Consider the following 229377-nt stretch of genomic DNA (forward strand, 5'->3'; position numbering starts at 1 on the left):
TGCTGGTGGCGTGGGAAGTCGGTGCGCGCACCGGCTGGCTGTCGACCCGCGTGCTGCCCGAGCCGGTGGCGGTCGTGCGCGCGGCATGGTCGCTCGTGACGTCGGGCGAAATGTGGGCGAACGTGAAAGTGAGCACGTGGCGTGCGCTGTTCGGCTTCGCGATCGGCGGCGGCGTCGGCCTCGCGCTGGGGCTGGCGACCGGGCTGTCGAAAGCCGCCGAGGTCGCGCTCGACTCGACGATCCAGATGATCCGCAACATCCCGGCGCTCGCGATGATCCCGCTCGTGATCCTGTGGTTCGGCATCGACGAGAAGGCGAAGCTGTTTCTCGTCGCGCTCGGCGTGTTCTTCCCCGTCTACATCAATACCTATCACGGGATCCGCTCGGTCGACGCGAACCTGATCGAGATGGCGAAGAGCTACGGCGTGCGCGGTTTCGCGCTGTACCGCGACGTGATCCTGCCCGGCGCGTTGCCGTCGATCCTCGTCGGCGTGCGTTTCGCGCTCGGGCTGATGTGGGTGATGCTGATCGTCGCGGAGACGATCTCCGCGCAGTCGGGCATCGGCTACATGACGATGAACGCACGCGAATTCCTGCAAACCGACGTGGTGGTGGTCGGCATCCTGCTGTACGCGGTGCTCGGCAAGCTGGCCGACGTGCTGGCGAAATGGCTCGAACGCGTGACGCTGCGCTGGCACCCCGCTTATCAATCAGGAGCAAAGGCATGAATGCGACGACTTCGGCGGCCGCCTACGGCCCGCTCGCCGGCGCAGACCTCGAGGCCGAGCTGGCGCAGGCCCGCATCGCGGACGGCGATGCACGCGATGCGGCGATCCTCGAACGCGACGGCGGCGCGTCGGTCGTGCCGCTCGCGCGGCGGCGCGCGGGCGCCCCGGCTTCCGACGATGCGGTCACGCTATCGGGCGTCAGCAAGCGCTTCGGCACCCGCACGGTGCTCGACAACGTCGAGCTCGGCATCGCGCGCGGCAGCTTCGTCGCGATCGTCGGCCGCAGCGGCTGCGGGAAATCGACGCTGCTGCGTCTCGTCGCCGGGCTCGAGCAGCCGAGCAGCGGCGCGCTCGTGACGCGCGGCGAGGGCGGCGGCGTGCTCGATACGCGGATCATGTATCAGGATGCGCGCCTGCTGCCGTGGAAGACCGTGCTGCAGAACGTGATGCTGGGCCTCGGCCGCGGCGCGCGCGACCAGGCCCGCGCGGTGCTCGACGAAGTCGGGCTGCTGGAACGCGCGAACGACTGGCCCGCGCAATTGTCGGGCGGGCAGCGGCAGCGCGTCGCACTGGCCCGCGCGCTCGTGCACCGGCCGCAACTGCTGCTGCTCGACGAGCCGCTCGGCGCACTCGATGCGCTTACCCGCATCGAAATGCATGCGCTGATCGAGCGCCTGTGGCGCGAGCATCGGTTCACCGCGCTGCTCGTCACCCACGACGTGCAGGAGGCCGTTGCGCTCGGCGACCGCATCCTGCTGATCGAGCAGGGGCGCGTGGCGCTCGACCAGTCGGTGCCGCTCGAGCGGCCGCGTGCCCGTGCGTCGGCCGCATTCGCGGTGCTGGAGGATCGCGTGCTGAAACGCGTGCTCGCCGGCGGCCCCGGCACGGCCGATCAACACGCGGAACAAGCAGCAGACGAGGTTCGACCGGTCGGGCAGATCCGCTGGGCCGTTTAATTCCGGGCGGCTCCGGCCGCCCGTTCTGAGACTTTTTTCTTCGGAGCGATCATCCCGATGAGCATCACTGCAATCAACGTACGGAACCAGTTCAAGGGCAAGGTCAAGGAGATCATCCGCGGGTCGGTGGTTTCCGAAGTCGACGTCGAGACGCCGTTCGGCATCGTCACGTCGGTGATCACCACCCGTTCGGTGGACGAACTCGAACTGAAGGTCGGCGCCGAAGTCGTCGCGCTCGTGAAGTCGACGGAAGTATCGATTGCGCGCCTCTGAGCACGTGTGTCGCGCATCGGTGCGGCGCCGCCGGGCTGGCGACGTGCCTGGTGGCGCCGCATGTGCATCCGCGCAGCGCGTTTGCCTCGGTATTCGACTCCCGGACGAAGTGCTAGGATGGAACGACACCGATGCCGGAGGCGAACGTATGACCCCCATCCTTTCCCCCGAAGCCATCGAGGCGCTGAAATGGATCGACCAGTTCGGCGACAGCCGGCCGGTTCCCCCCGTGTTCGACGATGTCGTCCATGCGTTGCTGAATGACGGGCTGATCTATCTGGCGGCGGCCGACCGGGTCGATCTGACGGCCGATGGCCGGTCTTTCTTGTCCGACGAATACGATTGAGCGCGCGGCGCCGGCCGCTCGGGCGGTCTGGCGCGGCGTCGTCACGGAGCGTGCGATGGAACCGAGAGGCAGCGACCTCGGCGATTTCAGCGAGCCGTACCGCGGTTTCGAGATCGAGGTGAAGACCGAGCAGGTCTGGGACGGCGAGCATGCGCACTATCGCGTGCTGCAGGGCGAGGCCGTGCGGATCGACTGGCGGCCGATCAAGGTCGACGGGATGCTGCTGACCGAGCGGCGCGTGATCGAGCGCGTGCTCGACGAGGCACGCCGGGCGGTCGATGCGGAGCTGGGCGACGGCTAGCGCACGCGTCGGGCGGGGGCGGCCAGGATTGCGGTAAAATATCCGGTTGTTTCCGCGCCGTCTGGCCTGTACCCGATTCCATGTCCGTTCCGTCCTCGCTTCCTCCCCGCCGTGTATCCGTCGCGCCGATGCTCGACTGGACCGACCGTCATTGCCGGTCGTTTCACCGCACGCTGACGCGCAACACGTGGCTGTATACGGAGATGATCACGACGGGCGCGCTGTTGTTCGGCGACGCCCAGCGGCATCTTGCGTTCACGCCGAGCGAATCGCCGATCGCGCTGCAACTGGGCGGCAGCGAGCGGGACGATCTCGCGCGTGCGGCGAAGCTCGGCGAGCAATGGGGCTACGACGAAATCAACCTGAATTGCGGGTGTCCGTCCGAGCGCGTGCAGCGCGGCGCGTTCGGCGCATGCCTGATGAACGAGCCGCAACTCGTTGCCGACTGCGTGAAGGCGATGTGCGATGCGGTGTCGGTGCCGGTGACGGTCAAGCACCGGATCGGTGTCGATGCGGTCGAGGACTACGCGTTCGTGCGCGACTTCGTCGGCACGGTGGCCGAGGCCGGTTGCGAGACGTTCGTCGTGCATGCCCGCAACGCGATCCTGAAGGGGTTGTCGCCGAAGGAGAATCGCGAGATCCCGCCGCTCAAGTACGACTATGCGTATCGGTTGAAGCGCGATTTTCCGTCGCTGGAGATCGTGATCAACGGCGGCATCACGACGCTCGATGAAGTCGAGCAGCATCTCGAGCACGTCGATGGCGTGATGCTCGGCCGCGAGGCCTATCACAACCCGTACGTGCTGGCGGAGGTCGATGCGCGCTTTTACGGATCGAGCGCAGCGGTGCCGACGCGCGAAGAGGCCGAGGCGCAACTGATCGCGTATTGCGCGGCCGAGCTGAAGCGCGGCACCTACCTCGGCGCGATCGTGCGGCACGCACTCGGACTGTATCGTGGCATGCCGGGCGCGCGTGGCTGGCGTCGTGTGCTGTCGGACAACAAGAAGCTCGCGCGCGGCGATCTGGCCGTGTTCGACGAGGCACGTGCGCATCTGAACGAAGCCGAAGAAATTTTTGAAAAAAAGGCTTTGCAAGATTCAAAAGTGTTCGTATAATCTTGTTCTTCGCTGCTGAAACAAAACAGCGAAACGAAGCAAGCAGTATCAGTGGTGGCTGTAGCTCAGTTGGTAGAGTCCAGGATTGTGATTCCTGTCGTCGTGGGTTCGAGTCCCATCAGCCACCCCAACGAATTCAAGCAAAAAGCCCGGTTCATTGAACCGGGCTTTTTGCTTTCTGGCGTTCGGATACAGCCACGGTGTGTTTTGGTCACGGCGTCTTTAACGAAGTGGCGCACCGTATTCAATGAATCAACCGCGATACCATCTCGGCCTCGCGCTTCAAAAGACCGATAGCGCTAAAACGCACTGCGCGACAGCAGCATCAAGCGCATGAAAGCGGACACCCTATACGCAAGACAATCGAACGCCGTAGCGATGAATTCGACGGTTGCGAAATCATCGTCGCGTTCGTACAGCCGTCCGGCAGCACTTGGATGGCGAGCGTGCGGGTTCGCAAAGATGGAATCGAGCCGCCACGCGATATGACTTCGATGCCGAATATCAGACCGTCGGGCGAAGCGAGGCGGGCAGGAATCGAAATCGGGCGTGCAATCGTGCGTGGTATCGACCGATCGCACCGCTTGTCCGGCATCTCCGATGTGGAGACGGACATGGCGACGAGACCGCGAACGTACTTCATATCGCGTTTCCGTGTCGTTGCGACGACAACGTTCGTATCAGTTTGCCCGCGACGCTTCCTTTCCGCCTAAGGTTCCCGCGCGCCGTGCCGTTATCTTGCCTGGACAGCCCTCGTGCCTCGAATGCTGATCCGTTTTCTTGCCTGCTCGCGCAAAACGCGAGCAGGCTTTTTTCGTTTACGGCGTTCGTAACCCGCCGATTGGCGGAATCGAACAGGGGCTTGGCGCAAACCGACAAAGCGCAACAGTCTTACACGCGTGTAATGTATGACCTTCCTCGTGCCCTCATGCTTTGCAGGGCCGTTCGATCCCGACGACCGGAGAAGGCGTCGGGATTTTTTTTGCCGCGTGCCGACCTTCCGACGACGAGCCCCTGCGAAATGCCTCCCGCAAAGCACGGTATATTTTGCGACGACACATGCCGATCGAGAGAACGAGCACGAGGAGTTGCTACCGATGCCGGACACCCGGACCACACTGCGCGCCGCGACGGCGCACGACGCGAACCACATTGCTCGCCTGCACACGCTGAGCTGGCAAACCGCTTATAGCCACATCCTTCCGGCCACCTATCTGTCCGACGAGGCGCCGACCGAGCATGCGATTCGTTGGCGCAAGTATTTCGATCGCAACGCGCGCGACTGGGGCTTCGTGCTGATCGCCGAATCGAATGGCGAGCCGGTCGGCTTCGTCAGTGCCGAGCGCCCCGTCGATCCGGCGCTGGGTGTGTTGCTTGACTGCCTGCACGTTCATCCGTCGCATCATGGCGGCGGCACGGGCAAGCGCATGATCGAAGCGGTTCGCGCATGGGCGCGGTCGATCGGCGTGGACAAGGTCCATCTGCAGGTGCTGGAGGGCAACGTGCGTGCGATCGGGTTCTACGAACACAACGGCTGGCAATTGGCCGGTGTCGAAACGAGCCGCATCGGCCGGACGGAAGTCGTCGACCGGATTTACGCGATCCAGGCTTGAACGCATTGCCGGCGTCGGCGTGCCGCGCACGCAGCCGCGGCCGGTCCGCTACGGCATCGCGGCCGGTGAAATCCGGACGGACTTCGCCATCATTCGCCGCAATACCGGACCAGCAAATCGGCTTCGGTCTCGTGGATTTCGACAGGCAAGATCGTCGCGCCGGCATAGGCGAGATAGCGCGCGCGATGCTGGCCGTTACGGAACGACGCGACGCCGATTTTCGACAGGCCGGGAATGCCGAGCAGCGTTCGCGTTCTCATCTCGCGAAACGTGATGAACGGCATGTCCGGAATCCGGTCCCGGTCCGGATCGAGGAATTCGCGAATGCCCGCGGCCTTGCCGGGTGCCCAATACTGAACCGACGGCAGCACATAGTCGGTGGTGTCGCGGTCGGCGCAGGTCAGCAGTTTCTTCAAGTCGACCGTCACGACCCGATGTCGAGAGTCGTCGGACGAAAATACCCGCTTGAGGTGCGTGTAGGCATAGGGCGCGTGCCCGGGAAGCTGGACGATCCAGACATCTACGTCGCCTCGTCGCGCGTGAGCGAGCGTCATTGATTTCCTCTGGTGGCGCAAGCGGCCCTCGTGACTCGAGTTTAGCAGCGCGGACGGCTGTACAGCAGTTCGATACCAAAAATAGGAAAATGGAGCGACTTACGGCTCAATCGACAAAAAGAATGGGAACGATCATGGGTTGACGGTCCATATCGACAGGTTGCGAGAATATCGCGATACTGCCAGCGAGAATGAAACCCTGCGCGAAATTCACGCAAGATTCACACGGTGTCGCGAAGCACGCCGGGCATCATGAAAAATGAGAGAGCGCATTGAGCGGAGAAGCCATGTCGTCGAAACTCGAGATCGAATATCTGGATTACTGTTTCACGGCGACGCTCGAAATCGCCGAGTCCGGCCGTACCGTCGTCGTCGACAGGCAACTTGAATCCGAGGTGCGAAGCAGACACTCGCGTGGATCGTATTCGATCGTTTTCTCGAGCGAAACGATTTCGCCGACGAGGCGGACGCGCGCGCCAATATCGTTGACTGGCTGGAGCGGCTTGCCGAATCGAGGCCCGTCGCATCGACCGAGATTGCGAAGATGAGCGCGGTGGCAACCGGCGCGGTGGCGGCAGATTCGTCGACAGCCGACATCGTCGGCGGCGCTGCTATTGAAATCGTCAGCAATCTCGACTGGATCGATCTGGTTGCCGACTGGTTTTCCAACGGCTCGTTGTAGCGACGAACTCGTATTTTCATGACGCAGATCATTGCGCACAAGAAATTCCGCACGAAAAAACGAGGCGGAAATCGCATCGTGCGAAAAAATAGAATAATCCTGCTTTGACAATACTTGCGATTTACTGGAAGCTGCGCCTTTGGGCCTGAAAAAGCGACTTGATTAAAAAATAAAACGCCGAGATGAAAAGGCAAACGTTGTCTCCCGGCTTTTCGTTGACGAGGGCGGCAAGCAGTGCGTCGCGCTTGAATCATGACGGTATTCGCCGGCACGCGAGCATGCCGGTTGTCGTCGCGTTGTCACTAAAGGGTGAGTTGCCGCACAGACCGCCGCGCGACCCGAGATCACAATTTGACCGGTTGACCGTTCTTCCCCGGCCCGGTCAACCATTTCCCCGCTCGCTCGCGCAGGAGCGGGGGCTTTTTGCCCCCCGACGCCGGAAAGTTGCGTCGGCGGAACCGGACAGGCGTTCGGCGGACTGCGCGACGGCACGCGTTCGCACGCCGACATCCGTTCGCCCGATCCGTACGAATTGCTTTCCTCGTGCCTGAGCGAACCCTCAGGCCCATCGCCGGTCTTTGCCGGCGATGCCTTGATCCCGGCAGCGCGCAACAACGCTGCCGGGATGTTTTTTGTCGCATGCGTGACGTCGCATCGCGCGCCGCTCAGCCCGCCTGTTCGACGCTGGTTTCCCATCCATCGTAATTGCCGCCGAGTGCGCGCACCTCGCGATTGAGCGCGATCGTATGGCGCGTGATATCGGCGAGGGCCATCGTCCCTTCGTGCGAAAACCGTACCGCCGACTTGCCGTCTTCGGTCGGCGCGACCGATTCGACCGGATAGCCTTTCGCTTCGGCCCAGTCCGCGAACTGGTGTGCGTCGCTCGGGTCGGGGAAGTACGCCCAGTGCATCACGCGCCGGCTCACGTCGGGGACGTCGCCTTGCTGCCGCAGCGCCTCCAGCGTGCGCATGTCGCGCATGATCTGCCAGTCGTCGTCGGTCGGGTAGAGCGTCTGCCAGTACGTCGTCTTGTCCGGGTCGTCCTGATGGGCGTACTGAAGCGCATAGGTCGTCTGGTCGGCCAGCGAGTCGACGATCTCCGCGGCCGCCGCTTCGTCGAACGGCACGTAGAAAAGAAAATCGCGGTTGCCGTCGACGGTGATTCGGCCGACTTGCACGCCGTCCTTCGCGGCGATCGCGGCGTCGAGCAGGTCCTCGATCTTTGCGAGATCGGCGAATTCGTCGCCGGTCGGCAGACCGTCGGGCGACGGATGCGCGAAGGGAACGCGCACGCTGAGCAGCGACGTGCGCGGATCGCCATCCGCGATTTCCGCAAAGTCGTGGTTGAAGCTGATGAAAGCCTGATGGTCGCCCATTCTGGCAGGGAAGGTTCCCCAGGCGTCGCTCATGTGTTTCTCCCGTACACGATTGTCTGTTGACGGATGCAAAGCGTCCCAATGTATCATCGAAAATCGCGTTGGCCGGAGCCGCGCAGATGATCGCGGGCCGTGCACGCCGCGCAGGCGAGGTCCGGGCCGTTCGCAGCCCTTCGCATGCATGCGGGGCCACAAAAACTCAAAGGAGATGCCGATGTCGACGTTCGCGGTGAATGGTGTCCGAATCGATCCGCGCAGCGCGCGCGTGACGCACGTGCGCTGGGCGGCCGTGAACCCGGTCGATCGCTCGTGGGCGGCGGCGCCCAGCGAGGCCCCGGTGGCGGACGTGGCGCGCGCACTCGCGTCCGGCAGCGATGTCCGCGCGATCTTCTCGGCATCGGACACCACTGCAATCGGGCCCAGGCTGAAGCGCGTGCTGTATCGCGACGCGTCCGAAGGCATCGAGCTCGACATCGATGCAACCAGCGAGTCGCGCACGTTGCGCGATCTGCCGCAAATCTGACTGCGAGCCGGTCCCCGAAACGAATCGCGCGAACGCGCCCATGACCATGCCCAGATCCGCCATCGCCTCGCTGGCATTCGCGCTTTGTTCGGCGCTTGCCGCCTGTCAGACCGCGTCCGGGCCGTCGCCCGTGCACCCGTCGCCCGAGACTGCGTCGGCGACCGTCCCCGCGTCTTCGCCGCCGGCCGCGCCGATCCGCGGCATGGGCCTCGCGCCTCATCTGGCGGGGCAGAGCCACTGGGCCGTCGGTCAATGCACGACCAACGGCACGGTCAAGGTATGCAATTGACCGACGTCGGCGCAATCGCGCGTGATTCGCGCAAACGTGACCGGAATCCCGGCATGTCGCCCGCGTCGCTGGCGCGGCGGCCGTCGACACGGGCCAGCGTGCAATGAACATACGCGAAACGACGGATTCCGGCTGGCACGTCGATCCCGTCGCGGGAACGGTCACCGGCTCGTTGCCGATCACGCTGGCAGTCGACGGCCGAAGCCTGAAAAGCAGGGCGATCGCGTGCGCGGGGCTGGCTGCGGCGAGCCTGTGCGGTTATGTGGCCGCCCCGACGCTCTGGCCGGTGGGGGCGCTGGCCGCGCTGCTGGGGCTGTCCAGCGCCGCGTTGTTCGTCTCGTCGCGGCGCAAGATGGCGTTGCAGATCGACGAGACGGGCTTCCGGCTGATCGGTTCCGCCCGAGAAAAGCCTGTCACGCGGTGGCGTGACGTCACGGAATTCCGGATCGTCCGCGTCGCCGGTCATCATTACATCGGCTATCAGTTCTCCGTTCATTCGTCGCGCACGAAGGTGCCGGGTGGCGTGATGCTGCCGATCGCCCGGTTCGTCGATCTTCCGCTCGACGCGGTGGCCGAGTTGCTGGAGGCCTGCCGCCGCCGGTTCGGCGAGCCGGACGAGCAGGCTGCGCGAACCGGCTGACGAGGCCCGGGGGGCGCCCGGTGCGCCGGTGGCTCGGCCAAACAAAAAAATCCCGTATGCCGTGTCGATTTCCGTGGGAGTCGTCCGTCGTAGCATCGGAGGCGTGCGCATCGCGCGTCCGTCCCGATTTTCGATACGACAACCGACTGAAGGAGCGACACCATGTCCACGTCCGTCAAGCCGATCCCGGAAGGGATGCGCACGCTGACCCCGCATCTGATCTGTGCAGGCGCGGCCGCAGCCATCGACTTCTACACGCGTGCATTCGGCGCGACCGAACAGTTTCGCCTCGCGATGCCCGACGGCCGGCTCGCGCATGCGTGCCTTGCGATCGGCGATTCGACGCTGATGCTGGTGGATGAAATGCCCGAGCACGGTGCACTGGGCCCGAAGGCGCTGAAAGGCACGCCCGTCTGTCTGCATCTGTACGTGCTGGACACCGATGCAGCGATCGCGAAGGCGGTCGAGGCCGGTGCGACGATCACGATTCCCGCCGCCGACATGTTCTGGGGCGATCGTTACGGGCAGGTCGAGGATCCGTTCGGGCATCGCTGGTCGCTGGCGACGCGTCAGCGCGACCTGACGCCCGAGCAGATCGCGGACGCAATGGCTAGTGCGCCGCCGTGCGGAAGCTGAACCGACGTCCCGGCACGACCGCGGCCGAGCGACGGCGCGGCAGCCGGATTGCGCCGCGCCGGCCCGGCTCGTTCGCGGTCATGCGCCGGCCGTCTTGCCGCGCTGCTTGTGTTCGTACATCCGGCGATCGGCCGATGCGAGCAGGTCGGCGACGGTGCGATGGCGTGCGGGATCGTAGGCAACGTGTCCGACGCTGAAACGGATCGCGTAGCCGCGAGCATCGGCGGCATTGCGCTGCGCGAGCGCCTGCGTCACGCGTTCGACGGGCTCGGCGACGTCGGCCGGATCGGTGGCGCTCAACAGCGCGACGAACTCGTCGCCGCCGAGTCGCGCGATGACGTCGCTGTCGCGCAGCGCGTCCGTCAACGTTTCGGCGAACGCCTTCAGCGCGCGATCGCCTTCGGCATGGCCGAAGCGATCGTTGATCGCCTTGAAATCGTTCAGGTCGAAGAACAGCAGCACGGCGTGACGGCCGACGCGATCGCACAGGCTCAGCACATGGCGGGCGAGAATCTCGAAGCCGCGCCGGTTCGTCAACTGGGTGAGCTCGTCGGTGGTCGCGAAATGCAGTGCGGCGATCTCGCGCTCGGTCATGTGGGCGAGGTCGCCGAGGAGTGCGAGTTCGTCGGGTTCGAGCGAGCGGGGCCGCGTGTCGATCAGGCATAGCGTGCCGATGGGGGCGCCGTTCGGTGCGGCGAGCGGCCGGCCCGCGTAGAAGCGGATGCCGGGCATGCCGGTGACGAGGGGGTTGTCGTGGAAGCGATCGTCGTTCAGTGCATCCTGGATCACCATCGTATCGCCCGCGAGCAGCGCATGCGCGCAGAACGACACGTCGCGCGGCGTCTGCGTGGCGTCGAGTCCCGCATGACTCTTGAACCACTGGCGATTCTCGTCGACGAGGCTGACGAGGGCGATCGGTACGTCGAACAGCCGTCGCGCGAGACGCGTCAGGCGGTCGAAGCGTTCTTCGGGCGGTGTATCGAGGATCGAGAGCGAACGAAGCGTATCGAGCCGGGCCGCCTCGTCGGTCGGTTTCGGTGCGATTTGCATGGGCCTTGTCTCTTGTCCCGGCCGTCGGGCCGGTCATGGGTCGTACGTCGAGCAAGTATCGCGCATTCCTCGATGCATCGCCACGCTGCCCGTCTTGCGGCTGCGGCGGCCGGCCGCGTGAGTGCCGGCGAAGATGCCGTGAGAAGCGGGTGTCATCGGCCCGTGTTTCGTTCCGACACGGAGTCCCACAAGCGATACCTCAAGGTGCGCGTCGCGATGCCGTAAACAGGACGAGTCCAATCGTTCATCGCATCCCATCGCACCATGGTTCGAATTCTGTACGCGGGCTATCTCGCGTTTGCGCTGTATCTCCTTTACCCACTGGTTCAGAACACGCTGATGTTCAGCACCGATTGCGTGCGCAGCGTGCTGCCGATGGACGAGCACGGCTTGCCGGCGAATTCGGCGAGCGATGCGGACGAGCACGCGCACCGCTGCGTGTCGGGCGCGCATGCCGGCGCAGCGACCGGGCGGTTGCCCGAAATCCATTGAACGTGGCGGCGTCGTGCGCGATGGGCGCTTCGTGAGCCGGCATGCTGGCCATCTGGCCGAAGTGAACATCGCGCGATGCTCGCCGATCATCTGTCACGCGGCGGCAAAAATGCGAACGGTCGAGCGCCGGGCGAACGCGCGTGTCGCGCGTCAGTAGCTGGAGCGGTACGGCGTGCCCTGGTCGAAGCGGCTTTGCCAGTGCGTGAGGTAGCGCGACGCGAGTTGCGGATTGTTCCAGACCACGACGACGTTCTCGGAATTGCGGCTGGCCGCCGACGCGCTGTAGTTGAACGAACCCGTTTCGACGTGCTCGGCGTCGATCACGAGGTACTTGTCGTGATGGATCGCATAGGCGTCGATCGTGCGCGTCGGGATGCCCGCGTTGACGAGCAGGTTCAGCGCCTGCTTGCTGCTCTTCGCGCGGTTGCCCTTGTCGTCGACGACCACCGCGACATTGACGCCGCGGCGCTTGGCGGCAAGCAGTGCGCGCGCGACGGGCGGCGACGTGAACGAGTAGGCGGCGACCCGGATCGAGCTGCGCGCCGCCCCGATCGCTTTCAGCACGAGCGCTTCGGCGCCGCCGTCGGGCGAGAACGCCGATTCGACGACCTGCGTCGCGGGTGCTTCGTGAGTGGGGGCCGGCAACCATCGCGACACGAGATCGATCGCTTGCTGGAGCAGCGATTCGCTTTGCGTCTTGCCGAAGGCGGCGAAGGGTGTGGCGAGCAGGGAAGCGGCGAGACAGGCGGCAGCGAGGCGATTGCGCGACAACATCTTGGACAGCGAATAATTTCGAGACAGCGGGCCGTGAGTGTAACGCACGCGTGGCAGCCCGGTCACGTGCGGATGCGAAGCGAGGGGCCGCGCGGTGATCGGCTGGGGCGGTGAGGGTGACGCGAAGTTGCGTTGTGCAACTCGTGTATGCGAGCGGGGCGGTCAACGGACAGTGGTCAACGGACAGCGGACAGCGCCGGCGATGGCATGCGATTGCATTCGCCGTTGCAGGATACGCGTGTGCGAACAATGCGTGCCCTCGGTCGGGCGGGCTCGGCCCCCACGCGGCCTGTCGCCGAAGCGTGCGTGCAATGGGCGCGTCTGACGGACATCCGCGCGCAATGCATCGTCAATCCGTGGCGGCAGACGCGTCGGCCTCGTCGGGCGCGACCCATCCTGGTCCAGGCTCGGGCTGCACGTCGTGCGCGTCGAGCGGCTCGCCACAGGCCGAGCACACGGTCACCGCGTGCATCAGCTGGCCGCAGGTCCGGTGTCGCAATTGCACCGGCGGCCCCTGGCCGTCGTCCTTCCAGCGATCGCCCCACGCCATCAGCGCGAGCAGCGCCGGGTAGAGGTCGCGGCCTTTTTCCGTCAACCGGTATTCGAAGCGCGGCGGGCGTTCCTGATACGCGCGCTTGACGAGCACGCCTTCGTCGACGAGCCGCGCCAGCCGTTCGGCCAGCACGTGGCGCGTCAGGCCGAGCTGGGCCTGGAATGCATCGAAGCGGCGGCAGCCGAGGAAGGCGTTGCGCAGGATCAGCATGGTCCAGCGGTCGCCGAGCACGGCGAGCGTGCGCGCGACCGAACAGTTCAGCGTGCCGATGTCATCCCATTTCATCGTCGAGTCTCTTGCCTCTTGCGGCGGTCTTGCGGCGGTTCAGCGACATAGCGGGGTCGATTATAGAACCGAACACCGTCGCAGCGTAGAGTTCGCCTATGCGTCGCGTTGCTGCGATTTACCCAGAAAACACCTTGTAAATCAACGACATATGTTCGCTATGACGTATGCCGTTGCTGCTAGTCGACCGCCGTTGTAGCGGGTCCAGTCGCGGGGATTTACGGGGAAATTTACGGGGAAATCGCGGGTCGGGGACAGTCGATAACGCAACCTAACCATCATCAAGGGAACTGCTATGCGCGCTGTTAATTATGCACTTACTGCAATCAAGCTCAACGCCGCGAAGGGCGGCGAGAAGACCTACAAGCTGACGGACGGAGGCGGCTTGTTTGTCCGGGTATCGGCGGCTGGAACGAAGACTTGGTGCTACGGCTACACCTTCGCCGATAAGCGGCGGGAGGTCACGTTCGGACAATACCCCGAAGTTTCCATCAAGGAGGCCCGCGACCGGCACTTTGCCGCGCGCCAACAGATCGCGCAGGGCGTCGACCCGATGACCTCGAAGCGCGAAGAAAAGGAGGCCGTCCGGCTGGCGGCGGAAGCGGACCAACATGTGTTCAAGGTCTTCGCCGAGCGTTGGATCGACGAGATGCTGGGCGACGCCAGCGCGGACTACCGGAAGAAGGTCGGACAGCGCCTCGCGAATCACGCCTATCCGCACATCGGCAAAAAGCATCTCGAAGCGATTAAGCCGCGCGACATTCTGGCGATTGTCGAAGGACTGCGGCACGCGCCGGCCACGTCCGAAAAGGTTCGCGGCCTCATCAAGGCGATTTTCGATCACGCGATCCGGAAGCTGATCGTGGAGAGCAACCCGGCCGAGGCGATGAAGGGCGTTGTAAAGCTCCCGGCCCCTACGCATCACGCGCACCTGGACGAGGCGGGCTTGGGTGAATTTTGGCGTGCGCTGGCGAAGGATAACGTTGCTGGTGTCGACCCGTCGACGATCGCTTGCACGCGGTTTATTGCCCTGACGCTCTGCCGCAAGAGCGAGGCGCTGGCCGCGCGCTGGTCGGAGATTGATATGGACGAGGGCACGTGGACTATCTCGGCGAGCCGCATGAAGATGCGCCGCGAGCATCGCGTCTACCTGCCGCGCCAAGCGATGGCGATACTGAAGGCGCAACACGAACTGACGGGCGGCAAAGAGTTCGTGTTCGGTGCGATCGGCCGAACCATCGATGCGCCTCTGACCTCTACGCCGGTGATTAACCTGTTCAAGCGCCTCGAAGGCGTGCCGAAGAACTTCACTCCGCACGGCCTCCGTGCGACCGGCGCGACGATCCTGCGTGAGCACGGTTTCCGCCGCGATGTGGTGGAGCTTCTTCTGGCGCACGTCGAGACGGGCGTTGCCGCGATCTACCACCGCCACGAACTGGCAGACGAGCGGCGCGAGGCGTTGCAGCACTATGCCGACACGATCGAGTCGCTGGCGGCTGGCGGGAAGGTCGTCGGGCTGCGGTCGAAGCGGCGCGCGGCTTAATAGCCCGAAGTCATATAAGGCGAGTCGCTTATTTCGAATGCGTATTATGGGACTTCATTACCCGTCGCGAGAATAGCGACGCTGCGACGCGAAGTAACGCGACGCAACCCTTTACGAGGCAGCTAAACGCGCTCGGTTTTGTCGGCTATTTGCCGCGCACGACCGGGCGCGTTTTCTTTTTGCGCTCGGTTCGAATCTACACGACGGAGAAACAAATGATTGAATCGAGTAGCACTACTAATGATGGCATGCCGTCTGCTGGGCTTGTTCGTCGCGCTCAGTTCCGCGAGCTGATCACGCTGGCCGATACGACGATCTACCGGATGATCGAGGAAGGGCGGTTTCCCGACCCGCTGCGCGTGTCGACGCGCTTGCGCTTGTGGCGCGTGGAGGACATCCGCGAATGGCTGCGGGTGGGGCCGGTCGAGTGGAAGAGGCTGCACCCGGTCGCGGCGAGTGACGCGGCGTAGTGGTGGAACACGTGGACACACAATAAAGGGCGAAACTTAGCCCGTACAGAAACACGGGAGGTTCACGTGAAGAGCAACACCAGAATTCATTGCGCAGTTACACCGGAGTTCTACGCCGAGGTCGTCGCGGCCGCGATCGATCTGCGCATGTCGCCGAGCGAGTTTATGCGCCTGTCGATGATCCATGCGCTGAAGGAGCGACCTGTCGCAGCGTTTGCGCAATCGAGCGGGGTTCGCAAGGGTCGTCCGCCGCGCCGAGGCGCGAGCGCGTAAAAGAAAAAGCCGCTGTCGGCGAACCGGAGCGGCTTTCAAATGGACTATCAACCGGACGGGTTACCAGCCCGCCCAACCACATAAGAGGCTTAGTTGTTATGGTACCGCCCGTCAGTGATCGCGAAAACAAGAACTCGTTCGACTTCAACACGTTAACACTCGCGCAGCAGCGCGCCTGCGTCGAAGAGTTCCGGGACGCATTTAACGTTGGTGTCCCCGATCACATGCGCATGGTTCACGCTCAATCGCCGGAAGCGTTTGGACCGGGTGCGAAATATCGTGTCTACCCTCTGAATGATACGGCGCTTGCGAAGCTCCGCGAAGACGAGAATCTGTACTACTGCGTCGGTGCGGTGACTCCGTACGAGTATGAAGACACCGGCAATAAGGATTGGAGACGGCGCGTGGAGGACATCGGAGCGGGCGTCGTCGTTGGCTTTGATGACATCGGCACGAAGACGATGAAGAAGTGCGGCAAGGGCTTGGACTTCTTCGAACAGACTCTGCCGCCCACTGCGGTGATCGAAACTTCGCCCGGCAACTTCCAGTTGCTTTACTTCCTCGCTGCGCCGATTCTCGACTCGCACGATTACGGCGATGTGCTGCGTTCGATCATTAAGCCGCTGTCCGAGCGTTACGGTATCGATAAGTTGGCCGACGTCAACCGCGTACTGCGCCTCCCGTTCGGCATCAACAACAAGACGCTTGAAGATGGCTCCCTCAAATATCCGGACAAGGACGGCAACCCGTGGCGCGTGCGCCTCGTCTATGCCGATTACGATGTGCGCTACAGCCCCGAAGAGATTGCGGCAGCCTACGGCCTCACCATCGAGCGTACGCCGCGCAAATCCGAGGTCGTGCGGCGCGTCGCCGGCCGCGAAGAAGACCCATACAAGGCGGCTGGGTTCGACCTGATCGCCGATGCCTATACGAAAGCCGATCGGGCGTGGCCGACTCGTACTGAAGCAGGACGCAAATACCGTATCTGTTGCCCGTTCGAGGGAGAGCACGCGAGCGGCGGCATGAACGATGACGCATTTATCGCAGACCCCGCCGCGAGCAAGAATGGCTATTTCACCTTCGGCTGTTCGCACGGTTCTTGCAACGGGGATAGTGAAGCGTACGCTGCCGGTCGTCGCACGTTTGCTGCTGCAATGGAGGCTGCAGGCGTCTCGCAAGCGGCCCACAAAGCCGCAATGATGGTCGACCGCGCTGCTTCGAACGAGCTCGTGCGTGAATTGAATGAGGCGGCTTTGTGGGCGGACGGCATGACGGTAAACGAGTGGATCGAGATATTGAAGGCGAACGCGGAGATCGAATCGGGCGGCGACTTGAATATGTCGGACGGCGACGCTGCGCGTGAATCGGCGCAGTCGAAGCTCGGTGCTCAGGACGACGCGACGCCAACCGGGAACAGCATATTTCCGACGGCCGACGAACGCCCGTGTTGCCGGGTATACGAAAAGCCGTTCGAAATCAAAAAGCGCAAATACCCCGCTGGGCTTTACCTCCACGGCGTCAAGTACGACAAGGATAACAACGCCACAAACTTCAACATCTATCTGTGCTCGCCGCTGCGGATTTTGGCGGAAACGCGAAACCGCAATGATGCTGAATACGGCATTCTGATCGAGTTCAAGACGGAGAAGGGATGGAAGAAATGGTGCGTCCCTGCTGCGATGCTGGTCGGGGATGCGACAGACGCGAAACGCGAGTTGGCACGTCATGGGTTAAAGATTAACCCGGACGCAGAGAAGGAACTGGTGAAGTATTTTCGGCTTTTCTCGTCGACGCAAAAACTGTTCAGCGCGTCCACGACGGGCTGGGACGGCTCCGCATCTTTCGTGCTGCCCGAGCGCGTTATCGGCGGTACGGACATTTACTTTCAGTCGCGCTCCGTCGTCGCTCCCTACGGCTCTGGAGGTTCGCTCGAAGGCTGGCGGGGCATGGCCGCGCTTGCGCGTGGCAATCCGCTCCTGATGCTCGGCATTAGTGCGTCGTTCGCTGGTCCGCTATTGAAGCACCTTCACGTGTCGGGTGCAGGCCTCCACTTCTTCGGTGATAGCTCGACGGGCAAGTCCACTATTGCGCGCGCGGCGGTCGCAACTTGGGGCAGTGCGAATTTCATGCGAACTTGGAACGCGACGGCGAACGGGCTGGAAGGCGCGGCGGTCACACATACCGACACGCTGCTAGCGCTGGACGAGATGGGGCAGGCCCGCGATATGCGCGACGTGTACGAAGCCGCCTACGCGCTCATTAACGGTTCTGGCCGAAGCCGCGCGCAACAGAACGGCGACGTGCGCGAGTCGAAAAGCTGGCGCGTGTTCCTGATGTCCAACGGCGAAGGCACGATGAGCGCGTTGCTTGATGAAGGGGACCTGCGCGCGAAGGCCGGTCAACAGGTACGCTTGCTCGACATTCCGGCGTCGCGGAAGTATGGTGCATTTGACGATTTGCACGGGCGGTCGTCGGGCGCGGCCTTCTCGGATGAGGTGTCGCGACTTGCTGCTGAAAATTTCGGCTGGGCTGGCGTCGCGTTCGTGGAGCGGTTGATCGCCGACCTTGCCACCGGGGTGAAGTTGGGCGAACGGCTCGACGCTATGGTTGATAAGTTCGGTGCGCAAGACGGCCAAGAGCGGCGCGTGGCGCGGGCGTTCGCTATGTGCGCGATGGCGGGCGAGATGGCGACGGGGTACGGCATTTTGCCTTGGACCGATGGTGATGCGCTCGCCGCAGCGCTCGCGTCGTTCAAAGCGTGGAAAAGCTATCGCCCGTCGTCGAAGCTGTCTAACTCCGAAGACGCGCAGATTCTTCAATCGGTGCTCGACGGTATCGAACGATTCGAAGACACCAAGTTCTCAGATATCCGTTATGGCGAACTGCGAGAGCTTGAGGTCATGGAAGGTGATCAAAAAGTTATCAAGTCGGTTGCGCATCGTGTGAGCGGTGACCGATACGGCTATTGGGAGGCTATCAAGGACGAGATGCCCGTGGATGAGACGGACACCGCCGAAGGTCTGGAAATGTTTGACGAGGGCAATGTGCGGCGTCGATACTTCTTGACTGCGTCCGGACTCGGCGCGTTGACGAAGGGGTTCGACAATCGGCGCGTCATCAAGGCGCTGGATGCAGCCGGAGCGCTGTTCGATCGTGAAAAGTCGAAGGCAGCGAAGGTGAAGAAGGTTCCGGGAAAAGGCGGGGTGCGCATGTACTTCATTGACCTTGAAAAGGTGCGTGAAGCGTTGAGCGAGTGAGCTTGATCGTTCATTCGGTGAACTTCTGATCTTGAGGCGTCCTTTGTGGCGCCTTTTTCTTTGTAGGTCGGACGGTGGAGGCTGTGCCGGTAACCCCGGTAACCCCAGGTCGTTTTTCGGTAACCCCGGTAAGCCGTTGAAAAATAACGAAGTAACCCGAGTTACCCCGGTAACCCCGTTTTTCGAAGAGATAGAGGGAGAAGCGTAAAAGGAGGCTGTTTGTATCAGAAAAATCCAGAGGGGGGGAGCCGCGCGCGCGAATGCAAACAAAGTGACGTACGCTAGTCGCTTCTTGAGTAACCTCTTATATATTTCTAGGGTTACTAGGGTTACCGGGGTTACCGTCAAGCGGGGCGCGGCTTTGCACGGTAACCCGTTCTCTTCTCTAGAGGTTACCGGGGTTACCAGCAGGCGCGGCAACGCTACGTCACACCAAGTGCGCGGATCGATATCAATCGTTGCGCGCGGCGACCACCCTTGACGCACGAACACCGGTCGAATCTGCGAGCGGGTTCTACGGTAGAACCTCGCTCGACTTGGCAAAACCTATACAGGGCTTGGATCGGACAAGGATCGAGGTCTGCGTGGCACAGCGTTCCCCTCCTAAATCCCCGTAATCGGGCTGCTTGCCTCGACTGGACACGCAATGACGGGTACATTCGCCAGTAAGTTTGTACAGGATACCTAACATGAGCAATCGTTACAGCGATGGTGTCGAAGAACTCCCGCGTCACGATCCGCGTAAGTTTGCCGACGACGACTGGCTTTTTCCGGAATTGACTTCGAACGTCGATGCGTTCGTCGATATGTACGTTAAGGGCATCCCGCGTGATGTAGCCGTTATTCGCGCGTTCGAGATGATCAAACACGGGCGGCACCTTGGTAACGCGGATGCTTTGGCGGCAGCGCTTCTATCCGTCCCATCGGTCGCCGCAAAGATCGCAGCACGCATCAGGGAGTCGAAGCCCGATGAACTATGGCACGCGCGCCTATCCGCGCACAAGCTTCTCCAGATCGTGATGGACGACCGCCACAGAGAGTCGTCGCGGCTCAACGCGATCGCACAGTTGAACATCTTACTCGGCATCACTGAGATCGCGGATACCGGTCAACAGAAGCTCGTCGACCGTAGTCTCGCGGATTTCTATGCCCGCCGCATCGAACGTCAGTTTGGCACGGAGACTCGACACTAAGGTCGATACGCGCGGCGCTAGGCCGTCCGCTGCGCGCGACCCACACCGACCTACAGACCAATGCCCGCCGACCAGATAGAACACGAATACGATAGCATCGCGGCCGAGTTCGGCCCGAGAGTCGCTAACCGCTGGCTCTACGCGACGATGTACAAGGCCGGTAAGCGCAATTTCGAGCTAGGCGACTTCTATCAAATGTATGGGGGCGACCGCGCCGAGCATCGAGATTTGCTTGATGTGTGCGGATTCAACCAGCTTTACGACAACCATCCGTGCGACGAGCGCAGCCCGATCTATCACCTGACGGACGGTCTGAGCGCGCAATGGTTCGAATGGCTCAAGTCGGTCAGAAGCGTGTGGGGCAAGTGGCTCATCGGTTTCATCCATATTAGCTTGCGGCTGGCCGATCGCGACGAGTCCATCGAAGCTCTCGACAGCATCGCGCGTGACGAGGGCGAAGGGCAGATGGATGGCGGCGCGCGATTCTGCTTTTGGTACCCCGGTTGGCGCGGCTGGGTCGCGTTCTCTGACAAACTCACGGACGACGAGACGACTGCGCTGCGACTTACCGTCGAGTGGTTGTCAGGCGCGCCTCCCAAGTTTCCACGTCACCCCGAACCCGGCTCACCGGAAGCAGAAATGAAGTATCCATCGAAACGTCCGGAAACGGACCAGGAGGAAGCGTAATGGGGCTGTTCACCAAGGGCGCAAAGCCGAGCGCAACCGAACCGTCGACCGACGCGAAGAAGCCCGCAGGGACATTCTTCGACAGCGGTGCGGCCGACGATAAGCCCGGAGCGTGGAGGGCTGAGCAAGCACCCGGCATTGGCGCGGCGATCGACCCCACGATCAACGTCGACGAATCGCTCACCCTCCAAACTGAGATCACGGAGACGAGCCGCGACTACCTCGCAAAGAGCGTGCGAGCTACGGCCGAAGCGCGCGAACGGCCATCCTTCAGCCAGTGCCTCGAACGTGTCATGCGCCCTCGACAGACGCAGCGAGATACGGACGGCCTTCACGTCTTGTCGACGCATCGCGCCATGCGCGGCGAACTCGTTGTGTCCGAAAGCGAACGGGCCGAACTCCGAGAAGCGCAGAACGAACGCGCACGACGTGGCCTCATGCACCTTCGAGACTTACTTTCCCGATAACCGATCACCACGCCAAAAGGAGCAGACATGATCACCATCGACCATCCCACCGTCAGCCGCGTAGGCCATATCAACAAGGTTCTGGCGCACCCGTACACGCGCCCGATCCTGCTCGCGTCGCTCGACCTCGCACCGTCGGTCCGTGCACAGCGCGCGGCTGACCTCGAACGCGTCGCGATCCACGGCAGCACGGGCGATGATCCGGAAGCTGCGGAACGTTCCGAAACGCTGCTCAAGCTGTCGGGCGTGCTGCGTCTGCTGTCCGCTCAGGACATCATCGCGATCCGCGCACAGGTGGTTCAGGAGGAAGCGAAGGAGGGCGGCGACTCGACCGAATCGCGGTGAGGAAGGAGGGGATTTTCGGGCAGATCGCCGCAACGCCAATCGCCGCAAGGGTGGGGAGGTTCTAGCTAAGAACCTCTCGCATTTTCAGTCGATCGACACCAGCTCGAACGCGTACGCTTTACCGTTGTGATCGAACGTTGCGACGCGATTCTGCTTGAGTTTTTGGCGGAACCGGATGTGACCGCGCAGCGGCAGCAGCAACTGCTTGAACGCGACGGCGACCGATTTGAACCGCTCCACGTTGCCGTTTGGCAGCGTCACGCTAACTCCCTCACGCTTCAGCCGCGCTTCTCGGACCGTTTCGTCGTACCACGATTCGCCGACTCCGACTGCGTTAGATGCCAAGGTTGCATCGCCCAGTGGTGACCTAATGCCGAGCGTGCCGCTATAGAACGACACCGGCAGGTCTTCGAGCAGACGTGACAAGTAAGCAAATGCGCCAGCAGCGGCACGCTCACGCGCGGCTTCGGCCTCCGGATCGACCAGTTCTTCAGCTTCGTCGATCACCACAACATCATTCATCGCCTTCGCCCTCCACGTCGCTCGCGGCAGGCCCCTGTTCGGCATCCGCTGTGCTGTAGACGAACCGCCCCCACTGTTTTTGCGCCGCCCGTTGCGCTTCGTTTATCGCACCCTTCCTCTTCGACGCGCGAACAACGCCATCGTGCTCGCTCGCACCATAGAACGCTCGATCGAACTTGTCCCCGGCGAACCGTGATTCTGCGATCGTGGGGAAATAGACAGACGACATACCGGGCTCCCGATGTAGGTTTAATGGACGGAAGGTTAGTTGTCCCACGTATGTTCGCGCTATATAAGAGGAACAGGTGTTCTTAGTTTCGCGAACACATCGCGGCAAGGGAGAATTCGAACAGTGGCGGCGAACTGTTCGCCACTCGACAATTAATCAGGATCACATACCATCATGAGAAAAGCCAAGAACCCCCTCCACGCAATCCGCATTCGTTACACCGAATACGCACCCCTTCAGCCCGAAGACTTCGGCAATCGCCAAGTCGTTCGCGCTCTGCTCGATCCGGTCGACCGTCGCAAGCACGCGATGCTGCGCGCGGCCGGGTACAGCGCGGCGGAATCGTTCATGGCCGTGTTCGGACACCTCTTCGTTGCGACGCCCGAAGCCCTCGTGCTGGCGGCGGACGCGTACGAAACCACGAACGCCTACCAATACGAAGTCGATCAGGCGCTCGCAACGGTCGATCCGGCGCTGCGTGACGTGCTGCTGACCCAGAACGTCGAACAGTTCGCCGCGCTCGCCAAGGCTGCTGCGGCAGATGTCGAACCGCTGTTGAAGGACTACCGCCCGCTGTCGACCTCGCACCCGCGCGAATCCGACTTCAAGGCGCTCAACGAGGTAATCGCTGAGCGGCAGGCTGAGATCGACGCGTCGGAGCGCAAAGAAAAGCGCGCTGCGGCCGCATTCCGGGCCGATCTGGAAGAAGGGCACGTCGCGTAAGCGTGGGAGCGAAGATTCATGAGTGACGATATCGATCGCTTTGTCCTCAGTTACAAAGTGGAGGTGCACGACGGCCTCTCGCGGCTCGAACAGCTGAAGAAGAAAATGGACGGCGTGGAGAAAGGGGCAAAGGACAGCTCCGGCGCGTTAAAAACCTTCGCTTCAGGCGCAGCGTCCGAGGTCGGCAAGCTAGTGCCGGGGCTTAACGGCGTGTCCGCCGCCGTCCGGGCGATGGGCGCGGAGTTCGGCGTTGCGGCCGTAGCGGTCGGGGCGCTCGCAGTCGGCGTCAAGTCCGTCATGGATCTTCGCGAGCAGTACAACAAGCAGCGCAGTGCAGGGATGCAGTTGGGCGTGTCCGGTACGCGCGTAGAAAACTGGCAACGTCAGTTCAATCGCGCCAGCGGCGGTTACGTTGGTCGCGATGCCGCGCTGGACGGGATCAAGCAGTTCGCCGAGTTGACGAACTCCGCTTATCAAGACCCGACACGCGTCGGCTCGGAGGCGCGTATTGCCCGGATGCTCGGCGTCAATGTCGGCGAGCGCGGCGCGAACCCTACCGGCCTTACGGAGCGGCTCACGCAACTTTCAGCGGGCCTGCGCGGCAAATCGGCAGCAGATGTCCAGGGCATCGCGAAGGCTACCGGCATGTCGCAGGATTGGCTCCTGACGGTGCAAAAGCTTGGTCCGTCGATCGGCAAGATCACCGACCTGACCGGCGACGAAGTCAGCGCGCGGCAGAAGGCCGAGGAATCGCTGACGAAGTACAACGACTCCGTATCCACGCTCACTGCGGAATATCAGCGCGCCGAGACGGTGCTCGCGCAGCAACTTCTTCCGTCCTTCTCGCGGTTCGTCGACTTTCTCACGCAGATTGCCGCGCTCGTTCCGAAGGCCGTCAAAGACCTCGACGGAAAGCCCCTGCTCGGCAGCATCGAACATAAGCCGGTTACGCCGAGCAAGGCTCCGGGCCTCATCGGGTGGGCGCGGAGGATGCTCGGTATCGGCGATCCGGTGTCCGACGAGTCGAAGAAGGGCGATGCGGACGCTCAGAAGGCAAAGCAGGCGGAGCAAAAGGCAGCAGACAAGCGCGACGAAGCGGTCGACAAGATGGACGACGCGAACAAGCAAGGCGTTCAAACCGCCAACAAGATGGCCCTGGCCATCAACATGTTCCAAGGCGCGGTTCATGCGTTCACGGCCGCGATCGACGATCAGCAGGCATGGGCGGCATGGGCCGGTGAGATCGGTAAGGCGAACAATCTGCCGGGGGCGAACGCAGCAGCACTCGCGGGCGGCGGAAACGGTAGCTGGAAGTCGAACCAGTACGCAGACATGATCGCGGCAAGCGCGAAGAAGTACGGCATGGACCCGCAAATGATCGCAGCCATCATGCACGTCGAGTCGGGTGGCAGGAACGGGCAATACAGTAGCACGGGCGCGGGCGGTCTGATGCAGATTACGCGCGGCAATTGGAAGGCGTACGGTAACGGGCGCGATGTGATGGACCCGGCCGCGAATATTGACGTTGGCACGCGCATCTATGCTGAGAACTATCGTAAGTTCAACGGCGACAAGATCGCGGCTCTGACCGCCTATAACGGCAACTCCGATCCGAACTACATCGCGAAGATCAACAAAGCGTACGGCGCAAGCGGCGGCATCAACGGTATCGCCGCGAACAGCCGCGCGGGTATGAACGTAGTCAGCGTCCAGAAGGCCGTCGCAAGCTGGCTCGGCGTTCCGGTCGAACAAGTCCAGCAGGGCGGCGTGTCGCGCAGTGATGCAGCATGGGCGGCGCAGCAGATGAAGGCCGGTATTCAGAACAATATCGTCGGCTTGCAGCGTCAGTTGTCTGTCGCCGGACTTCCTGCGATGACGTACGCGAAGCTGCAAACGGAGTTGCGTGATCAGTCGCGCGGCCTCGACCTGATGCGGCAGTACTCGCAGGGCGTTGTCGATAAGCAGAAGGTGGACAGCGGGCGCGTCCGTACACGCGGCGAGCTGCCGATCACCATTAACGCACCGATCACGATCAACGGTGCGGCCGACCCTCACGCAGTCGGACAGGCGGTGAACGATCATCTGCGCGACGCGATGAACGAGCTAGTCGTCCACTATGCCGACGGCCTGAAGGGCTGACCGACTCACGCCGCGCCCATCCCGCGCGGCGTTCTTCATTTAAGAGCAAACAATCAGGATTACAAAATGGCACTCGGAAGCCGCATCCTCAAAGTTACTTTCAGCCTCCAGAACGGCGACGTAGTTCTGGACGAGACGATCGAAATGCGCGTGCGCATTCGAAAGCTCGCTCTGGCGATCCAGAGCAAGTGCTCGATCGACGTGATGAACTTGTCCGGCACGCTGCGCGAGACGCTTCTTTCGCAGTTTACGCAGTGGCGCTATCGGAACGTTGTGGCGGGCCTCGCCGATCCGAACTACGTGAACGTGAAGGTCGAAGCGGGCTACCGCTCCGTCGACAGGGATTTGGCCACGACGATCTTCGAGGGCCAAGTGGTCACCGCCACCCCTATCTCCGGGCCGCCCACAATCGGCATTCGGCTGGACTGTTTCTCGCGGCAGATCGACAAGACCGCATTCGTGACGGAACCCGCCCCGGCCAGTGGCACGTTCAAGTCCTATGTCGAATGGGCCGGAAGGCAGATGGGCGTGGAGCAAACAATCTGTGATACGTCCTACAACAATAAGGTACTCAATAATCAATTTGCCACGGCGAATACTGTGTCAAGTCTGATCATCCAAATTCAGGACGCGTTCAAGCCCGCCGTCGTAGCGTTCGTCGATAACAACAAGCTGATCGTGCGCGACTTGAATAAGGCAATCAACTTGTCCAAAATCGCCAACGTCACCGAGTTCATCGGCACGCCGATGTGGAACGATTGGGGCGTGGAGTTTAACTGCCTAATGAACACCGAAATCTCGCTTGTCAACGCCGCATCGATCACGTCGAAGCTGAACCCCAGCCTTCGCGGCACGTATGTCGTTTCGGGCATCGAATACGACCTGACCAGCCGCGACACGCCGTTCTACATGAAGGTCAGCGGCCTGCCGCCCGCGTAACCCGTCCCGCTCCTTTCCGTACACTCTATACGCCGCCTAGACCGAAGGGGAAGGGCGGCGTATCGCTTCGTCGGTGTTCGCTACAGCCGCGACCGTGCCGGTCATCGCGGCTAAGTTGCGGAATTACCTCAATTTGCGCAGCCGCCTATTCCTTCTACCCTGTATACCTATCCTCACCTACCTTATATTGAGAATAAATGCTCAACTACCCACTCTCGCTTATCCGGCGCGGGTTTGCGCAGTTGGCGCGGCTGTACGCGAAGGGCAATTCCGCAACTTCGGATGAAAGAATCGTCGGCGGATGAAGAAACGGCCGCAGGAGCGGCCGGGAGGGTAGAGGTAGGCGGAAGGTATAGCGCGCGGCGTTCGGGCCGTGCTCCGGGCGATCCTACACGGCGGGCGCACATTTCCGGACGCGCTCAAGCTCCCTACGGGCCTCAGCGCGCGTGAACTTGTTCCCGCTACCGAACTTCGCCATCTTCTCCAGCGCGGCGATCGCCTTGTCGCGGCTCCAGATTTTGTTGTGCTGGCCGCTGTCCCACAGACGGTCGAATTCTTCGCGGCTCAGGGTTTGATTTTCGTTGCACATCTGTCTTTCCACCATTGGTAAACAAGCTCGATGCCGAGCAGCACTTTGAGGATCGCCCATAGGACGATCAGCGGCCATACCAGCTTCCTCATGCCGCCGCAGCGATCATGTCGTCATACGGCACGTCGCGCAGCGCACGTTCGCAAAATTCCTCGTATCCGTCGACAGTCGCCGCGCGCTCCGGACGCTGCCCGCTTTTTGTGAGGCGCACCTTGTGTTTTTGCAGCGACCCGGCCGGCAGATCGCCCGATCGCTCCAGATAGTCGATCACAGACAGAAACGCGAGGGTGCGCTCGTTCGCGGCTAGGCGGCATCCGATGGCAAACTGACCGATCGCAGCGCGCGGCTCGCCCGCCCGATAGCTGAACGAAACGATAAACGGCAGGGTCGTGAAGTCCATGCCCTTTATGAACGCGCCGGAGAACATGGTGATCTTGCTGTAGGTCCGTGTATCGCTCGGGTCTTCCGACTTGAACGAGGTGAGATTGACCTTAGGGATCAGTTGGAAGTCCACGAGGTTTGACGCCTCGAAGCCATCGTTGCTAACCGACGCGAGGCGGAACAACTTCGCTTGAAGATGCGCTCGAAGAAAGCGACGGTTCGGGCCTACCTTTTGCGGATTTGGGGATTCCGTGCTCATTTTTTGAACTTTTGAAAGATGGGGTACTTGGTGGATCGCCGCGCCCGTCGATTTGATCGGGGGGGCGCGGCCAACGCTCTAGACGGGCTTAAACGTCGCTGCGCTTACCCTTGTGACCGAACATTGCGTACAGCGTGTCTGCGTCGACCGGCACGGGGTCGAGGCCGAACTGAGCGCGCACCTTGTTCTGCGCCGTATCGAGCGTCATCGTGGAGCGCAATTCGGCAGCCTTCTTGGCGGCTTGCTCCATCTGAAGGCGCGTGTGATGGTCCATCGCGTGCCATTGCACGCGCGAGTCGCCGATCAGGCCTGCTGTGACGTTCGGATCGCCTTCGGTGGGGCGATTCGTGAAGAGGTCTACATCGCGGCCGAGACGCTTGATCGCGCGGTCGACGGCTTTCATGAGCTTCGGGCTATTGACGAGCGCCGCGAGTTCCGCATCGCCAGTTTCGGCCGCGAGCTTTTGCGCCGTCACGAGCGCGTCCAGCCCAACAGCGATCTTCGTTGCCTTCCGCAGCGCGTCCGCTACCGGGCCGCTGCCGGCGATCTTGCGGAGGGCGATGCCGCGAACGGACGGCGCAACAGCGTCTCGTGCGGCTTTGCTTTTGTTGGTCTTGCGGGGAACGCGGAGGTTGTGCGGGATTTTCGAGTGGAGGATACGGGTGGTCATAATATGAAGTCCTAAATGAATGAGGGATAGAGGATCGAACAGTTCCGGCCTCTGTCCGAATTCTCCTGTCGCCCCTCGTGTCCGCGCTACACCGACCGCTCCCGCCCAGACGCGGCGCGGCTATCGGGTCCGTTCTGCCACGCAATCCAGCCGCCAATTATCGCGATGATTGGCAACAGCGCGGCTGCGCTCGCCTGTATCACAGGTAGCTCATTCGGACTGGAGGCCGCACGACATCGCAGCCCCGCTTCTGGTATTTTCGTGCGATTATTTTGTCACCAGAAAAGCGAGGCTATGTGTTGAGCTTGCCGAAGCTTAGCTTTTGTAGTGAACTTCGAGCACGCCATCACGTTTGGACAGCTATGACCGTCAAAGTACTTAGCCGCGAGCAGATGCGGCGCGGAATTGAGAAACTGAAGAGACGTATTCTCGAACTCGATGCAATTGATCCAAGTTTAATCACGGAAGGCGATGATCCGTCGATCATGGCGCTTGAGGGAAAGATGCAGCAGACGTTGGGCGAACTACTAACGTCGAGCGAGTGGCAACTCTTTCGACCGTTTTCGTTGATTGATGTCGAGTTCCGCATGAAGTTTGACTACGACCAGTGTGATCTTACGCATAATTTGGCTAAGAACATTTATCGGGCGCGCACGAACCTCAACACGATCATCGACTTGTTTGAAGAGCGATTGCAGGATGGAGATGACTCACCAGATGAACGGGCGCAACGCGTCTTTGGCGCAGTCAACTGGCACTCGCAGATTGCGCTGCATTGCGCAAAACTGTTCGAGGATGGCCACTACGCAGAGGCAGTCGAAGCCGCGTGCAAGGTGCTTGAGCTTTTGGTCAAGATGCGCGCTCTAAAGGACGACGGTAGCGGTACTGGTTTGATGCAGGCAATCTTCAACGCCAATAAACCGATACTGAAATTCAACGATCAACAAAACGAGAGCGAGCGCAGCGAGCAGACGGGAATGATGTACCTGTATGCGGGGGCGATGGCAGCGATCCGTAACCCGCGTGCTCACGGGTTGATGAAGGATCACCCCGAGCAGGCGCTGGAGTACTTGCTGTTCATCAATATGCTGGCGAAAGCGCTCGAACGGACGTCTGTGGTTTGACCGTGACTTTGTTCGAGCGCGGCGAGGGTAGGTTTGTCAGCCGCGAGCCTCACGGCCGGGTTCGTCTTCTTTGACGCGCCAGCGCCAGTAGCGATCCGGCTTCACCCAGACGACCGTTGTTTCAGTAATGGATTTGAAGGCGTTTAGCACGGCTGTGCCGACCACCAAGTTTCCATCGGCGTTCTCGCGCAGAAGGTCGTCGGCCTTTGCCTTCACCAAGTGGTCAACTACGTCATCTTGGTAGATGCAGCCGTCTCGCTCAAGCTGCGCGAGCATCCATTTTGCTGCTGCGGCCGCGTCCATCACTCAGCTTTCGGCTTAGGGGGCATGAGCGATTCCTCGGGAAAAGGACCGGACTCAAGTTTCCTCCCGGCAAACCATTGGCAGCGATATGTCGATGTGGTTGAGCTCGGCACCGACTGAACGGTCATTTCCGGGCCGCCAGATTTCAGTTGAACGATGTCGCCAATTTTGAATTTAAGAGCCATTGTTGTTCCCCGATTTGGTCTGCCACTTTTATACACCATTGGCGCGTGGTAAGTCGAGTATGTGCCTCGCGGCGGTAAGTCACTGTTGAACCTTCTCAGGTTGAATCGCGAGCGGTGGGCTGCGCTTCCCTTCGAGCCATTCAATAAGGAGCGTTTGCACTTCCGCTGTGCGCTTCATCATTTCCGGGTCGGTCGGAAATTTGTCGATGCTCATTGGTAATGTCGCCTCGCCCTTTATCAGATCGACTATTCCTTTGCGCAGCAACTCTTGATCGTTCATCAACGAAACTTGCCAATTCGGGACGTAAGCATGCGCTTGCAACTCGGCATCTCGGAACCCGTAGTGCAAACTCTTTCCCATCGCCTTCAGCAGTTCCATGAGAAGGGAGATTCGGCGCTGCCCCCAAACGTCCGGTTGCACCTGAGGGTCGGTGTTCAGGTGCATGAGCAAGTCGCGCCAGGAATTCATGACAGTCTCGTTGTCATGGAACTCTAGAGGGACGGCATTCAGGGCGTTGACGAATGGAGGGGAGTTTGAGGTGATCCGATTCATCATCAACGTTCGATAGACCTCCACCTGCCGCCGGTTTCGCTCGCCTCTTTTATCGAGGTATTTCTGTATCTGAATGCCCAGAACCGGTCCGAGCAGCGTAGCGCAAGCTATCACCCAGTCAGCCGCGTGCATGATTATCCCCGTTTATTCGCTCCGCACGATCATAGCGGCAAGCCACGCTCAAAAGTAGCTCGGCATCCGATTGGCGAGGGCGGAACTTTCCCTAGGTAAGTCGGCGAGACTGCCGCGCGGCGTCCTCCTTCCCGTACACATATAGAAGACGTCCGGATCGGTCGAGCCGCGACCGGTCGATCGGTCGCAGGGTGTCCGGGGCAGGCCGCGAGAAAGGAGGGGAAGCGTACGGGGATTCGGAGGGGCGAAAACGTCGGAGCCAAGCTGGGCGGGGCTCTCCGGGTATACTACGGGTTCGATTATAGAACCCGCCTTCGGTCGCAATGGGCGCAGCCGCGTTGACAACGACCGGTGTCGCTGTCAATAATGAGTTCCAATTTAGAACTTACTCGCGCGGCGACGCGCTTTCAACCCGGAGACAACCCGATGAATCCGCTTTCCCTGTCTGGCCTCGATCTGCTGCGTGCCGCCGTGTCGGGCGACGCGCCTCTTGCGTCGATTTCGGAGACGATCCCGATGCGTCCGCTCGACGTCGAGCTCGGCTACGTGAAGTTTTCGGCGCGGGCGGATGGCCGCCACCTGAATCCACTGGGCGGCGTGCACGGCGGGTTCGCCGCGACGGTGCTCGATTCCGTCACCGGGTGCGCGGTGCATTCGATGCTCGACGCGGGCGTCGGTTACGGTACCGTCGATCTGCACGTGAAGATGCTGCGGCCCGTGCCGCGCGACGTCGACCTGATCGCGGAAGGGCGTGTGATTCACCTGTCGCGTTCGCTGGGCGTCGCGGAGGGCACGCTGAAGACGCCGGACGACAAGATCGTCGCGCATGCGTCGGCGACCTGCTTCATCCAGCGGCCGCAGTGACGGCGGGCAGCAGGCGCGTGAGCGCGCCGGGCCGCCCAAAAGCCGCTTGTAAGCGTGCGCGGCGCCCGCCTGAAGCAAGCGCTTCGATGTGATAGCGTTCCTGCTTTCCACCGACGCGACAGGAACAGCATGGAATACCGCACACTCGGCGATTCGGGCATCGAGGTCAGCCTGATCGGTCTCGGTACGATGACGTGGGGCGAGCAGAATTCGGAGCGCGACGCGCACGAGCAGATCGACTATGCGCTCGGGCAGGGCGTGACGCTGATCGACGCCGCGGAGATGTATCCGGTGCCGCCGAAGCCCGACACGCAGGGCCGCACCGAGCAATACATCGGCACCTGGATCGCGCAGCATCGCGCGCAGCGCGATCGCATCGTGCTCGCGACGAAGATCGCGGGGCCGGCGCGGCAGCCGCACAATCCGCGCCACATTCGCGGCGAGGGCAACCAGTTCGACCGCAAGAACCTGACCGAAGCGCTCGACGGCAGCCTCAAGCGCCTGCAGACCGACTACGTCGATCTCTACCAACTGCACTGGCCCGATCGCAGCACGACCACGTTCGGCCGTCCCGCGTATCCGTGGATCGACGACGCGTACACGGTGCCGATCGAGGAAACGCTCGGCGTGCTCGCGGAATTCGTGAAGGCCGGCAAGGTGCGCGCGATCGGCGTGTCGAACGAAACGCCGTGGGGTGTCGCGCAGTTCCTGCGCGCGGCCGAGCGGCTCGGGTTGCCGCGCATCGCGAGCATCCAGAATCCGTACAGCCTGCTGAACCGCACGTTCGAAAACGGGCTGTCGGAATTCACGCATCGCGACGGCGTCGGCCTGCTCGCGTATTCGCCGCTCGCGTTCGGCTGGCTGTCCGGCAAGTACGAGAACGGCGCGCGTCCGGCCGGCGCGCGCATCACGCTGTTCGAACGCTTCCAGCGCTACAGCAAGCCGCAGGCCGTCGAGGCGACGTCGCGTTACGTCGCGCTCGCGCGGCGTCACGGGCTGTCGCCCGCGCAACTGGCGCTCGCGTTCGTCAACAGCCGCCCGTTCGTGCGCAGCAATCTGGTCGGCGCGACGTCGCTCGAACAGTTGAAGGAGAACATCGGCAGCATCGACGTGACGCTGTCCGACGAGATCCTCGCCGAGATCGACGCATTGCACGAACGGCAGCCGAATCCGGCGCCGTAAACGGCGCGCGTCCCGCGCGGCAGCGATGCCGCGACGGGCCGTGTCGGCGGCGCATGGCTGCGCCGCCGTTTCTCGCGTCAGCGCATCTTCAGCCGCGTGCGCGCGACGAACAGCGCGGCGAGGCTCAGTAGCGCGCACCCGATCAGATAGAGCGCCGGCGACAGCCGGTTGCCGGTCGCGTCGATCAGCCAGGTGATGACGAACGGCGCGAAGCCGCCGAACAGCGTGACGCCGGTGTTGTAGCTGACCGCGAGCCCGGTGGCGCGGGTTTGCGACGGGAACAGTTCGGCCATCAGCGCCGGCAGCGCGCCGCAATACATCGCCTTCAGCGCGCCGATCCACACCAGTGCGGCGAGCATCGTCGCGAACGACGCGTGGCGCGTGAGCCATGCGAACGTCGGCCACACGGTCACGAGCATCAGCACGGCGGCGACCGCCATCATGCGAATCCGCCCGGTGCGGTCGGACAGATGGCCGACGACCGGCGTGACGAGCGTCAGCACGAAGCCGGTCGCGAGCGTCGCCGCGAATCCCGTCGAAGCCGGCAGCCCGAGCTGCTTGATCGCGTAGGTCGGCATGTACAGGATCATGTAGTTGATCGCGGTCGAGATCACGAGCGCGCCGATCGACAACAGCAGCCGCACCTTCTGGTGCGCGAACAGCTCGCGCACCGGCGCGTCGGAGCGCGCCTGCGTCTTGAACTCGACGCCTTCGTCGACGTAGCGGCGGATGTACAGCCCGACCGGGCCGATCGCGAGGCCGAACAGGAACGGCACGCGCCAGCCCCAGCTTTCGAGTTGCGCGGAACTCAGCGTGGCCGTCAGCAGCGCGCCGAAGCCCGACGCGAGCAACGTCGCGAGGCCCTGGCTCGCGAACTGCCAGCTCGACATGAAGCCGCGCCGCTGCGGCGCATGCTCGACGAGAAACGCGGTCGAACTCGCGAATTCCCCGCCCGCGGAAAAGCCCTGCATCAGCCGCGACAGCATGATCCCGAGCGGCGCGAGAATGCCGATCGATGCGTAGGTCGGCATCAGCGCGATCAGCAGCGTGCCGGCCATCATCATCGCGATCGACAGCAGCAGCGACGCCTTGCGGCCCGCGCGGTCCGCGTACGCGCCGAGCACGAAGCCGCCGATCGGCCGGATCAGGTAGGACAGCCCGAACGTGCCGAGCGTCAGCATCAGCGACGTCGCTTCGCTCGTGGCGGGGAAGAACAGCTTGGCGATCGTGACCGCGAAGAAGCCGTAGACGATCAGGTCGAACCATTCGAGCGCGTTGCCGATCGACGCCGCGAAGATGATGCGGCGGATCTTCGCGGCGCAGGGGCGCGCGGCGTCCTGCGAGGTCAGGGTGGTCGTATTCATCGTGTGCAGTCCCGTGAAAGGGGCGAAGCGCGTTACAGGGCGGCGCCGGCCGCGGCGGCTGCCGCGCGGCGAACGGGCGGCGCGTCGTCGCCGAGATCCCAGAAGAGGCCGGCCATCATCTGCAGCCCCTCGCTGACGACGCTCGCGAGCAGATGCTCGTCGGGCGCGTGCTGCGAGCACGCCGGGTACGAGTGCGGCACCCACAGCGTCGGCAGCCCGAGCGTGTGGGCAAACACCTCGTTCGGCAGCGTGCCGCCGAGATTCGGCAGGATCGCGGGCTTCTTGCCGGTGGTGCGCGCGAGCGACGCGACGGCCCAGCGGACCCACGGATCGTCCGGCGGCACGCGCGTCGCCGGTGCGCCGCGTTCGACGTCGATCTCGATGTCGGCGAAGCCGTGCGCATCGAGATGCGCGCGCAGATGCGCATGCAGCGCTTCCCAGTCGGTGCCGACGACGAAGCGCAACTGGCAGTGCGCATACGCGGCGGGCGGGATCGCGTTGACGGGATGCTCCGGGTTGCCGGCCTTGAACGCGAGAATCTCGAACGTGTTCCAGCCGAATACGCGCTCGGCGGCGGACAGGCCGGGCTCGCCCCAGTCGGCGTCGAGCGTCGGATCGCCGGGGCCGCCGCCGACGGTGAGATCGGCGAGCGCGTTGCGCACGGCAGCCGGGATCGGCGGCGGGCGCAGCCCCGCGACGCGAATCGCGCCGCGCGCGTCGACGAGGCTCGCGAGCGCATGCGCGAGCACGATCGCCGGATTGCGCAGCAGTCCGCCCCAGTTGCCGGAGTGATGTGCGCCGTCGCGGGCGCGCAGGCTCAGCTTGAAGTTGACCGCGCCGCGCGAGCCGAGGAATACCGTCGGGCGCGCGGCGGCGATGCGCGGGCCGTCGGACGCGATCAGCACGTCGGCCGCGAGCGCGTCGCGCTCCCGGCGGCACAGCGCGTCGAGGCCCGGCGACCCGGTTTCCTCGCCCATCTCGATCAGCAGCTTCGCGTTGAAGCCGAGCCGGCCGCCGCGCGCATCGAGCACGCTCGCCAGCGCGGCCAGGTTGATCGAGTGCTGCCCCTTGTTGTCGGCGCTGCCGCGGCCGTACCAGCGGTCGCCGTCGGCCGTCAGCGTCCACGGCGACAGCGGCGCGCGCCACTGCGCGTCGTAGCCGCGCACGACGTCGCCGTGGCCGTAGATCAGCACGGTCGGCAGCGCGTCGTCTTCGTGGCGCGAGGCGAGCAGGAACGGGCCGCCGCCGTCGACCGGGTTGTCGACGATTCGCGACGTGAAACCGAGGCGGGCGGCCTCGGGCGCGATCTCGTCGGTCAGGTAGGCGCGCAGCGCGGCGCCGCTGCCGCTTTCCTGGCTTTCGGTGCGCAGGCCGACGCGGCGGCTCAGGGTCGTGAAGAATGCACCGGATTCGAACTGGTTCAGTGCGTGCTGGATGGCGGCGGTACGGCTCAAATCGTGTCTCCTCCGAGGGTTCGCTGCGCGCGGGCCGTGCTCGCAACGTGAAGTGCGATCGATTCTAGAAAGCCGGTTTTTTTGTCACAATGATCGAATTTCGAACCTTTCTTTGCCGAAAAGGCAAAGCAGCGCGACCGAATGCGGCGCGGAGACAGAACGATGGCGGCTTTCCTGCATGGTCTGGCGTTGCGATATTTCGTCGAGGTGGCGCGTACCGGCTCGATCAGCGACGCGTCCGCGCGGCTGCACGTGGCCGTGTCGGCGATCAGCCGTCAGATCGCGAAGCTGGAGAGCGAGCTCGGCGCGCCGCTGTTCGAGCGGCGACCGCGCGGGATGGCGCTGTCGGAGGCCGGCGAGCGGCTGCTGGCGTTCGCGCAGCGCAGCCTGCTGGAGGCCGAGCACGTGATGAAGGACATCGGCGGGCTCGACGCGCTGCACGGCAGCCTGCTGAAGATCGCGTGCTCGGAGGGGTTCGCGATCGATTTCCTGCCCGGCGTGCTCGCGAGCTTCAAGGCGCGCCACCCGGGCGTCGATTTCATCGTGTGGGTCGTGTCGCCGGCGGACGCGACCCGGCGCGTGCGCGACGGCGATGCGGACATCGCATTGACCTTCAGCCTCGCGCCGGAGAAGGGCGTGCGCGTCGACCACACTGAGCGCGCGCCGGTCTTTGCGCTGGTCCGGCACGATCATCCGCTCGCGGCGCGCGAGGCGGTGTCGCTCGCCGACGTCGCGCGGCACGCGCACGTGCTGCCCGAGGCCGGCACGACGGTGCGCCAGTTGATCGACATCGCGTGCGCGCTCGACGGGTTGCTGCTCGAGCCCGAACTGACGAGCAACAACACCGCGGCGATGTACGGCTACGCGCGGCGCACGGGCGCGGTGATGTTCACCGGGCTGTTGTCGGTGCGCGATCGCTCCGAGGCGGACGGCTTCGTCGTCGTGCCCGTGACGAACCCGCAATTGCGCGAACGCAGCATCCAGGTGCAGACGATGGCGGGGCGCGATCTGCCCGCATCGGTGCGCGCGTTCCGCGACCATCTGATCGACGCGATGCAGGCCGCCTCGCCGCCGCCGACTGCCGCGCGAGGCTCGGGACGCCGGCCCGTGAGATAATCGTCAATCCGCCTTCCGCGCCCGTGCGGCTCCCCGAGCCGCATCGCCCCTGTTCGACGCCAAATTGAAGAATCTGATTGTCACCCTCGATCGCGCCGGCGAGTTCGACGAGATCATCGACGTGCGCACGCCGCTCGAGTTCGCCGAGGACCATATTCCCGGCGCGCTGAACGCGCCCGTGCTCAGCAACGAAGAGCGCGTGCTCGTCGGCACGATGTACCGCCAGGTATCGCCGTACGAGGCGACGCGCGTGGGCGCGGCGATCGTCGCGCGCAACATCGCGCGCCATCTCGATACGACGTTCGCCGACCGGCCGCGCAACTGGCGGCCGCTGATCTATTGCTGGCGCGGCGGCAAGCGCTCGGGCTCGATGACGACCTGGTTCAACCTGATCGGCTGGAAGGCGCGCCAGCTCGACGGCGGCTACAAGGCGTACCGCCAGTCGGTGTGCGCGACGCTCGATTCGCTGCCGACGCGCTTTCGCTACATCGCGCTCGTCGGCCATACCGGCTGCGGCAAGACCCGCCTGCTGAACGCGCTGCACGACGTGGGCGCGCAGACGCTCGATCTCGAAGCGCTCGCATGCCATCGCGGCTCGCTGCTCGGCGCGCTGCCTGGCAAGCCGCAGCCGGCGCAAAAGGGGTTCGATTCGGGGCTCGTCGAGACGCTCGGACGTTTCGACCCCGAATGGCCGGTGTTCGTCGAGTCGGAAAGCCGCCGGATCGGCCTCGTGCAGTTGCCGATCGCGCTGGTCGATGCATTTCACGCGGGGCCGTGGGTGCAGGTCGAGGCGGCCCACGACGAGCGGATCGCGTTTCTGCTCGACGATTACGCGCATCTGTTCGACGAACCCGATGCGTTCAAGGCGCAGCTACATCGGCTGATCGGCCTGCACAGCCGCGAAGAGGTGACGCGCTGGAAGGGGCTGATCGATGCCGGCGCGCGGGCCGATTTGTTCACCGAATTGATCGACAAGCATTACGATCCCGCCTATGCGCGCACTTACCGCGCGACGTACAACAAGCCGAACCGGGCGCTGACGTTCACGTTCCGGCCCAACGCAGCCGACGTGCGCGATCAGGCGCGCAGGCTGCTGGTCGAACTCGCGCGAGCCGGATTGCCCGCATCGGCCGCGCTTGCTGCCGGCGCGACATCCGAAACCGACAAAGACCAATCGACGACCACCGCACGATGACGACCACACGCACCCAACCCACTCCGGCGCTCGGCTGGATGACCTTCCTGCTGATCGCGGTCGCAGGCCTGTTCTATGTGAAATGGTTCCCGTACTACAACAAGGCGTTCGTTGCCGCCGAGCACCATTCGATCGGGCAGTCGATCCTGATGGGCACGTCCGCGGCCGCGCCCGAACCGTCGCTGAAGGCGGCGCTCGACTATGCGTGGGCGTACGGCAAGGCGATCTGGCAGGCGATGGTGCTCGGCCTGCTGCTCGGCTCGGCCGTGCAGGCGCTGCTGCCTGCGCACTGGGTGGCGCGCGTGCTCGGCCGCACGGGATTCGGCAGCGTCGCCGCGGGCGGGCTGCTGTCGCTGCCCGGGATGATGTGCACGTGCTGCGCGGCGCCGGTCGTGGCGGGCCTGCGTGCGCGCCATGCGTCGCCGGGCGGCGCGGTCGCGTTCTGGCTCGGCAATACGGTGCTGAACCCGGCGGCGCTGGTGTTCATGGGCTTCGTGCTCGGCTGGCACTGGAGCGCGCTGCGCATCGTGCTCGGCATCGCGATGGTGTTCGGGATCGGCTATCTGCTGAACCGCATCGCGCGTCCCGAAGACCACGGCATCGACGATGCGCAGCTCGCCGCGCTGGCGGCCGAGCAAGCCGCGGCCGGCAATCCGTTCGTCCGCTGGATGAAACTGCTCGCGCGTATGGCCGTGCGGCTCGTGCCCGAATACATCGTGCTCGTGCTGCTGCTCGGCGCCGCGCGCGCATGGCTGTTCCCGCATATCGGCCCGGACATCGGCAATCATCTCGGCTGGATCGTCGCGTTCGCGGTCGCGGGCATGCTGTTCGTGATCCCGACGGCCGGCGAGGTGCCGATCATCCAGGCGATGCTGTCGCTCGGCATGGGTGTCGGCCCGGCCGCCGCGCTGCTGATGACGCTGCCGCCGATCAGCGTGCCGTCGCTCGCGATGCTCGCGCGGTCGTTCAAGCCCTACATGCTGGCGATCGTCGCGGCGCTCGTCGTCGTGTTCGGGATCGCGAGCGGCTTGCTCGCGATCGCGTTCGGGTTCTGACGCACGCAAACGGCGCGCCCGTCGCGCGCCATCGCCGTATTCGTCCGGCGCCGCCGCTTCACGTGTGCGGCGCCTTTTACAAGAAGCAAACAGGAAAACGCATGACCCAACCGAAGATCCATCCTCGACTCGAAAAGGCGCTGACGCGCGGCGATCTCGCGATCCGCCAGGCCAATTCCGCGCGGGCGACTGCCGTGCTGCAGGCACTCGGCACGATGATCATCGAGGCCTCCGCAACGATCGGTGTCGAGGCCAGCATCGACATTCCGCAAGGCGATCGGATTTACGATCCCGTCAACGGCCTCTGGCCGCAGAAGATGCTGGTGTCGTTCGACGGCCCGGTGGACGAAGCCGACAAGGAAGAGCTGCGCACGGTCTATCTGCTGGCCGACGATCCCGGCACGCAGTTCCGCGTCGAATGGCATCGCGCGGACGGCAAGCTCGGTCGCCAGGAAGGCGGACCGCTCGCGACCGTCGCGTTCCTGACCGACGTCGAGATTCCGTGGAGCGACGACGACGAGTAACGTCGTCGCATGAAGCCGGCGGCCGGTGCGCCGGCCGTCAGCGCATCATCCGCCGCCGGAACAGCCACGCGGACAGCAGGAACCCGCCGACCGCATAGCCGGCGAGCACCGCGACGTGCAACGCGATGTCGGTCGCCGGCCGGCCGAGCATCGCAGGGCGGATCAGCTCGACCGCGTTCGCGAGCGGCAGCGCCTGGGCCGCGTGCTGCGCGAGCGGCGGCAACTGCGCGATCGGGAAGAACACGCCCGAGAGCAGCAGCATCGGCGTCAGCACGAGCGTCTGATAGAACATGAAGAAATCGTACGACGGTGCGAGCGCCGTGACGATCATCGCGAGGCTCGCGAACGCAAGGCCGGCCAGCGCGATCACGGGCAGCACCGCGAGCATCGACGGAAACTGCGCGTAGCCGAGCCCGCCCGCGACGAGCATGATCGCGCCGCCCGACAACATCGCCTTGCTGGCCGCCCAGACGATCTCGCCGAGCACGATGTCGCCGAGTGCGAGCGGCGTATGCATGATCGCTTCCCACGTGCGCTGCACGTGCATCCGCGAGAAACCCGAATACATCGATTCGAAGCTCGCGGACATCATCACGCTCGAGCCGACCGTGCCGGCCGCGAGGAACGCGATGTACGACACGCCGTCGACGTGGCCGAGCATCAGGCCGAGCCCGAAACCCAGCCCGAACAGATAGATCATCGGATCGGCGAGATTGCCGAACATCGATGCGAGCGCGAGCTTGCGCCACACGAGATAGTTGCGCCGCCACACGGCGATCCAGTTGCTGGCGTTCGCCGGCATCGCTATCGCGAGGCGCGATTCGCGCGGCGGGGCCGATGGCGTGGTGGCGGAATAGTGACGGACGTCCATGGTCGATCAATCCTGCATCTCGCGGCCCGTGAGCCGCAGGAACACATCCTCCAGATTGGCCGGGCGATGCAGATAGCGCAGCCCCGGACGGCCCTTGAGTCGTGCGCTGACCGGTTCGGGGTCGGTCACATAGCAGAATAGCGTCTCGCCGCTGATCTCGGTGTGCTTCGCGAGTGCGGACAACTCGTCGCGCAGCGCGGCCGGATCGGACCCGTAGATCTCGATCACGTCGCAACCGATTTCCGATTCGATCAGCGCGTGCGGCGCACCTTCGGCGATCTTGCGGCCTTCCTCGATCACGCACAGCCGATCGCACAGGCGCTCGGCTTCCTCCATGAAATGCGTGGTGATCAGGATCGTCTTGCCGCGCGCGAGCAGCGAGCGCAGCCGCTCCCACATCAGGTGCCGCGCCTGAGGGTCGAGGCCCGTCGTCGGTTCGTCGAGCACCAGCACATCGGGATCGTTGACGAGCGCGCGGGCGAGCGTGAGGCGGCGCTTCATGCCGCCCGACAGCTCGCCGACTTTCGCATCGGCCTTGTTCTTGAGCTTCGCGAATTCGAGCAGCGGCGGCACGAGTGCGCGCGCGGCCTGCGCCGACATCCCGAAATAGCGGCTGAACACGAGCAGGTTTTCCCGGACCGTGAAGTCGGGGTCGAGGTTGTCGAACTGCGGGACGACGCCGACCCGCCGGCGCGCATGTCGCGCACGCGATGGAACCGGTTCGCCGCACAGCGAAATGGTGCCTGCATCGGGATGCGCGAGGCCGAGCAGCATCTTCAGCGTCGTGGTCTTGCCGGCGCCATTCGGCCCGAGCAGGCCGTAGCATTCGCCGGCCTTCACGTTGAAGGACAGACCGTCGACGACGAGCTTGTCGCCATAGTGCTTTTCGACGTTGCGGAAATCGATCGGTGCGACGGACATGGGCGGGTTGTCGTTGTATGCGGGCGCGTTCCGCTGCCGGTGCGCGGCGGGTGGGCGAACGGATCGCGCGAATGCGTGTCACACGGGCATGGCCGAAGCATACGACGCCGGTGCGACGCGATCCGCTCGAGATGGAACGGGCCATTCTAGTGCATCGGCTGCATCGCTTCAGCGCATGCCTGCACGGTGCGATGCAGGGGCGCACCGATCGTGCACCGCATCATCGCGCACGCGCCGCGCGGGGCGAATCAGCGTTTTCCATCCCTTGCGTCCTGAATTGCGGCGCACCATGATGAATGCGTAGGCTCGTTGTCGCGATAGGGAGGCTCCATGGCTAGCTACAACAAGATTTTGCTGTGTTACGACGGCACGCTCGAAGGGCGCAAGGCGCTGCGTTGCGGCGCCAATCTCGCAATGGACCTGAAGGCCGAAACGCATTTGCTGTCGGTCGTCGACATGCGTTCGAGTATTGCGCAAAGCGCAGGCTTGCTGACCGATGTCGCATGCGGGCGCTTCGAGGAAACCGCGCGCGAAATCCTGCAGGAAGGCGTGAACTGGCTGCGCGAGCGCGGCGTCCAGGCCGAAGGCCATTTCGCGTTCGGTTATCCGATCGACGAAATCGCGAATCTCGCGTCGGAGCTGAAGGTCGATCTCGTCGTCGTCGGCCACCGGTGCCGCAGCGGATTGTCGAGATGGTGGATGGGGTCTGGCAACACGCAACTGCTCGATCGCGTGAACTGCAGCATTCTGGTAGCGTGTTCGTCGGCGGAAGAGCAGAAGGCCGAAATCGCGCGCGAGCGTGAAGCGACCCTCGCGAGCGGCAAATGATCTAACGGCTGGATGGCCGCCTGACCGGCGATGCATGCCGGCCAGGCGTCGCACGGCATCGGGAGTGTGCGCGTCGAGCGCGGCCTGCTACGCATGCAGGTCGATGCCGGACAATTTCCACGAGAACAGCCCGAAGCGGTGGAAGATCGCCGCATAACGCGTGCCGTCGGCGCTGCGCTGATACGTCACGACGAATTCATCGATATTTCGGTAGCCCGCGCTGGTTTGCTGCTGGGGCGGCGCTGGCGTCGCTTCGCTCGGGCTGGCCGGTGCGGCGGGCGCGGGTGCCGATGCCGATGCCGCCGAAGCGGCCGTGTTGCCGCCCGGTGCGCCGGCACTTGCCGGCGCAGGATGGGCAGGCGGTGCGGCAGGCGTGTTGCCGGGTGCATTGCCTGCTGGCGGCGGGTTTGACCACTCGGGCGGACGCTCGCCCGGATTGCCGCGCGGCGGCAATCCGCTCATCAGTGCGGCGACACCCTCCGGGGTCGCGTACGCATCCACCAGCGGGCCGATCAGCGCAGACCCGATCAGCGCGCCGATCACCGCGAACGGATTGTTTTTCTTCACGGCGTCGATCCGCCGCATCAATTCTTCCGTGACTTGCTGCTTCAGGCTGATGCGCAGCGACGGAAAGTCGACATATTCGCTGATCGCCTGCGCATCACGCGCATCGATCGCCGATTTCAGGCGACCGAGCGCGACATACGGCGACGCGTACGCATAGCCGAGCGTCGCAATGGCGGCGACGATCAGCACGACGATCAGCAGGGGCTTGAGGCGCCGTGCGCGGCGCGACGATCCAGTCACGTTGCCTCCGGTGCGGGAACGTTCCGAAATCAGAGACCGCCCGGCGTGGCCGATCGTTCCTCCGCAATGCAGCGATCGATCATTCGGCACACGGCATCGATCGTACCCACCATGATCAGGCGCGAGCGGCCGTGATAGACGCGCACCGGCGCGCGGCGTGCGGGTTCCGCGTGATTCAGACCGGCATTCAGCGATACCCGCGCGAATGCGGGAAGCGCTGACGGCAGCAGGGACGCCTGCCGTTCGACTGCGACTTCTTGTTGCACTGGCGCCGCCGCGGACAGCGGTGCGCAGGGCGTGCGGCCGCGCAGATGACGCAGGCGACCGAATTGACGGAAAGGCAGCAGGCGGGCAAGGCGTTCCATGATGTTCTCCTGGAGAGACGGAATGTCAGAGTTCGCCCGAGCGGATCAGCCCGACGGCGATGCCTTCCAGCGCGAAATCCGCGCTGCCGGCCTTGACGAAGATGTTTTCGTAATCCGGGTTCTCCGCGATCAACTCGAGGCCGCCGGGCCGGCGCATCAGGCGCTTGACCGTGACGTCGTCGCCGAGACGCGCGACGATGATCTGGCCGTCCTTCGCTTCCGTGCGCTTCTGCACGGCGAGGAGATCGCCGTCGAGAATGCCGGCGTCGCGCATCGACAGGCCGCGCACCTTCAGCAGGTAGTCGGGCTTGCTGGTGAACAGCGCGGGATCGCACGCGTAATGCTGCGAAATGTGCTCCTGCGCGAGGATCGGGCTACCGGCCGCGACGCGGCCGACGAGCGGCAGCGACAGTTGCATCAGGCCGGCGTGCGGCAGCGTGAATTGGTGCGGGGCATCGTCGATGCCGAGCAGCCGGATGCCGCGCGATGCGCCGGCGGCCAGCTCGATCACGCCCTTGCGCGCCAGCGCGCGCAGATGCTCCTCGGCCGCATTCGGCGAGCTGAAGCCCAGTTCGGCCGCGATCTCGGCGCGGGTGGGCGGGAATCCGGAGCGCTCGATCGCGCGACGGATCAAGTCGAACACTTGCTGCTGACGGGCGGTGAGTTTGGTCATGGCTCAACTGTATGGATAGACAGTGAGCTGTATTTTTATACAGTACTTGGTGAATTTCAAGTGTTACTTGAGGTTCGACGCGATCGCGCCGATTCCGGCGCGATTTCGCGACGCCCGGACGCCGGTTTGTCCGCCGCAACCGTCCGCCCCGCATGCGTTAGCACTTTTGAGTATTAAAAAATGAGGAACGATTATTTTTAATCATGTAACCCGTTCGCTAGACTGGCCCGACATCGCAATACCGACAACACTGGAGAACCAAGGATGGCGAAGCGCAATACGGGGCTGGTGGGCGGCGTGGGCCGCCTGATCGCGACACTCGCGCTGGGCGCGGCGGCGGCGCTGGGCGTCGCGGCGCATGCGCAGGCCGATACGACTTTCCTGAACGTGTCGTACGACCCGACGCGCGAGCTGTATCAGGATTTCAACCAGGCGTTCGGCAAGGAGTGGAAGGCGAAGACGGGCGAAACCGTCAACTTCAAGCAGTCGCACGGCGGCTCGGGCGCGCAGGCGCGCTCGGTGCTCGACGGCCTGCAGGCCGACGTCGTCACGCTGGCGCTGGCGTACGACATCGACGCGCTCGCGAACAAGGGGCTGGTGAGCAAGGATTGGCAGAAGCGCCTGCCCGACAACGCGTCGCCGTACACGTCGACGATCGTGTTCCTCGTGCGCAAGGGCAATCCGAAGGGGATCAAGGACTGGGACGACCTGACCAAGCCGGGCATCTCGATCGTCACGCCGAATCCGAAGACCTCGGGCGGCGCGCGCTGGAACTACCTGGCCGCATGGGCATACGCGCTGCACAAGCCGGGCGGCAACGAGCAGACGGCGAAGGAATTCGTCACGAAGCTCTACAAGAACGCCGGCGTGCTCGATTCGGGCGCGCGGGGCGCGACGACGAGCTTCGTGCAGCGCGGGATCGGCGACGTGCTGATCGCGTGGGAAAACGAGGCGTTCCTGTCGGTCAAGGAATTCGGTACCGACAAATTCGAGATCGTCGTGCCGTCGGTGAGCATCCTGGCCGAGCCGCCCGTCGCGGTGGTCGACAAGGTGGTCGACAAGAAGGGCACGCGCAAGCTGGCCGAGGCCTACCTGAACTTCCTGTACGGCCCGCAGGGCCAGGAAATCGCGGCGCGCAACTATTACCGGCCGCGTTCGAAGAACGTGCCGGCGGAGCTGACCAAGCAGTTCCCGAAGCTGAAGCTGTACACGGTCGACGACACGTTCGGCGGCTGGACGAATGCGCAGAAGACGCATTTCGCGGACGGCGGCGTGTTCGATTCGATCTACAAGCCGCAGTAACGCCATAACGACAAGCGGCGCGCCACGACAGCGCGCCGCATCCCCGACGGCCCGCCCGCGCGATTCGTTGCGCCGGCGTTTGCGTCGGGCCCATGAGCAGCATCGACCCAGCAAGAGCATCCGATGACGACGTACACCTTTCGCAAGCCGAGCGCGCTGCCCGGTTTCGGCGTGACACTCGGCATCACGGTGGCCTATTTGAGCCTCGTGGTGCTGATTCCGCTCGCCGCCACGTTCCTGAAGACCGCGACGCTGTCGTGGAGCCAGTTCGTCACCGCCGTCACGTCGCCGCGCGTGCTCGCGTCGTACCGGCTGACGTTCTCGGCCGCGTTCGGCGGCGCGCTGATCAATGCCGTGTTCGGTTTCCTCGTCGCGTGGGTGCTGGTGCGCTACACGTTCCCGTTCAAGCGCCTCGTCGATGCGATCGTCGATCTGCCGTTCGCGCTGCCGACGTCGGTGGCCGGCATCTCGCTCGCGGCCGTGTACGCGACCAACGGCTGGGTCGGCCAGTATCTGGCGCCGCTCGGCATCAAGATCGCGTTCACGCCGGCCGGCGTGCTGGTCGCGCTGACCTTCATCGGGCTGCCGTTCGTCGTGCGCACCGTGCAGCCGGTGCTCGAGGATTTCGAGCGCGAGCAGGAAGAAGCCGCCGCGTGCCTCGGCGCGTCGCGTTGGCTGACGTTCCGGCGCGTCGTGCTGCCGGCCGTGCTGCCGGCGCTGCTCACCGGTTTCGCGCTGGCGTTCGCGCGCGCGCTCGGCGAATACGGATCGGTGATCTTCATCGCCGGCAACGTGCCGATGAAATCCGAGATCACGTCGCTGCTGATCATCACGAAGCTCGAGCAGTACGACTACGCGGGCGCGACCGCGCTGGCAGTCGTGATGCTGGTCGTGTCGTTCCTGATGCTGCTGCTGATCAACACGCTGCAATGGTATCTGCAGCGCAGGACGAGCAAGGGCGCGAGCGGTCCGGCGCCCGTCGCCGTGAGCGCCGTCGCAGCAGGAGGCCAGCAATGAGCCAGGAGGCCACCGTCGTGCTGAAAACCCCGTCGCCGGCCGCGCGCGCCGCGAAGCGGCTCGACCCCGTCAGCGAGTCGCGCGTCGTGCGCTGGCTGCTCACGGGCATCGCGCTGGCGTTCCTCGCGTTCTTCCTCGTCGTACCGCTCGCCGCGGTGTTCGTCGAGGCGCTGCGCAAGGGCGTCGGCTTCTATCTCGAATCGCTGGCCGATCCCGACGCGTGGTCGGCGATCAAGCTGACGCTGACCGTCGCCGCGATCGCGGTGCCGCTGAACCTCGTGTTCGGCGTGTGCGCATCGTGGGCGATCGCGAAGTTCGAATTCCGCGGCAAGGCGCTGCTGACGACGCTGATCGACCTGCCGTTCTCGGTGTCGCCGGTGATCTCGGGCCTCGTGTACGTGCTGCTGTTCGGCGCGCAGGGCTGGCTCGGGCCGTGGCTGCAGGATCACGACGTCCAGATCATCTTCGCGGTGCCGGGCATCGTGCTCGCGACGATCTTCGTCACGTTCCCGTTCGTCGCGCGCGAGCTGATTCCGCTGATGCAGGCGCAAGGCACCGACGAGGAAGAAGCCGCGCGCGTGCTCGGCGCGTCGGGCTGGCAGATCTTCCGCCGCGTGACGCTGCCGAACGTGAGGTGGGGGCTGCTGTACGGCGTGATCCTGTGCAATGCGCGCGCGATGGGCGAGTTCGGCGCGGTGTCGGTCGTGTCCGGCCACATCCGCGGCGTGACCGACACGATGCCGCTGCACGTGGAGATCCTGTACAACGAATACAACTTCGCGGCGGCGTTCGCGGTAGCGTCGGTGCTGGCGCTGCTCGCGCTCGTCACGCTCGCGCTCAAGCTGATCGCCGAGCGTCATCTCGCGGCCGAACTGGCCGACGCGCACGACGCCGGTCCCGCACATGCCGGCCCTGTCGGCGCCGTTTCGTCGAAATCGTAAAGAGGCAACCAGAATGGGTATCACCGTCCGTAATCTTCAGAAGCGCTTCGGCGATTTCACGGCGCTCGACGACGTGTCGCTCGACTTTCCGCCCGGCGAACTGGTCGCGCTGCTCGGGCCGTCCGGCTGCGGCAAGACCACGCTGCTGCGCGTGATCGCGGGCCTCGAGCACGCGGACGCCGGCCAGGTCGTGCTGCAGGGGCTCGACGTGGCGTCGGTCGGCGCGCGCGACCGCCAGGTCGGCTTCGTGTTTCAGCACTACGCGCTGTTCCGCCACATGACGGTGTTCGAGAACGTCGCGTTCGGGCTGCGCGTGAAGCCGCGCCGCGAGCGGCCGTCGGAAGCCGCGATTCGCGACAAGGTGCACGAGCTGCTCAAGCTCGTGCAGCTCGACTGGCTCGCGCAGCGGTACCCGTCCGAGTTGTCGGGCGGCCAGCGCCAGCGCATCGCGCTGGCCCGCGCGCTCGCGGTCGAGCCGAAGGTGCTGCTGCTCGACGAGCCGTTCGGCGCGCTCGACGCGAAGGTCCGCAAGGAACTGCGCGGCTGGCTGCGTCGGCTGCACGACGACCTGCACATCTCGACGATCTTCGTCACGCACGACCAGGAAGAGGCGCTCGAAGTGGCCGATCGCATCGTCGTGCTGAACCGCGGCCACGTCGAGCAGGTCGGCAGCCCGCAGGACGTCTACGATCATCCGCAAAGCGCGTTCGTGTACGAGTTCCTCGGCGCGGCGAACCGGCTGCCGGGCACGGTCGCCGGGCGTGGCTTCGTCGCCGAGGGCGCGGCTGCGCCGATCGAGGTCGACGCCGATTTCGCGGGCCCCGCGAACGCTTACGTGCGGCCGCACGATCTGCAGCTGTGGCCGGCGGGCGACGGGCACCGCGACGGCATCGCGGTGGACGTGCGGCGCGTGATTCCACTCGGCGGTTCGGTGCGCGTGGAGCTCGAGGCGCGCGCGGGCGGCGCGCTCGAGGCGGAACTCGACCGCGACGCATGGCGGGCGCTTTCGCTGCAGGTCGGCGACGGCGCGACGGCCGTGCCGCGCGCCGTGCGGGTGTTTCCCGCCCGTTGACGGGACAATGCAGGGCAGGGGGCGGGATTCGCTCCGATTCGACAATCAAACAACGACAGCCTAAGAGGCATACCCATGAATTTTCAGCAATTGCGGTTCGTGCGCGAAGCGGTGCGCCAGAACATGAACCTGACGGAAGTCGCGAACGTGCTGTACACGTCGCAGTCGGGCGTGTCGAAACAGATCAAGGATCTGGAGGATGAGCTCGGCGTCGACATCTTCATTCGGCGCGGCAAGCGGCTGACGGGGCTCACGGAGCCGGGCAAGGCGGTGCACCAGCTGATCGAGCGGATGCTGCTGGACGCCGAGAACCTGCGCCGCGTCGCGCGCCAGTTCGCCGATCAGGACAGCGGCCACCTCGTCGTCGCGACCACGCACACGCAGGCGCGCTACGCGCTGCCGAAGGTGATCCGGCAGTTCACCGACGTGTTTCCGAAGGTGCATCTCGCGCTGCGCCAGGGCAGCCCGCAGCAGATCGCGCAGATGATCCTGAACGGCGAGGCCGATCTCGGCATCTCGACCGAAGCGCTCGACCGCTATCCGGACATCGTCACCTTCCCGTGCTATTCGTGGCACCACACGGTCGTCGTGCCGAAGGGCCACCCGCTCGTCGGCCGCGAGAACCTGACGCTCGAGGAGATTGCCGAGTACCCGATCATCACGTACGACCAGGACTTCACGGGCCGCTCGCACATCGACCAGGCGTTCGCGCAGGCGGGCGCCGTGCCGGACGTCGTGCTGACCGCGATCGACGCGGACGTGATCAAGACCTACGTCGAGCTCGGAATGGGGATCGGCGTCGTCGCGGCGATGGCCTACGATCCGCAGCGCGACACGGGGCTCGTCGCGCTCGACACGCAACACCTGTTCGAGGCGAGCACGACGCGGGTCGGCCTGCGCAAGGGCGCGTTCCTGCGTGCGTATGCGTACCGGCTGATCGAAATGTTCGCGCCGCATCTGAACGAAGCGGAAATCGCGGGGCTGTTGCGCGAAGCCGTTTGATCGGCGCATGTCGCCTGCCGTCCGGGCAGATGCCGCGGACGGTGCGCGACGTGCGCCGCGCATAGCCTGCCGCACACCGCACGGGGCAGCGGAGGGGATTGCCGCCGGCGCGTCCGAATCATCAGCCGAGGCATCCGATCAAGTGCGTCGCGTCAGGGCGATCGGCGCGCGTTTCCGTGCCAACAGAAAAACAAGAACGGTCTGCAACGCCGAATCTCGGTGCGGAACGCAAGATCGGCAGCCATCCTGGTTCACGAGGCAGCGCGATACGAATCGCCGGTTCCGTTACAGTCGGCCGCATATCGGGTCGGTGGATGCCGGTGATCCGCGTGCCGATCGTGTCGTTCGCGCCGAGCCGCTTCATCGTCGGCCCGCCGCCTGCGACGCGCATCGGCGAGCCGCCGTCGGCATCGAGACTGTCGCATTTGCGCGTCGCGGAGCGCACTCGCGCGCTCCGAATAAACCCTTAAATATTGATCAGACAGGTTGCGCGCCGAAGCGAATCGGTACAGCATAGCCTTCACTCCGCCGGCGTCCCGCCGGCGGTGGCGCGTCGACGACAGCACGCGCCAGGCAGTCGGCCGTCTGCCTTGCTTCCATTCCGTGGTACCGACAGCAGCATCGATGGCCATTGCCCGGGTAGTGTGGCGCAAACGTTTGCTCACATTAAAACAACAACCAGATAACAATCCGGCCCTTCGGGCCAGTCGCCAGGAGATGTGTATGAATGTCCGCTTTCGCCGTCGCTTCCTGACCGCCGCGCTCGCCGCCGTCGCGGTGGTCGCCGCACCGGCTGTCCACGCGCAATCCGCAGCCAAGCCGAAGGTCGCGCTCGTGATGAAGTCGCTCGCCAACGAGTTCTTCCTGACCATGGAAACGGGCGCGAAGGAATACCAGAAACACAACGCGAACCAGTTCGACCTGGTCACCAACGGCATCAAGGACGAGACCGACACCGCGAACCAGATTCGCATCGTCGAGCAGATGATCGTCTCGAAGGTCGATGCGATCGTGCTCGCGCCGGCCGATTCGAAGGCGCTCGTACCGGTCGTGAAGAAGGCCGTCGACGCCGGCATCGTCGTCGTCAACATCGACAACCGGCTCGATCCCGACGTGCTGAAGTCGAAGAACCTGAACGTGCCGTTCGTCGGCCCGGACAACCGCAAGGGCGCGCGCAAGGTCGGCGATTACCTCGCGAAGCGGCTGAAGGCGGGCGACCAGGTCGGCATCATCGAAGGCGTGTCGACGACCACCAACGCCCAGCAGCGCACGGCCGGCTTCCAGGATGCGATGAAGGCGGGCGGGATGACGGTCGTGTCGGTGCAGTCGGGCGAATGGGAGATCGACAAGGGCAATGCGGTGGCGGCCGCGATGCTCAACGAATACCCGAACCTGAAGGCGCTGCTGTGCGGCAACGACAACATGGCGATCGGCGCCGTGTCGGCCGTGCGCGCGGCCGGCAAGCAGGGCAAGGTGCTCGTGGTCGGCTACGACAACATCAACGCGATCAAGCCGATGCTGAAGGACGGCCGCGTGCTCGCGACCGCCGACCAGTACGCGGCGAAGCAGGCCGTGTTCGGCATCGACACGGCGCTCAAGGCGATCGCCGAGCATCGCAAGCAGGCCGACATGTCCGGCGTGGTCGAGACGCCGGTGGATCTCGTGACGAAGTAACGCCGCACCGGTCCGGCCGCCGCCCTCAAGAATCCGGCGCGGCGGCCGTTATCCGGTGTGAGCGCGATCACGGCCACTGCATGCACATGCACTTGTGAGCGTCATATCCGCGCGCCCCGGGCGCGCGGCCGCAACCAGGATCGCGATGGAACCGACCTTCCAACCCTCCCGTTCAGCCCACCCCGTGCTGGCCGTATCCGGCATCGGCAAGACCTATGCCGAACCCGTGCTCGCCGACGTCACGCTGACGCTCGACGCGGGCCAGGCGCTCGCGCTGACGGGCGAGAACGGCGCCGGCAAGAGCACGCTGTCGAAGATCATCGGCGGGCTCGTCGACCCGACCGCCGGCACGATGCAGCTCGGCGGCCAGGCCTATGCGCCGGCGAGCCGCACGCAGGCCGAGGCGCTCGGCGTGCGCATGGTGATGCAGGAACTGAACCTGCTGCCGACGCTGAGCGTCGCCGAAAACCTGTTCCTGAACCGCCTGCCGCGGCGCTTCGGGATCATCGATCGCGTGCGGCTGCGCGACGACGCGCGCGCGGCGATGGCGCAGGTCGGGCTCGACGCGGTCGATCCGGATACGCCGGTCGGCGCGCTCGGCATCGGCCACCAGCAGATGGTCGAGATCGCGCGCAACCTGATCGGCGACTGCCGCGTGCTGATTCTCGACGAGCCGACCGCGATGCTGACCGCGCGCGAAGTCGAGCTGCTGTTCGAGCAGATCGACCGGCTGAAGGCGCGCGGCGTCGCGATCGTCTACATCTCGCACCGGCTCGAAGAGTTCGCGCGCGTCGCCGAGCGCGTCGCGGTGCTGCGCGACGGCCGGCTCGTGCATGTGGGCGACATGGCGGCGACGACGTCCGACGGGCTCGTTACGCTGATGGTCGGGCGCGAGATCGGCGAACACATCGATCTCGGCGAACGGCGTTTCGGCGCGCCGCGGCTCGCGGTGTCGGGTCTCACGCGCGGCACGGCCGTGCGCGACGTGTCGCTCGAGGTACGCGCGGGCGAGATCGTCGGCATCTCGGGGTTAATCGGCGCGGGCCGCACCGAGCTGCTGCGGCTGATCTACGGCGCCGACACGCCGGATGCGGGGACGATCGCGGTGGGCCAGCCGCTGAAGCCGGCGCGGATCGCGTCGCCGGTCGACGCGGTGCGGCAGGGCATCGCGCTGATCACCGAGGATCGCAAGGGCGAAGGGCTGCTGCTGTCGCAGTCGATCACCGCGAACGTGTCGCTCGGCCAGCTCGACCGGCTCGCGCGCGGCGGCATCGTCGATGCGGCGCGCGAGACCGCGCTCGCCGAGCAGCAGATCGACGCGCTGCGCATCCGCACGCACGGGGCGACGCAGCCGGTCGGCGAGCTGTCGGGCGGCAACCAGCAGAAGGTCGTGATCGGCCGCTGGCTCGCGCGCGACATGGGCGTGCTGCTGTTCGACGAGCCGACGCGCGGGATCGACGTCGGCGCCAAATTCGAGATCTACACTTTGATGGGCGCGCTCGCGCGCGAAGGCCGCGCGCTCGTGGTCGTATCGAGCGACCTGCGCGAGCTGATGCTGATCTGCGACCGGATCGGCGTGATGTCGGCCGGCCGCATGACGGCCGTGTTCGAGCGCGGCAACTGGACCCAGGATGCGCTGCTGGCCGCGGCGTTCGCCGGCTTCGGCCGCGAGACGCCGGCGGCCGCCATGCAGCATCCGGATGCGGGGCAGGCGCGCGGCGCCGCTCCGGGCACTTCGACGACAGGACCACAGCAATGACCCAGCCTCCCGTATCCCCGACCGACGCAGGCGCGCAGCAGGACGTGACGGGGCGCCGCGCGCGCACGCTGTCCGGCACGCGGCTCGGCCTGTCGAACTATCTCGGGCTCGCCGGCGCGCTGGCCGCGATGATCGCGCTGTTTTCGGCGCTGAGCGCGCATTTCCTGACCTACGACACGTTCAGCACGATCGCGAACCAGATTCCCGATCTCGTCGTGATGTCGGTCGGGATGACCTTCGTGCTGATCATCGCCGGGATCGACCTGTCGGTCGGCTCGGTGCTCGCGCTGGCCGCGTCGATGGTCAGCGTCGCCGCGCTGAAATGGCAGTGGGGGCCGCTGCCGGCCGCGCTGATCGGAATCGCGGTCGCGACCGCGACGGGCGCGCTGACCGGCGCCGTCACGGTCGGCTGGCGGATTCCGTCGTTCATCGTGTCGCTCGGCGTGCTGGAGGCCGCTCGCGGCCTCGCGTACCAGCTGACGAATTCGCGCACCGCGTATATCGGCGACGCGTTCGATTTCCTGTCGAACCCGATCGCGCTGGGCATCTCGCCGGCGTTCCTGATCGCGGTCGCGGTGATGATCGCGGCCCAGTTCGTGCTCACGCGCACGGTGTTCGGGCGCTATCTGATCGGGATCGGCACGAACGAGGAAGCGGTGCGACTTGCAGGGGTTAACCCGCGGCCGTATAAAATTCTCGTATTCGCACTGATGGGCGCGCTCGCGGGGCTCGCGTCGCTGTTCCAGATTTCGCGGCTCGAGGCGGCCGATCCGAACGCGGGCGCGGGCCTCGAACTGCAGGTCATCGCCGCCGTCGTGATCGGCGGCACGAGCCTGATGGGCGGGCGCGGCTCGGTGATCAGCACGTTCTTCGGCGTGTTGATCATCTCCGTGCTGGCCGCGGGGCTGGCGCAGATCGGTGCGAACGAGCCGACGAAACGGATCATCACGGGTGCGGTCATCGTGGTGGCGGTCGTGCTCGATACGTATCGCAGCCGGCGTACGCGCGTGCGGTAAAAAGACACACAGAACAGACCAGAGAGAAACGGGAAATGGCGACGATCAAGGATGTGGCGGCCATGGCGGGCGTGTCGTTTACGACCGTCTCGCACGTGGTGAACAATTCGCGGCCGGTGTCCGCGGATGTGCGTGCGAAGGTCGAGGGCGCGATCCGCGAGCTGAATTACGTGCCGTCGGCCGTGGCGCGCTCGCTGAAGGCGCGGGCGACGGCGACCATCGGCCTCGTCGTGCCGAACAGCACGAATCCGTACTTCGCGGAGCTTGCGCGCGGCATCGAGGATCAGTGCGCGGCCAACGGCTATTGCGTGTTCTTCTGCAATTCGGACGACGATCCCGTGAAGCAGCGCAATTACCTGCGCGTGTTGCAGGAAAAGCGCATCGACGGTCTGATCGTCGCGTCGGCGGGCGAGGACGCGGTGCTCGCGCAGACGCTCGCCGATATCCACGCGCCGCTCGTCGTCGTCGATCGCAACATCGAGGGGCTCGCAGCCGATCTCGTCCAGATCGACCACGAGCGCGGCGCGTACCTGGCCACGCGCCATCTGCTCGAACTCGGGCACGCGAAGATCGGCTGCATCACCGGGCCGACCGACACCGCCGTCAGCGCGATGCGCGTGCACGGCTTCATCCGTGCGATGGCCGAGCGCGGGGTCGACATCGTGCCGGGCGCGATCGCCGAAAGCGATTTCTCGTGCCTGGGCGGCTATCACGCGGCGTCGCGGCTGTTCGAATCGGTGCGGCCGAGCGCGATCTTCGCGGGCAACGACCTGATGGGGGTCGGCGCGCTGCGCGCGGCGGCCGAGCGCGGGATGCGCGTGCCCGACGACTGCTCGATCATCGGGTTCGACGACATCGAATTTTCCCGCTACACGTATCCGGCGCTGTCGACGGTCGGCCAGTCGGTGCGCGCGCTCGGCGAAATGGCCGCGCAGACGCTGATCGAACGGATCGGCGGCGGTTCGAGCGCCGTGCCGAGCCGCCGCCGCGTCGTGTCGCCGCGCCTCGTGCTGCGCGAATCGACGGCGGTCTACCGCGAGCCGGCCGCGCCGGGCGCCCGCGCATGACGGCGAGCGCAATCGGCACCGGCCGCGTGACGGTGGTCGGCAGCCTCAACATGGATCTCGTCGTGCGGGCGCCGCGCTTGCCGCTGCCGGGCGAAACGCTGGCCGGGCACGCGTTCGCGCAGGCAGCGGGCGGCAAGGGCGGCAATCAGGCCGTCGCCGCCGCCCGGCTCGGCGCGCAGGTCGCGATGATCGGCTGCGTCGGCGCGGATGCGCACGGCGCGGCACTGCGCGCGGGCCTCGAGGTCGAGGGAATCGACTGCACGGGGCTCGCGACGAGCGCGTCGGCGTCGACCGGCGTCGCGCTGATCGTCGTCGACGATGCGAGCCAGAACGCGATCGTGATCGTCGCAGGCGGCAACGGCGAGGTCACGACCGACACGATCGCCCGGCACGAGGCCGCGCTCGCCGCGGCCGACGTGCTGATCTGCCAGCTCGAGACGCCGCCGGACGCGGTGTTCGCGGCCTTGTCGGCCGGGCGCCGGCTCGGCCGCACGGTGGTGCTCAATCCGGCCCCGGCCGTCGCGCCGCTGCCGGACGGCTGGCTGCCGCTCGTCGATTACCTGATCCCGAACGAGGTCGAGGCGGCCGCGCTCACCGGGCTGCCGGTGCGCGACCCGACGGAGGCCGAGGCCGCTGCACGAGCGCTCCAGGCCGGCGGTGCGCGCAACGTGCTGGTCACGCTCGGTGCGCGCGGCGTGCTCGCGTTGACGGCCGACGGCGCCGCGCGACACTATCCGGCGCCGGTCGTGCAGGCCGTCGACACGACGGCGGCCGGCGACACCTTCATCGGCGGCTTTTCCGCACGGCTCGCGGCCGGCGCGGACGTCGACACGGCCATCCGCTTCGCGCAACGCGCGGCGGCGCTGTCGGTCACGCGCGCGGGCGCACAACCGTCGATTCCGAGCCGCATCGAACTGGCCGACTAGGGCCGGATCACCGTTTTCCAGTTCCGCTACGCGGCCCGCCCGTCGCACGAGACGGCCGGCCGCGTACCGGCGCGCCTTTCTCCTGTTCGCCATCCCGCCCCGAATTGCGTCAATAATTCAGCTATTTGTAATAAACAGACGAATAATTCGAAATAATGACGCCAAAACCATCAAGTTATGCGCCACACGGTCGTAATTGCACCGAGTGAAGCAATGCTTCGAGCCAACGGGCCGAGCCCGTTCATGACGACGCAATACAGGATGGATGATGGTGTTCAGGAACCTGACGATTCGTGCGCGCATCGGTTTGACGATGGCGTTTCTGGCGGTACTGCTGGGTGTCACCGGCGTACTCGGTCTGTACGGCATGACGCGTTCGAACGATTCGACGCGCGAGATTTTCACGAACCAGATGCCGAGCGCGGTCGACGTGTCGGTCGCGGAAATGTTCGCCGCGCGCGAGCGCCTCGCACTCGACCGGGCGGCACTGCTGGCCGGCACGCCCGATTCCGTGGCGGCCGTCGAGCGCAGCCGCGCGATGCGCACGCAATCCGACGCATGGTGGCAGAAGTACCTCGCGCTGCCGCGCGGCGCCGAGGAGGATCGCCTCGCCCAGGACGTCGCCGCCCGGCGCAAGGTGCTGCAGGATGCCTGCGACGCGTTCGCGAGCGCGATCGGCACGGGCGATCACGACCGGATCGGCGACGGCGCGAAGCAGCTTCAGGCGCGCTATAACGAACTGGCCGTGGCCGGCGAAGCGCTGCGCAACTTTCAGTTCACCGATGCGCAGGCGCGCTTCGATCAGGCGGAATCGGTGTTCGAGACGATGCGCGTGCTGTCGATCGTCGTGCTGCTGGCCGGCATCGGGGCCGCGGTGCTGTCGTGGCTGACGCTGAGCCGCGCGATCGGCCGCCCGATCGCCGATGCGCTGTCGCATTTCGACGCGATCGCCGCGGGCGACCTGCGCCGGCCGATCGTCGTCGACCGGCGCGACGAGATGGGGCAACTGCTGGAAGGCCTCGCGCGGATGCAGCGCGGGCTCGTCGACACGGTGCGCACCGTGCGCGGCGGCAGCGAGTCGATCGCGACCGCGGCTCGCCAGATCGCGGCCGGTAACATCGACCTGTCGTCGCGTACCGAGGAACAGGCCGCTGCGCTGCAGGAAACCGCGTCGAGCATGGAGCAACTGACCGGCACCGTGAAGCAGAATGCGGACAATGCGCGCCAGGCAAGCTCGCTGGCCGCGAATGCGTCCGACATTGCAAACAAGGGTAATACGGTGGTGGGCCAGGTGGTCGGCACGATGGGCGAAATCAACGACAGCTCGGCGAAAATCGCGGACATCATCACGATCATCGAGGGAATCGCGTTCCAGACCAACATACTTGCGCTGAATGCGGCCGTCGAAGCCGCGCGGGCGGGCGAGGAAGGCCGCGGCTTCGCGGTCGTCGCCGGCGAAGTGCGCAGCCTCGCGCAGCGTTCGTCGAGCGCGGCGAAGGAGATCAAGGCGCTGATCGACGCGTCGGTGGAGCGTATCCGGACCGGCTCGACGCTGGTCGACGAAGCCGGGCGCACGATGAACGAGGTGATCGGCGCGGTCCAGCGCGTGACGGACATCATGGGCGAGATCGCGGCGGCGTCCGAGGAGCAGAGCGGCGGGATCGACCAGGTGGCACGCGCGGTCGCGCAGATGGACGAAGTCACGCAGCAGAATGCGGCGCTCGTCGAGGAAGCCGCCGCCGCCGCGCAGTCGCTCGACGAACAGGCGACGCGCCTGCGCGAAACGGCGGCGGTATTCCAGCTCGACGACGAAGCGGCGCGTGCGGACACCGTCGTTGCGGCGGCGCGGCACGCACCACGCACGCCGTCCGCGCCGGCGGCGGCGCCGGTACAGGCTGCCGCGCGCATCGAACGCGATGCCGCGCCGAAGCGCGCGGCCGCCGCAATGCCGGCGCGCAAGCCTGCCGCCGTATCGGCTGCGCCGGCGCCCGCGCCGGCCGTCGCGAGCGCCGGCGGCGACGACTGGGAGACGTTCTGATCCGAGTGCGCCGCGTATCTATCCCCATTTGGTGACGAACGACGCCCGCGCTCCGCGGGCGTCGTCGTTTCTGCGACAGGCCGAATGTGACAACGCGGACGATCGATCGGGCACAGGCACGTGCATCGCGCATCGTGCGTGACGCACCGACGGGTTCGCGCGGATGCGCTGCGTGCACGTCATGTTCCCGCGTTCACCGTACGGGTATGTCCGTAAGGGACTGCAAAAAAAGTTGTAACGGTGCGGGCGGCGTGTCATCGCACGCGGCCGCTCGAACGTATAGGGATGAAGGGGAGAAGTGGCGACGTCGGCGGCGTCCAACGCACGAGCCGTTTCGATGTTCGACGAGACGCGGCGGATGCAGTTTCTGCGGCTCGGGAAGTCGATTGTAAAACGACGAAATGCGTTGTCCAAGCGGTGTTGTCGAGAATGACGAACTTCATACGAAGAGTTCGTGAAAAAAAATAAGAAAGGGTTTAGGATGAATTCGAACGCGCTTGCTTCTGCGCAGTCATACGAAGGCAGGCACGTCTTCAGACTCAGGCGAGGGAGGTAGCATGGATATTTACAGCAGCTTCGCGAACCGCTTCGAAAAAACGCGAGAGGAAGAGCTCTCGCTGGAGGAGTATCTCGCGCTCTGCAAGAACGATCCATCCGCGTATGCGACGGCGGGTGAACGCATGCTGGAAGCAATCGGGGAACCTGAACAGATCGATACCCGCAACGACCCGCGCCTGTCGCGGATCTTCGCGAACAAGGTCATCAAGGTGTATCCGGCATTCCGTGAGTTCTACGGAATGGAGGAGGTGATCGAGCAGGTGGTCGCGTATTTCCGCCACGCTGCGCAAGGTCTCGAAGAGAAGAAGCAGATCCTCTACCTGCTGGGCCCGGTGGGCGGCGGCAAGTCGTCGATCGCCGAGCGTCTGAAGCAACTGATGGAGCGCGTGCCGTTCTATGCGCTGAAGGGCTCGCCCGTCAACGAATCGCCGCTCGGGCTGTTCGACTACGACGAGGATGGTCCGATCCTCGAGGAACAGTACGGCATTCCGCGCCGCTACCTGAAAAGCATCCTGAGTCCGTGGGCCGTCAAGCGCCTGCACGAATACAACGGCGACATCCGCCAGTTCCGCGTGGTGCGACGCTATCCGTCGATCCTGCGGCAGGTCGGCATCGCGAAGACGGAGCCGGGCGACGAGAACAATCAGGACATCTCGTCGCTGGTCGGCAAGGTCGATATCCGCAAGCTCGAACAGTACGCGCAGGACGATGCCGACGCATACAGCTACTCGGGCGGCCTGTGCCTCGCGAACCAGGGCCTGCTCGAATTCGTCGAAATGTTCAAGGCGCCGATCAAGGTGCTGCACCCGCTGCTGACCGCCACGCAGGAAGGCAACTTCAAGGGCACCGAAGGCTTCGGCGCGATTCCGTTCGACGGCGTGATTCTTGCGCACTCGAACGAATCGGAGTGGAAGGCCTTCCGCAACAACCGCAACAACGAGGCGCTGCTGGACCGGATCTTCGTCGTGAAGGTGCCGTACTGCCTGCGCGTGTCGGAAGAAATCAAGATCTACGAGAAGCTGATTCGCAATTCGTCGCTGGCCGAGGCCGTATGCGCGCCGGGCACGCTGAAGATGATGTCGCAGTTCTCGGTGCTGTCGCGGCTGCACGAGCCTGAGAATTCGAGCCTGTTCTCGAAGATGCAGGTGTACGACGGCGAGAATCTGAAGGACACCGATCCGAAGGCGAAGTCGTACCAGGAGTATCGCGACTACGCAGGCGTCGACGAAGGGATGACCGGCGTATCGACGCGCTTCGCGTTCAAGATCCTGTCGCGCGTGTTCAACTTCGATACGAGCGAGGTCGCGGCCAACCCGGTGCACCTGATGTACGTGCTCGAACAGCAGATCGAACGCGAGCAGTTCCCGCCGGAAACCGAGCAGAAGTACCTGTCGTTCGTGAAGGACGTGCTCGCGTCGCGCTACGCGGAATTCATCGGCAAGGAGATCCAGACGGCGTATCTCGAATCGTATTCGGAATACGGGCAGAACATCTTCGACCGCTACGTCACGTATGCGGATTTCTGGATTCAGGATCAGGAATTCCGCGACCACGACACGGGCGAGAGCTTCGACCGCGCCGCGCTGAACGCGGAGCTGGAGAAGATCGAGAAGCCGGCCGGGATCAGCAATCCGAAGGATTTCCGTAACGAGATCGTGAATTTCGTGCTGCGCGCACGGGCGGCGAACGCCGGCAAGAACCCCGTGTGGACGAGCTACGAGAAGTTGCGCGTCGTGATCGAGAAGAAGATGTTCTCGAACACCGAGGAGCTGTTGCCGGTGATTTCGTTCAACGCCAAGGGTTCGGCGGAGGAGCAGCGCAAGCATGAGGACTTTGTGAACCGGATGGTCGCGAAGGGCTATACGCCGAAGCAGGTGAGGCTGCTTTGCGACTGGTACCTGCGCGTGCGCAAGTCGTCATGACACGCGCGGTATCGTGCCCGGACGGCGAGTCCGCCCGGGCGCTTTCAGAGGCGCCGCCCGCATGACGGCAGACGGCATGCGCGGCGAGTGCCCCGGCAGATCGACTTTCGAGCGGGAGACCGGGAGTGCTTCATCAAATCATCGACCGCAGGCTGGCCGGCAAGAACAAGAGCATCGCCAATCGCGAACGCTTTCTGCGTCGCGTCAAGAACTACATTCGTCGTGCCGTGTCCGACGCGGTGCGCGACCGTAGCATCAAGGATATCCAGAGCACGCAGAGCATCACGATCCCGCGCAAGGACATCGCGGAGCCGAATTTCCGGCACGCGCCGGGCGGGCGTCGCGAATACGTGCACCCCGGCAACGAGGACTACGTGCGCGGCGACAAGATTCCGCGTCCGCAGGGCGGCTCGGGCGGCGGCGGCAGTCAGGCGAGCAACGAGGGCGAAGGGCAGGACGACTTCGTGTTCGAGCTGTCGCGCGACGAGTTCATGCAGTACTTCTTCGACGATCTCGAACTGCCGCGCCTCGTGAAGACGCACCTGCTGACGGTGCCGAGCTGGAAGAACGTGCGCGCGGGCTGGTCGGCGGAGGGCACGCCGAACAACATCGACGTCGTGCGCTCGCTGCGCAGCGCGCTCGGCCGGCGCATCGCGCTCGGCTCGCCGCTCGTCAACGAGCTGCGCGAGCTGGAGGCGCGGCTCGAAGCGTTGAAGAACGACACCGAAGACCGCCGCGCGGAAATCGCGACGCTCGAAGCCGAGATCCATCACCTGAAAGGGCGCATCTGGCGGATTCCGTTCATCGATCCGTTCGACCTGCGCTACATCAACCGCGTGAAGCAGCCGCAACCGTCGAGCCAGGCCGTGATGTTCTGCCTGATGGACGTGTCGGGCTCGATGGACGAGCAGCGCAAGGATCTCGCGAAGCGCTTCTTCATCCTGCTTTACCTGTTCCTCAAGCGCAACTACGAGCGCATCGAAGTGGTGTTCATTCGTCACCATACGCGCGCCGAGGAAGTCGACGAAGATACCTTCTTCCATTCGACCGAAAGCGGCGGCACGGTGGTGTCGAGCGCGCTCGAACTGATGCGCAAGGTGATGAACGAGCGCTACTCGCCGACCGAGTGGAACATCTACGGCGCGCAAGCGTCCGACGGCGACAACTGGACTGACGATTCGCCGAAGTGTCGCAAAATCCTGGAAGAGGATATTCTCACCAAGACGCGTTACTTCGCGTATATCCAGGTCGCGCCGGAAGAGCAGAATCTGTGGCTGGAATACGCGCAACTGGCCCTGTCGCAACCGCATCTCGCGATGAAAAAAGTGGAATCGGCTGCGGACATTTACCCGGTGTTTCGCGAATTGTTCGAAAAGCAGGTGGAAATGTCATGACGACCCGCCATCTGCACAACGAGTCGCGCGGCTACGAGCCGCGCTCTTCCGGCGACGACACGGCCGGCCCTGCCGCACCGCAGCAACGCGTGCAGGCCGAACCGCCGCCGCCGGCCGCCGACTTGCCCGGTTCCGGGCAAAAGGAAGCGCGTATGAACGTTGCCGAACGCAAGCCACTGCCGTGCCCGTCCGACTGGACGTTCGAATTGCTCGAGGAATACGACACGCACATCTCGCAGGTCGCCGAACAATACGAGCTCGACATCTACCCGATCCAGCTCGAGCTGATCAGCGCCGAGCAGATGATGGATGCGTACGCGTCGGTCGGGATGCCCGTCAACTACCGCCACTGGTCGTTCGGCAAGCACTTCCTCGCGACCGAAAAAAGCTACCGCCGCGGCCAGATGGGCCTGGCCTACGAAATCGTCATCAATTCGAACCCGTGCATCGCGTATCTGATGGAAGAGAACACGATGACGATGCAGGCGCTCGTCATCGCGCACGCGGCGTACGGGCACAACTCGTTCTTCAAGGGCAACTACCTGTTCCGGCTGTGGACCGACGCGCACGCGATCATCGACTATCTCGTGTACGCGAAGAACTACGTCGCGGAATGCGAGGAGCGCTACGGCCTCGATCGCGTCGAGGAACTGCTCGACTCGTGCCATGCGCTGATGAACTACGGCGTCGACCGTTACAAGCGGCCGCAGAAACCGTCGCTGTCGAAGGAAGCGGCCCTGCGGCGCGAGCGCGAGGCGTACCTGCAGTCGCAGGTCAACGAACTGTGGCGCACGCTGCCGGGCAAGAAGCCCGAACTGACGGAGGAGCAGGAAGACCGCTATCCGCCCGAGCCGCAGGAGAACCTGCTGTATTTCGCGGAGAAGAACGCGCCGCTGCTCGAACCGTGGGAGCGGGAAGTAATCCGCATCGTGCGCAAGATCGGCCAGTATTTCTATCCGCAGCGGCAGACGCAGGTGATGAACGAAGGCTGGGCGACGTTCTGGCACTACACGCTGCTCAATACGCTGTACAACCAGGGGAAGCTGGAAGACGGCTTCATGATGGAGTTCCTGCATTCGCACAGCAACGTGGTCTACCAGCCGCCCGTCACGAAGCCGTACTACAGCGGGATCAACCCGTATGCGCTCGGTTTCTCGATGATGAGCGACATCCGAAGGATCTGCGAAGCCCCGACGGAAGAGGACTACAAGTGGTTTCCCGAGATCGCGGGCACGCCGTGGCTGCCGGCGATGCACTATGCGATGCGCAACTTCAAGGACGAGAGCTTCATCGCGCAGTATCTGTCGCCGAACCTGATTCGCGAGATGCGGCTCTTCTCGGTGCTCGACGACGACATGCGCGATTCGCTCGAGGTATCGGCGATCCACGACGATTCCGGCTATCAGTCCGTGCGGCAGGCGTTGTCGCGGCAGTACGACATCCATCATCGCGAGCCGAACATCCAGGTATGGGCCGTCAACACGCGCGGCGACCGTAGCCTCACGCTGCGTCACTTCATGACCGACAACCGTCACCTGTCGAACGACAGCGAGGAGGTGCTCAAGCATATGGCGCGGCTCTGGCAGTTCGACGTGTATCTGGAAAGCGTCGACGAGGCCGGCACCGTGCGCAAGCGCTACGAATGCCGCTACGTGCCGCCGGAAGTGCGCGTGTGATCGTCGCCAAGCGAAAATGTTTGCATCGGACGCCAGCCTGAGGGCTGGCGTTTTCATATGACGAACGCGCGGCCGGAGAAAAATTTTCTACATCCGGACGAACCCGGAGCGCTTGTTACTTTACATTTCGCTAAAATCCCGTAGCGCCGTGCGCCGGAACCGGTGCCACGTGCGACCGCACGCGGCGGCCCAGCCGTCTCGCCCAGAAAGCACTAAAAGGAACAGACCAACCCATGGACGTCCAGACCGACCAAGCTGCGCTGTCCGCGCATGACACCCGGCGGCGCGTGTTCGCCATCGTCGGCGCCTCGTCGGGCAACCTCGTCGAGTGGTTCGACTTCTATATCTACTCGTTCTGCGCGCTGTACTTCGCACCGGCATTCTTCCCGAGCGGCAACACGACGACCCAGCTGCTGAACACGGCGGGCGTGTTCGCGGCCGGCTTCCTGATGCGTCCGATCGGCGGTTGGCTGTTCGGCCGCATCGCCGACCGTCACGGCCGTCGCACGGCGATGATGATCTCGGTGCTGATGATGTGCGGCGGCTCGCTCGTGATCGCGGTGCTGCCGACCTATGCGCAGATCGGTGCGCTCGCGCCGGCGCTGCTGCTGGTCGCGCGCCTGTTCCAGGGGCTCTCCGTCGGCGGCGAATACGGCACCAGCGCGACTTACATGAGTGAAGTCGCGCTGAAGGGGCGGCGCGGCTTCTTCGCGTCGTTCCAGTACGTGACGCTGATCGGCGGCCAGCTGTGCGCGCTGCTGGTGCTCGTGATCCTGCAGCAGACGCTGTCGGCCGGCGAGCTGAAAGCGTGGGGCTGGCGCATTCCGTTCGTGGTCGGCGCGGCGGCCGCGCTGATCTCGCTGTACCTGCGCAAGTCGCTCGACGAGACGTCGACGAGCGCATCGCGCGACAAGAAGGACGCCGGCACGATCCGCGGCGTGTGGCAGCACAAGGGGGCGTTCTTCACGGTGGTCGGCTTCACGGCCGGCGGCTCGCTGATCTTCTACACGTTCACGACGTACATGCAGAAGTACCTGGTCAACACCGCCGGCATGCACGCGAAGACGGCCAGCAACGTGATGACCGTCGCGCTGCTCGTCTACATGCTGATGCAGCCGGTGTTCGGCGCGCTGTCGGACAAGATCGGCCGCCGCACGTCGATGATCCTGTTCGGTGCGTTCGCGGTGATCGGCACGGTGCCGCTGATGCATGCGCTGAAGGACGTGACGAGCCCCGTGGCTGCGTTCGTGCTGATCACGGTCGCGCTGGCGATCGTCAGCTTCTACACGTCGATCAGCGGCCTCATCAAGGCCGAGATGTTCCCGCCGGAAGTGCGCGCGATGGGGGTGGGCCTGTCGTATGCGGTCGCGAACGCGATCTTCGGCGGCTCGGCCGAGTACGTCGCGCTGTGGTTCAAGTCGATCGGCAGCGAGGAAACCTTCTACTGGTACGTGACCGTGCTGTGCGCGATCTCGCTGATCGTGTCGTGGCGCATGCGCGATCCGAGCAAGGAAGGGTATCTGCGCCACGAGCCGTGATCGGATGCGCGTCGCGCGTACTTGCACGATGACGAACGTCCGGTCGGTTGGCGGTTTTTTTGCGGCGTGTGATGACACGTGCGGCGAAATCCGCTGTTCGACCCGGCACGTGCCGGCACGAGCGTGCCGCGTCATATCGATATGGAAATCGATTCGTTGTCCACGGCGCGCGATTTCCTTAATCTGACTGCGTAGTTCGTGTGACACCTCCTTGACTGGGATTCGCGCCCGCTGCTTGCAGCGGGCGTTTTTTTATGCGGCAGCGCGTGCCTGCAGCCCGCGCGCCTCATCACGAAACCCGCAGAGCAAAGCACCATTTGTTGGTTCGAATTCGCCGCGCGCGCTGATACGTTAGCGGCTTCGCGACGACACACTTCGTCGCGATGTTCTTCGAACCGTGCCGCCGCGCGATCCGCGGCGGCCTCCATAACAAATCAGGTCGTGCTCATGAAAATCAACACGCTCGCTACGTGGCTCATCGGGGTCGCGCTCGTTACCGCAGGCACCGTCGCGCATGCGGACCGTCTCGACGACATCAGGAAGGCCGGCGTGCTGCGCGTCGCGACGTTCGACAGCAATCCGCCGTTCGGCTATGTCGACGCGAAAAGCAACCGCATCGTCGGTCTCGACGTCGATTACGCGAAGGCGTTGGCCGACAAGCTCGGCGTGACGCTGCAACTGCAACCGACCAACCCCGCGAACCGCATCCCGTTCCTGACGTCCGGCAAGGTCGATCTCGTGCTCGCGAATTTCACGATCACCGACGAGCGCGCGAAGCAGGTCGACTTCAGCATTCCGTATTTCTCGTCGGGCCAGCAGTTTCTCGCGAAGAAGGGCGTGCTGAAATCGGCCGACCAGTTGAACGGCCTGCGCGTCGGCGCGGACAAGGGCACGACCAACGAGATCACGCTGCGCGAGAAATTCCCGAAGGCGACGATCGTCGCGTACGACGACACGCCGTTCGCGTTCGCCGCGCTGCGCGCCGGCAACGTGCAGGCCATCACGCAGGACGGCCCGAAACTGATCGGCCTGCTCGCGAACGTGCCCGACAAGCAGAACTACGAGATCCCGGCGTTCACGATCTCGAACGACTACATGGGCGTCGGCGTGCCGAAAGGCGAGACGCGCCTGCTCGGCTTCGTCAACGACACGCTGAAGGGGCTCGAGGCGAGCGGTCGCGCCACGCAGATCTACGACGCATGGTTCGGGCCGACCACGAAAACGCCGCTCACGCGCATTTTCCGTATCGGCGACAAGACCTGAGCGGTATCGCACGTGCGCCGCGACCGGCCTGAACATCGGCCGTGCGGCGCTTTTTGTTTTCATCCGAACGTGCGCTTCGTGCGCGCGCCACAGCATGCTCGGGTTGGCTCCCAAATATCTGTTCTGGCTCGGGCAGGGCTTCCTGCTGACACTCGGCCTCGCGGTCGCGTCGGCGATCGCCGCGACCGTCGGCGGGCTACTGCTCGCCGTGATGCGGCATGCGCGCGGCAGGGCGCCGCGCGCGGTCGCCGCCGCCTACGTCGTCGCGTTCCGCAACACGCCGCTGCTCGTGCAGTTGCTGTTCTGGTATTTCGGCGTCGCGTCGTTGCTGCCCGATACGTGGATCGCGTGGCTCAACGCGCGCCATGCGGCGAGCGTGGGCCCGTTCACGCTCGCGTGGCCGTCGTTCGAATTCGTCGCGGGCTGGGTCGGCTTGAGCGCCTATACCGCGGCATTCGTCGCCGAGGAATGCGAGGCCGGCCTGCGCGGCGTGCGACGTGCGCAACACGATGCGGCGGCCGCGCTCGGCCTCACGCCGATGCAGTCGCTGCGCTACGTGGTGCTGCCGCAGGCCGTGCGCATCGCGCTGCCGCCGCTGTTCGGCCAATACATGAATCTCGTGAAGAACTCGTCGCTCGCGATGGCGATCGGCGTCGCCGAGCTGTCGTATGCGTCGCGCCAGGTCGAGACCGAAACGTTCAAGACGTTCGCCGCGTTCGGCGTCGCGACGTTGCTGTACGTCGCGGCGGTGGCCGCGATCGAGGCCGGTGCGTATGCGGCCACGCAATGGCGCGACCGGCTCGGAGCGGGGCGCTGACGATGGATCTTTCGCTGCTCGTCTCCAATTTGCCGTACCTGCTCGTCGGCGCGTTCCCGGACGGTCCGCTCGGCGGCGCCGCGCTGTCGCTCGTGCTGGCGCTCGCGTCCGCGATCGCGTCGGCCGGGCTCGGCGTGGCGCTTGGCGTCGCGATGGCGCTCGCACGCGGTCCGGCGCGCGTGCTGCTGCTCGCATTCATCGGCTTCTTTCGCGCGATTCCGGTGCTGATGCTGATCTTCTGGACGTATTTCCTGATGCCCGTGCTGCTGCACATGGACGTGCCGGGGCTCGCGACGGTCGTGTGCGCGCTGGCGCTGGTCGGCGGCGCGTATCTCGCGCATGCGGTGCATGCGGGGATCGTCGCGGCGGGCGACGGGCAATGGCAGGCCGGGCTGTCGCTCGGCCTCACGCGTTGGCAGACGGTGCGCTACGTGCTGCTGCCGCAGGCGATCCGGATCATGACGCCTTCGTTCGTCAACCAGTGGGTCGCGCTCGTGAAGGACACGTCGCTCGCGTATATCGTCGGCGTGCCGGAACTGTCGTTCGTCGCGACTCAGGTGAACAACCGGCTGATGGTGTATCCGGCGCCGATCTTCCTGTTCGTCGCGGCGATCTATCTGGTGCTGTGCACGTCGCTCGACGGTGCGGCGCGTTGGTTGCTGTCGCGCCGTCCGAGGGCGCAGCGCATTGCGCAGGCGGCGGAGCGCACCGAACCCGCGCGGTGACGGCATGCCGCCCGATGCAGGCGGCGGATTTCCGGTGATGAAGATAGGTGGCCGCGTCGCCGCTGGTCGAGCGGCGACGGGCGTGAGCATGCTGCTGTGGTCGCGGTGCGCTTCTTGGCGTGCGTGCCGGCGTTCGCGCGTCAGGACGCGCTGTAATGCGTATCGAACACCGCGCGCAGCGTCGACGAACCGATCGCGAAATCGCCCCACAGCGGCCCGTCGTTCTGCGCGAACGCGAACGGCGTCGTACTGATCGACGCGAGGCGCAAGCGCCATTGCGCGGCTTCCTGGCGGAACGCGGTGAGCTGCATGTCGGACAGCGCCGTCTGCGCGCTGGCCAGCGTGACGAGCGGATCGACCGGCTCGTTCGCGACTCGCACCTCGAAATGCAGGTGCGGGCCCGTTGCGGCGCCGGTCATCCCGACCGAGCCGATGCGCTGGCCTTGCTTCACGGTTTCGCCGACCTTCAGCCCGCGCGCGAACGCGGACAGGTGCGCGTAGTAGGTCGAATAGCCGTCCGCATGATCGACGATCACATAGCGGCCGTAGCCGCCCGGATCGGTGCCGACGAACGACACGACGCCGTCGGCGGCCGCATCGACCGGCGTGCCGCTGGGCGCGGCGAGGTCCACGCCCGTATGGAACGCCATCGCCTGCGACAGCGGATGGATGCGCTCGCCGAAGAACGAGCTGATGCGCGTCCACTTGACCGGCATCGTGAACGCGGCAGCTTCGAGCGGCGAACCGTCGAGCGTGTAGTACGCCCCGTGCTCGGCGCCCGGCGCGCGAAACCAGATCGCGCCGAACGTGCGGCCGGCGACGCGCAGCTCGAGCGCGGTGAGGCGCGGCGTGCCGTCGTTCGTGTCGAACGCGATGCGGTAATAGTCGCCGCGCTGCGCACTCGCGCGCATCGCGACCTTGCCGGTGACGAGATCGCCGAGCTGGATGCGCACTTCGGGCGGCACGTCGAGACGGTTCAGCGTATCGGACAGCGTGAGCTCGATGTCGCCCGCGCGCATCCCGTGCTGGGGATCGGGCGACGCGAACTGGAACAGGCTCGCGTAGCCGAGCATGTCGTTGCGATGTGCGCTGAGCGGCGCGAACAGGCCCGGCTGCAAGCTGCGATCGGGGCGATCGACGTGTTCGTTGCGCTCGCCGATCGTGCGGGCGAGCTCGCTCGTCACGAAATGCTGCGCGGTGGGAAACGGCGTATCGGACAGCACGCGCTGCGGCAGCGCGGCCGTGCCCGAGTCGACGGCGCCCGGCAGTTGCGACACGGCCGGCAGGGCGGCGGCGAGGCCGAATGCGGCGAGCGCACCGAGCACGGCGGCCGGCACGAGCGCGCGCACGGCGCGCTGCGCACGACCGGGCGCGGCGGCATCAGGGGTTGCGACGGACTTGACCAAGGTGTCCACATCCAGGAAAGCGGTTCAAAGGGGTGTGGGCGAGGGCCGCCGGCGGCACATCGTCGAACTGCGACGGGGCGGGCGGCGGGCGTGCAACAAAACAGGCCCCGCCAGGGGCCTGTGTCGTTTCCGTTCGACCCAACGCGCGGGGCGGGCCCGCTTCGAACGGCGGCGTGCATACCGGGTCGAACCCGGTTATCACGCAGACGCTAAAGAAAGATGACAGCGTCAGTCTACCGATGTTCCGCGAAACGTTAAAAATTTTAAAGGGGGTCGGTTCGTTCGTTTCGTACTGCGGTAAATCGGGTTAAATCAGCATTTGTTACGATGATTTTGGTCGGTCAGGCAATTTTTGCGTGCGGCGGCGCAGGGCGGCGGAGGTGCGGACGGCGTCGAAGCCGGCATCGAGCATCGCCTCGGCGTCGTTCCACAGGTTGCCGCGCAGCCGGTTGGTCCAGATCATCGATGCGAACACGCCTTCGAGCAGCGACACGAGATAGACGGCGGCCAGATGCACGTCGAGATCGGCGGCCACTTCGCCGGCCGCGATCGCGCGACGCAGCAGCGCCTTGGTGATGCGCAGCATCTGCAATTCGAGCAGCATGCGGCGCCGCTGCAGCGCACCGTTTTCCTCGCTCTGCTCGCACTTCGTATAGAGAATCACCAGCACGCGCTGCATCGGGCCCGGCTCGCCGCATTCCTGCAGGTAGTGCGACGCGGCGCGCCGCAGCGTCGCGAACGGCGGCAGGCCGTCGCCCGCGTCGAAGCCTTCGGAGGTGCGTGCGAACGCGCGGTCGCACATCGCCAGACACACTTCCATCTTGTTGCGGTAGTGGCCGTAGACGGCGCCCCGCGACATCCCGGCGGCCTCGGCGAGGTCCGCCATCGCGGTTTGCGCGACGCCGCGCTCGAGCAGCACGAGCTCGGCGGCGTCGAGGATCCGGTGCTTGATGGCGAGCGATTCTTCCCGGGTCTTGCGGGCCATGTCGTGAAATTCCTTACAGTTCGCTGTCGTTTTATTGAGACAGTATGTGAGCCGGATTGAAGTCGCCTGTATTTAATCAGTCGTGACTGATTATAATCGGCCACCCTGAGCCGCCGCATTGTATCGGCGGCGAGTGATCCGAGGTCAGAACATGAATAACAAACGCACCCTGTGGCGCCGCCTGCGGCTGGCGCCGTTCGCGCTCGCGGCCCTGCTGGCCGTGGCCGGATGCGGAAAGGGCGGCAAGAACGCCGCGCCGGAGACCGCGAAGCAGGCCACCGTCGTGACGGTACGCCCGACGGCCGTGCCGATGACCGTCGAGCTGCCGGGCCGGCTCGACGCGTACCGGCAGGCGGAGGTGCGCGCGCGGGTCGCGGGCATCGTCACCGCCCGTACCTACGAGGAAGGCCAGGAAGTGAAGCAGGGCGCGGTGCTGTTCCGCATCGATCCCGCGCCGCTGAAGGCCGCCCGCGACGCCGCGCAGGGCGCGCTCGCGAAGGCGCAGGCCGCCGCGCTCGCGGCGACCGACAAGCGCCGCCGTTACGACGACCTCGTGCGCGATCGCGCGGTGAGCGAGCGCGACCACACCGAGGCCGTCGCGGCCGACACGCAGGCGAAGGCCGAGGTCGCATCCGCGAAGGCCGAACTCGCGCGGGCCCAACTGCAGCTCGACTACGCGACCGTCACCGCGCCGATCGCGGGCCGCGCACGGCGCGCGCTCGTGACCGAGGGCGCGCTCGTCGGCCAGGACCAGGCGACGCCGCTCACGACCGTCGAGCAGCTCGATCCGATCTACGTGAACTTCTCGCAGCCGGCCGCCGACGTCGACGCATTGCGTCGCGCGGTGAAGAGCGGGCGCGCGACGGGCATCGCGCAGCACGACGTCGCGGTGACGCTGCTGCGCGCCGACGGCACCGCGTATCCACTGAAGGGCAAGTTGCTGTTCAGCGATCTCGCGGTCGATCCGACCACCGACACCGTCGCGATGCGCGCGCTGTTCCCGAATCCGGAGCGCGAGCTGCTGCCCGGAGCGTATGTGCGGATCGCGCTCGACACGGCGGTCGACCGGCGGGCGATCCTCGTGCCGCGCGACGCGCTGCTGCGCACGGCCGACCGGACGTCGGTGCGCGTGGTCGGTGCGAACGGCAAGGTCAAGGACGTCGAAGTCACGGCCGACCAGATGAGCGGCCACGACTGGCGCGTCACGCGCGGCCTCGCGGGCGGCGAGCGCGTGATCGTCGACGACGCCGCGCAGTTCGCGCCCGATACGGTCGTCAAGCCCGTCGAGAAGGCGCCGCCGTCGAAGGCGGCGCCGGCAGCGGCCGCTTCGCAGGCGGCCGCCCGTCAAACCTGACCGGTTCGAACCAACATGGCACGTTTCTTCATCGATCGCCCCGTCTTCGCGTGGGTGATCGCCATCTTCATCATGCTGGGCGGCCTGTTCGCGATCCGCGCGCTGCCCGTCGCGCAGTATCCGGACATCGCGCCGCCCGTCGTCAGCATCTATGCGACGTACCCGGGCGCGTCCGCGCAGGTCGTCGAGGAATCGGTGACCGCGCTGATCGAGCGCGAGATGAACGGGGCGCCGGGGTTGCTGTATACGTCCGCGACGAGCAGCGCCGGGGCGGCGTCGCTGTACCTGACGTTCAAGCAGGGCGTGAACGCCGATCTCGCGGCCGTCGAAGTGCAGAACCGGCTGAAGACGGTCGATGCGCGCCTGCCCGAGCCCGTGCGCCGCGACGGCATCCAGGTCGAGAAGGCCGCCGACAACATCCAGCTCGTCGTGTCGCTGACGTCCGACGACGGCCGGATGACCGACGTGCAGCTCGGCGAATACGCGTCGGCGAACGTCGTGCAGGCGCTGCGTCGTGTCGAGGGCGTCGGCAAGGTGCAGTTCTGGGGCGCCGAATATGCGATGCGGATCTGGCCCGACCCGGTGAAGCTGGCCGGGCACGGCCTCACCGCGTCGGACATCGCGTCGGCCGTGCGAGCGCACAACGCGCGCGTGACGATCGGCGACATCGGCCGCAGCGCAGTGCCGGACAGCGCGCCGATCGCGGCGACCGTGTTCGCGGACGCGCCGCTGAAGACGCCGGCCGAGTTCGGTGCGATCGCGTTGCGCGCGCGGGCCGACGGCTCCGCGCTGTTCCTGCGCGACGTCGCACGCATCGAATTCGGCGGCAACGACTACAACTATCCGTCGTACGTGAACGGCAAGGTCGCGACCGGGATGGGCATCAAGCTCGCGCCGGGCTCGAACGCGGTAGCCACCGAGAAGCGCGTGCGCGCGACGATGGACGAGCTGTCCGCGTACTTCCCGCCGGGCGTGAAATACCAGATTCCGTACGAGACGTCTTCGTTCGTGCGCGTGTCGATGAACAAGGTCGTCACGACGCTGATCGAGGCCGGCGTGCTGGTGTTCCTCGTGATGTTCCTGTTCATGCAGAACCTGCGCGCGACGCTGATTCCGACGCTCGTCGTGCCGGTCGCGCTCGCGGGCACGTTCGGCGTGATGTACGGGGCCGGCTTCTCGATCAACGTGCTGACGATGTTCGGGATGGTGCTCGCGATCGGCATCCTCGTCGACGACGCGATCGTCGTCGTCGAGAACGTCGAGCGGCTGATGGTCGAGGAGGGGCTCGGGCCGTACGACGCGACCGTCAAGGCAATGCGGCAGATCAGCGGCGCGATCGTCGGGATCACCGTGGTGCTGACGTCGGTGTTCGTGCCGATGGCGTTCTTCGGCGGCGCGGTGGGCAACATCTACCGGCAGTTCGCGCTGTCGCTCGCGGTATCGATCGGCTTCTCGGCCTTTCTCGCGTTGTCGCTGACGCCCGCGCTGTGCGCGACGCTGCTCAAGCCGGTGTCCGGCGACCACCACGAGAAGCGCGGCTTCTTCGGCTGGTTCAACCGCTTCGTCGCGCGCGCGACGCAGCGCTACGCGACGCGGGTCGGCACGATGCTGAAGAAGCCGCTGCGCTGGCTCGTCGTGTACGGCGCGCTGACCGCGGCGGCCGCGCTGATGCTCACGCAGTTGCCGAGCGCGTTCCTGCCGGACGAGGACCAGGGCAACTTCATGGTGATGGTGATTCGCCCGCAAGGCACGCCGCTCGCGGAAACGATGCAGAGCGTGCGCGAGGTCGAGTCGAGCATCCGCCGTGACGAGCCGACCGCCTATACGTATGCGCTCGGCGGCTTCAACCTGTACGGCGAAGGGCCGAACGGCGGGATGATCTTCGTCACGCTGAAGAACTGGAAGGAGCGCAAGGCCGCACACGATCACGTGCAGTCGATCGTCGCGCGCGTCAACGAGCGCTTCGCGGGCACGCCGAACACGACGGTGTTCGCGATGAACTCGCCGGCGCTGCCCGATCTCGGTTCGTCGAGCGGCTTCGACTTCCGGCTGCAGAATCGCGGCGGGCTCGACTACGCGGCGTTCAGCGCCGCGCGCGAGCAACTGCTCGCGGCGGGGCACAAGGATCCGGCGCTCACCGACCTGATGTTCGCGGGCACGCAGGACGCGCCGCAACTGAAGCTCGACATCGATCGCGCGAAGGCGTCCGCGCTCGGCGTGTCGATGGACGAGATCAACACGACGCTCGCGGTGATGTTCGGCTCCGACTATATCGGCGACTTCATGCACGGCACGCAGGTGCGGCGCGTGATGGTGCAGGCCGACGGGCTGCACCGGCTCGATCCGGACGACGTGCGGAAGCTGCGCGTGCGTAACGCGCGCGGCGAGATGGTGCCGCTCGCGGCGTTCGCGACGCTGCACTGGACGCTCGGGCCGCCGCAGCTCACGCGCTACAACGGCTATCCGTCGTTCACGATCAACGGCTCGGCCGCGGCAGGCCACAGCAGCGGCGAGGCGATGAGCGCGATCGAGCGGATCGCCGCGACGCTGCCGGCCGGCATCGGCCATGCGTGGTCGGGGCAATCGTTCGAGGAGCGGCTGTCGGGCGCGCAGGCGCCGATGCTGTTCGCGCTGTCGGTGCTCGTCGTGTTCCTCGCGCTCGCGGCGCTCTACGAGAGCTGGTCGATTCCGTTCGCGGTGATGCTGGTCGTCCCGCTCGGCGTGATCGGCGCGGTGCTCGGCGTGACGCTGCGGGCGATGCCGAACGACATCTATTTCAAGGTGGGGCTGATCGCGACGATCGGGCTGTCCGCGAAGAACGCGATCCTGATCGTCGAAGTCGCGAAGGATCTCGTGGCGCAGCGCATGCCGCTCGTCGACGCGGCGCTCGAAGCCGCGCGCCTGCGGCTGCGGCCGATCGTGATGACCTCGCTCGCGTTCGGTGTCGGCGTGCTGCCGCTCGCGTTCGCATCGGGCGCCGCGTCCGGCGCGCAGAGGGCGATCGGCACGGGCGTGCTCGGCGGCGTGATCACGGCGACCGTGCTCGCGGTGTTTCTCGTCCCGCTGTTTTTCGTGATCGTCGGCCGCCTGTTCGACGTCGGCCCGCGCCGGCGCGGCGGGTCGCGGCCGGCGACGATGGAGGGTTCGCAACCATGATGTTTGCGCTGAACGTATGCGCCGCGCGGCGGGCTCCGGTCGCGCTGGCCGCTGCACTCGCGCTCGCCGGCTGCTCGCTCGCGCCGCGTTACGAGCGTCCGGCGGCGCCGGTGCCGGCAAGCTATGCGCCGCTCGACGGCAGTAACGCGCCGGCGGCCGAACCGGCCACGGCGCAGGATGCCGCGTTGCTCGACGACTGGCATGCGTATTTCACCGATCCGGCGCTGCAGGCGTGGATCGATGCGGCGCTCGCGAACAACCGCGACCTGCGGATCGCGGCCGGCCGGCTCGAGGAAGCGCGCGCGTTGTACGGCGTGCAGCGCGCGGACCTGATGCCGTCGGTCGATGCGCAGCTCGGCTATGAGCGCGCGCGCCAGTACGATCCGGTCGTGCGCGAAAGCGCGATCAGCGGACTGTATCGCGCGGGCGGCGGCGTCAGCGCGTACGAGCTCGACCTGTTCGGCCGCGTGCGCAACCTGTCCGATGCGGCGCTCGCCGAATACTTCGCGACGGCCGACGCGCAGCGCACGGTGCGCATCGGCGTGATCGCCGAAGTGGCCGGCGCGTACGTGTCGGAGCGGGCGCTGCACGAGCAGCGGGCGCTCGCGCAGCGCACGCTCGACGCGCGCGAGCGGATCGCCGAGCTCACGCAACGCCGCTATGCCGCCGGCACGAGCGACGCGATCGAGCTGCGCTCGGCCGAGATGCTGGTCGCGTCCGCGCGCGCGTCGCAGGCCGCGCTGCAGCGCGAGCATGCGCAGGCCGTGCGGGCGCTGCAACTGCTGGCGGGCGATTTCGCGCGCAACGTGCCCGCTGACGCGACCGCGCTCGACACGCTGTCGATCGCGCCCGTGGCACCGGGCGCGCCGAGCGAATTGCTCGAACGGCGGCCGGACATCCGCCAGGCCGAGGCACGGCTGAAAGCCGCGAACGCGAACATCGGCGCGGCGCGCGCGGCGTTCTTCCCGCGCATCGCGCTGACGACCGACTACGGCTCCGTGAGCGACGCGTTCTCGAACCTGTTCGCGGCCGGCACGAGCGTGTGGACCTTCGCGCCGCGCATCACGCTGCCGATCTTCGCGGGCGGACGCAATCGCGCAAACCTCGACGTCGCGAACGCGCGCAAGGACATTGCGGTCGCCGAATACGAGAAAGCCGTGCAGACCGCGTTTCGCGAAGTGGCCGATGCGTTCGCCGCGCGCGACTGGATCGACCGGCAGCTTGCCGCGCAGCAGGACGTGTATGCGGCAGACGGCGCGCGGCTGAAGCTCGCGGAGCGTCGTTATGCGGGTGGCGTCGCGACCTATCTCGAACTGCTCGACGCACAGCGCAGCACGTACGAGTCGGGGCAGGAGCTGATCCGGCTCCGGCAGCTCAGGCTCGCGAACGCGATCGCGCTGTATCGCGCGCTCGGCGGCGGCTGGGCGCCGGCATCGGCGGAGGCCGCGGCTTCCGCGTGAGATGGGCGATGTGTTGCCTGGCGCCGCAGCGTGCCGGGCAACACGACGGCGGCTGCACGATTCGATGTGCGGTCGTCACTTCGACGGGGCGTGCCGCCCACCGTACCGCCTTGCGCCATCGGCGCTTCTTTTGCCGGCCCGCGCATCGTTCTCATCTCCCGGCCGCGCGCAGCGGCGGCTTCTGCTGCCGCCCGCATCCATAGACCCATCGTGTCGTCCGCCTGCGCAAGCACGTGCCGCGTCTCTTCGTTTCCCATTTCATCGAATCCGGCATGCCATGCGTGTTCCGGCGACTGCGCATGCTGCCGATTCCCGATCGGTAATTGACGATCGAATTAATCAATGTATTGGAATCAATGGCGGCGGCAAAGTGTCGCAGTAAAACGTTTGTATGCTTTTCGCAATCGTTTGCGCGATAAATCCATATTGATAAGATTCCACCGTTAATTTCCTGTCAGTTGAAAATGATTCGATATTCGTGTTGCGATCGGACAACGATGGCGGCACTGGACAATGTTTTGTCCTTTGATAGGAGGCCGCGCGCAAGCCGGTGCCGACGAGGAGGGATATGACAGAGACGATTATCGGCAAAAAATTCCCTTAATCTTCAAGCGCTTCCGGAAAATCAAAAAGGAGTGCGGATAAAGGATCCGGAATTGAAAGTCAAAAGGAATGAATGAGCTCCTAGAGGAGTGAATCGAACATTGTCAGATGCATTTGACAATGATTTACAGAAATCTTTCGTTGTTATCTCGATAATGCCGCCTCGTGTCGGACGGGAGCCACCACACGCTACCGTTTGTGTCCGCCACGTCGTCCATTCCATTTGCACTCCTTACGGGAAACGTCATGAAAAAATCTCTCCTGACCGCCGTCGCACTCGCGGCCCTGTCCACCTCGGCCTTCGCGGCGGGCACCGGCACGATCAACTTCACGGGCGAGATCGTCGCGGGCGCATGCGGCATCGATGCGAACTCGGTCAACCAGACCGTGCAGCTCGGCAAGGTGCCGACCAACAAGTTCAAGCAAGCCGGCGACAAGTCGGACCCGGTGTCGTTCGACATCAAGCTGACCGACTGCGACACCAGCATCGCGCAGAACGCGTACTTCACGTTCACGGGCACGTCGAGCGCCGGCCAGCCGAAGCTGCTCGCCACGATCGGTTCGGCAACCAACGTCGGCATCCGCCTGCAGTCCGCGTCGGGCGAATACCTCGACAACGGCGCCGAGCAGAAGGCGCCGACGCTGCTGCAGAACGGCACGAACACCGCGCGCTTCGCGGCGATGTACGAAGCGACGGCAGCCGGCGTGACGCCGGGTACCGCCGACGGCGTCGCGAACTTCACGGTCCGCTACCAGTAAGCGTCCGTACCGGAGGAGGGAGGCGTGCGTCCCTTCCTCCTTCGTCTTTCCTCCCGTTTTCCTTCTCCCTGGACTCCCGGTAGCGCCGCGTGCGAATCAGACATTCCTTCCTTTGCGTCTCCGTGCTGGTCGTCGGCAGCCAGAGCCATGCGACGGAATTCAATTCGTCGTTCCTCGACATCGACGGAACGAGCAACGTCGACCTGTCGCAGTTCTCGCAGCCGGACTTCACGTTGCCCGGCGAGTACATGCTCGACGTGCAGGTCAACGACCTGTACCTCGGACTGCAGCCGATCGAATTCGTGACCGTCGATGCGACGGGCGCGGGCAAGCCGTGCCTGCGACCGGAGCTCGTCGCGCGGTTCGGCCTGAAGCCGTCGCTGGTCAAGGATCTGCCGCGTTTCCGGGGCGGTTGCGTCGACCTGGCTGCGATCGAAGGGGCGACCGTGCGTTACCTGAAAAGCGACGGGCGGCTCAAGATCACGATTCCGCAGGCCGCGCTCGAATTCACCGATTCGACTTACCTGCCGCCGGACCACTGGTCCGAAGGGATTCCCGGCGCGATGCTCGACTATCGCGTGATCGCGAACACGAACCGCAACTTCGGTGCGGCCGGCGGGCAGACGAACGCGATCCAGGCCTACGGGACGGTCGGCGCGAACTGGGAGGCGTGGCGCTTGCGCGGCGACTACCAGGCGCAATCGAACGTGGGTAACACGGCGTACGCGGATCGCACGTTCCGCTTCAGCCGGCTTTACGCATTTCGCGCGCTGCCGTCGATCCAGTCGACGGTGACGTTCGGCGACGACTACCTGAGCTCGGACATTTTCGACACGTTCGCGCTGACGGGCGCGTCGATCCGCAGCGACGACCGCATGCTGCCGCCGTCGCTGCGCGGCTATGCGCCGCTGATCTCGGGCGTGGCGCGCACCAACGCGACCGTGACCGTGTCGCAGGCCGGCCGCGTGCTGTACGTGACGCGCGTGTCGCCGGGCGCGTTCGCGCTGCAGAACATCAACACGAGCGTGCAGGGCACGCTCGACGTCGCGGTCGAGGAAGAGGACGGCAGCGTGCAGCGCTTCCAGGTGACGACCGCCGCCGTGCCGTTCCTCGCGCGCACCGGACAGTTGCGCTACAAGGCCGCGGTCGGCAAGCCACGCCTGTTCGGCGGCGCCGGCATCACGCCGTTCTTCGGTTTCGGCGAAATCGCGTACGGCCTGCCGTTCGACATCACCGCGTATGGCGGCTTCATCGCGGCGTCGGGCTACACGTCGGTCGCACTCGGCGTCGGCCGCGATTTCGGCGCCTTCGGCGCGGTGTCGGCCGACGTCACGCACGCGCGGGCGCGCCTGTGGTGGAGCGGCGCGACACGCAACGGCAACTCGTATCGCATCAACTATTCGAAGCACTTCGACGGGCTCGATGCCGACGTGCGCTTCTTCGGCTACCGCTTCTCCGAGCGCGAGTACACCAACTTCGCGCAATTCTCCGGCGATCCGACGTCGTACGGCCTCGCCAACAGCAAGCAGCGCTATTCGGCGACGATGTCGAAGCGCTTCGGCAATACGTCGACCTATTTCTCGTACGACCAGACGACCTACTGGGCGCGTGCGTCCGAGCAGCGGGTCGGCCTGACGCTCACGCGTGCGTTCTCGATCGGCACGCTGCGCAACCTGAACGTCAGCGTGTCGGCATTCCGCACGCAGAGCGCGGGCGCGAGCGGCAACCAGTTCTCGGTCACCGCGACGCTGCCGATCGGCGGCAACCACACCGTCACGTCGAACCTGACGACGGGCAGCGGCAGCACCAGCGTGAACGCCGGCTACATCTACGACGACCCGGCCGGCCGCACGTACCAGGTCAATGCGGGCGCGACCGACGGCCGCGCGTCGGCGAACGCGAGCTTCCGCCAGCGCACGTCGGCGTACCAGCTCACCGCGCAGGCGTCGACGCTCGCCAACGCGTATGCGGCCGCGTCGCTCGAAGTCGACGGCTCGTTCGTCGCGACGCAGTACGGCGTGTCCGCGCACGCGAACGGCAATGCGGGCGATACGCGGCTGCTGGTGTCGACCGACGGCGTGCCCGACGTGCCGCTGTCCGGCACGCTCACGCATACCGACTCGCGCGGCTACGCGGTGCTCGACGGCATCTCGCCGTACAACGTGTACGACGCGACCGTCAACGTCGAGAAGCTGCCGCTCGAAGTGCAGGTCACGAACCCGATCCAGCGCATGGTGCTGACCGACGGCGCGATCGGCTTCGTGAAATTTTCCGCGGCGCGCGGCAGCAACCTGTACCTGACGCTGACCGACGCGGCCGGCAAGCCGCTGCCGTTCGGTGCGTCGGTGCAGGACGCGGCGAACGGCAAGGAACTCGGCATCGTGGGCGAAGGCGGCGCGGCGTTCCTGACCCAGGTTCAGCCGAAATCCACGCTGGCGGTGCGGGCGGCCGAACGGACGCTCTGCACGATCGACGCACTGCCGAATTCACTCCAACTCGAAGGCACGCCGATTCCGCTGACGTGCCGGACACCCGGCGAGCCGCATGCGGCGGCCGCACGGGGCGAACGATGATTTCCATGGATCCAGCGATGAAGAACGTTTTCTCCCTTGCTTTCCCGCGGCGCGCGCTGTGCGCGTTCGCGGCCGTCGGTGCGGTGCTGGCAGGCGCCGCGCATGCGGCGATCGTGCCCGACCGCACGCGCGTGATCTTCAACGAAGGCGAGCAGGCCGCGATCGTGACGATCGCCAACAAGAGCACGACGTATCCGTATCTCGTGCAGTCGTGGCTCGAGGATGCGAAGGGCAACAAGATCACGTCGCCGCTGATGGTCGTGCCGCCGCTGCAGCGGGTGGAGGCGAACGAGCGCAACGTGCTGCGGATCGCGAAGCTGCCCGGCGCGCAGTTGCCCGCCGATCGCGAAACGGTGTTCTACCTGAACATCCGCGAAGTGCCGCCGAAGACCGACACGCCGAACACGCTGCAGATCGCGCTGCATACGCAGATGAAGCTGTTCTATCGGCCGAAGGCCGTGCAGCCCGCGCGCGACGAGGACTGGACGCTGCCGATGACGCTGCGGGTGGATGCGGCCGCGCACAAGCTGGTGTTCGACAACCCGACGCCGTACCACGTGACGGTGGTCGACGTGAGCGCGGGCGCGCAAAAAACGCCGGTACCAATCGAGCCGACGATGGTGAGCCCGATGAGCACGGCCGACGTGCCGTTCAAGGCGGCGACGCCGTCGACGCTGTTCGTCACGCATGTCGACGATTACGGCGGCCAGGTGGCGGTCGAGTATGCGTGCGAGGCCGGTGTGTGCAAGAGCGTGAAGAAATGAGCGGGGGCGCTCGAAGCGGGGCGGCGACGCGAACGCCCGGGTGGCTCCGGTGGTGGGTGCTCGCGCTGTTCGTCGCGTTTGCGCAGCCGGCGTGGGCGTTGAAATGCGTCGCGAACGGCAGCGGCATGTCGCTGACCGAATCGATCGGCAACGTCGCGTCGTATCCGACCGACGCGCCGGACGGCTACGTGATCTGGGTTTCTCCGCCGCGCACGACGACCGGCTATTGCTACAAGGATATTCCCAGGCTGCAGAACTTCCCCGAGCAGGTTTACTTCTACGCGAATCCGGCGATGCAGAATCCGGCTGCATGGGGGCTCGAAGTCGGCATTCGCTACGGTGGCGAAGACCATTACGGGCGCGGCAACCTGCAGGGCGATCGCATCGATACGGGCAGCTCCGTCGGTGTGTGCCATTTGAGCGATTGGGAGGTCGGGCAAGGGCGGTGCCCCAAGGTGCCGATCAGCATCACGTATCAGATCGTCGTGCGCAAGCGCGGAACGTGGGTGACGCCGCCGTCGGACGTCTACGCGGTGTTCCAGTTCGACGGCGAGCGCGGGCTGAACAGCAACGGGAGCTTCCGTTACTACCTGAGCGGATTGCAAAAGCTCAAGCCGACGCCATGCACGGTCGACGTGCTGGTGACGCCCGAGCCGGGCATCGTCAATTTCGGGCAGGTGCAGACGTCCGGCAACGGCTTCCTGCCGGCCGTGCCGCGCCGGCGGTTTTCGCTGTCGCTGACGAAGAAATGCAGCATCCCGGTGCGCGTCGACGGTTACTTCGAAGCGACGAAAGGCATTGTGCAGAACGGCTTGCTGGTGCCTGACAGCAAGAGCAACTTCGGCATCGGCCTCGAGGACAGCCAGGGCAAGGCGATCGAGTTCAACAAGCAGTTCACGCTCACGCAGTTTCCGGCCAACGTCACGAATCAGAGCGTGTTGCTCGATGCGGTGCTCAAGTCGTTCGGACCACCGAAGATCGGGCCGTTCGATGCGGCCGCAACGATCCGGATTTTCCTGTATTGAGCGTTGTGCGGCATGACCGGCGTGCGCCGCGGCAACGTGCCGCCTGCGCGGGATTTTCATCAATGTACTGACGGAGGAGAAGGAGATGCATCCGAGACGGAGTGTCGTCGCGGCCGTGCTGGCCGTGTCGGCAATGAGCGCGGCTCACGCGCAGACGGTATCGGCCGGCGGTTATTCGCTGACGGTGATCGGCGACCTGGGTGGGCCGCGCGACGTGCGGTACAACGGCTATGCCGTCAGCGCGGACGGCAAGACGATCGTCGGTTCCTACTGGAGCGACGCGCAGCCCGGCAATGCGATGGCCTTCTCGTGGTCGGCCGCGACGGGCTGGCAGCGGCTCGCCGCGCCGGCGAACGCCTATGACGCGCTGGCACGGACGGTGTCGGCCGATGGGCGGGTGATCGGCGGCTCGATCAGCGCGCGCCAGGCGGAAAGCAGCAACCTCGATCGCTGGGCGGTGCGATGGCCCGGCGACGGTCGCACGCAGAAACTCGTTCCGGATACGGCGGGCCGGGACGCATCGGTCGAAGTCGCGAACCTCGGCGGCACGAGGATGAGCGGCAGCTTCACGACGACAGGCGGCCGGAATGCACGGTTCATGTGGGACCAGCCGAGGGGGTTCCGCGCGTTGCCGTCAGGCGGCGACTATATCGTGCAGCTCCTGTCGATGACTTCGTCCGGGAATGCGGCAGTCGGGTTCGCCGGCAATGTCGACGGCGTGTATGGCTCGCGTGCGCTCCTCTGGACGGAACGAATCGGCGAACGACTGTTGCCGACGATCAACGCAGGCGCGGCCAGAATGGATCTGGCCCATGGCGTGACCGAAGACGAACGGACGATCGCCGGCTCGCTTGGCACCCTGGTGGTCTCGCCGGATGGACAACGGGTCGACTCGGAGGCCGTGCTGTGGACGAACGGTGGCGACAGCATCCGGCGGCTCGGTTTTCTCGACGGCGACGACAGCAGCTACGCGTTGTCGATCAGTACGGACGGACAGGTCGTCGTCGGTAGCTCGAGCAACGGCCAGACCGGTGTCGAGCGCGTCTTCGTGTGGACGCCGCAAAGCGGCATGCGCAGCCTCGTTGCGTTGCTCGAAGCGGCCGGCCTGTCGGTCGGCACGCTGAGCCTGACCAACGTGATCGGCGTGAGCCCCGACGGGCAGACCATCACGGGGCAGGGCTATCGCGAAGACGATCCCGACGGGCGGCCGCAGTTCTGGCAAGTGCACATCGATGCGGCAACACTGCGCGCGTTGCGGCCGGCGAGCCCGGGCGCCGACGCATTGCGGGTGCGGACGATGCAGCCGAAGGCGAAGGCGGCGTCGCACACGCTGGCGGTGCGGCCGAACGCAGCGATGCAGCAAAGCGTCTGCCGTCTGCCCGTCATCCCCGCGCGGCTCGCGCCGTGCCGGCTGCGGTCGTCGGCCGCACGCTAGCGAGCATGGTCACATGCCGGCGAAGCGATGAAACATGGCGCCGGTTTGCGGCGCCTTGTTGCGTCTACCGCACCCAGCGGCACATCTGGCGATGAGGATGCTCGAAGTGACGCACCCGGTGCGGATGGATTTCGGCGAGGACCCGCGGGAGCACGGCAGCCACCATGACGACGGTTGCTGTTCAGCGATACCGCTGTCGGTCCATTGACCGGGATCGGCGCGACCCGAGCGAACGCGCGCGGCCCGTCGCCGGGGCAACGCCCGGCAGCACGAACAGCCGGGCTGTGTCTCGGCCCTACGAAGCCGTTGCTCGAGCAACCTCATCCAGCGACGGCTTCGCACCGACCCGGTGCCGGCCGACCACCTCACCCAGCCGTTCGAACCGATACACGAAGGCCGGCGGAAAATTCATCCACGCGACCCCGACCCGCACCGCGCGAACGCGCATGGCTTCCAGATAGTGCGCGGGAATCGGGCAGCGCGGCACATAGGTGAACTGATGGAACGCGCCACCGGCAGCCAGATGGCGCGCAAATGCGCACTGCACGATCGCGACGGCTTGTTCGACCGGCATCGCGACGAGCGGCAACCCGCTCACGATCGCGTGCGCGCGCTGCCCGCCGAAGAAGTCGCCGGTCGTCCCGAGCTCGGCCGCATCCATCTGCATCACCCGCAACGCCGGAAATTGACGCCGCAGCGCGTTCGCGAACGCGGGATCGGCTTCCACCAACACCAGCCGCTCGCTCGCGACGCCGCGTGCGAGCAGCGCGCGCGTGAACACGCCGGTGCCGGCGCCGAGTTCGATCACGGACGCGCCGTCGCACGGCACCTGTGCGGTGATCAACGCGGCGAGCGCCGGACCGGACGGCGCGAGTGCGCCGACCCGGCGCGGATTGCGCCACCAGCTACGCAGAAACAGCATCCATTCGGGGATTCGCATCGACAGGCTCCTGGAGGGTCGATCGGTCAATGACAGGCGCGGCTAGGCGACCGCTTGCGCGGCGAGATAGCCGGCCGTGATGAACAGCGTGTTCCATAGCGCAATGCCGGCCGCGGCGCCGGACGCGAAACGCGTGAAGCTCGTTTCCAGCAATCCGGCGAGCGCCGGCGCGACGAGCCGGACGAACGGCACCAGTTGCGACCACAGGGCGAGCCGCGTGGGCCGCGCGCGGATGTTTTCGATCAGTGCGTCGATTCTGGCGGGCTGCAGCCGGCCCAGCGGCGCGAGGCGGCGCAGCAGGGTCAGCACGCTGTCTTCCGGCCACAGATTGCCGAGCGCGTAATGAAAGAGGCAGCCGGCGAAACTGCCGAGCACCGTGACGACGATCGCTTCCGGCAAGGTCCACGCGCCTTGCGCACCGGCGATGCCGATCATCGCGAGCAGCACGTGCGACGGCAGCACGGGAATCAGTCGTTCGATCAGCGACAGCCCGGCGAGGCAGACGATGCTGTTGGTGCTGACAAGGCTCAGCGCGAGGCCGAACGGGACGAGCGTGGCGAACTGGTTCATCGCGCGGCTCCCGTGCGACCCGTGCACGACGAGCACGACGAACACAACGGACACAACGGACACAACGGACACGACGCGTGCGGCCTTCCATGCCAGAATGGCGCGCACCGGCCCGGCGCGAAGGTGGCGCGCCGCGCCGTCTTGCATCGCAGCAACGAAATCGAAGAACGGAACACGGTCATGGCGGGCCTCTCTGGAAAGCGCCGGATGCATTGCGCCGGCAATGCGGCGATCGATGCGCATCGTGGCCCCTCGGCTTTAAGAAGTTTTTAATCGCGGTCCGTCAGGCTGACGACCTCGCCAATCGAGGAGCGATATCGATGCATATCCTGCTAGTGGAAGACGATGTGATGCTGGCCGACGCCGTGCGGGCCGGCCTCGCGCAGAACGGCTGGCGCGCGGACTGGTCGGCCGACGTGCCGGCGGCGCGGCTCGCGCTCGTCGGGCACGACTACGACGCGGTGCTGCTCGACCTGCAACTGCCGGGCGCGTCCGGTTTCACGCTGCTGGCCGCGATGCGTGCGAACTACGATGCGACGCCGGTGCTGATCGTGACCGCGCGCGATCAGTTGAGCGACCGTATTCGCGGCCTCGACGCCGGCGCCGACGACTATCTCGTGAAGCCGTTCCAGCTGGACGAGCTGTATGCGCGGCTTCGGGCGCTGACGCGCCGCAGCCAGGGGCGCGTGTCGGAGCGGCTGGTCTGCCGCGATGTCCATGTCGATCCGGCGCGCCGGGAAGTCACGCGCGCCGGCGAACCGGTCGCGTTGAGCATCCACGAATACCGGACGCTGCTCGCGCTGATGGAGCGGCAAGGGCGAGTCGTCACGCGGGCGCAGCTCGAGGAGCGCGTGTACGGCAACGACGGCGCAATCGAAAGCAACACGATCGCGGTGTACATCCATCAATTGCGGCGCAAGCTCGGCGACGAGCTGATCGTGACGGTGCACGGCTTCGGCTATCGCGTCGGGGAGGGCACGGCATGAGGTCGCTGCGCGTACGCCTGCTCGCGACCGTGATGGCGACGGTCGTCGTGTTCTGGGCCGGCTGGGGCGCGTTTCTCGGCATCGGCCTGTGGCGCGAACAGCGCGGCTGGCGCGACGGCTTGCTCGAGGGCGCCGCGCAACTGCTGCTGTTGTCGTTGCCCGATACGATCGATCGCCTGCCCGAAGTGCGCACGCAGGCGGTGTTGCCGAAAACGGCGTACGGCAAATACGACGTCGCGTTCCAGATCTGGGTCGACGGCCGCAATGTCATGCACAGCGCGGATGCGCCGGGACCGGCGCTCAAGCCGGACATGCGCAATGGCTACGGCGTGAGCGCCGGGCGCGGTATCGCACGCGACGAGACCTGGCGGGTCTATTCGCTGTCGGATCCGGCCGGCCGGATTCACGTGCAGACCGGCGGGCCGGCCACGACCTGGCAGGAGAAGGCCAGCAATGCGGTGCAGCTCGGCCTGTTCAATACGGCGGTGATGCTCGCGATGCTGGGCGTGGCGATCTGGTGGGGGATCCGCTGGTCGTTCGGGCCGGTGCGCGAGGTTCAGCGGGCGATCCAGCACAAGGCCGCGTTCGATTTTTCGCCGTTGCCGTTGACGATGCTGCCGCGCGAACTCCGGCCGCTCGTCGAATCGTTCAATCGGCTGCTCGCGCGGCTGAGCCAGGCCGTCGATACCGAGCGCCGTTTCATCGGCGATGCGGCGCACGAATTGCGCATTCCGCTGGCAGCGTTGTCGGCGCAGGCGGAAGTGGCATTGCGGGCGGATGATCCGACGGACAAGGACGCCGCGCTGCGCCGGCTGGCAACGGGCGTCGAGCGCAGCGCGCGGCTGTCGGCGCAATTGCTCGAGCTGGCGCGGCTGGATGCCGGCTCGCGTGCGGAGCAGCATGGGCCGGTCGACCTGGCACGGCTCGTTGCGCTGATCGCGAGCGACTTCGATGCGGCCGCGCATGCGCGCGGGCAGACGGTGCGAATGGCGGTCGAGCCGGTATGCGTGTGGGGCGACCTGAACGAAATCGCGATCGCGGTGCGCAACCTGATCGACAACGCGCTGCGTTACGGCCGTGAAGGCGGACGGGTCGAGATCGCATGCGATGGCGTTACGGATGCAGGGCGGGTCGGATTGCGGATCGCGGACGACGGGCCGGGCGTGCCGATCGATCAACGCGGGCGAATCTTCGAACGCTTCTACCGGGTGCCGGGCACCGCGCAGCCGGGAAGCGGCATCGGCCTGTCGCTGGTCGCGCGCATCGCCGAGTCTCACGGCGGAGCGGTCGACGTGACGTCCGGTATCGACGGGCGCGGGCTCGCGGTGATCCTGTCGTTTCCGATCTGGCTCGCGCCGGAGCGGTGGCAGCGCTAGCGTGGGCGCCGCGTCGCGTCGACCACGAAAAAAGCGCCGGCAAGCGGCGCTTTCTCGCATCGGCTACGCGACGCTCAACGCACCCAGCGGCACACCTTGTGATGGTGATGCTCGAAGTGACACACGCGGTGCGGATGCGCTTCGGCGATGGCCGGCACGAGCACGGCGGCGGCCACGGCGGCGGCGGTGAGGGTTTTCAGTAGCGTCTTCATGTCGAGGTCCTGTCGTTGAATGAATCAAGAGTGCGCAGCGGCATCACCACTGCGGCCGCTGATCGTCGCGACGGTCGTCACGGCGGTCATCCCGGCGATCGCGGTCGTCGCGCGGGCCGGGATGCCGGGCTTCCCAGTCGCGGCGCTCCCAGTAGCGATTTCCGTCCCAGTAACGATCGCCATGCCAGCCGATCGTGACTTCGGCAGGGCCAGGGTAGGCGACGCACCCGGCGAGCATCACGCTCGAGAGCGTGCCCACCATGACTGCGGATAACACGATGGATTTCATGTCGTTCTCCCTTGGTAACGGCAAGTGGATCGTACGAGCCCCCAAAATTTCACGTGGTAAGAAGTTGCTACCGCCGATGACACGTGCAGGCGTTTCGTCAGGAACGTGAAAGCATGCGTGCGCGGCGTGCGGGCCGTCCGCGCAGCGCGGATGCGCACCCGTGCGCGCCGACGACGATTCCACCCATTGTTCAGACAAATCCTGATGGTCCAAAGGGTCATCACGTAATCGGATTGAGAATGATTTGCGTTTACGTTAAATTTCCTTATCTCGGAATTTGACGGAGCAGATCGATGGCCATGGCGGAAGTACTCGACCGACCGGCGGCGACCGCGGCAAACCCGTTCCTCGGCAGTTGTCCGGACTTGCCGCCGCGCGCCGCGCCGCGTGCGCGCCGGGCGTCCGAGCCCCGTGCGCAGGGCGCGTTGCTCGACGTGCTGATCGCCCATCGCGCGATGCTCGTCAACGTCGCGCGCGGCTTCGTCGGCTGCGCGAGCCGCGCGGAAGACGTCGTGCACGACGTGTTCGTGAAGCTCGTCGAATTTCCGAACCAGGACGCGGTGCGCCAGCCGGTCGCGTACGTGACGCGGATGGTGCGCAATGCGTCGATCGACGCATGCCGCCGGCAGAGCCTGGAAAACGTCTATCACACGGAAGAGGACGACGGCTTCGACGTGCCGTCGCCCGAGCCGACGCCGGAAGCCGCGCTGATGACGCGCGATACGCTGCGGCGCGTGTGGGCCGCGCTCGACGACCTGCCGGCGCGCAGCCGTGCGGCCTTCGAGATGGTGCGGCTGCGCGAGGAGACGCTGCAGACCGCGGCGCGCGCGCTGAACGTGTCGCAGACGCTCGTGCATTTCATGGTGCGCGACGCGGAGCGCCATTGCGCGGAATGCCTCGACGCATGCCATCGCGGCGTCGCGTGCCCGGTGTTCCTCGGCGGCCGCGCGCGGCGGCGGTAAAAATACGCGCCGGTCAACCGTCTATCAGACAGGAGCGGCCGAATCCGCCGCTTCGCCTCCTTCAACCGCCCAGCGATTTCCGATCATGACGCAAGCCCCGACGCCTTCCGCCGACACCGACGATCTCGTCTATACGGTCGTCATCAACGACGAAGAACAGTATTCGATCTGGCCGACGTTCCGGCCCGTGCCCGCCGGCTGGCGCGAAGTGGGCGTGAGCGGCCCGAAGGCCGATTGTCTCGCGCACATCGAGACCGTCTGGACCGACATGCGCCCGGCGAGCCTGCGCCGCGCGATGGACGGCGAGCGCGCGACGCGCGCGTCGTGACCTGCTGCGCCGCGGGTGCGGCGCCTCACCTGAAGAGGACGTTTGCATGACCCTGCTTTCGTTGCCGACGCTCGACGACCTGCGTATCGAGCCGGGGCTGCCCACCGTCGTGTCGCCGCGCGGCAACGACGGGATGTCGATCGACGACGTCGCGCCGCTGGCGCGCGAGATCGCGGCCGACACGCTCGAACGGGCGGGCGGCGTGCTGTTCACGGGCTTTCGCGTGCCGTCGATCGACGCGTTCCAGCAATTCGCGGCGTCGTTCGGCGATCCGCTGATCGGCTATGAATACGCGTCGACGCCGCGTAGCCAGGTCGAAGGCGCGGTCTACACGTCGACCGAATACCCGCCGCACCGCGCGATTCCGCTGCACAACGAACAGTCGTACACGCGCGAATGGCCGCTGCGCATCTGGTTCCACTGCGCGCTCGCCGCGCCGAAGGGCGGGGCGACGCCGATCGCGGACAGCCGCGCCGTGTACCGTGCGCTCGATCCGGCGCTCGTCGCGCGCTTCGAGAAACGCGAGCTGCTGTACGTGCGCAATTTCGGGCAAGGGCTCGACTTGCCGTGGCAGCAGTCGTTCGGCACCGACGAGCCGGCCGAGGTCGAGCGGATGTGCGCGGCGCGCGGCATCGAGTGCGCGTGGCGTACCGACGACGACGGCGAACTGCTGCTGCGCACGCGCGAACGCTGCCAGGCCATCGCGCGCCATCCACGCACGGGCGAGCGCGTCTGGTTCAACCAGGCGAACCTGTTTCACCTGTCGGCGCTCGACGAAGACATGCAGGAAGCGCTCGTCGATGCGGTCGGGCTCGAGAACGTGCCGCGCAACGTGTACTACGGCGACGGCGAACCGCTCGAGGCCGACGCGCTCGCGCAGATCCGCGGGGTGCTCGACCAGCAGCGCATCGTGTTCCCGTGGCGCACCGGCGACGTGCTGATGCTCGACAACATGCTGAGCGCGCATGCACGCGACCCGTTCGAGGGGCCGCGCAAGGTCGTCGTCGCGATGGCGCAGAGTTACACGGTCCCGCGCGACCGAACGGAGGATCGATGACGCGTAGTACCGCCGCGCTTGCCGCGCGCGGGCTGTCGGTGGGATATCGCGACCATGTCGTGATCGACGGGCTCGACCTGTCGATCGCGGCCGGCCGCGTCACCGCGCTGTGCGGGCCGAACGGCTGCGGCAAGAGCACGCTGCTGCGCACGCTGGCGGGCCTGCAGCCCGCGCGTGCCGGCCATGTCGAAGTGAACGGCAAGCCCCTTGCATCGTTTCGCCGTCGCGCGCTCGCGCGCGAGCTGACGATGCTCGCGCAGTTCAACCAGATTCCGTCTGGCCTCACGGTGCGCGAGCTCGTCGCGTACGGGCGCTATGCGTACGGCGGCTTCCTGCGCGGCCTGTCGCGGATCGATCATGCGGCAATCGACGAGGCGCTCGAGACGAGCGGCCTCGCCGACGATGCGCAGCGCGACGTCGGCGCGCTGTCGGGCGGCGAGCGCCAGCGCGCGTGGATCGCGATGGCGCTCGCGCAGCAGGCGCCGATCGTGCTGCTCGACGAACCGACGACCTATCTCGACATTCATCACCAGCTCGACATCCTCGATGCGCTGCGTGCGCTGAACCGCGCGCGCGGGCTGACGATCGTGTGGGTGCTGCACGACCTGAACCAGGCGGCCGCGTACAGCGACGAGATCGTGCTGATGCGCGCGGGCCGCCTCGTCGCGCAGGGCACGCCCGACGCGATGCTCGACCCGGCGCGGCTGCGCGCGGCGTTCGGCGTCGAGATGCTGAAGCTCGCGCATCCGCGCACGGGCGCACCGATGTGCGTGCCGGCCTACGGGCCGTCGACCGACGGCGCGGCGCAGGCGGCCGGCGTCTTCGACCGGGATCTCGCCGTATGACGACGTTCGCGATGCGCAAGCGCCTCGCGGCGACGGGCCACGGAGCGACGACGGGGCGGGCCGGCGCGATCGCGTTCTGCCTCGTCGCGCTGATCGCGCTGCTCGCGGCGCTGCGGATTGCCCCCGATCTGCGCGTGTGGTGGGGCGCGGCGCCCGGCAGCGATGCCGCGTCGCTCGCGCACGTATTCCTGTTCGATCTCAATCTGCCGCGCGTCGCGGCCGCGCTCGTCGCCGGCGGCTGCCTCGGCATCGCCGGCGCGCTGTTCCAGTCGCTCACGCGCAATCCGCTCGCGTCGCCCGACCTGCTCGGCGTGACGGGCGGCGCCCAGCTCGGCCTGCTCGCGGCGATGCTCGTGCCGGCGCTGGCGGGCGTCGCGTCGGTGCCGCTGCTGTTCGTGTGCGGGCTCGCCGCGGCCGCGTGCGCGATCGTCGCGGCGGGCGGCTGGCGCGCGACGCCGTTGCGGCTCGTGCTCGCGGGCAGCGTGTGCATGCTGCTGTTCGCCGCGCTGTCGACACTCGTGCTCGCGTTCTTCGAGCAGAACATCGCGGGCGCCGCGCTGTGGACCAACGGCAGCCTGTACCAGCCGGGCGCGACGGGTCTCGCGCTCGCCGCGCGCTGGCTCGTCGTGCCGCTGATCGCGCTGCCGTTCGTGATCCGGCCGCTGAATCCGCTCACGCTCGGCGACGATGCGGCGGCCGCGGCCGGCGTGCGCGTCGATGCGACGCGACTCGCCGCGACGATCGTCGCGGTCGCGTTCACGAGCGTGGCCGTCAGCATCGCCGGCCCGCTGTCGTACGTCGGCCTCGTCGCGCCGAACCTGCTGCGCCAGGTGCGCGGCGCGCGCGCGGCCCGGCTCGGCGCGCTGGTGCCGCTGTCGGCGCTCGCCGGCGGCGCGCTCGTGCTCGTCACCGACAGCGCGGTGCTCGCGTCGGGCCTCGACGCGACGCTGTCGACCGGCGTCGCGATCGCACTGGTCGGTACGCCGCTGATGCTCGCGATGATCCGGCGCGGCGCCGCGTGGTCGGGCGTGCTGCACGCGGATGCCGAACGCGCGGCGGGCGGCGGCGCGACGCGGCTCGTCGGCTGGCTTGAACGACTCGACTGGCCGCTGCGCACCGCGCTGTTCGTCGCGACGGGCGGGCTGGTGGTGTTGATCGGCGTGTCGGCCGGGCCGGAGTGGCTGTCGCCCGCGCGCTGGTTGGCCGCGCTGTCCGGTCACGATGCGCTCGCACGCATGCTGATCGACCTGCGCCTGCCGCGCCTGCTGTGCGCACTGCTCGCCGGCGCGCTACTTGCCGTCAGCGGTGTCGCGATGCAGAGCGTCGTGCGCAATCCGCTCGCAGGCCCCGAAGTGCTCGGCGTCACGCAGGGCGCGGGGCTCGTCACGCTGTTCGCGTTGTCGACGTGGCCGCTGATGGGCCACGTGACGCTTGCCGCCGCCGCGCTGATCGGCGGCGGGTTGTCGCTCGCGATCACGCTCGCGCTGAATCACCGGCATCGCTACGCGCCGCTCGCGGTCGCGCTGACGGGCATCGTGATCGGCGCGTTGTGGACCACGCTCGCGCAATGGCTGATCACGCAGGAAAGCGTGCAGCCCGCGCGCTTCGTCGTGTGGCTCGTCGGCGGCACGTATGGCCGCAGTTGGGGCGAGGTGTCGATGCTGTTGCCGTGGTGCGCGCTCGCGGTGCCGGTGTTCGCGTGGCTCGCGAAACCGCTCGACATGCTCGCGCTCGGCGACGACCAGGCCGCTGCGCTCGGCCTGCCGGTGGCGGCGCTGCGGCCGCTCGCGCTGACGATCGCGACGCTTGCCGCGTGCGCGGCGGTCGCGGCGGTCGGGCCGGTCGGCTTCATCGGGCTGATGGCGCCGCACGTCGCGACGATGCTCGGCGCGCGCCGGCATCGCACGCGGCTGTGGCTCGCGGCGGCGTGCGGCGCGTTGATCCTCGGCGCCGCGGATCTCGCGGCGCGCATCGTCGTCGCGCCGCGCGAAGTGCCGGCCGGCGTGCTCACTGCGCTGATCGGCGCACCGTACCTGCTCGGGCTGCTGATTCTCGAGGGGCGCCGCGCCCGGCGCGCGGGGCGATGACGCCGTCGCTCGACGGCGCGCGCGCCACGCGCTTTTCGGCGTTCGCGCCGCAACCGTTCGCCGAACACCTCGACGTCGTGTGGCTCGGCATGCCCGACGATGCACGCGCGCCGGGCCGCATCGTCGTGCCCGTCAGCGCGTTGCCTGCGCACCGCGACGCCGTGCTCGGCGCGATGGTCGACCATTACGGCGGCGATCCGACGCAGCATGCGCGTGCGCTGATGTCGCAGTGGAGCAAATACTATTTCGGCCGCGCGGCGCCGGCCGGCGTCGTCGCCGCGCTGACGCTCGGCCGGCCGCTCGACATGACGCCCGAGCGCACGTTCGTCGCGCTCGACGACGGGATGCCGGCCGCGCTGTATTTCGCGAGCGATGCGCTCGGTGCGCCGTGCGACGATCCCGAGCCGCGCTATGCGGGGCTCGTCGCGCATCTCGGCGCGGTGATCGACCTGCTCGCGGCGATGGGGCGCGTCACGCCGCGCGTGCTGTGGAGCAACGCGGGCAATCTGCTCGACTATCTGCTCGATACGTATCGTTCGCTGCCGTGCGCGGCGGATCCCGTTCGCGACGCGAGCTGGCTGTTCGGTTCGACCTGCGTGCACGGCGAGCCGAATCCGTTGCGCATGCCCGTGCGCGACGCGCTGCCGCGCTCGCCGCTGCTGCCGACGCCGTTTCGCGCGCGCCGCGTGTGCTGCCTGCGCTACGAAATTCCTGGAGAAACGCAACTGTGTGGAAGCTGCCCCCTGCTACTGACGATGGACGACGCGGCGCTGGCCGAGCAGGACGCGATCCGGTGACGCGCCCCGGCCGCCGGCACGCGCTCGGTGCACTCGCCGCGCTCGGCGCCGCGTGCTGCGGCGCGTTGTCCGCATCGGCGGCCGCCGTTTCCGCGGCCGGGGGCGCAAGCGGTACGCAAGGCGCCGTGTCGTTGGCCGGCAATCCCGTCGTGTCGCAGGCCAGCGCGACGATGCCCGTGCGGCCGCAGCGCGTGGTCGCGCTCGACTTCATGTTCGCGGAAAGCGTGATCGCGCTCGACATCGTGCCGGTCGGGATGGCCGATACGGCGTTCTACCCGGGCTGGCTCGGCTACCGGAGCGAGCAGCTCGCGCGCGTGACCGACGTCGGCTCGCGGCAGGAGCCCGGGCTCGAGGCGATCGCGGCGGTCAAGCCGGATCTCGTCATCGGCGTCGGTTTCCGGCATGCGCCGATCTTCGACGCGCTCGACCGGATCGCGCCGACGATCCTGTTCCAGTTCAGCCCGAACGTGTCGGAGGGCGGCGTGCCGGTCACGCAGCTCGACTGGATGCGGCAGATCTTCCGGACGATCGGCAAGGTGACGGGGCGCGACGCGCGCGCGCAGGCAGTCGAAGCGCAACTCGACGCCGGCATCGCGCGCAATGCGGCGCGGCTCGCGGCCGCGGGCCGTAACGGCGAGCGCGTCGCGCTGCTGCAGGATCTCGGCTTGCCCGATCGTTACTGGGCCTATACGGGCAACAGTACGTCCGCGGGCCTCGCGCGGGCGCTCGGGCTCGATCCGTGGCCGAAGAAGCCGACGCGGGAAGGCACGCTGTACGTGACGTCGGCCGATCTGCTGCGGCAGCGCGATCTCGCCGTGCTGTTCGTGACCGCGTCGGGGATGGACGTGCCGTTGTCGGCCAAACTCGATTCGCCGGTGTGGCGTTTCGTGCCCGCGCTGAAGGCGCACCGGATCGCGCTGATCGAGCGCAACATCTGGGGATTCGGCGGCCCGATGTCGGCGCTGAAGCTGGCCGACGTGATGACCGACACGATGCTGAAGCTGCCGGCCGTGCGCTGAGCGCGCGGAGGATGCCGCCGGGGGCAGTCGCTGGGGCCGCCGCGTGAACTGGCAGGTCGCCGTGTTCGCTTGACGATGCGTGGCTTCCGCCTTTTTCTCTTCTCCACGCGTGAGCCGATTCCCTGCCGAAACGACAATCGCCGACACACTGCCAATGCAGCGTGTCGGCGATTTTTCGATCGACCGTCGCGTTACGCGCTCAGCGCATCGACGCCATCCTGCGCACGCAGTCGCGCCGGTTGCGTGTCGCTGACGATGCGCCCGTTGTCGAGCTTCAGCAGACGGTCGGCGAGATCGAAGTAGCGGTCGTCGTGCGTGATCACGATCACGGCCTTGCCGCGCGCGCGCAGCTCGGGCAGCAATTGCTCGTAGAACACGGCCTTGAACGACGGATCCTGGTCGGCCGCCCATTCGTCGAACAGGTAGAACGGACGATCCTCCAGATACGCGACGACGAGCGCGAGCCGCTTGCGCTGCCCGGTCGACAGCGCGCGCGTCGAGAACGCGCCGTCGACCACCTTCACCTTGTGGTCGAGCGCGAGTTTCGCGACGAGCGCGTTCGCCCGCGCGTCGGCCTGCGCGCGCGACGGATCGTCGGGGTCGACGATGCCGAGCAGCGCATCGAACAGATGGAAATCGTTGAACACCGCGCTGAAGCGCTGCCGGTAGGCCGCGCGCTCGCGCCAGCCGATCGTGCGGCCGTCGACCTCGATCGTGCCTTGCTCGGGCTCGTAGAGCCCCGTCAGCACCTTGGCGAGCGTCGTCTTGCCGCTGCCGTTGCCGCCGACGATGAACACGAGCTCGCCCGGCCTGATCGTCAGGTCGATCGGCCCGATGCTGAACATCCGTTCGTCGCGCTCGTGGAAATACGCGTGCGTGACGCCGCGCAGCGTGACGGCGCCGGCCGGCGGCACGTCGGGCGCATCGGCCGCGGGCGGCACCGTGCGCAGCGCGCCGAATTCGGCCATCACGCCTTCGATCCGCGTGAGCGACACGCGCGCCGCGTTGACGGTCGGCAGGTTGTTCAGCAGGCCGTCGAGCGGCACGAGCATGAACAGGAACACGACGACGTAGCCGGCGGCCGCGGCCGGGTCGGCATGCACGCCGAGCTGCGGCCAGAACGACGCGATGCCGAGAAACACGTAGAACAGGAAGATGATCCAGCCGACCCCGACCGCATACGCGCTGAACGCGCGGCGGCGGTGGTCGCGCACCTCGCCGATCGCGGCGCCGAGCTGGCCGTCGACGAACTGGCGTGCGCGCGCATCGTGCAGCTTCAGCTCCTTCGCGCCGGAGAACAGCGAGCCGAGATAGCCGAACAGGCGGTCCTGCGCGTGGCCCGCGGCTTCGAGCGATGCGATCGCGCGGCGGTCGCCGGTGTGATAGCCGAGCGAGCCGGCGACGATCGCGGCCAGCGCCAGCACGCACACGGGCCAGGACAGCCACGCCAGATAGCCGAGGCAGCCGAACACGATCGAGCCGTGCATGACCAGGTTCGGCAACGCGAAGAACAGCATCGACACGTTGGTCGCGTCGTCGGTCAGCACCGACTGCACGGGGGCGGCGCCGATTCGCTCGATGTCGCGCAATTCGGCCGCGCCGACGCGCCGCGCCAGATGCACGCGCAGCCGCGCCATCGTGTCCTGCGACAGGCGGGCAAACAGCGTGCCCGACACGATCCGCGTGACGAGCGCGATCACCGCGCACAGCGCGAAGCGCCACGCGAGCGATGCATCGGCTGCCGCCGGTTGGGACAGCGCGCGGTTCAGCGTCGCGACGAGCAGCACGCTCGCGACGCCGTTCAGCACGCACGCGGTGAGCGCCAGCGCGAGCGACACGCGGCTTTCGCGCAGCAGCGCAAGGATCAGGCGCGCCGCGGGGCGGGCGGGGGAAGCGTCGAGGGACGGCGGGGAAGAAGGCTCGTGGGCGGCTGTCATCGGCAACGTCGGTAAAGGGAAGGCAGGCAATAACGCGAAAACGGCAAATCCGGCGCGAACGCAGCGGGCGGGACCGGCCCCGTTGCGGCGTTCCTCCCTGATAGACGAACGGGCCGCGCAAATATTTAGCCCGATCGTCAAAAAAACGGTCGCGCGCACTTTGCGGGCAAAACGGTAAAAAATCGGCCGCGTCGTTCGTCACACCAGTGAAGCCGCCCCAAGCGGCCCCGAGACTTGGCCGAAGCGGCCGGACCGAAGGACTTCACGCACATGACGAGTTTCCCGACTGCGCTGCATCACCGAATCCGCGCACTGGCGCGCATCGCGCCCGACGCACCCGCGATCGCGGTGCCTTTCCAGAACGACCTGCGCCTGTCGCGCGGTGCGCTCGACGCACGTGCATCGCAACTCGCCCGGCAATTGCGCGCGGCCGGCGTCGGCGCCGAAGTGCGGGTCGGCGTGTGCGTCGAGCGTTCGTGCGAACTGTTCGTCGCGCTGCTGGCCGTGCTCAAGGCAGGCGGCGTGTTCGTGCCGCTCGATCCGCGCCATCCGGCCGCACGCCTCGACTGGATCGTGCAGGACGCGCAACTGCGGCACGGCATCGTCGACGCCGCCGGCCGCGCGGCGCTCGGCGCGCCGTTCGAACACGCGTTCGACGCGACGGCCGACGTATCGGGTGTCGTGCAGGACGATGCGTTCGACGACGACACGACGACCGTGCACCCGCGTTCGGCCGCGTACATGATCTATACGTCGGGCTCGACCGGCACGCCGAAGGCGGTGGTCGTCGAGCACGGGCCGCTCGCCGCGCATTGCGACGCGCTCGCGGCCGCGCTGCCGATCGAGGCGGGCGACCGTCTGCTGCATTTCGCGTCGGTCAATTTCGACGCCGCGCACGAATGCTGGCTCGCGCCGCTCGCGGTCGGCGCCGGCATCGTCGTCGCGCCGCCGCAGCCGTTCTCGCCGGACGCCGCGCATGCGCTGATGGTGCGCGAAGCGGTCAGCGTCGCGGCATTTCCGCCCGCTTACCTGCGCGAATTCGCGGCCGTCGCCGCGCGCGACGGCGTGCCGCCGGCCTTGCGCGTACTCGCGTTCGGCGGCGAAGCGCTGCCGCAGCAGGCGTTCGAATGCGTGCGCCGCACGTTCCCGGCAGTCCGCCTGATCAACGGTTACGGGCCGACCGAGGCCGTGATCTCGCCGATGCTGTGGCCGGTCGAGCCGGGCGAAACGCCGGCGCTGGCCGCGGACGACGCGTATGCGTCGCTGCCGATCGGCCGCGCGATCGGCCCGCGCGTGGCGCGCATCGACGGCGCTGCAGCCGATGGCGTGGGCGAGTTGCTGCTCGGCGGCGTCTGCGTCGCACGCGGTTATCACGGTCGCGCGGCGCTCACGGCCGAACGTTTCATTCCCGATGCGCACGGCGAACCCGGTGCGCGCGTCTATCGCACCGGCGACCTCGCACGCCAGCGCGACGACGGCGCGTTCGACTATCTCGGGCGCCTCGACGATCAGGTTCAGGTGCGCGGCGTGCGCGTGGAGCCGGCGGAAATCGCCGCATGCCTGCGCGCGCACCCGGCCGTGGCCGACGCGGCCGTGGTGGCCGAAACCGCCAATGGGCCGACGCGGCTGATCGCGTGCGTCGCGCTGCGCGCGGCGGCCGACGATGCCGCATTGAAGGCGCACGTGGCCGCGCACTTGCCGGCCGCGTGGCAGCCGCATCGGTTCGTGCGTTGCGATGCGCTGCCGTACACGCTGAACGGCAAGCTCGACCGTGCCGCGCTGCGTGAGCGGATCGCCGCCGCGCGCGACACGGCGCAAGCCGCGGGCGATGCGCCGCGCACGCCGACCGAGCGGCAGATCGCGAGCCTCTGGCAGACGCTGCTGGGCCTCGACGTCGCGCCGTCGCGCGACGATCGCTTCTTCGCGCTGGGCGCCGATTCGCTCGCCGCGATGCAGTTGCAGGCCGCGATCCGCGCCACCGTGCGCGTGAATCTGCGGCTCGATACGCTGTTCGCCGATCCTGCGCTCGCCGAACTGGCCGCAACGCTCGACCGGGCGGAACGCGAGACCGGCGAACCGGTGGCCGCGATTGCCGCGCGCCGTGCGACGGCCGATGCGGCGGCGCCGGGTGCGCAGGGTGCGCCGCACGTCGACCGTGCGGCGTCGCTCGCACAGCAACGTTTCTGGGTGCTCGCGCAAACGCGCGACGCAAGCGCCGCGTATCACATCGCCGCACACTGGACGATCGACGGCGTGCTCGACCGCGACGCGCTGCAGCGTGCGCTCGATCACGTGATCGGCCGTCATGAAGCCTGGCGCACGACGCTCGTCGACAACGACGACGGTGTCGTGATGCAGCGGATTCATGCGCATCTGCCGGTGCCGATCGCCGCGGTCGACCTGCGCGACCAGCCGCCGGCCACCCGCGACGCGCAAGCCGCCCGTCTCGCCGAGCGCGACGCGGCCGAACCGTTCGACCTCGCGCGCGGCCCGCTGCTGCGCGCGACGCTGATCGCGCTCGCCGACGATCGTCACCGCCTGCTGCTGACCGCGCATCACGCGATCACCGATGGCTGGAGCTCGCGCTGCGCATTCGACGAACTGTCGGCTGCGTACCGCGCGTATGCCGAAGGCCGCGAACCGTCGCTGCCCGAATTGCCGATCCAGTACGCCGACTACGCGGCCTGGCAGCGCGACATGCTGGCCGGCGGCGAGGGCGCGCGCCAGCTCGACTACTGGCGCGGCGCGTTGCGCGACGTGCCGGGCCCGCTCGCGCTGCCGGTCGACCGCCAGCCGGGCGCGGTACGCACGCTGCACGGCGCGCGCGTGTCGGTGCGCCTGCCCGACGCGGTCGCAGCCGACGTGCGGCAGCTCGCACGCGACGCACGGGCCACCGTCTTCACGGTGCTGCTGGCCGCGCTCGGCGCGTGGCTGTCGCGCCTGACCGGCGAAACGGACGTCGTCGTCGCGGTGCCGGTCGCGCATCGCCAGCGCCCCGAAACGCGTGCGTTGCTGGGGCTTTTCCTGAATACGGTCGCGCTGCGCGTACGCGTGGCGCCGACGCTGCCGTTCCGCGCGCTCGTCGACGCGGCGCGCACCGCGGCGCTCGACGCGGTCGCGCACCAGGACGTGCCGTTCGAGCGCGTCGTCGACGCCGTGAAACCGCCCGTCAAGCGCGGCGACGAATGGCTGCGGGTGAAGTTCGCGCAGCAGTTCGACGCACGGCACGACAGCGTGCTGCCGGGCGCCACGGCGGTCGCGACGCCGGGGCCCGATCTCGCCGCGCGCTTCGACTTCGCGCTGGATTTCACCGACGACGCGAACGGAATCGAACTGGTCGCGGCCTATGCGACCGACTGCATCGATGCCGATACCGCGCGCGCATGGCTCGACAGCTATGCGGCGCTCGTCGGCGCGGCCGCGCACGATCCGCAGCACACGACGGCCACGCTGCCGTGCGACGCATCGGCCGCGACGCGCCAGCCGCGCGACGGCCGTGCGCTGCAAGTCGAGCATGCCGACGTCGTCGCCGCATTCGCCCGGCAGGCGGCCGCGTATCCGCATCGCATCGCGCTTTCCGACGCGTCGGCATCGCTGACGTTCGCCGAGCTCGACGACGCATCGAACCGCATCGCGCGGGCGTTGGCGCAACGCGGCGTGGGCGCCGAAGCGGCCGTCGTCGTCTGCATCGAGCGCTCGGCGCGTTTCGTCGTCGGTCTGCTCGGCGCGCTGAAAGCCGGCGCGCTGGCCGTGCTGCTCGATCCCGCGCAGCCGGCCGCGCGACTCGCCGCGGCGGCGGCCGACTGCGGCGCGCGCTGGGCGCTCGTCGCGGAGCCGGCCGCGTGGCCGGCGGGCCTCGACGCGCAGCCGCTCGACGTCGACGCGCTCGTGCAGGACGCGACGCTCGCCCATGCGGCCGGCGTGCGCGTCGCGCCGCACCCGGAACAGGGCGCGTACCTGATCTATACGTCGGGCTCGACCGGCGCGCCGAAGGGCGTCGTCGTCTCGCACGGCGCGCTGGCCGACTACGTGCAGGGGATGCTCGACGAATTCGCATTCGCACCCGATGCGTCGTTCGCGATGGTGTCGACCGTTGCGGCCGATCTCGGCCACACGACGCTGTTCGGCGCGTTGTGCGCGGGCCGCACGCTGCACCTGCTGCCGGCCGCGTGCGCGTTCGATCCGGATCTGTTCGCCGACGAAATGCGCCGTCGCGACGTCGGCGTGCTGAAGATCGTGCCGAGCCATCTGCAGGCGCTGCTCGATGCGCGCGCGCCGGCCGACGTGCTGCCGCGCCACGCGCTCGTCACGGGCGGCGAAACGCTCACGTGGGCGCTGGTCGCGCGGCTCGCCGCGCTCGCGCCTGCCTGCCGCGTGATCAACCATTACGGGCCGACCGAAGCGACGGTCGGCGCGATCGCATGCGACACGGCGTCGATCGCCGCCGGCGCGCGCGATCCCGCGAGCGGCGTACCGCTCGGCGTACCGCTGCCGAATGCGCGCGCGCTAGTGCTCGACGCGTTCGGCGCGTGCGTGCCGGCCGGCGCGACGGGCGAGCTGTATCTGGGCGGGCCGGGCGTCGCACGCGGCTATCTCGGACGCCCGGCGCAAACCGCCGAACGCTTCGTGCCCGATCCGTTCACGCCCGGCGCGCGGCTGTATCGCACGGGCGATCGCGTGCGGTTGCGCGCGGACGGCCGCCTCGTCTTCCTCGGCCGTATCGACGACCAGGTGAAGATTCGCGGCTACCGCGTCGAGCCGGGCGAGGTGAGTGCGGCCGTGCGCGCGGCCGGCCCGATCGCGCAGGCCGAAACGCTCGCGATCGAGCACGATGGCCGCCTGCGGCTCGCGACGTTCGTCGTGATGCGCGACGGCGCGACATTCGACGAGGCCGCGATGCGCGCCGCGCTCGCCGCGACGCTGCCCGACTACATGGTGCCCGCGCAATTCGTCGCGCTGGCGCGCCTGCCCGTGACGGCGAACGGCAAGATCGATCGCGCGGCATTGCGCGAGCGGGCGGCCGTGCCGGTCGCGGTTGCGTCCGGCGACGCGCCGCAGGGCGCGGTCGAAACGGTGCTCGCCGACGTCTGGCAGGCCGTGCTGAAGGCGCCGAAAGTCGGCCGCGACGACAATTTCTTCGAACTCGGCGGCGATTCGATCCTCGTGCTGCAGGTGATCGCCCGTGCGCGCAAGCGCGGCGTGCGCTTCACGCCGAAACAGCTGTTCGACGGGCCGACCGTCGCCGAACTCGCACGCATCGCGAAAACGGACGACACGGCCATCGCCGCCCGGCCAGCAAGCGCGGACGCGACTGCCGTCGCGCTGCCGGCTGCCACGTCGATCCTGACGCCCGCGCAGCAACGCTTCTTCGCGCTCGATATCCCGCACCGCGGCCACTGGAACCAGGCGGTGTCGTTCGATGTGCGCGGCGCGTTCGACGCGGACGCGTTCGCCCGCGCATTCGACGCGCTGCTCACGCATCACGACGCGTTCCGTCAGCGCTTCGCGCGCGGCGCGGATGGCACGTGGCACGCGAGCGATGCGGCGAAGCCGTACGACGCGCTGCCGTTCGTCGAAGTCGCCGCGCGCGACGAAGCCGACGCGCTGGCGCGCTTCGACGCGCTGCAACGCCGTCTCGACCTCGGCAGCGGGCCGCTCGCGTGCGCGTGCGCGGCACGGCTGCCGAACGGTTCGACGCGGCTCTATCTCGCGATTCACCATGCGATCGTCGACGGCGTGTCGTGGCGAATCCTGCTCGACGACCTGGACACCGCTTATCGCGCCGCATGCGAGCGCACGCCGATCCGCCTGTCGCAACCGGGCCTGCGCGCGGACGTGTGGGCCGCCCGGCTCGCCCGCGCCGCAACGGAACCGGCGTCGCCGTTCGCCGCCGAAGCCGCCTACTGGGCCGGCATGGCGCAGGGCGACGACATCGTGCCCGATCACCCCGATGCAGCGGCGACGAACGCCGACGCGGCCGTCGTCGTGCAGACGATCGACGCGGCATTGACCCGCGCCGCGCTGACCGACGCGCACGCGGCCTATCGCACGCAGACGATCGAGCTGCTCGGCGCGGCGCTCGCGCTGGCGCTGGCCGGCGCGCGCGGCGCCGCATCGTGCCGGGTCGAACTGGAAGGGCACGGCCGCGAAGCGCTGTTCGACGACGCGGATGCCAGCCGCACGATCGGCTGGCTGACGAGTCATTACCCGGTGACGCTGCCGGTCGAAGCGACGGCCCGCGACACGCTGTGCGCGGTCAAGGACACGCTGCGCGCGGTGCCGCACAAGGGGCTCGGCTTCGGCGTGCTCACTCACCATGGCGATACGGCGACGCGCGCGACGCTGGCCGCCGTGCCGCGCCCGCGCGTCACGTTCAACTATCTCGGCCAGTTCGACGCGCCGCGCGATGCACTGCTCGTCCCGCGTTTCGGCGGCACCGGCGTCGAGCGCGACCCGCAGGGCCCGCTCGGCAATACGCTCGCGATCCATGCGTACCTCGACGCGGACGGCGACGGCGCGCGCACGCTGAAGGTTCACTGGGTCTACGGTGTGCCGCAATTCGAACGCGCGACGATCGACGCGTGCGCCGAACGTTTCGCGCTCGCGCTGCGCGAACTCGTCGATGCCTGCGCGTCGCGCGTCGCGCATCGCGGCGGCGGCGCGACGCCGGGCGATTTCCCGCTCGCGCAGGCGGCCGGTCTCACGCAGGCCGCGATCGAGCGCGCACCGCTCGACTGGCGCGCGATCGACGACGTGTATCCGCTGTCGCCGATGCAGCAGGGCATCCTGTTCCATGCGCTGTTCGCGCCCGGCCACGCGAGCTACGTGAACCAGCTCGTCGCGACCGCAACGGCGCTCGACGCCGACCGGCTCGCGGCCGCGTTCGACGCATCCGTCGCGCGTCACGACATCCTGCGCACGAGCGTGATGCCCGACGAAGCCGCGCCGCTGCAGTGCGTGCATCGTCACGCGCGCATGCCGGTCGAGCAGCTCGACTGGCGCACGCGCGGCGACACGCTCGACGCCGATTTCGACGCGTGGCTCGCGGCCGATCGCGCACGCGGCTTCGACTGGCGCGAGCCGCCGCTGATGCGGCTCACGCTGATCCGCGTGACGGACGACGCATGGCGCGTCGTATGGACGCGTCACCACGTGCTGCTCGACGGCTGGAGCACCGCGCGGCTGCTCGCCGACGTGCTGCGCGACTACCGCGACCCCGACGCCGTGTCGCCGTTCGCGAGCCGTCCGGCGCTGCGCTATCGCGACTTCATCGCGTGGCTCGGCACGCGCGAGCGCGACGCCGACGAGCGCTTCTGGACCGAGCGCCTGGCGCGGCTCGATGCGCCCACGCTGATCGCGGAACGCACGGCCGACCGCGCGGATGCCGAGATGGTCACGTGGCGCGCGACGCTCGACGCCGACACGACGATGCGCGTCGCGCAGACCGCCCGCGCGTTGAAACTGACCGTCAACACGCTGGTGCAGGGCGCATGGGCGCTCGCGCTGCAGCGGATGACGCACCAGCCGGCCGTCGCGTTCGGCGCGACCGTCGCGGGCCGTCCCGATGCGCTCGCGGACGTCGACTCAGTGCTCGGTCTTTTCATCAACACGCTGCCGGTGATCACCGCGCCGGCGCCGCAGCAACGGGCGGCCGACTGGCTGCACACGCTGCAACGCGAGAACGCGGCCGCCGCCGAACACGCGCACACGCCGCTCGCCGACATCCAGCGCTGGGCGCGCGGGGCGGGCGGCGCACTGTTCGATACGCTCGTCGTATTCGAGAACTATCCGGTGGACGACACCGCGCGCGATGCCGATCCGCGCGGGCTGGCGTTGAGCGGCGTACGCAGCATCGAAGCGACCGATTTCGCGCTGACGCTCGTGATCGAAACCGGCGTCGAACTGACGATCGACTACGGCTACGACACCGCGCGCATCGACGCGCGTCAGGTCGAGACCTGGCACCGCGCCTTCGCCTGCGCGCTCGATGCGCTGGCCCGGACGCCCGACGCGCGGCTCGGCACGCTGTCGATCGCCGACGATGCGACCCGCGATGCGCTGACGCGTGCGCAGGACACCGCGCGTACCTGGCCGGTGGCACGACGGCAACCGCTGCACCTGCAATTCGGCGACGCGGCACGGGCGACGCCCGACGCGACCGCGCTCGAATACGCGGACGCTCACGGCCATGTGCAGCGCGCGACCTATCGCGAACTCGACGCCGCGACGTCGCGCATTGCCGCCGCGCTGCGCCGGCGGGGCGTGCAGCCCGATACGCCGGTCGCGTTGTGCGTCGAGCGCTCGTTCGACATGGTGATGGCGCTCGTCGGCGTGCTGAAGGCCGGCGCCGCGTATCTGCCGGTCGATCCCGACTATCCGGCCGAGCGCATTGCGTACCTGCTGCGCGACGCGCGGCCGGCCGTCGCGATCACGCAGGCGCATCTGCGCGAACAGGTCGAGGCCGCGCTGGGCGAGGGCGCCGGGACGCAACTGCTGACGGTCGCGGACCTGCTGGCCGACGAAGCGGGCGATACCGACGATGATGCCGCCGCGATCGACGACGCGCAGCTCGCGTACCTGATCTACACGTCCGGCTCGACCGGCAAGCCGAAGGGCGCCGGCAACACGCACGGCGCGCTCGCGAACCGGATCGCGTGGATGCAGCACGCGTACCGGCTGACGCGCGACGACGTCGTGCTGCACAAGACGCCGTTCGGCTTCGACGTGTCGGTGTGGGAATTCGTGTGGCCGCTCGCGATCGGCGCGAAGCTCGCGATCGCGGCGCCGGGCGACCACCGCGATCCGGCGCGTCTGGCCGCCGCGATCCACGCGCACGGCGTGACGGTGCTGCATTTCGTGCCGTCGATGCTCGCGGCGTTCGCCGCGTATCTCGACGACTTCTCGGCCGCCGCGCAATGCGACAGCGTGCGCCTGATCGTCGCGAGCGGGGAGGCGCTGGCGCCCGAACTCGTCGCGAAGATGGCGCGCCTCTTGCCGAACGCGACGCTCGTGAACCTGTACGGGCCGACCGAAGCCGCGATCGACGTGTCGCACTGGACCTGCGGCCCCGACGACGCGCATGCGGTCGCGGTGCCGATCGGCCATCCGATCGCGAACCTGCAACTGCACGTGCTCGATGCCGCGTGGCAGCCGGTGCCGGCCGGCGCGACCGGCGAACTGTATCTCGCGGGCGCGGGCCTCGCACGCGGCTATCTCGGCCGTCCGGCGCTGACCGCCGAGCGCTTCGTGCCCGATCCGTTCGTGCCGGGGGGCCGCATGTACCGCACCGGTGACCTCGCACGCCGGCGCGCGGACGGCGCGCTCGACTACCTCGGCCGTGTCGACACGCAGGTGAAGCTGCGCGGCCAGCGAATCGAGCCGGGCGAGATCGAGGCGCTGCTGCGCGCGGCGCCGGGCGTCAACGACGCGGTCGTGATCGTGCGCGACGAGCAACTGATCGGCTACGTCGCCCGCGGCGACGCGGGTCCGCTCGACCGCGCGGCGTTGCTCGACGCGCTGCGTGCGCAACTGCCGGCGTACATGGTGCCGTCGCAGCTGATCGAACTCGATGCATTGCCCGTCACGCCGAACGGCAAGTGCGACCGCCATGCGCTGCCCGCGCCGGTGCGTGAAGTGGCCGAAGCCGTCGAACTCGCAACCGATACCGAGCGTGCGCTCGCGCAAATCTGGCAGCGCGTGCTGCACGTGGACGCGATCGGTCGCGACGGCGATTTCTTCCTGCTCGGCGGCCACTCGCTGCTCGCGACGCAGGCCCACGCGCAGGCCAACCTGCACTGGGGGCTCGCGCTGCCGCTGCGCACGCTGTTCGACACGCGCACGCTGGCGCGCTGCGCGCAAGCGATCGACGCGGCCTGCGCGGCACGCGGCGCAACCGATGCGGCAAGCGCGATCGACGCGCTGCTCGGCGAACTGGAAACCCAATAAGGACGACGGATGACGAAGGTTCAACCCGACTGGCTCGCGCTCGCGACGCGTTTCGCGCAACTGCCCGATGCGCAGCGCGCGGTCTTCATCGACAAGCTCGGCGCGGCCGGCATCGACTTCCGCGTGCTGCCGATCCCGCCGCGCACGCCGCGCAGCGACCGCGTGCCGGCGTCGTTCGCGCAGACGCGTCTGTGGCTGCACGCGCGGCTGATCGATGCGCCGGACGCGTACCACATCACCGAGCGCCTGGCGCTGACGGGCCCGCTCGACGTGCATGCGCTGCGTCTCGCCTGCGATGCGCTGATTGCGCGCCACGAGGCGCTGCGCACGACCTTCGACGAAGCGCAGGACGGCGTCGCGCAAACGATCCGCGCGCCGTTGCGCTGCCCGTGGCGCGAAACCGATCTCGACGCGTTGCCGGATGCGCAGCGCGTGCCGCGCGCGCAAGCGCTCGCGACGGCCGACGAGGCCGAGCCGTTCGATCTCGGCACGGCGCCGCTCGTGCGCGCGCATCTGATTCGCTTCGACGCGACGCATCACTGGCTCGCTCTCACCGTGCATCACATCGTGTCGGACGGCTGGTCGTCGGGCGTGATGCTGGACGAACTCGCGGCGTTCTATCGCGCGTATGCGTCGGGCGAGCCGGTGCCGCTCGCGCCGCTGCCGATCCAGTACGCCGACTACGCGCTGTGGCAGCGCCGCTGGCTCGACGCCGGCGAGCGCGACCGTCAGCTCGCGTTCTGGCGCGAGCGGCTCGATCCGCAGCGCGGCGTGCTGACGCTGCCCGGCGCGACCGCGCGGCCGGCGCGGCGCAGTGCGCGCGGCGCGCGTCATGTGTTTTCGCTCGACACGCGCCTCGGCGCGCGGTTGCGCACGTTCGCGGCCGCGTCCGGCGCGACGCCGTTCGCGGTGCTGCTCGCGGCGCTCGACGCGCTGCTGGCGCGCGCGACCGGCGACGCACGGATCTGCGTCGGCGTGCCGGCCGCGAATCGCGAGCGCGCGGAAGTCGCGAGCCTGATCGGCTTCTTCGTCAACACGCTGGCCATCGACGTCGACGTACCCGCGTACGGCGATTTCTCGTCGCTGGTCGCGCGGACGCAGCGCGCGCTCGTCGATGCGCAGATGCACCAGGACGTGCCGTTCGAGCAGGTGGTCGACGCGCTCGGCGTGCCGCGCAGCGCAAGCCACCATCCGCTGTTCCAGGTGATGGCCGCGTACGGCGAACGCCGCGCGCTGCCGGCATTCGGCGCGGCGTCGGCCGCGTTGCTGCCGTCGGGCACGCCGTCCGCGAAATTCGACCTGACGCTGTCCGTCGAAGCGACGCCGGACGGCATCTTCGACGCCGCCTTCATCTACGCGCTCGACCTGTTCGACGCCGATGCGATCGAACGGCTGGCCGCGCGCTTCGTCACGCTGCTGACCGATGCGCTCGCGCGCCCCGACATACCGATCGGCGATCTCGACTGGCTGCCTGCCGACGAACGCGCGCAGCTCTTCGCATGGAACGCGCCGGCCGGCGTGACCGCTGCCGAGCCGTTCGTGCCGGTGCATGCGCGCATCGCCGCGCATGCGCACGCGCGGCCCGACGCACGCGGCGTCGCCGATGTCGATCGCGCATTGACCCGCGGCGAAGTCGATGCCCGCGCGGCGCGCCTGGCGCGCCATCTGGTGGCGGCCGGCGTGCGGCCCGAGATGCGCGTGGGCGTCGCGCTGCAGCGCTCGGTCGACCTGCTCGTCGCGCTGATCGCGGTGCTGAAGTCGGGCGCCGCGTTCGTGCCGCTCGATCCGGCTCACCCGCGCGAACGGCTGGCGCAGATCGTCGGCGACGCGAACATCGCGCACGTGCTGACCGACGCCGCGAGCGCCGCGTCGCTGCCCGAACTGCCGGCGCTGCGCGTATGGCGCGCCGACGCGATCGATGCGCTCGACGAAGCCGCGCACGTCGCATTGCCGGACGTGCTGCCCGGCCACGCGGCCTATGCGATCTATACGTCGGGCTCGACCGGCAAGCCGAAAGGCGTGATCGTCGACCACGCGTCGTTCGCGCGGCATTGCGCGGCGATCGCCGAGCGTTACGGCGCGGGCGAGAACGACGTGTTCCTGCTGTTTCAGTCGGTCAATTTCGACGGTGCGCACGAAGGCTGGTTTTCGCAATACATGTCGGGCGCCGCCGTGTCGGTGACGGCCGACGTGCTGTGGCCGCCCGCGCAGACCTGCGCGATGATGATCCGCGACGGCGTGACGATGACCTACGTGCCGCCCGGCTGCGCGGCACAGCTCGCCGAATGGGCGCTCGCGCACGGCGCGCCGCCGACGCTGCGCTCGCTGACCGTCGGCGGCGAGGCCACGTCGCGCGAGGCGTTCGCGATGTTGCGCCGTGCGCTGCCGAACGTGCGCGTGGTCAACGGCTACGGCCCGACCGAAACGGTCATCACGCCGACGCTGTGGATGTTCCGTCCCGGCGACGATCTCGCGAAGCTCGGCGACGCCGCGTATCTGCCGATCGGCACGCTGGTCGGCGCGCGCACCGCGCACGTGCTCGACGCGCGGCTGCATCCGCTGCCGGTCGGCGTGATCGGCGAACTGTATCTGGGCGGCGAGGGGATCGGCGTCGCACGCGGCTACCTCGACCGCCCGGCGCTGACGGCCGAGCGTTTCGTGCCGGATCCGTACGGCGCGCCGGGCGCGCGGTTGTACCGGACCGGCGACCTCGTACGGCGCCGCGCGGACGGCGTATTCGATTTCATCGGCCGCGTCGATCACCAGGTGAAGCTGCGCGGCCTGCGCATCGAACTCGGCGAAATCGAAGCGCAGCTCGCCGCGCACGACGCGGTGCGCGAAGCATGCGCGGTCGTGCACGGGCAGGGCGCGCTCGCGCAACTCGTCGCGTACGTCGAACTGACCGCCGACGCGCAGGCAGCCGCGCAGCCGGTCGAAGCCGCGACGCTCGACGCGCACCTGCGCCGCACGCTGCCCGACTACATGGTGCCCGCGCAACTGATCGTGCTCGACGCGCTGCCGCGCAACGCGAACAGCAAGGTCGACCGCGCGAGGTTGCCGGCGCCCGTGCGTGTCGAACGGGCGTACGAGGCGCCGCACGACGGCGACGAAGCCGCGCTCGCGGCGATCTGGTGCGACGTGCTGAATCTGGAGCGCGTCGGCCGCGGCGATCACTTCTTCGATCTCGGCGGTCATTCGCTCGCGGCCGTGCGCGTCGCGACGCGCGTGGCCGAACGGCTCGGCCGCGACGTGCCGGTGCGTGCGCTGTTCGAGGCGCCCGTGCTGGCGCAATACGCGCTGCAGGTGGCCGATGCGCCGCGCGCCGGGCATGCGCTCGCCGCGGCGCCGGGCGTCGCGGTGGTCAAACCGGACGCGCACGGCGTATGGCCGCTGTCGCCCGCGCAGGTCGGCCTGTGGTTCCTGTGGCGCGCGCAACCGGACAGCGCCGCGTACAACATTCCGGTCGCGCTGCGCGTGCGCGGCCCGCTCGATGTCGACGCACTGCGCGCGGCGTTCTCGGACGCAGCGGCCGTGCATCCGGCGCTGCGTGCGCGGCTCGTCGTCCGTGACGGCGCGCTGCCGGGCCAGCGGATCGACGCGGACGTCGCCGTCGATCTGCCGGTGATCGACCTGTCGTCCCACGCGGATGCGCGCTCCCGCGCGGCCGCGCTGACCGACGCGGATGCGCTCGCCCCGTTCGACCTCGCGGCCGACGCGCCGCTGTGGCGCGCGCGCGTGCTGCGGCTCGGTGCGGACGATCACGTGCTGTCGGTGACGATTCACCACATCGTGTCGGATGGCGAGTCGATCGAGCTATGGCTCGATGCGGTGCGCGCCCGCTATGTCGCCCGCGTGCGGCGCAGCGCCGAGCCGGCCGCCGAAGCCGTGCGGTCGACCTTGCCGCTCGTGCTGCCCGCGCCGTGCGATCCGGCGCGTGTCGCGTACTGGCGCGATGCGCTCGCCGATCTGCCGTCGCGCGTGCTGCCGCAGCGTGCCGACGCGCCGGCCGTACCGCAATGGCGCGCGGCCCGTATCGCGTTCGAATTCGATGCGCCGCTGATTCGCGCCGCGCGCGACGCCGCGTCGGCCGCGCACGCCACGTTGCCGATGCTGCTGCATGCGGCGCTCAATACCGCGCTGTTCCGCGCGACGGGCGCGACCGACCAGCCGGTCGGCGTGCTCGCGTCGACGCGCGAGCTCACGGGCGACGCGGCCCGCGCGGCGCTCGGCCTGTTCATCAACTCGGTCGTCGTGCGTACGCGGATCGACCCGGCCGCCCGTCGCGCGGACGTGCTCGCGCAGGTGCGCGACACGGCGCTCGCCGCATATGCGCATGCCGACGTGCCGTTCGCCGACGTCGTGGCCGCGCTGCGTGCGCCGCGCGCCGCGCAGGCCAATCCGCTGTTCCAGGTGATGTTCAACTACCTGCGCCCGACGGGGGCGGCCGCGCGCGACTGGGCCGGCCTGTCGCTGACCGAATTCGACGACGTGCGCCATCGCGTCGTATTTACGCTGGAGCTCGACGTCGTCGAGCATCCGGACGGCCGCGTGAGCGCCGCGTTCTCGTATGCGGACGAACTGCTCGCGCGCGATTTCGTCGACGGGCTCGTCGATCTGTATCACGACGAAGTCGCGCGCTTCGCCGGCGCGTCGGAAGCCGCGCTCGGCGCGCCCGATGCGCGCGCGGACACGCATGTCGCGTTCGGCCCACGCGCCGACGGCGCGACACGGCTCCACGCGATGGCGTCGCGTGCCGCTGCCGCGCTCGCCGCGCTGTGGTCGGACACGTTCGCGACGGCCGCCCCCGAGCCCGATGCGGACCTGTTCGAAGCCGGCGCGACGTCGTTCGACGTCGTGCGCTTCGTCGACGCCGCAAGCCGTGCCGGTCACGCGCTGACGATCGCCGACGTGTTCGCGGCGCCGACGCTCGCGGCGCTCGGCGCGCGGCTCGATGCGCGAGCGGAAACGGAACAGGAGGCGCGCCATGCTGGCTGAGGTGCGTCCGGACGGATTCACGATGCTCGATACCTACCGCCTCGCGTTCGCGGACGGCCTCTTCGCCGTGCGCGACGGCGTGGAGATCCGCGTCGCGCATGGCGACGGGATCGGCGCGCAGTTGCTGCGCGCGCAGCTCGGCGACGACGGCGCGCTGCGCCTCGTCGCCTACAACCATCGCGCGGCGCCGGCCGACCAGCGGCGGGCGCTGCTGGTCGCGCTGGCCGCGGCGTTCTCGGACAGCGCGCGCCACGCGGCGATCCGGCTCGACCCGGCCGCCTGGCCGGCGGTCGCGCTCGACGCGCTGCGCGCGAGCGGCGTGCTCGCCGACGGCGGCCGTTGCGTGCGCGACGGCTGGGCGCAACAGGCCGATCTGTGGCGCGTCGGCGCGCTTGTGCCGTGCGCGATGCTGCCGACGATGACCGACGGCCGGCGTCACCCGCGGCGGCCGCCCGCGCCGCGCGGCGACGTCTACGCGCGCGACCTGCCGGCGCTCGGCGTGCGCTTCACGCTGCGCGGCTGGCAGCCGGAGGAGGACGCCGAGCGGCTCGCGCGCTGGTTCGACGAGCCGCGCGTGCGCGACGGCTGGCCGGGCGCACGGCCCGCGCCATGCGGCGCGGCAGGCGCGCAGGAAGCCGATCCGCACGTCACGCCGCTCGTCGGCTGCTTCGACGGCGAGCCGTTCGCGTATTTCGAGGCGTTCTGGCTGAAGGAGGACGCGCTCGCCCCGCACGTCGCGGCGCGCGACTACGACCGCGGGCTGCGGATGCTGGTCGGCGAGCCGCGCTGGCGCGGCCCGCACCGCGTGGCCGGCTGGCTGCCGTCCGTCGTGCATTACCTGTTTCTCGACGACCCGCGTACCGACGCGGTCGGCTGTGCCGTTCCGGTCGGCCACACGCGGGTTGCCGATCATCTCGCGCGGCACGGCTTCGCGCGGCAGCGCCGTCTCGCGCTGGCCGACGCGCAGCCGCTGTGGATGCGCACGCTGCGCGAGACGTTCTTCTCCGGCCGTCACGTTTGACGGGCCGGATTCACCGACAAGGGAGCTGAGACATGCAGAGAGAAACCGTATTCGACCTGATCGGCGTGGGCTTCGGGCCGTCGAATCTGGCGCTGGCCGTGCGCCTCGCGGAGCGCGGCGGCGTGCGCACGCTCGCCCATTGCTTCGTCGAGCGCCAGCCGGAATTCGGCTGGCATCGCGGGATGCTGCTCGACGACTGCCGGATGCAGATCTCGTTTCTGAAGGATCTCGTCACGATGCGCGATCCGAAAAGCCGCTACACGTTCATCAACTACCTGTTCGAACGCGGCCGGCTGAACGAATTCGTCAACCTGAAGAATTTCTACCCGACCCGCGTCGAATTCCACGACTACCTGAGCTGGGTGGCCGACGCGTTCGACGATCGCGTCCATTACAGCGAGACCGTGCTCGGGATCGAACCCGTGCGCGGCGAGGGGGCGAAGATCGACGCACTGCGCGTGCTGTCGCGCGACGCGGCGGGCCACGAGCGCCAGCGCGTCACGCGTGCGCTGTCGATCGGCGTCGGCGGCACGCCGGCGATTCCGGATGCGTTCGCCGCGCTCGGCCGCGACCGCGTGATCCATTCGTCGTCGTACCTGGCCGACATCGACCGGCTCGTCGCGTCGCCCGACGGCGAGCGCCGCCGTGTCGCGGTGATCGGGGCGGGGCAGAGCGCGGCCGAGGTGTTCATCGATCTCGCGCGCCGCTTTGCGCACGTCGACGCGAGCCTCGTGATGCGTGCGGGCGCGCTGAAGCCGGCCGACGACAGCCCGTTCGTCAACGAAATCTTCAGCCCCGAATTCACCGACGTCGTCTATGCGCAGCCGCACGACGCGCGCCGCGCGCTGCTCGAGCGTTATCGCGACACGAACTACGCGGTGGTCGACCGGCCGCTGATCGAGCAGATCTACGAAATGCTGTACCTGCAGCGGATCGACGACACGCCGCGTCATGCGCTGCTCGCGAACAGCGCGATCGAGGCCGCGGTGCGCGGCGCCGACGGCCGCATCGAATTGACGTTGCGCGACCGGTTGAGCGGCGCCACGCGCGTCGAGCGCTTCGACGCGCTCGTGCTCGCGACCGGCTACCGGCGCGACACGCATTCGGCGCTGCTCGAAGGCCTCGCGCCGCATCTGGGCGATGCGCTCGCGCGCGGCGACGTGACGCGCGACTACCTGCTCGCGACGCCCGAGCACTTCGCGCCGCGCATCTATCTGCAAGGCTGCTGCGAAGACAGCCACGGCCTGTCCGACACGCTGCTGTCGGTACTGGCGCGCCGCGCGGACGAAATCTGCGCGTCGCTCGAAGACGGGATCGCGTCCGCGCATGACGAAGGCGCGGCCCGGGCAACGCATGAAAAACGACCGAACAACGGGGTGAGCGCGGGCCGGATGGCTTTCGCTCTTTGACAAAGGCGCGGTCGGAGACCGCATGAAAAAGTGGAGCAGAAGAAGATGGAGTGGGCAACAGGCACGCGTTTGCGTGCGATCGCAGCCGCGGCAAGCGTGGCGTTCGGTACGGCGGCGGCAGGGCATGCTTACGCCCAGACGGCGCCGGCCGTGAACGCGGGCGCCGCGGCGTCGGCCAGCAGTGCGCAAAACGGCGCGACGGCGAATCCGTCGACGGGCGCGCAAAACGGCACGCTGCCGGCGATCACCGTCAACGCGGCCTCGACGGGAGACGGCACGGTCGGGCTCGTCGCGAAGCGCAGCACGACCGGCACCAAGACCGACACGCCGCTCGACGAGATCCCGCAGACGATCAACGTCGTCACCGCGCAGCAGATCGAGATGACCGGCGCCACCGACGTGAACGCGGCGCTGCGCTACGTGCCGGGCTTCTCGTCGTACGGGTCGGACAACCGCTCCGACTGGTACGCGGCGCTGCGCGGCTTCACGCCGACCGCCTACGTGAACGGGCTGCAGGTGCCGAACACGATCAACCTCGCGAGCTGGCGCGTCGATCCGTACATGATCGACAGCATCAGCGTGCTGCGCGGGCCCACCTCGGTGCTGTACGGCGCGGGCGATCCGGGCGCCATCGTCGACGTGCACACCAAGCTCGCCGACGGCGAACGCGTGCGCGAAGCCGGTGTGCAGATCGGCGACTATGCGCGCAAGCAGTTCATGATCGACGTCGGCGACAAGCTCGATCCGGACGGCAAGTATGCGTACCGGTTCGTCGGCGTCGCGCGCGACGGGAACGCACTGACCGGCCCGAACAACGACCAGCGCGTCGCGCTCGCGCCGTCGTTCCGCTGGCGCCCGGACGCGGATACGTCGCTGACGCTGTCCGCGACCTACCTGCAGGACTGGGGCGACATCTCGTCGAACTTCCTGCCGGCGCAGGGCACGGTGCTGCCGAACCCGAACGGCCAGATCGACAAGGACATCTACGAAGGCGACGGCAACTTCAACTACTACCGCAAGAAGCAGTGGTCGGTCGGTTACCAGTTCGAGCGCAATCTGACGCCGGCCTGGACGTTCCGTCAGAACACGCGCCTGATGCACCTGTCGCTCGACAACGGTTCGGTGTGGGGCAACGGCTTCTCGGACGACACGCTGACCACCGTCAATCGCTGGGCCGGCGTGTTCCAGACGAACTACAGCCGCTTCGACATCGACAACAACCTCGAGGGCCGCTTCGCGACGGGGCCGCTCCAGCACACGCTGCTGCTCGGCTTCCAGTACAACCGCCAGACCGCGACCGACAGCGAATGGCTGGCCGCCGCGCCAACCCTGAACCTGTACAACCCGGTGTATACGCCCGTCACGACGGCCGTGTTCTCGGATCCGAGCACCACGTTCCGCACCAACACGTACACGACGATGAACACGTTCGGCCTGTACGCGCAGGACCAGATCAAGTGGAACCGCTGGACGCTGACGCTCGGCGGTCGCGAGGACTGGGTCAACATGCGGATGGACGACCGCGCGGCCGGCACGTCGACGAAGGCGGACGTCACGGCGTTCACCGGCCGCGTCGGCCTCACGTACCAGGGCGATTACGGGCTGTCGCCGTACGTCAGCTACGCGACGTCGTTCAATCCGCTGATCGGCGTGAACCTGCTCGGCGGCGGGCTGCCGCAGCCGACGCGCGGCAAGCAGATCGAGGCCGGCCTGCGCTGGCAGCCGCCCGGCAAGAATCTGATGCTCAACGCGGCGATCTACCAGATCAACCAGACCAACGGGATCACGCCGGCGCTGCCGAGCCAGGACCCGGACGGTACGAAGTCGGTGCAGTCGGGCGAGGTGCGCTCGCGCGGGATCGAACTGAGCGCGACCGGCAAGGTCACGCCGAACCTGTCGGTGGTCGCGTCGTATGTCTACCAGGATGTGAAGGTCATCAAGGCGAACGACAACACGCTGAACAACTGGCCGGTCGACATTCCGCGTCCGCGCCAGATGGCGTCGCTGTGGACCGACTGGACGTGGCACACGGGGCCGCTCGCGGGTTTCGGCCTCGGTGGCGGCATTCGTTACCAGAGCGCGTCGGCCGGTGCGGCGGACAACTCGCTGACGGTATCGAGCGTCACGCTGTTCGATGCGGGCCTGCATTACGACATGCGTAACTGGCGCTTCGCCGTGAACGGGACGAACCTGTTCAACCGCCATTACATCAGCGGTTGCCAGTCGACGAACGTCTGCATTTTCGGGACCGACCGCACGGTGATCGCGACCGCGAAATACAACTGGTGACGTCGCGCGCCGCGGCTCGCCGGCCGGCCTTCGTGGCCGGCGCGGGCCGGCCGCGGCGCCTTCGTCCGCTTTTTTCCACGACGCCTCCATGCCGAAGAAAAATCTCGTCTACATCCAGTCGCTGCGCAACGGCGCGGCCGATCGTGCCGGCCAGCCGGTCGCTTATCGGGGCGGCACGCGCTACATGAAGGCGCCGCTCGAATTCCTCGTCGAGCGCCTGAACGATTCGCCGCTCGGCGAACGCTACACGCTGCAGGGCGTGATCGTCGACGACGACGACGGGTCGCCGTCCGACCGCGCGAAAGTGGCCGATTACGGGTTCGCACGCACGCCGGGCCGCCCGTGGATCCTGCCGGAAGGCTTGACGGTGCAAGGCCGGCCCGTCGACGAACTGTTCTGCACGATCGCGTCGACGTACCGGCGGCTGCCGCGCGACGCGCGCGAGCGCGTGGCCGGCAAACAGGCATTCGAGCGCCGCCTGCTCGAGCGCCTGCTCGAACTCGACGCCGACATCGTCGTGCTCGACGGGCTGCTCGTGATCCTCGACGAACTCGTGCGGCCGGGCGCGCGCTTTCACCGTCGCATCGCGAACATCCACCCGGGCATCACGGCCGACGATTCGCCGTACCAGCGGCGCGGCGCGTGGGCGACGCTCGACGCGCTGCACGGCGCACGCGGCGAACGGGTCGATTGGGCGACCGGTGCGACGTCATCCGTCGAACCCGTGACGATGACGGGCGCGTCGTTCCACTACGTCGACAACGGTATCGATTCCGGCGAGGTGATCTGCGACGTGCTCGACACGCCGATCGCGCCGGACGACACGATTCTCGAACTGCGCTGGAACAACTTCCAGCGCAGCCTGTTTCCGGCGCTCGAACGCGGGCTGCACGTGCTCGCCGATCGCCACGACGCGGGAGCATTGTGATGCAGGACACGCTGACGAAACCGGCCGGCGCGGCCGACGCCGTCGAAGGTGAAGTGGCCGCGGCGCTCGACGGCGCCGCGCACGGGCAGGCGGCGGCCGTCGTCGAGCAGGCGCTCGACGCATGGCGGCCCGACGACGCGCCGGACGCGCTGCTCGCGACCTTCGTCGCACTGTTCAACACCGACACGCGGCACGATGCGGCGACGATCTCGGTGCCGCTCGGCGGCGCCGATGCGGCGGCCGTGGCATCGTACGTCGCGCGTGCGGTGCGCGAAGGCGTGATCGACGGCGCGCAGGTCGCGGGCGACACGCTGCGGCTCACCGTGTCGCGCACGACGTTCTGGCAGAATCCGCGGCCGTGGCTGAAGGCGCCCGCGTCGGGCGGGATGCCGCTGCGCTACGCGATCACGAACGGCCATCGGCATCCGGTGCGGCCGCCGTCGCCGGCCGGCGAGATTTATGCCCGCGCCATGCCGCAGGTCGGCATGACGTTCAGCCTGCGCACCGTCGACATCGACGCGCACGCGGACCTGTTCAGCACGTGGATGAACCTCGATCGTGTCGCGCATTTCTGGGACCAGCGCGGCACGCGCGACGAGCATGCGGCGTATCTCGCCGAACGGCTCGCCGACCCGCACATGCACCCGACGATCGGCTATTTCGACGACACGCCGTTCGGCTATTTCGAGTTCTACTGGGCGAAGGAGGACCGCCTCGCGCCGTTCTACGATGCGCACGACTACGATCGCGGGCTGCACCTGCTGATCGGCGACTCGCGTTTCCAGAGCGCCGGCAAGCTGCATGCGTGGTGGAGCGGGGTGCTGCACTACATGTTCGTCGACGAACCGCGTACGCAGCGGCTCGTCGGCGAGCCGCGCGTCGACCACGTGCGGCATATCGCGTACATGCATCGGCTCGGGTTCTACACGCTGAAGGAGTTCGATTTCCCGCACAAGCGCGCGGCGCTCACCGTGATCGAGCGCGATACGTTCTTTGACACTTTCCGGTTGCCATGACGGGGGCGGCGCACAGCGTCGGTGCGACGGTGTGCGCGACCTTGCGATGCGCATGCATTGGCCGTCCGGTATATGGACCGCGTGGCCTGCGTCATGAAGAATGGATCGCTCCTCTCATCGACGACAGGCCGGCAGCATGAATCAGACATCCTCGACAGCGTGGGACGCAGTGGCGGATTCGCATTCCGCCAAATTGACATATGCCAGCATATGTCTACAATGGGCGCATCGTACTCCCATGGAGTGGCTCATGCGCACCGTTTCCATTTTCAAGAACGCCCGTAACCAGGCAATCCGCATCCCGAAGGACATGGAGTTCGAGGGGGTCACCGAACTCGAGATCCGCCGCGAGGGCGATACGCTGCTGTTGCGGCCGGTACGCCCCACGTGGCTGTCGTTCGCGAACGAACCGCTGGCCGATGCCGATTTCCTCGCCGAACGCCCGGCCGTCGTCGAAACCGGTCGCTTCGACCTGTCCGGCGACGCCGATGTGCCGACGGAGTCGAACCGGTGACCACGCTCTACATGCTCGATACGAACATCTGTTCGTTCATCATGCGCGAGCGGCCGCCCGCGGTATTGTCGCGGTTGCAGTCGTGCGTCAACGCACAGCACCGGATCGTCGTGTCGGCCGTGACCTATGCCGAAATGCGGTTCGGTGCAGTCGGCAGAAAGGCATCGCCGAAGCATGCCGACCTCGTGACGAGCTTTGTCGCGCGGCTGGACGGCGTGCTGGCGTGGGATACCGCGGCGATCGATGCAACCGCCGCGATTCGCGCCGACCTCGCCGCCCGTGGCACGCCGATCGGCGCGAACGACGCATCGATCGCCGGCCACGCGATCGCAGCCGGTGCGGTGCTCGTCACGAACAACGGTCGCGAATTCAGTCGTGTCGCGGGGTTGCCGCTCGAAGACTGGGCGGCCTCGGCATGACGCAGCGAATGCACGATGGGATTGCGGTCGCGCGGCAGCCCGTCATGCCCGACGAACGGGCGGATCCGCGAGGAAGCCACCGCGGAACGCATCGAGATACCGGTCGGCGTCGTCATTGAATTCACCCGGCAACAGCGCGAACGCGCGGGCCTGCAGATCCTGCCCGAGCGTCGCGTAAGTCGCGTCGTCGGACAACAGCGCGCGGATCGCGTCGTACGTGTGCGGCGACGCGGCCCGTTTCGCGTCACGCGCGAGCAGCGCCGCTGCCGCCAGCTCCGGCTGAAAGCCATGTCGTTCGAGCAGGTCGGGCGCGACGTCCCAGATGCGCTCGCGATTGCCCGCATCGTGAAAATGCGTGAGCAGGAACAGCAGGTCGTACGCGTCGCTGTTCTGGCGCGCGCGCCGGTCCTTCCACGCCAGCAGCTTCAGCAGCGCGAGCGCCGGCAGGCTCGCCACCGGCACCGTGATGCCGGCGCCGATCGACACGGTCAGCGCGGTATCGACCGCCTCCTGAAAACCCAGCACGTTCAGCACGAAGTCGCCGCCGGGCGGCCATGCGATTTCGCCGGGCGGCGCTTCGAGCGGCCCGAACGGCACCAGGTCGAGTTCCGTGCGAAAACCCTGCATCCCGCTGTCGAACAGCAGTTTTTGCCGATGCTTCGGCGCGCGGGCGAATTGTCCGGTCGCGACGAGCGTATCGACGAGCCGTGCATGAAACGGCCAACTGACCGCGCACACCGCGACGTCGACGTCCCGCGTCGCGCGCACCGGCCGGATGCCGTGGACATGCCACATCAGGATGTCGCGTGCGGTCGCGCCGGCCACGACGAATGCCGCGTCGAGCTGCGCGCAGGCCGCGCCAACCGACTGCAGCAGCGCCACCGCTGCCGGCTCGAGCGGGCGGCTCGCATCGACTTCAAGCGGGCGGGTGGGCGAGGTATCGGTCATGGATGTGTTCGGCTGCGGCAAGATTGCGGCTGTCTCCGGACGAGACGAGATCCGCATAGATCAAAAGCGGCGGCACGAGCGGCACCTCTTGCTCGCGCCAGTCGAGTGCCGGCGAGCGCGGCCAGAACGCTTCGAGGATTTCGACGTCGCCGTGCGCGTCCGGACGCAGGCGGCCCTGCAGCAGCAGGCCGTTCGGCACGGCGCCGTGCGTATAGACGGTGATCGCGGCCGGCTTCAGATCGTGCGTGAGCAGATCGGCTGCCGGTTCGCCGCCGAGTTGTGCATCGAAGGCCGCGAAATCGAAGCCGCGCCACCAGTCGGGCGCGAGGCCGGCAAACCGGCGGCTCGGCAGCTTCGCACGCAAGCGGCTCGGGTACAGCGCGACCCATTCCTGTACGAAGCGCGGCCAGTCGGGAATCAGACGCTCGCCGTTGCGGCGTTGCCCGACGAGGCCGCGCGCGATCAGATCGTCCATCGCGAGATTGACCGTGCCGAGCGCGACGCCCGACGCGGCGGCGATCCCCCGATACGGCTGCGCGACCAGGCCCGGCTGCGTCGCAAGCGCGAACATCACGGCCAGCCCCTTCGGCGTCGTCGCGCGTGACGCCTGCCGGCGCGGCGTGCGCGCAGGTTTGGGCCGGCCCGCGATCATGACGGTCGCTTCCGGCTGGATCAGGCATACGTTGCCGGCGGTGTCGAGAAACGGGATGCCCTGGTCGATCAGGCCCCCGGCCAGTTCGCCGGAAAGGTGGGGCGCGACCAGCATGAGCGGCCGCTCGCCGGACACGTGTGCGGCCCCACCGCGGCGACGCAATTCCGCGAGCGCGCCCGCCAGCGATTCGACACGAAGGCTCACGGCGACCGGCATCTCCACGACCTGTCCGGCCACGTCGAAGCGAATCATCGCGTCGGCGCGCGCGCGGTATGCCGCCGGCACGCGCACGGGCCGCGCGTTGAAGCGCGGGGTGACGCGGCCGAACGCGGCGCACGCTTCGTCGAGCACCTGTTGTTCCGACATCGGGAGGGTGGCGTTCTTGGGCATCAACGAGGATCGCTTGTTCACTTTTTTATCATCGTACACAAAAAATGTACAAGCGTCAAAGAGTGAACGTAATCTCGTAAGCCTTTGAGGTAAAGGCAGTATTTCAGGTGCATAAATGACCACGACCACCCCTCTTGCACGAGAATTCGCGACAGGGCGCCCAGTGTCGCACGACCGGATCGGCCGTGGCAGTCGTCCGGATGGCCGGTCACCACGTGCCGTGAGCCGTATTTTCATATAGCAACCATCAGTTGCTACCGCGACGACTTTCCGTCTGCCCGGTTGCTGTCGAATCGACTATCGTTGCCCGCATGTTCCCCATCGCCCATCAGGAGACGACACCGTGACGCACAGCGTGATCCCCGCCGGCCTCGCCGACGAAATGATCGAAATTCGGCACCGCATCCACGCCCATCCCGAACTGGGTTTCGAGGAATTCGCGACGAGCGATCTCGTCGCCGAGCAATTGCAGTCGTGGGGCTACACCGTGCATCGCGGGCTCGGCGGCACCGGCGTCGTCGCCCAGTTGAAAGTGGGCAACGGCAAGCAACGCCTCGGCCTGCGCGCCGACATGGACGCGCTGCCGATCCACGAAGCGACGGGCCTGCCGTACCAGAGCACGATCGCGGGCAAGATGCACGCATGCGGCCACGACGGCCACACGGCGATGCTGCTGGCGGCCGCGAAGCACCTCGCGCGCGAACGCCGCTTCTCGGGCACGCTGAACCTGATTTTCCAGCCGGCCGAGGAAGGGCTCGGCGGCGCGAAGAAGATGCTCGACGAAGGGCTGTTCGAGCAATTCCCCTGTGACGCGATCTTCGCGATGCACAACATGCCGGGCTTCCCGACCGGCAAATTCGGTTTCCTGCCGGGGGCGTTCATGGCGTCGTCGGATACCGTCGTCATTGACGTGCAGGGTCGCGGCGGTCACGGCGCAGTGCCGCACCGGGCGATCGATCCGGTCGTCGTATGCGCGCAGATCGTGCTGGCGCTGCAGACGATCGTGTCGCGCAACGTGTCGCCGCTCGACATGGCGATCGTCACGGTCGGCGCGATCCATGCGGGCGAGGCGCCGAACGTGATTCCCGATCGCGCGCAGATGCGCCTGTCGGTGCGGGCGCTGAAGCCCGAGGTGCGCGACCTGCTCGAAACGCGCATCAACGAGGTCGTGCATGCGCAGGCGGCCGTGTTCGGCGCGACCGCGACGATCGACTACCAGCGCCGCTACCCGGTGCTCGTGAACGATGCTCAGATGACGGCGTTCGCGCGCGGCGTCGCTCGCGAATGGGTCGGCGAAGCCAACTTGATCGATGGGATGGTGCCGCTCACCGGCAGCGAGGATTTCGCGTTCCTGCTCGAGAAACGGCCGGGCTGCTATCTGATCATCGGCAACGGCGACGGGGAGGGCGGCTGCATGGTGCACAACCCCGGCTACGACTTCAACGACGCGGCGCTGCCGACCGGTGCGTCGTACTGGGTCAAGCTGACCGAGGCGTTTCTGGTGTGACGGAGGAGGTGGGGCACGCGGCACCGACCCGGCCATCGGCCCCGCTTCGGCGCGGCGAACGCGAAATGTACCCAAAATTGGTACATGATGGCCGCATCCCAAGGAGATGACTCATGTCGCGAAACACATCCGTTTCCCTTGGCGATCACTTTGCCGAATTTGTCGATGCGCAGGTGCGATCGTCGCAAAGCGGCCCCACCATCCCGATATGACCTGTGCGGCCTCGATCCGAGCGCCGCATCCCACCATCTAGAACGTGCCCCCGCTGAACAACGCCACGACTGCATCCGGATTCGACGGCCAGTACATGTGCATGTACGTCGCGACGATCGCGCTGCTCCGGTAGACGGCTTCGCCGCTGTCCCGCGCGCCGTCGGGGCGCGCGGCGCGCGCGACCGGTTCCAGCGGCGTCGCGAGCCGCGAATAGTGGAACGTATGACCGCGCATCGGCCCGGTGCGCGTATCGAGCTGCTGCATGCCGAGCGCCGCGAACCGGCGCTGCATCGTCGCATGCCCCGGCAGCAGGCCGAGCATCGGCGTCGTCGAGCCATCCGCATCGGTCAGCGATTCGCACAGGTAAACCATTCCCCCGCATTCCGCGACGATCGGCCGGCCGGCTCCCGCATGCGCGCGAATCGTCCGCGCGGTCGCGGCATTCCCGGCAAGCGTCGCCGCATGCAGTTCCGGATAGCCGCCCGGCAAAAACAGCGCATCGCAATCGTCGGGCACGGGTTCGTCGGCGAGCGGCGAGAAGAATCGCAGCGTCGCACCGAGCGCATCCAGCAGCGCGAGATTGGCCGGATAGATGAACGAGAACGCCGCATCGCGCGCCACCGCGATCCGCTTGCCGGCCAGCGCGCGCGGCAGCGGCGCGGCCGCGTCCGGTTCCGCGAACGCGACGGTCGGCGGCAAGTCGGCCAGCGCCGTCTGCGCGAGCACGTCGGCCGCGCGATCGAGCCGCGCGTCGAGATCGTCGATATCGGCCGGCCGATGCAGGCCGAGATGCCGCTCCGGCAGCGCGATGCCCGCATCGGCCGGCACGTGTCCGAGCCAGCGCAACTCGTCGGGCAACGCCTGTTGCAGCAATTGCGCGTGCCGGGCCGAGCCGACGCGATTGGCCAGCACGCCGTGAAACGGCAATCCCGGCCGGAACCGCGCGAGCCCGAAGGCGATCGCCGCGAACGTCTGCGCCATCGCCTTCGCCGAAATCACCGCGACGACCGGCACGCCGAACGCGGCCGCGAGATCGGCACTGCTCGGCGTGCCGTCGAACAGCCCCATCACGCCTTCGATCAGGATCAGGTCCGCGTCGCGCGCGGCCTCGGCGAGCAGGGCGCGGCAGCCGGCCTCGCCGACCATTCCGAGGTCGAGCGCATGCACGCTCGCGCCGCTCGCGCGTTCGAGCAGCATCGGATCGAGAAAATCGGGGCCGGTCTTGAACACGCGCACGCGGCGGCCGAGCCGGCGGTGCAGCCGCGCGAGGCCGGCCGTCACCGACGTCTTGCCCTGGCCCGACGCGGGTGCGCTGACGAACAGCGCGGGGCAGGCCGGCATGCTCAGAACTCCACGCCGCGCTGCGCCTTCACGCCTTGCTCCTTGTACGGATGCTTGACGAGCCGCATTTCGGTGACGAGATCGGCCGCATCGATCAGCGCATCGGGCGCGTGCCGCCCGGTGACGACGACGTGCACCGACGCCGGACGCGCGACGAGCGTCGCGAGCACTTCGTCGAGCGGCAGGTATTCGTACTTCAGCACGGTGTTCAGCTCGTCGAGGATCACCATCCGGTAGTCGCCGCTGTCGATCATCCGGCGCGCCTCGTCCCAGCCCTTGCGCGCGGTCGCGATATCGGCGTCGCGGTTCTGCGTGTTCCACGTATAGCCGTCGCCCATCGTCACGAAATCGCATTGCGCGACCGCGCCGAGGAAGTCGCGCTCGGACGTGTGCAGCGCCCCCTTGATGAACTGCACGACGCCGAGCCGCATGCCGTGGCCGAGCACGCGCACGGCCATCCCGAACGCGGCCGTGCTCTTGCCCTTGCCGTTGCCGGTGTGAACGATCAGCAGGCCCTTTTCCTGCGTGGCGGCGGCCTGCTTCTTCTCGTGGCCGGCGCGGCGGCGTTCGGCCATCCGCTGATGGGATTCGGAATCGGTCTTCATCGGGAATCGTCCTGTCGAAAGCGAAACAACGGGTTCAGAGCGGGCCGGCGAGCGCGACCGTCACGCCGTCCCGGATGGATTTGGGGCCGAGCAGCCGGCCGTGCGGCGCGGCGAGCTGCGCGCACGGCTCGGCCACGCCCGCGATGCCGAAGCGCGCCAGCGCGGCGCCGGACGGGCCGCTCGCGGCCAGTTCCGGACGGCTCGCGAGTTGCGCCGCATCGAATGCGACGAGCGGCCAGCCACGGCGTGCGCACAGCGTGCGCAGCGCCCGGGCGCGTGCCTTGTCGGCGAGCGTCGCGACGAGCGCCGGTTCGGCGGCCGGGTAGCGCGCGAGCGCGGCGCGGATCGCGGCATCGAGTTGCGCGGCCGTGACGCCCGCGCGAAAGCCGATGCCGAGCGCGACGCGCATCATGCGCAACCGCCGAGCGCCGCACGCACCGCCGGATCGTCGGCGAGCGCCGCGACGCGGCCGATCACGACGATCGCCGGCGAACCGATACCGGCCGCACCGACACGCTCGACGAGCGTATCGAGCGTCGCGAGCAGGTGGCGCTGTTCGGGGCGCGTGGCGTTCTCGATCGCCGCGCACGGCGTATCGCCGGGCAGGCCGCCGTCGCGCAGCGCCGCGGCAATTGCGTCGAGGCGACGGATGCCCATGTAGATCACGATCGTCATGCGCGTGGCCGCGAGCGCGCGCCAGTCGGGCTCGTCGGCTCCCGCGCCGTGGCCGGTGACGAAGATCACGCCCTGCGCGTCGCCACGGTGCGTGACCGGGATGCCGAGCGCGGCCGGCGCGGCGATACCCGCGGTGACGCCGTTGACGACTTCCACCGGAAAGCCCGCCGCGCCGAGTGCGACCAGTTCCTCGCCGCCGCGGCCGAACACGAACGGATCGCCGCCCTTGAGCCGCGCGACGCTGCGGCCCGCGCGCAGGTGCGCGAGCAGCGCGGCGACGATCGCCGCCTGCGGCGTCGACGCATGGCCGCCACGCTTGCCGACGTGCTCGATCAGCGCGTCGGCGCGCGCATGGCGCAGCACGTCGGGGTTCACGAGATCGTCGACGAGCAGCACGTCGGCCGCGCCGATCGCGCGCACGGCTCGGAGCGTCAGCAGATCGGCGTCGCCGGGGCCCGCGCCGACGAGCCATGCGCGGCTCATCGCGCGCGGCACGGCGCGCACCGTGTCGACACAGTGGAACAGGGAAGGCGGGCGGCGCATCGGCGGCCGGCGAGCAGGCAGTGCATGACGGATCGGGCGAAACCCGCGCGAACGCGGGTGGAATGCGCACCCCATCCGTCCCCCGCGGACCGGGCGTTCGGCGAGCATCGCGCTCGCCCCTTGCGTCGGCCGGTATCCGGGCTGGCCGCTTGCCAGACCGCAGCCTTCCCGCCCGGTCGAAGGGCAGTGGCATCGCGGGCGGCCTGGGCGCACGTGCGAAAAAAGCGCGTTGCGCGGGCGGCGTACCGTTGCGGGGACAGCACAGGCCGGGCGGACATCCGCCTCCTGTTTCCCGTTTAACTGCATGCGCGGAATGCGCATGCGAGCACCGAACGCGGCGCATACGATAGCACAGGCGTGCCAAGCGCGAGCTGCCCGGCGGACCGGTCGCGCGAGGCGTCGGCGCGGCCCGCGAGGTCAGAACTTGTACGCCGCCGTCAGCGTGAACGTGCGTGGCGAACCGGGCATGATCTGCGCGAGGCCCGTCGCATTCGCGTAATAGTCGCGATCGGTCAGGTTGACGGCCGCCAGCGTCACCTCGAGGTCGCGCGTGCGATATCCGGCCTTGCCGTCCCAGCGGACGTATGCGGGCAGTTCGAGCAGGTTGTCGCGATCGGCGTAACGCGCCCCTTCGTACACCAGCCCGAGTTCGGCGAAAAATCCGCGCAGCGGCGCATGGCCGACGAACAGGCTGCCGTTCGACCCGGACACACCCGCCGACCGCTTGCCCGCGTACTTCGGCTCGGCGTCGACCACCCGTGCGTGTTGCCAGCCGATGCCGCCGCGAACGAACCAGTCGCCCGCGAGCCGGCCGGCGACGCCCAGTTCCAGGCCGCGATTGCGCTCGAGGCCGTTGAGGTCGAAGAACCCGGGCCGAACCGGATCGGCGACGCGGCGGTTGTACAGATCGAGCTGGAACAGTGCGAGCGTCGTGCTCAGTGCGCCATCGCGCCAGTCGCTTTTCACGCCGATCTCGTACTGGCGGTTGTATTGCGGGCCGAGATCGTTGGCGTTGCCGCGCGCGTCCGGCGTGATGCCGATCAGGTCGCCGCCGACCGGCGCGAAGCTCTTGCTGTACGACGCATACACGCTGTGCGCGCCAACCGGCGACCACACGACGCCGAGCCGCGGGCTCCATGCCGTCGTCGTGCGCCGCGCATGCAGCCCGTTCAGCGCGTTGGTCGAATCGACGTCGAAGCGTTCCGCGCGCAGGCCGCCGAGCAGTTTCCACGCTCGCCCGAGGTCGATGCGATCCTGCGCGAAGATCGCGTAGTCGCTGACGCGATGGCGGTTCATCGCATACGGGCGCGGCGCCGCGCCGGCCGGCGCGAGACGATCCGGTCCGGTGATCGGGACCGGCGCCGCATCGGCCTGCCAGAGCGTCGGGCTGCGTTTCTGCCAGCCGTATTCGATGCCGAACAGCAGGTGATGCAAGCCGGGCCCGGTCGCGACTTTGCCGCTCAATTCGACGCCGGTCTGCACGTTGAGATGCGTCATGTCCTGCAGATAGCGCGCACGTTGCACGCGCCGGTAGTCGCGCGGCTTCGTGACGTAGCTTTGCGTGACGTAGGTATTGTCGAAGGTGCTGTGCAAATCCAGCACGCCCAGTGTATGGCGCAGTGTCCAGTCGCCGTCGAGCACGTACGTGACGACCGAGCGCCCGTTCATGTTCTTGTCGCGGACGGTGTCGCGGTCCGCCGCGCCGAAGAAGGTCGCGCGCGGCGCGGACGGCAGCGAGAACGCGATCGGCCTGCCGGCCGCGTCGATCGCGGCGACCGGCGCCGGCATGCCGCGATCGGGCACGCGTTGGTACGTGTCGTATTCGAACTGCAGCAGCCAGCTTCGCCGTGCGTCCTGCCATTTGATCGACGGCGCGACGTACTGGCGCGTGCCGTCGACGTGGTCGCGGAAGCTGCCTGCGTGTTCGCGGCCCGCATTGAGCCGCATGCTCCATGCGCTCGACAGCATCCGGTTGAGATCGACCGATGCGCCGAGCCGTCCGTAACTTCCGGTCGCCGCCGACACATGTCCGAAGTTTTCCGGCAACGGCTGCTTGGTGATCCGGTTGATGACGCCGCCGCCGCTGCCGCGCCCGTACAGCGCCGCGGCCGGTCCCTTCAGCACTTCGACGCGTTCGATATTGCCGAGACTGCGCACGTATTGCGCGTCGTCTCGCATGCCGTCGAGCAGCAGGTCGCCCGCGGCGGAAAAGCCGCGGATGCGGAACGCATCGAAGCGCGTATCCGACGTATTGGAAACACCCGGCACGCCGGCCAGCGCGTCGGCAAGCGTGCGGCCGCCATAGGACAGCGTTTCCTCGACCGGGACGCTGTCGATGGTTTGCGGTACGTCGCGCGGATCGCTCGCGGTGCGGGTCGCCGTGCTCACGCTTTCGGCGCGCGGATCGTTCGGATGGCGTCGGCTGCGCACCTCGAGCGCGGGCAGCTCGTCGTCGAACTCGGCCGCCGGGGCAGGGCAGGGAGCAACGCAGGCGATCGAGCACAGCGACAGGGCCAGCACAGGAAACCGCCGCCCGGATATCTGTCGTTTCGACATGGAAATTTAAGGATGACTGAGTGATTGCCTCACATGGCCGTTGCGTGATGGTTGGCTTCGTTATCGGGCGAAGTTTATCTTACGAAGTTGAAAACGACAATCATTCGCGTTCGCCGCCGACCGCTCGCCTTGACGCTCCCCGCACCGCCGCCTACACTCGCACGCGTTTTGGTGCTCGCGCGCGCCGCTCCGGCGCACGCAGTTAAACGGGAAACAGGGAGCCTGCCTGCGCCGCAGTCGAGCCAACCTGTGCTGCCCCCGCAACGGTAAGCGAACGTGTCGCGCGCAGCGCGATGCAGCGCCGCTTCGCCGCATGCCCCGCGCATGCGGACGACCGCCACTGGATGCCGCGCGTATCCGGGAAGGCGAAGCGGCGTGTTCGTCAGCCCGGATACCGGCCTAAACGTTGGGGTTCAGCGCCGCGGGGAGGCGGCGCATCGTCCACGGCCGCAGCAGGCCCGACGCCCGGTGTTCGACGCTTCCTTCGTCCATCTGCCGCCGCGCGCACGCGAGCGGCCGCCGCGGCGAACGGCAGGCGGCGCGGGGCGGGGCCGGCGGCAGCCGTGTTGGCATTCACGATGTCGACCGTTCGCAAGGAAGCACCATGCCCGATTCGTTGTTCCGCCCGTCCTGCGGCTGTCCGGCCGGACCGCGCGGCGATCTTCCCGCGTCCCGTCCCGTGAATGGCCGCGCCGCCACCGACGCGACGCCCCCGGCCTGATTCCATTCCCGTCACAGGACCTACCATGACCCTACGCAAGCTTCCCGTCACGATCGTCACGGGCTTTCTCGGCAGCGGCAAGACGACGCTGATGCGCCATATCCTGCAACACGCCGAAGGCCGCCGCATCGCGGTGATCGTCAACGAATTCGGCGAGCTCGGCATCGACGGCGAAATCCTCAAGGGCTGCGGCATCGGCTGCGACGATGCTCAGGGCGAGGCATCGGGCCAGTTGTACGAACTCGCGAACGGCTGCCTGTGCTGCACCGTGCAGGAAGAGTTCTATCCGGTGATGGAAGCGCTCGTCGAGCGCCGCGCGGACATCGACCACGTGCTGATCGAGACGTCGGGCCTCGCGCTGCCGAAGCCGCTCGTGCAGGCGTTCAACTGGCCGACGATCCGCAACAGCTTCACGGTCGACGCGGTCGTGACCGTCGTCGACGGGCCGGCCGCCGCGAGCGGCCAGTTCGCGGAAAACCCGCAGGCCGTCGACGCGCAGCGCCGCGCCGATCCGAATCTCGACCACGAATCGCCGCTGCACGAACTGTTCGCCGATCAGCTGTCGTCCGCCGATCTCGTGATCGTGAACAAGGCCGACCTGGTCGGCGACGCCGAGTTCGCGCGGATCGAAACCGCGATCCGCGACGAGATCCCGCCGCAGGTGAAGATCGTGCGCGCGACGCGCGGCGAGCTCGACCTCGCGATGCTGCTCGGGCTGGAGTCGGCATCGGAGGACACGATCCACCTGCGTCACGACCATCACGGTGCGGCCGACGACGGCGATCACGATCACCATCACGACGATTTCGATTCGGTGGTGGTGTCGGGCGACGCCGGCACGCGCGAAGCGACGATCGCCGCGCTGCAGCGCGTGGTCGAAGCGCACACGATCTATCGCGCGAAAGGCTTCGCCGCGCTGCCCGGCGCGCCGATGCGGCTCGTGATCCAGGGCGTCGGCCGCCGCTTCGACAGCTATTTCGACCGCCGCTGGCAGGACGGCGAAACGCGCGCGAGCCGCTTCGTGCTGATCGGCGAGGATCTCGACGCAGCCGCGCTGCAACGCGCGTTCGACGCCGCGTGCGCGGCCGAGCCGCAACAGGCGTAACGCACGATGCATCTGCTGCGCACCACGCCGGGCGGCTTCGTCGACGATACGCAGGGCGTCGTCCGGATCGACCAGCAGCCGGCCGACATCGTGATCCTGAGCTCGGCCGACACGACGTTGTCGTTGCTCGCGAGCGTCGTGCCGCACTTGCCGGCCGGGTTCCCGAGCGTGCGGCTCGCGAACGTCACGTTCCTGCGCCAGCCGGCGTCGGTCGATTTCTACGTCGACGACGTGCTGCGTCACGCGAAGACGGTCGTGATCGATCATCTCGGCGGCGAAGCGTACTGGCCGTACGGGATCGAGCAGGCCGTGTCGCTCGCATCGAAGCGCGGGCAACGGCTCGCGATGTTCTCGGGCGACCTGCAGGAGGACCCGAACCTCGTCGCGAAGAGCACGGTCGGGGCCGAGCTATGCCGGCTGTGGTGGCGCTACCTGCGCGAAGGCGGCGTGCACAACGCCGACGCGCTGCTGCGCAGCATCGCGTTTCACACGTTCGGCTTCGGCGACGAACCCGAACCGCCGCGGCCGCTGCCCGCCGCCGCGCTGTATCACCCGGCGCGCGACCGCGCGAGCGTCGACGACTGGCGGCCGCGCTGGACGCCCGGCGCGCCGGTCGTCGCGATCCTGTTCTATCGCGCGCACTGGCAGGCCGCGAACACGGCGGTGTTCGACGCGCTGGCCGACGCACTGATCGACCAAGGGCTGAATCCGCTGCCGATCGCGGTGACGTCGCTGAAGGACGCGGTGAGCCGCGAGGTCATCACGCAACTCTGCGACACGCACGACGTCGCGCTCGTGCTGAATACCACCGCGTTCGCGGCCGGCGCGATCGACAGCCCCGGGCACGACGTGCTCGCCGGCGACGCGCCGGTGCTGCAGGTGATCCTGTCCGGCGGCAATCGCGACGCGTGGGTGGCCGACAACCAGGGCCTGCACGCGCGCGACATCGCGATGCACATCGCGCTGCCCGAAGTCGACGGGCGCATCGTCACGCGCGCGGTGAGCTTCAAGGGGCTCGCGTATCGCTGCCCGCATACCGAGGTCGACGTCGTGCGCTACCAGCCGGATGCCGAGCGGATCGCGTTCGTCGCGGCGCTCGCGCGCGGCTGGTGCCGGCTGCGCACGCTGGACAATGCCGACAAGCGCATCGCGCTGATTCTCGCGAACTATCCGCAAAGCGAAGGGCGCATCGGCAACGGCGTCGGGCTCGACACGCCGGCATCCGCGCTGCGCGTGCTCGCGGCGCTGCGCGACGCGGGCTATACGGTGGCCGACCTGCCGCCCGACGGCGACGCGCTGATCGCGCGGCTCACCGAAGGCGTGACCAACGACGCGGCCGTGCACGCGCTGCGACCGGCGTTCCAGAGCTTCCCGCTGGCCGACTACGTCGCGCATTTCGCGCGGCTGCCGGCGGCCGTGCGCGACGCGCTGAACGCGCGCTGGGGGCCGCCTGAAGCCGACCCGACGCTGCGGCAAGGGCGTTTCACGATCGCCGGCTGGCGTGCGGGCAACGTATTCGTCGGCATCCAGCCGTCGCGCTCGCGCGACGACCACGATTACGCGAGCTATCACGATGCGGAGCTCGTGCCGCCGCATGCGTATCTCGCGTTCTATTTCTGGCTGCGCGATGCGTATCGCGTCGACGCGGTCATCCATCTCGGCAAGCACGGCAATCTCGAATGGCTGCCGGGCAAGAGCGTCGCGCTGTCCGACGCGTGCTGGCCCGACCTGACGCTCGGGCCGCTGCCGCACCTGTATCCGTTCATCGTCAACGATCCGGGCGAGGGCAGCCAGGCGAAGCGCCGCGCACAGGCGGTGATCGTCGATCACCTGATGCCGCCGCTCACGCGCGCGGAAAACTACGGCCCGCTGCAGGATCTCGAACGGCAGGTCGACGAGTACTACGAAGCGTTGATGGTCGACGCGCGGCGCGCGAAGCTGTTGCGCAAGACGATTCTCGCGACGATCGCCGAGCATCGGCTGCACGACGAACTGAGCATGTCGCCGCCGCGCGACGCGGGTGACGAGGATGCACTGCTCACGCGGGTCGACGCATGGCTGTGCGAGTTGAAGGAAGCGCAGATTCGCGACGGGCTGCACGTGTTCGGCGCGTCGCCGCTCGAGCGCCAGCGGCGCGACACGCTGCTCGCGCTCGCGCGCTTTCCGGTCGGCGACGGCAAGGGCGAACGGGCCGGGCTGATCGGCGCGCTCGCGCGCGATCTCGCGCTCGGCGACGCTTTCGATCCGCTCGCGGCCGACTGGGCCGCGCCGTGGACGGGGCCGCGGCCGACCGTCCTGCAGGCGCTCGACGCGTCGCCGTGGCGTCATGCGGGCGATACGCGCGAGCGGCTCGAACGGCTTGCGCAGCATTGGCTCGACGCCGTGTGCAGAACCGAATCTTTCGAGGATCCCGGCATCGCGATTCCGCCGCCCGGCGCATGGCCGCATACGCTCGCGGTGATCGAACGCGTGCGCACGATGCTGTTGCCCGCGCTTGACGCCTGCGGCGGCGAGGAAATGCGTCAGCTGCTGCGCGGGCTCGACGGCCGTTTCGTGCCGCCGGGGCCGAGCGGTTCGCCGTCGCGCGGCCGTCCCGACGTGCTGCCCACGGGCCGCAACTTCTATTCGGTCGATACGCGCGCGGTGCCGACGCAGGCCGCGTGGTCGCTCGGCCTGAAATCCGCGCAGCAATTGATCGAGCGCCATCTGCAGGATCACGGCGACTATCCGCGCGCGATCGGGCTGTCGGTGTGGGGGACGGCCACGATGCGCACCGGCGGCGACGACATCGCGCAGGCATTCGCGCTGATCGGCGTGCGGCCGAAATGGGCGCACGGCAGCCATCGCGTGACCGACTTCGAGATCCTGCCGATCGAGATCTTCGACCGGCCGCGCATCGACGTGACACTGCGCGTGTCGGGTTTCTTCCGCGACGCGTTCCCGAACCTGATGCACCTGTTCGACGCAGCCGTGCAGGCCGTCGCCGCGCTCGACGAGCCCGAGGCGCTGAACCCGATCCGCGCGCGCATCGAGCGCGAACGCGCGGCATGGATCGCGCAGGGCGTGGCGCCCGACGAAGCGCGGCGCCGCGCCGGCTGGCGCGTGTTCGGCGCGCGGCCGGGCAGCTACGGCGCGGGCCTGCAGGACCTGATCGACCAGCGCCGCTGGCAGACCGACGCCGATCTCGCGGACGCCTATCGCCGATGGGGCGGCCACGCGTACGCGCAGAACAGCGCGGGCGACGCGGCGGCCGACGTGTTCGGCGAACGGCTGGCGACGATCGACGTCGTCGTGCAGAACCAGGACAGTCGCGAGCACGACATCCTCGATTCGAACGACTACTACCAGTTCCAGGGCGGGATGACGGCGGCGGTGCGGCACCTGTCCGGACAGCAGCCGAGCATCTACCACGGTGACCATGCGAACCCGGTCGCGCCGAAGATGCGCACGCTGCGCGAGGAAATCGCGCGCGTGATCCGCTCGCGCGTCGTCAACCCGAAATGGCTCGACGGCGTGAAGCGTCACGGCTACAAGGGCGCGGCCGAGCTGGCCGCGACCGTCGACTATCTGTACGGCTATGACGCGACCGCACGCGTGCTGTCGGATCACCAGTACGCGCTCGTCGCCGACGCGTACCTGTTCGACGACGCCACCCGCGCGTTCCTCGAACGGCACAACCCGAAGGCGCTGCACGGGATCTGCGAACGCTTCGTCGAGGCGATGCAGCGCGGCCTGTGGCAGCAGCCGGGCGACTATCGCGAGCGGATCGAAGCGGTCTGGCTCGCGAGCGAACAACTTCAGGAAGGGGGGCGGCGATGACCGATCCGACGACGCACCGCGCCCGCGCGGTTTTTCCGTTTGCGGCGCTCGTCGCGCAGGACGCGTTGCAGCAGGCACTGCTGCTTGCCGCGATCGACCCGTCGCTCGGCGGCGTGCTCGTGAGCGGGCCGCGCGGCACCGCGAAATCGACGGCCGCGCGCGGCCTCGCGGAGCTGTTGCCGGAAGGGCAGTTCGTCACGCTGCCGTTGTCGGCGAGCGACGAGCAGGTGACGGGCACGCTCGATCTCGCGCATGCGCTGGCCGAAAACGGCGTGCGCTTCCGGCCGGGCCTGCTGGCTCGCGCGCATCTCGGCGTGCTGTATGTCGACGAAGTGAACCTGCTCGCCGACGGGCTCGTCGATACGCTGCTCGACGTCGCCGCGAGCGGCGTGAACATCGTCGAGCGCGATGGCGTGTCGCACGCGCACGACGCGCGTTTCGTGCTGGTCGGCACGATGAATCCCGAGGAGGGCGAGCTGCGCCCGCAGTTGCTCGACCGCTTCGGGCTGATGGTCGAACTGGAGAACTGTTTCGACGCCGCCCAGCGTGAGCGGATCGTGAAGGCGCGACTCGCGTTCGATCTCGATCCGGACGCGTTTCGCGCACGTCACGCGTCCGCTCAGCGGGAACTCGCGGACCGGATTCGCGCGGCGCGCGCCCGGCTGCCGGCGCTGGATTTCGACGATGCGGTCCATGCGCGCGTCAGCGCGCTGTGCATCGACGCGGCCGTCGACGGGTTGCGTGCCGATCTCGTGATGCTGCGTGCCGCGCGTGCGCTGGCCGCGCTGGAACGGGCCGCAGCGGTGGCGGTGTCGCACGTGGAGCGCGTGGCCGAGGCCGTGCTGCGGCACCGGCGCCATGCGGGGCCGCCGCCATCGCAGCAGTCTTCTCAGCAGTCGTCGCAGCACGATGGCGAACGCGACGGTCGTGCGCCGCCGGACCCGCGCCGGCGGCCCGACGACCGACCGCGCGAAAGGGGCGACACGGAGGCCGGCGCGTCGGCATCGCAGGGCGACTGGGGCTACCTGCCGCCCGAACCGGCCGGGCTGCGCGACGTGAAAAGCGTGGTGCCGCTGCCGCTAAAAAAAAGCTGAGCCATCGAGCCGGCGCCGCCGCGAACGCGATTCGCGGTCCTCGATGGCAGTCAGGCGCCGCCGCGCGCGTGCCGGGCACGGTGCGCGCCGGCACGGCCGTCGCCTGGCCGGCGACGCTTGCCGCGAAACGCGGCGGTCCGCTGCATCGCGATCATCTGCGCTACGGGAAACGCGCGGGCACGCCGCACGCGTTGCATTGCTTCGTGCTCGATTGTTCGGCGTCGATGCTGTCGCACGAACGGCTCGCGCTCGCGAAGGGACTGATCGTCGCGTATTTCGATCAGGCCGCGCGCGCACGTGTCGAAACCGCGCTGGTCTGCTTCGGCGGCAACGGCGCCGCGCGGCGCTTCGGCCCGGCCGTGCCGCGCTGGTGGAATGCGCGCTGGCTCGAGCCGGTCGACGGCGGCGGCGGCACGCCGCTCGCGGACGGCATCGCGGCCGCCGCGCAGTTGCTCGCCCACGCGGCGCGGCGCGCGCCGGGCAAAGCGCGCTGGCTGTGGGTGCTGTCCGACGGGCGCACGCGCGACACGCCGGCCAGACCCGCGGCGGCCGATCACGTCGTGTTCGTCGACTTCGACGATGCGGCCGTGCGGATCGGGCAGGGTGCGCGGCTCGCCGCGGCCTGGGGCGCGCAGTGGGTGACGGCCGACGCGCTTCGCACCGATCTCGCCGGCCGATGGCCGGCCGGCGATGCGCTATGATCGCCGCTTCTGCTTCTGCCCACCGGAAACCTCCACCATGCAAGTACTGGTCGATGCCGACGCGTGTCCCGCCGTCATCAAGGACATGCTGTTTCGCGCCGCGCGTCGCGCCGAGATCTGCGTGACGCTGGTCGCGAACCAGTTTCTGCGCACGCCGCCGTCGCCGTTCATCAAGGCCGTGCAGGTACCGGCCGGCTTCGACGTGGCCGATGCGCGCATCGTCGAGCTGACCGAACCCGGCGACCTCGTGATCACGGCCGACATCCCGCTGGCCGCCGCCGCGCTCGACAAGGGCGCGCACGCGCTCGACCCGCGCGGCAACTGGTTCAGCCGCGAGAACATCGAGGAACGCCTGTCGACGCGCGCGATGATGGACCAGTTGCGCAGCGCGGGCATCGACACGGGCGGGCCGGCGCCGTTCGGCGCGCGCGACGGCAAGGCGTTTGCGTCGCAGCTCGACCGGTTCCTGGCGCGGCACGGCAAGCCGTGACGGCACACGGCGCGCCCGGCCGGGATGCAGGCTTGCGCCGACGCTGCTATCGTGTGACGCGAACCCCAGTACAGGAGCGCGCGCGTGTCACCGACCCAACTTCTCGTTCCGACCTACACCCAGATGCTGCGGGCGCAGTCCGCGTGGCTCGACAAGGCCGTCGCGCACCGGCAGTCCGCCGGCGACGAACCCGACGCGGCGATGACGCTGAGGCTGGCGCCCGACATGTATCCGCTCGCCGCCCAGGTGCGCTTTTCGTGTTTCCAGGCGATGGAGCCGGTCCATCGGCTGCGCGGCGAACCGCTGCCAGCGGCATTGCTCGCGTTGCGCGAGGCGGGCTGGAACGCCGATGCGCAACCCGGTTCGCCGGCCGATGCGCAGGCGATCATCGCCGGCACGCTCGCCTTTCTCGGCGAACTCGCGCCGGATGCGCTCGATGGCGGCGCAGCGCTGCCGATCACGCTCGAGTTGCCGAACGGGATCGCGTTCGACATGACGGGCGAACAGTACGTGCGCGACTGGGCGCTGCCGCAGTTCTACTTCCACGCGATCGCTGCGTACGCGATCCTGCGCCATCACGGCGTCGAGCTCGGCAAGGCCGATTACGTGCCGCACATGCTCGCGTACGTCCGGCCGGGCACGATTCCGCAAGGCTGAGCCGGCCGCTCGGGCGGCCGTGAAGCGACATGACACGGGCACTGTTCATCTGCAGCCGCAACCGGCTACGCAGCCCGACGGCCGAAGCGGTGTTCGCCGCGTGGCCCGGCATCGAAACCGACTCCGCGGGCCTCGCGCCCGACGCGGACGTACGGCTGTCCGCCGAGCAACTCGACTGGGCGGACATCGTGTTCGTGATGGAGCGCGCGCACAAGGCGCGACTGTCGGCGCAATTCGGTGCGCATCTGAAGCACCGGAAGATCGTCTGCCTCGACATCCCCGACCGCTACGCGTTCATGCAGCCCGAACTCGTCGCACTGCTCGAACGCAAGGCCGGCCCGTTCCTGCGCGCGTAATCGCCGCGGTCGGCAGCCGAGCCGGCATCGACCTCAGCGAAGCGGCCCGCTCGCGAGCGCAGAGAAACAGTCGAGCCGCAGCAACTCGATGATCTTGCGCGTCGGCACGCTGGCGCGCAGCGTGTCGAGCCGGTCGACGGTGAACCACTTGCAGCGGGCGATCTCGTTGCTCGCGCGCGGCGTCAGGTGCGCCGGCACGTCGGCCACGAACACGTGATGCAGCTTCGTCAGCCCGCCGAACTGCACCGCGTAGTCGAGCGCGAGCCCCTCCAGTCGCGTTTCCTCCGCGAGTTCCCGCAGCGCGGCTTCGAGCGGCGTCTCGCCGCGCCGGATCGTGCCGCCCGGTAGCGACCAGCGCGCCGCGGTGCGCGCGACCAGCAGCACGCTGCTGCGCTGGCGGCACACGATCGTGGCGCGTTCCTTGTTGACGGCGAGGGTATCCGGCCCGGTGCTCATGTTCTGGCAAAACAGGTGCTGAATCGTGGAGGAAAGGCCCGTCGGCTGCGCAGGACCCGGCAGCAGGCGGCGACGGCATGCAAGCCGCCGCGCCGATGTTACCGGCCGTTCGTGACAATCGCGTGCACCCCGCGCTCGTGCCACGCACGCCAGTTCACGCGTGCGTGTAGATGCCGCCGCGCGCCGGCTTCACGGGGCGCGAATGGCGGCGCTTGTGCACCGCACGCCGGTGACGAGGCGACGGCGCGGTGACGTGCCGGCGTGCGGGCGCGGGCCGAGCCGCCGGCGCGGCAGCGTGCGGCGCCGCGCCCGGCATGCCGGCTTGTCCTTCGCCGAAGTGGAAAGTCTGGTTTTGCGCGTGCGCGACGCCCAGCGTCGACGCCAGCACGAAGGCCGCCAGCCACAACCGTTTCATGAATATTCCGCCTTGTTTGGGTAGGGATGAATGTCGCCCGCCAGCTTAGCCAACGGCGGGGTGCGACCGCAACCGGCGCGTTCGGTGTCTCCCCGCTTGCGCGCGGCGATGGGCTCGGCGCGGCAGCCGGGTCCATCCGGGCTTGACAATATAATTCGCGAGTGTGAATATAAATTCACACACACGAATTATTCGTCGAATCCGGAGAAACCGCGCCGCACGCGCTGGGCCGCCGGAACCGGCAGTCCGATCAACCGGAACCAGGAGCGAGACGCATGGCGGAACACGAGCAGCAGGGCGCGCTGGCGGGATTGCGCATCATCGATCTGTCGCGGGTGCTGGGCGGCCCGTACGCGACCCAGATCCTCGCCGATCACGGCGCGGAGGTGATCAAGGTCGAACCGCCGTCCGGCGACGAAACGCGCACGTGGGGCCCGCCGTTCGACGGCGACACCGCGTCGTACTTCCTCGGCGTGAACCGCAACAAGCTCGGCATCGCGCTCGACCTTACGCAGCCGGTCGATCGCGAGCGGCTGCTCGGGCTGCTCGAACACGCGGACGCACTGGTCGAGAACTTCAAGATCGGCACGATGGAGCGCTGGGGGCTCGGGTTCGACGCGCTGCATGCGCGGTTTCCGCGCCTCGTCCATTGCCGCGTGTCGGGTTTCGGCGCGGACGGCCCGCTCGGCGGGCTGCCGGGCTACGACGCGGCCGTGCAGGCGCTCGCGGGGCTGATGAGCGTCAACGGCGAAGCCGGCGGCGCGCCGCTGCGCGTCGGCGTGCCGATCGTCGATCTCGTCACGGGGCTGAACGCGGCGCTCGGCGTGCTGATGGCGCTGCGCGAGCGCGACGCCAGCGGCCGCGGCCAGTTCGTCGAGTCGACGCTGTTCGACTGCGCGCTGTCGATCCTTCATCCGCATACGCCGAACTTCTTCCATTCCGGCAACGCGCCCGTGCGCACCGGCAACGCGCATCCGAACATCACGCCGTACGACAGCTTTCCGACGGCGGGCGTCGACATCTTCCTGGCGGTCGGCAACAACGGGCAGTTCGCCGCGCTGTGCGACGTGCTCGGCACGCGCGACTGGCTCGACGATCCGCGCTTCGCGGACAACCGCGCGCGCAACCAGCATCGGACCGTGCTGCGCACGCTGCTCGAAACGGCGCTGGCCGCGCACGACGGCGCCGTGCTCGCCGAGCAACTGATGCGTCGCGGCGTGCCGTGCGCGCCCGTGCTCGGGCTCGATGCGGCGCTCGACCACCCGCATGTCGCGCATCGGCGGATGAAGGTCGAACTGGGCCGGCATCGCGGCATCGCGTCGCCGATCAAGCTGGGCCGCACGCCGGCCACGTACCGGCGTCCGCCGCCCGCGCTGAACGAACATGCGGCGCAGGTGTTCGCGGATGGCAACGACAACGACGACGGCCGGAGCTGACCGCCGTCGCGGCCGCCTGCCGTGCCGTGTCGCGGCACACATCATCGTTCGGACATCACGCCGGCCCGCGCGTCGACACGCACCGACAAGCGCACCGGCAGAAGAGGAGACGCATCATGCTCGCATCGATCGGCGCGGTCGCCATCGTCGCGCTGTTCGGCCTGATCATCACGAAGCGGCTGTCGCCGCTCGTCGCGCTGATCGTCGTGCCGGTGGCCGCGTCGCTCGCGGCCGGTTTCGGGCTGCAGACCGGCAAGTTCGTCGTGCACGGCGTACAGAACATCGGCCCGATCGCCGGGATGTTCGTTTTTGCGATTCTTTTTTTCGGTATCCTGACCGATGCGGGGATGCTCGACCCGATCATCGCCGGCGTGCTGCGCGTGATCGGTTGCCATCCGCCGCGCATCGTGATGGGCTCGGCGCTGCTCGCGCTGCTGATCCATCTCGACGGCTCCGGCGCGGTCACGTTTCTCGTCACGCTGCCGGCGATGATGCCGCTCTATACGCGGCTCGGGATGGATCGCCGCATCCTCGCGTGCGTCGCGTCGATGGCGGCCGGCGTCAACTTCCTGCCGTGGGTCGGGCCGATGCTGCGCGCATCGGCGGCGCTGCACATTCCCGGCTCGGCGATTTTCATGCCGATGATTCCGGTGCAGATGGTCGGGCTCGCGTTCGTATTCGGCACCGCCTGGGTGCTCGGCGTGCGCGAGGCGAAGCGGTTGGGGCTCGACCGCGCCGGCGCCGCATCGCTCGCGATTGCGCCGCGCGAGCTGACCGACGCCGAACGCGCGTTGCGCCGGCCGGGACGGTTCGGGATCAACGTCGCGCTGACGCTCGTCGTGCTCGTCACGCTCGTGTCGGGCATCGTCGACCCGATGGTGATGTTCATGCTCGGCACGGTCGCCGCGCTCGTGATCAATTACCCGGACGTCCAGGCACAGCGCGAGCGGATCGACGCGCATGCGAAGGCCGCGCTGATGATGGCGAGCGTGCTGCTCGCGGCCGGCGCGTTCACGGGAATCATGTCCGGCACCGGGATGCTCAAGGCGATGGCCGAGGTCGTCGTCGCGCACGTGCCCATCGAGCATGCGCGCCACATGCCGTTCGTGCTCGGGCTGCTGTCGATGCCGCTCAGCCTGCTGTTCGACCCCGATTCGTTCTACTTCGGCGTGCTGCCCGTGCTCGCGGAAAGCGGCAAGCTGCTCGGCGTGCCGCCGATCCAGATGGCGCAGGCCGCGCTGCTCGGCCAGATGACGACGGGCTTCCCGGTGAGCCCGCTCACGCCCGCGACGTTCCTGATCGTCGGACTGACCGGCGTCGAGCTCGCCGAGCACCAGAAATTCACGATTCCGTTCCTGTTCGCCGCCACCGTGCTGATGGTATTCGCCGCGGTCGCGACGGGCGTGTTTCCGTTATGACCGTGCGCGTTGCCCCGACGCCACGTGCCGGCCGCCCGAAAGCGTTTTTCGTCGGCGCGACGGCCGGGGCGGCCCGGTGTCGTCGCGAAGGCGGCGCGGCCGTTCACGTTTTCCTGGAGAGCAATCCATGCAGTTCGACCTGACCGACGACCAGCGCGCGATCGAAAGCGCGATCGAGAAAATCTGCGAGCGCTTCGGCGACGACTACTGGCTCGAACGCGATCGCGCGGGCGGGTTCCCGGCCGATTTCCACGCGGCGCTCGCCGACGCCGGCTGGCTCGGCATCGCGATGGATCCGGCCTACGGCGGCGCCGGGCTCGGGATGACCGAAGCCGCGCTGATGATGCGCACGATCAGCGCATCGGGTGCCGGCCTGTCCGGCGCGTCGGCCGTGCACATGAACATCTTCGGGCTGAACCCGGTGCAGGTGTTCGGCAACGACGCGCAGAAGGCGCGCTTCCTGCCGCCGCTGATCGCCGGGCACGACAAGGCGTGCTTCGCGGTGACCGAGCCCGACGCCGGGCTCGATACCACGCACCTGAGCACGCAGGCGCGCCGCGACGGCGATCACTACGTGCTGAGCGGGCGCAAGATCTGGATCTCGACCGCGCAGGTGGCGAACAAGATGCTGATCATCGCGCGCACGACGCCGCTCGACCGGGTCGCGAAGCCGACCGACGGGCTGAGCCTGTTCTATACCGACCTCGACCGTTCGCGCGTCGAGGTCCGCGAAATCGAGAAGATGGGCCGCAAGGCGGTCGATTCGAACATGCTGTTCATCGACAACCTGCGCGTGTCGCGCGACGACCTGATCGGCCACGAAGGCGACGGCTTCCGCTATCTGCTGCACGGCCTGAACCCCGAACGGATCCTGATCGCCGCCGAGGCGATCGGGCTCGGGCAGGCCGCGCTGCGCCGCGCGACGCAGTATGCGTGCGAGCGCGTCGTGTTCGGCCGGCCGATCGGGCAGAACCAGTCGATCCAGCATCCGCTCGCACAGGCGTGGATGCAGCTCGAAGCCGCTTGGCTGATGGTGATGAAGGCCGCGACGCGCTACGACGCGGGCCAGTCGTGCGGCGCGGAGGCGAACGCGGCGAAATACCTCGGTGCGGAAGCCGCGTTCCAGGCCTGCCAGACGGCGATCGCGACGCACGGCGGGATGGGGTATGCGAAGGAATACCATGTCGAGCGCTACCTGCGCGAGTGTATGATTCCGAGGCTCGCGCCCGTGAGTCCGCAACTGATCCTGTGCTACATCGCGGAGAAGGTGCTCGGGCTGCCGAAGTCGTACTGACCGTACCGACCCGGCGGCTCGCCCGGCGCGCGGTTTCCCGTTCCGAATCAAGCGCTCGTCATGGACGTCAAACTCGTTGCCCGCACGCTCGACCTGTTCGAGCTGTTCGCCGCCGAACGGCGGCCGCTGCCGCTGACCGAACTCGCGCGCCTGCTCAACGTGCCGGCATCGAGCTGTCTCGCGATGGCGCGCACGCTCGTGAGCCGCGGCTACCTGTACGAAGTGCGCAGGCGCGGCGGCTACTATCCGACGCGACGCCTGCAGACGGTCGCCGCCGCGATCGACGCGACCGATCCGGTCGTCGACGTCGTGCATCCGCACCTCGTCGCGCTGCGCGACGCGAGCCGCGAAACCGCCGTGCTCGGCAAGATCCAGGGCGTGTCGGTCACGTACCTCGACGTCGTCGAATCCGAGCAGGCGATCCGTTATACGCGCCAGCCGGGCGAACTGCGCCCGCTGCATGCGAACTCGATCGGCAAGGCGATCTTCGCGGAACTCGCGAGCGACGCGCAGCAGGCGCTCGGCGTGCAACTGCCGTTCGAACGCTTCACCGACGCGACGGTGGCCGACCTGCCGGCGCTCGTCGCGCAGACCGCGCGGTTTCGCGAGCTCGGCTGGGCGGAGAACTTCGGCGAGAGCGCGCCCGAACTGTCGGCGATCGCGGTCGCGCTGACGCTCGACGGCGACTGGTACGGGCTGTCGGTCGTCGGGCCGACCGAGCGGATTCGCCAGCATCGCGACGCGCATGCGGCGCTGCTCGTCGACGCGAAGGCGCGGCTGCTGGCCGAGCACGCACGCGGGTAGGGCAGCGGCACCCGACGGCGCCGGCAGCGGGCCGTCGCCGGCGTGCGGTCCTGCCACGCCGGACACGGCCCGCCGCGCGTCACGCGCCGGCCCGTCGCGACGTCACGACTTCACCCACACGCCGCCCGCGCTCGGGTTGTCGCCCTGCGTCCACCATTTCGCGCAATACTTCGCGCCCTGGTACGTCACGCACGTGCCGCCCTGGTAGGCGGTCGTCGCCGACCACGCGGGCGTGCCGCCGCCGACCGGCTTCCACACGGCCGCCTGCCCGGGCACGTCGCCCTGCGTCCACCACTGCGCCTGATACGTCGTGCCCTGGTAGGTGACCGTCGCGCCGGCCGTATAGACCTGGCCGGCCGCCCACGGTGCGCCCGGCTGCGGCGTGCCGCCGTTCGTGCCGCCGCCGTAGTTCGGGTCCTGCGTGACGCCCGCGCCCCACTTGCCGTCGAGCTTCTTGAAGATCGTCGCGAACGCGTACGGCTGCTGCGCGACGCCCGAGCAGGTCGGCGACGCATACGTGCCGCCCGACGGACACGCCTGGTCGCGGCCGACCGACCAGTTGCCGAAGAAGCCGTAGCCGTTCGCGACCGCCGCGTTCAGTACGGTCTGCGCATTCGCGAGCGTGAACGTCTCGCCCTGCACGTCGTTGACGCCGATCATCGGCGTGACGCCGACCATCTGCCACAGCTGCGCATTGGTCTTCGGCTGGCCGGCCGACTTGAACGCCGTGTCGAGCTGCGAGTAGAGCGCCTGCGCGGCGCTGATCGCCGCGGCGCCCATGTCGATGTTCGCCGGACCGTAATCCATCGCCATCACGTTGACCGCATCGAACGCGGTCTTGTTCGCGATGGCCGCGTTGACGACGTTCACGCCGTCCTGCGTGAGCCCGGTCGGCATCGTCGGCAGCGTCAGCGTCACGTGCAGCGGCTTGCCCTTCGCCGCGTAGTCGGCCTGCAGTTGCGCGACGGCCTGGAAGTTGCGCGCGATCGCCGCCGTGTCCTGCTGCGACCCGCCCTCGATGTCGAAGTCGACGTGGGTGAGGCCGTACGTGTCGATCACCGTCTGGTACGCGGTTTTCAGCGCGGGGACCGTCGAGCACGCCTGCATCAGCGGCGTGCCGTTCGCGCCGCCGAACGACACGGCGACTTCGCCGCCTTTCGCGCGGTAGCTCGCGATCGACGTGGACAGCGCAGTCAGCAGGTCGCCGCTCGCGCCGTTGCCGATCGGCTGCACGCCGCCCCACGACGGCACGCAGCCGTTGCCCGCGACCACGAACGCGAGCGTGAACTGCTGGATGCCCTGGCGCACGCCGATCTGGTCGACCAGCGGTGTCGGATAGAGCGTCACGTCGACATAGGGCGCATAGACGCCGGCACCGTGCGACACGCTCGCCATCGCGAGCAGACAACCCGCGGCAAACGCACGCGGAACGAAACGCGTCAACGCATTGTTGTTCATTCTGTGTTCTCCAAGTGGAAGAGGGATACGCTGGCCTGCGTATCGCCGCCGATGGGGCGGCACGTGCCCCGCCGGCGGCGTGCCTATCTTGGAGGATTCGCGTCGAATAGGGAATTTAGGTGTTCTTCTTTTTGTTATTCGATTCCCGATACGTAACGAACTTGCCGATTCGGTCGCATTTCGAAACGCAGGGCGGGCACTTTTTCCGACCGATCGCGCGACGCGGTGCGTATGGACCGGTTCCAGCGAACCGGCGACGCACCGGCATGACGACTTCCGGCTCGCGTGCATCCGCATTCACGCGAGCGCCGCCGGAGAGCGCCGCCGGATGCGGGACGCGCGCCGGCTGGAACGCCGCGGCCTTCAGCGATACCAGCGCGGCGTATAGACCCATTCGCGCGCGTTGCCGATCGCGAATCGCCGCGTCGTCGACGAGCCGACGATCACCATCGTGCGCATGTCGACCTGGTCGCCACGTAGCGCGCCGAGGGTCGTCGTCGAAAGCGTCGAGCCCGGCCGGCCGATGTCGCGGCCGAGCACGACCACCGTGTCGGCCGTGCGGTACGCGCGCACGATATCGAGCGCACGGTCGAGCTGCCACGGCCGCGCGCGCGAAATCGGGTTGTAGAACGCCATCACGAGATCGGCTTGCGCCGCATGCCGCAGGCGCGTCTCGATCACGTCCCACGGCTTCAGGTTGTCCGACAGCGAGATCGCACAGAAGTCGTGGCCGAGCGGCGCACCGGCCTGCGCGGCCGTCGCGAGCGACGCCGAGATGCCGGGCTCCACGCGCAGGTCGACCGCGGCCCATTGCGGGTCGCGCGCTTCGTCGAGCGCTTCGAGCACGGCCGCGGCCATCGCGAATACGCCGGGGTCGCCCGACGATACGACCGCGACGCGGCGGCCCTCGGCCGCCAGTTCGAACGCATGGCGCGCGCGCTGCATTTCCTCGCGATTGTCGGTGCCGTGCACGCGCTGGTCCGCCCGGAACGGGCCGGCCATGTTCACGTAGGTCGTATAGCCGAGGATGTCGGTCGCGTCCGCGAGCGCTGCGCGTGCGGCCGGCGTGAGCCACGCGCCGCCGCCCGGGCCGAGACCGAGCACCGTCAGGCGGCCGCGCGCGCGGCCGAGCGTCGCGGGATCGACCGGATGCGATGCGACCGCGCACGCGAGGCCGTTCGATTCTTCACGCAGCGTGTGGGGAACGCGCAATGCGCGAGCGAGCAGCGTGGCGGCGTCGGCGGGCGTGTCGCGGTCGCTATCGACGAAGCGCAGCGGCACGTCGAGCGTGCTCGCCGCTGCTTCCAGTGCGGCGTCGCCGATCGCCGACGCCGGCGCGACGATGGCCGCGAGCGCCAGCCGTGCGAGACCCTGTTCGTCGAGCGTGGCAGCGACGCGCGCGGCCAGTGCTTCGTCGGCATGCACGGCATGAGCGGCGACGCCGACCACCACGCTGCGCGGATGGATCACGAGTTCGTCGCGCGCGCCACGCCACGCGTCGGGCGTCACGCGAATCGCGTGCGCGGCTGCGGCATCACGGGGCAGCGCGACGTCGTCGAGCCACGGCGCGGCGCCGTCGACGCGCGTCGACGCGCCCGCGAGCAGGTCGGACACGAAGCGCTTGCCCTGCGCGAGATCGGCGAGCGCATAGCCTTCCGGCGGATTGAGCACGCACGCGCCGAAGCGCAGTTCGCCGCTCGTCGTGATCGCGGGCGCGCCGCCGACGCATTCGGCGATTTCGCGCGCGATCGCGTTGACGCCCGTCAGCCCGCCGAGCAGCGGCACGACGGCCGAACCGTCTTCCGCGACCGCGAGCACCGGCGGCTCGACGCCCTTGTCGGCGAGCGCGGGCGCGAGGCAGCGGATCACGATGCCGGCCGCGCACAGCGCGACGATCGGCAAGCCGCGCGCATACAGTTCGCGCAGGTGCGCGCCGAGTTCGTCGAACGGCACGTCGGCGTCGACGCGCGACGCGAGCCCGTGCACACGGGCGCCCGGGTAACGCATCTGGATGCGTCGCGCGGTATCGAGCGCGCTCGCGCCGAGAATCACGATCGCGGGCGGCGTCGTCATCCTTGCCATTTTTCCCCCGGCACGACGAGCAGCGAGAAATACGGCGACGCCATCGGATCGACCTCGTCGAGCGGCACGATGCGCTGGTTCGCCATCGTCGCGCGCTCGACGTACAGCGCGCGCTTCGCGAGCCCGAGTTCGTCGAGCACGCGCCGCACCTTGTCGAAGTTGCGGCCGAGCTTCATCACGACCGCCGCATCGGCGCGCGCCAGCCGCTCGCGCAGCTCGTGCTCGGGCAGCACGCCCGACAGCACCGACAGGCTCTGGTTGCGATAGACGAGCGGCTGGCCGAGCACCGCCGTGCCGCCGAGCATCGCGCACACGCCGGGGATCACCTCGGTGTCGTAACGCGGCGCGAGGCGGTCGTGCAGGTACATGTACGAGCCGTAGAAGAACGGGTCGCCTTCGCAGATCACCGCGACGTCGCGGCCCGCATCGAGGTGCGCCGCGACGATCTCGGCCGCGGTGTCGTAGAAATCGGCGATCACCGTCTCGTAGCACAGCGGCGGCGGCAGCGCCTCGGTCGTCACCGGATAGACGAGCGGCAATTGCGTCTGCCCGTCGAGCAGGTGCGCTTCGACGATGCCGTACGCATTGCCTTTCTTGCCTTTCGCGACGAAATACGTGACCACGGGCGCCGCCTGCAGCACGCGCAGCGCTTTGATCGTCATCAGTTCGGGATCGCCGGGGCCGACGCCGACCCCGAACAGCCGTCCGTGCGCGCGCGTCATTCGACCTCCGTCGCCAGCGCATTGACCGCGGCAGCGGCCATCGCGCTGCCGCCGCGCCGGCCGAGCAGCGCGACGTACGGCACGCCGCGGCTGTCGGCATCGAGCATCGCCTTCGATTCGGCCGCGCCGATGAAGCCGACCGGGAAACCGAGGATCAGCGCGGGGCGTGGCGCGCCGGCGTCGATCATGTCGAGCAGGTGGAACAGCGCGGTCGGCGCGTTGCCGATCGCGACGACGCTGCCCGCGAGATGCGGGCGCCACAGTTCGAGCGCGGCGGCCGAACGCGTGTTGCCGAGGTGCCGTGCGAGGTCGGGCACCTCCGGCTCGCCGAGCGTGCAGATCACGCGATTGGCCGCCGGCAGCCGCGCGCGCGTGATGCCTTCGGCGACCATCCTCGCGTCGCACAGGATCGGCGCGCCGGCCGCGAGCGCCGCGCGGCCGGCCGCACCGGCACCGGCCGAGAAGCGCAGGTCGTACACGACGTCGACCATCCCGCACGCGTGGATCACGCGCACCGCGAGTTTCTCGAGATCGGGCGGAACCCGCGACAGGTCGGCCTCGGCGCGGATCGTCGCGAACGACTGGCGGTAGATTTCCTGCCCGTCGCGAATGTAGTCAAGCATCGGTGGTGTCCTGGCTGTGCCGCGCGTCCATGAGTCGGACCGCGGCCTGATCAATCGTCAGATGGCGCGCGAGTGGGGCGCCGAGGCCCGCGGCCGCGTCGCGCCGGTAAAGGTCGTAATGCGCGGGCGCCACCGCGACGAGCGTATGGGTGGCCGGGTGCGGCAGCGCGCAGTGGCGCTCGCAACCGGTCAGATGCACGTCGAGCGGATGGCCGACGCGCGCGGCGAGTGCGTGCGCGTCGTGTTTCGTGTCGGCGCGCGCTTTCGCGCAGCCCGTGCTGCCGGTGCAGGCGACGAGCGCGGCCAGCGGGTCGGACGACGCGCACACGAGGCCGAGCGACGCGAGTGCGTCGCGCATCGCAGCCGCGCGCTCGTTCGGCACGCCGTGCACGAACACGCCTTGCCACGGCGTCATCGACAGCGTGCCGTCGCCGTCGGCTTCGGCCAGTACGGCGAGCCGCTCCAGTTGCGTCGCGTCGAGCCGCCCGAGCGCGAATTGCGCGCCGACGCTGCAACGCGCCGTGTCGCGCGACGGACGCGCGCCGAAACGCAGCGCTGGGTCGACGCGCGTGCGCCGCCAGCCGGCAAGCGCCGGATCGGCCGCGAGCGGGAAGGGCAGGTAGTGTTGCGCGCGCGCGAGCAGCGTGGGCTCGCCGCACGTCGCAAGCAATGCGCGCATCCGCGTGACGTCGGCCGGCGCGAGATCGAGGAACGCGAGCAGCAGCGCGCGAACCAGTGCCACGCCCTGATCGACGGACACGTCGACCGAAGCGGGCCGATCGCCGTGCGCCACCGGCGGACAGCCGGCCAGCCCCGCCGCCAGGCGTACCGCGCCGTCGCCGCGGCGCCACGCGGCCAGCCAGATGTCGTGCTGATGATCGAGCGCCGCGACCGTTTCGCCGCCGTCGAGCTGAATCGAGAATTTCGGCGACAATTCGCCGCGACGCGGCTCGCTCGCGAGCATGTCGAGCAGCGGCACGGCGAGCGCGTAACTATCGACGAGTGCGGCGGGGTCGTGCCCGGCGAGCGGGCTCAACATCACGTTGCGGACGTCGTCGCTCGCCGCGAGCGCGGCCGCATTGACGATGGTGGCGTCGTCGGCGCTTGCGCGCGGGCCGAGCCCCGCATCGAGCAACGCGCGCACCAGCGCATCGGCCGCGCCGTCGCGAATGCCGCGCAGCTGGAGATTCGCGCGATTGGTCGCATCGATCGCGCCGGAGCCGTACAGGCGCGCGGCGGCGGCGATCGCGCGCGCCTGGCGCGCGTCGAGCCGGCCGCCCGGCAGCTTGATCCGGCACAGCCCGCCGTCGGCGGCCGCGACCACGCGCACGAGCCCCGGGCAGGCCGACGGGCGCACGACGGACGACGCAGGAATCGAATCGGGAACGGAACTCAACGGGATAGCGCAACAGTGTGGCGCCGCGGCCAACGCATCGGTACACCCCGCCCGACGCCGACTGGCACGCACGCACTTTCTGGCCGGCAGGTCTCCTGGCTGACAGGTCGGCGCCGGCTCCCGGCCTTCCCGGTGAAACCAGTGGCATGAGGGGGGATCGGCTCGCTGTCTACAGTTGCGGGGGCAGCCACAGCGGCGCGCGGTGCGCCCTGTGTTCCCTCTTCGGCCCCGAAGGGCACCGGCGAACGAACGGCCGTAGGATACCCGATTTCGGCCGCGATTCGCGACCGGCTGGCCGTTCGCGGCGGGCGGCGCAGGCAATGCCCGGGGGCGAGCGGGCGGCCGGATGAAACGCGGAGTGGAACACGGTACCATGCCGTTTTTCGCCATGCGGACGGCCGCATCGGCGCTTTCGGGGCCGCGCGGCGACACGATGAAATCGAACGATGGGGAAGGGTGGATGACGGCGTGGCTGACGGTAGTGGGCATCGGCGACGACGGTTACGCGGGGCTCGGACGCCACGCGCGGCGCGCGCTGCTCGACGCGACGCGCGTGGTCGGCGCGAAACGGCATCTCGACATGCTGCCCGCACGGCTGCGGGCGACGCGCGAAGCATGGCCGTCGCCGTTCGACCTGTCGGGGCTGCTCGCACGCCGCGGCGCGCCCGTGTGCGTGCTCGCGAGCGGCGACCCGATGCTGTTCGGCGTCGGCGCGACGCTCGCCCGTGTGCTTTCTCCCGACGAATGGCGCGTGCTGCCCGCGCCGTCGTCGCTGTCGCTCGCGGCCGCACGCCTCGGCTGGGCGCTGCAGGACGTGGGCGCGGTCTCGCTCGTCGGGCGACCGCTCGCGACGCTGGCGCGCCATCTGCTGCCGGGCCGGCGCCTGTTCGTGCTGAGCGCCGACGGCCGCACGCCGGCCGCCGTCGCGGCCGAACTCACCGCCCGCGGTTTCGGGCCGACGCGCGTCAGCGTGTTCGAACACCTCGGCGGCCCGCTCGAGCGACGGATCGATGGCCTCGCGCAAGACTGGAACGTCGACGAAGCCGCCGCGCTCAATCTCGTCGCGCTCGACTGCCAGGCGGGCCCCGACGCACCGCGCCGCGCGCTCACGCCCGGCCTGCCCGACGACGCGTACCGTCACGACGGCCAGCTCACCAAGCGCGACCTGCGCGCGATGACGCTCGGGCGACTCGCGCCCGCGCCCGGCGAACTGCTGTGGGACGTCGGCGCCGGCAGCGGCTCGATCGGCATCGAATGGATGCGCGCGCATCCATCGTGCCAGGCGATCGCGATCGAAGGGCATGCGGAGCGGCAGCGCTTCATCGAACACAACCGCGAGACGCTCGGCGTGCCGGGCCTGCAACTCGTCGCGGGCCGTGCGCCCGCTGCGCTCGCGGGGCTCGCCGCGCCCGACGCGATCTTCATCGGCGGCGGCGCGACGGCGCCCGGCGTGCTCGACGCGTGCTGGGCGTCGCTGAAACCCGGCGGGCGGCTGGTCGCGAACGCGGTCACGCTGCAGGGCGAGATGGCGCTCGCCGCGTGGCGCGACGTGCACGGCGGCACGCTCACGCGCGTGTCGCTCGCACATGCCGAACCGCTCGGCCGCTTCGACACGTGGCGACAACCGCTGCCGGTCACGCTGTACGACGTGCGCAAGCCCGACGCGGCCGATACGGCCGGCTCGTCGACCCCGTCGAATCCGTCGAACGCAACGGACGCGTGATGCGCGACGAAACGCCCGAACAGCCCGCGCCGCTGCGCTTCGGCTACACGACCGGCAGTTGCGCGACCGCGACGTCGCTCGCGGCCGCGCGACTGCTGCTCGCGGGCCACGCGGACGACGCGGTCGAGATCGTGCTGCCGAAGGGACAGCGCGTGATGATGCGGCTCGAATTCTGCCGCGCCACGGCCGACGGCGCCGAAGCCGGCACGATCAAGGATGCCGGCGACGATCCGGACGTCACGCACGGCGCGCTGATCTTCGCGCGCGTCGCGCTCGCGGCGGTGTCCGGCGTGCGCTTTCATGCGGGGCCGGGCGTCGGCACGGTCACGCGGGCGGGGCTCACGCTGCCGGTCGGCGAGCCGGCGATCAACCCGGTGCCGCGCCGGATGATGACCACGCACCTGGAAGCGCTCGCCGCCGAGCACGGCTACGCGGGCGGCTTCGACGTGACGATCGGCGTCGACGGCGGCGAGGCGCTCGCGCTGAAGACGATGAACCCGCGCCTGGGCATCGTCGGCGGGCTGTCGATCCTCGGCACGACCGGCATCGTGCGGCCGTTCTCGTGTTCGGCCTATATCGCGTCGATCCATCAGGGCATCGACGTCGCGCGAGCGAACGGCATCGCGCACATCGCCGCCTGCACCGGCAACGCGAGCGAGGACGCGATGCGCGCGCACTACCGTCTGCCCGACATGGCGCTGATCGAGATGGGCGACTTCGCGGGCGCGGTGCTCAAGCACCTGCGGCGCGCGCCGGTCGCGCGTCTGTCGATGTGCGGCGGCTTCGGCAAGCTGAGCAAGCTCGCGGCCGGCCATCTCGACCTGCACAGTCGCCATTCGAGCATCGATCTGCCGCTGCTCGCGCAATGGGCGGCCGAAGCCGGCGCGAGCGATGCGCTGCAGGCCGCGATGCGCGCCGCGAACACGAGCCAGGAAGCGTTGAAACTGGCGCAGGCCGACGGCGTGCCGCTCGGCGATCTCGTTTGCGCCCATGCGTTGCAGGTGGCGCGCGACATCGTGCCGCCGTCGGTCGCGGTCGAGATGTTCGCGATCGACCGGCAGGGCCGCTTCGTCGGGGAGGCGCGATGAGCCCGCGCATTCTGCTGCTCGGCGGCACCGGCGATGCGCTGAAAATCGCGCGTGCGCTCGGCCCGCATCATGTTTATAGTCTCGCCGGCCTCGGCAAGACGCCCGACGATCTGCGCTGCGACGTGCGCGTCGGCGGCTTCGGCGGCGCAGCCGGGCTCGCCGCGTATCTTCGCGACGCCGGCATCGGCCTCGTGATCGACGCGACGCATCCGTATGCCGCGCAAATCAGCGCGAACGCCGCGGCGGCGACGCGCGACGCGGGCGTGCCGCTCTGGGCGCTGCGCCGCGCGCCGTGGACGCCGCAACCGGGCGACGACTGGCGGATGGTCGACGACTGGGCTGGCATCGAGGCCGCGCTCGCGCCGTTCAAGCGCCCGCTGTTCACGCTCGGCCGCGAACCGCTCGCGCATCTCGACACGATCCCGCCGCACCAGTTCTGGCTCGTGCGCTGCCTCGACGCGCATCCCGGCAACGCCCGCGCACAGGTCGTCGCCGCGCGCGGGCCGTTCACACCCGACGGCGAGCGCGCGCTGTTCGCGCTGGCGGGGATCGACGTCGTCGTCAGCAAGAACAGCGGCGGCGCGGCCACCGAGGCCAAGCTCGACGTCGCACGCGAACGCAGGCTGCCGGTCGTGATGCTGCGCCGGCCGCCGCTGCCCGATGCCGACCGTGCGTTCGACTCGGTCGCGGCGCTCGTCGACGCACTCGATCCGGCCGCGCGCGCCTGATGCGATGCAGCGGTCATCCCACGAATTGACGGAGAAATTTCGATGACGGTGTATTTCATCGGCGCCGGCCCCGGCGACCCGGAGCTGATCACGGTGAAGGGCCAGCGCCTCGTGCGCACGTGCCCGGTGATCCTGTATGCGGGCTCGCTCGTGCCGGCCGCCGTGCTCGACGGTCATCGCGCGGAGCAGGTCGTCAACACGGCCGAACTCGACCTCGATGCGATCGTCGCGCTGCTCGCCGCCGCGCATGCGAAAGGGCAGGACGTCGCGCGCGTGCATTCGGGCGACCCGTCGCTGTACGGCGCGATCGGCGAGCAGATCCGCCGCCTGAAAGCGCTCGGGATTCCGTACGAAATCGTGCCGGGCGTGACGGCCACGGCCGCGTGCGCGGCGGCGCTCGGCGTCGAGCTGACGCTGCCCGGCGTCGCGCAGACGGTGATCCTCACGCGTTTCGCGGGCAAGACGACGATGCCGGAAGGCGAAGCGCTCGGCTCGCTCGCTGCGCACCGCGCGACGCTCGCGATCCATCTCGGCGTGCGCCATCTCGCGCGCATCGTCGACGAAGTGCTGCCGCATTACGGCGCCGATTGCCCGGTGGCGGTGATCTATCGCGCGAGCTGGCCCGACGAGGAACGCGTGACGGGCACGCTGGCCGACATCGTCGGCAAGGTGCAGGGCACGCAGATCGAGCGCACCGCGCTGATCCTGATTGGCCGCGTGCTCGACGCCGACGGGTTCGCGGATTCGACGCTGTACGCGAGCGCGGGCTGAACGCGCCCGCGCCGTGGAGCCGGGTATCTGGACGGGCCGCGAGGATATTGCCGGTGCGAGCATGCCGGGGACGACACCGGGCATGCAGGCACCCGCGCCGCTGGCCCGCGGCGTCGCTCAGGCCCGCGCGACGTGCCGCACCAGTTTTGGCGCAAACCCGGACGCGAGCACGAACAGCACGACACACAGGCACGCCATCGCGATCCATGCGGGCGTCAGGTCCGCGAGATGCTGGCGCACGATGCCGGCCGCGAATGGAAACAAGCCGGCGATCAAATAGCCGACACCCTGCACGAACCCCGTTAGCGACGCGGCATCAGCCGGCGTCGCCGCATGGTCGACCGTAACGATCAGCGACAGCGGAAACAGTGCGCCGATTCCCGCGCCAAGCAGCAGCGCGGCCGGCAGCGCGAGCGCGTCGGGTGCGGCCAGCATCACCAGCAACCCGACGCATAGCGACGCGATCGCCGCATGCAGCGCGGGCCGGCGATCAGGCAGATGGTCGATCGTCGCGGAGATCGTCAGCCCCGCGACGACTTCCGCGAGCGTCACGCCGCCGAGCAGGCTGCCCGCCGCGGTCGGCGACCAGCCGAGCCGCATGTAGTACGGCGGCAGCCATGCGAGCACGAGCGTGTAGGCGCCCGTCGCGATGCCGAAGAACAGCGCGAGTCGCCAGGCGCGCGGCGAACGCGACGGCCGCGCGCCCGATCCGGATACCGGCCCGCCGGCCAGCGCGTCGCCGCCACGGCTCGCCAGCGGCCACGCCAATGCGGCGAGCGCCGCCGGCAGCGCCCAGCCGGCGAGCGCGGCAAGCCAGCCCCAGCGCGCCGCGGCGAACGGCGCGACGACGCTCGCGAGCACCGCGCCGCCCATGATCGACGTCGAGTAGACGCCCATCGCACCGCCGATGCGCGTCGCGAAATGCGCCTTCACGAAGCCGGGCAACAGCGCCTGCACCATCGCGATTCCGACGCCCGCGCAGCACGCGCTCGCGAGCAGCAGCCATGCGTGCTGCGCGCCGACGCGCGATGCGCAAGCCAGTCCGATCAACGCGACGCCGAGCCACACGCCGCCCGCGATCCCGGCGATGCGCTGCAGGCGCCGCGCGCCCAGCGCGCCGAACCCCATCAGCAGGATCGGGATCGTCGTCAGCAGGCTCGCCGCGCCGTCGCCGATACCGGTCGTGCGCTGGATCATGTCGAGCAGCGGACCGATCGCGGCGAGCGCCGGCCGCAGGTTCAGCCCGACGAGCACGATCGCGGCGAGCCGCCATCCGGGGGAAGTGAAGCGATTCATCATCAGCTGCTCCGAGAAACCCCGCCATTGATGGCGGGAAAGAAAGGCGTACGGTTGACAGGCAGCTTCTTCCACAGGTTAGGATCACCTGCATGATCCTTGTCTACCGCTACCGGGTGAAGTCGCTCAACGGACTGCTTAGCAAGCAGAGCCGTGCGGTGAACTACGTCTGGGACTTCTGCAATGACACGCAGAAGCACGCGCTCAAGTGGAGCAAGAAGTGGCCGACGGGATTCGATCTGAACGTGCTGACGACCGGCAGCAGCAAGGAACTCGGCATTCACTCCGGCACGATCAACGCGACGTGCGAGCAATATGCGAAATCGCGCAGTCAGCACCGTCGGCCCTACCTGCGCTATCGCGGCAGGAAATCGCTGGGCTGGGTGCCGCTGAAGGGGCGTGACCTGAAGCGCGAGGGCGACGCGTTCCGCTTTGCCGGCAACACGTTTCGCGTGTTCAACAGCCGACCGCTTCCCGAAGGCAAGATCAAGGACGGGACCAACTTTGCGCAGGATGCACGCGGCAACTGGTTTCTCAACATCGTGATCGAGATGCCGGATGTGGAGGCCCGATCGATCCGCTCTGGTGTCGGCATCGATCTCGGCCTGAAAGACTTCGCCACACTTTCGACCGGCGAGAAACTGCCCAACGACCAATTCGGCAGACGCGCGGCGGAAAAGCTGGCGAAAGCCCAGCGAGCGCGAAAGCACAAGCGGCATATCGCGAAGCTGCACGCCAAGGTCGCGAATGCCCGTGCCGATTTCCAGCACAAGCTCGCGCTCGATCTGGTGCGGCGTTTCGATTACATCGCGGTCGGCAACGTATCTGCCGTCAAACTTGCCAGAACCAGGATGGCGAAGAGCGTCTACGACGCATCCTGGTCGTCCTTCCGAAACAAGCTCCGCTACAAAGCGATCGCGCACGGGGCCACGTACAAGGAAGTCGACGAAAGCGATTCGACCCAGTCCTGTTCGTCGTGCGGGTCGAAAGACAGCACGATGCGGCCGAAAGGTATCGCGGGACTGCGAGTAAGAGAATGGGCCTGCAGTGAATGTGGTGTCGTACATGATCGTGATATCAACGCTGCGCTGAACATTCTCCGATGCGGACGTGCATCGCCAGGTGTGGGAATCCCCTCCCTTTAGGGAGAGGAGGGCGTCAATGCAAGCCCTCGATATCGGTGCGCGGCTGCCCGCGAGGCGTCGCGCGTTTTTCAGGTAAAGTATCTCGACATCAAGATAAATGGCGATTTATCTCGACGTCAAGATAACTGGCAAGCCGAGGAGGGTTAATGGATCGAGCCGAGCATGCGCTCGCGCAATGGCGCGCGGAGCGTCCGGATCTCGACGCGACGTCGATGGTCGTGATGGGGCGGCTGCAGGAAGCCGCGCTCGTGATCGCGCGCGACCGTCTCAATCCGCTGTTCGCGCGCTACGGCATGCAGCCGGGCGAATTCGACGTGCTCGCGACGCTGCGGCGCAGCGGTGCGCCGTTCGCGCTGACGCCGACCGCGCTGTACGACGCGCTGATGATGTCGTCGGGCGGGATGACCGCGCGCATCGACCGGCTGCAGAAGGCCGGCTGGGTCGAGCGCCGGCCGAACCCGGCCGACGGGCGCGGCACGCTGGTCGCGCTGACCGACGCCGGGCGTGCGCTGATCGACGAAGCGGTGGTCGCGCACATCGACAACCAGCGCGATCTGCTGGCCGCGTTGTCGGCGGCGGAACAGGCGCAGTTGTCGGAACTGTTGGGCAAGCTGCTGACCGGGCTGGAAAATCCTGCACCGGAAGCGCGCGGCGGAAAGTAGCGCCGCCGGATGCGTGATGCCGGCGCACCGCGCGGGCAAAAAAATGCCCGCCGCGCAATGCGGCGGGCCTGGCTCGAGCAGCGCGCAGGCCGCACACGGCGAGCCCGCGCTGCTGCCTGGTCTTAATCGCGCGCCGGGATATTGAGCCCGCGCGCGACGGCCGGACGGGCGACGAACGCGTCGAGCGCCCGCTTGACGTGCCGGAATTCGCTGAAGCCGACCAGTTCGCCCGCCTCGTAGAAGCCGACCAGGTTGCGCACCCACGGGAAGATCGCGATGTCGGCGATCGTGTAGGCATCGCCCATCACCCACTGGCGGTTCGCGAGATGCGCGTCGAGCACGCCGAGCAGGCGTTTCGATTCGGCGACGTAGCGGTCGCGCGGGCGCTTGTCCTCGTAATCGCGGCCGGCGAACTTGTGGAAGAAGCCGACCTGGCCGAACATCGGCCCGATGCCGCCCATCTGGAACATCACCCACTGGATCGTCTCGTAGCGGCCCGCGAGATCCTTCGGGATCAACTGGCCCGTCTTGTCCGCGAGATAGATCAGGATCGCGCCCGATTCGAACAGCGGCAGCGGCTGGCCGTCGGGGCCGTTCGGATCGATGATCGCGGGGATCTTGTTGTTCGGGTTCAGCGACAGGAACTCGGGCGACATCTGGTCGTTCGTGTCGAAGCGCACGAGGTGCGGCTCGTACGGCAGGCCGGTTTCCTTGAGCATGATCGACACCTTGACGCCGTTCGGCGTCGGCAGCGAGTAGAGCTGGAGACGGTCGGGGTGCTGGGCCGGCCACTTTTGCGTGATCGGGAAGGCGGACAGATCGGGCATGAAGGTTCGCTCGTCGAAGTGAATGATCCGCGCCCGCCCGTGCCGCCGCGCTCGCGCACGGTTCGCGGCGCGGCGGCGGGGCGGGGCGCGCCGAAAGCGCCCACTGTAGCCGATCCGGGAAATCGATGCAGGGGCCGGTCGGCCGCCGCCTGTTCGGCGTGATAGCCGCCTCGGTATCGCTCACGATGCCATGAGACACGACGAGCAACGCGTCTCCGTCGGCCGACGGACCGCATACGGCCCCGATACACGTTCGTCCTGCATCGAGATACGACGTCCTAACACGCGGCAGGAGCCGTTCCGCCAACCCGACTCAATCGCGCGGCACGCGATTCGTCGACGAAACGGAAGCTTTTTGTCAGGGAAAATCCCGCCCCGCATTCCGTGGTTTTTTGTTGACCGACATCGTATAACGCCGTCATGATTTCCTGACAAGAAAGGTCCCATCCACCGACCGAAGTGAGGAGACATGAACACCACCCCGATCGCTCGCCGTGTCCGCCGGATCGCCCTCGCACTGGGCTTCGCGCTATCGGCCGCCGCAGCCGTTGCCGCCCCCGTATCGCTGAACATCGTCGACGTCGCAGGCAACCTGCAGCTCACGCAGAAGGCCATCGAGGCGTTCAAGGAGAAGAATCCGAATCTCGTCGCGAACGTCACGTTCACGAACGCGCCCGCGCCGCAGTTGCCGGGCAAGATCAAGGCGATGCAGGCGGCGGGGCGCTCGGACATCGACCTCGTGCTGACGGGCACCGACGCGCTGGCCGCCGGCATCGAGCAGAACCTGTGGCAGAAACTCCTGCCCGACAACGCGGCCGCCTTCCCCGGCGTACTCGACAAGTACGCGCCCGGCCCGCGCAAGATGCAGGATCTCGCGCAGGGCTTCGGCCTCGAGGTCACCTACATGCCGGCCGGCCCGCTGCTCGAATACAACCCGGCGAAGGTGAGCGCCCCGCCGAAGACGCCCGATCAACTGCTCGCCTGGTGCAAGGCGCACCCGAACAAGCTGATCTATGCGCGCCCGGCGAACTCGGGCCCCGGCCGCACGTTCCTGATGGGGCTGCCGTACGTGCTCGGCGACAAGAATCCGCAGGACCCGATCAACGGCTGGGACAAGACCTGGGCGTTCCTGAAACAGTTGAACGACTGCGTGCCGTACTACCCGGGCGGCACGTCGGCGGTGATGAAGGAGCTCGGCGAAGGCACGCGCGACATGACCGTGACCGTCACCGGCTGGGACCTCAACCCGCGCGCGCTCGGCATCGTGCCGGCCGAATTCAGGATCCAGGCGTTCGACGACATGACGTGGGTCAACGACGCACACTACATGGTGATCCCGAAGGGCGTGCCGAAGGAAAAGCTCGACGTGCTGTTCAAGCTGATGAATTTCCTGCTCGAACCGGCGCAGCAGGCGATGACCTACGACGACGGGTACTTCTATCCGGGCCCGGCGGTGAAGGGCGTGACGCTCGAGATGGCGCCCGCGCACAGCCAGGAAGTCGTGCGCAAGTTCGGCCGTCCCGAATACGCGAAGCTGCTCGCCGATCGCCCGCACGTGCAGCCGCTCAGCGCGCCGGCGATGGTCGCCGCGTTCCAGAAGTGGGATCGCGAGATCGGTTCGCAGAAATCGAAGTGACGGCTGAACCGGCGGGCGCCGCGGCGCCCGCGTCGATGGAGTTCGTGGAATGAAGCACGGTTTCGAACGGCTGCGGCTCGACGGCGTGTGCCGCAGTTTCACCAACGCGCAAGGCGCACAGGTCGCCGCGCTGAACGGGCTCGACCTCGAGATCCGGCGCGGCGAGTTCATCGCGCTGCTCGGCCCGTCGGGCTGCGGCAAATCGACCGCGCTGAACTGCATCGCCGGCTTGCAGCCGCTCACGCGCGGCGGCATCTGGCTCGACGACACGCGCATCGACGTGCTGCCGCCCGAGCGTCGCGGCTTCGGGATGGTGTTCCAGAACTACGCGCTGTTTCCGCACATGTCGGTGCTCGACAACGTCGGCTTCGGCCTCAAGATGCGCGGCGTGCCGAAGCAGGAAATGCGGCGGCGCGCGCAGCAGGCGCTCGAGCTCGTGCAACTCGTCGGCCACGAAGGCAAGCTGCCCGGGCAATTGTCGGGCGGCCAGCAGCAGCGCGTCGCGATCGCGCGCGCGATCGTGATCGAGCCGCCGCTCGTGCTGATGGACGAGCCGCTGTCGAATCTCGACACGAAACTGCGCATCGAGATGCGCGCGGAGATTCGCCGCATCCACACGCAGCTCGAACGCGCGACGATCTACGTCACGCACGATCAGGACGAAGCACTGTCGATGGCCGACCGCATCGTCGTGATGAAGGAGGGCGTCGTGCAGCAGGTCGCGTCGCCGAAGGACGTGTACACGCGCCCGCACAACCTGCATGTCGCGCGCTTCATGGGCTATCGCAACGTGCTGCCGTTTACGCTCGAAGGCATGGCCGGCGATCGCGTGAGCGTCGCGTCGGGCGGCGTGCGCCTCGCGGGCGTGCCGATGGCCGGCTTCGACGCGAAGGACGTCGTGGTCGCGCTGCGCCCCGACGACGTCGAGCGCGCGGAAGAAGGCGCCGACAATGCGTTCGACGCGACCGTCGAGACCGTCGAGTACGGCGGGCGCGACTCGCTGATTCGCGCGATCACGCCGTTCGGCGCGATCTGGGCCCGTATGGCCGGCGAGTTCGCCGAAGGCGAACCGCTGCGGCTGCGCGTGGCGCCGGCACGGACGCTGGTCTATCCGGGAGACGTGCAATGAACGGGCTGCGTCAAGCGGCATGCACGGCGGCGTCTCGCGCGGAGGCCGCATGAGCGCGCTCGCGACCGGCGGCGCGCCGCGCGACGCGAAAGCGTGGCTCGTCACGCCGGCGCTCGCGTTCATCGCCGCGCTATTCATCTATCCGTTCGCATACGGTCTCGTGCTGTCGTTCCAGCCGATGAACGGCGGCGGCGCGCTCGCGAACTACGTGCAATTCTTCACCGACACCGCCATGTGGCCGACCGTGCTCGTCACGCTGAAGGTCGCGGTGCCGGCGACGCTGCTCAACGTCGGCATCGCGGTGCCCGTCGCGTTCGCGCTGCGCCGCAACTCGCCATACCAGAAGTTCGTCACGACGCTGCTCGTGATTCCCGTCACGCTCGGCACGGTGCTCGTCGCCGACGGGATGCTCACGTATTTCGGGCCGAACGGCTGGTTTCCGCAGGCGCTGCAGGGGCTGCACCTGTACACGGACGAAGTGCGCCTCACGCACAACTACTGGGGCGTGCTGCTGTCGCTGATCGTGTCGGGCTTTCCCTTCGCGTTCCTGCTGATGCTGTCGTACATCAGCGGCATCGACCCGACGCTCGCGCGCGCGGCCGCGACGCTCGGCGCGAACCCGTGGCAGCAGTTCCGGCAGATCTACCTGCCGCTGCTCGTGCCGGGGCTCACGATGGCCGCGTGCCTGTCGTTCGTGCAGGCGTTCTCGGTATTTCCGTCGGCCGTGCTGCTCGGCGCGCCGGCCGGGCCGACACGCGTGATCTCGATCGCGGCGGCCGAAGCCGCGTTCGAGAGCTACGACTATTCGCTCGCGTCGGCGATCGCGATCGTGATGGGCTTCGTGCAGTTGCTGGTGGTCGCGTCGATGCTCGGCGCGCGCCGCTTCTTCTATACGGGCGCGGTGACGGGAGGCAAGGGCTGATGGCGACCGACGATCATGCCGCTCGCACGTGGCCGCCGAAGCACGATGCACCCGACGCGCGGCCCGTCGACACGGGAAAACCGCACAGGATGAGAAGCAACCTCGCCGGCCGCGCATGGAAGGCGCTCGTGTGGGCGCTGATGGCGTTCTTCCTGCTGAACGTGATGCTGCTGATCGCGACCGTCGCGGTGAATTCGGTCGCGACGCGCTGGTTCGGCACGCCGTTGCCGCAGGGCTTCACGCTGCACTGGTATGCGAAGGCGTGGGAGGACTTTCAGCTCGCGAGCGTGCTGTGGGTGACCGTCGAGGTGGTCGGCGCGGTCGTGCTGCTGTCGATCGCGCTCGGCGTGCCGGCCGCGTATGCGCTCGCGCGCGTGCAGTTTCGCGGCAAGCGCTTCGCGCTGCTGGCGTTCCTGCTGCCGCTGATGGTGCCGCCCGTCACCTACGGGATCCCGATGGCGACCGTGATGTACAAGATCGGGCTCGCGGGCACGCTCCCGGGCGTGATCCTCGCGAACCTCGTGCCGGCGCTGCCGTTCGTGATCCTCGTGATGACGCCGTTCATCGAGCAGATCGATCCGAATCTAGAAGCCGCCGCCCGCATCTTCGGCGCGAACACGTGGCGCTATTTCCGTTACGTGCTGCTGCCGCTGCTGGTGCCGGGCATGCTCGCGGCCGGGCTGCTCGTGCTGGTGCGCACGATCGGGATGTTCGAGCTGACGTTCTTCACCGCGGGCCCGAGCACGCAGACGCTCGTCGTCGCGCTGTATTACGCGGTGTTCTCGACCGGCGTGCGCGCGCCGCAGTCGATCGACGCGATGGCGATGATCTACATGGCGATCACGCTCGTGTGGGTCGTGATCGCGCTGCAGTTCGTCAGTCCGACCCAGCTCGTGAGCCGCGTGAAGCAGGAGCGGCAGTAGGTGCGGGCGTCGTGCGAGCGCGCGAGGCTGGCGGCAGCGTGCAATTGGTTACAAATGGATACCGCGCACGACACGCGGACGTTGCAGACTACGCGGCGTTCCCCCCGATCGACGTATATCCATGAAGGTTCAAACGCTGCTGACACTCGCCGGCGCCTCGACGCTGCTGGCCGCCTGCAACCTGCTTCACGACGGTCCCGGATCGAGCGACGTCGACGCCGCCGTGCGCCGCGCGCTCGAAGCGGAAAACCACGGCGGCCTGAACGCGCTGTTCGGCCAGCCGCTGCCCGTGTCGGCCGACGTCGTGTCGGCGAAACCCGATGGCGACTGCAAGAAGCTCGGCGATCGCACGTATTCGTGCGACGTCGTGGTCACGTGGCGCAACGCCGATTACGCGCCGTCGCGCGCGAACCTGACCTTCGTGAAGGCGGCAGACGGCTCGTGGCAGACGTCGGGCGTCGACGCGGCGATCGTGACGGGCACCGCGAAGTCGCTGATCGACCATATCGGCAACGCATGGCCGGGCAAGGCGGCGAGCGGCGCGTCGGCGCCGCAGTGATGCGCGGGCGGCAAGCCTTCGTTCTCTTCCCCGGATAGGCGGCGCGGGCCTTGGCGGCCGCAGCGCTGCGCTTCCCTCGATAAAAAGGGCGCGAGCATCGCGCCCATCTCGTTCGAACGCATCCTCGGTATGCAGGCAGGGTTATAGGGAAAACCCTTATCTCAAGGTATAATTTCGGCCATGAGAGAAAGGTCATACCATGCCTGAACGCTTCCAAACCCTTGAAAAATTTGTGTTTTCCGTCGTCGTGATGTCCGCCGTCGTGTGCTCGGCCTTCCTCGCGTACGAGCGTCATCCCGAGATCAAGATCGCGCTGCGCGAAGGCGAAGCGCTGATGCGCGAAAGCGCCAGGTACTCGGTCATCTGCTCGCCGTCCAAGGTCGATCCTTGCGTCGAGATGTCCGCTTACTGAGCCTGAGCCGCTTTTCCGCTCGCCGGACTTGCCCTGCATCGCCGCCGGTCGGAATGCGTTGAAGCCGCGTCCATCCGGTATTCGGAAACCGGCCGCCAGACAGGGCGGATGCACGAACCCGTTACGTGCCGAGTCGCTGGCGTAAGCAGCCCCACATCCGGTCGGCCCCGCTTCGAGCAATCGAGCGGGGCCGTTCCGTTCGTGCGTGTCACACGACATGCCGCGGCTCGCCGCCGACGAACGCGGCGACGTTGTCCACGAGCTGATCGGCCAGCGCCTGCATCGCCTCGTCGCTCGCCCACGCGACATGCGGCGTCAGGATGAACGCCGGATGCGACAGGATCGCGTGAAATGGATGCGCGTCCGGCAGCGGCTCCTGCGTGACCACGTCGAATCCCGCCCCCTCGATCTGCCCCGACTGCAGCGCATCGACGAGCGCGCGTTCATCCACGAGGCCGCCGCGCGCGGTATTGATCAGCAGCGGCCGGCGCGCCATCCGCGCGAATGCGTGCGCGTCGATCAGATGCCGCGTCGCGGGTGTGAGCGGGCAGTGCAGCGTGATCACGTCGCTGACGCGCAGCAGCGTGTCGAGTGGCGCATAACCGTCGCCCGCCGCGCCGCCGTGCGCCGCGAACAGCACGCGCATGTCGAGCGCACGCGCGATGACGGCCACCGCACGCCCGAGCGCACCGTCGCCGACGATCCCGAGCGTCGAGCCGGCCAGGTCGCGAATCGGATGATCGAAAAAGCAGAACTGCCCGCTGTCGAGCCAGCGCCCCGCGCGCACCGCGTCACGATAAGCGACGACGCTGCGGCGCAGCGCAAGGATCAGCGCGAACGTGTGCTCGGGCACCGTGCGGACCGCATAGCCACGAATATTGCTCACGACGATCCCGCGTGCCGCACACGCATCGAGATCGACGATGTCCGTGCCGGTCGCGGCGATCGCGATCATCCGCAACTGCCGCGCGTCGGCGAGGGCCGCCGCGTCGAGCCGCGCCTTGTTGGTCACGACGATGTCCGCATCGCGGATGCGCGCCGCGACCTCGTGCGCGGCCGTCCGGTCGAATGTCCGCACGACGTGCGGAAACGGAAACGGCTTCAGCACGATTTGCGGCGACAGCGTCGCGCGATCGAGAAACACGATCTTCGCGGGAGAGGAAACGGAAAACATGGCGGGTCTCGCTGACAGGCGCCCGGCGGCGCGGAACGGATCCGATTCTGCCGGCGCCGCGCGCACCGTCGTTTGACCGTTGGGCGAGCGCGCTTTCCCGTCTGGAAAGGCCGACTACCCACACGCGCCGGCGTCGCGCTCGCGCCGTCGTCCACCTTTTCCGTTTCGGAAAGGCTGGTTGACCATCGATCGATTTTCGCGGTGCGCGAACGCCGTCATGATCGCCGTCATCGACAACACGATTTCATCGGAGACAGTCATGACACGTCCGCTGGACGGCATCCGCGTGCTGGAACTCGGCCAATTGATCGCCGGGCCGTTCGCGGGCCGGATGCTCGCCGAATTCGGCGCGAACGTCATCAAGGTCGAGCCGCCCGGCGTCGGCGATCCGCTGCGCAAATGGCGGCTGCTGCACGACGGCACGTCGGTCTGGTGGGCCGTGCAATCGCGCAACAAGACCTCGGTCACGCTCGACCTGCGCACGCCCGAAGGGCAGGACGTCGTGCGCCGCCTCGTCGCCGAAACCGACGTGCTGATCGAAAACTTTCGGCCCGGCACGCTCGAAGGCTGGGAGCTCGGCTGGGACGCGCTGTCCGCGATCAACCCGGGGCTCGTGATGCTGCGCGTGTCGGGCTTCGGGCAGACGGGCCCGTATCGCGACCGCCCCGGCTTCGGCGTGATCGCCGAGGCGATGGGCGGCCTGCGCCACCTGACCGGCGAGCCCGGCCGGACGCCGGTGCGCGTCGGCATCTCGCTCGGCGATTCGCTGTCGGCGCTCCACGGCGTGATCGGCGTACTGCTCGCGCTGCGGCATCGCGAACGGCAGGGCGGCAACGGGCAAGTCGTCGACGTCGCGCTGTACGAATCGGTATTCAACATGATGGAGAGCCTGCTGCCCGAATATGCGGCCTTCGGCGCGGTGCGCGAGCCGGCCGGCAGCAGCCTGCCGGGCATCGCACCGACCAACGCATACCGCTGCCGCGACGGCAGGTACGCGCTGGTCGCCGGCAACGGCGACAGTATCTTCCGCCGCCTGATGGAACTGATCGGCCGGCCCGATCTCGGCAACGATCCGGCGCTCGCGCACAACGACGGGCGCGTCGCGCAGGTTGCGCGCATCGATGCGGCGATCGGCGAATGGAGCGCCCGACACGACCTCGACGACGTGCTCGCCGCGCTGCACGACGCGCGCATTCCGTCCGGGCGCATCTACGACGTGGCCGACATCGCGGCCGATCCGCACTACCGCGCGCGCGACATGATCGTCGACGCCGAGCTGCCCGACGGCACGCCCGTGCTCGTGCCGGGTATCGTGCCGAAACTCGACGCCACGCCCGGGCGCATCGAGCGGCCGGCGCCCGCGCTCGGCGCGGATACCGATGCGGTACTCGAATCGCTCGGCATCGATGCGGCGACGCGCGACGACTGGCGCACGCGCGGCGTGATCTGACACAGCCACCGGGACGAACCCATGAACCACCCTACGCAACGCATCCATCTTCACGAAGTCGCGACCCGCGACGGTTTCCAGAACGAAGCGGCGTTCGTCGACACCGACGACAAGATCGCGCTCGTCGACGCGCTGAGCGCGTGCGGCTACGCAAAGATCGAGGTCACGTCGTTCACGTCGCCGAAGGCGATCCCCGCGCTGCGCGACGCGGAGGCCGTGATGCACGGCATCGCGCGCGCGCCGGGCGTCGTCTATACGGCGCTCGTGCCGAACGTGCGCGGCGCCGAGCGCGCGCTGTCGTGCGGCGTCGACGAAGTGAACCTCGTGATGTCGACGAGCGAGAGCCACAATCGCGCGAACCTGCGGATGACGCGCGAGCAGTCGTTCGCGCAGTTGCGCGACGTGATCGACGCCGTGCGCGGCACGGGTGTCGCGATCAACGTGTCGCTGTCGACCGCGATGGGCTGCCCGATGGAGGGCGACGTGCCGGCCGAGGCGGTGCTCGCGTGGATGCAGCGCTTCGCAGATCTCGGCGTGCACGGCTTCACGCTGTGCGACACGACGGGCATGGCGTTTCCGTCGCAGGTGCGCGATTTGTCCGGACGAGCGCGCGCGCGCTTTCGCGCGCTGCAGCTCACGCTGCACTTCCACAACACGCGCGGGATGGCGCTCGCGAACACGCTCGCGGCGCTCGACGCCGGCATCGACCGCTTCGACGCGTCGCTCGGCGGACTCGGCGGCTGCCCCTATGCGCCGGGCGCGACCGGCAACGTCTGCACGGAGGAACTCGTGCACATGCTCGAACTCGACGGCTACGATACGGGCATCGACCTCGCGGCCGTGCTCGCCGTGTCGGCACGGCTGCCCGCGCTGATCGGGCATGACGTGCCGAGCCAGATCCTGAAGGCCGGGCGCCGCTCGGACCTTCATCCGCCGCCGCGCGCCGCCGCCGGCGACATGCCCGCGCAACGCGCTTTCTCGTGAACAGGAACAGGAGCGAATTCCATGGCGCTGATTGACCACCTCGACCATCTGGTGCTGACCTGCGTCGATCCGGAACGGACGAAGCATTTCTACACCGAGGTGCTGCAGATGCAGCTCGAAACCTTCGGCGCGGGCCGGCTCGCGTTCCGTTTCGGCAACCAGAAGATCAACCTGCACGTGCGCGGCGCGGAATTCGAGCCGAAAGCGCACGTGCCGGTACCCGGCGCGCTCGATCTGTGCTTCATCGCGTCGGTCCCGCTCGACGACGTGATCGCGCACCTGCGGCGCGTCGACTGGCCGATCGTCGAAGGGCCGGTCGAACGCACGGGCGCGACGCAGAAGATCCGCTCCGTCTACGTGCGCGATCCCGACCTGAACCTGATCGAAATCTCCGAGCCGATCTGACGCACGCGGTTCGGCCGCCCGCGCGAGCGCCGGCGCACGGCGCCGCAGTACTTCGCCGAAAGCGGACACGCACGCGCCGCGCCCGCCGATTCCGGATAGCCGTGCACGGCCGCGCTGCGGATAATGGCGCAACGGCGTCGGCCCGGCCGCCGCCTTCGCCGCGCGCCGGTCCCCCGCCGCGCGCATCCGCAACCCGCTCCAGGCACTTTCGAATGACGACGCTCTATCGCGGCATGGACCGCACGGCGCTCGACGCCGCGTACCTGAACACGAAGGCTGTTGCCGATTTCCCGGCGTTGCTCGCATCATGCCGGGCGCGCAGCGCGGCGCTGTACGCAGCGACGCCCGGCCGCCGCGACCTGCGTTACGGCGCGCAGCCCGCGCAGCGCTTCGACTGGCTGCCGTGCGGGCAGCCCCACGCGCCGCTGTTCGTGTTCATCCACGGCGGCTACTGGCAGCGCTGCGCGAAAGAGGATTTCGCGTATGCGGCGGCTGGGCCGCTCGCGCGCGGCTACGACGTCGTGCTCGCCGAATACACGCTCGCGCCGGTCGCGACGATGACCGATATCGTCGGCGAGATCGGCGCGCTGCTCGACCATCTGGCGGCCGCCCCCGCCGGCCTCGGCATCTCGGGAAGGCCGATCCACCTGAGCGGCCATTCGGCGGGCGGCCACCTGACGGCCATGCACCGCGCGCATCCGGCCGTCGTGTCGGCGCTCGCGATCAGTCCGCTCGTCGATCTCGAACCGATCGCGCTGTGCTGCCTGAACGACAAATTGCAGCTCACCGCGCACGAAGTCGACGCATACAGTCCGCTGCATCGCATCGAGCGCGGCGCTCCGACCGTCGTCGCGGTCGGCAACGCCGAACTGCCCGAGCTCATCCGGCAAGCGGACGAATACGCGACGGCGTGCGAAGCCGCCGGCGAGCGGATCGCCCGCGCGTGGCTGCCCGGCATGCAGCACTTCGCGGTGCTCGACGATCTCGCGACGCCGGACGGCGCGATGCTCGCCGCATTGCACGACATCGCGCCGCGCTAGCCGCGCCACGTCGGCCACGTCGACCATATCGCACGCGCATCGCGCGGCGTATGATCGGCGTCAGGCCGGCGCGCCGACCGCGTATCCCGCACGGCCTTCCAGGACCCCGACATGGTGAACCCGCTTCATTTCGATCTGCAGTCGCTGCGCGTGTTCGCGCTCGTCGCCGAGCACGGCAGCCTGACGAAGGCGGCCGAACACGGCCAGCTCACGCTGTCGGCGGTCAGCAAGCGCATCGCCGAACTCGAAAGCGTGACCGGCAGCGCGCTGTTCGTCCGGCATGCGCGCGGCGTCGAGCTGACGCCCGCGGGCCGCGCGCTGCTCGAGCATGCGGCGAAGGTGATCGAGCAGGTCAACCGGATGGCGCACGAGATGAGCGACTACGTCGCCGGCGTGCGCGGCCACATTCACGTATGGACCAACACGTCGGCGATCGTCCAGTTCCTGCCCGCCGATCTCGCCGCGTTCCTGACCGGCAACCCCGGCATCAAGGTCAGTCTCGAGGAGCGCCTGAGCCACGAGATCGTCGACGCGCTCGCGTCGGGCAAGGCCGATCTCGGCGTATTCGCCGACAACGTGCCGGCGCCCGGCATCGAACGGCGGCTGTACCGGCGCGACGAGCTCGTGCTGCTCGTGCCACGCACGCATCGGTTCGCGGCGCGCGACAGCATGCGCTTCGCGGATACGCTCGACGAGGACTACGTGGGCCTGAGCGACGGCAGTTCGCTGCTCGCGCGCATGACCGACGCCGCGTTCGCGGCCGAGCGCTCGCTGAAGCTGCGGATCCAGGTATCGAATTTCGACGGCGTGAGCCGGATGATCGAAGCCGGCCTCGGCATCGGCGTGCTGCCGCGCGATGCGGTGACCGGCGAGCGGGCGGCTCGGCTCGGTGTCGTGAAGCTCGACGACGCGTGGGCGACGCGCACGCTGTGGGTCGGCGTGAAGGCGGGCACGGTGCTGACGACCGACGTCGCGAAGCTGTTCGAGTTCATGTCGGCGCGGTAACTGCGGCACCACGCGGCGCAGGGCGCACGCCTGCGTGCGCGCCGCGCCGGTCGCGGCGTTACACCGGATTGATGTCGTCCTGGCTGCGCCGCGTGGTCACCGGCCCGAGCACGCGCAGCGTGACGGCGACGATGCCGAGCGCGGCCGAAATCACGCCGAACATCGCGCCCGCGCCGTAACTGCCGAGCACCGGCAGCAACACGAACGGCAGCGCGCCGCTGACGATGCGCGACAGCGCATACGTGCTGCCGATCGCCGTCGAGCGCACGCGCGCCGGGAAGATCTCGGCCTGGTACACGTGATACGCGTTACTGAACACGTTCGACGCGCACGTCGTCAGGAATCCGAAGACGACGATCAGCACGGTATTGCCCGAATACGCGAAGCACAGCCCGAACGCCGCGATCGACAGGATCGACACGATCACGAGCGTGCGGCGCTCGATCCAGTTGAGCAGCGGAATCGACAGCAGCGACCCGACTGGATAACCGACGAACGACAACGCGATGAACAGCGTGCTGTCCGTCACGTCGAAACCGCGGCTCTTCACGACCGTGCCGGCCAGCGTGCCGAATCCGTAATAACCGAAACCCTGGAACAGGTGAAAGATCGCCAGCATCAGGTAGCGCGCGCCATACGGTCGGCGGCGCAGCAGCGCGATGCGCTCGCCGAGCCCGAGCGGCCGCTGCGGCTCGACCGGTTCCGCGAAATGTTCGGGCACGCGCACGCCGGCGCTTTCCGCGAAGCGCCGCAGCGCCGCGTGCGCGTCGGCCGTGCGGCCTTGCGCGAGCAGCCAGCGCGGGCTTTCCGGCAGCCGGTGCCGGACGAGCAGGACGTACACGGCGCCGACGCTGCCGATCGCGAGGATGATGCGCCAGCCGGCGACGCCCGCCACCTGCAGCGGGTTCAGCCACAGCGCGAGAAAGCCGACGAGCGGCACCGCGACGTACGAAGTCGTATAGGCCCACGCGGCGAGCCGCCCGCGCTTGTCCTTCGGCAGGATTTCGGACAGGTAGCTGTCGGCCACCGGATAGATCGCGCCGACGCCGATGCCGGTCAGGAACCGGCACGCGACGAGCATGTCGGCGTTCACCGAAAACGCGCCGACCAGCGAGAACGCGCTGTACCACCCGAGCGTGAGCAGGAATGCCTTGCGCCGGCCGATACGGTCGGCCAGGCTGCCGAGGCACATCGCCCCGACGAACATGCCGATGAACGCGGACGCCAGCAACAGCTTGAAATCGGCGCTTTGCCGGCTCAGCCCGTATTCGTGCTGCAACGCGGAGCCGATCGTACTGACGAGAAAGATCTCGTACATGTCGAAGAACAACCCGATGCCGATCACCCGGACGACGAACCGATGCAACCCACCGACCGGCAGATCGTCCATGAAATCGCCGAGCGTGACGCGACGGCCGGGGAGGGCCGCTGCGTCGACGCCGACGCCTGCGCCGGGTGAAGCGGCCGGCGGCCGGGCGGATTCGGGTCCGCCCGCATGGCCGCCGAGGTCGAGGGATTGGCTGTTCATCGTGTCTCCTGATTATCGATATGCGGTGGTGCGGGGCCGAGCCGTTCGCCACCGGCGTAACGCGTCGGCCGCGCGACGCGGCGGCAGGCATCGCCGGGCTCGTGCAAGCGCCGGCCATGCGGGCCGTGCCGATCGTCCGACACATGGTGGGCAAATCGGCCGCGCGTGATAATTGCGGATGTTTCAAGCGTCCTTTCCCGAGCAGAAAGGGTAGGGTGGGCGCGGCAGCCCGACTTCGCGCGACAGGCCGCTGCAGCCTGCGTGGCGCGCGGGCGCGTATCGACGACGATGAGCGCCCGCGCCATCCGGCGGACCGGGAAAACCATGACGCCGGTTGCAGCCGAGGGCGGAATGCTGCGCCGCAATGCGCGGGGCGACACGTCGCTGACGAACCGTGCGTTCGAGCGCGCGCGCCGCGGATTTGCAATGTCCTGTATCTGCGCCGACCGTCGATACAGTGCGATACAACGCCCGCGCGCGGGTTCGCTATAAAGCAGGCATGACCGTTTCGGAGCCCACCATGTCTGCCACCTGGTTCAAAGGGTCCTGCCATTGCGGGGCCGTCAAATTCGAAGTCACGACGGCCATTGCGCCGGCCGTGCGCTGCAACTGCAGCCTGTGCCGCCGGCGCGGCGCGCTGATGAGCCCGATGTTCGCCGCCGCCAACCTGACGATCGTCGAAGGCGAGGGCGTGCTGACGTGCTATCGCTTCAACACGCACACCGCGCGCCACTATTTCTGCAGCCGGTGCGGCGTCTATCCGTTCCATCAGACCCGCAAGGATCCGGCATGCTGGCGCGTCAATCTCGGCTGCCTCGACGGCGTCGATCCGTATGCGCTCGACGCGACGGTCGCCGATGGTGCGAGCCTCTCGGTCGTGGAGGACGCATGAAACGCTGGCTGATGATCCTGCTGTTTGCCGCGGGCGGGCTCGCGACCGAAATCGCGCATCCGGTGCAGTGCACGTTGTTGTCGGTCAGCCGTCAGCCAACCGGCAAGCGCCGCAAGCCGGGCTGAGCGAGCACGGTGCGCGTCGGTCGATCGACACCGATTATCATGCTTCCGATAAGATCGCATGCGATATATAATGCGATCGTCTGCGACCCTTCGTGTCGCTGGAGGAAGTCCATGAAACCGACCGAAACCCCGTCGCCCGCCGCGCCGAAGCTGTCCGAGTTCCTGTGCTTTGCGATCTACTCGGCGAACCTCGCGTTCGGCAAGGCATACAAGCCGATCCTCGACGAGCTCGGCCTCACGTATACGCAGTACATCACGATCATTGCGCTGTGGGAGCAGGACAACCAGACCGTCGGCCAGCTCGGCGAGAAGCTGTTCCTCGAATCCAACACGCTGACGCCGATCCTGAAGAAGCTCGAGGCGATGGGCTATCTGGAGCGGCATCGCGATCCGTCCGATGAGCGCCAGGTGCTCGTCAGCCTGACCAAAAGCGGTCGCCGCGTGCGCGAGAAGGGGCTCGACATGAACCTGGTCGAAGCCACCGGCCTGAAGCCGGACGAGTTCGCCAAGGTGCAGAAGGCGATCGTCACGCTGCGCGGCAACCTGATCCGGTCGACCGAAGCATAAAGCCATCCGGACACGGCAAGCGGCCGACGCGAGAATCGCGCCGGCCGCATTGTCACGCGCGTGCGTCGCCCAGCACCAGCAGGCGCATCTCGCGACGGACGGCGAAACCGAGCGCGAGATAGCGTTCGATCGCCACCTGGTTCGTCGTGAGGACGTGCAGGAAAGGCGTTTCCGCACGCGCACCGATCGTCGCGATCAACGACCGAATCAGCCGCGCGGCCAGCCCTTGCCGCCGAAACGCAGCATCCACGCAGACGGCGCTGATCTCGGTATATCCGTCGACCTGCATCCGCTGGCCCGCCATCGCGGCCAGCCGGCCTTCACGGCGCACGCCGATGTAGTGGCCAAGCTCGCACGTGCGCGGCCCGAACGGGCCCGGCTGCGCGGCGGCGGTCAGCGCGAGCATGTCCGGCACGTCGGCTTCGCCGAGCGGGACAGATTCCGCGTCGTACGTCGGATCGAACGTCCGTTGCCAGGTCATTTGAAGCAACGTCGCGCGCCGGATCACCGACAAGCCTGCCGGCGGCTCGATCTCGTCCGGCGTGACGAGCGCCGCCGGCCCGTGTGCGGCGATCAGTTCGCGCAGCGCATCGAACGACGCCGGGCTCGTGTCGTCGATCGCGGCAAACGGCGCGATGGCCGCCGGGAACCGCAGCGCGCGGCCCTCGCCGAGCGCGAAACGGCGCTGCCTGCCCGCGAGCGCATTCCAGACGACCCGGTCGAGCACGTGCGCATCGCCTGTCGCGTTTCCGATCATGGCGTCCGGCATCGGCGGCTCCTGGGTGGAAGATGGGGTGCCGCACAGAATAATCCCGGATCCGGCGAACAGGTAGCGGCGACGATGCAGTTCGGGACGATACAAATAAAAAAGCGCACGCGATTACATCGCATGCGCTTTATATGATGGGCTTCGGCGGCCGAATTCGCCGTACCGCGCTCAATGGCCGAAATAGATAGACCGCTCGGCGGTACGCACCGTGTTGCGGCTGCCGGACTGCGTGGCACCGCCGGCATCGCTGCCGTAACCGGCTGCCTGCGTATCGGCCGCGACGGCATCGTGATCGCGAATCCGGCTCAGCGCGGCCTGGATATTGTCCGGGTAGTTCGGATCGTTCGGGCGATTCGGCTGGTAGCCGGCTTGCTGCAACGCGGCCAGTTCCGCACGCACCTGCGCACGCGTGACGGTGCTTTCGCCGGCAAAAACCGGTGCGGCGACAGAAGCCGACACGGCAACGAGAAGGGCGGCAATCAGTTGGGTCTTCATCATTCACCTCGACAGGGATTCAGGAATTCAGGGTTTGCGCATCGCACGCCGGCCATCGGCGCCGTTCGCGCGTTCGTTCAATGGCCGAAGTAGATCGAGCGTTCGGCGAGTCGCGTCGCCGGCCGGCTGCCCGACTGCGTCGCGGCGGCGGCATCGCTGCCGTAACCGGATGCCGCAGCATCGGCCGCCACCGCGTTGCCGGCGTGAATGCGCGTCAACGCGGTCTGCAGGTCGTCCGGATAGTGCGGATCGTTCGCGCGGCCCGGCCGATAACCGGCCTGGGCCAGTTGGACGAGTTCGGCGCGGACTTGCGCGCGGGACACGACGGCCTCGTCGGCAAACGCCGGTGCGACGGCAGAAGCGGAAACAGCCACGAGAAGGGCAGCGATCAATCGGGTTTTCATCGTTCACCTCGACAAAATGGAATCAGGGATAAAGGGAATCAGGGTTCACGTACCGCGCGTGCTCAGTGACCGAAGTACACCGAGCGCTCGGCCACGCTTGCGACGTGCCGGCGGCCGGATTGCGTCGCGGTGTCGCCGTCGCTGCCGTAGCCGGACGCGGCGGCGTTGGCCGCGACGGCATCGTCGGCGTGGATCTGCGTCAGCGCGGCCTGCAGATCGTTCGGGTAGGTGGCATCGGTCGCGCGGTTCAGCGGATAGCCGACGCGTTGAAGCTGCGCGAGTTCGGCGCGCACCTGCGCACGCGTCACGGTGGCTTCATTGGCAAACGCCGGAGCGGCAACGGCAGCCGAAACAGCGACGAACAGGGCAGCGATCAGTTGGACTTTCATGTTTCACCTCGATGGAAAAGGAATCGGAAATTCGGGAGGGCGGCGCTCGGCCGCCCGATGCCACGTTCAGGCGATCCGGATGTCGACGTCGATGTTGCCGCGCGTCGCTTTCGAATACGGGCAGGTCTGGTGCGCGGCGTCGACGATGCGTTGCGCGACGTCGCGCTCGAGCCCCGGCACGCTCACGTTCAGCCGGGCCTGCAGGAAGTACGCGTTGCCCGCCGTGCCGAGATCCACTTCGGCGTCGACCGCGAGATCGGCCGGCAGCGTCACCTTCGCGGCGCGCGCCGCAAGCTGCATCGCGCCGATGAAGCAGGCCGACCAGCCGGCTGCGAACAGCTGCTCCGGGTTGGTGCCGGTGCCGGCGCTGCCCGGCGACGACAACTGGATGTCGAGGCGGCCATCGGAACTGCGCGCGGCGCCGTCGCGGCCGCCGGAAGTCGTATGCGTCTTGCCCGTGTACAGCACTTTGTCGATCTTGCTCATCATTTGCTCCGTCGGTTGGTTTGTCTCAGATGCGATTCGATCGCATGCGACGCAGTTTCCTCTTGATGACCGCCTACGTCAAGCGCATTCGATTAAATCGCATGCGATATTTTGTATTTCAATGTATCTGGATCGTGTAGCGCCTTGCTGGACAAGGCTTTCAGGCGATCCGGCGACAATGGCCGGACATCGACGAACGGCGAACGATTCCGGAAAGGCCGCGGGAAAGCGGAGCAGTCGTCCGGTCAACGCTTACCTAAAGCGAACAGGCGCCTCGTCATTATTTCGCTTTCTACAGCGCACCGTCTCTTCCAGCCTTGCCGGCCCGATCGCGAGCGACCCGCCGACGTCCTGCCGGGTGGTTCGACGAGTACGGATTCGCGGCGTGCGGCGCGTCGATTCTTCTGTCGCGGAACACGCCGTTTGATCACGCAACAGAACCATCCGGATAACTCTTCTTATCACAACAGCACGATAAAGAATCCGAACTCACCAATTCAAAAACGCGCGTGATACCGAACGCGCGCTCGATTCGAAGGGCAGGGAAGCGAAAGCACCGTCACTCCGGCGCCTTCATCCGCGCAAACAGCAACGTCAATACTTCCGCCGTCGCGCGCGCGACATCATGTGCGGCCGTATCGACCAGCGCATGCGCGCATTCGCGATACAGCGGGTCGCGCATCCGGTACAGCGCGGCGAGCGTCTGCTGCGGCTCGCCCGACTGCAGCAGCGGCCGCCGCCGCGTGTCGTCGCGCGTCCGCCGCCACAGCACATCGGGATCCGCATGCAGATAGATCACGCTGCCGCGTTCGCTCAGGCGTGCGCGGGTGCGCGGATTCAGGACCGAGCCGCCGCCGGTCGCGACGACCACGTTCGTGCGCTGCGTCAGCTCGTCGACGATCTGCGTTTCGAGCAGCCGAAAGCCGCCTTCGCCGACCACATCGAACAGCGCGGGGACCGGGCGCCCCGTGCGCCGTTCGATCTCGTCGTCGCTGTCGGCGAACGCCCAGCCGAGCGAAGCCGCGAGCGCGCAGCCAAGCGTCGACTTGCCCGCACCCATCATGCCGACCAGGAACGCGCGCGCGCCAGCCGGCGCGACCACGCCGCTCATAGCCGTCGCGCGAGCGGCCAGCGCGCCCGCGTCGCCAGACAGATCCGTCGCGCGCGCACCGCGTCCGACAACGTGTCGAGCGCCGCGCCGGTCGACGCGTCATCGGCGTCGAGCAGCGCGCCGAGCACCGGCGCGTCGGGATCGCCGGCCACGAGGTGCTCGGCCGCGTCCGCCGCGATGGTCCGCGGCGTGCGTTCAGGCTCCGCGTCGCGCCCCGGCCGCCGCCACCTGCCGTGCAGATCGCGCCACCGCACGACCAGCCCGTAGAGCAGCGCACCGCCGGGCACGGCCGTATCGTCGGGTGCCGCCGCCGAACCGTCGGGCGTCGTACACCGTGTGACCCAGCTCGCGAATTCGAGCAGCGACGCGTCGTGGGCCACCGTCGCCGCGTCGAGCGCCACGGCTACGCCGGCGTCCCGCAGCCGACCGAGCAGCGGCCGCACGCCGTCGTGCACGCCACCGCACGGCTGCAGCAGCACCTCCAGCTCGTCCTCATGGCGGCATGCGAGCGCGCGGTGCCGCTCGAGCGTCGCCGGCTCGAGCAATGCCTGCGCCGCATGCCGGACGATCACGATCGCGCGATCGTCCCGCCGCTCGACGATCGCGCCGATCCGGCGCCGGGCGCGCGCCACCGTGCAGCTCACGTGCCGCTCCCGAGCAGGCGCGCCCCCATTACAGCGACCCCTGGAATTCGAGCACGCGCGTCTTGAATTCGTCGGGCACGGCCAGGGTCGTGTTGTTCGCGTAATCGAACATCACGTGCGTCGACACGCCGCGCGCGACGATGGTCTGGTCGTCGCGCTCCATCAGGTGTTCGAGATCGAAGCTCTTGCTGCCGAAGCGCACGATGCTCGAGCGAACGGTCAGGTTGTCGCCGAACTGGGCGGGCGCGAGGTATTCGCACTGTGTCTTCACCATGATGTGCGGCAGTTTCTCGCTGCGCGGCAGGCCGAGCAGGTCGAACATGTAGCAGAGATACGAATGCTGCAGATAGTCGTAATAGACGGGACTGCTCACATGCCCCATCGAATCCGTATCGCGATACTTGACGTGAATGGGGGTTTCGTAATGTCGTTTCGACATGATGACTCTCCGCAATGACTGGGTTGATTTATATTTTCAAGCCCGAATGGCCTGTCGGGCATCCGAAAATTAATCGAACGACTATCTGGCCGCCACTATCAGAACGAATAGCGAAGCTTGGTAAAAATGCCGTACGTGCGTGCATTGCCGCGCAACAATCGCATCCGCGTTTTCAAATGAAAACCGAATGAACGCTCCATTCCACGCCCCGATAACAGCAAATTGCCGGACCCCCGATTATCGAATCCGACGCTTATTCTTCACATTCATAAGGTTATGAATTAGATACTGATAACTATGTTAGTTGCGCGCCGAAAGCACCATTCAATACAGTCGCGCTGTAGTAAAAAGTCTCGTTAATTATCGACAGGAGGGCAGTCCCCATGCATGCAAACGCCTGGACGACAAACCGCGACGCCGTGCTGCGCTTGCCGTCCCCTGCGGATCTGGCCGACGCACTGCCGCCGGCGTGGCGCGCGTCGCGCACCGTTCATACGACCCGCCGCGCGATCGTCGACGTGCTCGACGGCACGGACGACCGGCTCGTGGTCATCGCCGGCCCGTGCTCGATACACGATCCGGACGCCGCACGCGACTACGCGGCGCGGCTCGCGCTGCAACGCGCGCGCTTTGCGGACGAACTGGAAATCGTGATGCGGGTGTATTTCGAGAAACCGCGCACGACGGTCGGCTGGAAGGGGTTGATCAACGATCCGCTGCTGGACGGCAGCGACCGGATCGACGTCGGACTGCACACGGCCCGCGCGTTGCTGTGCGACATCAACGGCGCGGAAATGCCGGCCGCGACCGAGTTGCTCGATCCGCTGTCGCCGCGCTACCTGGCCGATCTGGTCGCGTGGGGCGCGATCGGCGCGCGCACCGTGGAGTCGCAGGTGCATCGCGAGCTGGCGTCGTCGCTGCCGATCCCGATCGGCTTCAAGAACGGTACCGACGGCAATGTCCAGATCGCCGTCGATGCGATGCGCGCGGCCGCGCACGCGCACCGCTTCCTGTCGATCGATACGGGCGGCCGGCTATGCGCGGCCGCGTCGTCCGGCAATCCGCATACGCACGTCGTGCTGCGCGGCGGCCGCGAGCCGAATTTCGACGCGGCCGCCGTGAATGCCGCATGCGAGCGCATGACGGCCGCGCACCTCGCACCGCGCGTGATGATCGACGTCAGTCACGGCAACAGCCGCCGCCAGTACCGGAATCAGCTCGCGGTCGGCGCGGAAGTCGCCGCGCAGGTGGCGGCCGGCGATACGCGCATCGTCGGCGTGCTGATCGAGTCGAACCTGATCGAAGGGCGGCAGGATCTCGTGCCCGGCGTACCGCTGCGCTATGGGCAGAGCATCACGGACGCGTGCCTGTCGTTCGCCGATACCGCACAGCTGTTCGAGACGCTCGCGCACGCCGTCCGTACGCGGCGACGCGGCCACGCGCTGCCGCTCGGCGCCGAGTTCGCTCACGAGCCGCTGCTCGCCTGCTGCGCGTGAACGGCCCGGCGCGACGCGCTCAGATGGCGGCTTCGTCATGGATCCGCGTCGCGTCGCCGGCCCACGCGTCGCGATAGCGGGCCAGCCAGTGTTCGGCCTGGGTCGGCGCGCCGGCGACGATCTCGTCGAGCGGCGCGAGATACATCGATTCATCGCGGCCGGCCGCATCGATGCGCGCCCGCGCGCGCAGGCCGCGATGCGCGATCGCGAGCGCATCGGCCGCGATCGCGCGCAATGACCGGCCGTCGACCGGCGTATCGAGCCCGGTACGCGGCACGTCGCGACGCAGCGTAAGCAAGGTGCCGCGGTCGATCGCGGCAGCCAGCGTCCCGGCGTCCGACAGCGCGGCCGGATCGTACAGCAGGCCGGTCCAGAACGCGGACAGTGCGACCATCATGTCGGGCGAGCCGGCATCGGCGCCGCGCATCTCGAGATAGCGCTTCAGCCGTACCTCGGTGAACACCGTCGTCAGATGGTCCGCGAAATCGCCCAGCGTCGGCGTCTCGCCTTCGAGATGCGGAATGCGCCGCCGCATGAAATCGCGGAACGTGTGCCCGGTCGCATCCGCATAACGATCGCCGCGCCGCACGAAATACATCGGCACGTTGTCGAGCAGCCAGTTCACGTAGCGCTCGAAGCCGAAGCTGCGCGACAGGAACAGCGCGGGCACGCCGCAGCGATCCTCGTCGGTATCGAGCCACGTGTGCGCACGCGTCGACAACAGGCCCGACGGGCGGCCGTCGCGGAACGGCGAATTCGCGAACAGCGCGGTCGCGACCGGCTGCAACGCGAGCGCGACGCGCATCTTGCGCGCCATGTCGCTTTCCGATGCGAAATCGAGGTTGACCTGCACGGTGCAGGTGCGCTGCATCATGTCGAGCCCGCGCGTGCCGACGCGCGGCATGTAGCGCCGCATGATCGCGTAGCGCTGCTTCGGCATCCACGGCAGCGCGTCGCGCGACAGGTGAGGGTGAAAGCCGAGCGGCACGCAGCGCAGGCCGAGCGGATCGCATGCCGCACGGGCCGCGGCGAGGTGCGCATGCAGTTCGGCATGCGTGTCGTGCAGCGTATCGAGTGGCGCACCCGACAGTTCGAGCTGGCCGGCCGGCTCGAGCGAGATCGCGGCGCCGTCGCGCTGAATCACGCCGACGGTCTGCCCGGCATCGACGATCGGCGTCCCGTCGCCGCGCAGCCGCGCCAGCACCGCGGCGATGCCGGACGGCCCTTCATAGCGCGCAGCCGCGTACGTCGCGCGGGAAACGACGAACTTCTCGTGCTCGGTACCGATCCGGAACTGCGCGGCCGGCTTGCAGCCGGCGGCCAGATGATCGGCGAGCTGCTGCTCGGAGACGATCGGCGTGTTGTCCGATCCGACGGCATTCGACATCGACACCCTCCACAGGTCACATTGGGCGACCGACCGGCCGGTCGCACGGCGACTATAGCGACGTCGATGCGCGCGCAGTACTGGCAGGGGTGATAGGGGCCGTGCGGCATTACGGCTGCTTGCGCTTCGCGAAGTAATGGGCAGGCGAATCGCCGAACGCGCGACGGAACATCGCGATGAAATTGCTCGGCGTCGCATAGCCGAGCGCGTCCGCGATGTTGGCGACGCTGTCGCCGTTCGCCAGACGTTCGAGCGCATGCGTGAGCCGCGCCTGTTGCCGCCACTGCGCGAAGCTCGTGCCGGTTTCCGCGACGAACAGCCGGCTCAGCGTGCGGGCGGACAGCCCGGCCCATTCGGCCCACGCGTCGAGCGTACGGCCGTCGTGCGGCTGCCCGAGGATCGCGTTGGCGATCCGCAGCAACCGCCGGTCGTGCGGCATCGGCAAGTGCAGCGGTTCGTGCGGCGCGCGGCGCATCTCGTCGAGCAGCACGACGCTCATGCGCGCCTGCTCGATGTCGAGCCGATCCTGGTCGGCCCACGACACCGCGCGCCGCACGAGTGCGCGCATCAGTTCGGTGATCGCGATCACGCACGGCTGATCGGGCATCCGGCGGCTCGCGGCCGGTGCGATCACGACGCTCCAGCCGCTCAACGCACCGCTGATGCTGACCTTGTGCTGCTCTCCCGGCGGAATCCAGCCCGCGCGATGCGGCGGCAGCAGCCACGAACCGTGCGGCGTGCGCACGTGCGCGAACCCGCTTTCGACGCAGAACACCTGGCCGCGCAGATGGCTGTGCCAGTCGACCTCTCGCGTGCCGAGCTGGTAGGCGTTGCTGCCGTCGTCCTCGCCCCAGACGGCGATCAGTGACGGGCCGTCCGCGCGTTCGCTCGGATCGGCGTTGGCGCGCTGCACTGCGCGGGCGGGAGAAGCGTCTCGGATGGGCATGGCCGGAATTCATTATTTTTTGTCTAAACAACATTATCAGCTTTGCCCGCGAGCGTCCAACAATGCGAGTCGTGTTCAAACCCAAACGAAGCAGAGGAACGCGATGCATGCAGCACTTGCTCCCTCGCCACGCGATGCCGTCACGCTGCGCACCTTGTCGCGCATGGCCGTCGCCGTGGCGCTCGCCTTGCTAGGCGCCTGCGCGAGCCGCGACGGGCTCGCGCCCGCCGGCACGCTGCGCGGCGCCGATACGCTCGCCGCATCGCGCAGCCTCGCGCATGCGCCGGCCGGCGACTGGCCGGCCGCCGACTGGTGGGTTGCGCTGAACGATGCGCAACTGAATGCGCTGATCGACGAAGCGCTTGCCGGCAATCCCGATCTCGCGACCGCCGATGCGCGTGCGCGCGAGGCGCAGGCGCTCGTGATCGAAGCGCAGGCCGCCCGGCTGCCGCACCTCGTCGGCCGTGCAAGCGCGAAAGGCGAGCGAACGTCCGGCACGCAATTCTCGGCGGGTGAGGGCGGCGGTTTCTTCAGCCACACGCGCGAGATCAATCTCGGCCTGAGCTGGGATCTCGATCTGTGGGGCGGCCGCCGCGCGGCGTGGGAAGCCGCGCTCGGCGAAGCGCGGGCCGCACGGATCGATGCGCGGGCCGCGCGCGTGCTGCTGTCCGTCAACGTCGCGCGGGCCTACGTGAATCTCGCCTATGCGTTCGATCAGCAGGACGTCGCGCAGGCCGAATACGACCGCGCCGACGAAGCGCTGTCGCTGACGCGGCAGCGTGTCACGAAAGGCATCGACAACGTCGCGCAGCAGCGCCAGGCGGAAAGCGAAGTCGCGACCGCGATGCGCGAACAGGCACGCGCGGCCCAGGCGGTCGACAGCGCGCGCATCGCGCTCGCGATCCTGCTCGGCGCAGGTCCCGATCGCGGCCTCGCGCTCGCGCGGCCTGCGCCGCTGCCCGCCGCCGCGCTCGCGGTGCCGGCCGACTTGCCGGCCGCGCTGCTCGGCCGGCGCGCCGATCTCGTCGCCGCACGCTGGCGGGTGGAGGCCGCGAGCCGCAACGTCGAGGCCGCCCGCGCGGACTTCCTGCCCGACGTGAGTCTCACCGCGCTGATCGGTCTTGCAACGCGCGGCGGCGCATCGCTGTTCCAGGCCGCCTCGCGCACCTACAACGTCAGCCCGGCCGTGAGCCTGCCGATCTTCGACGGCGGCGAACGGCGCGGCGTGCTGCGCAAGCGCGACGCGCAATACGACGTCGCGGTCGCCAGCTACAACAAGACGCTGATCGGCGCGATCGGCGAGGTGGCCGACGATCTGCACCGGTTGCATGCGCTCGCCGTGCAGGCCGATGCGCAACAGCGCGCGTTCGATGCCGCCACCGACGCATGGCGGCTCGCGGACGCGCGCTACCGGGCCGGCGTCGGCAGTTACCTCGACGCGCTCGTCGTGCGCCAGCAGCTCTTGATCGCGAGTCGCGAAGTCGCCGCGTTGCGCGCCCAGCGCGCGGACCAGTCGCTGCAGCTCGTTGCAGCCCTCGGCGGCGGCTTTCGCGCCGAGCCCGACGACGTTGCGCTTGCCGCCACGCCTTCCAACCGTCCTTGATATCGAACCATGAGCAGCGACAACACCCTGCAGACTCCCGCGCGGCCCGCAGCCGCCGATCCCGCCAGTGCCCGCCAGCACCCGTCGGCCGACCACACCGGTGCGCCACGCGCGCCAGGTGGGGCGGACGCCCGCACGCAACCGGCGCCGGGCGGCGCCGCATCGGCCACACCGCCGCCCGCCAGACGCAAGCATCTCGTACGTGCGCTCGTCGCCGCGTTCGCGGTCGGCATCGCCGGGTGGGGTATCTGGTACGGAATCGTCGGCCGCTGGTACGAGTCCACCGACAACGCGTACGCGCAAGGCAACGTCGTCGAGCTGACGCCGCAGGTGACGGGCACCGTCGTGTCGATCGACGCGGACGACGGCGACCTCGTCCGCGCCGGCACGCCGCTCGTCCGTCTCGACGCGAGCGACGCGCAGATCGCGCTCGCGGCCGCGCAGGCCGATCTCGCGGCCACCGTGCGCAAGGTGCGCGGCCTGTACAGCAACGAGCGCGGGCTCGCGAACAGCATCGACGGCGCACGCGCCGACCTGGACGCGCGGCGCACCGCGCTCGACAAGGCAAGGGCCGACTACCGGCGCCGCGAGGATCTCGGCCGCTCCGGCGCGATCTCGCGCGAGGAGCTCGCCCATGCGCTCGACACGCTGACGTCCGCGCAAAGCGCGTACGCCGCCGCGCAAAGCGCGCTCGCGACCTTGAGCGAACAGCACCAGACGAGCAAGGCGCTCGTCGACGACACCGCGGTCGCATCGCATCCCGACGTGCAAGCCGCGGCGTCGCGGTTGCGCGCCGCCTATCTTGCCCGTGCGCGCACCGACATCGTCGCGCCCGTCACCGGCTACGTCGCCAAGCGCACGGTGCAGGTCGGGCAGCGCGTGTCGCCCGGCGTGCCGCTGCTCGCGGTCGTACCGCTGCGCGAGCTGTGGGTCGACGCGAACTTCACCGAAAAACAGCTCGAGCACATGCGGATCGGGCAACCGGTCGAACTGACGGCCGACCTGTACGGCGACGCCGTGCGGTATACGGGCCGCGTGCAGAGCCTCGGTGTCGGCACCGGCAGCGCGTTTTCGCTGCTGCCCGCGCAGAACGCGACCGGCAACTGGATCAAGATCGTGCAGCGATTGCCGGTGCGCATCGAACTGACGGATCCGTCGCAACTCGACGCGCATCCGCTGCGCATCGGCCTGTCGATGCATGCGCGCGTCGACCAGCACGACCGTAGCGGCGCGATGCTGTCGCGTCGCGAGCAGGATTCGCCGGTGTTTCGGACCGACGTGTACCGCGGCGAGCTCGCGCGCGCCGACAGCCTGATCGCGGACATCGTGCATGCGAACCTGCCGGCGGCGGTGCGTGCGGAGCGTGTGCGATGAGCGGCCCGATGCCGGCCGCGGACGCCGGCTTTCGTCCGTCGAGCGTCGCGCTGACGACGTTCGGCCTCGCGCTCGCGGTGTTCATGCAGGTGCTCGACGGCACCGTCGCGAACGTCTCGCTGCCGACGATCGCCGGCAACTTCGGCGTCAGCACGACGCAGAGCGCATGGGTCGTCACGACGTTCTCGGTCAGCAATGCGATCGCCTTGCCGTTGACCGGGTTTCTCGTCAAGCGCGTCGGACAAGTGCGGTTGTTCGTGTGGGCGACGCTGGCGTTCACGTTCGCGTCGCTGCTGTGCGGCCTCGCGCAGAACCTGCCGCAGCTCGTCGCGTTCCGCGCGCTGCAGGGCCTCGTGGCCGGCCCGATGATCCCGACCACCCAGGCGCTGATGCTGTCGATCTACCCGCCGCAGCGGCGCGGCTTCGCGCTGTCGATGATCGCGATGGTCACCGTCGTCGCGCCGATCGCCGGCCCCGTGTTCGGCGGCTGGGTGACGGAACATTACTCGTGGCGCTGGGCGTTCCTGATCAATCTTCCGATCGGCGTATTCGCCGCGATGTGCGTGTTCGCGCAGATGCGCGCGCGCGTCGAGACGACGGTCGCCGCGCGCGTCGATTATGTCGGTCTCGCCGCGCTCGTCGTCGGCGTCGGCGCGCTGCAGATCGTGCTCGACAAGGGTAACGAGGCCGACTGGTTCAACTCGACGTTCATCGTCGTGATGTCCGTGGTCGCCGCGTTCGGGATCCTGCTGTTCCTGATCTGGGAGCTCAACGAGCCGAACCCGATCGTGAACCTGCGGCTGTTCGCGCATCGCAACTTCGCGGCCGGCACGCTGACGCTCGTGCTCGCGTACTCGGCGTTCTTCGCGGTCAACGTGATCGTGCCGCAGTGGCTGCAGCGCACGCTCGGCTATACGGCGTTCTGGGCCGGGCTGGCCGTCGCGCCGATGGGCGTGATCCCCGTGCTGATGACGCCGTTCATGGGCAAGTACGCGCCGCGCTTCAACATGCGCGTGCTCGTGTGCTGCGCGTTCGCGATCCTCGGTACGTCGTCGTTCCTGCGCGCGGGCTTCGTGCCCGACGTCGACTTCACGCACATCGCGCTGATCCAGTTGCTGCAGGGCCTCGGCCTCGCGCTGTTCATCATGCCGATCAACAGCATCCTGCTGTCCGACCTGAAGCCGGACGAAATCGCCGCGGGCTCCGGCCTGTCGACGTTCCTGCGTACGCTCGGCGCGAGCTTCGCCGTGTCGATCACGTCGTTCCTGTGGGACCGGCGCGCGATCCTGCATCACGCGCAGCTCAGCGAACACGTGAGCAAGTTCGATCCGTCCGTTCGCGCCGAGCTCGCGCAGCTCGGCGGCGGCGATCCGCAACGCGCGGCGGCGCTGCTCGGCAACCTGGTCGATGCGCAGGCGTACCAGATTTCGTTCAACGACGTGTCGTTCGCGCTCGGTTGCGTGTATCTCGCCGTGATCGCGGTGGTGTGGCTCGCCCGCCCGCCGTTCGGCCCCGGCGCCGCCGCCAAACGATGAAGCGAGTGCTGCGCGGCCCGTTCCGACCCATGCTGTTCAATTCGATGGAGATTGACCCGATGCCTACCCACCACGCCGGAAATACGCCGCCCGCACTGGCGACGCTCGCCGTATTCGACGTCGCGGAATTTCCGCTCGTCGTCGTGCGCAACGATGCAATCGCATCCCGCGGCTACGCACAACGCTGGCTCGACGACATGCACGCGCTGATGCGGCACGGCGAGCCGTTTGTCATGATCTTTCCGCCGGCCCGCCCCGACGAGCCGCACGACGACCGCAAGGAGCGCGGCATGTGGCTCAAGCAGAACCGCGCCGCGCTCGCCGCGGTCTGCCGCGCGCTCGTGTCGGTCGAACCGGACCCGAACGAGCGTGAAGCGGCCATCGCCAACGCGTCCGGCATCGAAAAGGCGTTCGGGATTCCGTTCGACGTCGCGGCTTCGCTGGATGACGCGAAGCAGGCGGGTCGGCGACGACTGACCGAGGCGGTCTAGCGCGGCCCGTTCGCGCGCAACACCTCGAACCGGTTGCGCAAGTCCGCCTGATTGAAGATTTCAACGAATAAACGGGGTGGCTTGTATGAAAGGACTGGATTGTCTGAAATGGTTGGTACCCGGCGACACGGACGCGTCATGGCAGCGGATGACCGACGCGGCCGCCGGCATGGGATTCGACAAGGTCGTACTGATCGTGTTGCCGTTTACCGGCGCATCGTTCGATCTCGCGCGCAAGTGGAGCAGCGGCGTGCCGGGCTGGACGGCGCTGTACCGGCAGCGGCAGTTCGACCGCATCGACCCGATGCTGCAGCATTGCTTTCGTTCGGCGCTGCCGCTCGTCTGGGACGACGCGCTGTTCGGATTGCCCGGGCAACGGCCGTGCTACGAAGCGGCGGCCGCGTACGGCATGCGCAGCGGCGTCGTGCTGCCCGTGCGCGGCCCGAAGGGGGAGGTCGGCATGCTGTCGTGCGCAAGCGCGGACGATCTCGCCGCCACGCGCGAGCGCTGCGACCGGCATCTGGCCGCGCTTACGCTGTTGCGCGACATCGCATGCGAAGCGATCGCCGGCACGCGCTGCCACGCACCGCCCGACAGCGTGCCGCGCCTCAGCCGGCGGGAGGTCGAGTGTCTGCGCTGGCATGCGGCCGGCAAGACCTCGTGGGAAATCGGCCACATCCTGAACGTGACCGAGTCGTGCATCAACTTCCACTTCATGAACATTCGCCGCAAGTTCAACGTGTCACGTCGGCACGAAGCCGTGCTGCGCGCGGTCGAGTGGGGGCTGATCAGCATCTCCGACGTGACGGTGCCGACCTGATGCCGGCGTCTCGTCGAGCCAACGGTCGAGAAACGCGCTGAGCCACGCGGCCGTCGAGCGGTCGTGGCGGCAGCCTTCGCTCGCCTGCGTCGCGAGATCCTGCGCGCCGGGCGCCGCGAGCTTGTGCGCGGCGGCCGTGCTCCAGCGCCGCATCATCGGATAGCTCACTTCCGGATGGAACTGGACACCGTACGCGCACGGCCCGTAACGGACGGCCTGGTTCTCGAAATGCTCGCCCGTCGCGAGAATCTCGAGCCCGGCAACGCGCTCGAAGCCCTCGCGATGCCACTGGTACACGTGCGACGGCCATGAACCGAGCCGCCGGCCGGCCGGCGTCGCGGCGATCGGCCAGTAGCCGATTTCCGCGCGTCCGTCCCGATGTGCGCTCACGCGACCGCCCAGATGGCGGATCATCATCTGCGCGCCGAGGCAGACGCCGAGAAACGGCGCCGCCTCGCGCAGCGGCACGCCGATCCAGTCGATCTCGTCGCGGATCCAGCGATCGCCGTCATTGGCGCTCATCGGGCCGCCGAACACCACGGCGCCGGCATGGTCGGCGAGCGTCGTCGGCAACGGATCGCCGAGCGGCGGACGGCGGATGTCGAGCGGATGGCCGCGCGCGGCGAGCAGCCGGCCGATCCGGCCGGGGCTCGACTGTTCGCGATGCAGCACGATCAGGATCGGACGAAGTGCGGAGTGCGTCATGTCGTGTGGTCGGTAGAAGAGTCGGTAGAAGATCAGCCCGGCTGGCCGCGCAACGCTTCGAACGACACCATCACCTGTTCGCGGTAGGCGGGCCGTCGGCACAGGCGGGCGTACCAGGCCTCGACGTGCGGCAGCGGCGGCCGCTCGACGTCGAGCGAGAAATAGCGGAACAGCGTCGCGCCGGCCGGAATGTCGGCCAAGCCCGGCGTCGCGCCGCCGAGAAACGGCTGGGTCGACAGCAGCCGGTCGAGCAGCCGGTAATGCATGGCGCTGCGCGCGGCCTTGTCGCGCACGATCGCATCGTCGCGCCGCTCCGGTGGCGTTCGCACGAGTGCCCAGAACAATCCGGTCATCACGTCGGGTTCGAGCGCGGTCTGCGACCAGTCCATCCAGCGCTCCGCGCGCGAACGTGCGAACGTGTCGCGACACCAGAACGGATTGTTCGGCACCCGCGCGGCCAGATAGCGCAGGATCGTGTGCGACTCCCATACGACGTCGCCGTCCCAGTCGATCACCGGAATCCGGCAGGTCGGATTCAGCGCCGCGAACGCGGGCGTCTGCAGCGAGCCGTGCTCGCCGCCGACCGGAATATGCCGGTAGGGCAGGCCGAGCTCGCCGATCAGCCACAACACCTTCTGCACGTTGAACGACGTGCGGCGGCCCCAGACGGTCAGCATCGCGACGCATCCTCGCAGGCGGCGATCGACGCGCATGCCGCGTAGCGATCGAGGCCAGCCGCCAGGTCGGCGATCAGGTCGTCCGGATCCTCGAGCCCGATGTGCAGGCGCACGCCGCGGCTGCCGGACGGCCAGCGCGCCGCGAGGCCGTGCGCATCCAGCTCGAACGGCAGCGCGAGACTCTCGTAGCCGCCCCACGAATAGCCGAGCCCGAACAGCGTCAGGTGATCGAGCAACGCGTCGATCGCGTGCGCGGGAGCCGGCTGCAGCACGACCGAGAACAGCCCCGACGCGCCACGGAAATCGCGGCGCCACAGCGCGTGCCCGTCGTCGCCCGGCAAGGCCGGATACAGCACGCGCTGCACCTCGGGACGCCCGTCGAGCCAGCTCGCGACCGCGAGCGCGTTGCGCTGGTGCTGCCGTAACCGCACGCCGAGGGTGCGCAACCCGCGCAGCGCGAGATACACGTCGTCGGGGCCCGCGCACAGCCCGAGATCGCCATGCAGTTGCTTCAACGCGGGCCACGCGCGCGCGCTGGCCGACACCGTGCCGAGCATCGCATCCGAGTGCCCGACCAGATACTTGGTGGCGGCCTGGATCGACAGGTCGATCCCGAACGCATGCGGCTGAAAGAACAGCGGCGTGGCCCAGCTGTTGTCCGCGATGACCTGGGCGCCGTGTGCGTGCGCGAGCCGCACGAGGGCAGGGATGTCGTGCATGTCGAACGTGTAGGACCCGGGCACTTCGACGTACAGCGCGCGCGTGTTCGGACGAAACGCGGCTGCGACGGACGTGCTGCCGCCGTACCACGTCGTCTCGACGCCGAGCCGCGCAAGCACGCCTTCGCATGCGTGACGCACCGGGCCGTAGACCGATGCGGTCATCAGCAGATGGTCGCCAGGCTTCAGGCACGAGAGCAGCGCGAGCGTGCACGCGGACAGGCCCGACGGGCACAGCACCGCGCCGGCTCCCCCCTCGAGGCTCGTCACCGCGCGCTCGAGCGCTTCGGTCGTCGGCGTGCCGCGACGGCCGTAGATATACGGCTGCGTGCGGTTCAGCAGATCCGACACCGTCGGGCTGAGCACGGTCGACGCATGGTAGACGGGCGGATTGACGAAGCCGTGCCACGCGGCGCTGTCGCGGCCCGCGTGCGCGAGCCGCGTGTCGTCGTGCAGGCGGTCATGCATGCCGTCGCGCGGCAGCGACGGCGGTTCGGCGGACATCACGGCCATAGCGCACACCGTTCCCAGCGCGCGCCGGCGCGACGGTAAGCCTGCCGCGCGAAACGGCGCGAACTGTCGGCCCGCCAGAACTCGACTTCGTCGGGCGCCAGCGCATACAGGTGCCAGTCCTCCGACACGAGCGCGGGATCGGCGGCCAGACGCTCGAGCTGCGCGTCGATCGCACGCGTCAGGTCGGCGGGATCGTCGAGCCGTTCGCTTTGCCGTCCGGCCAGAATGCTCGCGCGCGACCGCTCGGGGCGCCCCGCGAAATCGGCATGGCCTTCGGCGGCCGGCAACCGCTCGACAGGGCCGCTCAGCCGGATCTGGCTCGCGATCACCGGCCAGTAAAAAGTCAGCGCCGCGAACGGCCGGTTCGCGAGCTGGCGCCCCTTGGGACTGCGCGCGTTCGCCGCGAAATGCCAGCCGCGAGCGTCCACATTCAGCAGCACGACGGACCGCGCATCGGGCCGTCCGTCCGGGTGGACCGTCGACAGCGTCGTTACTTGCGGTTCCAGTGCGCCGGCGGTCACGGCCTCGTCGAGCCAGCGTTCGAACTGCGCGTGCGGCGTGCCGGCCCAGTTGTCGGTCGCCACGTGCGGCGCAGCGTGGGCGAGCGTTTTCAGCGCCTTCAGGCGCGTTGCGATCGTATCCATGGCGACACTCATGCGATGCCGAATTGCGTCGCGCGGGCGATCAACCGATGCGCGGCGAGATAGTCGGGGACTTCCGCGAGGAAGCCGTCGACGACGGCGGCGGCAACGCGACGGCCGCCGGAGGCGCGCCGCGCGTGGTCGAACGCGTCGATCACGCGGCGGGCGAGGGCGACTTCGTCGGCCGTCGGCGTCAGTACGCGATTGACGACCGGCACGAACTGCGCGTTGACGATCGCTTTCGCCTGGTAGCCGAGGCCACGCGACACGCGCATGTCGAGTTCAGCACCTTCGTTGTCGGCATAGCTGTACGGGCAGTCGATCGCGGTCACGCCGACCGCCGCGCATTCGACGCGAAAGCGCGAGCGCACGTAGTCGAGCTCGCGACCCGCACGGGTGCGCTCGGCGCCCATGTCGGCCACCATGTCCTCGGTCGCGACGAGCACGGCCGATACACGCGGGCTCGAGCGCGCGATCGCCATCGTGTTCACGAGACCGAGCGTCGTCTCGACGTTCGGCACGAGCTCGGTCGAGCCCGGCGCGATGCCGTACTCGCGCTCGAAACGTGTGACGGCTTCGTCGAGCGCGACGACCTGCTCGGGCGTCGCGACGTACGACATCATCACGATGTCCGGGCGCCCGCGCATCGCGGCGCGCAGGTCGTCGATGCCGCCCGCGTCGAGCGGATTCACGCGCACGGACGCCAGCACGCCGGCATCGCGCCAGCCCGCGAGCACCCGCTCGCTCAGTTCGCGCGCGGCCGGGCGCCGGTCGGGAGGAGTAAAGGTTTCCAGTTCCTGGATCAGGACGTCCGCACCGCTCGCGGTGCCGTCAACGAGCGCATCGTGATCGGCGCCGGCGAGAAACAGCCAGGAGCGGCGCAGGCGGGAAGGGCGTCGGTTCGTCGGTGTCATGCGTGGTTTCCTGTAGGGCGCGTGGTACGCGTGGCGATGGCGCGGGCGATCAGCCGGCGCGCATCATCTGGTTGAAGATGTTCTTGCGATGCATTTCCTCGGTGCCGCCGACGCTCATGAAGCCCAGCGCGTCCGAGGCGAACGCGGCCACCGGCCCGGCCTGGTAGCCGAGGCTGCCGTACAGCCGCACGAGGCCGAGCGCGCTGTCGACGAGATCCTGAGCGCCGACCAGCTTCGCGATCGAGCACGTCATCAACGCTTGCGGATGGTCCGTCAGCAACTGCGCGAGCGCGCCGCGCGCGAGCCACGTGCCGCGCTCGATACCGATCTGCAGGTCCACGAGGCGGCGCTGCACGTACTGATGCGTGTCGATCGTGCTGTCGAAGCTGCGTCGCTCGCGGCAATAGCCGATCGCATCGCGCAGATAGGGCGCCGTCACCTGGGCGGCGACGAGGCCGTAATAGAGACGGCCGAGCGAGATGATGTCGATCAGGTTGCCGAGCCCGGCACCCGGTTCGCCGAGCAGTTGGCCGCGCATGATCGGACAGTCGTCGAAATGCAGCGCGCCGGTGGGCAGGTCGTCGAGGCCGAGCTTGCGGTCGGGCGCGGCCACCGTCATGCCCGGCTGGTCGCGATCGACGATCACGAGCGCGGTGTTGCGCCGACCCGGCGTTTCGATGCGCGTGACGACGAGGATGAAACGCGCAAGCGGTGCATGCGCGATATTGAATTTGCTGCCGGTCAGCCGATAGCCGTCGCCGTGCTCGACGAGCGTCGTCGCGATACTGCGCACGTCGGTGCCGGTGCCCGGCTCGGCAATCGCGGTCGCGCTCAGTTCGCCGCGCAGGATCGCGCCGAAATAGCGGTCCTGCTGCGCCGCCGTGCCATATCGCTCGAGCGCGCGCACCATGCCGGCCTGCGCGATCACCGACAGCAGCAGCGCCGGACGGCGGATCGACGATGCAAGCCCTTCCAGCGCCGCGGAAAAATGCCACCAGCCGTGACCGTCGCCTCCATACGTCTCCGGCACGATCATGTCCCACAATCCTTCGTGCCCGAGCCGCGTCCAGCCGGCTTCGTCGAACCGGGCGGGCGCGTTGCCGTCATGTGCGACGGCGGCGGCGATCCCCGCGCCGATATGGCGAAACCGCGTACGCGTCGCGTGCTGCTCCTGCGTCCAGTCAAATGGCATCTTTCGTGTCTCCGGTCGAAGCGGCGCGGCCTTCGACGGCGCGCCAGTGGTGACGACAAGGTTAAGGGGCCACGGACAGCGCAGGTACTGGCAGTAGTGGTAGTTGCAGGGTGAATGGACGGTTCAGGGGGATCGCGACGGCCCGGGATACGAGGCCGATCGATTCACCGACGCTGGACATCCGGCGTATCGGTGCGGCGAAGGGTGGGGCGGCCGCCTGCGTGCGTGCGGTCGAGCGCGACGCGATCGCGCAGAGGATGGTCAACACTGAAACAATTTGGACTACGATTCAACTCCGTGTTTCGCATCGCCTGAATCCGGGTTTGACAACGCGTGTCATACCGGCTTGTGGATTCCACGTCGACAGCATCCGCTGAAGGTTTATCAGTTGACCGTCTGGCTGAAATCACTTTTAAATAGCCGGCAGGCGGATATCTGAATCCCGGCGTCCGTCATCAGCCTCCTGACCGTCTCCTTGGCCAACCGAATGCCGTGACACTCCCAGAGCTTCTCGCAGGCCAGCGTCGACCCGAAATCGGTGTAGCGATCGCGGATGATCGTCAGCGCCCGTTGGGCCAACTCCGTATCTAGCCGCCGATTGCCGGGGCCGCCACGCTTGCGCGACGCCAGGCCCGCCGCACCAGACTCCCGGTATCGAATCACCAGCCGCTCGATCTGCCGGACCGTCAGGCCCAGCCGTTCTGCCGCGCGGCCAGGCTTCAAACCTAAATCCACCACGGCCTGGATTACCTTGAGTCGATCAAGCTCTCGCATCGTCAGTGTCACCAATCCGGCTGGCTGCATGGTCGGCTCCCGGGCTTACTCAACGAGCCGTCCAGCATGCCAGCAGTCAAAAACACGACATCTGTAAATAGCCAGAACACGACATTAGGATATGGCTGCTACAACACAAACTATCGATAATGTTGATTATGTCAAATTAAATCGCTAGCAAACTTCATCTTCGACAGCGTCGGCATGACCATTTGAGCGTGATGCTCGTCGGCGAAGATCGACCACGCGTCGCGCATCAACGTCATGTTGTCGGACGTGCTGACGCCCATCGTGTTCATGGCGCGAACGTACTTTTCAGCGTCTTTGGTCGCGTGGCCGCCGAGCCCGAACGCCGTGATGCGCGCGCTCGTTCTGCATTTTCTTCGCTTCGTCGAGCGTGCCGGCCAGATCGCCGAGGTTAGCGGCTCCCACGAAAAAGAGGCCGGCATTTGTCGCCGTGTATAGCGCCCGTTTTGGCCAAACCAACCATCGCGATTGAACATCTTTGGTCATATTTCGGACCTCGATCAAACGTGTGCGGCGCGTTCTAACACTTCGCGCGCAGCGCGCCCGAGCACCTTTTCCGACCACTGATTTACGCTCTCGCCTGCAACGGCCGCCGCGACACCGACGGCCGCGTGCGTTTCCGGATTGATGCGCAACATCAGCTTTCCCGACGCCGGCTTTTGCGGCGCTCGGCCTGTGCGTGCGCACTCGTCGAGGTAATGGTCGACGGCCGCGTGAAAGTCGTCCGTCAGTTCGGCGACCGTCTCGCCGTGAAAGCTGATCTTGTCATCGACGCCGAGCACATGCCCGACAAAAATATTGTCGCGGCCGTCGAAGTCGACGCGGGCGTAATAGCCCTTGTACGTCATTGCGTTGGTCATGGCTTTATCCCCATTTCATTGAACCACTCGCGCACATCCTCTACCTGATAGCGCTTCGCCTCTTTGCCCGGATGCGGGCGGTGCAGGTATCGGCGCGTCCCGTTCAGCTCGAAGGCAATGCGCGACCCGGCGCCTTCGTGAATGCTGCCGCCCAACGCGACAACCAATGCTTCGATATCCGCGAACACGATGCCGCCCAGGGTCGGCTTCGTGTAGATCGCGCTCAGCGTGCGGGCGTGTTTCGTCTTCATAGACTCGTGATAGCACAATTTGATATCACTTGATATCGAATGATAGCAAATTGTGCTATCGCCGTTTGATTCCCACCGACGCGATCGCGGGCCGCTAGCCCTGTCTGACGCGTCGAGGCACGCAGGATTACGATGGCGCTGCCAGCCCGCCAGAGGGCTGAAATCGCGCGAATGACTCGGGTTTGCCAGCGGGGCCGACTCACGAACACCCGACCCCGCACCCGGAAAATCGCATCCCCCTCCCCGCGCTTCGCTAAATGGATCGTTTTTGATGCACCGGCCGGGATCGGCGTAAACGCCCGCTGGCGCGGGGTTTCGGCGATTTCATATGGTGAGAAAATGATGCAGTTTGGCGCGTAAACCCGACGAAACAACGCGTCGGCCTGTGACCCGGCCGGCGCGACCGGATTTATGCGCCCCGGCGGCTCGATCGCGCCTCGAAATCGTCGATCAGCCACGACGCGCAGAGCGCCAGCGCGGCATTCCGTGACACGGCACGCTGGCCGCGAAACCTTACATCTCCGCACTTGAGGCTGGCTGCCAGTCCAGAAGGAAGATCACGAAGACGCCTACGAGGTGCGCCTCAAGCGCGGATCGAACCTGCATCTCGACCACCGTATTTCTGCGCGATGTAGCCGATCCGGCCCGTGCTCATCCTTCGTCGTCCCGGCGCGCGCCGCGCGCCGGGACCGGTCGCCGCCTGGCGGCTTCCTCGCCGTCAGAACCGGTACGTCGCGCCGACCTGGAAGAAGCGGCCGAGGTCCGTGTAGAGCGACTGGTCATAGCCCGTGATGTCGGGCACGGCTTGCCACTCGACGTCGAACGGCGGCTTCTTGTCGAAGAGGTTCGTGATACCGCCGTAAATCGTCCAATGCTTGAAGCCGCGGTAGTTGAACATCAGGTTGAACTGGCTGTACGACGCCACCGAGCCCGTGCCGCCGTCGCCGAATTCGGCGGCCACGGCGTTCGTATAGGGCCCCGTGTATTGCCAGGTCAGCGTGGTGGTCAGTTGCCGGTAGTCCCAGCTCAGGCTCGTATTGCCCTTCCAGCGCGGGTTGCTCGCGCCGAACGGCTGCAGCAGCGCCAGGTTGTTGCCGGCGAAGTCCTGCGGCGCGGTTCCGGGGCTGTGCAGCTTGAAGTGCCACACATAGGCCCAGTCGCCCGAGAGCGTGAACGTGCCGTACTTGGTGCGCAGCGCCTTGCGGAAGTTCAGATCGAAACCATCGGTGTCGAGCGCGCCGAGGTTCACGAAATGCTGAACGAGGTAACGCACCGACCCGTCGGCGTTGCGCACGACGCGGGAGGGATCGTTGGCGACGAGCACCGCGTTCGGATCGTCGGTGCCGATGACGCCGTCGATGCGGACCTTGTAGAACGCCGCGCCGATATCGGTCATCGCGTCCGGCGAAAGCTGGAAGCCGATGTTGTAGTTCTTCGTGTGCTCGGGCTGAAGATTCGGATTGCCCGCGACTTGCTCCGTCGTGAAGTGCTTCGTCGGCACACCGCTCGGATCGTTCGGATCGACGAGGTTCTGGTGAGAGAGATAGACGGCCTGCGAGTTTTCGACGAGGGTCGGCGCGCGGAAGCCGCGACTATACGATGCATACGTCGTCAGCATTTGCACGGGCTGGAAACGCAGCGCAAAGCTCGGCGAAAACGCCCCGCCGAAGTCGCTGTAGTGATCGTAGCGGCCCGCCTGCGTGAACGTCAGGTTGCGCAGGATCGGAATGTCGACCTGGTAGAACGCGGCGGCGACGTTGCGCGAACCTTCCACCGTCTGCACGTTCGCGGGCGCGGATACGCCTTGCGACGCGAGCGTCTGCGGGTTGATCGTCGACGATTCGTGGCGGAACTCGGTGCCCAGGCCCAGACCGACGGGTCCCCCGGGCAGCGTGAACAGATTCGACGTCGAAGCCTTGGCCGTCACGCTGTCGACCTTCGAGATGGCCTGCTGATCGTCGTCCGTGAAAACACCCTTCAGGCCGTTCGGCGTGGAGCCCGGGTTCGAGAAGTTGTAGGTGCCGTTGGCGAGCATGTTCTCGAGGCCCGCGACGTTGATCCGGTTGCTGTACGTCGTATCGACCGTGCTCTGCGAGTGACCGTAATCGGCCGACCAGTCCCACGCGCCGAACCTGCCCGCGTCGAACGAGCCTTTGACGCCGGTATTCGCCATCCAGAACGTCGATACCGTATCCGCCCCCACGACGTTGGCCGGGAAGGTCAGGTTGATCGCCGTCGGCACGCCGAACGGGTTATAGGGGTTGCTCACCGGTACGGTGCGCGGCAACGGCGAAACGGATCCGGTCGACGGGTTGTAGACGTTCGTCGTGCTAGAGATCGAGGCCGGCCCCTGCGACTGGACGGTTTCATCGCGGCTCACCCAGAAGCCCGCATAGGCCTGCGTGTTGTCGTCGATCTTGAAGGTGGCGCGCACCTTCGCGTTCAGGCGCGTCGTGGACGGAACGAGCGATGTCGAGGCGGCCGGGTTGTACGTGCAATTGGTCGCGCTCGTCTTGCTGCCCGGCGGGCACGGCGAAAGCGGCACCTTCGAGCCATCCGCCAGCGACCAGTACGACTGCTGGTTCGGCCCGAGCGGCGCGGCCAGGCCGCCGGGATATTGCGTGAAGTCTTGCGCCGACGTCATGTCGCGATCGCCGAGCGTCGAGCCCGAATCGCGGTAATAGCTGGCGGCCGCGGTGACGTTGAAGCGATCCGAATTCAGATCGCCGAAGCCGGCCAGTACGCTGAAGTTGCCCTGCCCGTCGCCCGGATGCTGCGCCTTGCCGAGTTGGCCGTCGATCTGCAGGCCCTGAAAGTTCTTCTTCGTGATGATGTTGACGACGCCCGCGATCGCGTCCGACCCGTAGACGGACACCGCGCCGGTCTTGACGATCTCGACGCGCTCCACCATGTTCAGCGGAATCGCGTTGACGTCGAAGAACGTGTCGGTGAAGTTCACCGACTGCGCATAGTTCGCGACGCGCTGGCCGTCGACGAGCACGAGCGTGTATTTCTCGCTGAGCCCGCGCAACGCCATGCCGGCGCCGCCGGGGGCCGAGCTGTTCATCGTCGTCTGGCCCCAGCTGCTGGCGGAATTGGCCGAGGTCGAACGCAGGAAATCGGCGACCGTCGTGTATCCGCTTTGCTGGATTTCCTTCGCGGTGATGACCTGCACTTCGGTGTGGCCGACCTTGTCGGACGTGCGGATCAGCGAGCCCGTCACCTCGAACTTGTCGAGCTTTTTCACGGTCTGCCCGCCCGCGGCGGCGCCCGATGCCGGCGCGGGCGCCTCAGCGGCAGTGCTGCCGGTTTGCCCGGCGGCGACGCCCCCGTCGACAGGCGTCGTCTGCGCGTAAGCGGAGGTACCCAAAGCCGCCGTCAACGCGACTTCAGCCCATGCGATGCTGCGTATTGCCGATCCCAAAGCCGTTGGTTTCATAACACCCCTCTGTCGTCGCAAGGCCTGACCTTTTTGTATGAACGGAGATTCGCCGGCCTTTAAATAGCGTTGCCCCGCATTCCTGATTCGTCATCTTGTGCTCACAACCATTCCGTCCGACCGCCCGCTTCTTTCAACTTTATTTCTTGTGTTTACAACAACAATTAAACCCAATTAAAAGAAACGACATTCATATAAAATTAGCATCGCTAATTATACAAATCGATATATCCATGCATCGAACGGCCGCATGCAAGCCGCACCGCAAACGGCACTTGGCACATTCGCACCATGGCGCTTCATCAACCAGAGCGTATGCGCTGCCAGGAAAGGCAGTCGTCCGCTGAAGGACTGCTTTACGTATTCGCTTTGAGAGTCTTAATGCACGGAATCCCCATTACCGTTCACTACCAATCTTTACGTGGACGCGAACATAGCAGGACAGAATCGACGCGTCAAAAAATATTTGATGACACATAACTTTGTTTAGGTGCAGTGGATGCACTCGGTTGGTGCCGAATAAAAACCGATATGGTTCATCAACTGCAACCGCCGCCTTTCTTCCTTGTTCGTCTGCTTTTTCACGCGCTCTCGAATGCGCCGCAATGGAGCACACTGCAGGCGCTCGCCGGTCCAAACTATTTTGTTTAGCTGAGACGGGCACCCCTCGAGAACGGGATTTCCCGGTCGGCCCTGGACGGTGTGCTTCGATAAACAGATAGGATTCCTGATAGAGAGACCCTTCGAGCACGTGCGTAGCGTCGTGCACATCAGTCGACCTCCAGATTCCCGGCCGTTTCCATGCGCTTCGTCACCGCCGCATGTCGCCCGCACCGGCTGATGGACACGACTACCCGAAACGCCACCGGCGCGAACACCAGCCCGAACATCGTCGCCGCCAGCACGCCCCCGAACGCGCCGGTCCCGATCGAACGCCGGCTTTCCGCGCCTGCACCGGTCGCCAGCACCAACGGCACGACGCCGAGCAGAAACGCCATCGACGTCATCACGATTGGCCGAAACCGCGCGGCCGCCGCCTCCACCACCGCCAGCCGCAGCGGCACGCCGCGCGCGACGAGTTCGCGTGCGAACTGCACGATCAGAATCGCATTCTTCGCCGACAACCCGATCACCGTAATCATCCCGACCTTGAAGTACACGTCGTTCGGCATCCCGCGCGCGAGCGCCGCCGCCAACGCGCCCACGACGCCGAGCGGCACGATCGTCAGCACCGACAGCGGGATCGTCCAGCTTTCGTACAGCGCGGCGAGCGCCATGAATACCGCGAGCACCGACAACCCGACCAGCAGCGGCGTCTGCCGCTCGGCGATCCGCTCCTCGCGCGCCGCGTTGACCCAGTCGTAACCGATCCCGGCCGGCAGCATGGCGGCCAGCCGCTCCATCTCCGCCATCGCCGCGCCCGAACTGATGTGGGTTGCCGCCCGGCCGCTGACGTCGAGCGACGGGTAGCCGTCGTAGCGATTCAGCATCACGGGCCCGACCGTCCAGTGCGGCGCGGCAATAGCCGACAGCGGCACCATGTCCCCCGTCCGGTTCGGCACCGTCAGCGCCATCAGTTGCGCGTCGGTCGCGCGCGCGCCCGGATCGGCCTCGATGATCACGCGGCGCATCCGGCCCGACGCCGGAAAATCGTTGACGTAGTTCGAGCCGAAGGTGCCGCCAAGCAGCCCCGCGATGCGCTCGAACGGCACGCCAAGCGCATACGCCTTCGCGCGATCGACGTCGAGCTCGATGCGCGGCGCATCCGGCAAGTCCTCGAAATGCACGGACGCGAGCGCCGGGTCCACCTTCGCGCGCGCGGCCAGTTGCTCGCGCGCGGCCTTCAGCGCGTCGAGCCCGACCCCGCCACGATCCTCGAGACGGAACGTGAAGCCGTCCGCGTGACCGAGGCCGGGCACGGACGGCGGCAGCGTCGCCTGTACGTCGCCGTCGAGAATCGCGTCGAAACGCCGGTTGAGCCGATCGCGCAACGTCATCGCATCGACGTCGCGCTGCGACCAGTCCTTCAGCTCGACGAATGCCATCCCGACGTTCTGCCCGCTGCCCGCGAAACTCCAGCCGATCACGCTCGTCACGTTCGCGACGGCCGCCTCCGCCCGCAGGATCGCCTCGACGCGCTGGACGACCGCGGCCGTGCGCGCCTGCGTGGCGCCAGCCGGCAACTGGATCATCACCTGCAGTTGCCCTTGGTCCTCGGTCGGCAGAAAACCGCCCGGCATCATCCAGGACAGCAGCCCGCACACGGCCACGAGTGCGACGTAGATGCCCGCGACCGCGCCCGTGCGGCGTACCGCCGCCACGGTCAGGCGCCGATAGCCGGCCTCCGCGCGCGCGAATCCGACACCGAAGCGGTCGGCCAGGCGCGCGCCGAGGTTGCGTCGCGGCACGCGGCCGCCGCCGCCTTCGTGACGGCCGACCGGTTTCAGCAGGTTCGCGCACAGCGCCGGCGTGAGCGACAGTGCCATGAACGACGACACGAGCATCGACGCGATCATCGACACCGCGAACTGCCGGTAGATGCCGCCGACGCTGCCCGGGAAGAACGCCATCGGCACGAACACGGCGGTCAGCACCGCCGTCACGCCGACGATCGCCCCACCGATCCGCTTCATCGCGCGGCGCGTCGCATCGCGCGGCGACACCCCCTCCTCCATCACGCGATGCACGCTCTCGACCACGACGATCGCATCGTCGACGAGGATGCCGATCGCCAGCACGAGGCCGAACATCGTGAACACGTTGATCGACAGCCCGAACGCCCACATCGCGACGAACGCGCCCATCAGCGTGACGGGAATCACCACCGTCGGCACGAGCGTGTAGCGCAGCTCGCGCAGGAACAGCCACATCACGCAGAACACCAGCACGACGGCCTCGGCGAGCGTCAGCACGACTTCGCGGATGGCGATCTTGACGAAATGCGCGCCGTCGAACGGAATCTCGACCGCGACGCCCGGCGGCAGCGTCTTCGACAGCTCGGCAAGCCGCGCGCGGATCGCGTCGGACGTTTCGAGCGCGTTGCCCCGCGGGCCGAGCTGGATGCCGACGGTGGCCGCCGGACGACCGTTCAGCCGCGAATAGAACGAATAGTCGTCGCGGCCGATTTCGACGCGGGCGACGTCGGCGACGCGCACCACCGAACCGTCCTGCTTCGACTTCAGCACGATCCGACCGAACTCCTCCGGCGACGTCAACTGCCCCTTGACGACGATCGTCGCGGTGAGCTGCTGGCCGTGCACGAACGGCGCATCGCCGATCGCGCCGGCCGTCACCGTCGCGTTCTGCACGCCGATCGCCGCGATCACGTCGTCGGCGCCGAGGTCGTATTCGCGCAACTTGTTCGGATCGAGCCAGACCCGCAGCGCCTCGTCGGCGTCCCATAGCTCGGCCGCGCCGACGCCCGGCGCACGTTTCAGTTCGCGCAGCACGTAGCGGTTCAGATAGTCGCCGAGCTGCGCGGAGTCGCGCGTGCCGTCGGTCGACGTCAGCGTGACGAGCATCAGGAACGTGTTGGCCGCCTTGAACACGCCGATGCCCTGCTGCACGACCTGTTGCGGCAGCCGCGGCTCGACCTGCTTCAGCCGGTTGTTGACGTCGACGAGCGCGATGTCCGGATTGGTGCCGGGCGCGAACGTCACGTCGATCTCGAGGTTGCCGTGACCGTCGCTGCTCGTCTCGTAGTACTGCAGCCCGTCGGCGCCGTCGAGGCTTTCCTCGATGATGCTGCCGACGTCGCCGTCGACGGTCTCGGTCGACGCGCCGGGATAGGTCGCGGTGATCACGACGCGCGGTGGCGCAAGACGCGGATACTGCGCGATCGGCAATTGCGGAATGGCGAGCACGCCCGCGACGACGATCGCGAGCGCGACGATCCACGCGAACACCGGGCGGTCGATGAAGAACGACGGCATCGCGGCGCCTCAGCGAACGGCACGGGCGCCCCGCGCCCGCTTCACGTCAATCATCCGCGCCCCCTTCCCTCTGCTGCGGCCCCGGTTCCGGCGCGAGCATCGACGACGCGAGCAGCGCCTGCGTATACGGGTGGGACGGCGCGTGCAACACGTCGAGCGTATCGCCCTCCTCGACCACGCGTCCCGCCTTCATCACGATGACCCGGTGAGCCATCGCGCGCATCACCGCGAGATCGTGCGTGATGAACAGGTAGCTCAGTGCGTACTTCTTTTGCAGATTCGTCAGCAGATTCAGGACCTGCTTCTGAATCGACACGTCGAGCGCGCTCGTCGGCTCGTCCAGCACCAGCAGTTCCGGCTCGACCGCCAGCGCGCGTGCGATCGCGATGCGCTGGCGCTGGCCGCCGGAAAATTCGTGCGGATAGCGCAGCATCGCTTCGGCCGGCAGGCCGACCTCCTGCAGCAGGGCCGCGATCCGCGCGCGCCGCGCAGCGCCGGACGACGGCGGCCGGTGCACGGCGAGCCCCTCGCCGACGATTTGTTCGACCGTCATGCGCGGCGACAGCGAGCCGAACGGATCCTGGAACACGACCTGCATGCGGCCGTACAGCGCGCGCCGGCCGCGGGTCGTGCGCAGCAACGCCAGCTGCATGCCGTCGATCTCGATGTCGCCCGACGCCGGCCGCTGCAGGCCGAGCACGGCCGCCGCCAGCGTCGATTTCCCCGATCCCGATTCGCCGACGATGCCGAGCGTCTCGCCGCGCCGCAGGCTCAGTTTCACGTCGTGCACGGCCCGGAACGCCGTCTTGCCGAACACCGCGCGCCAGCCCTTCGCAGCGATGCGGTAATCGACGGCGAGTTGCTGCACGTCGAGGATCGTCTGCGCGCCAGCCGCGACCGGCTGCACGGCGCGTTGCGGCGCGCTGTCCAGCAGCCGGCGCGTGTACGCGTGCTGCGGCGCGGCGAATAGTGCGGCGGTCGTGTTCGTCTCGACGAGCACGCCCTGCTCCATCACGGCCACGCGCTGCGCGAAGCGCCGCACGAGATTCAGGTCGTGCGTGATCAGCAGCACGGCCATTCCGCGCGCGGCCGCCTCCTGCTCCTGCAGTTCGATCAGCAGGTCGACGATCTGCTGGCGCACCGTCACGTCGAGCGCCGTCGTCGGCTCGTCGGCGAGCAACAGCCGCGGCCGGCACGCGAGCGCCATCGCGATCATCGCGCGTTGCCGCTGGCCACCCGACAACTGGTGCGGGAAGCTGTCGATGCGCCGTTCCGGCTCGGGAATCCCGGTGCGCCGCAGCAGCGCGATGCCGCGCTCGCGCGCCTCGCCCGCCCGCAGCCCCTCGTGCAACCGCAGACTCTCGGCGATCTGCTTGCCGATCGTATACAGCGGATTGAGCGCCGTCATCGGCTCCTGGAACACCATCGCGATATCGGCGCCGCGGATGCCGCGCATCTGCTGCTCGGTCTTGGCGAGCAGATCCTCGCCGTCGAACAGCATCTGTCCCGACAGCGTCGCCTGCTGCGCGAGCCGCAGGATCGACAGTGCCGTCACGCTCTTGCCCGAGCCCGATTCGCCGACGAGCGCGACGCGCTCGCCGCGTCCGACCGAGAGGCTCAGATCCTGCACGGCGGCTTTCGCGCCGAAGTGCGCGGAGAACCGCCGGATGTCCAGCAAGGGGGCCGTCATCGTTGCTCCCCGCCGAAGGCCGAGCCGCGCGCGCGCATGTCGAGTGCGTTGCGCAGCGCGTCGCCCATGAACGTGAGCAGCAGCAGCGTGACGACCAGCGCCGAGAACGCGGAGATCGAGATCCACCACGCGTCGAGGTAGTTCTTGCCTTCCTGCAGCAGTTCGCCGAGGCTCGGCGTCGGCGGCTGCACGCCGAGGCCGAGGAAGTCGAGGCTCGTCAGCGACAGGATCGCCGCGCTCATCCGGAACGGCAGGAACGTGATCACCGGCGTCAGGCTGTTCGGCAGCACGTGCCGCCACATGATCTGCCAGTTCGACAACCCCATCGTGCGCGCGGCCTTCACGTAGTCGAGCGCACGGTTGCGCAGGAACTCCGCACGCACGTAGTCGGACAGCACGAGCCAGCCGAACATCGACAGCAGGACGAACAGCAGCCACAGCGACGGCTCGAAGATCGACGCGAAGATGATCAGCAGGTACAGGTCGGGCAGCGCGCTCCAGACCTCGATCAGGCGCTGCCCGACGAGATCGGTGCGCCCGCCGTAGAAGCCCTGCAGCGCTCCCGTCAGCACGCCGAGCGCGACGCCCGACACCGTCAGCGCCAACGCCATCAGCACCGACAGCCGAAACCCGTACAGCAACCGCGCGAGCACGTCGCGGCCGAACTGGTCGGTGCCGAGCCAGTTGCTCGCGGACGGCGGCGCCGGATACGGCCGCGACGCGAAGTAGTCGATCGTGTCGTAGCGGTAGCGGTTCGGCGGATAGATCGCGAAGTTGCCATGCGACTCGAGTTTCGCGCGGATGTACGGATCGAGATAGTTGGTCTTCGCCGGAAAATCACCGCCGAACTGCGTTTCCGGATAATCCTTCAGGATCGGAAAATAATAGTGTCCGTCATAGCGCACGAGCAGCGGCCGGTCGTTCGACAATCCGTCGGCCAGCAGGCTGAGTGCGAACAGCGTGGCAAAGATCACGAGGCTCCAGTAGCCAAGCCGCTGCGCGCGAAACCGCAGCCACGTGCGTCGCCACGGCGACGGCGACGCCGTGCACGCGACGGCGGCCGGATCAGTGGTCCAGGCGGCTGAACTGGATACGGGGGTCGACGAGGACATAGCAGATATCCGCGATGAGCTTGGTCAGCAGACCGATCAGGGTGAACAGGAACAGCGAGCCGAGCACGACCGGATAGTCGCGGCGGATCACCGAGTCGTACGACAGTTGCCCCATCCCGTCGAGCGAGAACAGCGTCTCGATCAACAGGTTGCCGTTCAGGAACGCGCCGACGAACGCGGCCGGCAACCCGGTGAGCAGCGGAATCGCCGCGTTGCGCAGCACGTGCTTCCACAGCACGTCGCGCTCCGGCGCGCCCTTCGCGCGTGCTGTGAGCACGTATTGCCGGCCGATTTCGTCGAGGAACGTGTTCTTCGTGAGGATCGTGACGATCGCGAAATTGCCGACCACCGAGGCCGTCACCGGCAACGCGACATGCCACAGATAGTCGAGGGTCTTGCCGACCAGCGTCAGCTCGTCGAAGTTGTCCGACGTGAGCCCGCGCATCGGAAAGACCTGCCAGAACGTGCCGCCGCCGAACAGCATCAGCAGCAGCACGCCGAGCACGAAGCCCGGCACCGCGTAGCCGGTCAGCACCAGCACGCTCGTCGCGGTGTCGAACCGCGAGCCGTTGCGCACCGCCTTCGCGATGCCGAGCGGCACCGACACCAGATACGTGAGGATCACCGTCCACAGCCCGAGCGTGATCGACACCGGCAGCTTGGAGCGGATGACCGTCCACACGCTGCGGTGCGCGAAGTAGGACTGGCCGAGGTCGAACGTCGCATAGCTTTTCAGCATCAGCAGATAGCGCTCCAGTGGCGGCTTGTCGAAACCGAACTGCTTGCGGATCTGCTCGATCTGCTGCGGGTCGACGCCCTGGCTGCCGTGGTAGCCGCCCGCGCCTGCGCCCGCCTCGCCGCCCCGCGCGCTGCCGTGGCGCAACTGCGCGAGCACCTGCTCCACCGGCCCGCCCGGCACGAACTGCGTGACCGCGAACGTGATCGTCACCACGCCGATCAGCGTCGGAATCATCAGCAGCAGCCGCCTCAATATGTATGCCAGCATCGTTGCTCCCCGTCAGGCCGCCGGAGCGGGTTGTGCTCGTGCGGCCGGCCGCTTCACGTACCAGTAGTCGATGATCCAGTCCTCGTACTGATAGGAAGCCGGCACGACCGCCGGATGGCCGAGCGTCGTCTTGTACGCGATCCGCGCGTTCGGCATGTAGTACTGCGGGACCAGCACGTACAGGTTGATCAGCACGCGGTCGAGGGCGTGCGTGGCCGTCTCGAGATCCTCGAGCGTATTGGCCGCGAGCGCCGCGCGGATCAGTGCGTCGACGGCCTTCGACTTCACGCCCGGATAGTTCTCCGAACCGGGCTGCGACGCGGCCGCGCTGCCGAAACGGCGTGTCAGCTCCGCGCCGGGGATCGTCACGGGCGAGTAGATATACGTCGTCATGTCGTACTCGAAATTGTCGAGCCGCTTCTGGTAGAGCGCGCTGTCGATCTCGTGCAGGTACGCATGGATGCCGAGCGTCGCGAGCGCCTGCGTGTACGGCAGGATCAGGCGATCCATGCCGGGCTGGTCGTCGATGATCTCGATCGTCATCGGCGTGCCGCTCGCATCGCGCAACGCGCCGTCGCGGTAGTGCCAGCCGGCCTGCGCGAGCAGGTCCCGTGCTTGCTTGAGGTTCGCGCGCAGCGAGCCCGGCGGCAGCGTCGACGGCTGCTTGGTCATCGGGCCGAACACCTCCGGCGGCAGCGTTGGCCGGTACGGGTCGAGCAGCGCGAGCTCCTTCGCGCTCGGCATGCCGGACGCGGCGAACGGGCTCGCGTCCCAGAAACTGTTGGTGCGGCGGTACTGCCCGTAGAACATCATCCGGCTCATCCAGTCGAAGTCGAATGCCAGCGCGAGCGCATGCCGCACGCGTACGTCCTGGAACATCGGCTTGCGCAGGTTCATCAGGAAACCCTGCATCTGTGCGGGGCCGTCCGGGAACTCGCCCTTCGTCAGCAGTCCGTTGCGAAAATTCTTGCCGACGTACTTGCGCGCCCATTGCGTCGAGCTGTATTCCATCCGCGCGTCCACGTCGCCGGCCTTCAGCGCCTCGAGCGCCGTGTACTGGTCGAGGTACAGCTTGAACGACACGCGTGCGAAACGGAACATCCCGCGCCGCGACGGCAGGTTCGCGGCCCAGTAGTGCGGGTTGCGCACGTACACGATCTGCTTGTCGTTCCTGCGCTGCTCGATCAGGTACGCGCCGCTCGCGATCGGCGGCACGTTCGCGATCTGGTCGAACGGCGGTCGCGTACCGTCCGCGCGCTGCCCCCACTTCGGCGAGAACACCGGCAGGTCGCCTGCGATCAGCGGGGCGTCGCGCTCCGCATGCTTGAAGTCGAAGCGGATCGTGTGACCGTCGACGACTACCGCACGCCGGATGATCGAAAACTGCGCGTTGTACAGCGGCGACGCCTGCGGGCTCGTCAGCGTATCGAACGAATACTTGACGTCGGCCGCGGTGATCGCGTCGCCGTTCGAAAAGCGCGCGGCCGCATTGATGTGGAACGTCGCCGACAGCCCGTCCGGCGCCACCTCGACGTCGTCGGCGATCAACGCGTATTCGGACGCGAGTTCGTCCCAGCTGCGCTGCATCAGCGTGTCGAACATCAGGTTCTTGATGTCCGGCGCGGGCGAGCCGCGCACGAGGAACGGGTTCAGCGAGTCGTAGCTCTGCGCTTCGTCGTAGTTTTCGAAATTGAGCGCGCCGGTGTCGGGCGCCTGCGGATCCGCGTAATCGAAATGCGTAAAGCCCGGCGGGTATTTCGGCTGGTCGTATTGCGCGATGGCCGGCACCGCGTGCGCGACCGGCGGCATGACCGCGGCCAGCGCCACGCACGCGATCAGCGCGGGCATCCGCCGCCATTTCAACAGTCTCATGTTCAGTCAACCCGGTAACATGCCGGCCCGATGCCCCCACGCGGTCAATGCCTGTCGATTCATACGTCGTCGATGCCGGTCGGACTCGGCCGTACCGTCATCGCGCCCGGTAAAAAAAAGGCCGCTCCGAATTAGGGGTAGTGGACGTGGAGCGGCCCGTCCAAGCTGGTCGGTCTTGCGCGTATCGCCGTCAGAACTTGTACGTCGCGCCGACTTGCGCGAAGCGGCCGATGTACGAATACACCGACGTGTCGTACCCGCTCTGGCTCAGCGTGCCGTTCGCGAAGATCGGATCGTACGGCGGCGTGCGGTTGAAGATGTTGTCGATGCCGCCGTAGATCGTCCAGTTCTTGAAGCCCGTATACGTCACCATCAGGTTGAACTGGCTGTACGAGCCGACCTTCGCCGGCTCCGGCATCAGGTTCTGCGCGTACGGGCCCGTGAACTGCCACGTCAGCGCCGCGTCGAACTTGCGATAGTTCCAGTCCAGCGTCGTGTTGCCGCGCCAGCGCGGGAAGCTGCCGCCGAACGGCTGCGTGATCGTGAAGTTGTTGCCCGCGCCGTTCACCGGTGCGCTGCCCGGGAAGCCGATCTTGTAGCTGTTGACGTACGCCCAGTCGCCCGACAGCGTGAGCATGCCCCAGCCCTTGAGCGGCAGCCCCTGGCGGAACGTACCTTCGAAGCCGTTCGTGTCGAGGTAGCCGAGGTTCTGGTACGGAATCACCTTGTACAGCAACTGGCCCGTCGTCGGGTCCGTCACGACCTGCGACGGCTTGCCCTGCCCGATCACGTTGTCGATGCGGATCTTGTACCAGTCGAAGCCGAGATCCGTGTAGCGGGCCGGCGAGACCTGGAAGCCGATGTTGAAGTTGCGCGTGCGTTCCGGTGCGAGGTTCGGGTTGCCGACCGTGATCGACGTGTAGTTCTGGCCGGTGGCCGGGTCGACCTGGATGCCGAGCGTCTGGGACTTGCTGTCTTCGACGAAGGTCGGCGCACGGAACCCGCGGTTGTACGACGTATACAGCGTGAGCGCCTTGATCGGCTGATAGCGCAGTGCGAAGCGCGGCGAGAACGCACCGCCCACGTCCGTGTAGTGGTCGTAGCGGCCTGCCTGGCTGAACGTCAGGTTCTCCAGGATCGGTACGTTGACCTGGTAATAGACGGCCGCGACGTTGCGCGCGCCGTTCACCGTCTGCAGATCGGGCGTGATCACCGCGCCGCTCAAGTACTCGGAACCCGGCGTCAGCGTTTCGCTCTGGTGCGTGAACTGCGCGCCGAAGCCGATGCCGACGTCGCCGGTCGGCAGGTGGAACAGGTTCGGCGTCGACAGCGTCGCGTCGATCGTATCGAGCTTCGAGATGCCGAGATTGTTCGCTTCCTGGTACAGGCCGTTGAATGCGTTCGGCGTCGCGGCCGGGTTCGCGAAATTCAGCGTGCCGTTCTGGTAGATGTTGTTCAGCGCGTTCACGTTCAGCTGATTCGTGAACACGTTCGACACCGTGCTCTGCGAATGGCTGACCGACGTCGCCCAGTCCCAGTCGCCGTACGGCAGCGTGAACGAACCCTTGATGCCGGCCGCCGCGCGCCAGTAGTTCGCCCAGGTCTTCTGCGCGACCGTGTTCGGGAACGCGTAGGTCAACGGCGTCGCCGCGCCCGTCGTGTTGTACGGGTTGGTCGCCGGCACGACCGTGTTGAACGGCGACAACAATTGCGTCTGCGGATTCCAGACGAGCGCCGGGCTCTGCGGGTTGCCGATCACGTTGTTCCACAGGCCGTCGTTGGTCGTGGTCGTGTTGTAGCTTTCCAGGAAGTCCGCGAACGCCGTCGTCGTGTCGTTGATCTTGAAGTCGCCATGCAGCTTCGCGTTCAGGCGTTCGGTCATCGGCAGGATCGACGTGCTTTCCGCCGTGTTGAACGCGCAGATCGTGCCCGGCAGGCCGGCCGACAGCGAATTCGGCGCGGCCGGGCGAACCGCCCCGCCGAACGGGCAGCCGTTCAACGCCTGCGCACTGCCGTCGGGCATGTTCCAGTAGGACGGTGCGAGCAGCGAAAAGCCGCCCGGCTTGCCCGTGAAGTCCTGGTTACGCGTCGAATCGCGATCGGCGAGCGTGAAACCGTTCGACTTGTAGTAGCTGAGCGCCGCCGTCACGTTGAAGCGGTCGGCGTTCAGGTCGCCAAAGCCGCCGAGTACGCCGAACTTCGTCGTGCCGTCGCCGTTGCCGCCGTTGATCGCGCTGCCGATGCTGCCGTCGAGCTGTAGCCCGCGGAAATCGTGTTTCGTGATGATGTTGACGACGCCGCCGATCGCGTCCGACCCGTATTGCGACACCGCGCCCGTCTTCACGATTTCGATGCGCTCGATGTCGTTGAGCGGCAGCGTGTTGAGGTCGAAGAACGAATCGACGCTGTTCGAGAAGAACGCATACGGCGCCACGCGCTGGCCGTCGACCAGCACGAGCGTGTATTTCTCGGACAGGCCGCGCAGCGCGATGCCGGCCGCGCCGGCCGCGAAGTTGCCCGACTGCCCCTCGCCCCAGCTGTTCGCCGAGTTGGCCGTCGCATTGCGCAGGAAGTCGGTCACCGTCACCGCGCCGCTGGCCTGGATCTCCTTCGGCGTGATCGTCTGGACCTGCTGAAAGCCGGTCTTGTCGGATTGCCGGATCAGCGAGCCTGTCACCTCGAAACGCTTGATCTGCGCGACCTTGCCCTGCCCATTCGCGGCCGGGGCGGCGGGCACCGTGTCGCCCGTCGCGGCCGCACCGGGTGCCGCGTCGGGTGCGGCCGCCCCCGTTGCGGCGGGCGTGCTCGCGGTGCCGCCGGCCTGTGCGACGGTCGTGGCCGCAGGCGCGTTGGCCGCGACCGCATCCGCCACGGCGACGGCGCCGGGGCCCGGCTGGCTCTGTGCGAAAGCCGGCACACCCAGCGTCGCGGTAAGCGCCAGTTCTGCCCAGACCATACGTTTGATGGCCAACGCTAGTGCTCTTTGCTTCATCGTGTTTCCTCTCGCTCGTCAGTACGACCCCACCCACTGCGCGTCCGAATCTCGTGAATTCCGCCGCGCGCTCCGGGCACCCGTGTGCCGGAGTCCGCCATTTCCGACCTGCCAACCACCGCGACCCGAACGAATCGGCCGTGCAGTTCGAACGCCGCACGATCCTTTCGTATCGTTTAATTCGTAATACTGATTTACTTACACTGAGCGCGCTGCTTGCCTTCCGTTTCGAATGATCCTGGCCCGACGGGCTAGAACAGCCGCGGCGTACCGACCCAGACGATCACCGCTTCTTCATCGGCCGTGTTGTGCCACGCGTGCGGCAGCGTCGACTCGTAGTGCGCGGTGTCGCCGGGGCTCAACACGAACGTGCAATCCTCCAGCGTGAGCGCGACCCTTCCGCGCATCACATAGAGGAACTCCTCGCCTGCATGCGTCGTCACTTCCGACGGCGACTGCCCCGCCGGTATCCTGACGAGAATCGCGTCGAGCTTGCGACCGTCCACGAGATTCGTCAGCCGGGCAAAGGAACTCGCCGAGTTCGTGAACTGGAAATACCGCAGGGCGTCGCCGCGGCACACCGAGCGCGCCTCGGTCGGCGTGTCGATGAAGTACTGCATCGTCACGCCGAGCGCCTTCGCAATCCGGACCAGCGACGTGATCGACGGCGTCGCGCGCCCACGCTCGACCTGCGACAGGAATGGCTTCGAGATCCCTGCCGTCGTGGCCGCTTCGTCGAGCGTGAGTTTCAGCCGCTGCCGAAGCGCGCGGATCTTGTTGCCGAGCGAAACCGCGACGAGCACCGATTCATCGGGAGGCAAGACCATGGAAGAACGGACCCTCTCAATCGCAATCGATTTGATGTCGGCAGGCGTTGCCCGATGCCATGAAGCCGCCGCCACGGCGCGAGGCTCCGCTGCCCGTCGCCGCCGCGCGCACGTCCCGCGCGAAGCGAAACGGGAGTCCCGCTTCGCGATCGCACGCTTTGTGCTCATTTCATTCGGTTTACTAATCAACACGGCTGCCCCTTTTTTCCTCGTCCCGTCGGACTTCTCCGCCTTCAGGTGGCCGCAATGGCACGTGCATGCGGTACGGCGCCCATCCCGCATTCGGCCACTGCGTCCCCCAAGCGTCGCCTTACCGCGACGCGACGACCGTCCACAGCTTCGCCAGGTCCCCCGATCCGTCGTTACCCTTGACCGTGCGCAGCACCTGGACCGCATGCGCCTTCTGGCCCGCCACGTAGTACGCCTCGCCGAGCCGCAGCCGCGCCGCATCGGGATGCTCGAGCCCGCCCTTCGCGATTGCCTGCTCCATCATCGACAGCCCCTGCGCCGCGTGGCCCGCGAACACCAGATTCATGCCGGCGTCGATCGGCGCCACCGGATCGGCGGCGTCCGCGCCCGACTGCGCGCGCCTCGCGGCCAGCGCCTGCAGCCGTTTCTCGCGGTCCGCCTGCGCATCCTTGCCGAGCACGCCGGACGCGAAACCCTGATCGATCACCTGCCGGCCTTCGGCCGGCGTGCCGGCCACGAGCGCGAGCTGCGTCATCTCCATATAGGCGTCGGCCGTCGTCAGCGAGCCCGTCGCCCTGCGCAGCCGGTAGATGTCGAGGTCGAGCGACGACAGGTAACCGGGGCTGCCGCGAATCGCCGAGATCATTTCCTCCCAGTACGCGGGGCTCGGATGATAAGCCACCAGCATGCCGAGCGCGCTGCGATACGCACCGGCATCCTTGCTCTTTTGCGCGCAGGCCGCCAGCATCTGCAACTGCCCTTCGTCCGGCGCATGGCCGGCCTTCACCTGTGCGTCCGCGCTCGCCTTCAGCTGGCTCACGACCTGGCCGCAATCGTTCGACAGGTAATACGCCTGCGTGACCAGCGTGTGCATTTCCGGATCCGTACCACCCGCCTTCAAGTAGCGCTGTGCGACGCGAATCGCCTGCGGATAGTTCTTCTGCTGGAAGTAGATCCCCGCGAGCGCCGCCGTCGTCCTCTGCTCGTCCTCGCCCGACAGGCGCCCCGAGTTCAGGACGGTTTCGTAGGCCTGCGCGGCCACGCCGGTATCGCCGGCCGCCATCGCCGCCGCGCCGCGCGTCGCTTCCACCATGTAGGTTTCATACGGCGTGCGGTTGGGCACGGCGGCTGCCTGCGCGATCTTGCCGAGCGCGTCGCGATACTTGTGCGCGCGATACAGGTCCTGCGCGGCCGCCAGCGGCTTCGCCACGTCCGGCCGCAATGCGTCGGCCGTCCACGCCGGCCGGCCGAGCGCGCAGGCCGCACCCAGCGCCGTCAGCGCCATCATCCGTTTCCATCGTCGCTGGCTCATCGGTTGGCCTGTCCCGTCATTGCATGAACTGCTCGTTGCCGATCAGGCCGATCTTCGTCGCGCCCACGCGCTGCGCAGACGCCAGTACGGCCGCCACGTCCTTGTACGGCGCCAGCTTGTTCGCCCGCAGATGGATCTCCGCCTGCACGGGCTCGTGCGCGACCGCCGTCAGCTTCGCCTCGAGTGCCGCGCGATCCGGTACCGGCGCGCCGTTCCACGTCGTCGTCCCGTCGAAGTCGATATCGATCTGCACGACCTCCGGCGGTGCGGCGGGCGGCGGCGGGTTGCCCACCGGCAGGTCCATCTTCACCGAATGCATCTGGATCGGGATCGTGATGATCAGCATGATCAACAGCACCAGCATCACGTCGATCAGCGGCGTGGTGTTGATGTCGACCATCACGTCCGGCTCGGCGCCGCCTCCGCCTCCGCCCGAAGGCATGTTCATTCCCATCGTCTGCTCCTGTCGATGCTTGCTCTGATCCCATGCGTCGCCGTCAATCGGAATCGACGCGCGTGCCGTAGCCGTGCAAGGCTAGCCGCCCCGCGCCGGCGGTTCCGTAATGAACGACACCTTCGCGATACCTGCCCGCTCGCACATCGTGACGACCCGGCCGATGAACTCGTAGCGCGTGTTCTGGTCGCCGCGCACGTGCACGCTCGGCTGCGGCTGCTGCTGCGACACGCCCTTCAGCTTCGCGAGCAACGTCGACGCATCCACCCGTTGTTCACCCCAGAAGAAATCGCCGTCGCGATTCACCGCGATCTCGACGCTCTTCGGTGTGGTCTGCAGCGGCTGCACGACCTCCTTCGGCAACTGCAGCTGGATCGTATGCGTGACGACCGGAATCGTGATCAGGAAGATGATCAGCAGCACCAGCATCACGTCGACGAGCGGCGTCGTGTTGATGTTCGCGATCACCTCGTCGCTTTCGTCCTGCCCGACGTTCATGCCCATCGCGCGCCTCCGTCAGCCGGTCAGTTCACGAGCGACGCGGCAGGCGACGGCGCGCGAGCGGCACGCTTGCTGCCGGCCAGCAGCACGGTGTGCAGCTGGGCGCCGAAGTTGCGGACCCGCTCCATCACCGACTTGTTGCGCCGGACGAGGAAGTTGTAGCCGAGTACGGCCGGCACCGCGACCGCCAGGCCGATCGCCGTCATGATCAGCGCCTCGCCCACCGGGCCCGCGACCTTGTCGATCGACGCCTGGCCCGCGATCCCGATCGCCGTCAGCGCGTGATAGATCCCCCAGACCGTGCCGAACAGTCCGACGAACGGCGCGGTCGACCCGACCGTCGCCAGGAACGCGAGCCCGTCCTGCATGCGGTTCGACACGTTCGTGATCGAGCGCTCGACGGACACGTCGATCCACGTGTTGCGGTCCACGGCTTCGAGCAATGCCTCGTCGTGATGCTCGCCCGCCTCGATCGCCGTTTCGGCGATGAAGCGGAACGGCGATGCCTCGTCGAGCAGCTTCGCGCCTTCGGCCAGCGACGGCGCGCTCCAGAGTTGCGCGTCCGCAAGCTTCGCGCGGCGGTTCGCCCGCAACTGCTCGACGAACTTCGTGACCATGATGTACCAGCTGCCCATCGACATGATCACGAGCAGGATCAGCACGAAGCGCGCGACGAAGTCGCCGTTCTTCCAGAGCGCCCCCAGCCCGTACGGATTCTCGACCGCTTCGGTCGCGGCCGGCGCCGGCGGCGGGGCCGAGTCGGCGGCGGACGGCGCCGGCGCCGCGGCCTGTGCCGACGCGTCGGATGCCGCCGTGGATCCGCTCGCTTGCGCGTAAGCGAATTGCGGTGCAACGAGCCCGTCGATTGCAGCGACGGACATCAACAGGCTTGCCGCCAGTGCGGCCAGAGAACGCTTGGTCATACCCCACTCCGATTCTTTCGTTTAACTTACGATTGAAGTTCAAGACGGTTTTCCCCGGTCCGGCGCTTGCCGGACCGCCCACTGCATCAATTCAGGTTGAACGAGAACGGCACCTGCACCCTTACGGCCTGGCCTTGCGCCACGCATTTGAACCGCTTCACGGTGTTGTAGGCCGCACGATCGAGCACGGGGTCGGCCGACTGGGCCACGCGTTCGTTCGTGATGTTCCCGTCCGCGTCCACGACGAACTCGATCGTCACCTCACCCGTGATGTTGTTTTCCTGCGCTTCCTTCGGGTACTGCATCGACGCGCGAATCGTGTCCGAATTCGGGCAGACGACACCCACCTCGTGGCTGACCGGCTTCGCGGGCGCGGGCGCGGGCGGTGCGATGACGGGCGCCTGCACGGCCGGCGCGGACGGCACCGGCGCCGCCTGGTGCGTGATCGGCGCTTGCGGCGGCGCCTGCACCGGCACTTCGGGCGGCGGCACGAACGGCGGCGGCGGGGGCGCGAATTTTGGTGGCGGAAGCTTGACGACCGGCAGCGGCGGGGGCGGCGGCGGCTTCACCGGCTCGATGATGCGGGTTTCGATCGGATGCTGGATCACCTGCACGACTTTCGTCGCGAGGCCGTTGAGCAATGCGTAGATCAGCACCGCGTGCAACAGGAGGACGACTGCGATGCCGCCGAAACGGCGCACCGGGTTCTGCTGCTTCTTGCCGAATTCCCGCGGACGCCCAAGCGTGGCCAGTCCGCTGTTCGAAGCAACCAGATGCTCTTCGACTTTCATGCCCACTATCCATCCCCCAAGCGAATCGCCCAGTTTCGCGATGATGGCCGGCCCAGGAACCGGGTCGGTTCCGTCTCCGCCTCACCCCGAAATTTCATTTTTGATGCAATTAGCCATCCGAATCGAAAGAATCGATTTCGGATCCCGATTTATTCAATTTCAAGGAATCGTTTCAACCGCAACGGGATAGCCACCTATCCGGCGTCCACCCCGAACCAGCGCATTCAGGCAATTGTCAGCTGCGTCGACACGGGCACGTTTCTCGCGTGACGATTGGATCTTCGTTACGCACTGATGTCAGCCGAGTCGTTCGTCTTGGGTGCAGAAGATAGCAAGGAAAAAATTTGAGCGTCAAACTTTATTTGATACCCGAATACAAAGTTTGGAGAGTTTGCTCGAATAATGATTTAGTAAACTTGGCCGACCATTTTCCATTGATTTAGTAATTGATTTGTATGGCAATCGCACCAATCAAGTGCCTCTCTAAAATAATCACCAATTTAGTGCCAAGCACCGAATTGGCGCGTCGGTAATGAGCATCTCCGGATGCGTTTCTTCGTCACATCGCACGGATGAAATCCGATTGACCATCGTCATGCGGCGCCGGGGCTTGTTCATGCGATGTTCGGATGGGCATTCGCCTCTTGTTTATAAGGAATCCAAATCAAAATAACGGCACCTTCTCAACCGATGGGATCCGTACGATGATCTGCATACCGAATCTGTTTTTTTGATGCCAGAAACCGCTGCGTCAGCGTGAATTCGTTACCCGCCACTTTGCGCGCACCGGCACATTCGCTTCACCGAGGCCGGCGAGACAAATGCCCGCGCATGCTTCGTCGACGCGCGACCGACATCGCTCAGGACAGCATCATCCCCTGCATCCGGTGCGAGAAATGCGCGCGCTCGGCGGTCTCCATCAGCATCAGGAATTCGTCCTGCATCATGTGTATCAGCGCTTCGTGATCGCCGGCCTCGAAATACACTTCCGGCTGCTGCGCGAGGCGTTCCTCGAGGAACGTCTTCATCCCGTACGCCATGCAGACCGGCGGCAGCGCGCCCATGTCGCAATCCTTGAACAACTCGCGCAACTCGACCTCCCGGGCGAGCACGAGATGGCGTCCTGTCTTCACCCAGAGATCCGACAGGCGCACGGCGTGCGTCGTCGGCAATACGGCGGCGACGTAGCCCTCGGCGTCCTCGAGGAGCACCGTTTTCGCGAGCCGGTCGCCGGGAATATGCGCGGCGGCGGCCGTTTCCATGCTCGTATGGCTATAGGGGTGGTACACGATTTCGTACCGCGATGACTTCTGGCGCAGGCAATCCTGCAGGGTGGCTGAGACCGGCATGGCACACCTCGTCTGGTTGAATCGGGCGAACGGCGTTCGCTCCGGATTCGTTCAGCATAGGTCGCATTCCGGCCCAAGGGAAACGCCCTCGCGCGACGCCGCTCCAGATGCCCCGGCAGCCCGCCCCGGTCATTTTTCATCCGCGCGCCTGCCCTCGCCGGCATGCGAAATCGAGACCCAGAACGGGGCCTGGAAAGCCCCTCGTCCCTGTAGACGAATTCCAGGTAGTGCGACGTAGACGCGAACGGGTCGGCAATTTGCCGATGTCGGGAAACTAGACTGTTAGTTGCGTTTTCAGAAGAACAATGAGATACCTCCGAGGATGCGCCGTTCAAAAAGCGCACCCGCGAATGCGCGCCGTCACGCCGGCAAGCCACGCCGCCCACAGCTTTCCCGGTGTCCTATACTGAGCCGGCCGCCCCATCCTCCGGGCGGAAACCGACTCCTGGAGCGATCATGCATTACCAATTGATCTACGAACTCGTCGACGATTACCTGTCGCGGCGCGACGCGTTCCGTGCCGAGCATCTCGCGCTCGCGCAGGCCGCGACCCAGCGCGGCGAACTCGTGCTCGCGGGCGCGCTGGCGGACCCGGCCGACCAGGCCGTGCTCGTGTTCGAAGGCGATTCGCCGGAAGCGGCCGAATCGTTCGCGCGCGCCGATCCGTACGTGCAGAACGGCCTCGTGAAATCGTGGCGCGTGCGGCCGTGGCGCGTCGTGGTCGGCAAGCACGCGCCGCGTCCCGCGTGAAATCAGGCTACAACCATCCTGCCCGCTTGAAGCGCCACCACAACGCGAGATCGGCGACGGCCATCACCGCGATACAGCCGTAGAACCCGTATTTCAGGTGCAGCTCGGGCATGTTCGCGAAGTTCATCCCGTAGATGCCGGCGATCATCGTCGGTATCGCGAACAGCGCGGCGAACGAGCCGAGCCGCTTGGTCACCTCGTTCTCCGCGAGCGAAATCATCCCGAGGTTGACCTGGATCGCGGTGACGACCATCTCGCGGCGCCCTTCGATCGTCTTCACGATTCGCTGCAGATGGTCGTACACGTCGCGGAAGTAGGCCGCCATCCCGCTGCAGACTTCCGGAATGCGCCCGCCGGTGAGCTTCGCGAGCGGCTCCATCAGCGGCGCCGTGTGTTGGTACAGCAGCACGAGCCGGCGTTTCAGCGAATAGAGATCTTCGATGATCGCGCGCGACGACGCGGGCGTCGCCTTCGCGAAGATGCGATCCTCGAGTTCCTCGAGCTCGGTGCCGAGCGTTTCGAGGATCGGGAAATACCGGTCGACGACCTGGTCCATCAACGCGTAGAACACGAACGCCGACCCCTCGCGCAGCAGATGCGGTTCGCGCTCGCAGCGCTTGCGCACGTCGCGGAAATCCTGCTCGGTGTGATTGCGGATCGACAGCACGTAATTCGGGCCGACGAACACGTTCAGTTCGCCGACCTTGAATTCGTCGTCCTCATCGAGTTCGACCGTATGCAGCACCGCGAACAGCGAATCGCCGTATTCCTCGATCTTCGGTCGCTGATGACCCTTGCGGGCATCCTCCAGCGCCAGCTCGTGCAATCCGAACTCCTCGCCCATCAGATCGATTTCCTCGGGCGTCGGATCCTTCAGCGCGACCCACACGAAGCATTCGGGCTTCGACACGTAATCGCTGATGGCGGCGATGTCGATATCGGCCAGCTTGCGGCCGTCCTGGTAAGCAGCACAGTTGATCAGCATGTTGTCCCACGATGTTGCGGTTTGCCCATCAGTTTACCGGTTTGCCGCACGGACGGCCCGGCTTGCGCGGCACGCCGATATTGGTCATGATCGGGCTGCGTGCGCCGCAGCACGCGCATCGGGGCACATCGACAGGCCCGCCGGGCCTGCGTTGCGCGATGCACAACGGCCGCGCGGCCCCACCGTCAAGGAGACAGACCTATGTGGTATTTCTCGTGGATACTCGGCATCGGCGTGGCACTCGGCTTCGGCATCATCAACGCGATGTGGCTGGAAGCGGAAGTGTTCTCGCGCGGCGAAGAGCGCGGCGACACGTCGCGCCGGAAAGCGGGGAGCCGGTATTCGTGACGCATCTCGTGTTCTTCTGCGGTCACGCCGGCACCGGCAAGACCACGCTCGCGAAGCGGCTCATCGGGCCGCTGATGCGCGCGACTGGCGAGGCGTTCTGCCTGCTCGACAAGGATACGCTGTACGGCCGCTACAGCGCGGCCGCGATGGGCGCGCTCACGGACGATCCGAACGACCGCGACAGCCCGCTCTACCTCAAACATCTTCGCGATCCCGAATACCAGGGCCTGCTCGACACGGCCCGTGAAAATCTCGCGCTCGGCATCGGTGCGCTCGTCGTCGGCCCGCTGTCGCGCGAGGTGCGCGACCGGCGCATCCTCGATCGCACGTGGCTCGGCATCGCGCCCGAGGTCACGCTGACGGTCGTCTGGGTTCACACGTCGGAAGACGTCGCGCATCAGCGGATCGTCGCGCGCGCCAATCCGAACGACGCGTACAAGCTCGCGCACTGGGACGAATACCGGCAGCGCCGCTTCGTGCCGACCGGCCACGAATGCGACGGCATCGTGATGTTCGACAACACCGCGCCGTCCGACGCGGACATCGACGCGCTGCTGTACCGCATCGTGCCGCCGCCGCAACCGGCGACGATCGTCCCGCCGCTGCCCGCCTGATCGGCGCCGCCAGGCGCCCTTCCTGCTTCCTCAAAAAACAACGCCGAAAGCGCTGCTGCGCTCCCGGCGTCGTACGGCCCTCGTGCCAGAGTCAGACGCTGGCGAATGGTCCGGCAACCGCGGTCAGGCGACCGCGTGCACGCGCTCCATCGTGCCGCCGTCGTACAGCTTGCCGAAGCGGTTCGACAGGAACGCCTTCAGCGACACCTTTTCCTGCGGGATGAAACCGCTCTGCGGCAGCTTCTTTTCGCGGAACAGATCCAGCACCGCGCACATCGCGCCGGCCGTCGTGATCTGGATCGCGCTCATGTGCATCCCGCACACGTCCTTCGCGAAGATCTTGCGCGTGAACACGTCCTGCACCAGCTGGCCGTCCTTCACGCCCGTCACCGTGACGAACACGAGCACGACGTCCTGCTTCGTCGACGGCACCGCGCGGCGCATGATCGACTTCAGCGTGTCGCGGTCGGTCGACAGGCGCAGGTCTTCCAGCAGGAACTGCACGAGCTCGCGGTGGCCCGGATAGCGCACCGACTTGTAGTCGAGCGTCTCGACCTTGCCCGACAGCGTTTCGCACAGCGTGCCGAGGCCGCCCGACGTGTTGAACGCTTCGTATTCGGTGCCGTCGAGCGAGAAGTGTTCGAGGCCTTCGAGCGGCTGCACCCATTGCTTGCGGCCGTCGCGGATCGCTTCGCACGGCTGACAGTATTCGTTGATCAGACCGTCGACGCTCCACGTGAGGTTGTACTTCAGCGCGTTGGTCGGATATTCGGGCAGCGCGCCGACGCGCATCTTCACGTCGCGCACTTCGCTGAAACCGTTCACGAGCTCGTGCGCGGCGATGCCGATGAAGCCCGGCGCGAGGCCGCACTGCGGCATGAACGCGCGATCGGAGCCGTCGGCCAGTTCGCGGATCGCGTGCGTGGCGCGCACGTCCTCGGTCAGATCGAAGTAGTGAACGCCGGCAGCCTTCGCGGCGGCGGCCACGTTGACCGCGAGATAGTACGGCAGCGCGTTGACGAGCGCATCGAAGCCCTTCACTGCTTCGCGAATCGCATTCGCATCGGCCGAATCGACCCGCTGCGTCGCAATGCCTTCGCGCGACAGCTTCGCGAGCGCATCCGCGTCGCGGTCGAACGCGACGACTTCGTAGTCGCCCGTTTCACGCAGCATGTGAGCAATGGTGTGGCCGATCAGACCTGCGCCGACGATGGCGATTTTCATGCGCTTATCTCCTGATGATGGGTGTGGTGTTGTGGACGGCGTCGAGCCATGCACACAGTGTAGGGACGCTCAAAATCAGTTCCAAGACGAAGAATGATGCGAAACGACCGATAATTTCGACGTTATGACGATACGTTTCGCCTAAATGACATGCCCATCTAAAAATCGCGTCAACGGGCTGTCGCAAACCGGTCGTTGGCGGTCGCGCATGGCGACGACGAAGACGAGGACGCACGGCGCGGCACGGCACACGAACCGCCCATGCGCGGGATGAGGCACGCCGGTCGAAGCGGCATACGAAAGAGGATTCGGACGAGATGCGCGACGTGCGCGAAAGGATGATGCCGATGATGGCAGATACCTCGTGCCGATCACGACGTATAGCGAAGGCCAGGACGAATGCGTGCGGGCACCCGACGCCGGGCCGGGCGCCCGCGACGCCATGAAACCCGCACCACGCTCGCGCGGTCATGCGCGGCGCGGCATGCGACCGGTCAGCCGCCGATCGTGCCGCGATCGATCTTGCGCGACAGGATGATCGACGTCGTCGTGCGCTCGACGCCTTCGAGCGTGCCGATCTGGTCGAGCAGATCGTTGAGCCGTTCGGGCGAATCGGCGCGCAGCCACGCGACGTAGTCGTACTCGCCGCTCACCGCGCACAGCAGCTGGACTTCCGGCATCCGGTCGAGCTTGCGCAATACGTCCTTGCCGAACTTCGGCGTGAGGATGATGCCGACGTACGCATAGATGCTGGCGTCGAGCACGTCCTGCCCCAGTCGCACGCTGTATCCGGCGATCACGTTGGTGCGTTCGAGACGCGCGATGCGTGCGACGACCGTCGTGCGCGCCACGTCGAGCTGACGCGCGAGATCCGCGACGCTGGCGCGCGCATCGGCTTGCAGCAGCGCGACGAGTTGCCGGTCGAGATCGTCAAGTTGGTCGAGGCGGGGTGGGCGCATGACGCTGGGCCGGTACGCAGATGCCGGCGGAGTGGAAAGTGACGCGATGATAGCGCCGAACGCCGGCGCGCCCAACCGGCATGACCGGATTCGAACCTTTCGATTTCGATTCGTATCGGATGTAAGCAAGTGTCGCATTCGCTGCCGCACTGCATGCAACGTGCTACTAATAGCGGGCGACGCGAGATGCGCGCCGGCGGCGTTGGCCGCCGCGCCCGCTCGCCAGACACCACCCCGGAGAGCCAACCATGAAGAAAATCTCGCTCACCCTCGCTACGCTCGTCGTTGCAGCCAGCGCGTTCGCGCAAACCCCGGCGCAGCCGCAAGCGCCCGCCCAGGCGCCGGCCACGACGGCCGCGGCGTCGGCCCCGAGCGCCGAACAGCGCGCGGCACGCCACGAAGCGCGCATCGAGCAGCGCATCAAGTACCTGCACGACCAGTTGAAGATCACGTCGGCGCAGGAGCCGCAATGGAAGACGTTCGCCGATACGATGCGCGACAACGGCGCAACGATGGGCCGTCTCTACGGCGAACGGATCGCCAAGCACGACGTGTCCGCGCTCGACGACATGAAGCAGTACGCGGAACTGTCGCAGGCGAACGCCGACGGCGCGAAGAAGCTCGCCGACGCCTTCGCGCCGCTCTACGAGAGCTTCCCGGCCGAGCAGAAGGCGCTGGCCGACACGACCTTCCGCAACTGGCTGCACCACGGCGGCGAGCACCGCGGCAAGGGCAGGACGAAGGGCAAGGAAGGCAACGCGGCCGCCGCGCCGGCCGCGAGCGCTCCCGCGCAGCCCTGACGCCCTCCCCGCCGGCGCCGTGCCGCCCGTCCGGGCCGAACGGCGCCGCGCCGCTGGCGGCATCGGCGCGCCACACGGCGCGCCGAATTCGGGATAAGCTCCCGGCTTTTCCCGCTTTCCCGCCCTTTCCCGCCATGCTCGAACTCAAGCAACTCGATCTGCGTACCGATCCGCAGGCCCGTCGCGTCGTCAAGGACGAAACCGTCGCCGTGTCGTTCGCGCAGGCCGACGGCGAACTGATGAGCCTCGAAGGCCCGAACCGTTATGCTGTGGGCGACGCGCTGATCACCGGCTCGACCGGCGACCGCTGGGTCGTGTCGCGCGCGCGCTTCGACGCCAAATACCTGCCCGCCGATCCGGCGCTCGCGCACGGTGCGCCGGGCGCTTACCGCAACCGGCCGGCCGTCGTGCTCGCACGCCGGATGGACGAGCCGTTCACGATCGCCCGCTCGGAGAACGGCGACACGCTGCGCGGCGTCGCCGGCGACTGGGTGATGCAATACGCGCCGGGCGACTACGGCGTCGTGCAGGCGCAGCGCTTCGCGCAGGTCTATCGCGACGCGTAATTCACCCGCGTAATGCACCGCGTCGGCCCAAGGCCGGCGCCGCTGCTCACGCAAAGTCTTCGTCGAGCTCGAGTTCCGCGTCGCGCTCGACGGCCTCGCCGGCCGCGTGTCGCTCTTCGAGCGATCCGAGCATCGCTTCCGTATACGCATGCAGCACCGCATGGCTGCGCGCGCGCTGCATCGGCTTGAGCGCCAGGTAGCGCGCGAGCGCGGCCGGCACGATCCGGATGTCGAGCGTCATCCGCTTCGGCGTCGAGCCGAAACGCATCGCCAGCCAGTGCACGGACAGGAAGCGCCCGCGCGCATCGCTGCTTTCGGCGAAGCGCGTCTGCTCCGGAAACAGATCGCAGATCACGCGTGCGAGCGCGTCGAATTCGGCGCTCGGGCATTCGATCAGATAGTCGTCCATGCCGTCTCTCCCGTCAGGCCGCCGCACGCGACGGCCGGCACGCCTTCGCCAGCACGACCGCCAGGATCGCGGCCAGCACGAAATACGCGGCCTCGACCCATGCGGCCGGCAGCACGCGCACCTGGTACAGCAGCATCGGCGTCGCCGCGAGCGCATGCAGCACGATCGCGAGCGGCAACACGGCCATCCGGCCGGCCCGCACGCCGCGCCACACCAGCACCGACAGCGCCAGTTGCACCGCGAACGCCGCGCAGCGTTCGAGCAGCAACAGCAGGATCGACTGGACCGACAGCGTCGCGAGCATCATGTGCAGCCGCACGACGGTGTCGACCGGCAGGTCGGACAACTGCGTCTCGAGCTGGCCGCGGCTCGCGAGCCACGCGAGATACGACCACTGGCCCCACACCAGCACGCCGACGAACCACGCTTCGGCGCCGCCGTGACCGATCCCGTAGCCGATGCCGCGAGCGTCGCCGGCCGATGCGCCATAGCGGCGGTTCAGCACGCGCATCCCGAGATAGCGGCCGACTTCCTCGAATACGGCGGTCGCAAGCGCGCCGTACGCGACGAACGCGAGCGGCTGCGTGAGCCAGCCGTCCTCGGGCGTGTGGCTCAGCACGAGCCCGTGGAACGCGCGCTCGAGGATCATGGCAAACAGCGTGAAGACGGCGACGCCGACGATCGTGTCACGGCGATTGAGCGCAAGCGGCTTGCGCAGGATGCGGTAGAGGACGAGCGGCAGCAGCGCGATGATCAGCGTGGCGGCGATCAGCGCCGCCAGCGTGACGGGAGCGACAGTCATGTATTTCCTTGGTTCGAGGCAGCGCACCCGATGCGCCGCGTGCCCCGAATGATACTCAGCTTGCGGTCGACGCGCGCGCAATCAGCTCGCCGGGCAGCATCGCGACGCGCACGTCGCCCGCCGCGCCGTCGATCCGCTCGTGCACGAATTCGACGGCCTTGTAGCCGATTTCGTAGGTGGGCTGACGGATCGTCGTGATGCCGATCAGCTCGGCCCACTCCGGATCGTCGATCGACAGCAGCGCCGCCTGCTGCTGCCACGCGGCGCCGAAGCGCGCGCGCAGGTGGCGCGCGATCGCCAGCGCGACCGGCGCATTCGCGGCGAACAGCGCCGCGCGCACGCCGCGCCGGGCCGCGTGATCGATGCGCGCATCGACGTCGGCGAGCGCCGCCGCGGCCGCGTCGGGCGCGTTCAGGTCGAGCACGACCGTCGACGGCACCGCCAGCCCGCGCGCGGCCAGCGCCGCGCGGAACGCGGCCTCGCGCACGCGCCGCGAGCTGACGCGCTCGAACGGCTGCACGACGAAATGGATCGCGTCGAAGCCGTGTTCGACCAGGTGCGCGAGCGCGGTCTCGATCGCGTCGTCGTTGTCGAGGCCGATCAGGTCGGCCTCGAAGCCCTCGACCGTGCGGTCGACGAGCACGGCCGGAATGCCCGCGCCGCGCAACGGGCGCAGCACGTCTTCGTCGGCGCCGAGCGCGTTGACGATCAGCCCTTCGACGCGGTAGGTCGTGAGCAGTTGCAGGAAACGGCGCTCCATCTCGACTTCGTTCGCTGCGTGACAGATGAGCGGCATGTAGCCGAGCGCATGGCACGCGGCCTCGACGCCCTGCAGCACTTCGACGGTGTAAGGATTGGTCAGGTCGGCCGCGAGCATGCCGAGCAGCCGGTTGCGGCCGCGCTTGAGCCCGCGCGCCATCTGGTTCGGCCGGTAGTTGAGCCGCGCGATGGCCGCTTCGATCCGCTGGCGCAGATCGACGGACAGCACGTGCGTCTCGCCGTTCAGGTAGCGCGAAACGCTGGTCTTGCCCGTACCGGCCTCGCGCGCGACGTCGCTGATCGTCGCCGGACGCGTCGTGGAAGGTTGCGAATCGGTCACTGTCGTGCCTCGCGACGTACGATCCGCGCCGCTTCGTGAGCAGACGGACCATTGTTGTTGGAAACGTAAGCCAATCGGCGGCCTCCCCTGTCCTGGCGCGTCGGCGCCTGCGCCGGCCCGGGGCTTCGCGCTCGCGCAGCGCCCGCCGGTCGCGTGCTACGGCAGTCGGCCGCACCGGAGCTGGCGCGGATGCCCGTCGCCCGATGCGGCCGGCCGCGCGGCCGACCGTCGATGCGACGAGAGCGGGCGATCATAACGCAGCCGGCCCGCCGGCACCAAGATCATCGACTCTAACGGCGCCGGCGCCGCGCCGGCCGGTTGCCGGAGGCGGCTCAGGCGTGCGCCAGCGCATCCGGATTGACGAGATTCGTGCGCAGCGTGCCGGCCAGCGCGCCGACCAGGTTTTCCGCGGCGCAGCGCGCCATCGCATGGCGCGTCTCGTGCGTCGCCGAGCCGATATGCGGCAGCGCGACGACGTTCTTCATCTGCAGCAGCGGCGAATCCGCCGGCAGCGGCTCCTTCTCGAACACGTCGAGCCCCGCGCCCCGGATCGTCCCCGCGCGCAGCGCGTCGACCAGCGCGGCTTCGTCGACGACGGGCCCGCGCGACGCGTTGATCAGGATCGCACTGCGCTTCATCTTCGCGAATTCGGGCGCGCCGATCAGGTGGCGCGTGTCGGGCGACAGCGGCACCTGCAGGCACACGAAATCCGACTGCGCGAGCAGCGCGTCGAGCGTCACGCGCCGGGCGCCGTACTGCGTCTCGGCCTCGGCATGCGCGGACCGGTTCGCGTACAGCACCTGCATCCGGAAGCCGAGCGCCGCGCGCCGCGCGACCGCTCCGCCGATCCGCCCGAGCCCGACGATGCCGAGCGTCTTGCCCTGCACGTCGGTGCCGTACAGGTCCGGGCCGATGCTGCGGTGCCAATGGCCGGCCTTCACCCATTCGGCCAGTTCGACCACGCGCCGTGCGGAGGCCAGGATCAGCGAAAACACCGTGTCGGCCGTCGACTCGGTCAGCACGTCCGGCGTATGCGCGAGCACGATGCCCCGCCGCGTGAGATCGGCGACGTCGAAGTTGTCGTAGCCGACCGAGATCGTCGACCACGCCTTCAGCCGCGGCGCGCGGTCGAGCATCTGCGGCGTGACCTTCAGGCTCGCGCCGATCGCGCCGTCCGCGTCGCCGAGCGCAGCGGCGAGCGCGTCGGCGCCGTCGGCCTGCTCGACTTCCGCATGCTCGCGCAGGTACGCGAGAACGTCATCGGGCAGCGGCTTGTACGCGACGATACGGGGCTTCATCGTTTCATTTTCCTTGCAGCGGCGCCGCGAGCTGATGCGCATCGCGCGCCTGGGGTTTGACGGACAGCGTGAGGATCACCGCGGCGACGAGCGCGGCGCTCATGAAGGCGTACGACGCGACGGGCGACCCGGTCGCGCCGTTCAGGTAGCCGACGAAATACGAGCCGACGAACGAACCGAGCGCGCCCATGCTGTTGATCAGCGCCATCGCGCCGCCGGCGACGTTCTTCGGCAGCAGTTCCGGCACGATCGCGAAGAACGGGCCGTACGGTGCGTACATCGCGGCGCCCGCGACGACCAGCAGCGCATACGAGATCCAGAAATGCGACGAGCCGAGCGCGTACGACGCGGCGAACGCGGCCGCGCCGACCAGCAGGAACGGCCACACGAAGCCGCGGCGCGAACCGACCTTGTCGGACGCCCACGACGCGGCGAGCATCGCGATCGTCGCCGCGAGGTACGGCAGCGCGGACAGCCAGCCGGTCGCGACCATCCCGAGATCGGAACCGTTCTTCACGATCGACGGCAGCCACAGCACGAAGCCGTACACGCCGATGCTCCAGCAGAAATACTGCGCGCACAGCTTGATCACGGCCGGCGAGCGGAATGCCTCGCCATAGTTGCGGACCGGCTTGATCGCCGCCTGCTCGGCCGCGAGCGCGGCGTCGAGGTCGCGCTTTTCCTGCGCGCTGAGCCACGGCGAATCGGCCGGCTTGTCCTGCACGAGGCACCACCAGCACACGGCCCAGATGACGGCCGGGACGCCTTCGGCGATGAACATGTGGCGCCAGCCGAATTCATGCACGAGATAACCGGACACGATCGACATCCACAGCACGGTGACCGGATTGCCGAGGATCAGGAACGTATTCGCGCGCGAGCGCTCGTTCTTCGTGAACCAGTTGCTGATGTAGATCAGCATCGCCGGCATCACGGCCGCCTCGACGACGCCCAGCACGAAGCGGATCGCCATCAGCGACGGGATGTTGCTGACCACGCCGGTCAGGGCCGCGCAGCCGCCCCACAGCACGAGACTGACGAACACGAGCTTCTTCACGCTGCGGCGTTCCGCGTAGATCGCGCCGGGGATCTGGAAGAAGAAGTAGCCGAGGAAGAACAGCGCGCCGATCAGCGACGACAGGCCCTTGCTGATCCCGAGGTCCTGGTTGATGCCGGCCGCCGCCGCGAACCCGTAGTTCGCGCGATCGAGGTAAGCGAGGCTGTACGTGATGAAGACGATCGGCATGATCGTCCACCACCGACGGGCTGCGAGATTGGCTGCCATGAGAGTGTCTCCGTATAGGGACCGCAGTGGGCGCCAGCGCCCGCCCGGCCTCGAACAAAACTACCGTGCGTCGCGCACGAAATGGATCCGCGGATTGTGCCGTGTCCGGCCTCTCATTGCGCGGTGACGGTTTCCTCTAAGCGATCGGCGCGATTGTCGACACTTTCGAGCCGGTCGAGCGCATCGCGCGTCGGCAACCCTTCCGAATCGCCGATCACCTGGATCGCGAGCGCACCGATCCGGTTGCCGCGCGCGACCGCCTGCTCGACGCTCCGGCCTTCGAGCAGCGCGCTGACCACGCCGACCGCGAAGCCGTCGCCGGCGCCGACCGTGTCGACCACGCGCTCGACGCGCTCGCCGGCGACGGTGCCTTCGCGGCCGTCGGCCGTGCGGAAATACGCGCCTTGTTCGCCGAGCTTGATCACGACGCCGCGCGCGCCCCGCGCGAGATAGAAGCCCGCGATGTCGGCCGGCGTCTCGTGCCCGGTCAATTGCCGACCTTCGGCCAGGCCCGGCAGCACCCAGTCGGCGAGCGTCGCGAGGGCATTCAGGGTCTTCGCCATCACGTCGGCGGACGGCCACAGCGTCGGGCGCAGGTTCGGGTCGAACGAGATCGTCTTGCCGGCCGCACGCATCTCGCGCGCGAGCCGGAACGCGAGTTCGCACGACGTCGCCGAAATCGCCGGCGCGACGCCCGTCAGGTGCAGATGGCGCGCGCCGAGCACGTAGTCGGCCACGTAGTCGTCGCACGACAGGTGGCTCGCCGCCGAGCCCTTGCGGAAATATTCGACGGTCGGATCGCTGCCGTCGTCGTTGCGCGACTTCAGCTGGAAGCCGGTCGGGTAGCGCGGATCGACGGTCACGCACGACGCGTCGATTCCCTCGCGCGCCAGCGTGTCGAGCACGTAGCGGCCGAACGAGTCGCGGCCGACCCGGCTCATCCAGCCGACCCGGAAGCCGAGCCGGGACAGGCCGATCGCGACGTTGAGATCGGCGCCCGCGATCCGCTTCGCGAATTGCCCGGCGTGCGCGAGATGGCCCGGCTCCGTCGCGACGAACATCGCCATCGCTTCGCCGTAGGTCACGACATCGAGTGCTGTTTTCATGACTGAACTCCTCTGGATCCTTCCGCCGTCACGCGGTCGCAAGCCATGCGACGCGCCGGCAGGCATCGCCGGCCAGATCGGCCGCGTCGAACGGGAACTCGATGCCGCGCGGCGCGTGCTGCGGCAGCGCGGCGAGTACGCCGGTCACGAGCGGGTCGTTCGGCGCCGGCGCGGCGGCGAAACGACGCGCGCCCTCGCCTTCGATGGTCTTGCAGTGAATGTATTCCACATGCGGCGCGAGCACCTGCGCGCAGTCGAGCGGCGCTTCGCCGCGCCACTGCCAGTTGCCGATGTCGAACGTCATGCCGAGCGCATCGGGCATGCCGGCGTCCGACAGCGCGTCGAACAGCCCGCGGAACTGCGCGAACGCGCCGCCGACCTCGAGCTGGCCGTTCTCGACCACCACGCGCGCCCGCGCGCCGCGCGACAGCGCGACGATCTCGGCCGCGTGCGCGTCGCCGGCGAAGCCGCCGAGCTGGAATTTCACGAAGCGCGCGCCGAGCGCGTCGGCTTGCGCGAGCGCATCGCGCAAGGCGTCGGCATCGAGCGCCCCCGTTTCCGTGTACAGCGAGTCCGGGGTCGAATAGACCGACCACAGCCCGTGGCCGGCGATCTGCGCACCGAGCGCGGCCAGCGCGCCGGGCGCCGTGTCGTCGTCCGACGCGAACAACTCGCGCCGCACCTCGAAACCGGCCGCCCCGGATGCCGCCACGGTGGCGATGAATGCACTGTGGCCCTCCTGGCGCACCCGGTCCATCCCGAATGCGCTCGCCACGATCACGATGTCTGCCATGTTGCCCTTTTTCAACCGGAATGGAACCGGTTCCATTTGCTTGAGACGGATGGTGCGCCTCGCGTCGGACCCACGCCATAGAGGAAATCCCTAAGGCCGTGTCGTCGCACGAATACGCGCGCAACCGTATGCAACGCATGTTCCCGGCGCGGCGGCGAGCGCCTACGCGAGGTCCTGCGCGAGGCTCATTTCGAGGAATTGCGCGGCGACCCGCGACGGTGCGCCGCCATGCGGCACGAGAATGGAGAAATGCCGCGTGAGCGG

General features: G+C 67.5%; 211 protein-coding genes, 1 tRNA gene, 2 pseudogenes and 3 riboswitches (2 of these 217 running past the window's edge). Of the genes and pseudogenes, 121 read left to right on the forward strand and 93 right to left on the reverse strand.

The features are described 5' to 3' along the window. From ssuC to WT53_RS15540, 8 genes are all read left to right on the forward strand, one after another. Window positions 1-728: the 3' portion of an aliphatic sulfonate ABC transporter permease SsuC gene (gene ssuC, locus WT53_RS15505; protein ID WP_034207174.1), read on the forward strand. Its footprint begins 85 nt before the window's first position; 728 of the gene's 813 nt are visible here — the last part of the coding sequence; the start codon falls outside the window, past its left edge; its stop codon occupies window positions 726-728. Beyond that, the gene (locus WT53_RS15510; RefSeq protein WP_060260469.1) at window positions 725-1684 is read left to right on the forward strand and encodes an ATP-binding cassette domain-containing protein; all 960 of its coding nucleotides are present in this window, start codon (window positions 725-727) and stop codon (window positions 1682-1684) included. Before ssuC ends, WT53_RS15510 begins: the two co-directional genes overlap by 4 nt. A gap of 57 nt (window positions 1685-1741) precedes the next feature. Continuing rightward, complete coding sequence (locus tag WT53_RS15515; RefSeq protein ID WP_006476104.1) at window positions 1742-1957, forward strand: molybdopterin-binding protein; 216 nt, start codon at window positions 1742-1744, stop codon at window positions 1955-1957. A 148-nt stretch (window positions 1958-2105) separates the two neighbouring features. After that, entirely contained in the window at window positions 2106-2303 is a 198-nt protein-coding gene (locus WT53_RS15520) for a hypothetical protein (protein ID WP_034207176.1), read from the forward strand. Window positions 2304-2358: 55 nt separating this feature from the next. Next, window positions 2359-2604 carry a hypothetical protein gene (locus WT53_RS15525; protein ID WP_060260472.1) on the forward strand — a complete coding sequence of 82 codons (246 nt, stop codon included), beginning with the start codon at window positions 2359-2361 and terminating at the stop codon, window positions 2602-2604. Between the two features lie 128 nt (window positions 2605-2732). Next, entirely contained in the window at window positions 2733-3719 is a 987-nt protein-coding gene (gene dusA / locus WT53_RS15530) for a tRNA dihydrouridine(20/20a) synthase DusA (protein ID WP_034207178.1), read from the forward strand. Between the two features lie 54 nt (window positions 3720-3773). After that, a tRNA-His gene (locus tag WT53_RS15535) sits at window positions 3774-3849 on the forward strand. Window positions 3850-4816: 967 nt separating this feature from the next. Beyond that, on the forward strand, window positions 4817-5332 hold the full coding sequence (locus WT53_RS15540) for a GNAT family N-acetyltransferase (RefSeq protein ID WP_034207228.1): 516 nt from the start codon (window positions 4817-4819) through the stop codon (window positions 5330-5332). Between the two features lie 89 nt (window positions 5333-5421). Here WT53_RS15540 and WT53_RS15545 read toward each other — a convergent pair whose 3' ends face one another. Beyond that, window positions 5422-5886 carry a hypothetical protein gene (locus tag WT53_RS15545; RefSeq protein WP_034207229.1) on the reverse strand — a complete coding sequence of 155 codons (465 nt, stop codon included), beginning with the start codon at window positions 5884-5886 and terminating at the stop codon, window positions 5422-5424. Between the two features lie 544 nt (window positions 5887-6430). On the opposite strand from WT53_RS15545, the gene WT53_RS34130 reads away from it, so the two are divergent. After that, on the forward strand, window positions 6431-6568 hold the full coding sequence (locus WT53_RS34130) for a hypothetical protein (RefSeq protein ID WP_230624918.1): 138 nt from the start codon (window positions 6431-6433) through the stop codon (window positions 6566-6568). A gap of 665 nt (window positions 6569-7233) precedes the next feature. On the opposite strand, the gene WT53_RS15555 is transcribed toward WT53_RS34130, so the two are convergent. Continuing rightward, window positions 7234-7977: a DUF695 domain-containing protein gene (locus WT53_RS15555; RefSeq protein WP_034207230.1), complete on the reverse strand. Its 744-nt coding sequence runs from the start codon at window positions 7975-7977 to the stop codon at window positions 7234-7236. A 181-nt stretch (window positions 7978-8158) separates the two neighbouring features. Between WT53_RS15555 and WT53_RS15560 the strand changes: the two genes are divergently transcribed. From WT53_RS15560 to WT53_RS15570, 4 genes are all read left to right on the forward strand, one after another. Beyond that, window positions 8159-8467, forward strand: coding sequence for a hypothetical protein (locus WT53_RS15560; protein WP_034207896.1), 309 nt, complete (start codon window positions 8159-8161; stop codon window positions 8465-8467). A 40-nt stretch (window positions 8468-8507) separates the two neighbouring features. Next, window positions 8508-8756 (forward strand): hypothetical protein, encoded by a 249-nt coding sequence (locus WT53_RS34320; RefSeq protein ID WP_080747771.1) that lies wholly within the window; start codon window positions 8508-8510, stop codon window positions 8754-8756. A 103-nt stretch (window positions 8757-8859) separates the two neighbouring features. After that, the gene (locus WT53_RS15565) at window positions 8860-9396 is read left to right on the forward strand and encodes a hypothetical protein (protein WP_034207231.1); all 537 of its coding nucleotides are present in this window, start codon (window positions 8860-8862) and stop codon (window positions 9394-9396) included. Between the two features lie 162 nt (window positions 9397-9558). After that, window positions 9559-10032, forward strand: coding sequence for a VOC family protein (locus WT53_RS15570; RefSeq protein WP_060260475.1), 474 nt, complete (start codon window positions 9559-9561; stop codon window positions 10030-10032). Between the two features lie 78 nt (window positions 10033-10110). Here the strand turns inward: WT53_RS15570 and WT53_RS15575 are convergent, their stop codons facing one another. Beyond that, on the reverse strand, window positions 10111-11082 hold the full coding sequence (locus WT53_RS15575; RefSeq protein ID WP_034207233.1) for a diguanylate cyclase: 972 nt from the start codon (window positions 11080-11082) through the stop codon (window positions 10111-10113). Window positions 11083-11346: 264 nt separating this feature from the next. Here WT53_RS15575 and WT53_RS15580 point away from each other — a divergent pair, with 264 nt between their 5' ends. Next, the gene (locus WT53_RS15580; protein WP_034207234.1) at window positions 11347-11574 is read left to right on the forward strand and encodes a hypothetical protein; all 228 of its coding nucleotides are present in this window, start codon (window positions 11347-11349) and stop codon (window positions 11572-11574) included. A gap of 150 nt (window positions 11575-11724) precedes the next feature. On the opposite strand, the gene WT53_RS15585 is transcribed toward WT53_RS15580, so the two are convergent. Together WT53_RS15585 and WT53_RS15590 are read right to left on the reverse strand one after the other, a co-directional pair. After that, complete coding sequence (locus WT53_RS15585) at window positions 11725-12348, reverse strand: phospholipase D family protein (protein ID WP_027784365.1); 624 nt, start codon at window positions 12346-12348, stop codon at window positions 11725-11727. Window positions 12349-12697: 349 nt separating this feature from the next. Further along, a complete protein-coding gene (locus WT53_RS15590; RefSeq protein ID WP_034207235.1) occupies window positions 12698-13186 on the reverse strand; it encodes a helix-turn-helix domain-containing protein in 489 nt (162 codons plus the stop codon). 295 nt (window positions 13187-13481) lie between these two features. Between WT53_RS15590 and WT53_RS15595 the strand changes: the two genes are divergently transcribed. The 8 genes from WT53_RS15595 (at window position 13482) to WT53_RS15625 (ending at window position 21421) form a co-directional block, all read left to right on the forward strand. After that, on the forward strand, window positions 13482-14729 hold the full coding sequence (locus WT53_RS15595; RefSeq protein ID WP_060260478.1) for an integrase arm-type DNA-binding domain-containing protein: 1248 nt from the start codon (window positions 13482-13484) through the stop codon (window positions 14727-14729). Window positions 14730-14944: 215 nt separating this feature from the next. Next, on the forward strand, window positions 14945-15199 hold the full coding sequence (locus WT53_RS15600; RefSeq protein ID WP_082727499.1) for an AlpA family transcriptional regulator: 255 nt from the start codon (window positions 14945-14947) through the stop codon (window positions 15197-15199). A gap of 66 nt (window positions 15200-15265) precedes the next feature. Continuing rightward, window positions 15266-15472 carry a hypothetical protein gene (locus WT53_RS33520; protein ID WP_156447883.1) on the forward strand — a complete coding sequence of 69 codons (207 nt, stop codon included), beginning with the start codon at window positions 15266-15268 and terminating at the stop codon, window positions 15470-15472. A 98-nt stretch (window positions 15473-15570) separates the two neighbouring features. Then, window positions 15571-18729 carry a DUF927 domain-containing protein gene (locus WT53_RS15605; RefSeq protein ID WP_060260484.1) on the forward strand — a complete coding sequence of 1053 codons (3159 nt, stop codon included), beginning with the start codon at window positions 15571-15573 and terminating at the stop codon, window positions 18727-18729. Window positions 18730-19418: 689 nt separating this feature from the next. Next, window positions 19419-19922, forward strand: coding sequence for a hypothetical protein (locus WT53_RS15610; RefSeq protein WP_060260487.1), 504 nt, complete (start codon window positions 19419-19421; stop codon window positions 19920-19922). A gap of 60 nt (window positions 19923-19982) precedes the next feature. Continuing rightward, window positions 19983-20609: a hypothetical protein gene (locus WT53_RS15615; protein WP_060260489.1), complete on the forward strand. Its 627-nt coding sequence runs from the start codon at window positions 19983-19985 to the stop codon at window positions 20607-20609. Further along, window positions 20609-21076: a hypothetical protein gene (locus tag WT53_RS15620; protein WP_060260492.1), complete on the forward strand. Its 468-nt coding sequence runs from the start codon at window positions 20609-20611 to the stop codon at window positions 21074-21076. Before WT53_RS15615 ends, WT53_RS15620 begins: the two co-directional genes overlap by 1 nt. Window positions 21077-21103: 27 nt before the next feature. Continuing rightward, window positions 21104-21421 (forward strand): hypothetical protein, encoded by a 318-nt coding sequence (locus WT53_RS15625; protein WP_060260495.1) that lies wholly within the window; start codon window positions 21104-21106, stop codon window positions 21419-21421. Window positions 21422-21505: 84 nt separating this feature from the next. On the opposite strand, the gene WT53_RS33525 is transcribed toward WT53_RS15625, so the two are convergent. Continuing rightward, window positions 21506-21943 carry a hypothetical protein gene (locus tag WT53_RS33525; protein WP_154585780.1) on the reverse strand — a complete coding sequence of 146 codons (438 nt, stop codon included), beginning with the start codon at window positions 21941-21943 and terminating at the stop codon, window positions 21506-21508. Next, window positions 21936-22172 (reverse strand): hypothetical protein, encoded by a 237-nt coding sequence (locus WT53_RS15630; protein ID WP_053525702.1) that lies wholly within the window; start codon window positions 22170-22172, stop codon window positions 21936-21938. Before WT53_RS15630 ends, WT53_RS33525 begins: the two co-directional genes overlap by 8 nt. Window positions 22173-22346: 174 nt before the next feature. On the opposite strand from WT53_RS15630, the gene WT53_RS15635 reads away from it, so the two are divergent. The 3 genes from WT53_RS15635 (at window position 22347) to WT53_RS15645 (ending at window position 25973) form a co-directional block, all read left to right on the forward strand. Next, window positions 22347-22895 (forward strand): hypothetical protein, encoded by a 549-nt coding sequence (locus WT53_RS15635; protein ID WP_060260498.1) that lies wholly within the window; start codon window positions 22347-22349, stop codon window positions 22893-22895. An 18-nt stretch (window positions 22896-22913) separates the two neighbouring features. Beyond that, window positions 22914-25034 (forward strand): lytic transglycosylase domain-containing protein, encoded by a 2121-nt coding sequence (locus WT53_RS15640; protein ID WP_082727500.1) that lies wholly within the window; start codon window positions 22914-22916, stop codon window positions 25032-25034. A gap of 66 nt (window positions 25035-25100) precedes the next feature. Beyond that, a complete protein-coding gene (locus tag WT53_RS15645) occupies window positions 25101-25973 on the forward strand; it encodes a hypothetical protein (protein WP_060260505.1) in 873 nt (290 codons plus the stop codon). A 388-nt stretch (window positions 25974-26361) separates the two neighbouring features. On the opposite strand, the gene WT53_RS15650 is transcribed toward WT53_RS15645, so the two are convergent. From WT53_RS15650 to WT53_RS15660, 3 genes are all read right to left on the reverse strand, one after another. Next, window positions 26362-26562 carry a hypothetical protein gene (locus WT53_RS15650; protein WP_156447884.1) on the reverse strand — a complete coding sequence of 67 codons (201 nt, stop codon included), beginning with the start codon at window positions 26560-26562 and terminating at the stop codon, window positions 26362-26364. Between the two features lie 88 nt (window positions 26563-26650). After that, complete coding sequence (locus tag WT53_RS15655) at window positions 26651-27076, reverse strand: hypothetical protein (RefSeq protein ID WP_156447885.1); 426 nt, start codon at window positions 27074-27076, stop codon at window positions 26651-26653. Window positions 27077-27290: 214 nt separating this feature from the next. Beyond that, entirely contained in the window at window positions 27291-27872 is a 582-nt protein-coding gene (locus WT53_RS15660; protein ID WP_060260518.1) for a hypothetical protein, read from the reverse strand. A gap of 362 nt (window positions 27873-28234) precedes the next feature. Between WT53_RS15660 and WT53_RS15665 the strand changes: the two genes are divergently transcribed. Then, window positions 28235-28996 carry a TIGR02391 family protein gene (locus tag WT53_RS15665; protein WP_060260522.1) on the forward strand — a complete coding sequence of 254 codons (762 nt, stop codon included), beginning with the start codon at window positions 28235-28237 and terminating at the stop codon, window positions 28994-28996. A gap of 36 nt (window positions 28997-29032) precedes the next feature. Here the strand turns inward: WT53_RS15665 and WT53_RS15670 are convergent, their stop codons facing one another. From WT53_RS15670 to WT53_RS15675, 3 genes are read right to left on the reverse strand one after another with little or no spacing between them, the layout of a single operon-like run. Further along, window positions 29033-29299 (reverse strand): hypothetical protein, encoded by a 267-nt coding sequence (locus WT53_RS15670; protein ID WP_060260527.1) that lies wholly within the window; start codon window positions 29297-29299, stop codon window positions 29033-29035. Beyond that, complete coding sequence (locus WT53_RS34415) at window positions 29299-29523, reverse strand: YodC family protein (RefSeq protein WP_373558451.1); 225 nt, start codon at window positions 29521-29523, stop codon at window positions 29299-29301. Before WT53_RS34415 ends, WT53_RS15670 begins: the two co-directional genes overlap by 1 nt. Window positions 29524-29563: 40 nt before the next feature. After that, the gene (locus tag WT53_RS15675; RefSeq protein WP_060260530.1) at window positions 29564-30169 is read right to left on the reverse strand and encodes a DUF6680 family protein; all 606 of its coding nucleotides are present in this window, start codon (window positions 30167-30169) and stop codon (window positions 29564-29566) included. Between the two features lie 426 nt (window positions 30170-30595). On the opposite strand from WT53_RS15675, the gene WT53_RS15680 reads away from it, so the two are divergent. After that, window positions 30596-31033: a PaaI family thioesterase gene (locus tag WT53_RS15680; RefSeq protein WP_006484216.1), complete on the forward strand. Its 438-nt coding sequence runs from the start codon at window positions 30596-30598 to the stop codon at window positions 31031-31033. A 129-nt stretch (window positions 31034-31162) separates the two neighbouring features. Next, the gene (locus WT53_RS15685; RefSeq protein WP_034207236.1) at window positions 31163-32215 is read left to right on the forward strand and encodes an NADP(H)-dependent aldo-keto reductase; all 1053 of its coding nucleotides are present in this window, start codon (window positions 31163-31165) and stop codon (window positions 32213-32215) included. A gap of 77 nt (window positions 32216-32292) precedes the next feature. Here the strand turns inward: WT53_RS15685 and WT53_RS15690 are convergent, their stop codons facing one another. Both WT53_RS15690 and WT53_RS15695 read right to left on the reverse strand, forming a co-directional pair. After that, on the reverse strand, window positions 32293-33579 hold the full coding sequence (locus WT53_RS15690; RefSeq protein ID WP_060260533.1) for an MFS transporter: 1287 nt from the start codon (window positions 33577-33579) through the stop codon (window positions 32293-32295). 32 nt (window positions 33580-33611) lie between these two features. Beyond that, window positions 33612-35033, reverse strand: coding sequence for a M20 family metallopeptidase (locus WT53_RS15695; RefSeq protein ID WP_060260536.1), 1422 nt, complete (start codon window positions 35031-35033; stop codon window positions 33612-33614). Window positions 35034-35195: 162 nt separating this feature from the next. Between WT53_RS15695 and WT53_RS15700 the strand changes: the two genes are divergently transcribed. From WT53_RS15700 to WT53_RS15715, 4 genes are all read left to right on the forward strand, one after another. Continuing rightward, window positions 35196-36149: a LysR substrate-binding domain-containing protein gene (locus tag WT53_RS15700; RefSeq protein ID WP_059785609.1), complete on the forward strand. Its 954-nt coding sequence runs from the start codon at window positions 35196-35198 to the stop codon at window positions 36147-36149. Window positions 36150-36213: 64 nt separating this feature from the next. Further along, window positions 36214-37344, forward strand: coding sequence for a tRNA 2-selenouridine(34) synthase MnmH (gene mnmH / locus WT53_RS15705; protein ID WP_060260539.1), 1131 nt, complete (start codon window positions 36214-36216; stop codon window positions 37342-37344). Further along, window positions 37341-38399 (forward strand): permease, encoded by a 1059-nt coding sequence (locus WT53_RS15710; RefSeq protein WP_060260543.1) that lies wholly within the window; start codon window positions 37341-37343, stop codon window positions 38397-38399. Before mnmH ends, WT53_RS15710 begins: the two co-directional genes overlap by 4 nt. A gap of 101 nt (window positions 38400-38500) precedes the next feature. Beyond that, on the forward strand, window positions 38501-38923 hold the full coding sequence (locus WT53_RS15715; protein ID WP_034207242.1) for a hypothetical protein: 423 nt from the start codon (window positions 38501-38503) through the stop codon (window positions 38921-38923). Window positions 38924-38960: 37 nt separating this feature from the next. Here WT53_RS15715 and WT53_RS15720 read toward each other — a convergent pair whose 3' ends face one another. Further along, on the reverse strand, window positions 38961-39794 hold the full coding sequence (locus WT53_RS15720) for an ABC transporter permease (RefSeq protein ID WP_034207243.1): 834 nt from the start codon (window positions 39792-39794) through the stop codon (window positions 38961-38963). A 6-nt stretch (window positions 39795-39800) separates the two neighbouring features. Continuing rightward, a complete protein-coding gene (gene nodI, locus WT53_RS15725) occupies window positions 39801-40715 on the reverse strand; it encodes a nodulation factor ABC transporter ATP-binding protein NodI (RefSeq protein WP_034207244.1) in 915 nt (304 codons plus the stop codon). Between the two features lie 330 nt (window positions 40716-41045). On the opposite strand from nodI, the gene WT53_RS15730 reads away from it, so the two are divergent. After that, window positions 41046-41543 (forward strand): universal stress protein, encoded by a 498-nt coding sequence (locus WT53_RS15730; protein WP_034207245.1) that lies wholly within the window; start codon window positions 41046-41048, stop codon window positions 41541-41543. 87 nt (window positions 41544-41630) lie between these two features. On the opposite strand, the gene WT53_RS15735 is transcribed toward WT53_RS15730, so the two are convergent. From WT53_RS15735 to lexA, 3 genes are read right to left on the reverse strand one after another with little or no spacing between them, the layout of a single operon-like run. After that, complete coding sequence (locus WT53_RS15735) at window positions 41631-42350, reverse strand: DUF2939 domain-containing protein (RefSeq protein WP_034207246.1); 720 nt, start codon at window positions 42348-42350, stop codon at window positions 41631-41633. Window positions 42351-42379: 29 nt separating this feature from the next. Continuing rightward, complete coding sequence (locus WT53_RS15740) at window positions 42380-42715, reverse strand: hypothetical protein (RefSeq protein ID WP_034207247.1); 336 nt, start codon at window positions 42713-42715, stop codon at window positions 42380-42382. A 25-nt stretch (window positions 42716-42740) separates the two neighbouring features. After that, on the reverse strand, window positions 42741-43388 hold the full coding sequence (gene lexA, locus WT53_RS15745; RefSeq protein WP_006476077.1) for a transcriptional repressor LexA: 648 nt from the start codon (window positions 43386-43388) through the stop codon (window positions 42741-42743). Between the two features lie 264 nt (window positions 43389-43652). Between lexA and WT53_RS15750 the strand changes: the two genes are divergently transcribed. From WT53_RS15750 to WT53_RS15770, 5 genes are all read left to right on the forward strand, one after another. After that, on the forward strand, window positions 43653-44690 hold the full coding sequence (locus WT53_RS15750; protein WP_034207248.1) for a sulfate ABC transporter substrate-binding protein: 1038 nt from the start codon (window positions 43653-43655) through the stop codon (window positions 44688-44690). 123 nt (window positions 44691-44813) lie between these two features. After that, a complete protein-coding gene (gene cysT, locus WT53_RS15755) occupies window positions 44814-45707 on the forward strand; it encodes a sulfate ABC transporter permease subunit CysT (RefSeq protein ID WP_034207249.1) in 894 nt (297 codons plus the stop codon). Next, on the forward strand, window positions 45704-46648 hold the full coding sequence (cysW, locus tag WT53_RS15760; protein WP_034207250.1) for a sulfate ABC transporter permease subunit CysW: 945 nt from the start codon (window positions 45704-45706) through the stop codon (window positions 46646-46648). The genes cysT and cysW overlap by 4 nt, the downstream gene beginning before the upstream one ends. 13 nt (window positions 46649-46661) lie before the next feature. Further along, a complete protein-coding gene (locus WT53_RS15765) occupies window positions 46662-47720 on the forward strand; it encodes a sulfate/molybdate ABC transporter ATP-binding protein (protein ID WP_034207251.1) in 1059 nt (352 codons plus the stop codon). A 75-nt stretch (window positions 47721-47795) separates the two neighbouring features. Then, window positions 47796-48722, forward strand: a complete 927-nt coding sequence (locus WT53_RS15770; protein WP_034207252.1) for a CysB family HTH-type transcriptional regulator — start codon at window positions 47796-47798, stop codon at window positions 48720-48722. 121 nt (window positions 48723-48843) lie between these two features. Here the strand turns inward: WT53_RS15770 and WT53_RS33530 are convergent, their stop codons facing one another. Further along, window positions 48844-49167 carry a hypothetical protein gene (locus WT53_RS33530; RefSeq protein ID WP_155294448.1) on the reverse strand — a complete coding sequence of 108 codons (324 nt, stop codon included), beginning with the start codon at window positions 49165-49167 and terminating at the stop codon, window positions 48844-48846. Window positions 49168-49445: 278 nt separating this feature from the next. Here WT53_RS33530 and WT53_RS15775 point away from each other — a divergent pair, with 278 nt between their 5' ends. From WT53_RS15775 to WT53_RS15835, 13 genes are all read left to right on the forward strand, one after another. Further along, window positions 49446-50396: a sugar ABC transporter substrate-binding protein gene (locus tag WT53_RS15775; protein ID WP_034207253.1), complete on the forward strand. Its 951-nt coding sequence runs from the start codon at window positions 49446-49448 to the stop codon at window positions 50394-50396. Between the two features lie 145 nt (window positions 50397-50541). Beyond that, on the forward strand, window positions 50542-52155 hold the full coding sequence (locus WT53_RS15780; RefSeq protein ID WP_034207254.1) for a sugar ABC transporter ATP-binding protein: 1614 nt from the start codon (window positions 50542-50544) through the stop codon (window positions 52153-52155). After that, window positions 52152-53171, forward strand: coding sequence for an ABC transporter permease (locus WT53_RS15785; protein ID WP_034207255.1), 1020 nt, complete (start codon window positions 52152-52154; stop codon window positions 53169-53171). Before WT53_RS15780 ends, WT53_RS15785 begins: the two co-directional genes overlap by 4 nt. 35 nt (window positions 53172-53206) lie before the next feature. Beyond that, window positions 53207-54238 (forward strand): LacI family DNA-binding transcriptional regulator, encoded by a 1032-nt coding sequence (locus WT53_RS15790; RefSeq protein WP_034207256.1) that lies wholly within the window; start codon window positions 53207-53209, stop codon window positions 54236-54238. After that, the gene (gene rbsK / locus WT53_RS15795; RefSeq protein ID WP_034207257.1) at window positions 54235-55164 is read left to right on the forward strand and encodes a ribokinase; all 930 of its coding nucleotides are present in this window, start codon (window positions 54235-54237) and stop codon (window positions 55162-55164) included. The genes WT53_RS15790 and rbsK overlap by 4 nt, the downstream gene beginning before the upstream one ends. A 268-nt stretch (window positions 55165-55432) precedes the next feature. Further along, entirely contained in the window at window positions 55433-57202 is a 1770-nt protein-coding gene (locus WT53_RS15800) for a methyl-accepting chemotaxis protein (protein ID WP_034207258.1), read from the forward strand. 557 nt (window positions 57203-57759) lie between these two features. Beyond that, window positions 57760-59682 carry a PrkA family serine protein kinase gene (locus tag WT53_RS15805; RefSeq protein WP_027784391.1) on the forward strand — a complete coding sequence of 641 codons (1923 nt, stop codon included), beginning with the start codon at window positions 57760-57762 and terminating at the stop codon, window positions 59680-59682. 125 nt (window positions 59683-59807) lie between these two features. Then, the gene (locus WT53_RS15810) at window positions 59808-61076 is read left to right on the forward strand and encodes a YeaH/YhbH family protein (RefSeq protein WP_034207259.1); all 1269 of its coding nucleotides are present in this window, start codon (window positions 59808-59810) and stop codon (window positions 61074-61076) included. After that, a complete protein-coding gene (locus tag WT53_RS15815; protein WP_060260546.1) occupies window positions 61073-62752 on the forward strand; it encodes a SpoVR family protein in 1680 nt (559 codons plus the stop codon). Before WT53_RS15810 ends, WT53_RS15815 begins: the two co-directional genes overlap by 4 nt. A gap of 233 nt (window positions 62753-62985) precedes the next feature. After that, on the forward strand, window positions 62986-64290 hold the full coding sequence (locus WT53_RS15820; RefSeq protein ID WP_034207261.1) for an MFS family transporter: 1305 nt from the start codon (window positions 62986-62988) through the stop codon (window positions 64288-64290). Between the two features lie 447 nt (window positions 64291-64737). Further along, complete coding sequence (locus WT53_RS15825; RefSeq protein WP_034207262.1) at window positions 64738-65553, forward strand: ABC transporter substrate-binding protein; 816 nt, start codon at window positions 64738-64740, stop codon at window positions 65551-65553. A 94-nt stretch (window positions 65554-65647) separates the two neighbouring features. Beyond that, on the forward strand, window positions 65648-66370 hold the full coding sequence (locus tag WT53_RS15830) for an amino acid ABC transporter permease (protein ID WP_034207263.1): 723 nt from the start codon (window positions 65648-65650) through the stop codon (window positions 66368-66370). Window positions 66371-66372: 2 nt separating this feature from the next. Further along, window positions 66373-67095, forward strand: a complete 723-nt coding sequence (locus WT53_RS15835; protein WP_034207264.1) for an amino acid ABC transporter permease — start codon at window positions 66373-66375, stop codon at window positions 67093-67095. Window positions 67096-67235: 140 nt separating this feature from the next. Here WT53_RS15835 and WT53_RS15840 read toward each other — a convergent pair whose 3' ends face one another. Together WT53_RS15840 and WT53_RS15845 are read right to left on the reverse strand one after the other, a co-directional pair. After that, the gene (locus WT53_RS15840) at window positions 67236-68501 is read right to left on the reverse strand and encodes a M23 family metallopeptidase (RefSeq protein ID WP_034207265.1); all 1266 of its coding nucleotides are present in this window, start codon (window positions 68499-68501) and stop codon (window positions 67236-67238) included. A 322-nt stretch (window positions 68502-68823) separates the two neighbouring features. Next, window positions 68824-69486, reverse strand: a complete 663-nt coding sequence (locus WT53_RS15845; RefSeq protein WP_034207266.1) for a TetR family transcriptional regulator — start codon at window positions 69484-69486, stop codon at window positions 68824-68826. 151 nt (window positions 69487-69637) lie between these two features. On the opposite strand from WT53_RS15845, the gene WT53_RS15850 reads away from it, so the two are divergent. From WT53_RS15850 to WT53_RS15885, 8 genes are all read left to right on the forward strand, one after another. Continuing rightward, window positions 69638-70840, forward strand: a complete 1203-nt coding sequence (locus WT53_RS15850) for a MexX/AxyX family multidrug efflux RND transporter periplasmic adaptor subunit (protein WP_034207267.1) — start codon at window positions 69638-69640, stop codon at window positions 70838-70840. 15 nt (window positions 70841-70855) lie between these two features. Beyond that, window positions 70856-73996 carry a multidrug efflux RND transporter permease subunit gene (locus WT53_RS15855; RefSeq protein WP_034207268.1) on the forward strand — a complete coding sequence of 1047 codons (3141 nt, stop codon included), beginning with the start codon at window positions 70856-70858 and terminating at the stop codon, window positions 73994-73996. After that, window positions 73996-75456 carry an efflux transporter outer membrane subunit gene (locus WT53_RS15860; RefSeq protein ID WP_034207897.1) on the forward strand — a complete coding sequence of 487 codons (1461 nt, stop codon included), beginning with the start codon at window positions 73996-73998 and terminating at the stop codon, window positions 75454-75456. The genes WT53_RS15855 and WT53_RS15860 overlap by 1 nt, the downstream gene beginning before the upstream one ends. Before the next feature lie 849 nt (window positions 75457-76305). After that, entirely contained in the window at window positions 76306-76818 is a 513-nt protein-coding gene (locus WT53_RS15865; protein ID WP_034207269.1) for a fimbrial protein, read from the forward strand. 122 nt (window positions 76819-76940) lie between these two features. Next, a complete protein-coding gene (locus WT53_RS15870) occupies window positions 76941-79391 on the forward strand; it encodes a fimbria/pilus outer membrane usher protein (protein ID WP_034207270.1) in 2451 nt (816 codons plus the stop codon). A gap of 17 nt (window positions 79392-79408) precedes the next feature. Then, complete coding sequence (locus WT53_RS15875) at window positions 79409-80155, forward strand: molecular chaperone (RefSeq protein WP_034207271.1); 747 nt, start codon at window positions 79409-79411, stop codon at window positions 80153-80155. Continuing rightward, window positions 80152-81180: a fimbrial protein gene (locus WT53_RS15880; protein WP_034207272.1), complete on the forward strand. Its 1029-nt coding sequence runs from the start codon at window positions 80152-80154 to the stop codon at window positions 81178-81180. Before WT53_RS15875 ends, WT53_RS15880 begins: the two co-directional genes overlap by 4 nt. An 85-nt stretch (window positions 81181-81265) precedes the next feature. Then, on the forward strand, window positions 81266-82615 hold the full coding sequence (locus WT53_RS15885) for a hypothetical protein (protein ID WP_034207273.1): 1350 nt from the start codon (window positions 81266-81268) through the stop codon (window positions 82613-82615). 295 nt (window positions 82616-82910) lie between these two features. On the opposite strand, the gene WT53_RS15890 is transcribed toward WT53_RS15885, so the two are convergent. Further along, window positions 82911-83555 (reverse strand): class I SAM-dependent methyltransferase, encoded by a 645-nt coding sequence (locus WT53_RS15890; protein WP_034207274.1) that lies wholly within the window; start codon window positions 83553-83555, stop codon window positions 82911-82913. Between the two features lie 42 nt (window positions 83556-83597). Then, window positions 83598-84125, reverse strand: coding sequence for a DedA family protein (locus WT53_RS15895; protein WP_034207898.1), 528 nt, complete (start codon window positions 84123-84125; stop codon window positions 83598-83600). A 320-nt stretch (window positions 84126-84445) separates the two neighbouring features. On the opposite strand from WT53_RS15895, the gene WT53_RS15900 reads away from it, so the two are divergent. After that, on the forward strand, window positions 84446-85111 hold the full coding sequence (locus tag WT53_RS15900; protein ID WP_034207275.1) for a response regulator transcription factor: 666 nt from the start codon (window positions 84446-84448) through the stop codon (window positions 85109-85111). Then, window positions 85108-86487, forward strand: a complete 1380-nt coding sequence (locus WT53_RS15905; RefSeq protein WP_060260549.1) for an ATP-binding protein — start codon at window positions 85108-85110, stop codon at window positions 86485-86487. Before WT53_RS15900 ends, WT53_RS15905 begins: the two co-directional genes overlap by 4 nt. Before the next feature lie 74 nt (window positions 86488-86561). On the opposite strand, the gene WT53_RS33865 is transcribed toward WT53_RS15905, so the two are convergent. Next, on the reverse strand, window positions 86562-86699 hold the full coding sequence (locus WT53_RS33865; protein ID WP_014897078.1) for an HHHH-motif protein: 138 nt from the start codon (window positions 86697-86699) through the stop codon (window positions 86562-86564). Window positions 86700-86742: 43 nt separating this feature from the next. Further along, a complete protein-coding gene (locus WT53_RS15910; RefSeq protein ID WP_060260553.1) occupies window positions 86743-86988 on the reverse strand; it encodes a hypothetical protein in 246 nt (81 codons plus the stop codon). A 293-nt stretch (window positions 86989-87281) separates the two neighbouring features. On the opposite strand from WT53_RS15910, the gene WT53_RS15915 reads away from it, so the two are divergent. The 7 genes from WT53_RS15915 (at window position 87282) to WT53_RS15945 (ending at window position 94083) form a co-directional block, all read left to right on the forward strand. Continuing rightward, on the forward strand, window positions 87282-87950 hold the full coding sequence (locus tag WT53_RS15915; RefSeq protein WP_059785676.1) for an RNA polymerase factor sigma-70: 669 nt from the start codon (window positions 87282-87284) through the stop codon (window positions 87948-87950). Between the two features lie 85 nt (window positions 87951-88035). After that, window positions 88036-88278: an MbtH family NRPS accessory protein gene (locus WT53_RS15920; RefSeq protein ID WP_006476052.1), complete on the forward strand. Its 243-nt coding sequence runs from the start codon at window positions 88036-88038 to the stop codon at window positions 88276-88278. Between the two features lie 46 nt (window positions 88279-88324). Beyond that, on the forward strand, window positions 88325-89335 hold the full coding sequence (locus WT53_RS15925; RefSeq protein ID WP_059785680.1) for a TauD/TfdA family dioxygenase: 1011 nt from the start codon (window positions 88325-88327) through the stop codon (window positions 89333-89335). After that, window positions 89332-90180 (forward strand): ABC transporter ATP-binding protein, encoded by an 849-nt coding sequence (locus WT53_RS15930; protein WP_034207281.1) that lies wholly within the window; start codon window positions 89332-89334, stop codon window positions 90178-90180. The genes WT53_RS15925 and WT53_RS15930 overlap by 4 nt, the downstream gene beginning before the upstream one ends. Next, window positions 90177-92267 (forward strand): Fe(3+)-hydroxamate ABC transporter permease FhuB, encoded by a 2091-nt coding sequence (gene fhuB / locus WT53_RS15935; protein ID WP_060260556.1) that lies wholly within the window; start codon window positions 90177-90179, stop codon window positions 92265-92267. Before WT53_RS15930 ends, fhuB begins: the two co-directional genes overlap by 4 nt. Further along, on the forward strand, window positions 92264-93064 hold the full coding sequence (fhuF, locus tag WT53_RS15940; protein WP_059785687.1) for a siderophore-iron reductase FhuF: 801 nt from the start codon (window positions 92264-92266) through the stop codon (window positions 93062-93064). Before fhuB ends, fhuF begins: the two co-directional genes overlap by 4 nt. Beyond that, window positions 93061-94083 (forward strand): ABC transporter substrate-binding protein, encoded by a 1023-nt coding sequence (locus WT53_RS15945; RefSeq protein WP_060260559.1) that lies wholly within the window; start codon window positions 93061-93063, stop codon window positions 94081-94083. The genes fhuF and WT53_RS15945 overlap by 4 nt, the downstream gene beginning before the upstream one ends. Before the next feature lie 191 nt (window positions 94084-94274). On the opposite strand, the gene WT53_RS15950 is transcribed toward WT53_RS15945, so the two are convergent. Continuing rightward, the gene (locus WT53_RS15950; RefSeq protein ID WP_060260562.1) at window positions 94275-96020 is read right to left on the reverse strand and encodes a cyclic peptide export ABC transporter; all 1746 of its coding nucleotides are present in this window, start codon (window positions 96018-96020) and stop codon (window positions 94275-94277) included. 270 nt (window positions 96021-96290) lie between these two features. On the opposite strand from WT53_RS15950, the gene WT53_RS15955 reads away from it, so the two are divergent. The 9 genes from WT53_RS15955 (at window position 96291) to WT53_RS15995 (ending at window position 118556) form a co-directional block, all read left to right on the forward strand. Further along, window positions 96291-105965, forward strand: a complete 9675-nt coding sequence (locus WT53_RS15955; RefSeq protein ID WP_060260749.1) for a non-ribosomal peptide synthetase — start codon at window positions 96291-96293, stop codon at window positions 105963-105965. Window positions 105966-105974: 9 nt separating this feature from the next. Continuing rightward, window positions 105975-110960 carry a non-ribosomal peptide synthetase gene (locus WT53_RS15960; RefSeq protein WP_060260564.1) on the forward strand — a complete coding sequence of 1662 codons (4986 nt, stop codon included), beginning with the start codon at window positions 105975-105977 and terminating at the stop codon, window positions 110958-110960. Beyond that, window positions 110950-111981 carry a GNAT family N-acetyltransferase gene (locus WT53_RS15965; RefSeq protein WP_060260567.1) on the forward strand — a complete coding sequence of 344 codons (1032 nt, stop codon included), beginning with the start codon at window positions 110950-110952 and terminating at the stop codon, window positions 111979-111981. Before WT53_RS15960 ends, WT53_RS15965 begins: the two co-directional genes overlap by 11 nt. Before the next feature lie 32 nt (window positions 111982-112013). After that, entirely contained in the window at window positions 112014-113390 is a 1377-nt protein-coding gene (locus tag WT53_RS15970; protein ID WP_034207288.1) for a lysine N(6)-hydroxylase/L-ornithine N(5)-oxygenase family protein, read from the forward strand. A 45-nt stretch (window positions 113391-113435) separates the two neighbouring features. Continuing rightward, window positions 113436-115679, forward strand: coding sequence for a TonB-dependent siderophore receptor (locus tag WT53_RS15975; RefSeq protein ID WP_060260752.1), 2244 nt, complete (start codon window positions 113436-113438; stop codon window positions 115677-115679). An 88-nt stretch (window positions 115680-115767) separates the two neighbouring features. Beyond that, on the forward strand, window positions 115768-116607 hold the full coding sequence (locus tag WT53_RS15980) for a N(5)-hydroxyornithine transformylase PvdF (protein ID WP_034207289.1): 840 nt from the start codon (window positions 115768-115770) through the stop codon (window positions 116605-116607). Beyond that, window positions 116607-117623 (forward strand): GNAT family N-acetyltransferase, encoded by a 1017-nt coding sequence (locus WT53_RS15985; protein ID WP_034207290.1) that lies wholly within the window; start codon window positions 116607-116609, stop codon window positions 117621-117623. Before WT53_RS15980 ends, WT53_RS15985 begins: the two co-directional genes overlap by 1 nt. A 250-nt stretch (window positions 117624-117873) precedes the next feature. After that, entirely contained in the window at window positions 117874-118137 is a 264-nt protein-coding gene (vapB, locus tag WT53_RS15990; protein WP_052100282.1) for a type II toxin-antitoxin system VapB family antitoxin, read from the forward strand. Then, window positions 118134-118556, forward strand: a complete 423-nt coding sequence (locus WT53_RS15995) for a PIN domain-containing protein (protein WP_034207291.1) — start codon at window positions 118134-118136, stop codon at window positions 118554-118556. Before vapB ends, WT53_RS15995 begins: the two co-directional genes overlap by 4 nt. 42 nt (window positions 118557-118598) lie before the next feature. Here the strand turns inward: WT53_RS15995 and WT53_RS16000 are convergent, their stop codons facing one another. Then, a complete protein-coding gene (locus WT53_RS16000; RefSeq protein ID WP_034207292.1) occupies window positions 118599-119504 on the reverse strand; it encodes a nucleotidyl transferase AbiEii/AbiGii toxin family protein in 906 nt (301 codons plus the stop codon). Beyond that, entirely contained in the window at window positions 119473-120546 is a 1074-nt protein-coding gene (locus tag WT53_RS16005; RefSeq protein ID WP_034207293.1) for a type IV toxin-antitoxin system AbiEi family antitoxin, read from the reverse strand. Before WT53_RS16005 ends, WT53_RS16000 begins: the two co-directional genes overlap by 32 nt. Window positions 120547-120889: 343 nt before the next feature. On the opposite strand from WT53_RS16005, the gene WT53_RS16010 reads away from it, so the two are divergent. Both WT53_RS16010 and WT53_RS32480 read left to right on the forward strand, forming a co-directional pair. Next, window positions 120890-122053: a M20 aminoacylase family protein gene (locus WT53_RS16010; RefSeq protein ID WP_034207294.1), complete on the forward strand. Its 1164-nt coding sequence runs from the start codon at window positions 120890-120892 to the stop codon at window positions 122051-122053. 113 nt (window positions 122054-122166) lie between these two features. Beyond that, complete coding sequence (locus WT53_RS32480; RefSeq protein ID WP_080747772.1) at window positions 122167-122265, forward strand: type II toxin-antitoxin system ParD family antitoxin; 99 nt, start codon at window positions 122167-122169, stop codon at window positions 122263-122265. Between the two features lie 37 nt (window positions 122266-122302). Here WT53_RS32480 and WT53_RS16015 read toward each other — a convergent pair whose 3' ends face one another. The 5 genes from WT53_RS16015 to WT53_RS16035 form a co-directional block, all read right to left on the reverse strand. Next, a complete protein-coding gene (locus WT53_RS16015; protein ID WP_034207295.1) occupies window positions 122303-123607 on the reverse strand; it encodes a cobyrinate a,c-diamide synthase in 1305 nt (434 codons plus the stop codon). A 2-nt stretch (window positions 123608-123609) separates the two neighbouring features. Beyond that, window positions 123610-124212 (reverse strand): cob(I)yrinic acid a,c-diamide adenosyltransferase, encoded by a 603-nt coding sequence (gene cobO, locus WT53_RS16020; RefSeq protein ID WP_034207296.1) that lies wholly within the window; start codon window positions 124210-124212, stop codon window positions 123610-123612. A 34-nt stretch (window positions 124213-124246) separates the two neighbouring features. Next, window positions 124247-124624: a cobalamin biosynthesis protein gene (locus tag WT53_RS16025; protein WP_034207297.1), complete on the reverse strand. Its 378-nt coding sequence runs from the start codon at window positions 124622-124624 to the stop codon at window positions 124247-124249. Then, a complete protein-coding gene (gene cobA, locus WT53_RS16030) occupies window positions 124621-125430 on the reverse strand; it encodes a uroporphyrinogen-III C-methyltransferase (RefSeq protein WP_230624920.1) in 810 nt (269 codons plus the stop codon). Before cobA ends, WT53_RS16025 begins: the two co-directional genes overlap by 4 nt. Before the next feature lie 109 nt (window positions 125431-125539). Continuing rightward, window positions 125540-125778: riboswitch (cobalamin riboswitch) on the reverse strand. Between the two features lie 69 nt (window positions 125779-125847). Beyond that, window positions 125848-127986, reverse strand: coding sequence for a TonB-dependent siderophore receptor (locus tag WT53_RS16035; RefSeq protein WP_034207298.1), 2139 nt, complete (start codon window positions 127984-127986; stop codon window positions 125848-125850). A gap of 152 nt (window positions 127987-128138) precedes the next feature. Next, window positions 128139-128404, forward strand: a riboswitch (cobalamin riboswitch). Window positions 128405-128732: 328 nt separating this feature from the next. Between WT53_RS16035 and cobW the strand changes: the two genes are divergently transcribed. The 7 genes from cobW to WT53_RS16070 all read left to right on the forward strand — a co-directional run bounded on the left by cobW (window position 128733) and on the right by WT53_RS16070 (window position 136929). Beyond that, window positions 128733-129812 (forward strand): cobalamin biosynthesis protein CobW, encoded by a 1080-nt coding sequence (gene cobW / locus WT53_RS16040; RefSeq protein WP_034207299.1) that lies wholly within the window; start codon window positions 128733-128735, stop codon window positions 129810-129812. A gap of 6 nt (window positions 129813-129818) precedes the next feature. Next, window positions 129819-133631: a cobaltochelatase subunit CobN gene (gene cobN / locus WT53_RS16045; protein ID WP_034207300.1), complete on the forward strand. Its 3813-nt coding sequence runs from the start codon at window positions 129819-129821 to the stop codon at window positions 133629-133631. After that, window positions 133628-134725, forward strand: a complete 1098-nt coding sequence (locus WT53_RS16050) for an ATP-binding protein (RefSeq protein ID WP_034207301.1) — start codon at window positions 133628-133630, stop codon at window positions 134723-134725. The genes cobN and WT53_RS16050 overlap by 4 nt, the downstream gene beginning before the upstream one ends. A 68-nt stretch (window positions 134726-134793) precedes the next feature. After that, complete coding sequence (locus WT53_RS16055) at window positions 134794-135426, forward strand: VWA domain-containing protein (RefSeq protein ID WP_034207302.1); 633 nt, start codon at window positions 134794-134796, stop codon at window positions 135424-135426. 37 nt (window positions 135427-135463) lie between these two features. Then, window positions 135464-135916 carry a YaiI/YqxD family protein gene (locus WT53_RS16060; RefSeq protein WP_034207303.1) on the forward strand — a complete coding sequence of 151 codons (453 nt, stop codon included), beginning with the start codon at window positions 135464-135466 and terminating at the stop codon, window positions 135914-135916. Between the two features lie 84 nt (window positions 135917-136000). Then, window positions 136001-136573, forward strand: coding sequence for a DUF1993 family protein (locus WT53_RS16065; RefSeq protein WP_034207304.1), 573 nt, complete (start codon window positions 136001-136003; stop codon window positions 136571-136573). A gap of 29 nt (window positions 136574-136602) precedes the next feature. Next, complete coding sequence (locus tag WT53_RS16070; RefSeq protein ID WP_034207305.1) at window positions 136603-136929, forward strand: low molecular weight protein tyrosine phosphatase family protein; 327 nt, start codon at window positions 136603-136605, stop codon at window positions 136927-136929. A gap of 33 nt (window positions 136930-136962) precedes the next feature. Here the strand turns inward: WT53_RS16070 and WT53_RS16075 are convergent, their stop codons facing one another. Both WT53_RS16075 and WT53_RS16080 read right to left on the reverse strand, forming a co-directional pair. Further along, the gene (locus WT53_RS16075) at window positions 136963-137385 is read right to left on the reverse strand and encodes an NUDIX hydrolase (RefSeq protein ID WP_034207306.1); all 423 of its coding nucleotides are present in this window, start codon (window positions 137383-137385) and stop codon (window positions 136963-136965) included. A 154-nt stretch (window positions 137386-137539) separates the two neighbouring features. Beyond that, window positions 137540-137800 carry a hypothetical protein gene (locus WT53_RS16080; protein WP_034207307.1) on the reverse strand — a complete coding sequence of 87 codons (261 nt, stop codon included), beginning with the start codon at window positions 137798-137800 and terminating at the stop codon, window positions 137540-137542. A 275-nt stretch (window positions 137801-138075) separates the two neighbouring features. Here WT53_RS16080 and WT53_RS16085 point away from each other — a divergent pair, with 275 nt between their 5' ends. The 4 genes from WT53_RS16085 (at window position 138076) to WT53_RS16100 (ending at window position 142752) form a co-directional block, all read left to right on the forward strand. Next, window positions 138076-139236: a CaiB/BaiF CoA-transferase family protein gene (locus WT53_RS16085; protein ID WP_034207308.1), complete on the forward strand. Its 1161-nt coding sequence runs from the start codon at window positions 138076-138078 to the stop codon at window positions 139234-139236. A 116-nt stretch (window positions 139237-139352) separates the two neighbouring features. Next, on the forward strand, window positions 139353-140654 hold the full coding sequence (locus tag WT53_RS16090) for a CitMHS family transporter (RefSeq protein WP_059826652.1): 1302 nt from the start codon (window positions 139353-139355) through the stop codon (window positions 140652-140654). A gap of 127 nt (window positions 140655-140781) precedes the next feature. Next, complete coding sequence (locus WT53_RS16095; protein ID WP_060260570.1) at window positions 140782-141948, forward strand: acyl-CoA dehydrogenase family protein; 1167 nt, start codon at window positions 140782-140784, stop codon at window positions 141946-141948. A gap of 60 nt (window positions 141949-142008) precedes the next feature. Further along, window positions 142009-142752: an IclR family transcriptional regulator gene (locus WT53_RS16100; protein ID WP_060260573.1), complete on the forward strand. Its 744-nt coding sequence runs from the start codon at window positions 142009-142011 to the stop codon at window positions 142750-142752. A gap of 102 nt (window positions 142753-142854) precedes the next feature. Here WT53_RS16100 and WT53_RS16105 read toward each other — a convergent pair whose 3' ends face one another. From WT53_RS16105 to cobG, 6 genes are all read right to left on the reverse strand, one after another. After that, window positions 142855-144210 (reverse strand): chitinase, encoded by a 1356-nt coding sequence (locus WT53_RS16105; protein ID WP_034207312.1) that lies wholly within the window; start codon window positions 144208-144210, stop codon window positions 142855-142857. A gap of 115 nt (window positions 144211-144325) precedes the next feature. Continuing rightward, complete coding sequence (locus WT53_RS16110; RefSeq protein ID WP_059785746.1) at window positions 144326-144604, reverse strand: hypothetical protein; 279 nt, start codon at window positions 144602-144604, stop codon at window positions 144326-144328. After that, window positions 144574-146283, reverse strand: coding sequence for a precorrin-3B C(17)-methyltransferase (gene cobJ / locus WT53_RS16115; RefSeq protein WP_060260576.1), 1710 nt, complete (start codon window positions 146281-146283; stop codon window positions 144574-144576). Before cobJ ends, WT53_RS16110 begins: the two co-directional genes overlap by 31 nt. Then, on the reverse strand, window positions 146280-147014 hold the full coding sequence (locus WT53_RS16120) for a precorrin-2 C(20)-methyltransferase (RefSeq protein ID WP_060260579.1): 735 nt from the start codon (window positions 147012-147014) through the stop codon (window positions 146280-146282). The genes cobJ and WT53_RS16120 overlap by 4 nt, the downstream gene beginning before the upstream one ends. Beyond that, window positions 147011-147637, reverse strand: coding sequence for a precorrin-8X methylmutase (locus WT53_RS16125; RefSeq protein WP_034207315.1), 627 nt, complete (start codon window positions 147635-147637; stop codon window positions 147011-147013). The genes WT53_RS16120 and WT53_RS16125 overlap by 4 nt, the downstream gene beginning before the upstream one ends. After that, window positions 147630-148994, reverse strand: a complete 1365-nt coding sequence (gene cobG, locus WT53_RS16130; RefSeq protein WP_306453930.1) for a precorrin-3B synthase — start codon at window positions 148992-148994, stop codon at window positions 147630-147632. The genes WT53_RS16125 and cobG overlap by 8 nt, the downstream gene beginning before the upstream one ends. A 106-nt stretch (window positions 148995-149100) precedes the next feature. Further along, window positions 149101-149291: riboswitch (cobalamin riboswitch) on the reverse strand. Window positions 149292-149493: 202 nt separating this feature from the next. On the opposite strand from cobG, the gene WT53_RS16135 reads away from it, so the two are divergent. The 4 genes from WT53_RS16135 to cobM are packed head-to-tail and all read left to right on the forward strand — an operon-like array spanning window position 149494 to window position 153343. Continuing rightward, window positions 149494-150756 carry a bifunctional cobalt-precorrin-7 (C(5))-methyltransferase/cobalt-precorrin-6B (C(15))-methyltransferase gene (locus WT53_RS16135; protein ID WP_060260756.1) on the forward strand — a complete coding sequence of 421 codons (1263 nt, stop codon included), beginning with the start codon at window positions 149494-149496 and terminating at the stop codon, window positions 150754-150756. Then, a complete protein-coding gene (locus tag WT53_RS16140) occupies window positions 150756-151844 on the forward strand; it encodes a cobalt-precorrin-5B (C(1))-methyltransferase (RefSeq protein ID WP_060260584.1) in 1089 nt (362 codons plus the stop codon). Before WT53_RS16135 ends, WT53_RS16140 begins: the two co-directional genes overlap by 1 nt. Then, window positions 151841-152572, forward strand: coding sequence for a cobalt-precorrin-6A reductase (locus WT53_RS16145; protein ID WP_060260588.1), 732 nt, complete (start codon window positions 151841-151843; stop codon window positions 152570-152572). The genes WT53_RS16140 and WT53_RS16145 overlap by 4 nt, the downstream gene beginning before the upstream one ends. Window positions 152573-152614: 42 nt before the next feature. Continuing rightward, complete coding sequence (gene cobM, locus WT53_RS16150; protein WP_059785759.1) at window positions 152615-153343, forward strand: precorrin-4 C(11)-methyltransferase; 729 nt, start codon at window positions 152615-152617, stop codon at window positions 153341-153343. Between the two features lie 117 nt (window positions 153344-153460). Here cobM and WT53_RS16155 read toward each other — a convergent pair whose 3' ends face one another. Further along, the gene (locus WT53_RS16155; RefSeq protein WP_059785986.1) at window positions 153461-154639 is read right to left on the reverse strand and encodes an MFS transporter; all 1179 of its coding nucleotides are present in this window, start codon (window positions 154637-154639) and stop codon (window positions 153461-153463) included. Between the two features lie 92 nt (window positions 154640-154731). Between WT53_RS16155 and WT53_RS16160 the strand changes: the two genes are divergently transcribed. Continuing rightward, entirely contained in the window at window positions 154732-155784 is a 1053-nt protein-coding gene (locus WT53_RS16160; RefSeq protein ID WP_059826670.1) for an RNA-guided endonuclease TnpB family protein, read from the forward strand. 146 nt (window positions 155785-155930) lie between these two features. Beyond that, on the forward strand, window positions 155931-156446 hold the full coding sequence (locus WT53_RS16165) for a MarR family winged helix-turn-helix transcriptional regulator (RefSeq protein ID WP_059826672.1): 516 nt from the start codon (window positions 155931-155933) through the stop codon (window positions 156444-156446). A 122-nt stretch (window positions 156447-156568) separates the two neighbouring features. On the opposite strand, the gene WT53_RS16170 is transcribed toward WT53_RS16165, so the two are convergent. Continuing rightward, a complete protein-coding gene (locus WT53_RS16170) occupies window positions 156569-157273 on the reverse strand; it encodes a glutathione S-transferase N-terminal domain-containing protein (RefSeq protein WP_060260591.1) in 705 nt (234 codons plus the stop codon). A gap of 469 nt (window positions 157274-157742) precedes the next feature. On the opposite strand from WT53_RS16170, the gene WT53_RS16175 reads away from it, so the two are divergent. The 6 genes from WT53_RS16175 (at window position 157743) to WT53_RS16200 (ending at window position 162854) form a co-directional block, all read left to right on the forward strand. Further along, the gene (locus WT53_RS16175; protein ID WP_060260594.1) at window positions 157743-158909 is read left to right on the forward strand and encodes an ABC transporter substrate-binding protein; all 1167 of its coding nucleotides are present in this window, start codon (window positions 157743-157745) and stop codon (window positions 158907-158909) included. 49 nt (window positions 158910-158958) lie between these two features. Further along, window positions 158959-160038, forward strand: coding sequence for an ABC transporter ATP-binding protein (locus tag WT53_RS16180; RefSeq protein ID WP_060260597.1), 1080 nt, complete (start codon window positions 158959-158961; stop codon window positions 160036-160038). A 49-nt stretch (window positions 160039-160087) separates the two neighbouring features. Then, on the forward strand, window positions 160088-160960 hold the full coding sequence (locus WT53_RS16185; protein WP_060260760.1) for an ABC transporter permease: 873 nt from the start codon (window positions 160088-160090) through the stop codon (window positions 160958-160960). Next, entirely contained in the window at window positions 160960-161883 is a 924-nt protein-coding gene (locus WT53_RS16190) for an ABC transporter permease (RefSeq protein WP_034207325.1), read from the forward strand. The genes WT53_RS16185 and WT53_RS16190 overlap by 1 nt, the downstream gene beginning before the upstream one ends. A 121-nt stretch (window positions 161884-162004) precedes the next feature. Continuing rightward, window positions 162005-162442 carry a hypothetical protein gene (locus WT53_RS16195; protein ID WP_060260601.1) on the forward strand — a complete coding sequence of 146 codons (438 nt, stop codon included), beginning with the start codon at window positions 162005-162007 and terminating at the stop codon, window positions 162440-162442. Window positions 162443-162641: 199 nt separating this feature from the next. Beyond that, entirely contained in the window at window positions 162642-162854 is a 213-nt protein-coding gene (locus WT53_RS16200; protein WP_060260605.1) for a hypothetical protein, read from the forward strand. A gap of 208 nt (window positions 162855-163062) precedes the next feature. Here the strand turns inward: WT53_RS16200 and WT53_RS16205 are convergent, their stop codons facing one another. Both WT53_RS16205 and WT53_RS33535 read right to left on the reverse strand, forming a co-directional pair. Further along, window positions 163063-164028: a D-2-hydroxyacid dehydrogenase gene (locus tag WT53_RS16205; RefSeq protein WP_060260610.1), complete on the reverse strand. Its 966-nt coding sequence runs from the start codon at window positions 164026-164028 to the stop codon at window positions 163063-163065. A gap of 114 nt (window positions 164029-164142) precedes the next feature. Beyond that, entirely contained in the window at window positions 164143-164289 is a 147-nt protein-coding gene (locus WT53_RS33535; protein WP_155294451.1) for a hypothetical protein, read from the reverse strand. On the opposite strand from WT53_RS33535, the gene WT53_RS16210 reads away from it, so the two are divergent. From WT53_RS16210 to WT53_RS16230, 5 genes are all read left to right on the forward strand, one after another. After that, window positions 164288-165478, forward strand: coding sequence for a CaiB/BaiF CoA-transferase family protein (locus tag WT53_RS16210; RefSeq protein WP_060260764.1), 1191 nt, complete (start codon window positions 164288-164290; stop codon window positions 165476-165478). The genes WT53_RS33535 and WT53_RS16210 overlap by 2 nt on opposite strands. A gap of 21 nt (window positions 165479-165499) precedes the next feature. Then, complete coding sequence (locus tag WT53_RS16215; protein WP_060260613.1) at window positions 165500-166462, forward strand: hydroxymethylglutaryl-CoA lyase; 963 nt, start codon at window positions 165500-165502, stop codon at window positions 166460-166462. Between the two features lie 21 nt (window positions 166463-166483). Continuing rightward, entirely contained in the window at window positions 166484-166867 is a 384-nt protein-coding gene (locus WT53_RS16220) for a VOC family protein (RefSeq protein WP_034207330.1), read from the forward strand. A gap of 212 nt (window positions 166868-167079) precedes the next feature. Continuing rightward, window positions 167080-167907: an alpha/beta hydrolase gene (locus WT53_RS16225; RefSeq protein ID WP_034207331.1), complete on the forward strand. Its 828-nt coding sequence runs from the start codon at window positions 167080-167082 to the stop codon at window positions 167905-167907. A 111-nt stretch (window positions 167908-168018) separates the two neighbouring features. Next, entirely contained in the window at window positions 168019-168912 is an 894-nt protein-coding gene (locus tag WT53_RS16230; RefSeq protein ID WP_034207332.1) for a LysR family transcriptional regulator, read from the forward strand. Between the two features lie 58 nt (window positions 168913-168970). On the opposite strand, the gene WT53_RS16235 is transcribed toward WT53_RS16230, so the two are convergent. Beyond that, entirely contained in the window at window positions 168971-170440 is a 1470-nt protein-coding gene (locus tag WT53_RS16235; protein WP_034207333.1) for an MFS transporter, read from the reverse strand. A gap of 520 nt (window positions 170441-170960) precedes the next feature. Between WT53_RS16235 and WT53_RS16240 the strand changes: the two genes are divergently transcribed. The 3 genes from WT53_RS16240 (at window position 170961) to WT53_RS16245 (ending at window position 172024) form a co-directional block, all read left to right on the forward strand. After that, a complete protein-coding gene (locus WT53_RS16240; RefSeq protein WP_034207334.1) occupies window positions 170961-171332 on the forward strand; it encodes a GFA family protein in 372 nt (123 codons plus the stop codon). Further along, entirely contained in the window at window positions 171329-171457 is a 129-nt protein-coding gene (locus WT53_RS34135; RefSeq protein WP_257127842.1) for a hypothetical protein, read from the forward strand. Before WT53_RS16240 ends, WT53_RS34135 begins: the two co-directional genes overlap by 4 nt. A gap of 111 nt (window positions 171458-171568) precedes the next feature. Beyond that, window positions 171569-172024: a MarR family winged helix-turn-helix transcriptional regulator gene (locus WT53_RS16245; RefSeq protein ID WP_006482257.1), complete on the forward strand. Its 456-nt coding sequence runs from the start codon at window positions 171569-171571 to the stop codon at window positions 172022-172024. A 52-nt stretch (window positions 172025-172076) separates the two neighbouring features. On the opposite strand, the gene WT53_RS16250 is transcribed toward WT53_RS16245, so the two are convergent. The 8 genes from WT53_RS16250 to WT53_RS16285 all read right to left on the reverse strand — a co-directional run bounded on the left by WT53_RS16250 (window position 172077) and on the right by WT53_RS16285 (window position 176761). After that, window positions 172077-172793: a GNAT family N-acetyltransferase gene (locus tag WT53_RS16250; protein ID WP_060260617.1), complete on the reverse strand. Its 717-nt coding sequence runs from the start codon at window positions 172791-172793 to the stop codon at window positions 172077-172079. 168 nt (window positions 172794-172961) lie between these two features. Further along, window positions 172962-173291, reverse strand: coding sequence for a DUF4148 domain-containing protein (locus WT53_RS16255; protein WP_059785794.1), 330 nt, complete (start codon window positions 173289-173291; stop codon window positions 172962-172964). Between the two features lie 74 nt (window positions 173292-173365). Beyond that, on the reverse strand, window positions 173366-173692 hold the full coding sequence (locus tag WT53_RS16260) for a DUF4148 domain-containing protein (RefSeq protein WP_059826690.1): 327 nt from the start codon (window positions 173690-173692) through the stop codon (window positions 173366-173368). A gap of 62 nt (window positions 173693-173754) precedes the next feature. Beyond that, window positions 173755-174081, reverse strand: a complete 327-nt coding sequence (locus WT53_RS16265) for a DUF4148 domain-containing protein (RefSeq protein ID WP_034207338.1) — start codon at window positions 174079-174081, stop codon at window positions 173755-173757. A 66-nt stretch (window positions 174082-174147) separates the two neighbouring features. Further along, window positions 174148-174567, reverse strand: coding sequence for an organic hydroperoxide resistance protein (locus WT53_RS16270; RefSeq protein ID WP_034201940.1), 420 nt, complete (start codon window positions 174565-174567; stop codon window positions 174148-174150). Between the two features lie 559 nt (window positions 174568-175126). Next, on the reverse strand, window positions 175127-175678 hold the full coding sequence (locus WT53_RS16275) for a shikimate kinase (RefSeq protein ID WP_060260620.1): 552 nt from the start codon (window positions 175676-175678) through the stop codon (window positions 175127-175129). Next, window positions 175675-176322, reverse strand: a complete 648-nt coding sequence (locus WT53_RS16280) for a hypothetical protein (protein WP_059785806.1) — start codon at window positions 176320-176322, stop codon at window positions 175675-175677. The genes WT53_RS16275 and WT53_RS16280 overlap by 4 nt, the downstream gene beginning before the upstream one ends. 28 nt (window positions 176323-176350) lie before the next feature. Further along, a complete protein-coding gene (locus WT53_RS16285) occupies window positions 176351-176761 on the reverse strand; it encodes a thioesterase family protein (protein WP_034207340.1) in 411 nt (136 codons plus the stop codon). A gap of 383 nt (window positions 176762-177144) precedes the next feature. Between WT53_RS16285 and WT53_RS16290 the strand changes: the two genes are divergently transcribed. Further along, window positions 177145-178257 carry a 3-deoxy-7-phosphoheptulonate synthase gene (locus tag WT53_RS16290; protein ID WP_060260624.1) on the forward strand — a complete coding sequence of 371 codons (1113 nt, stop codon included), beginning with the start codon at window positions 177145-177147 and terminating at the stop codon, window positions 178255-178257. Between the two features lie 19 nt (window positions 178258-178276). Here the strand turns inward: WT53_RS16290 and WT53_RS16295 are convergent, their stop codons facing one another. Together WT53_RS16295 and WT53_RS16300 are read right to left on the reverse strand one after the other, a co-directional pair. After that, window positions 178277-179644, reverse strand: coding sequence for a glutamate--cysteine ligase (locus tag WT53_RS16295; RefSeq protein ID WP_060260627.1), 1368 nt, complete (start codon window positions 179642-179644; stop codon window positions 178277-178279). A gap of 109 nt (window positions 179645-179753) precedes the next feature. Continuing rightward, window positions 179754-180590: a helix-turn-helix domain-containing protein gene (locus tag WT53_RS16300; protein WP_034207342.1), complete on the reverse strand. Its 837-nt coding sequence runs from the start codon at window positions 180588-180590 to the stop codon at window positions 179754-179756. A 103-nt stretch (window positions 180591-180693) separates the two neighbouring features. Between WT53_RS16300 and WT53_RS16305 the strand changes: the two genes are divergently transcribed. The 5 genes from WT53_RS16305 (at window position 180694) to WT53_RS16325 (ending at window position 186413) form a co-directional block, all read left to right on the forward strand. Beyond that, window positions 180694-182193, forward strand: a complete 1500-nt coding sequence (locus tag WT53_RS16305) for an efflux transporter outer membrane subunit (protein ID WP_052100288.1) — start codon at window positions 180694-180696, stop codon at window positions 182191-182193. Window positions 182194-182202: 9 nt separating this feature from the next. Further along, window positions 182203-183567 carry an efflux RND transporter periplasmic adaptor subunit gene (locus tag WT53_RS16310; RefSeq protein ID WP_060260630.1) on the forward strand — a complete coding sequence of 455 codons (1365 nt, stop codon included), beginning with the start codon at window positions 182203-182205 and terminating at the stop codon, window positions 183565-183567. Then, window positions 183564-185102 (forward strand): DHA2 family efflux MFS transporter permease subunit, encoded by a 1539-nt coding sequence (locus WT53_RS16315; protein WP_059785818.1) that lies wholly within the window; start codon window positions 183564-183566, stop codon window positions 185100-185102. Before WT53_RS16310 ends, WT53_RS16315 begins: the two co-directional genes overlap by 4 nt. Window positions 185103-185107: 5 nt before the next feature. Beyond that, window positions 185108-185593 carry a hypothetical protein gene (locus tag WT53_RS16320; RefSeq protein WP_230624922.1) on the forward strand — a complete coding sequence of 162 codons (486 nt, stop codon included), beginning with the start codon at window positions 185108-185110 and terminating at the stop codon, window positions 185591-185593. A gap of 85 nt (window positions 185594-185678) precedes the next feature. Next, window positions 185679-186413, forward strand: coding sequence for an autoinducer binding domain-containing protein (locus WT53_RS16325; protein ID WP_060260633.1), 735 nt, complete (start codon window positions 185679-185681; stop codon window positions 186411-186413). Here the strand turns inward: WT53_RS16325 and WT53_RS16330 are convergent. The 24 genes and pseudogenes from WT53_RS16330 to WT53_RS16445 all read right to left on the reverse strand — a co-directional run bounded on the left by WT53_RS16330 (window position 186336) and on the right by WT53_RS16445 (window position 216075). After that, window positions 186336-187118, reverse strand: coding sequence for a glutamine amidotransferase (locus WT53_RS16330; RefSeq protein ID WP_080747774.1), 783 nt, complete (start codon window positions 187116-187118; stop codon window positions 186336-186338). The two genes, WT53_RS16325 and WT53_RS16330, sit on opposite strands and share 78 nt — an antisense overlap. A gap of 32 nt (window positions 187119-187150) precedes the next feature. Further along, a complete protein-coding gene (locus tag WT53_RS16335; RefSeq protein WP_034207912.1) occupies window positions 187151-187795 on the reverse strand; it encodes a glutathione S-transferase family protein in 645 nt (214 codons plus the stop codon). Further along, window positions 187789-189018, reverse strand: a complete 1230-nt coding sequence (gene metC, locus WT53_RS16340; protein WP_059785991.1) for a cystathionine beta-lyase — start codon at window positions 189016-189018, stop codon at window positions 187789-187791. The genes WT53_RS16335 and metC overlap by 7 nt, the downstream gene beginning before the upstream one ends. After that, complete coding sequence (locus tag WT53_RS16345; protein WP_034207347.1) at window positions 189018-189671, reverse strand: pyridoxal 5'-phosphate synthase; 654 nt, start codon at window positions 189669-189671, stop codon at window positions 189018-189020. The genes metC and WT53_RS16345 overlap by 1 nt, the downstream gene beginning before the upstream one ends. Before the next feature lie 8 nt (window positions 189672-189679). After that, window positions 189680-190582 carry a CoA ester lyase gene (locus WT53_RS16350; RefSeq protein WP_059785824.1) on the reverse strand — a complete coding sequence of 301 codons (903 nt, stop codon included), beginning with the start codon at window positions 190580-190582 and terminating at the stop codon, window positions 189680-189682. Window positions 190583-190631: 49 nt separating this feature from the next. Next, entirely contained in the window at window positions 190632-191774 is a 1143-nt protein-coding gene (locus WT53_RS16355) for an acyl-CoA dehydrogenase family protein (RefSeq protein WP_034207349.1), read from the reverse strand. 432 nt (window positions 191775-192206) lie between these two features. Then, window positions 192207-192578 (reverse strand): annotated as a pseudogene (locus tag WT53_RS16360) (helix-turn-helix domain-containing protein); the annotation flags it as partial. Window positions 192579-192718: 140 nt separating this feature from the next. Then, window positions 192719-192977, reverse strand: a pseudogene (locus tag WT53_RS32485) (hypothetical protein); the annotation flags it as partial. A gap of 98 nt (window positions 192978-193075) precedes the next feature. Further along, the gene (locus WT53_RS16370; protein ID WP_060260641.1) at window positions 193076-193435 is read right to left on the reverse strand and encodes a type II toxin-antitoxin system HicB family antitoxin; all 360 of its coding nucleotides are present in this window, start codon (window positions 193433-193435) and stop codon (window positions 193076-193078) included. After that, complete coding sequence (locus WT53_RS16375) at window positions 193432-193686, reverse strand: type II toxin-antitoxin system HicA family toxin (RefSeq protein WP_034207353.1); 255 nt, start codon at window positions 193684-193686, stop codon at window positions 193432-193434. Before WT53_RS16375 ends, WT53_RS16370 begins: the two co-directional genes overlap by 4 nt. A 718-nt stretch (window positions 193687-194404) precedes the next feature. Further along, window positions 194405-197125, reverse strand: a complete 2721-nt coding sequence (locus tag WT53_RS16380) for a TonB-dependent siderophore receptor (protein ID WP_060260644.1) — start codon at window positions 197123-197125, stop codon at window positions 194405-194407. Between the two features lie 770 nt (window positions 197126-197895). Beyond that, the gene (locus WT53_RS16385; protein WP_060260648.1) at window positions 197896-201057 is read right to left on the reverse strand and encodes a multidrug efflux RND transporter permease subunit; all 3162 of its coding nucleotides are present in this window, start codon (window positions 201055-201057) and stop codon (window positions 197896-197898) included. A 46-nt stretch (window positions 201058-201103) separates the two neighbouring features. Next, window positions 201104-202747, reverse strand: coding sequence for an ABC transporter ATP-binding protein (locus tag WT53_RS16390; RefSeq protein ID WP_060260651.1), 1644 nt, complete (start codon window positions 202745-202747; stop codon window positions 201104-201106). Further along, the gene (locus WT53_RS16395) at window positions 202744-203859 is read right to left on the reverse strand and encodes an ABC transporter permease (RefSeq protein ID WP_034207357.1); all 1116 of its coding nucleotides are present in this window, start codon (window positions 203857-203859) and stop codon (window positions 202744-202746) included. The genes WT53_RS16390 and WT53_RS16395 overlap by 4 nt, the downstream gene beginning before the upstream one ends. Then, window positions 203813-204865: a microcin C ABC transporter permease YejB gene (locus WT53_RS16400; RefSeq protein ID WP_060260656.1), complete on the reverse strand. Its 1053-nt coding sequence runs from the start codon at window positions 204863-204865 to the stop codon at window positions 203813-203815. The genes WT53_RS16395 and WT53_RS16400 overlap by 47 nt, the downstream gene beginning before the upstream one ends. Window positions 204866-204877: 12 nt before the next feature. Further along, complete coding sequence (locus WT53_RS16405) at window positions 204878-206737, reverse strand: extracellular solute-binding protein (protein ID WP_060260660.1); 1860 nt, start codon at window positions 206735-206737, stop codon at window positions 204878-204880. A gap of 190 nt (window positions 206738-206927) precedes the next feature. Further along, window positions 206928-209729 (reverse strand): TonB-dependent receptor, encoded by a 2802-nt coding sequence (locus WT53_RS16410; RefSeq protein WP_060260663.1) that lies wholly within the window; start codon window positions 209727-209729, stop codon window positions 206928-206930. 251 nt (window positions 209730-209980) lie between these two features. After that, window positions 209981-210556 carry a helix-turn-helix domain-containing protein gene (locus tag WT53_RS16415; RefSeq protein WP_034207361.1) on the reverse strand — a complete coding sequence of 192 codons (576 nt, stop codon included), beginning with the start codon at window positions 210554-210556 and terminating at the stop codon, window positions 209981-209983. Between the two features lie 310 nt (window positions 210557-210866). After that, window positions 210867-212057 carry a tetratricopeptide repeat protein gene (locus tag WT53_RS16420; RefSeq protein WP_060260667.1) on the reverse strand — a complete coding sequence of 397 codons (1191 nt, stop codon included), beginning with the start codon at window positions 212055-212057 and terminating at the stop codon, window positions 210867-210869. Between the two features lie 16 nt (window positions 212058-212073). Beyond that, a complete protein-coding gene (locus tag WT53_RS16425; RefSeq protein ID WP_060260672.1) occupies window positions 212074-212511 on the reverse strand; it encodes a biopolymer transporter ExbD in 438 nt (145 codons plus the stop codon). Between the two features lie 81 nt (window positions 212512-212592). Continuing rightward, on the reverse strand, window positions 212593-213015 hold the full coding sequence (locus WT53_RS16430; protein WP_034207364.1) for a biopolymer transporter ExbD: 423 nt from the start codon (window positions 213013-213015) through the stop codon (window positions 212593-212595). 20 nt (window positions 213016-213035) lie between these two features. Then, window positions 213036-213935 carry a MotA/TolQ/ExbB proton channel family protein gene (locus tag WT53_RS16435; protein WP_034207365.1) on the reverse strand — a complete coding sequence of 300 codons (900 nt, stop codon included), beginning with the start codon at window positions 213933-213935 and terminating at the stop codon, window positions 213036-213038. 86 nt (window positions 213936-214021) lie between these two features. Next, the gene (locus WT53_RS16440) at window positions 214022-214726 is read right to left on the reverse strand and encodes an energy transducer TonB (RefSeq protein WP_059826729.1); all 705 of its coding nucleotides are present in this window, start codon (window positions 214724-214726) and stop codon (window positions 214022-214024) included. 860 nt (window positions 214727-215586) lie between these two features. Further along, entirely contained in the window at window positions 215587-216075 is a 489-nt protein-coding gene (locus WT53_RS16445) for an aminoacyl-tRNA deacylase (RefSeq protein WP_034207367.1), read from the reverse strand. A 456-nt stretch (window positions 216076-216531) separates the two neighbouring features. On the opposite strand from WT53_RS16445, the gene WT53_RS16450 reads away from it, so the two are divergent. Then, on the forward strand, window positions 216532-216825 hold the full coding sequence (locus WT53_RS16450; RefSeq protein ID WP_034207368.1) for a YciI-like protein: 294 nt from the start codon (window positions 216532-216534) through the stop codon (window positions 216823-216825). A gap of 7 nt (window positions 216826-216832) precedes the next feature. Here the strand turns inward: WT53_RS16450 and corA are convergent, their stop codons facing one another. Then, window positions 216833-217810 (reverse strand): magnesium/cobalt transporter CorA, encoded by a 978-nt coding sequence (gene corA, locus WT53_RS16455; RefSeq protein WP_034207369.1) that lies wholly within the window; start codon window positions 217808-217810, stop codon window positions 216833-216835. A 201-nt stretch (window positions 217811-218011) separates the two neighbouring features. Here corA and cydX point away from each other — a divergent pair, with 201 nt between their 5' ends. Both cydX and WT53_RS16460 read left to right on the forward strand, forming a co-directional pair. Then, window positions 218012-218158, forward strand: coding sequence for a cytochrome bd-I oxidase subunit CydX (gene cydX, locus WT53_RS32490; protein ID WP_034207370.1), 147 nt, complete (start codon window positions 218012-218014; stop codon window positions 218156-218158). Further along, window positions 218155-218772 (forward strand): ATP-binding protein, encoded by a 618-nt coding sequence (locus tag WT53_RS16460; protein WP_060260676.1) that lies wholly within the window; start codon window positions 218155-218157, stop codon window positions 218770-218772. Before cydX ends, WT53_RS16460 begins: the two co-directional genes overlap by 4 nt. A gap of 123 nt (window positions 218773-218895) precedes the next feature. Here WT53_RS16460 and WT53_RS16465 read toward each other — a convergent pair whose 3' ends face one another. Both WT53_RS16465 and WT53_RS16470 read right to left on the reverse strand, forming a co-directional pair. Continuing rightward, window positions 218896-219996 carry a saccharopine dehydrogenase family protein gene (locus WT53_RS16465; protein ID WP_006481527.1) on the reverse strand — a complete coding sequence of 367 codons (1101 nt, stop codon included), beginning with the start codon at window positions 219994-219996 and terminating at the stop codon, window positions 218896-218898. Between the two features lie 494 nt (window positions 219997-220490). Continuing rightward, window positions 220491-220955: an Lrp/AsnC family transcriptional regulator gene (locus tag WT53_RS16470; RefSeq protein ID WP_006481526.1), complete on the reverse strand. Its 465-nt coding sequence runs from the start codon at window positions 220953-220955 to the stop codon at window positions 220491-220493. Window positions 220956-221203: 248 nt separating this feature from the next. Between WT53_RS16470 and WT53_RS16475 the strand changes: the two genes are divergently transcribed. Together WT53_RS16475 and WT53_RS16480 are read left to right on the forward strand one after the other, a co-directional pair. Then, the gene (locus WT53_RS16475) at window positions 221204-221755 is read left to right on the forward strand and encodes a Spy/CpxP family protein refolding chaperone (protein ID WP_034207372.1); all 552 of its coding nucleotides are present in this window, start codon (window positions 221204-221206) and stop codon (window positions 221753-221755) included. A gap of 134 nt (window positions 221756-221889) precedes the next feature. After that, window positions 221890-222321 (forward strand): PGDYG domain-containing protein, encoded by a 432-nt coding sequence (locus WT53_RS16480; RefSeq protein ID WP_034207373.1) that lies wholly within the window; start codon window positions 221890-221892, stop codon window positions 222319-222321. Window positions 222322-222367: 46 nt separating this feature from the next. On the opposite strand, the gene WT53_RS16485 is transcribed toward WT53_RS16480, so the two are convergent. From WT53_RS16485 to WT53_RS16520, 8 genes are all read right to left on the reverse strand, one after another. Further along, window positions 222368-222730 carry a DUF3022 domain-containing protein gene (locus tag WT53_RS16485; RefSeq protein ID WP_060260680.1) on the reverse strand — a complete coding sequence of 121 codons (363 nt, stop codon included), beginning with the start codon at window positions 222728-222730 and terminating at the stop codon, window positions 222368-222370. Window positions 222731-222743: 13 nt separating this feature from the next. Further along, on the reverse strand, window positions 222744-223532 hold the full coding sequence (locus WT53_RS16490) for a YhfC family intramembrane metalloprotease (protein WP_060260683.1): 789 nt from the start codon (window positions 223530-223532) through the stop codon (window positions 222744-222746). Window positions 223533-223587: 55 nt separating this feature from the next. Further along, the gene (locus WT53_RS16495; protein WP_034207376.1) at window positions 223588-224631 is read right to left on the reverse strand and encodes a LacI family DNA-binding transcriptional regulator; all 1044 of its coding nucleotides are present in this window, start codon (window positions 224629-224631) and stop codon (window positions 223588-223590) included. Window positions 224632-224963: 332 nt separating this feature from the next. Then, the gene (locus WT53_RS16500) at window positions 224964-225929 is read right to left on the reverse strand and encodes a D-glycerate dehydrogenase (RefSeq protein ID WP_060260768.1); all 966 of its coding nucleotides are present in this window, start codon (window positions 225927-225929) and stop codon (window positions 224964-224966) included. A 4-nt stretch (window positions 225930-225933) separates the two neighbouring features. Next, a complete protein-coding gene (locus tag WT53_RS16505; RefSeq protein ID WP_060260687.1) occupies window positions 225934-227214 on the reverse strand; it encodes an MFS transporter in 1281 nt (426 codons plus the stop codon). Between the two features lie 113 nt (window positions 227215-227327). Further along, complete coding sequence (locus WT53_RS16510) at window positions 227328-228320, reverse strand: sugar kinase (protein ID WP_034207379.1); 993 nt, start codon at window positions 228318-228320, stop codon at window positions 227328-227330. 28 nt (window positions 228321-228348) lie between these two features. Continuing rightward, on the reverse strand, window positions 228349-229113 hold the full coding sequence (locus WT53_RS16515; protein ID WP_034207380.1) for a TIM barrel protein: 765 nt from the start codon (window positions 229111-229113) through the stop codon (window positions 228349-228351). A gap of 162 nt (window positions 229114-229275) precedes the next feature. Next, window positions 229276-229377, reverse strand: partial view of a LysR family transcriptional regulator gene (locus tag WT53_RS16520; RefSeq protein ID WP_034207381.1) — the 3' end only. 792 nt of this gene lie beyond the right edge of the window; only the last 102 of its 894 coding nucleotides appear in the window; the start codon falls outside the window, past its right edge — the gene reads right to left on this strand; its stop codon occupies window positions 229276-229278.

Origin of the sequence: Burkholderia sp. MSMB2157WGS (assembly GCF_001532755.1) — a bacterium.
Taxonomy (GTDB): Bacteria; Pseudomonadota; Gammaproteobacteria; order Burkholderiales; family Burkholderiaceae; genus Burkholderia.

Coding starts and splice junctions, on each gene's coding strand:
- WT53_RS15510 (WP_060260469.1), top strand. CDS start 725: ATGAATGCGACGACTTCGGCGGCCGCCTACGGCCCGCTCGCCGGCGCA.
- WT53_RS15515 (WP_006476104.1), top strand. CDS start 1,742: ATGAGCATCACTGCAATCAACGTACGGAACCAGTTCAAGGGCAAGGTC.
- WT53_RS15520 (WP_034207176.1), top strand. CDS start 2,106: ATGACCCCCATCCTTTCCCCCGAAGCCATCGAGGCGCTGAAATGGATC.
- WT53_RS15525 (WP_060260472.1), top strand. CDS start 2,359: ATGGAACCGAGAGGCAGCGACCTCGGCGATTTCAGCGAGCCGTACCGC.
- dusA (WP_034207178.1), top strand. CDS start 2,733: ATGCTCGACTGGACCGACCGTCATTGCCGGTCGTTTCACCGCACGCTG.
- WT53_RS15540 (WP_034207228.1), top strand. CDS start 4,817: ATGCCGGACACCCGGACCACACTGCGCGCCGCGACGGCGCACGACGCG.
- WT53_RS15545 (WP_034207229.1), bottom strand. CDS start 5,886: ATGACGCTCGCTCACGCGCGACGAGGCGACGTAGATGTCTGGATCGTC.
- WT53_RS34130 (WP_230624918.1), top strand. CDS start 6,431: ATGAGCGCGGTGGCAACCGGCGCGGTGGCGGCAGATTCGTCGACAGCC.
- WT53_RS15555 (WP_034207230.1), bottom strand. CDS start 7,977: ATGAGCGACGCCTGGGGAACCTTCCCTGCCAGAATGGGCGACCATCAG.
- WT53_RS15560 (WP_034207896.1), top strand. CDS start 8,159: ATGTCGACGTTCGCGGTGAATGGTGTCCGAATCGATCCGCGCAGCGCG.
- WT53_RS34320 (WP_080747771.1), top strand. CDS start 8,508: ATGACCATGCCCAGATCCGCCATCGCCTCGCTGGCATTCGCGCTTTGT.
- WT53_RS15565 (WP_034207231.1), top strand. CDS start 8,860: ATGAACATACGCGAAACGACGGATTCCGGCTGGCACGTCGATCCCGTC.
- WT53_RS15570 (WP_060260475.1), top strand. CDS start 9,559: ATGTCCACGTCCGTCAAGCCGATCCCGGAAGGGATGCGCACGCTGACC.
- WT53_RS15575 (WP_034207233.1), bottom strand. CDS start 11,082: ATGCAAATCGCACCGAAACCGACCGACGAGGCGGCCCGGCTCGATACG.
- WT53_RS15580 (WP_034207234.1), top strand. CDS start 11,347: ATGGTTCGAATTCTGTACGCGGGCTATCTCGCGTTTGCGCTGTATCTC.
- WT53_RS15585 (WP_027784365.1), bottom strand. CDS start 12,348: ATGTTGTCGCGCAATCGCCTCGCTGCCGCCTGTCTCGCCGCTTCCCTG.
- WT53_RS15590 (WP_034207235.1), bottom strand. CDS start 13,186: ATGAAATGGGATGACATCGGCACGCTGAACTGTTCGGTCGCGCGCACG.
- WT53_RS15595 (WP_060260478.1), top strand. CDS start 13,482: ATGCGCGCTGTTAATTATGCACTTACTGCAATCAAGCTCAACGCCGCG.
- WT53_RS15600 (WP_082727499.1), top strand. CDS start 14,945: ATGATTGAATCGAGTAGCACTACTAATGATGGCATGCCGTCTGCTGGG.
- WT53_RS15605 (WP_060260484.1), top strand. CDS start 15,571: ATGGTACCGCCCGTCAGTGATCGCGAAAACAAGAACTCGTTCGACTTC.
- WT53_RS15610 (WP_060260487.1), top strand. CDS start 19,419: ATGAGCAATCGTTACAGCGATGGTGTCGAAGAACTCCCGCGTCACGAT.
- WT53_RS15615 (WP_060260489.1), top strand. CDS start 19,983: ATGCCCGCCGACCAGATAGAACACGAATACGATAGCATCGCGGCCGAG.
- WT53_RS15620 (WP_060260492.1), top strand. CDS start 20,609: ATGGGGCTGTTCACCAAGGGCGCAAAGCCGAGCGCAACCGAACCGTCG.
- WT53_RS15625 (WP_060260495.1), top strand. CDS start 21,104: ATGATCACCATCGACCATCCCACCGTCAGCCGCGTAGGCCATATCAAC.
- WT53_RS33525 (WP_154585780.1), bottom strand. CDS start 21,943: ATGAATGATGTTGTGGTGATCGACGAAGCTGAAGAACTGGTCGATCCG.
- WT53_RS15630 (WP_053525702.1), bottom strand. CDS start 22,172: ATGTCGTCTGTCTATTTCCCCACGATCGCAGAATCACGGTTCGCCGGG.
- WT53_RS15635 (WP_060260498.1), top strand. CDS start 22,347: ATGAGAAAAGCCAAGAACCCCCTCCACGCAATCCGCATTCGTTACACC.
- WT53_RS15640 (WP_082727500.1), top strand. CDS start 22,914: ATGAGTGACGATATCGATCGCTTTGTCCTCAGTTACAAAGTGGAGGTG.
- WT53_RS15645 (WP_060260505.1), top strand. CDS start 25,101: ATGGCACTCGGAAGCCGCATCCTCAAAGTTACTTTCAGCCTCCAGAAC.
- WT53_RS15650 (WP_156447884.1), bottom strand. CDS start 26,562: ATGTGCAACGAAAATCAAACCCTGAGCCGCGAAGAATTCGACCGTCTG.
- WT53_RS15660 (WP_060260518.1), bottom strand. CDS start 27,872: ATGACCACCCGTATCCTCCACTCGAAAATCCCGCACAACCTCCGCGTT.
- WT53_RS15665 (WP_060260522.1), top strand. CDS start 28,235: ATGACCGTCAAAGTACTTAGCCGCGAGCAGATGCGGCGCGGAATTGAG.
- WT53_RS15670 (WP_060260527.1), bottom strand. CDS start 29,299: ATGGACGCGGCCGCAGCAGCAAAATGGATGCTCGCGCAGCTTGAGCGA.
- WT53_RS34415 (WP_373558451.1), bottom strand. CDS start 29,523: ATGGTGTATAAAAGTGGCAGACCAAATCGGGGAACAACAATGGCTCTT.
- WT53_RS15675 (WP_060260530.1), bottom strand. CDS start 30,169: ATGCACGCGGCTGACTGGGTGATAGCTTGCGCTACGCTGCTCGGACCG.
- WT53_RS15680 (WP_006484216.1), top strand. CDS start 30,596: ATGAATCCGCTTTCCCTGTCTGGCCTCGATCTGCTGCGTGCCGCCGTG.
- WT53_RS15685 (WP_034207236.1), top strand. CDS start 31,163: ATGGAATACCGCACACTCGGCGATTCGGGCATCGAGGTCAGCCTGATC.
- WT53_RS15690 (WP_060260533.1), bottom strand. CDS start 33,579: ATGAATACGACCACCCTGACCTCGCAGGACGCCGCGCGCCCCTGCGCC.
- WT53_RS15700 (WP_059785609.1), top strand. CDS start 35,196: ATGGCGGCTTTCCTGCATGGTCTGGCGTTGCGATATTTCGTCGAGGTG.
- WT53_RS15710 (WP_060260543.1), top strand. CDS start 37,341: ATGACGACCACACGCACCCAACCCACTCCGGCGCTCGGCTGGATGACC.
- WT53_RS15715 (WP_034207242.1), top strand. CDS start 38,501: ATGACCCAACCGAAGATCCATCCTCGACTCGAAAAGGCGCTGACGCGC.
- WT53_RS15720 (WP_034207243.1), bottom strand. CDS start 39,794: ATGGACGTCCGTCACTATTCCGCCACCACGCCATCGGCCCCGCCGCGC.
- nodI (WP_034207244.1), bottom strand. CDS start 40,715: ATGTCCGTCGCACCGATCGATTTCCGCAACGTCGAAAAGCACTATGGC.
- WT53_RS15730 (WP_034207245.1), top strand. CDS start 41,046: ATGGCTAGCTACAACAAGATTTTGCTGTGTTACGACGGCACGCTCGAA.
- WT53_RS15740 (WP_034207247.1), bottom strand. CDS start 42,715: ATGGAACGCCTTGCCCGCCTGCTGCCTTTCCGTCAATTCGGTCGCCTG.
- lexA (WP_006476077.1), bottom strand. CDS start 43,388: ATGACCAAACTCACCGCCCGTCAGCAGCAAGTGTTCGACTTGATCCGT.
- WT53_RS15750 (WP_034207248.1), top strand. CDS start 43,653: ATGGCGAAGCGCAATACGGGGCTGGTGGGCGGCGTGGGCCGCCTGATC.
- cysT (WP_034207249.1), top strand. CDS start 44,814: ATGACGACGTACACCTTTCGCAAGCCGAGCGCGCTGCCCGGTTTCGGC.
- cysW (WP_034207250.1), top strand. CDS start 45,704: ATGAGCCAGGAGGCCACCGTCGTGCTGAAAACCCCGTCGCCGGCCGCG.
- WT53_RS15765 (WP_034207251.1), top strand. CDS start 46,662: ATGGGTATCACCGTCCGTAATCTTCAGAAGCGCTTCGGCGATTTCACG.
- WT53_RS15770 (WP_034207252.1), top strand. CDS start 47,796: ATGAATTTTCAGCAATTGCGGTTCGTGCGCGAAGCGGTGCGCCAGAAC.
- WT53_RS15775 (WP_034207253.1), top strand. CDS start 49,446: ATGAATGTCCGCTTTCGCCGTCGCTTCCTGACCGCCGCGCTCGCCGCC.
- WT53_RS15780 (WP_034207254.1), top strand. CDS start 50,542: ATGGAACCGACCTTCCAACCCTCCCGTTCAGCCCACCCCGTGCTGGCC.
- WT53_RS15785 (WP_034207255.1), top strand. CDS start 52,152: ATGACCCAGCCTCCCGTATCCCCGACCGACGCAGGCGCGCAGCAGGAC.
- WT53_RS15790 (WP_034207256.1), top strand. CDS start 53,207: ATGGCGACGATCAAGGATGTGGCGGCCATGGCGGGCGTGTCGTTTACG.
- rbsK (WP_034207257.1), top strand. CDS start 54,235: ATGACGGCGAGCGCAATCGGCACCGGCCGCGTGACGGTGGTCGGCAGC.
- WT53_RS15800 (WP_034207258.1), top strand. CDS start 55,433: ATGGTGTTCAGGAACCTGACGATTCGTGCGCGCATCGGTTTGACGATG.
- WT53_RS15805 (WP_027784391.1), top strand. CDS start 57,760: ATGGATATTTACAGCAGCTTCGCGAACCGCTTCGAAAAAACGCGAGAG.
- WT53_RS15815 (WP_060260546.1), top strand. CDS start 61,073: ATGACGACCCGCCATCTGCACAACGAGTCGCGCGGCTACGAGCCGCGC.
- WT53_RS15820 (WP_034207261.1), top strand. CDS start 62,986: ATGGACGTCCAGACCGACCAAGCTGCGCTGTCCGCGCATGACACCCGG.
- WT53_RS15825 (WP_034207262.1), top strand. CDS start 64,738: ATGAAAATCAACACGCTCGCTACGTGGCTCATCGGGGTCGCGCTCGTT.
- WT53_RS15830 (WP_034207263.1), top strand. CDS start 65,648: ATGCTCGGGTTGGCTCCCAAATATCTGTTCTGGCTCGGGCAGGGCTTC.
- WT53_RS15835 (WP_034207264.1), top strand. CDS start 66,373: ATGGATCTTTCGCTGCTCGTCTCCAATTTGCCGTACCTGCTCGTCGGC.
- WT53_RS15845 (WP_034207266.1), bottom strand. CDS start 69,486: ATGGCCCGCAAGACCCGGGAAGAATCGCTCGCCATCAAGCACCGGATC.
- WT53_RS15850 (WP_034207267.1), top strand. CDS start 69,638: ATGAATAACAAACGCACCCTGTGGCGCCGCCTGCGGCTGGCGCCGTTC.
- WT53_RS15855 (WP_034207268.1), top strand. CDS start 70,856: ATGGCACGTTTCTTCATCGATCGCCCCGTCTTCGCGTGGGTGATCGCC.
- WT53_RS15860 (WP_034207897.1), top strand. CDS start 73,996: ATGTTTGCGCTGAACGTATGCGCCGCGCGGCGGGCTCCGGTCGCGCTG.
- WT53_RS15865 (WP_034207269.1), top strand. CDS start 76,306: ATGAAAAAATCTCTCCTGACCGCCGTCGCACTCGCGGCCCTGTCCACC.
- WT53_RS15875 (WP_034207271.1), top strand. CDS start 79,409: ATGAAGAACGTTTTCTCCCTTGCTTTCCCGCGGCGCGCGCTGTGCGCG.
- WT53_RS15880 (WP_034207272.1), top strand. CDS start 80,152: ATGAGCGGGGGCGCTCGAAGCGGGGCGGCGACGCGAACGCCCGGGTGG.
- WT53_RS15885 (WP_034207273.1), top strand. CDS start 81,266: ATGCATCCGAGACGGAGTGTCGTCGCGGCCGTGCTGGCCGTGTCGGCA.
- WT53_RS15890 (WP_034207274.1), bottom strand. CDS start 83,555: ATGCGAATCCCCGAATGGATGCTGTTTCTGCGTAGCTGGTGGCGCAAT.
- WT53_RS15895 (WP_034207898.1), bottom strand. CDS start 84,125: ATGAACCAGTTCGCCACGCTCGTCCCGTTCGGCCTCGCGCTGAGCCTT.
- WT53_RS15900 (WP_034207275.1), top strand. CDS start 84,446: ATGCATATCCTGCTAGTGGAAGACGATGTGATGCTGGCCGACGCCGTG.
- WT53_RS15905 (WP_060260549.1), top strand. CDS start 85,108: ATGAGGTCGCTGCGCGTACGCCTGCTCGCGACCGTGATGGCGACGGTC.
- WT53_RS33865 (WP_014897078.1), bottom strand. CDS start 86,699: ATGAAGACGCTACTGAAAACCCTCACCGCCGCCGCCGTGGCCGCCGCC.
- WT53_RS15910 (WP_060260553.1), bottom strand. CDS start 86,988: ATGAAATCCATCGTGTTATCCGCAGTCATGGTGGGCACGCTCTCGAGC.
- WT53_RS15915 (WP_059785676.1), top strand. CDS start 87,282: ATGGCCATGGCGGAAGTACTCGACCGACCGGCGGCGACCGCGGCAAAC.
- WT53_RS15920 (WP_006476052.1), top strand. CDS start 88,036: ATGACGCAAGCCCCGACGCCTTCCGCCGACACCGACGATCTCGTCTAT.
- WT53_RS15925 (WP_059785680.1), top strand. CDS start 88,325: ATGACCCTGCTTTCGTTGCCGACGCTCGACGACCTGCGTATCGAGCCG.
- WT53_RS15930 (WP_034207281.1), top strand. CDS start 89,332: ATGACGCGTAGTACCGCCGCGCTTGCCGCGCGCGGGCTGTCGGTGGGA.
- fhuB (WP_060260556.1), top strand. CDS start 90,177: ATGACGACGTTCGCGATGCGCAAGCGCCTCGCGGCGACGGGCCACGGA.
- fhuF (WP_059785687.1), top strand. CDS start 92,264: ATGACGCCGTCGCTCGACGGCGCGCGCGCCACGCGCTTTTCGGCGTTC.
- WT53_RS15950 (WP_060260562.1), bottom strand. CDS start 96,020: ATGACAGCCGCCCACGAGCCTTCTTCCCCGCCGTCCCTCGACGCTTCC.
- WT53_RS15955 (WP_060260749.1), top strand. CDS start 96,291: ATGACGAGTTTCCCGACTGCGCTGCATCACCGAATCCGCGCACTGGCG.
- WT53_RS15960 (WP_060260564.1), top strand. CDS start 105,975: ATGACGAAGGTTCAACCCGACTGGCTCGCGCTCGCGACGCGTTTCGCG.
- WT53_RS15965 (WP_060260567.1), top strand. CDS start 110,950: ATGCTGGCTGAGGTGCGTCCGGACGGATTCACGATGCTCGATACCTAC.
- WT53_RS15970 (WP_034207288.1), top strand. CDS start 112,014: ATGCAGAGAGAAACCGTATTCGACCTGATCGGCGTGGGCTTCGGGCCG.
- WT53_RS15975 (WP_060260752.1), top strand. CDS start 113,436: ATGGAGTGGGCAACAGGCACGCGTTTGCGTGCGATCGCAGCCGCGGCA.
- WT53_RS15980 (WP_034207289.1), top strand. CDS start 115,768: ATGCCGAAGAAAAATCTCGTCTACATCCAGTCGCTGCGCAACGGCGCG.
- WT53_RS15985 (WP_034207290.1), top strand. CDS start 116,607: ATGCAGGACACGCTGACGAAACCGGCCGGCGCGGCCGACGCCGTCGAA.
- vapB (WP_052100282.1), top strand. CDS start 117,874: ATGCGCACCGTTTCCATTTTCAAGAACGCCCGTAACCAGGCAATCCGC.
- WT53_RS16000 (WP_034207292.1), bottom strand. CDS start 119,504: ATGACCGATACCTCGCCCACCCGCCCGCTTGAAGTCGATGCGAGCCGC.
- WT53_RS16005 (WP_034207293.1), bottom strand. CDS start 120,546: ATGCCCAAGAACGCCACCCTCCCGATGTCGGAACAACAGGTGCTCGAC.
- WT53_RS32480 (WP_080747772.1), top strand. CDS start 122,167: ATGTCGCGAAACACATCCGTTTCCCTTGGCGATCACTTTGCCGAATTT.
- WT53_RS16015 (WP_034207295.1), bottom strand. CDS start 123,607: ATGCCGGCCTGCCCCGCGCTGTTCGTCAGCGCACCCGCGTCGGGCCAG.
- cobO (WP_034207296.1), bottom strand. CDS start 124,212: ATGAAGACCGATTCCGAATCCCATCAGCGGATGGCCGAACGCCGCCGC.
- WT53_RS16025 (WP_034207297.1), bottom strand. CDS start 124,624: ATGATGCGCGTCGCGCTCGGCATCGGCTTTCGCGCGGGCGTCACGGCC.
- cobA (WP_230624920.1), bottom strand. CDS start 125,430: ATGCGCCGCCCGCCTTCCCTGTTCCACTGTGTCGACACGGTGCGCGCC.
- WT53_RS16035 (WP_034207298.1), bottom strand. CDS start 127,986: ATGTCGAAACGACAGATATCCGGGCGGCGGTTTCCTGTGCTGGCCCTG.
- cobW (WP_034207299.1), top strand. CDS start 128,733: ATGACCCTACGCAAGCTTCCCGTCACGATCGTCACGGGCTTTCTCGGC.
- cobN (WP_034207300.1), top strand. CDS start 129,819: ATGCATCTGCTGCGCACCACGCCGGGCGGCTTCGTCGACGATACGCAG.
- WT53_RS16050 (WP_034207301.1), top strand. CDS start 133,628: ATGACCGATCCGACGACGCACCGCGCCCGCGCGGTTTTTCCGTTTGCG.
- WT53_RS16060 (WP_034207303.1), top strand. CDS start 135,464: ATGCAAGTACTGGTCGATGCCGACGCGTGTCCCGCCGTCATCAAGGAC.
- WT53_RS16070 (WP_034207305.1), top strand. CDS start 136,603: ATGACACGGGCACTGTTCATCTGCAGCCGCAACCGGCTACGCAGCCCG.
- WT53_RS16075 (WP_034207306.1), bottom strand. CDS start 137,385: ATGAGCACCGGGCCGGATACCCTCGCCGTCAACAAGGAACGCGCCACG.
- WT53_RS16080 (WP_034207307.1), bottom strand. CDS start 137,800: ATGAAACGGTTGTGGCTGGCGGCCTTCGTGCTGGCGTCGACGCTGGGC.
- WT53_RS16085 (WP_034207308.1), top strand. CDS start 138,076: ATGGCGGAACACGAGCAGCAGGGCGCGCTGGCGGGATTGCGCATCATC.
- WT53_RS16090 (WP_059826652.1), top strand. CDS start 139,353: ATGCTCGCATCGATCGGCGCGGTCGCCATCGTCGCGCTGTTCGGCCTG.
- WT53_RS16095 (WP_060260570.1), top strand. CDS start 140,782: ATGCAGTTCGACCTGACCGACGACCAGCGCGCGATCGAAAGCGCGATC.
- WT53_RS16100 (WP_060260573.1), top strand. CDS start 142,009: ATGGACGTCAAACTCGTTGCCCGCACGCTCGACCTGTTCGAGCTGTTC.
- WT53_RS16105 (WP_034207312.1), bottom strand. CDS start 144,210: ATGAACAACAATGCGTTGACGCGTTTCGTTCCGCGTGCGTTTGCCGCG.
- WT53_RS16110 (WP_059785746.1), bottom strand. CDS start 144,604: ATGGGTCTATACGCCGCGCTGGTATCGCTGAAGGCCGCGGCGTTCCAG.
- cobJ (WP_060260576.1), bottom strand. CDS start 146,283: ATGACGACGCCGCCCGCGATCGTGATTCTCGGCGCGAGCGCGCTCGAT.
- WT53_RS16120 (WP_060260579.1), bottom strand. CDS start 147,014: ATGACGCGCGCGCACGGACGGCTGTTCGGGGTCGGCGTCGGCCCCGGC.
- WT53_RS16125 (WP_034207315.1), bottom strand. CDS start 147,637: ATGCTTGACTACATTCGCGACGGGCAGGAAATCTACCGCCAGTCGTTC.
- WT53_RS16135 (WP_060260756.1), top strand. CDS start 149,494: ATGACGGCGTGGCTGACGGTAGTGGGCATCGGCGACGACGGTTACGCG.
- WT53_RS16140 (WP_060260584.1), top strand. CDS start 150,756: ATGCGCGACGAAACGCCCGAACAGCCCGCGCCGCTGCGCTTCGGCTAC.
- WT53_RS16145 (WP_060260588.1), top strand. CDS start 151,841: ATGAGCCCGCGCATTCTGCTGCTCGGCGGCACCGGCGATGCGCTGAAA.
- cobM (WP_059785759.1), top strand. CDS start 152,615: ATGACGGTGTATTTCATCGGCGCCGGCCCCGGCGACCCGGAGCTGATC.
- WT53_RS16155 (WP_059785986.1), bottom strand. CDS start 154,639: ATGAATCGCTTCACTTCCCCCGGATGGCGGCTCGCCGCGATCGTGCTC.
- WT53_RS16160 (WP_059826670.1), top strand. CDS start 154,732: ATGATCCTTGTCTACCGCTACCGGGTGAAGTCGCTCAACGGACTGCTT.
- WT53_RS16165 (WP_059826672.1), top strand. CDS start 155,931: ATGGATCGAGCCGAGCATGCGCTCGCGCAATGGCGCGCGGAGCGTCCG.
- WT53_RS16170 (WP_060260591.1), bottom strand. CDS start 157,273: ATGCCCGATCTGTCCGCCTTCCCGATCACGCAAAAGTGGCCGGCCCAG.
- WT53_RS16175 (WP_060260594.1), top strand. CDS start 157,743: ATGAACACCACCCCGATCGCTCGCCGTGTCCGCCGGATCGCCCTCGCA.
- WT53_RS16180 (WP_060260597.1), top strand. CDS start 158,959: ATGAAGCACGGTTTCGAACGGCTGCGGCTCGACGGCGTGTGCCGCAGT.
- WT53_RS16185 (WP_060260760.1), top strand. CDS start 160,088: ATGAGCGCGCTCGCGACCGGCGGCGCGCCGCGCGACGCGAAAGCGTGG.
- WT53_RS16190 (WP_034207325.1), top strand. CDS start 160,960: ATGGCGACCGACGATCATGCCGCTCGCACGTGGCCGCCGAAGCACGAT.
- WT53_RS16195 (WP_060260601.1), top strand. CDS start 162,005: ATGAAGGTTCAAACGCTGCTGACACTCGCCGGCGCCTCGACGCTGCTG.
- WT53_RS16200 (WP_060260605.1), top strand. CDS start 162,642: ATGCCTGAACGCTTCCAAACCCTTGAAAAATTTGTGTTTTCCGTCGTC.
- WT53_RS16205 (WP_060260610.1), bottom strand. CDS start 164,028: ATGTTTTCCGTTTCCTCTCCCGCGAAGATCGTGTTTCTCGATCGCGCG.
- WT53_RS16210 (WP_060260764.1), top strand. CDS start 164,288: ATGACACGTCCGCTGGACGGCATCCGCGTGCTGGAACTCGGCCAATTG.
- WT53_RS33535 (WP_155294451.1), bottom strand. CDS start 164,289: ATGACTGTCTCCGATGAAATCGTGTTGTCGATGACGGCGATCATGACG.
- WT53_RS16215 (WP_060260613.1), top strand. CDS start 165,500: ATGAACCACCCTACGCAACGCATCCATCTTCACGAAGTCGCGACCCGC.
- WT53_RS16220 (WP_034207330.1), top strand. CDS start 166,484: ATGGCGCTGATTGACCACCTCGACCATCTGGTGCTGACCTGCGTCGAT.
- WT53_RS16225 (WP_034207331.1), top strand. CDS start 167,080: ATGACGACGCTCTATCGCGGCATGGACCGCACGGCGCTCGACGCCGCG.
- WT53_RS16230 (WP_034207332.1), top strand. CDS start 168,019: ATGGTGAACCCGCTTCATTTCGATCTGCAGTCGCTGCGCGTGTTCGCG.
- WT53_RS16235 (WP_034207333.1), bottom strand. CDS start 170,440: ATGAACAGCCAATCCCTCGACCTCGGCGGCCATGCGGGCGGACCCGAA.
- WT53_RS16240 (WP_034207334.1), top strand. CDS start 170,961: ATGTCTGCCACCTGGTTCAAAGGGTCCTGCCATTGCGGGGCCGTCAAA.
- WT53_RS34135 (WP_257127842.1), top strand. CDS start 171,329: ATGAAACGCTGGCTGATGATCCTGCTGTTTGCCGCGGGCGGGCTCGCG.
- WT53_RS16245 (WP_006482257.1), top strand. CDS start 171,569: ATGAAACCGACCGAAACCCCGTCGCCCGCCGCGCCGAAGCTGTCCGAG.
- WT53_RS16250 (WP_060260617.1), bottom strand. CDS start 172,793: ATGCCGGACGCCATGATCGGAAACGCGACAGGCGATGCGCACGTGCTC.
- WT53_RS16255 (WP_059785794.1), bottom strand. CDS start 173,291: ATGATGAAGACCCAACTGATTGCCGCCCTTCTCGTTGCCGTGTCGGCT.
- WT53_RS16260 (WP_059826690.1), bottom strand. CDS start 173,692: ATGAAAACCCGATTGATCGCTGCCCTTCTCGTGGCTGTTTCCGCTTCT.
- WT53_RS16265 (WP_034207338.1), bottom strand. CDS start 174,081: ATGAAAGTCCAACTGATCGCTGCCCTGTTCGTCGCTGTTTCGGCTGCC.
- WT53_RS16270 (WP_034201940.1), bottom strand. CDS start 174,567: ATGAGCAAGATCGACAAAGTGCTGTACACGGGCAAGACGCATACGACT.
- WT53_RS16275 (WP_060260620.1), bottom strand. CDS start 175,678: ATGAGCGGCGTGGTCGCGCCGGCTGGCGCGCGCGCGTTCCTGGTCGGC.
- WT53_RS16285 (WP_034207340.1), bottom strand. CDS start 176,761: ATGTCGAAACGACATTACGAAACCCCCATTCACGTCAAGTATCGCGAT.
- WT53_RS16290 (WP_060260624.1), top strand. CDS start 177,145: ATGCATGCAAACGCCTGGACGACAAACCGCGACGCCGTGCTGCGCTTG.
- WT53_RS16295 (WP_060260627.1), bottom strand. CDS start 179,644: ATGTCGAATGCCGTCGGATCGGACAACACGCCGATCGTCTCCGAGCAG.
- WT53_RS16300 (WP_034207342.1), bottom strand. CDS start 180,590: ATGCCCATCCGAGACGCTTCTCCCGCCCGCGCAGTGCAGCGCGCCAAC.
- WT53_RS16305 (WP_052100288.1), top strand. CDS start 180,694: ATGCATGCAGCACTTGCTCCCTCGCCACGCGATGCCGTCACGCTGCGC.
- WT53_RS16310 (WP_060260630.1), top strand. CDS start 182,203: ATGAGCAGCGACAACACCCTGCAGACTCCCGCGCGGCCCGCAGCCGCC.
- WT53_RS16315 (WP_059785818.1), top strand. CDS start 183,564: ATGAGCGGCCCGATGCCGGCCGCGGACGCCGGCTTTCGTCCGTCGAGC.
- WT53_RS16325 (WP_060260633.1), top strand. CDS start 185,679: ATGAAAGGACTGGATTGTCTGAAATGGTTGGTACCCGGCGACACGGAC.
- WT53_RS16330 (WP_080747774.1), bottom strand. CDS start 187,118: ATGACGCACTCCGCACTTCGTCCGATCCTGATCGTGCTGCATCGCGAA.
- WT53_RS16335 (WP_034207912.1), bottom strand. CDS start 187,795: ATGCTGACCGTCTGGGGCCGCCGCACGTCGTTCAACGTGCAGAAGGTG.
- metC (WP_059785991.1), bottom strand. CDS start 189,018: ATGTCCGCCGAACCGCCGTCGCTGCCGCGCGACGGCATGCATGACCGC.
- WT53_RS16345 (WP_034207347.1), bottom strand. CDS start 189,671: ATGGATACGATCGCAACGCGCCTGAAGGCGCTGAAAACGCTCGCCCAC.
- WT53_RS16350 (WP_059785824.1), bottom strand. CDS start 190,582: ATGACACCGACGAACCGACGCCCTTCCCGCCTGCGCCGCTCCTGGCTG.
- WT53_RS16355 (WP_034207349.1), bottom strand. CDS start 191,774: ATGCCATTTGACTGGACGCAGGAGCAGCACGCGACGCGTACGCGGTTT.
- WT53_RS16370 (WP_060260641.1), bottom strand. CDS start 193,435: ATGACCAACGCAATGACGTACAAGGGCTATTACGCCCGCGTCGACTTC.
- WT53_RS16375 (WP_034207353.1), bottom strand. CDS start 193,686: ATGAAGACGAAACACGCCCGCACGCTGAGCGCGATCTACACGAAGCCG.
- WT53_RS16380 (WP_060260644.1), bottom strand. CDS start 197,125: ATGAAACCAACGGCTTTGGGATCGGCAATACGCAGCATCGCATGGGCT.
- WT53_RS16385 (WP_060260648.1), bottom strand. CDS start 201,057: ATGCCGTCGTTCTTCATCGACCGCCCGGTGTTCGCGTGGATCGTCGCG.
- WT53_RS16390 (WP_060260651.1), bottom strand. CDS start 202,747: ATGACGGCCCCCTTGCTGGACATCCGGCGGTTCTCCGCGCACTTCGGC.
- WT53_RS16395 (WP_034207357.1), bottom strand. CDS start 203,859: ATGTCCTCGTCGACCCCCGTATCCAGTTCAGCCGCCTGGACCACTGAT.
- WT53_RS16400 (WP_060260656.1), bottom strand. CDS start 204,865: ATGCTGGCATACATATTGAGGCGGCTGCTGCTGATGATTCCGACGCTG.
- WT53_RS16405 (WP_060260660.1), bottom strand. CDS start 206,737: ATGAGACTGTTGAAATGGCGGCGGATGCCCGCGCTGATCGCGTGCGTG.
- WT53_RS16410 (WP_060260663.1), bottom strand. CDS start 209,729: ATGAAGCAAAGAGCACTAGCGTTGGCCATCAAACGTATGGTCTGGGCA.
- WT53_RS16415 (WP_034207361.1), bottom strand. CDS start 210,556: ATGGTCTTGCCTCCCGATGAATCGGTGCTCGTCGCGGTTTCGCTCGGC.
- WT53_RS16420 (WP_060260667.1), bottom strand. CDS start 212,057: ATGAGCCAGCGACGATGGAAACGGATGATGGCGCTGACGGCGCTGGGT.
- WT53_RS16425 (WP_060260672.1), bottom strand. CDS start 212,511: ATGGGAATGAACATGCCTTCGGGCGGAGGCGGAGGCGGCGCCGAGCCG.
- WT53_RS16430 (WP_034207364.1), bottom strand. CDS start 213,015: ATGGGCATGAACGTCGGGCAGGACGAAAGCGACGAGGTGATCGCGAAC.
- WT53_RS16435 (WP_034207365.1), bottom strand. CDS start 213,935: ATGACCAAGCGTTCTCTGGCCGCACTGGCGGCAAGCCTGTTGATGTCC.
- WT53_RS16440 (WP_059826729.1), bottom strand. CDS start 214,726: ATGAAAGTCGAAGAGCATCTGGTTGCTTCGAACAGCGGACTGGCCACG.
- WT53_RS16445 (WP_034207367.1), bottom strand. CDS start 216,075: ATGCCGGTCTCAGCCACCCTGCAGGATTGCCTGCGCCAGAAGTCATCG.
- WT53_RS16450 (WP_034207368.1), top strand. CDS start 216,532: ATGCATTACCAATTGATCTACGAACTCGTCGACGATTACCTGTCGCGG.
- corA (WP_034207369.1), bottom strand. CDS start 217,810: ATGCTGATCAACTGTGCTGCTTACCAGGACGGCCGCAAGCTGGCCGAT.
- cydX (WP_034207370.1), top strand. CDS start 218,012: ATGTGGTATTTCTCGTGGATACTCGGCATCGGCGTGGCACTCGGCTTC.
- WT53_RS16465 (WP_006481527.1), bottom strand. CDS start 219,996: ATGAAAATCGCCATCGTCGGCGCAGGTCTGATCGGCCACACCATTGCT.
- WT53_RS16470 (WP_006481526.1), bottom strand. CDS start 220,955: ATGCGCCCACCCCGCCTCGACCAACTTGACGATCTCGACCGGCAACTC.
- WT53_RS16475 (WP_034207372.1), top strand. CDS start 221,204: ATGAAGAAAATCTCGCTCACCCTCGCTACGCTCGTCGTTGCAGCCAGC.
- WT53_RS16480 (WP_034207373.1), top strand. CDS start 221,890: ATGCTCGAACTCAAGCAACTCGATCTGCGTACCGATCCGCAGGCCCGT.
- WT53_RS16485 (WP_060260680.1), bottom strand. CDS start 222,730: ATGGACGACTATCTGATCGAATGCCCGAGCGCCGAATTCGACGCGCTC.
- WT53_RS16490 (WP_060260683.1), bottom strand. CDS start 223,532: ATGACTGTCGCTCCCGTCACGCTGGCGGCGCTGATCGCCGCCACGCTG.
- WT53_RS16500 (WP_060260768.1), bottom strand. CDS start 225,929: ATGAAGCCCCGTATCGTCGCGTACAAGCCGCTGCCCGATGACGTTCTC.
- WT53_RS16505 (WP_060260687.1), bottom strand. CDS start 227,214: ATGGCAGCCAATCTCGCAGCCCGTCGGTGGTGGACGATCATGCCGATC.
- WT53_RS16510 (WP_034207379.1), bottom strand. CDS start 228,320: ATGAAAACAGCACTCGATGTCGTGACCTACGGCGAAGCGATGGCGATG.
- WT53_RS16515 (WP_034207380.1), bottom strand. CDS start 229,113: ATGGCAGACATCGTGATCGTGGCGAGCGCATTCGGGATGGACCGGGTG.